Genomic DNA, 230,686 nt, shown 5'->3' on the forward strand with positions numbered 1-230,686 from the left:
AATATTGATTATCGCCTCATCACTGTCGAGATCATTACCCTTAACTATTGAAAATATATGTTCTGTTCTCCAATTAGTTGTCCAATCTGAATAAGCAGACATATCAACACCTAATATTCTAACATCAGCTTGTCTATAAGACCAAACAGGAAAAGCACCTCTTAATGTGAACTCAACACCAGTTGGCTCTAAAAGAATAAAATCTTTAATATAGTTTGCATAGGGTTCTATTGAGAAGCCCCATTTTATGAAATCTCTATTATATGATGCCATTAATTTGTTCGAGGTTTCACTTCCAATTCTAATATCTCCTAATTCTATTCTAGCGGCAGAATGGTGCAAGCCGTCACTAAACAACTCTGAAGGATTTGGAGCTCTTTGAGCAAGTGCGTAATTGAATTTTAGATTATTATCATTGCTTGTTTTATAATTAAAACCAACAGTCCCAGAAATGTTAGTGTAATTGAAAACTGGATTAGTTAACAGTTGTGTTCCCCTGTCATCAATAACTAATTCAGGAAAATCAATATCATAACCACGTTCTTCCCATCGTGTGGTTTGATAAAATTTTAAGGCATCAACTTTGGTATATTCATATCTGATCCCTGCATCAAATGTCCATTCATTATTAAGTTGGTATTCACCAATTACAAAACTTCCAAAATCAATTTTTTCATAGTCCGGTATTAATCTTCTTACCCCCGTAGCCGGATTTGCAAAATTGTCTTGATACCTACCCATTAAACCAAATTGTAGTTGAAAAGTATCATTACTATCCCATTTAAAATCTGTAGAAAGCGTATGTGTTTCTAATTCTAAATCGATGGAAGCTTGGTCGTTTCGTTCGCCGCGTCTAACATCAAATTCGAACCTTCTATTGTTTTGATAGTCATATTGAACGTTCAATTTGCCTAGTCCTTCAAATCTTTTGTAAAAATGTAGTTTACCTAAATGGTGTCTTACTTGTTGTCTGGGGTTTCCTAAATCATAAGTAAAAGGTAAAATAACCCCAGGTTGGCCGCTATTAATACTTCGAATAAGGTCGTCTACATTTCCAATGTGGGAAGCCCTCAATATTGCTATTTCAGCATCGTAATAAGAATATCGACCCGTTAGACCCCACTCAAACAATCGTTTGCCTAATTCTACAGAGCCACCAAATTCTTTAATACCTGTATTTGATAATATATAATCAGGGGCTTCTTGGTCACCCAATCGTTTAAAAGAACCTTGCCCTTTTATGAAAAAACCATTTTTATATACTCTTGTGAAATCAGAAGCTATGTTTCCACCACGTCCGTTGCTTACGCCATTAACTAATGTTTTACCGAATAAAGTGTCTTTGATAGGAAATTTCGCCTGTTCTAAAATAATAGTTCCTCCAATGGCGTCACCACCATACTGTAATGCGGATGCGCCTTTAACAACGGAAATTGTGCCGGCTGAATTGATATCTATATTTGGGGCATGTTCATCACCCCATTCCATATCTTGCATTCGAACCCCATCATTTAATATAAGTACTCGGCTTCCATTTAATCCGTGAATAGCAGGTTTAACAATATTGGCTCCTGTGTTAAGTGTTGAGACGCCACCTAATTGCTTAAGTGCATCACCAATGGTCGCGGTACTAAAACTTTCAAGTACTTCGCTTTTTAAAACAACTTCTTGGGCTGAGTTGGTTTTATCAAAAACTGTATTACCAATCACTTTTACTTCCTCTAATTCCTCTAAATGATGCTCTAATTTTAAATCAAGAGAAGTATTACCACTAATGGTTATTGGGATAATCAAAGTAGCGCAGGATGGATGTGACACTTCTAATTCATATTCCCCATCGCATAAATCAGCGAAAGCATAGTTCCCGTTTTTATCACTGATTACTTCAATATTTTCTTTTATTAGTAAAATGGAGGCATTGATTAACACCGTGTTATTGTGATAATCAATAACTCTTCCATTTAAATTAGAATTACAATTTTGGGCAATTCCATTAGTTAAAGTGCTGAATAACAGCATAATTGTCAGTAAATATTTCATAAAGAAAAATTGTGAGTCCTAATATATTAGGATAGAAATCTATTTAAAATAGGTATTAAATAGTTGCAGGAGGCGGCCTTGAAAAGAAGTCAGAAGGTGTTCCTTCTTTGATAAAAAATCTATCTTCAATTGCATTGAAAGTAATGTCCGCTAAAGGTAGAACTTCTTCAAACTCAAAAATAATTGGTGTAGTAAAAGTATTCTGTTGCTGTTCAATTGCCAATTCACAAGTATGGCAATTTTCTATAGTGTCATCTAAATCATTATCAGCATGAGAATATACATGAAAGCCCGATACTTTAATAAAAATTAAAGTAACGAATGAAAGTAAGGTTACAATTTTAGAAAAATCTTTCATGCTGTTACGAATTTAGGCTATTTAAGAATACCTAGATTGTTAACAAATTCATAATTTTATTTAAAAATAAAGCCTAAACCAAGACGTTTGAGCATCTTTTTCTCAAATGCCCAAAAGAATTTATATTGCCCAAACAGCCATCCAATGAAAACTAAAAGTACTTGATAGATTGGAAAAATCAGTATTATTCTAATTGGCCAATAAATCCAGCCTGAAACTAATTCTCTTTTTAACCCAATTAGTTCGGTCAAGGGTGCGGCCAATTTGGCAGAGGCACTACCGGTAATTGCAAACACAATAAATATGATAATAATTTGAAAGTTGGAGTCAATGCCCCAGCGTTTTTTAAGTTTTTCCATCGCTTTGATTTCGATGACAAATTTAGAATATTAAATGCGAGGAAGAAAAGGACCTAAACGTTGTTTGTAGCGTCTTTGAAAATAAATAAAGTAGTTATAGAGTTGATAGTTTACATCATAGCCATAATCTACACCAAATTCATAATTAATTTGAAGTTCATAAAGTTGAGGGTCAAATGAATAAGGGTCTAAAACTCTACGGTTCCATTCTAAAACATAAATGGAGTTACGATTTTCCATATAGCTTTGGGTATAATATCCTTTGGGTTGTGCAATTCTTGTAAGCCACTGATTAAAACCAATGTCCATAATAACAATATCATATTCAGAATCATTAGATACTTCCGCTTTTTCATTGTCAAGGTTTTTATCGAATAACTCTTTTTCACTTGCTGTAAGCACAATTTCATCCTCTTGTCCATAAATCATAGGTCCAAGGATGAACAAAAATCCTAAAATGAAGTAGTAATATAATTGCTTCTTTTTCATGACTTTAAGATATAAAAAAAGCCATTTAGTAACTCTAAATGGCTTGTTAAATCTATGTAATAGAAGGTTTATTTTCCGAAAAGACCTCCAAGAAGGCCTCCAAGGCCACCTTTCTTTTGTCCTCCACTGTTTAAAACCATACCAGCTAAATCATCAATAACACTACCATCTCCGTCAGAGTCTAAAAATGACTCAATAAGCGATTGTTGTTTATTGGCAGCATTACCGCCACCCATTAAACCGCCTAAAAGACCACTTAATGCATCAGGACTACTTACATTTTGCTGTTTTGTTTGCTTACCTAAAAAGCCCAATAAAAGTGGGGCAGCTATTTTTAGTATTTGAGCGACAGATCCAGCATCTATTCCGGATTTACTGCTTAGTGCATTTTCTACTTGAGGTTGTTTAGAACCTAAAATGTGACCAAGAATTCCAGCACCATCATCCATAACTGATTGGTCTACCCCGCCTCCAAATAAACCACCAAGGTTATCTAAAATACTGCCGTCATGTTTTGAAGATAATGCATTCATTAAACCTTCTGCGCCACCAGGTGTTGAGGCATTCTTTTTCATTGCGCCCATTAACATTGGCATTGCCATTGCTAATACATCAGCAGTTTTGTTTTCAGGTTGCCCTGTCTGACCAGCCACTCCGCTGATTAATTGTTTGCCCATTGGGCTATTGATTAAATCTAGTAATCCTGACATTTTATAAGTGTTTATTTTTAAGAACCACAATGTACGAAAAAGTCACAGTGATAAGCCATATTTTTTTGCCTCTTCGAATTATTGAAGTAGGGCGATAATTTGATTCGCAAGTTCAATCCCAATTCTGTCTTGCGCTTCTGATGTTGCAGCACCAATATGTGGGGTTAATGAAATTTGCGGATGCATTAATATTTTTATTTCCGGATTGGGCTCTGACTCGAAAACATCTAAACCGGCAAAAGAAACTTTTCCGTTTTCTAGTGCATCTATCAAAGCAACTTCATCTATTGTTCCACCCCGCGCAGCATTTATAATACCAACACCATTTTTCATCTTGCCGAAGTCATCTTTATCAAGGACATAATTTTTTTGAGCCGGAACATGAATTGAAATAAAATCTGAATTTGTAATCAATTCATCAAAACTGCTTTTTTGAAGTTGAAATTCAATTTTTTGGCCATCATAGAAACTTAAAGATATAAGGTGTTCTTCTATTTGGTGGTCAGTAAATATGACTTTCATACCAATGCCCAAGGCAATTTTAGCGGTCGCTTGTCCTATTCTGCCGAAGCCTATGATTCCGATTGTTTTGCCACGTAATTCAGAGCCATTTGCGTAAGCCTTTTTTAATTGTTTGAACTTACTATCTCCTTCCAGTGGCATGTTGCGATTGGAATCATATAAAAAGCGAACACCGCCATACAAATGTGCAAAAACAAGCTCTGCAACAGATTCAGAAGAAGCGGCTGGTGTATTAATTACATGAATATCTTTTGACTTCGCATAATCAACATCAATATTGTCCATGCCGACTCCACCGCGACCTATAAGTTTTAGTGATGGGCAAGTATCAATCAATTTTTTGCGTACTTCTGTGGCGCTTCTAACCAAAAGAGCAGTAATTTTATGCTCATTTATAAAATTGCTTAATTGTTCTTGAGCTACTGTCGTGGTTAAAACTTCAAAACCCTCAGCTTCTAAATGCTTTATCCCGGTTTGGGAAATACCGTCGTTTGCTAGTACTTTCATTTTTACCCTTTACGTTCTAGTTCGCTCATAATATCAACTAAGGTCCCAACACTTTCTAATGATAGTGCATTGTACATTGAAGCCCGGTAGCCACCTACAGAACGGTGGCCATTAATTCCATTAATGCCCGCTTCTTTGCATTGATTGTCAAAAGTCTCTTTCAAGGTTTCGTCTGTAATATTAAAAGTGGCATTCATATTAGAACGATCTTCTTTGGCAGCAAAACCTGAGAAGACAGGGTTTAATTCAATCTCAGAATATATAAGATTGCCTTTTTGTTCATTAATTTTTTCAATTGCGGGTATTCCACCCAAGTCTTTGAGCCATTGCATGGTTAGCATTGAAACATAAACTGGAAATACTGGTGGAGTATTAAACATGCTATCCTTGGCAATATGTGTTTTATAATCGAGCATTGAAGGTATCTTTCTTGATACTTTGCCTAGAATATCATCTTTAACAACAACTAATGTGGTACCGGCTGGACCCATATTTTTTTGAGCACCAGCGTATATCAAATAAAATTGAGAAAAGTCCAATTGGCGCGAAAAAATATCAGAACTCATATCACAAACCAAAGGGCAATCTGTTTTAGGAAATTCCTTGATTTGGGTTCCAAAAATAGTGTTGTTGGAAGTCAAATGTAAATAGTCTAATCCCTCTGGAATTTCATATCCTTTCGGAATAAAATTGAAGTTTTTCTCTTGAGAAGAAGCAACTTCGATAATGTCACCAAATAATCTGGCTTCCTTTATAGCTTTTAAACTCCATGTTCCAGTGTTAATGTATCCGGCTTTAGTTTCAAGCAGATTATAAGCCGTGGCTAAAAACTGCATACTAGCTCCTCCTTGCAAAAAAAGTGCTGTATATCCTTTGTTCTCTAAACCAAGTAATTCTAAGGCTAGTGAACGTGCATTCTCCATGATTTCTACAAAAGCAGCACTGCGGTGAGATATTTCTATTAATGATAAACCACTACCATCAAGTTCTATAACAGCTTCAGCAGCTTTTTTCATTACTTCTTTTGGTAAAATACAAGGACCAGCACTAAAATTATGTTTTTTCATTTAGCTATCAATTTCGTTAGGATGTTTGTTGATTAATCAAGAGACAAAGGTCTTAAAAATTAAGGAAACCAAAATAACTCTTGGTTTAATTATAAATTCAGTAAAAACTGAATGGTATCAACTCCATCTGCATAGTCAGTTAAGTCAGGAGTTTGGGTAGTCCCAAATGGAATGCTATTGGAAACAGCAGAATTACCAACAATACACTGTAGTTCAGAAGCTTCACTTTTAAGCCGCATATTTAATGAATCCATAGTGTCATAATATTCATAATACAAAGTGCCAATTGGCGAAGCATAGCTCTTATCTTCTTTAAGTAAAAGAAAATTATTGTCGAGAATTTTAAATTCTGACATTAAAAAAACAGCTTTATTATAATCGTAGTTGTTGGCGTACTTGTGGTTGTTTGCTACGTCTTGAAATTCAAAAATTGCTTCAAAAAAATGTTTTAGTTCAAAATTTTTGGGAATAAAAATTTTAGAAACACTTCTGCAGCCTAAACCAAAATATTGAAAAACATCATTACCTAGTAACTTGAGCTCTTCAATTGATTCATTGCCCGTTAACACCGCAATGGAATTTCTATTTCGCCGTATGATATTTGGGTATTTTCCAAAGTAATAATCAAAGTAACGACTGGTATTATTGCTACCCGTTGCGATAACAGCATCAAATCTTTCAAGTTTTTCTTGGGTCAAATGTATTTTTTTCTTCAATAGCGGTTCAGTATCTAAAAGGTAGGTTACTAGAAAAGGTAGTAAAACCGCATCATTAGATGATAACTTTCCAATTACACGATTTCCAGTTATTAAAACGGCTAAAAAATCGTGGAATCCTACTAATGGAATATTACCCGCCATGATAATGGCAATGGTTTTATTATTGAAGTCTTTTGAGATATGATACGGAGACAGCCAAGCTTCAAGATTGATTTTGGTTAAAAGGGTACCCCAAGAATTTAGAGCTTCCAGCACATTGTTTTTTGTAAACCATCCATTTTGTTGTCCAGCCTTGATGATAGCTTTTTCTAAAGCTTTTGACCAATGATGATTTTGTGAAACAGAATCTTCACAAAATTCTCTTAAAAAACTACCTAGTTTGGTAAAAGCTCCTAAAATATTTGGTTGTACCTCCATTATATTTGTAAAGTAATCCTTTGGGGTTTATTTTTGCGTAAAAATAGCAATGCTAGCGAAGTTTGGCATAAAAAAAGAAAAATATGGCGATTATAATTACGGATGAATGCATTAATTGTGGTGCTTGTGAACCAGAATGTCCTAATACCGCCATTTATGAAGGCGCAGATGAATGGCGCTATAGTGATGGAACCTCTTTGAAAGGAGCTGTAGTTTTACCTGACGGTAAAGCTGTAGATGCGGATGAAGTGCAAGAGCCGTTAAGTGACGAAGTATATTATATTTCACCTGATAAATGCACGGAGTGTATGGGTTTTCATGAAGAACCTCAGTGCGCTGCAGTTTGCCCGGTTGATTGCTGCGTTCCTGATGAAGATAGAGTTGAAACTGAAGAAGCACTTTTAGGGAAGCAAAAGTTTATGCATCCTGAAGGATAAACACCACTAGATATTCACAGGTTTTGTCTTTTTAGAATAGACCACTACCTATTAATTTCAATAACCCAGATATAACTCAAAATGGTTGTTTCAATTTTGAGCTTATCATCTTATTACAATAAAATGAAAGAAGAAAAAGAATACAGTGGAATTTGGAAAGACTTTGGGTGTATTCTTTCCGCCATTGCTATTATTGGAATTTTGGCTCTTATAGCTACCTTAATTTACCAATTTGTTAGTGGAGCTTAGAATTCTTTTAATTCAAAAAAAACGCTGCTTTTAAAACATTTTTTGTGTTATGTAATCCTTGCCTTGGTAGAATAATTCTAATTCTTGCTCAATTTCATTTTTTCTAATCGGTTTGCAAAGTATTTTTTGAACAAGTCTATGGTATAAGGTTTCTCGGGCTATATTGTCTCCAATACGTGAACTTACTATAAATACACATAACTGAGATTTTTTCAATCTAAGTTCTGAGATTATATCTAAGAAATTTAATCCATCTAAAATTGGCATCTCTATATCAAGAAGTAAAAGCACTCTTTTTTCATCAATTAAATCAATAATTAAACTTTTTAAAGCGTCAATTGAGCTATTAGAATTGATAATTTTTTCACTCACTCCTAATTGCTTTATAATTTCGGAATGAATAAATCGCGCAGTTGTACTATCATCAACAATATAGGTAATATCAAAAAATGGAACACTCATGACCAGTTGAATCTATGTTATAACTAACAACATAAGTGTATTAATTATTATATAAAACCATATGAAAATATGTTAAAATTCATTTCAAATTTTTATTAGAGCTTTGATTTTAAGAACTAATTAATAGTTAACCTTACATAACTTATGGTTTGTTTTAAAAAAGAACAACTTTAAATGAATGAAAAACACTATTTCATTAGTGAATATTTTATCCTTAATGCCCTTTATAATTTCTACTGTTTTCTTGGATGTATAAACTATATTTGCAGCCTTAAAACTAGAAGATGAAAGCTGGAATCGTAGGATTGCCCAATGTTGGTAAATCAACTCTTTTTAACTGCCTGTCTAATGCGAAAGCCCAAAGCGCAAACTTTCCTTTTTGTACCATTGAGCCAAATATTGGTGTAGTTAATGTACCTGATGAAAGATTAGAGAAACTAGAATCTTTAGTTAATCCAGAAAAGGTCATACCTGCTACTGTAGAAATAGTTGATATAGCAGGTTTGGTAAAAGGAGCTAGTAAAGGTGAGGGGCTTGGAAACCAATTTCTTGGAAATATTCGTGAAACCGATGCTATTCTGCATGTTTTAAGGTGTTTTGATAATGATAATATCGTACATGTTGATGGTTCTGTTGATCCTATTAGAGATAAAGAAACCATAGATATGGAGCTCCAATTGAAAGACTTAGAAAGCGTTGAAAAGAAGTTAGAAAAAGTAAAAAGAGCGGCAAGAACAGGAAATAAAGAAGCGCAAAAAGAAGAAGCAATTTTAGCAGCTTTAAAAGAAGGCTTAGAAGCAGGCAAATCTGTTAGAGCTATTGAGGTTAGTGATGATGATAAAACCGAATTTGTAAAGCCCTTACAGCTAATTACCGACAAGCCAGTAATGTATGTTTGTAATGTAGATGAAGATGGTGCTGTTCAAGGGAATGCATATGTTGAAAAGGTAAAAACTGCCGTAGCAAATGAAAATGCTGAAGTTATCTTTTTGGCTGTTGGAACAGAGGCCGATATCACAGAACTAGAGACTTTTGAAGAACGACAGATGTTTTTAGAAGATTTAGGGCTTTCAGAACCGGGCTCAGGTAAATTAATTCGTGGTGCATATAAGCTCTTAGATTTAGAAACTTATTTTACCGCAGGAGAAAAAGAAGTTCGTGCTTGGACCATTCCCGTTGGAGCCACTGCTCCGCAAGCGGCAGGAGTAATTCATACAGATTTTGAAAAAGGCTTTATTCGTGCCGAGGTTATTGGTTACAATGATTATGTGTCATTCGGCAGTGAAGCAAAAGTTAAAGAAGCGGGTAAAATGAGAGTGGAAGGTAAGGAGTATATCGTTAAAGATGGCGACGTAATGCACTTTAGATTTAATGTTTAAAAAGACATCTTAATAGTTCCTAACACCTTTTGTTGATTACTTTCCTAGGCTGGCATTTTGATTTTTCCTCCTAAATTCTATATTAGCGAGGATAATCCCGTTTTTAATGGAAAACACCAAATATACCGAAGATAACATCCGTTCCCTCGATTGGAAAGAGCATATTCGTATGCGTCCGGGTATGTATATTGGTAAACTCGGGGATGGGTCATCAGCTGACGATGGTATTTATATTCTTTTAAAAGAAGTCATAGATAACTGTATTGATGAATTTGTAATGGGTGCCGGTAAGACCATTGAAATCGTCATAAAAGACAGTGAAGTAAGAGTTCGTGATTATGGACGTGGAATTCCTTTAGGTAAAGTGGTTGATGTGGTCTCCAAAATGAATACCGGAGGAAAGTATGACTCAAGAGCGTTTAAAAAATCTGTTGGTTTAAATGGAGTAGGTACCAAAGCAGTAAATGCCCTTTCCAATTATTTTAGGGTAGAATCCATTCGTGATGGCAAATCAAAAGCCGCTGAATTCAAGGCGGGAAATTTGGTTAATGAAGAGTTGATTGATTCAACCAAACGAAAGGGCACGCAAGTAAGCTTTGTTCCTGATGAAGCCATTTTTAAAAAATTTAAATATCGGAATGAGTACGTAGAGCGAATGCTGAAAAATTACGTTTATCTCAACCCGGGGCTGACTATTGTTTTTAACGGGGAAAAGTTTCATTCAGAAAATGGATTGAAAGACCTTCTTGAAGATAATAATAATCAAGATGACTTTCTTTATCCAATCATTCATCTGAAAGGCGATGACATTGAAGTAGCTATAACACATAGTAAAACGCAATATAGTGAGGAATATCACTCTTTTGTAAATGGCCAGCATACTACTCAGGGTGGAACCCATCAAGCCGCTTTTCGTGAAGCTATCGTAAAAACTGTTCGAGAGCATTACGGGAAGAACTACGATGCGTCTGATATAAGAAAATCAATTATTTCTGCCATTGCCATTAAAGTAATGGAGCCAGTTTTCGAAAGTCAAACCAAAACCAAATTAGGCTCAACAGATATGGGTGGTAATTTACCAACCGTTCGAACCTATATCAATGATTTTATCGGCAGGTATTTGGATAATCATTTGCATAAAAACCCTACGGTTGCCGAAAGTTTGCAAAAGAAGATAGTTCAAGCAGAAAAAGAACGAAAAGAATTATCGGGAATTAGAAAACTAGCGAGGGATAGGGCCAAAAAGGCAAGTTTACATAATAAAAAGCTACGTGACTGTCGTGTTCATCTTCAAGACATGAAGAAGGATAGGAGATTAGAAAGTACACTCTTTATAACTGAGGGTGATTCTGCATCAGGTTCAATTACAAAATCACGTGATGTAAATACTCAGGCGGTATTTAGTCTTAGGGGTAAGCCTTTGAATTCGTACGGAATGTCGAAGAAGATTGTATACGAGAACGAAGAATTCAATTTGTTGCAAGCTGCATTGAATATTGAAGATTCAATGGAGGATTTGCGGTACAACAACATTGTAATAGCGACGGATGCCGATGTAGATGGTATGCATATTCGTTTGTTGCTAATCACTTTCTTTTTACAATTTTTCCCTGAATTGATTAAAGAAAACCATTTATATATTCTTCAAACACCTTTGTTTAGAGTTAGAAATAAAAAGGAGACTATTTATTGCTACAGCGATGAAGAAAGACGGAATGCTATTGAAAAATTAACTGGTAAACCAGAAATTACTCGATTTAAAGGTTTAGGTGAAATATCTCCGGACGAGTTTCAGCATTTTATTGGCGATGATATTCGATTAGAACCAGTAATGCTTGATAAAGCGATGTCTATTGAAGAATTATTAAAATTCTACATGGGGAAGAACACCCCAGATAGACAAAAATTTATAATTCAAAACCTTAAAGTGGAACTTGATTTAGTTGAGTAAAATTAACTTTAAATCAAATAGATAAGATTACGTTAGCACATGGAAGAAAATGAAGAATTGACAGAAGGCTTTCCTAATGAAGAAGAGGCTTCTGATGATGCGCTGACCCGGGTAACCGGCATGTATAAAGATTGGTTTTTAGATTACGCTTCTTATGTAATTTTAGAAAGAGCAGTCCCTGCAATTGAGGATGGTTTTAAACCAGTACAACGCAGGATTATGCATTCTCTGAAAGAATTGGATGACGGGCGATATAATAAAGTTGCTAATGTGGTGGGTCATACCATGCAATACCACCCGCATGGTGATGCAAGTATTGCTGATGCAATGGTTCAAATAGGTCAAAAAGACCTTTTGATTGATACTCAAGGTAACTGGGGGAACATATTAACAGGGGATAGAGCTGCGGCTTCTAGATATATTGAGGCAAGACTATCGAAATTTGCTCTTGATGTTATTTTTAGCCCAAAAATTACCGAATGGCAATTATCTTATGATGGAAGAAAGAAGGAACCGGTAAACCTACCGGTTAAATTTCCATTACTTTTAGCACAAGGCGCAGAAGGTATTGCAGTTGGGTTATCAACCAAAGTACTTGCTCATAATTTTAATGAGCTTATTGATGCGTCAATAAAACATTTAAAAGGAAAAGGATTTAAGCTTTTTCCTGACTTTCCTACATCGGGTATTATAGATGTTACCAATTACAATGATGGATTAAGAGGGGGTAAAATTCGAGTTAGAGCTCGAATAGAAACTTTTGATAAGAATACTCTTGTAATTAAAGAGATACCATATGGAACCAATACTTCTTCTTTAATAGATTCTATTCTTAAAGCCAATGATAAAGGCAAGATAAAAATCAAAAAAATTGAAGATAATACAGCTGCCAATGTTGAAATTTTAGTGCATCTTCCTTCCGGAATATCTCCTGACAAGACGATTGATGCTTTATATGCATTTACGGCTTGTGAATCATCTATTTCACCTTTGGGTTGCATTATCGAAGACAATAAGCCCATTTTTATGGGTATGACAGAAATGCTCCGAAGGTCTACTGATAATACAGTTGAGCTTTTGAAAGCCGAACTAGAAATTCAACTAAATGAACTTCAAGAACAGTGGCATTTTGCGTCTTTAGAACGAATTTTTATTGAAAATCGAATTTATCGAGAAATAGAGGAGGAGGAAACATGGGAAGGTGTTATTGCTGCAATCGACAAAGGCTTGAAACCGCATATTAAACATTTAAAAAGAGCGGTCACAGAAGAGGATATAACGCGTTTGACAGAAATTCGAATTAAAAGAATTTCAAAATTTGATTTAGATAAGGCAAAACAATACCTAGAAAGTCTTGAAGAACGTATAGCTGAGACTAAAAATTACTTAGCTAATCTTGTTGATTTTGCGATTAAATATTTTCAAGAACTAAAGAAAAAATACGGCAAAGGGAGAGAGCGGAAATCCGAAATTCGCATTTTTGATGATATAGAAGCTACAAAAGTAGTTATACGTAATACAAAGCTTTATGTGAACCGCGAAGAGGGTTTTGTTGGAACCTCGTTACGCCGTGATGAATACATCACGGATTGTAGTGATATTGATGATATTATCATATTCACCAAAAAAGGTGAAATGATGGTAACAAAAGTGGATTCTAAAACCTTTATCGATAAAAATATTATTCACGTAGCTGTTTTCAAGAAGAAAGACAAGCGTACGACATTCAACATGATTTATAAAGATGGACGAGGTGGGCCAAGCTACATTAAACGTTTTAATGTAACCAGTATCACTAGAGATAAATTATACCCGCTAACCGCTGGTAAAGCGAGTTCAGATGTTTTATATTTTAGCGCTAACCCAAATGGCGAGGCAGAGGTGGTCACAATTCATTTAAGACAATCTGGGAGCATCAAAAAATTAAAATGGGATGTTGATTTCGCTGATGTTTTAATTAAAGGTCGAGGCTCTAAGGGGAACATAGTCACAAAATACGCAGTAAAACGAATAGAATTAAAAGAAAAAGGGTTGTCGACACTAAAGCCCCGTAAGATATGGTTTGATGATGTTGTTCAGCGACTCAATGTAGATGATAGAGGGGAACTATTGGGCGAATTTAGACCTGATGATATGCTATTGGTCGCTAACCAGAAAGGTATTGTGAAAACAATCACTCCTGATTTAAACAGTCGTTTTGATGATGATATGATTGTCTTAGAAAAATGGAAGCCAAAAAAGCCTATTTCAGCTATTTATTTTGACGGTGAAAAAGAGCGCTACTATATCAAGAGGTTTTTAATAGAAAATACTAGTAAAGAAGAATTGATTATAACTGAACATCCTAAGTCACAATTAGAATTACTATCCACTGATTGGAGGCCAGTTGTTGAATTAGAGTTTAGTAAGCCTAGGGGTAAGGATGCTAAACCTAATCAGACAGTCTCTGTGGAGGATTTTATTGCTATTAAAGGTATTAAAGCATTAGGTAATCAGTTGACTTCAGAAAAATTAAAGAATGTAAATACTTTAGAATCTCTTCCTTATGAAGAAGTTCAAGAGCAACCTGCAAATGAGATTGAGGTAGTCATTGAAGAAGAAAAGCCTTCAGATGAAAAAAAGGACGGAGATGATGACCAGCAACCCACACTATTTTAAAAATCAATGCTTTTAATAACTCTTTTGTTTAGCAAATTTTGCTATTTATAGTCCGATAGGTATTAAATATTGAACAGGTTGTGTATGGCTAATGAACATCGTTATATTTGAACAAAATTTAAAAATTTATGGATTTCACTAATCCTTTAGTGTACGGAGGGCCTTGTTTTATCATCTTTATTTTACTGGAATTAACCTATAGCAAGAATCATGAAGAGCATCATGATTTATATGATTGGAAAGATCTATTTGCTAGTGGCTTTATGGGCTTAGGTTCAGCTGTGCTTGCAGCCTTATTAAAAGTAGTTTCGGCAATAGTGATTTTCACCTTTGTATACGATATCTTCAATCCGATGGTTGACGGTGTGCGTACACATATTTTGGGTTATAAATCCTTTGGATATGCCTGGTATATATGGCTTTTGTGTCAATTAGCAGATGACTTTACTTATTATTGGTTTCATAGAGCAAATCATGAAATTAGGATACTTTGGGCCGCTCACATTGTGCATCATTCTTCTGATAATTTTAATTTAGGAACTGCAGTTCGTAATGGTTGGTTTACACTACTTTACAAGCCGTTGTTTTATATGTGGATGCCAGCTTTAGGTTTTTCACCAGAGATGGTTGTTTTTTGCCTGGGTATAGAAGCATTGTGGCAATTCCAATTGCATACGGTGTTACTTCCTAAATTAGGAATATTTGAAAAGTTCATGAATACGCACACGATGCATCAAGTACACCATGCTCAGAACATTGAGTATCTAGATAAAAACCACGGTGGTTTCCTAAATATATTTGACAAACTATTTGGCACATGGCTACCTTTAGATGACAGTATTGATGTTAAGTATGGTGTTATTCATGCACCTAATTCTAATAACCCGATAGTTATTCTAACTCATGAGTTTAAAGATATTTGGAATGATATGAAAAAGTCTCCCAAGCTTTCGCATAAGCTTATGTATATCTTTGGACCTCCAGGGTGGAGCCACGACGGCAGTACGATGACCGTAAAGCAACAGCAGGCTTTATTTGAGAAACAAAGAAAGGACAACCCTAAAATGGCTTTTAGTAGACCTAATTGATAAATGAGTCTTCAGAAATAAATAATAAAAAAGCCTGCGAGATTGCAGGCTTTTTTTATCGCTAATTTTTAGTTTTATAATTCCTCTGTGATTTCTTCTTTCGGTTTTTTATTCTTTCTCATGCGCATATCTAAAAACTCTACCATTAATGAGAATGCAATTGAAAAGTAAAGGTATCCTTTTGGAATGGTGCCAACTTCATTTCCAAATACAACTAAATGCGACAAATGTGCTGCTTCAGCAATTAGCATAAAACCTATAAGTATTAGAAATGAAAGACCTAAAACTTGTATGGATGGATGTTTACCAACAAACTCACCAACAGGATTAGCAAATAGCATCATTATAATTACAGATATTACAACAGCAACAATCATTAATATTAATGCATCGTTCGGATTTGGTGAAATACCGTTTGTCATACCTATTGCGGTCAATATTGAGTCAAAAGAGAAAACAATATTGATTATAGTAATCTGAACTATAGCATTTGTCAAAGATTTTGATTGGCCCTTTTTAACTTCGCGTTCGTCATGCCCTCTATCTTCAACTTTTTCGTGAATCTCCTTAGTGCTTTTATAGAGCAGAAAAAGACCGCCTAAGAATAGTATTAATGCCTGCCAACTGATACCGCCGTGAAACCAACTCTCGTTAAAGACAATGAATGGTTTTTTTAAAGAGGTTAGCCACGTAATACCGAATAATAAAACAATACGCATACCCATAGCTAAAACTAAACCCAGATTGGTCGCTTTTTTACGGTCTTTTTTCTCTAGCTTGCCTGCTGCAATAGAAATAAAAATGATGTTATCAATACCTAAGACAATCTCTAAGAATGTAAGGGTTAAAAGGGCAATCCACGCATCTGGACTAGCAAATATTTCGAACATGGTTAATGTTTTTTAATTGCGGTTCCTCTAAGTTTTTTAGCATCACCTACAGTGTTAAATTCAAATGTATAAGAACTATTCGTTGTTGTCAAAATTTTTATGTGAATTGGCTTTTCTTCTGCTCTACTTTTTGGGTTGATTCTTTTTAAAATGTATTCACAATCATTAATCCACTTTACAGTCGATGAATCTTGCCTGCCTTTAAAGTAATCCACTTCAATATCATTAGTTCGCTCAAAAGTAGTAGTCACCTCATCTCCATCAACTGTTGTTGTAAATTCAAAAGTTCCTGTTTTGAAATCCACACAATTTCTTTGGGGTGGGTTTTTGCATGAAAAAATGAATGTTATTATCAAAATTCCCAAGTAAATTCTTTTCATCTAGGCAAAATAAGGAATAAGATGCGTAATTAAAACCTATTCTGAAGGATTATAAGATTCAAAAGTTCCATCTTCATAAAAGACCATTACTTGTCGAACTTTTTTCTTGACATTATCTAAATCTTTGTTTTTTGTGATTTCAGTTTTTGGCTGGGCAGGGGGTGCTTTATCTTGATTGGGCAGAAAAGCTCCTTTTCCATTTATTAGCCAATAAAGATTTACTTCAGGAAATTTAGAGATTACTTTAAGAATAAAATCAAGACTAGGTTTATTTCGTCCAGACATTAAATGAGACATACTCGATCTAGGTACGCCAATTTTATCCGCAAATTGGGAAGAGCTCAAGCTATAATGCTGTAAAAGTTGCTGTAACCGCTCGATAATATCACTACTCACAATTGTAAATTTTAGGATATCAAAAATAGTATTTTGAAATTTATAATCTTAAATTTAATTCTTGATAAGATACTTTAAATTTAAAGTAATACTTTATTTAAAATTTTTTAAAGTATTGATATTAAATTATTTAAATGAAATTTAATAAATCTGTTTACGATCGTAAATTTTATAGAACTATTTTACTTTTAATTTGATGACAATTGTGATAATTACAATCGAGTTTTGGATTAAATAGAATGTTTTTTCACTAAAAGATTCTTTAAACAATGGAAGCTTTTTCAAGTATTTACCATTGAATCTGTTTAAAATTTACCATTAAAGAACTAAATAGTTAAAAGACACTATTTTCTTACATAATTTTCAAAAAAAGCAGGATTACTTTATACATTATGTTATTATTCCTTAATTTTGTTGAAAATAATTCTATTATGAGTAAGGTAAAGTTAGATGAGATTGATCATCAGATTTTAGATATGTTAATTGACAATACCAGAACACCATTCACTGATATTGCCAAAAAGCTTTTGATTTCGGCAGGTACTGTTCACGTTCGAGTGAAGAAAATGGAAGAGGCTGGTATTATAAAAGGTTCGTCTTTAACTCTTGATTATGTAAAACTGGGCTATTCTTTTATAGCTTACGTTGGAATCTTTTTAGAAAAAACTCACCAAACAAAGTTTGTTTTGCAGCGTTTAACTGAAATACCTTACGTTACAGTGGCTCACATTACTACGGGCAAGTTTAATATCTTTTGTAAGATTAGAGCTAAGGACACTACACATGCTAAGAATATCATTTTTAAAATTGATGATATAGAGGGTATCAGCAGAACTGAAACAATGATTTCATTAGAAGAAAGCATCAATGACAAAAAACGTTTGATGCATACCATTTTTAACGAACTCTAAAGAGGAGATTTGTTATGCGGGCTTCTGATTTACCTGAAAGTGAATATCATCCTTATTACAAGCCTTATATAGATGCCTTAGGGGACGAAGATTTGTTTTTGTCTTTATCTAATGGACTTCTTGTTATGGATAATTTTATAAATCAATTACAGGAAGGTAAACTTGATTTTTCTTATGGGCCTGATAAATGGACCATTGCTGAAGTTCTAATACATCTTATCGATACAGAGCGTATTTTTCAATACCGGGCATTACGGTTTTATCGAAACGATAAAATGGAATTATGCGGTTTCGACCAAGACGAATACGTTATCGAATGTGAAGCTGCAGGTAAATCAAAAAACCAAATACTTCAAGAATATAGTACTGTTAGAAAAGCCACGATTGCCTTATTTCAGTCTTTTAAAAAAGATGCGCTAAATCGCATGGGCAAAGCTAGTGGCACTCCAATGAGTGTGCGAGCTCTTGGTTTAATGATTAGTGGTCATCAAAAACATCACTTCAAAATAATTGAAGAGCGTTATTTAGTTTAGTTGATCTTTACAAGAATTAGGACTCAAAATCATTATCTATATTCTCGTCGATCTCTTTTTCTAAAATCTCCTTTTCTGGAGAATTTCTGAGCTCTTTCTCAATAGTTTCTTCAAAATTTGAAATGAAATTAGAAAGGCTTTTACTTATTTTTACTAGATAGATGGTGTCATCAGTTTTCACTTCTACAGCCTCAACTAATTCGCCTCCTGGTTTTTTTAAAACAATGATGTCGTCATCACCGTAACCATGAGGGTATAAGTCAATTAATAAAGCAGCTGTTGCGTGGTCTAATCGCTTGTAATCAACAATAATTCGTTTCATCGTAGGTTTTTTATGGTTTACCTACCTAAACTAAATATTTTTGCTGCTTTACAATTTAAAGAGTTGTCAATGTTAGAAATTAGTATATGAAACTTTTATTCTTTGTAGTAAGCGAATGCTTCTTTGAATAATTCGACAGGTACTTTTATATCAACTATAGCAGAACCAATCTGTTCTAGTAAGACGAAATTAATATTACCGTGTGAGTTTTTCTTATCATGTTTCAATAAATCAATGATAATTCCAATGTCTTCTTGAGTAAAATTCACTTTAGGATAATTAGATAAGAATACATTCTTTATTTCATCTAACTCAATTTTTGACATTCCGGTTAACTTATGCGAAAGATATCCTTCTAAAATCATTCCAATAGCAATTGCCTCGCCGTGTAACAAAGTATCTTTGATGGGGTGTTCTAAATAATAAGACTCTATGGCATGACCTAAAGTATGACCATAGTTTAACTTTTTTCGAATGTTTTGTTCCGTAGGATCTTTTTCAACGATGTTATTCTTAATTTCTACGGATTTTTGAATATGATTATGATAATCACTTTCATTCAAGCTAATAAGCTCATTCCAGTAGTCTTTATCAGCAATCAGCCCATGCTTAAGCATTTCTGCAAACCCGCTTTTAAGTTGTCTTGGCTCTAGGGTATCTAAAAGCTCAGTAAAAATGAGAACCATTTTAGGCTGATTAATAACTCCAACCTGATTCTTTAAAGCACCTAAGTCTACTCCTGTTTTACCGCCGACAGAGGCATCTACCATAGCTAAAAGTGAAGTTGGAATATTGATAAAATCAATACCTCGTTTAAATGTGGATGCCACAAAACCGCCTAAATCAGTAACCACGCCACCACCTAAATTTAATAGCATACTTTTTCGGTCACCACCCATATTGGATAGGGCATTCCAAACGGTAACACAAGTCTCTATAGTTTTATATACTTCTCCTGCTTTAATGATAATGGGTGTTTCAGCCGAGCTACCATGTATATCTGAGAAAAAGTCTAAGCAGTGTTCATTCGTATTTTCATCTACAAGTATAAATATCTTTGAATATTGATTTTGAGCCAAATATTGTTGCAGTGCCGCTTTGGCTAAATCGCCAAAATGTATTTCATGTGCCTTGCTCGTAACTGAATCCATAAATATAAATATGATACAAAATAAACATATATTTTAATGAGCAGCATCTTGTCATGCACCTTATCTTTGTTTCTTTGAGAATATCGTAATTATGAACTCTATTTTTGAGGATACTTCAACCGCTTTTAAACTTAAAAGTGACTCTGAGCTTGAAAGAGCTTATTTTTTATTCAAATTAATTGCCAATCAGCCTCTGGTTAAAATTGGCACCGCTGTTACCAACTTTGCTATTAACGCTAAATTACCTGTAGAAGGATTAATACGAGCAACGGTTTTTGATCATTTCTGTGGTGGGGTTAATGAACAAGATTGTTTACCTATTATCGACAAAATGTTTAAAGCAAAAGTATGTTCTATTCTTGATTATTCTGTGGAAGGCAAGCAGATTGAAAATCAACTAGACAGCGCATTATCTAAAATTTTGGGCGTGCTTGATTTTGTAAAAGAAAAAGATGCGATTCCTTTCGCAGTTTTTAAACCATCTGCCTTTGGTAGATTTGAACTTTTTGAAAAGGTGAGTTCAAACCAAGAACTGATGCAGCTCGAAAAGGAGGAATGGTCACGTGTGATAAACCGTTATGATAAAGTATGTAAAAAGGCTTACGATTTAGATGTTGCTTTGTTGATTGATGCAGAAGAAAGTTGGATTCAAGATGCAGCGGATGAATTAGCTTATGAAATGATGCGTAAGTATAACAAAGTAAAACCTGTTGTTTTCAATACAGCGCAAATGTATAGATGGGATAGACTTAACTATCTTGAGAAAATTTCAGGACTTGCTAAAAAAGAAGGCTTTAAAGTTGGAATTAAAGTGGTTCGTGGTGCCTACATGGAGAAAGAGAATGATAGAGCTGATGAGATGGGTTATAAAAGGCCCATTTGTGAAACTAAGAATGCTACAGATGTAAATTTTGATGAGGCCGTAGTTTATATGCTTGATAATTTAGACGTATTCACTATTTTTTCTGGTACTCATAACGAAATGAGTTGTTATAAACTCATGGACCAAATGAAACAAAGACAGATTCCTAATAATAGCGATAGTATTTGGTTTGGTCAACTTTTTGGAATGAGCGATCATATTAGTTTTAACTTAGCATCAAAAGGTTATAATGTATCTAAATATCTTCCCTACGGCCCTGTAAGAGATGTAATGCCATATTTGATAAGAAGGGCTGAGGAAAATACCTCTGTGGCTGGTCAAACATCAAGGGAATTAGATTTATTAAAACGAGAAAAAGTTAGACGAAAAATTTAATAGATTTCCACCACTTTAACTTCGTTTGGACAGTTTTCAACTTTTATAGTCTGCTCTCCGTTTTCAATAAAGTATAATTTGCATGGTGTTGCCTTCGTATCGCTTTTGCCAAAGTCGATACTACCGTCTTTAAAAAAAGACCTCCACATGATAGAATCTTTATCAAAAATGGGCACAACATTATCAGAATAAAAGATAGGTTTTGACCTTAAATCTTTTAAAACTCTACAATTGGGGAAATAACAGAATTCAGAACCAGTTTCTTCAGATTTTTTCTTTAGAAAAAATGTTAGAAAGACAATGCCAATTGAAAGTCCAACTAAATACCAGCCCAAGCGTTTTAAAAATGCCATTTAAAAAATAAGAAAGTTAATATCGTTATAAGATAGACCAAACCAATCACCTACAGACTTATTAGTTAAAATTCCGTGGTACATGTATAATCCGTTTCGTAGTCCTTTGTCAAATCTTAGCGAGTTTTCAAGACCACCATCTTCTCCTATTTTCAATAAATAAGGTGTAAAAATATTACTAATAGATATGGAAGACGTTCTAGGATATCTAGACGGAATATTAGGGACGCCATAATGAATTACGCCATATTTTTCAACGGTTGGTTTTTTATGATTGGTCACTTCAGAGGTTTCAAAACAACCGCCCATATCAATACTAACATCAATAATAACCGCGCCTTTTTTCATATGTTCGACCATAGTCTTAGAAACGATTACAGGTGAACGGTCTTTACCTCTTGTTGCTCCAATTGCAACATCACAGCGTTTTAAAGACTTTAATAGGTTTTTAGGTTGAATGGTGGAGGTATAAACCGTTTGGTTTAGGTTGGTTTGAATATTTCTAAGCTTGGTAAGCGAATTATCAAAAATCTTTACATTAGCGCCTAAACCTAACGCTGATCTTGCTGCAAACTCACCAACAGTACCGGCACCAATTATAACTACTTCAGCAGGCGGTACACCAGTAATATTACCAAACATTAAACCATTACCTTGATTGGTCGTGGCCATTAATTCTGCCGCGATAAGAATTGAAGAAATACCTGCTATTTCGCTTAAAGATCTAACAGCAGGAAATTTTCCATCTTCATCTCTTATATATTCAAAGGCAATAGCAGTAACTCGTTTTTGAGCCAATTGCTCAAAGTACTTTTTTGATTGTGTCTTTATCTGAAGTGCCGATATAATAATCGCTTGCGGATTCAATAATTCTATTTCGGCAAGGGTAGGGGGCTCTACTTTAAGTATCAAGGGACACGAGAATACTTTTTTAGTATCGTTGCATATTTGAGCACCAGCTTCGGTGTAGTCCTTGTCTGAGTAATTGGCTCCTTCACCAGCACCAGCTTCAATCATCACTTGATGTCCATTGGCCACAATAGCGTTAACCGCATCAGGGGTTAGACAAATTCGTTTTTCTTGATACTGATTTTCTTTAGGGATACCAATAAAGAGTTCTCCTTTTTGCTTTAGTACCTCAAGCATTTCTTCTTGTGGTAATAATTGTTGTTTACTAAAAGGTGAAGAAGGTTGGTCCATGTAATGTAAAATTGAAACTATGTACTAGTCAATAAAACAAATTTACATTTTTTTCGCTAGGGTTTCTTTTCGTTGTTCAAGCTTCTCGCGCTCTTTTCTGAGCTCCTCTTTTGCTTTTAGAATAGTAAGTTCTTCATCCATAGCATCTAAGTCTATACCATGAACATGCTTGTCATAAAGCTTTAAACGAATGAAATAAACAAAAGGAATAACAACAATACAAATTGGTAGTAACCACATTAAATTAGCACTATCAACCATATAGTCATCTGAAACGTAGTTCTCGACTAATTGAAAAGTATACATTAATAATGGTATCAAAATGATGTGATACCACCAATGCCTACAGGTGAAAAACCATATTACAAGTAAATAAATTGGAATTAATTTCCCTACTAGGAACCATGCGTGGACCTCCAATGTTTGAAAACCACCTTTACCAATGTTAAACCCAAGAATACTTAAAGTTTCAGCGTCTTCATTTGAAGGCCAATATTCATGACTTTTAAAAATGAATGGAGCTAAAACTATTAAAAACGCCACAAGGGATTCAATAATGATTCTTTTCTTAGCTAATAAGTTAAATGTAGTTTTACTACTCATTATTGAATTTAGGTTTACATAGGCTAAAACGAAAAAAGGACAACATTAGTATGTTGCCCTTTAATTTCAATTAGGATTAAAAAAATCCAAATAACTAAACCTATTTGTTAGAACCTGGTTTGGTTATTTTTCTTTTGTCTACCCCTGTATCCTGATCATCAATTGTAATAGTTGATACTGCAGTAGTAGCCAACATTACAACGGCCAAGATTCCAAAAATTACTTTTTTAGTGTTCATCGTACTAAAATTTTTGGGTTAATAAATGAATTCATTAATGACAAATGTAGGAAAAAATTAGAGCAAAATTGCATTTCATCGATAATATATGCATTTTATCTGAATTTCATACCCTTTTATCGGTTCTGAATCTTCTCGACCTGAATGTATGAAAAGAATGTTAGCAAATCATTTGTAAGAATTAATATTCGATGCGTCGGGTATTTTCATCGACAAAGTGTAGTTTAATATTCAAGCATTCCTTCGGGATAAGATTTGGTATTCGCTCGGGCCATTCTATAAAAGTGTAGATCTCTTGATTCAAGTACTCTTCAATACCAAAATCATAAACTTCCTCTTCATTTTCAATTCTGTAAAAATCAAAATGATAGGCTACAAGCTGCCCATGAGCGTCTTCATATTCATTGACCAACCCAAAAGTGGGGCTATGGCCAATATCTTTAACACCTAATTCCGCTAAAATTGCTTTAATAAGAGTTGTTTTGCCGGCACCCATTTCGCCAAAGAAACAAAAGTACCTCTTTTGAGTCGAGCTTATTAGATTAGCTGCAATGTCTTGAAGTTCCTCTTTATTAAATTGAAATTCTGGCATACCCCTATTTTGCCTCCAAAACTACAAAAGGTATGATCATTTCTTCTAAGGAAATACCTCCATGTTGATAGGTATTACGGTAATAACTCACGTAATGATTGTAATTGTTGGGGTAGGCGAAGAATAAGTCGTTCTTAGCAAAAATATAGGAGCTGCTTACATTAATATTAGGCAAATGAATTTGTTTTGGGTCTTTAGCAGCCAAAACTTCTTTTTCTTGATACGTAAGGCTGCGACCTGTTTTGTACCTTAAATTCAAACTCGTTTCGCGGTCACCAATTACTTTAGATGCCTGTTTTACATTAATGGTCCCGTGGTCTGTTGTAATAATTAGTTTTTTACCCATCTGTTGGGCTTGCTGAATAATATCCAATAAAGGTGAATTTTTAAACCAGCTTAATGTTAAAGATCGATACGCTTTGTCATTACTTGCCAGTTCTTTAATAACCTCCATTTCTGTTTTAGAATGTGAGAGCATATCCACAAAATTATATACAATAACAGTGAGGTCATTATCCTTTTGAGAACCAAAGTTTTGAACTAGCTGTTTACCTTGTTTTAAACTGCTAATCTTGTGATAATCCCATTTTAAATCAAGGTTCAGTCTCTTAAGCTGTGCTTCTAAAAAGTTGGCCTCAAATAAATTTTTACCACCTTCATCGGTATCGTTTTTCCACCAATTAGGATGTTGTTTCTCCATTTGTAATGGAGTCAGCCCTGAAAAAATTGAATTTCTCGCATATTGGGTTGCTGTTGGTAAAATGCTGAAGTAGTGAGACTCTTTTTTTTTCTTGTACGAATTGGTGACCACATCTTCAAAGGCAAGCCACTGATCGTATCTTAAATTATCTACAACAACGAGTAACGTGGAATTGTCTTTTAACTCGGGCACTACCCATTTTTTGAAAAGATTATGAGAAAGTACCGGAGCATCATCATCTTCAAACCAATCCGGGTAATTTTTATCTACAAATTTGCTAAACTGATTATTGGCTTCTGTTTTTTGTGACTCCAATATTTCAAACATACTTGAATCTTCAATCTCTTCAAGTTGTAGTTCCCAATAGATTAAGTTCTTGTATAAGTCTGCCCAACCTTCATGGCTATTGACCATTGACAATTCCATTGCTATTTTGCGAAACTCTTGCTGATAGTTAGCAGTAGTTCGTTCCGATACTAAGCGTGAGTTATCTAGACTCTTTTTAAGTGATAGTAAGATTTGATTTGGATTCACTGGCTTAATTAGGTAATCGGCAATTTTGCTGCCAATAGCCTCATCCATAATGTATTCCTCTTCACTTTTAGTAATCATTACTACTGGTAGTGTAGGGTCTATTTTTTTTAATTCACTTAGTGTTTCTAATCCTGAAAGACCAGGCATGTTCTCATCTAAAAAAACAATATCAAAACTACCTACCGCCAATTCATCTAAGGCATCTTGACCACTAGGCGAAGTGGTTACTTGATAACCTTTATTTTGTAAAAAAAGAATGTGAGGTTTTAATAGGTCAATTTCATCATCGACCCAAAGAATTGTTATAGTGTTCATATAGTTTATCTTTGTTCTTCTAAATTTCCATCGGACTTGGCGCAGCGCAACAAGCTTAAAATATTTAACGATCCAATCTACGGTTTTATTGGCACTCCCAATGAACTTATTTTTAACCTTATAGCAGACCCTTATTTTCAACGACTTAGAAGAATTTCGCAAATGGGTCTTTCTTTTTTAGTGTACCCAGGTGCTCATCATACTCGTTTTCATCATGCTTTGGGTAGCATGCATTTAATGGTACAAGCCATTCGAGTTTTAAAATTTAAAAAAGTACTGCTAACTGAAGATGAAGAGAATGGATTACTTGTGGCAATCTTACTTCATGATATAGGTCATGGCCCTTTTTCTCACGCTTTGGAATATAATTTAGTTGGCGGAATTGACCATGAAACCATATCTCTGCGGTTTATGGAGCAACTGAATAGAAAATATGAAGGGGCACTTTCAACAGCGATAAAAATTTTCAAAGGTGAACATCCTAAGAAGTTCTTAAACCAACTGGTTTCTAGTCAACTTGATATGGATAGATTAGACTACTTGAAGCGTGATAGCTTTTATACTGGTGTAACCGAAGGGAATATAAGTTCAGAGCGAATGATTACTATGTTGAATGTTTTTGAGGGTGAACTTGTTGTTGAAGAAAAAGGGATATATTCAGTAGAAAAGTTTTTGATGGCTCGCAGATTCATGTATTGGCAGGTTTATTTGCACAAAACTGGTTTAGTAGCGGAACAACTTTTGATTAAGCTAATGAATAGAGCAAGGCTTTTGGTTCAAGACGGTAGTGTTTTAGAATGCTCTAATGCACTTGTTTATTTTTTAAAACGAAACGAGAACGAAAGTTTTGATGATAACACTTTGATTCAGTTTTCTATGTTAGATGATGTTGATGTGCTTTCAGCTTTAAAGTCATGGCAATTTCATTCGGATTTTATTCTCTCTAAAATCAGTTCCATGTTGTTGGATAGAAACCTCTTAGAGATTAAAATTAAAAATAAAGCAATAGACCCTGAACGAGTAGCTGAAAAACGGTCATGGGTTAAAACCAATTATGGTTTACAAGATGCGGAGTTAGATTATTTCGTCTTTTCTGGTGAAATAAGCAATATGGCGTATAATGAAAAGCGGCAGAATATTAATATTTTAAGAAAAAATGAAAAATTGACAGATGTTGCAAAAGCATCTGACCATCTTAGTTTGAAGGCTTTGTCGAAGAAAGTTACTAAATACTATGTTTGCTATCCTAAGGAAAGCGTTTGACAAATTTTCTTACTTTTGCCAAAATGAAATTTACAGCCACCCAAATTGCAGGTATTCTAGAAGGAGAGGTTGAGGGTAATCCTCAAACAGCCGTTCACAAGCTTGCTAAAATTGAAGAGGGTGAAAAAGGTTCTTTAACCTTTTTAGCAAACCCTAAATATACTTCTTACATATATACTACAAAGGCTTCAATAACTATCGTTAATAAAGACTTTGTTCCTGAACAAGAGATTACCACAACACTAATAAAAGTAGAAGATGCTTATAAATCATTTTCTAAATTATTAGAGTATTACAACCAGGTAAAAAATAATAAAGTTGGTATTGAAAGTCCATCTTTTGTTTCTAAATCAGCAACTTACGGAGATGGTTTTTATTTAGGAGCCTTTTCGTACTTGGGTGAGAATGTACAATTGGGTGCTAACGTTAAAGTTTATCCAAATGTCTACATTGGCGATAATGTTACAATTGGAGATGACGTTTTAGTTTTTGCAGGTGCTAAAATTTATTCGGAGTCAATCATTGGTAATGGTTGTGTTATACATAGTGGGGCTATTATTGGTGCAGATGGATTTGGATTTACACCAAATGAAAAGGGAGAGTATAGCAAAGTTCCACAAACTGGGAATGTGATTTTAGAAGACAATGTTGATATTGGAGCAGGCACTACTATTGATAGGGCTACTTTAGGTTCAACAGTCTTAAGAAAAGGAGTAAAATTAGACAATCAAATACAAATTGCTCATAATGTTGAAATTGGTGAGCATACCGCAATTGCTGCGCAAACAGGCGTAGCGGGTTCTACAAAAATTGGTAAGAATTGTTTAATTGGTGGACAAGTTGGTATTGTTGGTCATATTACAATAGGGGATAGGGTTAGAATTCAAGCTCAATCTGGTATTGGTCGTAATGTTAAAGATGATGAGGTTTTACAAGGCTCTCCAGCATTGAACTATGGTGATTACAATAAGTCTTATGTTCACTTTAAAAATTTACCGAAAATTGTTAACCGAATTTCTGATTTAGAAAAGAAAATTGACAGTGAAGACAGAAAATAAACAACGCACAATTGCAAAGGAAGTTACTTTAAAAGGAGTTGGACTTCATACAGGTGAAAATGTCACTATGACTTTTACACCGGCACCTGAAAATCATGGTTATGCTTTCAAAAGAGTTGATTTAGAAGGGGAACCTATCATTGAAGCAGATGCTAACTACGTGGTGAATACGCAACGTGGAACTAATTTGGAAAAGAACGGGGTTAAAATTCAAACTTCAGAACATGTTCTTGCTGCATTAGTTGGTTTAGATATTGATAATGTTTTAATCCAATTGGATGCTCCTGAACCACCGATTATGGATGGTTCTTCCAAATTTTTTGTTGAAGCTTTAGAAAATGCTGGCATCGTTGAACAAGAACAGGTACGCGAAATATACGTTGTAAAGAATGTTATTTCTTATAAAGATGAAGCTACTGGCAGCGAAATAACAATCATACCTTCAGACGAATACCAAATTACAACTATGGTAGATTTTGGGACCAAAGTTTTAGGTACTCAAAACGCTACTTTAGACCACATTTCTGATTTTAAAACTGAAATTTCAAACGCACGTACCTTTAGTTTTTTACATGAATTAGAAATGTTATTGGAACATGGCTTAATCAAAGGAGGTGATTTAAATAATGCTATTGTATATGTAGATAAAGAGATTTCTGAGTCTACCATGAAAAAATTGGAGAAAGCATTTGATAAAAAGAAGCTATCTGTAAAGCCTAATGGAATTTTAGATAATTTAACCTTGCATCAACCCAATGAGGCGGCAAGGCATAAGTTACTTGACGTTATAGGAGATTTGGCGCTTGCAGGTACTCGTATACAAGGTAAAGTAATCGCTAACAAACCTGGTCATTTTGTAAATACACAGTTTGCTAAAAAACTTCAAAAAATTGTAAAGCAAGAAAAACGTAATTATGTTCCGGAGGTTGATTTGCACGCAAAGCCACTTAAGGATATAACTGCCATTATGGAGATGTTACCGCATAGGCCTCCATTTTTATTGGTTGATAAAATTTTAGAGCTTTCTGATCAGCACGTCATAGGCATGAAAAATGTCACTATGAATGAGCCATTTTTCGTAGGTCATTTCCCTGGGGCACCCGTAATGCCTGGTGTTTTGCAATTAGAAGCAATGGCACAAACCGGTGGAATTTTAGTCTTAAGTACTGTTCCAGACCCTGAAAACTATTTGACTTATCTTTTAAAGATTGATAATGTTAGATATAAACAACAAGTGGTACCTGGTGATACACTAATATTCAAGTTAGACTTAATATCTCCAATCAGACGAGGACTATGTCAAATGCAGGCCAGGGCTTATGCCAACGGAAAATTAGTTTCTGAAGCAGAAATTATGGCTCAAATTGTTAAAGTAAAAGGAAACTAAAATGAATCAACCTCTTGCATATGTTCATCCCGGTGCGAAAATCGCTAAAAACGTAGTGATTGAACCATTTACGACAATTCATAATAATGTCACTATTGGCGAAGGAACATGGATTGGTTCAAATGTCACCATCATGGAAGGGGCACGAATAGGTAAAAATTGTAATATTTTTCCAGGCGCTGTTATTTCAGCTCCTCCTCAAGATTTAAAATATCAAGGTGAAGACACTACCGTTCAGATTGGTAATAATACCACGATACGGGAATGCGCTACAATCAATAAGGGTACTGCTGATAGAATGAAAACAGTTATAGGAGATAATTGTTTGATTATGGCTTATTGCCATATTGCACACGATTGTTTTGTAAGTGATGGTTGTATTTTTAGTAATGATTCTACCTTGGCAGGACATGTAACTATTGGAGAAAATGTTGTTTTAGCTGGCATGGTTGCTGTGCATCAATTTGTTTCTATTGGCAAACATGCCTTTGTAACAGGCGGTTCACTTGTTAGAAAAGATGTACCTCCTTTTGTAAAAGCGGCTAGAGAGCCACTTTCATATGTAGGTATTAATTCGATAGGATTAAGACGGAGAGGTTTTCAATCAGATAAAATTCGTGAGATTCAAAATATTTATAGAATCTTGTATCAAAGAAATTATAACAACTCGCAGGCAGCATCAATTATTGAGGCTGAAATGGAGGCAACGCCAGAGCGAGATGAAATTTTACAATTTATTAGAGATTCCCAAAGAGGGATAATGAAAGGATATTTTAGTTCAAATTAATTATGGCAAGTACTTCAGATATTAGAAAGGGATTATGCATTAAGTATAATCATGATATTTTTAAAATTATAGAGTTTCTACATGTAAAGCCCGGTAAAGGACCAGCTTTTGTAAGAACTAAATTAAAAAGTGTAACCACAGGTAAGGTGATTGATAATACTTTTTCCGCTGGGCATAAAATTGACGATGTAAGAGTTGAAACAAGATCTTATCAATATTTATATCCAGAAGGTGACACCTTTCATTTTATGAATACTGATGACTACAATCAAATAACTTTACAGAAAGAGACATTAGATGCTCCTGATTTGTTAAAAGAAGGAGAAGTAGTGAGAATTCTTTTTAATACGGAAGATAGTATGCCACTTTCTGTAGAAATGCCAGCTAGTGTTATACTTGAAGTAACACATTCAGAGCCAGGTGTTAAAGGAAATACGGCTACAAATGCTACGAAACCAGCCACGGTAGAAACCGGAGCAAGAATCAATGTACCTCTTTTTATCAATGAGGGAGATAAAATTAAGATTGATACTGAAAAAGGAGCATATTTAGAAAGAGTTAAGGAGTAAATACTCAATGAAGTTTCCTAAAACCTATGCATTAAAAGAAATTGCCGATTTAATCTCTGCCAAGTTAGTGGGGGAATCTGACTTTCCGGTTTTTGGTATGAATGAAATTCATATGGTTGAACCTGGTGATATTGTATTCGTAGACCATCCCAAGTACTATGATAAAGCATTAAATTCAGCTGCCACTATAGTTCTAATTAATAAAGAAGTGGATTGCCCTGATGGTAAAGCTCTTTTAATTTCCGATGACCCTTTCAGAGATTTTAACAAGCTCACAAAACATTTCAAGCCCTTTAGTGGTTCAGGTTCGTCAATTTCTCCAACAGCAAAAATTGGTAATGGGACAATAATTCAACCCAACGCTTTTATTGGAAACAATGTCGTAATTGGTGATAACTGTGTTATACATGCCAACGTTTCAATATACGATGATTGTGTAATTGGTAATAATGTAGTTATTCATGCAGGTACTATTTTAGGTGCTGATGCTTTTTATTATAAGAAGCGTCCAGAAGGATATGATAAGTTGATTTCAGGTGGTAGAGTAGTTATTGAAGATAGTGTTGATATCGGTGCAAGTTGCACAATTGATAGAGGAGTGACTGGTGATACAACCATTGGCGAGGGCACAAAACTTGATAATCAAATTCAAATTGGCCATGACACTGTTTTAGGAAAAAAATGCTTAATTGCTTCTCATACAGGTATCGCTGGTTGTGTAGTGGTAGAAGATGAGGTTACTTTATGGGGTCAAGTGGGTGTAATAAGTGGTATTACTATTGGTAAAGGGGCTGTGGTTTATGCACAATCAGGAGTGGCGAATTCACTTGAAGGTGGTAAGACATATTTTGGTAGTCCTGCGGTTGAGGCCCGTCATAAAATGCGGGAGTTAGCAACAATTAAGAATATGCCATCCATTTTAAAAAAATTAGAAAAGAAATAGACGGTAGTTTGTTTTACAATTGAAACTCAAACTGCTATTTTTGCAAGCGTTAATAAAGAGATAATTATGAGTGTTTTAGTAAATAAAGATTCTAAAATAATAGTTCAAGGGTTTACGGGTAGTGAAGGTACTTTTCACGCCGAACAAATGATTGAGTACGGTACCAATATCGTTGGTGGTGTAACACCTGGTAAAGGCGGTCAACAACATCTTGATAGGCCAGTTTTTAATACAGTTGCAGAAGCTGTTGAAAAAGTCGGAGCTGATACCTCAATTATTTTTGTTCCGCCTGCTTTTGCCGCAGATGCTATTATGGAGTCAGCTAACGCAGGAATAAAAGTTATCATAACAATTACTGAGGGTATTCCTGTTGCCGATATGGTAAAGGCGAATAACTATATAAAAAATATGAATTGTACTCTTGTGGGCCCTAATTGTCCTGGAGTAATTACTCCTGGTGAGGCTAAAGTAGGAATCATGCCTGGTTTTGTATTTAAACAAGGAAATGTTGGTATCGTTTCAAAATCAGGAACATTAACCTATGAAGCAGCTGACCAAGTAGTCCGACAAGGATTAGGTATTACAACTGCAATTGGTATTGGTGGAGATCCAATTATTGGAACCACAACCAAACAAGCAGTTGAAATGCTTATAAATGACCCAGATACCGAATGTGTTGTAATGATTGGGGAAATCGGCGGTCAATTAGAAGCTGATGCAGCAAATTGGTATAAAGAGAGTGGAAGCAAAAAGCCAATTGTTGGTTTTATTGCTGGAGAAACTGCACCTGCCGGAAGAACTATGGGTCATGCTGGAGCTATTGTCGGAGGAAGTGATGATACTGCTCAAGCTAAGAAAAGAATAATGTCAGAATGTGGAATCCATGTTGTAGATTCACCAGCTGAGATTGGCTTGAAAGTCAAAGAAATGATGGCATAAGATTCCGTTAAAACTATTATAAATCCCGAATTTTTCGGGATTTTTTATGTCTTTAAAAAATAGCAACACTTATATTTGGATAACCACCAACAAATTTTCATTATGAATTTATTACAAGATAAGAACGTGATTATTACTGGCGCAAGCCGAGGAATAGGAATGGGAATAGCTAAAGTTTTTGCACAAAATGGTGCCAATGTAGCATTCACTTATAGTTCAAGTGAAGGGCCAGCACTAGCATTAGAAAAAGAACTTACTGCTTTAGGGGTAAAAGCAAAGGCTTATAAAAGTAACGCTGCAAGTTTTGAAGCAGCCGAAGAACTTGTAAAGGTTGTTCTTGAAGATTTTGAAGGAATAGATGTTTTAATTAATAATGCAGGTATTACAAAAGATAATCTATTAATGAGAATGGGTGAGGATGACTTTGATTCTGTAATCGAAATTAATCTAAAGTCTGTTTTTAATATGACTAAAGCTGTGCAACGTACTTTTCTTAAACAACGCAAAGGTTCTATTATAAATATGAGTAGCGTTGTTGGTGTTAAGGGTAATGCTGGTCAAACCAATTATGCAGCTTCAAAAGCAGGAATGATAGGTTTCACTAAATCAGTAGCATTGGAACTAGGTTCAAGAAACATTAGATGTAATGCTATTGCCCCAGGTTTTATTGAAACAGAAATGACGGATAAACTAGATGAAAAAACTGTGCAAGGATGGCGTGATGGTATTCCATTAAAACGCGGAGGTAGCCCTGAGGATGTCGCTAATGCTTGTTTGTTTTTAGCTTCTGATTTATCTGCATACATAACAGGTCAAGTTTTAAATGTTGATGGCGGGATGCTGACATAACATTACAACAAGTCAAATGATTTTTTCATGCAAATAACGACGGTAGTATTTCTCTTTTTAGCGGCCTTAGTTTCTTTAGTATTTGCGTGGTTTCAATACTTTTTTAAAAAGAAAAGAAATTCAACAAATCTGCTTCTAGGTTTTTTGCGATTTTTGATGGTTTTTGCCTTACTAGTGCTTCTAATTAACCCAAAATTTGTAAAAAACAGTTTTTATATTGAAAAAGCGGATTTAATTATAGCTATTGATAATTCTACATCAATAAATTCTTTTAATGCTGGACCAATAGTCGAAAGTAGTTTAAATAATATCATAGAAAATAAATCAATTTTAGAACGATTTAATGTTTTTGCTTATTCCTTTGGTGAAAAATTGAATGAAATAGATAGTCTTACTTTTAAAGAGCCCGTAACCAATATTGCTAAAGCACTTTCAACCTTAAATGAAGTTAGTGATCAAAATGATAGGGCCTTAATCCTATTAACGGATGGTAATCAGACTCTAGGTTCCGATTATGAATTTCAAAACTTAAAAAATCAACTTAATATTTACCCAATTGTACTGGGTGATACCACAGCTTATGAAGATATTCGAATAGGGCAAATAAACTATAATAATTATGCCTTTTTAGGTAATAAGTATCCCATTGAAATGAATATTAGTTATGAAGGAAAAAAAGCCATTCAGACTAAGGCTAAGATTTTAGTCAATAATCAAGAAGTTTATCGTAATACAGTATCATTCGATGCTACCAATAATAATATCACCCTACGAACTCTAATTGATGCTAAAAAAGTAGGAGTTAAAAATCTTCGAGTTCAAATTGAATCCCTTGAAAACGAAAAAAACACTGCTAACAATTTCAAGAATTTGGTAGTTGAAGTTATTGATGAAAAAACAAACATCGCTATTATTTCATCAATAAAGCACCCAGATATGGGAGTCTTAAAAAAGGCAATTGAGGTTAATGAACAAAGGGCTGTCACTATTGTTGAACCAAAGATTTCGGAAATAGACTTAGATGACACCGATTTATTTATATTATATCAGCCGAATAGAAATTTTCAATCGGTATATGATTTTATTAAAAGGAAAGGTGGAAGTATTTTTACCATTACCGGACCAAAGACTGACTGGCAGTTTCTGAATAATGTTCAAAATAGTTTTTCAAAAGAAATATTCAATCAGAACGAAGATATTGTTCCTTCTAAAAATGAAGCTTTTGGTTTATTTGACCTTGGTAGTATATCCTTTGATGATTATCCTCCTTTAAAATCAACATTAGGAGAAATTACGCTAGCTAAAACCTATGAAGCCATTAGTTTTCAAAAAATAAAGGGAGTTGTGTTAAACCAGCCTTTGTTTCTTGTAATAAATGATGACAAAGCCAAGGAGGCTATTCTTTTCGGTGAAGGTCTCTGGAAATGGCGAGTTCAATCGTACAGGGCTAATTCTAATTTTGATGCTTTCGATAATTTTATTGGTAAGCTTATGTTTTATTTATCTGATTCTAAACAAAAGAGTAGACTAGAGTTGGATTATGAAAGAATTTACGATGGTATTGCAACTACTGTTCTAAAAGCTAAGTATTTTGATGAGACCTATTATTTTGATTCCGGTGCAAGTCTTGAGTTAAAGCTTAGTAAATCAAATAGTTCAGAGAATTTTGAAAGACCCTTGTTGCTCAAATCTGGTGAGTATGAAGCTGATTTAAACGATTTAGAGGCAGGAGTGTATAGTTTTGTTGTGACAGTAAATGAAGAAAATATTTCAAAAGAAGGGCGATTTACTATTCTAGATTTTGATTTAGAAAGCCAATTTTCGTCTTCTAATGTTGATAAATTAAAGCGCTTAGCTCAAAGTAATAATGGACAAACCTTTTATCCGGAAGAAACTGATAAACTTATTGAAACTTTGTTGTCTAAGGCACAATTTACCCCAACACAAAAAAGCACTAAAAATGTAGTATCTTTAATAGATTTTCGCTGGTTGTTAGCAATTATTGCTATTACCTTAGCCGCGGAATGGTTTATTAGAAAATATAATGGACTTTTATAAAAATTGAACAAATGGATAGATTACCAAAAATTGCATTACCAGTAGTTTTCGCTGTTATTTTAGTGATAATATTAATTTCAAAATCGGCCGTCACAATTGGTTCCGGAGAGGCAGGGGTTTTATATAGAACCTTCGGCGGAGGTGTTGTTACTGATCAACCGCCTTTAGGTGAAGGGTTTCATTTAGTTGCTCCTTGGAACAAGGTCTACGTTTACGAAGTAAGACAGCAGGAGCTTTTTGAAAAAATGAAAGTACTTTCTTCAAACGGTCTTGAAATTCAAATTGATGCCTCAGCTTGGTATCAGCCAGTCTCAAATGAACTAGGTAATTTACATCAGAATCTAGGTGAAAATTATTTGGATAGAGTTATTAAACCTGCAATACGCAGTGCTGCTCGTAGTGTTGTTGGGCGTTATACTCCAGAGCAATTGTATTCAAGTAAAAGAGATGCAATTCAAGATGAGATTTTTGCTGAAACTAAAAAGATTTTAGATAAGCAAAATGTACAATTAAATGAAGTACTTGTGCGCGATGTAACACTTCCAAATACTATTAAGGAAGCAATCGAAAGAAAGTTAAGACAAGAACAAGAATCTTTAGAATATGAATTTCGTTTAGTCACTGCAAAAAAAGAAGCAGAAAAAGTAACAATAGAAGCTCAAGGTAAAGCAGATGCGAACCGTATTTTAAGCGCTTCTCTAACTGATAAAATTCTACAGGATAAAGGCATAGATGCCACATTAGAGCTTTCAAAATCACCAAACTCTAAAGTTATTGTGGTTGGTTCAGGAGATTCAGGACTTCCATTAATTTTAGGAAATAACTAAAATTCGCTTTTTTGTAAAGAAATTAAGTTATAATTTTACCCCGTAATGAGAAATTTAAATACACATCATCATATCCATATTCACGCTCAGGCGAGGTAAGGATATTTTGTGTATTTCGAAATAAGAAAAACCCGTTTGAGCAATCAAACGGGTTTTGTTTTTTATCCTTTTTGATTGTTTGGACATTAAAATTTAAAAATGACTAAGATTAGAATTGCTATTCAAAAAAGTGGAAGACTAAATGAAGATTCACTTAAAATTTTAAAGGAAGCTGGGATTTCGATTGATAATGGGAAAGACCAATTAAAGGCTATAGCTCGTAATTTTCCATTAGAGGTGTTTTATTTGCGAAATGGTGATATACCGCAATACCTAAGAGATGGGGTTGTAGATATTGCCATAATTGGTGAGAATGTGCTGATTGAAAAGGGAGAGGGTATTACTATTGTAGAGCGACTAAATTTCTCTAAATGTAAAGTATCATTGGCTATTCCTAAGGCGGTTAACTACAACTCGGTAGATGACTTTGAAGGTAAGCGTATTGCAACCTCTTACCCAAATACAGTTAAAAAATACTTACAGCAAAAGGGAGTTAATGCCGATTTGCATATTATTAATGGTTCTGTTGAAATTGCCCCTAACATTGGATTGGCTGATGGTATTTGTGATATTGTCTCTAGTGGTAGTACACTTTTTAAAAATGGTTTAAAAGAAGTAGAAGTAATGCTTAAAAGTGAAGCAGTATTAGCAGTTTCACCTCAAATTAGTGAAGACAGAAAATCTCTCTTATCAAAACTCCAATTCAGAATTCAATCTGTATTGCGTGCACGACAGTCGAAATACGTATTGTTAAACGCTCCAAATGATAGTTTAGACGCTATTTTACAACTTTTGCCTGGTATGAGAAGCCCTACGGTATTGCCTCTCGCAGAAGCCGGTTGGAGCTCGGTTCATACGGTTATTAATAAAGATACTTTTTGGGAAGTAATTGATGAATTGAAGTCCGCAGGGGCTGAAGGTATTTTAGTCTGTCCAATTGAAAAAATGGTGTTGTAATGAAAAAGATTTTCAGCCCAGATAAGAAGGATTGGAATAAAATCCTAAAAAGGCCAACTAGCACTGTGGCTTCCATTGAGACCACAGTAAATACTATTTTTAATGAGGTTCAACAAGAAGGTGATTCTATTTTAAGAAAATACACTTCACAATTTGATAGCGTATCACTAGATAATTTTCTTGTAACTACATCAGAATTAGAAGAAGCCAAAGATTTAGTTTCTGAGGATTTAAAAAATGCTATTAAATTAGCTAAATCAAATATTGAAATTTTTCATAAGGCCCAAGTAACAAATAGGGTAGAGGCTGAAACAAAACCAGGTGTGCTTTGTTGGCAAGAAAAAAGGCCCATTCAAAAGGTAGGCCTTTATATTCCTGGTGGTACAGCCCCATTATTCTCCACTATTTTAATGTTAGCTGTTCCTGCAAACATTGCAGGTTGTAAAGAAATTGTTCTATGCTCGCCTCCTGATAATGAAGGAAAATTAAATCCTGCAATTTTATACACCGCACAATTATGTGGTGTGACTAAAATATTTAAAGTTGGAGGAATCCAAGCTATTGCAGCAATGACTTTTGGAACCGAAAGTATTCCACAGGTTTATAAAATATTCGGACCTGGAAATCAATTCGTAACTGTTGCCAAACAAATAGCTACTAAATATGGTGTTGCTATTGATATGCCTGCCGGGCCAAGCGAACTTCTCGTGGTTGCTGATGATACTGCAGATGCGGCCTTTGTAGCATCTGATCTGTTAAGCCAAGCAGAACATGGTATTGATAGTCAGGTTATTTTGGTGTCGACCTCTAAAGAACTCATTTTAAAGGTTGAAGAAGAAATAGTAAAACAGGTCTTTGACTTGCCCAGAAAAGAGATTGCAGAAAAAGCAATAGCCAATAGTAGATTGATTTATGTGGAAGATGATAAAACTGCTATTGATTTAATTAATGAATATGGTCCTGAGCATTATATCGTTTGTGTTCAGAATGAAGAATTCTATTTAAAGAACACTTTCAATGCGGGATCTGTTTTTATTGGAAACTTTACTCCTGAAAGCGCAGGCGATTACGCCTCAGGTACTAATCATACCTTGCCAACTAATGGCTATGCAAAACAATATAGTGGTGTGAATTTAGATAGCTTTTTAAAGAGTATGACTTTTCAAAAAATAACAAAAGAGGGTATTCAACAAATAGGCAGTACCATTGAGATTATGGCTGAAGCTGAAGGTTTACAAGCACATAAGAATGCTGTAACCTTACGATTAAAAAGTTTAAAAGAGTAAGATGGGTTTCAATTTAGAAAATATAACTAGAGAAAACATAAAGGGTTTAAAACCTTACTCTTCAGCTCGTGATGAGTATGTTTCAAAGGGTTCTGAAATGGTATTTCTAGATGCAAATGAAAATCCAAATAGCAATGGTGTTAATCGTTACCCAGACCCACATCAGCGAAGTTTAAAATCAATTTTTGCGAACCAAAAAAATATTGAAGAATCACAAATATTAGTAGGTAATGGTAGTGATGAAATTTTAGATTTACTATTCAGGGTATTTTGCGAACCAAAAACGGATAACATTATAACTTTGCCTCCAACATACGGAATGTACAAGGTTTTAGCGGGTATTAATGATATCGAGAACAGAGAGGTGTTTTTAAACTCTGATTTCCAGCCTAATGTTGATACCATCGTTTCCAACGTTGATGATAAAACGAAATTACTCTTCTTGTGTTCACCAAATAACCCTACCGGTAATTTGATTGATGAGAACAAAATTAGAATCCTTCTTAGGGAATTTAAAGGTTTAGTGGTTATCGATGAGGCCTATATAGACTTTGCTAGCACCACATCTTGGATTGACTGTCTTAATGAATACCCTAATTTGGTTGTTACACAAACATTATCTAAGGCATATGGCATGGCCGGAATTCGATTAGGTATGTGCTACGCATCAGAAGCCATAATAAATTTACTAAAGAAGATAAAACCTCCTTATAATGTTAATATACTGACTCAAAATCAGGCTATTAAAGGGGTTTTAAATATGGCTGAAGTTGCTAATCAGGTGGCCGAAATTTTAAACGAACGGTCGCATCTGCAAAATGTTTTGGAAGAAGTACCTTTTATTCAAACTATTTATAGTAGTGAAGCAAATTTTCTATTAGTTAAAGTAGATGATGCTAATAAGCGCTATAATCAATTGCTAGAAAGGGAAATTGTTATCCGTAACCGAAGTAAACAACCCTTATGCGATAACACCCTAAGATTTACTATAGGTACACCAGAAGAAAATATAAAACTTATAAATGCACTTAAAGCAATTAAGTAATGGCACAGAAAGTATTGTTTATTGATCGTGATGGAACTTTAGCCAAAGAACCTCCTGTAGATTATCAATTAGATAGTTTTGAAAAGTTAGAGTTTTATCCTAAAGTCTTTACTTTTTTGGGAAGAATTGCCAAAGAACTAGATTTCAAATTGGTGATGATAACCAATCAAGATGGATTAGGAACAGCTTCATTTCCAGAGGAAACATTTTGGCCAGTTCATAATTTTGTTTTGAAATCTTTTGAAAATGAGGGCGTGTTTTTTGACGAAGTATTAATTGACAGAACTTTTCCTCACGAAAACGCTAATACTAGAAAACCCGAAATTGGATTGGTAAAACACTTTCTGACGGAAGGATATGACCTGGTAAATTCGTTTGTAATTGGTGATCGTTTGACTGATATGGAATTGGCTAAGAATTTAGGAGCAAAAGGGATATTTATTCATGACGAAATTGATTTAGGTGCCGAAGAAATAACAGTTGATAAGACTGACCTTTCTGACTATATCTTATTGGAAACCAATGACTGGGAAAGCATTTATGAATTTTTAAAACTTTCAATTCGTGTTGGAGAAACCCATAGAAAAACTAAGGAAACAGACATACGAGTTTCATTAAATTTAGATGGAACAGGTGAAAGCGATATCAAAACAGGGCTCTCATTTTTCGACCATATGCTAGATCAAATAGCACGACATGGTCAAATGGATTTGAAACTACATGTCAATGGTGATTTAGAAGTGGATGAGCATCATACCATTGAAGATACGGCTATTGCTTTAGGAGAAGTATTTCATGAGGCATTGGGCACTAAATTAGGTATTGAGCGTTATGGGTTCTGCCTGCCTATGGACGATTGTTTAGCACAGGTAGCAATTGATTTTGGAGGAAGAAATTGGTTAGTCTGGGATGCTGATTTTAAACGCGAAATGGTAGGCGATATGCCTACCGAAATGTTTTATCATTTTTTTAAATCATTTAGTGACGGTGCAAAAGCTAATCTCAATATTAAAGCTGAAGGAAAAAACGAACACCATAAAATTGAATCAATTTTTAAAGCTTTTGCAAAGTCAATTAAAATGGCTGTTAAACGTGATGTTGAAAAGATGGTTTTACCATCAACAAAAGGGATGTTGTAAATGAATTTGGTAATAATTGATTATGGTGCTGGTAATATTCAGAGCATAAAATTTGCTTTTAAACGCCTTGGGATTGAAGCAGAATTAAGCAATGATATTGGAGCTATAAAAAAAGCCGATAAAGTTATATTCCCTGGCGTAGGTGAGGCGAGCAGTGCTATGAAAAAACTAGATAAAAGTGGACTTAAAGATTTAATTCCAAATCTTAAGCAGCCTGTTTTAGGTATTTGCCTTGGTATGCAATTAATGTGCAATTCAAGTGAAGAAGGGAAAACAAAAGGTCTTGGAATTTTTGATGTAGACGTTATAAAATTTGATTCAGGGGTAAAAGTCCCTCAAATTGGCTGGAATAAAATTAAAAAACTAAAATCGCCACTATTTAACAATTTGAAAGAAGATTATGTGTACTTAGTTCATAGTTTTTATGCCGCTTTAGCGGCAGAAACAAGTGCTATTAGCACCTATGGAGTGAACTATAGCGCAGCTTTACACAAGAATAATTTTTATGGCACACAGTTTCATCCAGAAAAATCTGGAGAATATGGAGCTGAAATTTTAATGAACTTTCTTAAGCTATAGCTAATGAGAATAATACCAGCAATAGATATTATAGATGGTAAATGCGTACGTCTTTCTAAAGGAGATTACGACACAAAAAAGATTTATAACGAAAACCCGTTAGAGGTCGCTAAATCTTTTGAAGCCCATGGAATTGAGTATTTGCATTTGGTTGATTTAGATGGTGCTAAATCAAAGCATATTGTAAATCATAGAGTTTTGGAACAAATTGCTTCAAGAACTAAATTAAAAATTGACTTTGGTGGAGGATTAAAATCAGATGATGACTTGCGTATTGCTTTTGAGGCTGGTGCTCAACAAATTACCGGAGGAAGTATTGCTGTAAAAGATAGAACAACGTTTTTGCGGTGGTTGAATGTTTACGGAACTGACAAAATAGTTTTAGGGGCTGATGCATTAGATGAAAAAGTAGCTGTTTCAGGCTGGCAAGAAGAATCCAACGAAAAATTAATTCCGTTTGTTCAAGAATATCAAAAAATCGGAATCAAATACGTGATATGTACCGATATTTCCAAAGATGGTATGCTAGAAGGTCCTTCATTTGATTTGTACAGCAAACTGTTAGAAGCAACCAAGGTTCATAAAACTAGTGTTACTGGTGCAGGGGTTGAAGATTTTGAAGAAATAGGGATTCATTTAATAGCAAGTGGTGGTATTTCGGAATTTGATGAGTTACCTAAGCTAAATGCCTTAGGTTGTGAAGGCGTAATTATAGGTAAAGCTATTTACGAAAATAGAATTAGTTTAAAACAATTAGAACAATTCATTTTAGAATCCTGAATATGGAAAATGAAGCAATAAAAGAGTTTGTTGAGAATACGATGTACCGATTAGACGAAAGCAGTCGTATGATTGCTATAGCTTTTGAAAGTATTAATGAAAAACAAGTCTGGTTGAGGCCAAATGATTCATCAAATAGTATTGGGAATTTGATTTTACATTTATGTGGTAATATTACACAGTATGCAATTTCATCACTCGGTGGAAAAGAAGATGTTAGGAATAGAGATTTTGAATTTGAAACAACTTCGGGCTTTTCAAAACAAGAGTTACTTATTAAGCTTTCTGATACCATCGCACATGCAAAAGCAACTATTGAGAATGCTACGTCAGAACAATGGTTAAAGAAAAGAGAAGTACAAGGGTTTCATTTTTCTGGTATTGGAGTCATTCTTCATGTAGTTGAGCACTACTCTTATCATACTGGACAAATAGCTTTTTGGGTGAAACAACTTGAGAATAAACAACTTGGTTTTTATGACGGATTGGATTTAAATATTAAAAACCAATAGTAAATGTTGACAAAAAGAATAGTTCCCTGTTTGGATATTAAAGATGGCAGAACCGTTAAAGGGGTGAATTTTGTTGATTTACGTGATGCTGGTGATCCAGTTGAACTAGCGCAGCGCTATGCTAAAGAGGGGGCTGATGAATTGGTATTTCTAGATATTTCAGCAACCGAACAAAAACGTAAAACTTTGGCTGCTATGGTTTATAACGTTGCTGAGAAATTAAATATACCCTTCACTGTGGGCGGAGGAATATCAGCTGTTGAAGATGTAGATATTTTACTTAAAAACGGAGCTGATAAAATTTCCATCAACTCTTCTGCTGTTAAGCGCCCTGATTTAATCAATGAATTGGCAGCAAAATTTGGTTCACAATGCATAGTTGTGGCAATTGATGCTAAGGAAATTGAAGGAAATTGGAAGGTGCATTTGGTGGGCGGAAAAGTCCCAACAGAATTGAATTTATTTGAATGGGCAAAGGAAGTCGAGCTTAGAGGTGCAGGAGAAATACTTTTTACATCAATGGATCATGATGGCACAAAGAACGGATTTGCTAACGAAGCTTTGGCCCGTTTGTCTGACGAATTAAATATACCAATAATTGCATCCGGTGGTGCGGGCACTATGCAACATTTTGCTGATACTTTTATAAATGGAAGGGCAGATGCCGCATTAGCTGCCAGTGTATTTCATTTTAAAGAAATTGAGATAAGAGATTTGAAGAATCAATTAAAAAGGGACGGTATTCCTGTACGAATATGAAAATAGATTTTAATAAAAACCAAGACGGACTAATTCCGGCAATTATTCAAGATGCTACTACAAAAAATGTACTCATGTTGGGGTATATGAATGAAGAAGCATTTGGGGTAACACAAGAAACTAAAAAAGTCACTTTTTTTAGTCGTAGTAAGCAGAGATTATGGACTAAGGGGGAGGAGAGTGGTAATTTTTTAATTCTAGTAGATTTTAAAGTAGATTGTGATAACGACTCGCTGTTAATTAAAGTTAAACCCCAAGGGCCTACTTGTCATACTGGTTCTGATACTTGTTGGAATGAAACAAATGAGAGTTCTTTTGGGTTTCTGTCAGAACTAGAAGGTATTATAGCTTCGAGAAAATCTAACATCGCAAATGATGAAAGCTATGTGGCTTCTCTTTTCAGAAAAGGGATTAATAAAATAGCTCAGAAAGTTGGGGAAGAAGCTGTTGAAACAGTAATTGAAGCCAAAGACGACAACGATGATTTATTTTTATATGAGAGTGCCGATTTGTTATTTCACTATTTGATTTTACTTCAAGCTAAAGGATTTAGCTTAAAAGATATTGAAGCGGAGTTAAGAACAAGAAAAAAATAGTTTCATCAGTTATTCATCGTGAATTAGCTTATAGTCACTTTTTGTTTATATGCCATCTATAACCAAAGTTTAATATTGCTTTTGATTCGAATGATATGTCCGAGCCAGAATCTAGCGGGTTATATTCCAACGAAATAATCCAATATCCTTTTTTCTTATTGGTGAAACTTGACTGCAAATAAGTGTTAAAAGGAAAAGGTCGAACCCCAAGAACTACTTGGGTATTCTTAAATTTTCGACCAACTCCTATTTTGCCTGTAACTAGAGACGGTAGAGCAAAACCTGCTTGATATTCAAAAATAATGTCATTTTTACTAATGTAGGTTCTTCCCCATAGTACTGAAGTGCCTGGAAAAATACCATCAATACCAAGATCATCCCCTATTAAGGCTACACCAAAATTCCATTCCACAAATGAATTAAAAGTTTTATTTGTTGTTGTTTCTTGTCCTTTACTTTCGTTGATTAACGTTAAAATAAAGAGTGCTATTAAAATCTGTTTTTTCATACTATTTTTATTGAAGGTACGATTTGCTGTTGAAAATTTACAATTCTTTTTCGGTGTATCGTATTCTTAAATTAATTTGATTTAGGGTAATGTGTTGTAAATCAGAACTATATAAAATAGCATTTAAAATTAAGCTAATAACCCCTACCACCAAACTACAAACAACTTCTCTAAGATACCACCAGATTTTTTTATCCAAAGCATTGGCGCATTCTCTTGGAGCATTCTAAGATTAATATCAAGTAATATATTGTAATGCGAAACATACCCTCGATTTTCAGATGGAGCCATGACCCATTCTTGCTTAAAAGGAAGATAATATTCCCACTTATTAAATTCGGTAGTACTAAAATCATCAAACCTGATCCATCTTCCTTCAATACAATTTTTGTTTAAGGGTCTTATGGAAGTTGAACTTGTACCGTAGAGAGAAAACAATTGTGCCTTAAAACATGCTTGTTGTTGAACTGTGTCAAGATTCAATTGTATACTTTTAAGCTCTTCATGGAGTTCTTCGTTAAAGAGTAATGGAAATTGTTTGTTTTTTAGTTTGTCGAGTTTAGTGTAGAACATATCTCGTCTATTTGGCCCCATTAGGCGGTGAATAGGTTCTGTAATTTCAGGATTAATGATGTAAAATTTATAGGCTAATTCAATATGATAGCTGATTTTACTGAATTCATGGCGAACTAGAAAATCTAATTCTCCAACCCTCAAGTTTCCCTTATCAACTAAAAGGTTCTTTGCAAGTAATTCCCATTCGTTGGAAAACTCGATGAATTGTTCAAAAACATGTTCCATTTTGTGTCCTAGACGCAGACGTTCTGGAATTGGTGAAGCTTGAAAATTATTAAAATTAATGTCAGGAAATTCAAATTGAGTGACACCAAATTGTTCATTGACCCACAAAGGTTTTGTCTTGTAAAATCCTAAACATAAATGTTGATTCATTATTACAAACTTAAACGAAACCGTTAAGGTTTCTTTAAAGAAAAGGTCATCAATACAGAATGTGTTAATTTTATATAATGGCTATAAATATGAGAAAGGGCTTTCGTTTCACTCCTTACGAAGCTCCTAATTTATCCCCGTTTGATAAGCTTTTTGAAATTTTTCAAGAACTGATAACACATACTTCAGGTGATTTTGATGAAGCTATTGACTGGTTACGAGAATTGGATAAAGAGTACGAATTAACTTCTGATGATTACACCATTGAAGATTTTATTGAAGATTTAAAGGCCAAGGGTTATATACGAGAGGAGTTTGAAGATGGCGGAGGTAAAATGGGTAAGGAAGGAGACCAAGGAGATGAAGGTGGTGGTAAAGGCAGTATTTCTATTACGGCGAAATTAGAACGAATGATTCGTCAACGAGCCTTAAATCAAATTTTTGGTAAAATAAAGCGTAGTGGTTCTGGAAATCATAAAACGGGAAAATCTGGTAGAGGCGATGAGCATACAGGTGAGTTTAGAGAATACCGATATGGTGATGGTTTAGACAGAATTTCTATGACTGAAAGCATTAAAAATGCACAAATTAATCACGGCATAGGTAATTTTATGTTGGATGAAGGAGACTTGGTTGTTGAAGACACGCAATATAAAGCGCAGATGAGTACCGTGCTTATGATTGATATTAGCCATAGTATGATTCTCTATGGTGAAGATCGGATTACCCCTGCAAAAAAGGTGGCAATGGCTTTAGCTGAACTTATTACCACACGATACCCAAAAGACACCTTAGATATTTTGGTTTTTGGTAATGACGCATGGCCCATTCCTATTAAAGATTTACCTTATTTAAAAGTAGGACCTTATCACACTAATACTGTGGCTGGCTTGCAACTTGCTATGGATATGCTTCGTAGGAAAAGAAATACCAACAAACAAATTTTTATGATAACTGATGGTAAACCAAGTTGCTTGCGAATGCCAGATGGTACGTATTACAAAAACAGTGTTGGTTTAGACGAGTATATTGTAGAAAAGTGTTATGCAATGGCCTCGCAAGCTAGAAAACTACATATACCAATAACCACATTTATGATTGCCGAAGATCCTTATTTAATGCAATTTATTAGAGAGTTTACCCAAGCTAACAAAGGAAAAGCTTTTTACACGGGTCTTAAAGGATTAGGAGAAATGATATTTGAAGATTACGAGAATAATAGAAGAAAAAGATTAAAAGGATAAATTGCCTGGAGCAAAAAATATGAAAATAGAAAAGATTAAAACATTAGGGCAGTTAAAAACTGCAGGTTACGAATCTAAGAGTATCAAAGATGAGTTACGAAACAACTTAATTGAAAAAATTAAAATTAACGAGAATGTTTTTGAAGGCGTGTGGGGTTATGAGAATTCTGTAATTCCAGAATTGGAAAGAGCTATACTTTCTCGTCATAATATTAATTTGTTAGGATTACGAGGTCAGGCAAAAACCCGTTTAGCCAGACTAATGGTGAACTTATTAGATGAATATATACCAGTGGTTGAGGGCTCTGAAATTCACGATGACCCTTTATCGCCCATGTCTCGTTTTGCTATTGAAATAATTAAAGAAAAGGGTGAGGACACGCCAGTTTCTTGGTTACATCGTAACGAACGTTTTTATGAAAAATTAGCTACACCAGATGTAACGGTGGCAGATCTAATAGGAGATGTAGATCCAATAAAAGCTGCCAATTTAAAATTAAGTTATGCTGATGATCGTGTAATCCATTTTGGTATGATACCAAGAGCAAACCGTTGTATTTTTGTCATTAATGAATTACCTGATTTACAAGCTCGAATTCAGGTTTCGTTATTTAATATATTACAGGAAGGTGATATACAAATTAGAGGTTTCAAATTAAGATTGCCATTAGATTTGCAATTTATATTCACTGCCAACCCTGAAGATTACACAAATAGAGGAAGTATTGTAACGCCTTTAAAAGACAGAATAGGTTCTCAAATATTGACACATTACCCTGAGGATATTGAGATAGCGAAACGCATCACAAAACAAGAGGCCAATTTAGATTTACGACAATCTGATTTAGTGCATGTACCAGAATTAGCGATGGATTTATTAGAGCAAATAAGTTTTGAAGCTAGGGATAGTGAATATGTTGATGCAAAAAGTGGAGTGAGCGCACGAATGAGTATTACAGCTTTTGAAAACTTATTGAGTACTGCGGAACGTCGAATTTTAAAATCAGGGGAGCAAGATACTAGTATAAGATTAGGTGATTTTATGGGAGTGATACCAGCTATAACTGGTAAAATAGAACTGGTTTATGAAGGGGAACAGGAAGGAGCTGCATTTGTTGCCGAAAACCTCATGGAAGATGCTATTAAAACCATATTTCCTACCATTTTTCCCAAGATAAATAAGTTGGAACGCAAAGACGCCGAAACCCCATACGATGAGTTGGTTTCTTGGTTCTTTGATAAAGAGGCTCTAGAATTACTTGATGATGACAGTGATTCAGAGTATAAAGGAAAACTAGACGCTGTTAGCCCATTAAATCAATTATTAAAAGAACATCATCCTAATTTAGATAAAAAGGACAGTTATTTTATTAAAGAACTAGTGCTTTGGGGACTTGTGGCACATAAAAAATTAAGCAAATACCGCATGTCAGACGGTGTTCGTTTTAAAGATATGTACGGAAGTTATATTAGCGGACTATAAATAACTTAAAGGATTGACGATGGACTATTACTTTTTTGATAGCCATCGTTTAATTTTTTGAGTTTCTTACCAAGGGCATTACCTTAAAATAAGTTAAACTTCTCCAAATCCATTCTAAAGGCCCATAATAGAAGTGCTTTAGCCATAATTTACTAAGCCACATTTGTCCTGCGATCACTACTAAAGCCATCAAAAAAACATAAGTATTGGGTATTTTGGTTAAATATCCAAGACCCCAACCGAAGAAAATAAAAGTTCCTATTACGCTTTGTAAGAAATAATTGGTCAAGGCCATTTTTCCGTAAGGAATAAATTTTTCTAAGAACTTTTGTGATTTGCTCTTTTTATAAAGAATAACAAAAAGTGCTACAATTAAAACCGTCAAAGAAACATTCATTAAATCAAAAAATGTAAGGCCTAGCATTGATGTCCAAGAGTTGAATTGAACATCTGGCCCCATAGCTGTAAAAGTCGCAACCATGGCAGCAATAGACACCCCTAGAAGAATTAAAGCACCTACCCAAAGCTGTTTGGTGAGCTTTGTTTCTGAGAGATAGTTTTTGAAAAATTCTATTCTTCCAATAAAAAGCCCAAGAAGAAAAAATCCAAAGGTTAAATACCCTCTCGAGAAAACTCCAAATTGAAATTCAGCTTTACTCAAGTTACCTTCAATCGCATTAGAGGTAAAAACTTCACTCAATGTACCATTCTGTAACACTTCATAGTATGCAGCAATAAATGGACTCTCAGGGCTTAATTCTTCTTTCATCAATAAGCCTTCACCATTTGTAAAATAAAAAACAATAAATCTGCCGAGACCAAGAAATAACAGCGCTGCAAAACCAATAATCCATTTGTTTTTAATATTAAAAAATGGAATTAAAAAAACACCTAAAAACGCATAGAGCGTCAAGATATCACCTCTGTAGAACATGCTATGAATAAATCCAATAGCAAATAGAATAATTAAACGCCAAAAAAAACGTCCTCCAAAATTTAAACCACGTTTACTGCTATTGTCCATTTGAATGAAAAAACTTAACCCGAAGAGGAAAGAGAAAAGCGCAAAGAATTTACCTCTAAAAAAGAAACTAACCAACCCATCTATAATTTGATCTAAAACTGAAGGTGTCATTGTTTCTATAACGCTCATTGGTAAAGGAGCGGCGACAAAGTTCTCTAACATATGGCAGAAAACTATTCCTGCTAGTGCAAAACCCCTAAGGGCATCAATAATTTCAATTCTTTTAAAAGTTGTTGGTTTTTGTGCAGTAGTTTCCATTTGACGAGTTGATTGATGATGTAAATAAGACTGTATATTAATCTAGACGTTACACTTTAAAGGTAGTTTATTGTTATTAAAATCTAATTCTTAATATTTTTTGTATTTTCAAAAAAATAGTTGGCATGCCATATTGGCTTTACATTCTAATACTAATCGCAGGAATTTATTTAGTAATAAGTTTATTACTTTATTTTTTTCAAGATTATTTTTTATTCAAACCTGAAAAACTTTCTAAAGATTTTCAATTCTACTACGAAAATCAGGAAACGGAAGAATACAATATTGAAACTAGAGACGGAGCTATCATTAACGGTCTTCGTTTTATGGCCAAAGATCCTAAAGGGGTGGTGTTCTATCTAAAAGGAAATTCAAAAAGCATTAAAGGTTGGGGTAAGTTTGCGGTTGATTTCACACGGCATGGGTATGACGTAGTGATGGTTGATTATAGGGGCTTTGGTAAGAGTACCGGTCGAAGAACACAAAAAGCTGTAAAACGAGACATGCAAGTTGTATACAATAGGCTTAAGGACAAGGTTGATGAAAAATACATCATTCTTTATGGTAGGTCTTTGGGTTCCGGTTTTGCAACTAAGTTAGCTTCAATGAATAACCCGAGAATGTTAATTTTAGATGCTCCTTATTATAGTTTAAGTAAGGTGGCGAAAAAGTATATACCTTTTATGCCTTTGTCTTTGCTCATTAAATTCCCCATGCCAACCTATAAATGGTTAAAATATGTGAAGTGCCCGATTCACATTATTCATGGAACCGATGACCGCCTTATTCCTTACAAAACAAGTGTAAAACTCTCTCGTATTAACCCTAAAACAACAACTCTACATACCGTAATTGGTGGAGGACATAAAAATTTAAATACTTTTGAACCCTATCACCAAATGCTAACCGAAATTATTCATAGCAAACCTAAAAAAGTGAATATTGAAGGTTCTAGTATTCATGTAAAACACTCTTCTAAACCCACAAATGCGAAAGTTTAAACGAGTTATTTCTATACTCATTTTTGGCTATCTGTTAATTTCAACTATGCTCTATTTTTTACAAGAAAAATTTATTTTTCTTCCTTCTAAGTTAAATCAAGAACATGTCTATCAATTCTCAGAACCTTTTAAAGAGTTTTTTATAACTGCTGATGATGGGGCCCGATTGAATGGAATTCATTTTAAAAGAGAGACTTCGAAAGGAGTGATTGTATACTTTCATGGTAACGCCGGTGATTTATCACGATGGGGTCAAATTGCAACGTTTTTTGCAAAAAAAGAATATGATGTTATCATTATGGATTATCGTACCTATGGCAAAAGTAATGGAACGCTTAGCGAACAGAACTTATTTAATGATGCACAATTATTTTATAACTATGCGTTTAAAAACTATTCTCAAGAAGACATCATAATTTATGGCCGATCCTTAGGAGCAGCTATAGCCACACAACTTGCTTCAAAAACTACCCCTTCTAAATTAGTTTTGGAAACACCCTTTTACAATTTGTATGACGTGGCTAAATATCGATTCCCTTTTTTACCTTTGAAACTATTGTTGAAATATAAGTTTGAATCCAATCAGTATATTAAATCTGTGCATTGCCCTGTTTACATTTTTCACGGCACAGAGGATGGAGTAGTCCCTTTTAATTCAGGGAAAAATCTTTATCAGTCGGCCAATGACCCAAAAGAATTTATCGCTATTGAAGGAGGAGGGCATAATGATTTAGTAGATTATTCTGAATATCAAGAAGCTATTGACTACATATTATCAATCAAATAAATGAGATGATAAATACCTATCGCCACGATCACAAACTATAGAAACGATTGTGCCGCTTTTTAATTGTGAGGCCAACCGTAATGCGATTGTTGCCGCACCACCGCTGCTCATTCCTGAAAATATTCCTTCTTCTTTGGCAAGACGCTTGGCCATGGCCATGGCCTCCTTTTCATTTACATAAAGTATATCATCGACTTTATTGGGGTTATAAATCTCAGGAACATACTCTGGAGACCATTTTCTAATTCCTGGTATTTTAGCACCTTCTTCAGGTTGGACTCCGACAATTTTTATATCTGGGTTTTGCTGTTTTAAATATGTAGAGGTTCCGGTAATGGTTCCTGTAGTTCCCATGCTTGAAATAAAATGAGTTACCTTACCTTTTGTGTCTTTCCAAATTTCCGGCCCAGTAGTTTCATAATGTGCTTTCCAGTTATCATCATTACCGAATTGGTTGAGCATAATAAATCCTTCTTTATCGACTTTTTGTTTGGCATAATCTCTAGCACCTTCAATACCGATATCTGCCGATGTTAAAGTAACTTTAGCTCCATAAGCTCGCATGGTCTGAACTCTTTCAACAGTCGAATTTTCAGGCATAACTAGTTCAATTGCTAAGTCGTACATACTCGCTACCATTGCCAATCCAATGCCTGTATTACCGCTAGTGGCTTCAATTAATTGAGAATCTTTAGAGAAATCACCTCTTTCTAGTCCTTCTTTAATCATGCGCAACGCAGGTCGGTCTTTTACGCTACCTCCAGGGTTGTGACCTTCTAATTTAAAATAGAGTTTTACATTAGGATTGGTATTCAGCTTTTTAGACTCTACTAAAGGAGTGTTTCCAATTAAATTTAAAACAGTATTATGCATTAGATGTTGTTTTAATTTTTATTTCTGGAGTATGGTAAACTGTCGAATTTGGAGGTACAGATTTGGTCAACCAGGCATTACCACCAATGATAGAATTTTCACCAATGACCGTATCTCCTCCAAGAATAGTTGCATTGGCGTAAATAGTTACATTGGACTCTATCGTTGGGTGTCGTTTGGTCTTTTGCAATGATTTGTTTACGAATAATGCCCCTAAGGTTACACCTTGATATAATTTGACGTTATCTTTTATTAAAGCCGTTTCACCAATTACCACTCCGGTAGCATGGTCAATAAAAAACGAAGCCCCAATAGTTGCCCCTGGATTAATATCTACACCAGTTTGTCGGTGAGCATATTCTGTCATAAGTCTGGGAACTAAAGGAAAACCTTCTTTATATAATACATTAGCTAAGCGATATATGGCAATGGCGTAAAAGCCCGGATATGCCATATATACCTCTTGAATAGATAGCGAAGCTGGGTCACAATTTAAAATTGCTTCGGCATCTAAATTTAGTTTTTCAAGAATCGACGGAAGTTTTGCAACATAATTTTGCCATACTTTTTTACATGGTTTTTCTGTTTCCCAACAAGCCAAATTGACCAGTTCATCAAATTGCTTTTCTAATTCATTCAGATTTTTTTCAACATCGGTATTGATATCGAATAGTGTATAAAACAGTGTATCTGTAAATTTTTCAGTATAACTTTTTAACCTATAGTCTAAATAAGGTTGTTTTTTATGCTTTTTAAGCTGCTCAATAATGGTCTTATTGGTCATATTTGAAAGTGTCTAGACGTTTCTGTTCAAAATTAGGTATTCTTGAAAACTACGGATATTCAAATTGGTTAACTTTAGCATAAATTATGAGTCATTTGTGATATGTCAAGTTCAATAGTAAAAAAAGACACTTTAGCTTTTCTCAAGGAGCTTGAAGCTAATAATAACCGAGAATGGTTTACTGAGCATAAAGCTACTTTTAAAGCGCACGAATCTGAAATAAAGCTTTTTTACTCTAGTGTCATGGAAAATTTAAATAAACATGACCAGATTGAAAAAATGAAAGTTTTTAGAATTTATAGAGATGTTCGTTTTTCCAAAGATAAAACACCTTATAAAGCTCATTTTGCCGGTTCATTCGTTCGGGCCGGAGTGGAAAGAAGAGGAGGCTATTACTTGCGTATTAAACCAGGCGAGACCTTCATTGCAACAGGTTTTTGGAACCCAAATAAAGAAGATTTACTGCGTATCAGAAAAGAATTAGAAATTGATGCTTCTGATTTTAGGGTAATCATCAATGAATCTTCTTTTAAAGAAACTTGGGGCACCCTTCAAGGTGAAGCAGTTAAAACTGCTCCAAAAGGTTTTGACAAGGAACATGAAGCGATAAAATTAATTCGTCACAAGCAATTCATTTTTGTGCGAAATTTTACAGACAAAGAAGTAATGTCAAAAGACTTTTTAAAGGTAGTTGATGAATCATTTAAGACTATACGCCCTTATTTTGATTTAATGAGCTCTATATTGACCACAAATCTGAATGGTGAATCCTTAATAGGCTAAGGTTTCTCTTTCAAAAAGCTGTAATTGGTCTTTTAATCGCTTTACCACCATATTCATCATACGCTTATTTAAAGCAGAGGAATTTGTAATATAAAGTTCATATTCTTCCACCGTGAATTGACCAATAACAACTCCTTTCAAAGAGTTTCTAAACTTCACGTCTCTTTGTACCGCATGTTCAATATATTGGAGGCGTTTTTCAAGTCCCAACTCATAAAAAGAATTTTTATGCTTTTTGATGTAGTTTTTAAAAACTGCGATAAATAAAGGGTTTTGCATTTTTAAAATAGGACGAAGCGTTTCGTTTTGAAAGCGCTCATCATCACTCATTTCAATATTGATTTGGGTAGTCTTGATTTCGGGACGAACCTTTAGTAGACTAATTGACCTGTCATTCATAATTAAGATCCTTTGTATAAAATTAAGGCTTGATAGTCTTTAAAGTAATACCAATTCGTTTGAGTTGTCAACTGTTTATAAACAAAAAAACCGTTAAACTAGATCTCTCAAGTTTAACGGTTTCATCTATTTTAAAAGCTATTATTTGCTTTCTAAAAAGGTTTCAAATGACTTCAATTCAAGAGGTTGCTTTTTAAAATACTTTGCTTTCATTTTTGCAAACTCATCTTTAGCTTTCGTAAACCTAGTGGCAATAACCTTTAAGTTTTCTAATTCTGCATTGGAAGGTTTATCGTAACTAGTTGCTAACTTACTGTATAAGTCAGCCATCTTTTCACGTAACTGAGGCTCTGCAGAGCCCACATAGTTATCGCCAGTTGTGATAACTAAAGTCTCTTTTAAACCATTTAGTTTAGAAACTGTTTTAGTATCACCATTAGACTCGGCATTATTTAATATCTCATCAACTTCGTAAACTAAATACGCTAGTTCTTGAGTCATATCATAAAGCTGCATTGTAGTACTGTTTTTCAAGGTTCTATCTTGACTAGTTAATGGCGATTTTTTATCATAAACAAGATTAAATGTATGTTCAAAAGTTTCTTTGCCCTTTTTAAGAACAGCCTTATAAGTGCCTTCAGGTACTTGTGGTGAAGTAAAACCACCAAAACTAAAAGTTTTGCCCGTTGCCACCTTTGGTTGCTTGCGAGTATAATTCCAATTCACAATATTGATACCCTTAGACTTACCTGGCCCTAATTCAGCAATAAGGTTACCCTCCATATCTTGAATCTCCATGGTCATTTTACCAAATGTATGTCGCTTTTTAAGATAATATTTTATTTGAACATCCTTGGTTTTATTGTTACCCACAAATTGGGTCTCACCACCAAAACTACCGGAAAATCCGCCGGTTTCATTGATGACTGTTTCCGCTGTATTGAAAAAATGAACATTCTTATTTAAGACATCATTATTGATGTCACGTAAAGGGGAAATATCGTCGATAATGATAATTCCTCGGCCATGAGTACCCATTACCAAATCATTGGTTCTTTTTTGTAAATCGATAAAATGAACCGCAACCGAAGGCATGTTATTTGTAAATTTTTCCCAGTTCTTTCCGCCATCCATAGTTATGTACAGACCAAACTCTGTACCTAGGTATAACAAATCTGGATTTACATAATCTTCTTGAATATTACGAGCAAAACCTACGACATCATCTGAAATTACTGAGGCCCATGTTTTGCCATAATCCGTTGTTTTGTAGGCGTATGGGTTTTTATCATTCATAGTATGACCATCAAAAACTGCATAAGCAGTTCCCGCATTAAACGTGCTAGCCTCGATATGATAACACCACGTATTAGCAGGAAGTCCTGGAATATTAGCTACAGTATTCTCCCAAGTTTTTCCGCCATCTTGAGTTACTTGCACATTACCATCATCGGTACCTACCCAAATTACCTTCTCGTCTAAAGTTGATTCCGCAATAGTAAAAATGGTCGTGTGGTTTTCTGCTCCAGAATTATCCATTGATAAACCACCTGAATCTTCTTGGTTTTGTTTGCTTTCATCATTAGTAGTTAAGTCTGGTGAAATGATTGACCAGCTGTTGCCCATATCTTCTGATTTGTGCAAGTATTGACTGCCCATATAAAAACGGTCAGGCTGATGTTCACTAATGGCCATAGGCGCATTCCAATTCCAACGTAAATCGCTAACTTCAGAGCTTGGTAAAGGCTGAATGGTTTTCGTTAAATTTCTATCAACATCAATACGCCAAACGTTTTCAGCACCTTGCATTTCAGAGTAAATTATGTTTTTGGTTGGGTGTTTTAAAACACGAAAGCCATCACCAGCTCCTACAGAATTCCAGTCTCTAGCCTGCACTCCTCCTGGAGAAGATGAAGGACCCCACCAAGAACCGTTGTCTTGTAGACCACCATAAATATTATAGGGTTCTGCATCATCAAGACTAATTTGATAAAATTGTGATAATGGTAAATTTTCTACAATTTCCATATTGGTTCCACCATCCCAGCTTCGATAAACACCACCATCTGTTCCTACATACATAATATCAGAATCTTTTATGCTGAAGACCATGTCATGTATATCAGAATGCATATTGCCTAAATTTTTAAAGGTTTTACCACCGTCTCTAGAAATAGAACCGCTCAGTCCACCTTTTACAACAACATCCTCATTTCTGGGATCTACTACAATACGTGAGAAGTAAAAAGGACGTACTGTAATTCCAAAATCATTATTCAATTGTTCCCATGAGGCCCCGGCATCATTACTGCGGTAGAGCCCCTTTCGTTCCTGTTTTTCGGCTTCAATAACGGTATATAATACATTTGGATTTGAAGGAGCCACTGCTATCGCCAATCTTCCTAATTTCCCTTCTGGAAAACCGTTATGAATTTTATTCCATGTTTTACCTGCATCTATTGATTTGTACAGTGCACTGTTAGCTCCTCCAGATTCGAAAGACCAGCCCGTTCTTCTAAACTCCCACATTGAGGCATAAAGAATATTAGGATTGCTTGGATCAATAGCTAAATCGGCACAACCAGTTTTTTCATTTACATAAAGAAGTTTTTCCCATGTTGTTCCAGCATCATTAGATTTATAAACCCCTCTCTCATCACTATCACCCCATAATGCCCCTAAAACGGCAACATAAACTTCTTTTGAGTTGTTTGGGTTTACGATGATGTTTGCGATGCGTTCCGAGTTATCAAAACCCAGTTTTGTCCAGTTAGCACCTCCATCAACTGATTTATAAAGACCATCACCTACAGATACACTATTTCTAGTCCAAGTCTCTCCAGTGCCTACATAAATAGTATTATCTGGATCATTGGGGTCTAAGGCAACCGCTCCAATAGACTGACAATAGTCGTCGAAAATAGGGTTGAACGTTGTACCTGAGTCATTTGATTTCCAAACTCCACCACCGGCAGTACCTGCATAGATGATACGGCTGTTTGTTGGATGATTTTCCATGTCGTTAATTCTTCCACTCATCAATGCCGGACCAATATGTCGAGCACTCATATCACCAAAGAGTGTTTTTCCATCAATAGATTCTAAATTTTGAGCATAGGTGCAGTTAAAAGCACAAAACCCGATTGCAAGACTTGCAAGAAGTAGTTTTCGCATGATTTAGTTATTTAAAAAAAGAGACCCAAATTAGGGTCTCTTATAAGTTGTTTGAAATTATTTTTTCTCTTCAGTCATTTCCTCAGGGAAAGAAAATGCTGCGGCATCAACTGAAGGATTCAGTTCAATTGCATCAATAATAATAGGTTGTGATTGTCCTCCCTTTAAACCTTGAGTTATTGCGAAAGGAAAATAAATACCATCTACTTCTTGGTAATCACTCATGGTAGTTTCAGAAGTTTGGCCCTTTGCAGGTCCTGATGTTATTTCAGTTTGAACAGCGATTGGAACAAAGTTTTCTGCATCAAAAAAGTAAAAAGAAATATCATCTTTTTGCTCCCCATCAACTGTTATAGGCTCTTTTACCAATTTAATTTTAAATGTTTCAGCACCGTCTATAGTTTCTTTGCCTAAAAGTTCAACGGTATATCCTTTTTCTTTGTAGTTCATAAAAGAATCAGGAAAATCATTAGTATTCAATTTAAAATTAGAAGTTTGTTCAGCATCACTTTTCTCCGCTTTCATAGTCATCATATTATGACTCCAAAGTGTTTCTCCATCATAAACGCCTTGTTTTAATTCTTTACCTTGAAAGTTAATAACAGTCATTTGACGTCCATCTTTCATTTGGTAAATCTCTAATGGAATTTCCATACCGCCTTGATTTACTTTAGCGCTCATTTTCATTCCTTCCATTTTATTCCAGTTGTCCATACCGCCTGTATTTTCAAAATAATTGGCAATAATTTCGTCGGCAGTTTGAGCCTGAATTGGCATGGCCAAAGCAAATAATAAGGTAGCAATACTGATTTTTAGTGTTTTCATTTCAATAGTTTTTATTAGAATTAGCTATAAGTATAAAAGTAAAACAATTTGTTACAAAAAAATCAGATTATTCGTATTCAAGTAGAATTCAATACTTCTTTTAGTTAGTAGGATTCTCCTAAAGCCACAAAAGTGTTTTTTGAATTAAAACGGGGAGAAACAGGAGCTGCCATACAACACGTAGAACCCAAGTGAAATAAAGCCAACTCATTTAATTTTTTAACTTGAGCCCCTACTGTTATTTTATCATCAAGTTCAATAGTCCCAACCGCAGGACCACCCACAATAGACAAATACCATATAGTATCGTTGTTATCGGTAATATCAATATTATAACGTTCATTTCTGAAAGCAGGTAACGATGGATTTTGTTTATAAATCCATGGGCGTAGAACAATTAAATCTCCTGGAATATGTTGAATTCTTGTAATTGTGCCTGAAATAGGCGCGTGTATTCTATGATAGTTTTTATTGTGTAAAAAGACATTGGTAAAAGAGTATTGTTTAGGTATCGTTTTTTCTTTTAGTCCAAAAACCGTGTCAATAGTTCTAAGGTCATTTTTAACCTTTACATGCCGTAGTCTTGAAACTTTATTTTCTTCACACAAAAGACCTTCACAGGGCCAAACAACATCATTTTCGTTTGTAGGGATTAATTTGAATTCTCTTGTAAAAAAATCTTGAAAGGTTTCAAACTCTTTTTTACCATTAGGTGGTTTGAAATTACTTAAGTAGTTATTATCACGATAGTTTATCCTGATATAGGGCTGAATAATAAATTTTGACCATTTTGAATTATAAATGGCAGCGTACCAAGAAGAAATCGCCCTTTGTATATCGCTTGGAATGGCTCCCCACACATTTACGGATAAAAATTTGTAAAAATGAGCTCTCCATTTTGGCTTAAAAATGGTAAAACTCGTATCAGAATGGTGCTGAGTAGAAGTTTGCATGATGATGATTGTTCGTTAATTGAGTTTATAATTTATTTCATCTATAATTTAGAAACCAACCAATTAAGAAAACTTTATTCTTGCCTTAACAAATTTTATAATAATGTAAATCGCTTTGTTAAAAGGTTAAATGCTCAATTGAAGCGTAGATTATGGTTAATTTTGCTTCAAAATAAATGATATGAGGTTTCATACTAGAAAATGGGTAAAACCTGAAGATTTAAACGCTAATGGAACACTTTTTGGCGGAAAAGTTCTCGCCTGGATTGATGAAGAAGCGGCACTTTATAGTATCATACAACTTGAAAATAGAAGAGTAGTAACAAAATATATGTCTGAAATCAATTTTATGAGCACCGCTGTTGAAGGCGATGTGATAGAAATTGGTATTGATGTGTTTAAATTCGGTAAAAGCTCTTTAAACCTTAACTGTGAAGTTCGTAATAAGATGACTCAAGAAACTATTGTCACCGTTGATAATATCATCATGGTGAACCTTGATGAAAATGGTAAGCCTAAACCTCACGGCAAAACTAAAATAGAATTCGTGAAGGATAGGCTTGCTAAAAAGGAGTCTAAAAATTAACTCCCTTGTATTTCTGCTGCTACTGCCTGCACTTCATCAAGTACACGCATTAGATTGCCTCCCCAAAGTTGAGCTATTTCTTCTTCAGTATAACCTCTTTTAACAAGCTCTAAGGTCACATTAAGCGTTTCTGATGCGTCAGACCAGCCATCAATTCCGCCACCACCGTCGAAATCAGAGCTAATTCCCACATGGTCAATGCCCATTTTTTCTACTAAGTAATCAATATGGTTTACAAAGTCAGCAACATTCACAGCTGCCGGAGCTTCTGTGTTGTTCGCCACTATGTCTTCGCCCATTTTCATAACTTTTTGGTAGTTGGCCATAAAAGAAGCTTTTTCAGCATCACTTAATGTCGAAAATTGTGATCTTTCATACCAATTAACTCCAAGTGAATCTGCAACCTTTTGATATACTTGTTTCATAAAGGCAGCTCTTGCTTCATGTTTTTCAGTATTCAAATAAGAACTAAAAGCCACAGTTTGAACAACTCCTCCATTTTCTTTCATAAGCATTAATTGCTCGTCATCGAGATTACGACTATGATTACATAGTGCACGGGCAGAAGAATGAGATGCTATAATTGGTGCTTTTGAAAGCGCAATCATTTGCTTCATTGACTCTTTAGACGGATGAGAAACATCAATCATCATTCCAAGTCTATTCATCTCTTTTACAGCACTTTCACCTAGCTTACTTAAACCATTATACAACCAAACACTATCCTTTTCACCGGTATTGGAATCACAAAATTGACTATGTCCATTATGCGATAATGAAATATATCTAGCACCTAAACTATGGTATTCTTCAAATTTTGAAAGGTCTTCTCCAATAGGGTATGCATTTTCAACACCAATCATGGCTACTTTTTTTCCTTCTGCTTGAATTCTGCGCACATCATCGGAGTTCAGAGCTAACTCAATTTCATCAGGTGCAATATCTTTGCAAAGTCTGTTTATAGCATCAAACTTGGCCATAGCATTTGCTTCTGCTTTTGCGTATCCATTGGCGTTAAGAGAGTCTTGTCCCGTATAAACAATTAGCCAAGCTACATCAAGTCCACCTTCAATCATTTTTGGCAAATTGATCTGTGTTTCAAGACGTTGTGTGTAGTTAATACTGTCTGTAAAGTTTTTTACATTGATGTCATCATGCGTATCAATTGTGATTACTTTTTTATGTATTCTTTCGGCCTTTTCTTCTAAAGTTTCTTCTTTTTTTTCCTCTGCTTGCTTGCAAGAGCCAATAGAAACTAATACCACTAATAATATGAGCTTTTTCATTGATTAAAGTTTTATACCTACAAATAAAGCATTTTGACAACAAATAACTAACTATAGGTAACAATTAATTGCAAACAGCACATGAAATAGAGAGTTTTAAAATAATATGAACCAGATTGTTAGCTTTTGTTACATCAAACTAGCGATACCCACTAAAGTTTTTATCATTTGGATACTCGAGAATTACTAACACACTTATCGAAATTGGAAAATGGCCTGGACAGTTTTTCATTTTCAGAACTAAATAGTTCAGAAGCTTCAAAATTGAAAAAGTCCTTCAAATCTTTCAAGAATGGACTTGAAGCGAAAGTATTTGGAGATTATGAATCAATTGCTGTTGATTATGAAGAAGTTAAGCCTTCCAATCTTTCAAAACAAAATGAACACAGCATAATCGCTAACGCAAGCCATGAGATTAGGACGCCTCTAAACGGCATAGTTGGTTTCATTGATTTACTAAAAGAAACAAAATTAGACTCGAAACAACAGGAGTTAACGAATGCGCTCAGCGCGGCGTCTCAAAGTTTAATGGATATTACCAATGAGCTTTTAGAATTTTCTAAACTGGCATCAGGTCGTGAAAAGTTTGTTCGCGTACCTTTTAACCTCAATAGCCTTGTTAACGAAGTTGGTTTTTTATGTAGAACGTTAATTACCAATAAAGATATCGTCTTGAATGTGGCTTTAGATACTAATGTTCCTAAAAATTTGATCGGTGATCCTTCTAAACTTTCACAGATTTTATTGAATCTTCTAGGTAATGCCATCAAGTTTGTCGAAAAGGGAAAAATAGACCTCAAAGTTACTTTTAAGAGTATTGAAGACCATAAAACTTACTTAGAATTTAGTATTAGTGATACTGGTATTGGCATCGCCAATGATAAATTGAAGAAAATCTTTGAAACCTATCAACAGGCGGAGCCTGAAACACATCTAAAATACGGTGGTTCTGGACTTGGTTTAAGTATTGTCAAAGAATTAATAGAAAAACAGGGTGGATGTATAGCTGTTAGTAGCGCACTTGGTAAAGGCACAACGTTTAAAGTAATTCTACCATTTACACAAGCAACTCAAGACCTGGAACAAACCAAAGCAACGACCTTAGAAAAGGTCACTCAGAACAATAGTCTAGAAGGTACCAAAATTTTAGTTTTTGAAGACAATACCTTAAATCAAAAGTTGATGGAAAATCGCTTGAAGAATTGGGGCTGTGATACTTTCATAACTGATAATGGAATATATGGACTAAAGCTGCTTGAAAATCATCATTTTGATTTGGTGTTGATGGATTTGAAAATGCCAAATATGAATGGGTTTCAAATAACGGAACGCATACGAAAAAGTACAAATACTAAAATTCAGAATATTCCAATTATTGCGCTGTCGGCTGATTACAGCGCTATTGACAAAGAAAATTGTGAACGAACAGGGATTACAGACTTTATTCTTAAACCTTATAATGCTGAAGAACTACATGGCTTAATTAGTCAAAACCTTAATCCAATACCAGAAACTCAAGATGACAGTAGAGAACAGGCACCTTTAGCAACAACTAAGTTGGTTAATCTCGATACTATTTTAGAGGAGTGCTTAGGCCAAACCGAACTTTTAGATGAGCTCATTAGGCTTTTCAAACAAAACATTTTCGAATTCATTGGAAAAGTAAAAATGCACATGCAAAGCAATAACCTGCAAGGCGTGGGTTTTGCTGCACATAAAATAAAGTCTTCTTTAAAAATGTTGGACACGACAACCTTATCAGAAATATGTGAGCAAATTTCAGACGTCTGTAAGGGTAATAATGATGTAAAACACCTCAATTATCTCTACCATCAATTTTTAGACGAATACCCGAAGGTTGAAAGTCAAATTGCCATTGAGATGAAAAGAATAAAAACGAACTAGAACGAACCAATCACACCAAACAAACCCAAATTGGAACCAAAAAAACTACTACTAGCCGAGGATGACGCCATGCTCGCCTCTTTATTAAAATACCGTTTAGAGAAAGATGGTTATGCTGTGGCTATAAAAACTAACGGTAAAGAGGTAAAACAAGATATAGCAGAACATTTACCAGACGCTATCATTAGCGATGTGATGATGCCTTATTTTTCAGGTATAGAGCTAGTTGATTTTTTAAGAAACGATTTAAAATCTAACATCCCCATCATTCTTATATCTGCTGCTTCTAATGAAGAAAATGTAATCAGTGCCTTTAAGATGGGTGCTAATGATTTTATAGCTAAACCAGTGAGTCCGTCAGAGTTATTGATAAGAGTCACCCGAGAAATCGAAAGGTATTATTGTACTTAAGTAGTAAAACATATCAACTTCCATTTTTAATTAGCTCCCCCAAAATACATACCGACCTTTTGTGGGACCTAACTCTGCTATTCGTTGTATTAGCGGGCTTATATTTCTTTTTCATTTTCTTTTTCAAGAATAGATCAGCGACATTATTTAAAAAGAGAAAGAGTAAGCGAGCTGAGTTAGCACCTATTATCAGCAACTTTTTATTCCATAGTCCAGAAGACCCAAAAACAGAACAAAGAGAATATGTAGAGCTTAAAATCACCATTAGAGAATATCTAAGTGATAAGTACTTCAGAAAAGTATTAGCAGATATTCTTTTTGACTTACAAAAGGATGTTGCCGGGGCTACACAGGAGCGTTTGTACAACTTATATGTAGAGTTAGGGCTGCATCATGATGCTTATCAAAAACTATCTAATTGGCGTTGGAATACAGTTTCTAAAGGTATTCTTGAACTTTCTCAAATGAAAGTCACTGATGCTTTCCATTTCATATCAAAGTTTATCAATGATAAAAGAGGAGTGGTTAGAAAGCAGGCTGAAATTGCAATTATATCCTTAAAGGATGAAGGTATTAACCATTTGTTAGATAATACTAAATACGCTATTAGTGAATGGCAGCAATTAAGATTGATTGAGGCCTTAAGTAGTTTAAAAGATTATAGACCGCCAAAGTTTAAAACATGGTTGATATCTCACAATAAAGATGTCGTTCTTTTTAGTTTGCGATTGATCAAGCATTTCAACCAAAATGAAGCCGCTGCATCAATTACTGAATTGGTAAAGCATAAAAATGATCAAGTTAAAATAGCAGCTATTTCCTGTATAAAAGACTTTAATTTCAATGAGGCAAACTCTGTACTTAAAAAAGTGTTTTGGAATTGTAGTGCTATGGTTAAGGTTCAAATTTTAGACACCATTGGAGCCATAGGCGATGAAGGTGATTTAATGTTCTTAAATGAAATCGGTAAGCTTGAAAGCAACTTTTCAGTCGTCAATAAGGCTCACGCCGCAATTAATACAATTAGCCCAGATTCCATATTACCTACCGAGAATATTGTTGAAGATTTGGTTGCTCCAATTACCAAATCAGAAAGCGGACTATATGACGTTGAATTTTTAGAAACTGAAGTGGAGTATTCTGAAGTGGTGGTGAAGTCAGAAAAAACAATTGAAACCAAGGAAATAGAAGTTGAAGAAATAGAAGTTTTCAACTTGGTTGAAAAGAAGGAGCCTAAAGCGAAAGAAGAAACAGAAGAGCCTATTGAAGCGCCTGACTTTAAGATTCAAGAGATGGAACGTGAGCTCAATAAAACTTTGAATTTTTCTTTAGGGTTAATTGATGCTACAGCATTAGGCAAAGGCGAAGATGAATCAAAAGAGACTCAAGAAGATTATGCTCAAATGTCTAAAGAGCAACGCGTAAAATTTGTAGACACTTTAGAAAGTGTTGGCGACAAACGAGAGACGCAATTGCTTGAGTTTATTATGGAGCACGAAGAAGATGCGGAACTTCGTTTTAGAGCCTTCAATACCTTAAAATCTGTTGGTAAAAAGCCAGAACAGGCAGTTGAGATTGTTTCCAAAACCATTACTCCTTCGGTAGAACCAACGGCAAAACTAGAACCAGAACCTCTTAAGCTGGATGGTATTTTACCTGAAGAAAGTATTTTTTATGATTTATATGCCTATGCCTCGGATATGAATTCTAAAGAAATTCTTATTCAAGAAATCATTTCAATAGGTGATGAAAGAGACATTCCTTTTTTGGTTCAATTGCAACAAACAGAGACTGATATAATTAAAACTTTGGTAGATAAAGCCTTAGAGACAATTACTAAGGCCATCTCAGAAAAACCTTTAGATGATGTTCTTGACAATAGTGTAGCAGAGGTAGCAGTGGATAATGCTATTGACGAGATTGATTTTAGTGCATTACAAACCTTAGTTGAAGAACCAGAAACCAAACCTAACACAAATACCGATAGCAATGGAGGGCTTATTCCTTTAGAGCTTTGTTTTTTATATGATGAGTTAGGCATTCTATACGATGAGAACAATAAGAAAGAAGACCTAGGTCTCAATTTTGAGTTATCAAAAGAATTTGAGGTAATGGTAAAATCAAATAATTATAGCCTTCAAAATGAGTAGTGGACTTTTTGAAATAATATTGGAATACATAAACACCGTTTTCTTGGTGTTTTCTGTGGTGCTATTTACCATGTTCAGTATTATGGCGTATTTATCCACTAGAAATTCAATACACTACAAAAACAAAAATAGTGTTGGAGAAATGTCAAAAGTGATGGCTTCTCCGTTAGCGCCTTCAATCACTATAATTGCTCCGGCTTATAATGAAGGATTGACCATTGTTGAGAATATCCGTTCCTTATTATCGCTTAAGTATGTCAATTATGAAGTCATGGTTGTTAATGATGGTAGTAAAGATGATACCATGCAAAAAATGATTGATTCTTACCATCTTGAAAAGATTGACAAAAGAATAGACCCCAACTGGAAGTCTAAACCCATTCGAGGCGTTTATAAATCAAAACAACCGTCTTTTTCTAAGTTAACAGTTATTGATAAAGAAAATGGTGGCAAGTCGGATGCTATTAACACCGGGATTTATCTTTCAGAAAGTCAATATGTTGGTTGTATTGATGTTGATTGCTTACTGAAACCTGATGCTTTACTTCATGTGGTGAAGTCCTTTTTTCAAAGAAGTAAAAAACGAGTTATTGCTGTAGGTGGCGTTATAAGAACCGCAAATTCATGCGGTATTTCTGGTGGTACCTTAGAACAAATTAACCTCCCTAAAAGTTGGTTGGCAAAGTTTCAATTATTAGAATATACGCGTTCATTCCTTTTAGGAAGAATGGCCTGGAGCAGAATAGACAGTCTCTTAATTATCTCTGGTGCTTTTGGATTCTTTGATAGAGAAATTGCTTTAGCTGTTGGTGGTTATGACACTGGTACTGTGGGAGAAGACATGGAGATTATTTTTAGAATGCGACGCTATATGCATGATCGTAAAGAGGCGTATACTATCGAATATATACCTGATCCATTGTGCTGGACTGAAGTTCCAGAAGATTTAAAAATATTAGTAAATCAACGTGATCGTTGGGCGAGGGGTAACCTTGAAACTTTGTTTAAACATAAAGACATGTTTTTTAATTCAAAGTATGGTAGGCTAGGTTTAGTAAGTTATCCGTATTGGTTTTTTTATGAATGGTTGGCCCCCTTGTTAGAGTTCTTCGGTTTTTTTACCATCATCTTATTCTGGTACTTAGGTATTCTTAATTGGGAGTTCTTTGTGGGCATTACTGCTACTATTTATATGTTCTCAATCATGTTCTCTTTCTATGCTATTCTGTGGGATGTATATACCTATAATGAATACAAAAGAACCAAAGATATTTTGATCTTAATGTTTTGTGCAATTATAGAACCAATCGCGTTTCATCCCATAGTTGTGTGGGCTGCGGTAAGGGGTAATTATAAAAAGTTATTTAGAATAAAATCTGGTTGGGGGTCTCAAGTCCGAAAAGGATTTGCGAAGGCCACTTAAAATTTAAAGATGAATACAAGTCAAAGAGAGAGGTATACATTAAAACAATATACAAGAATGATTATCGCTTTTTTCGCGTTACTCTTGGTATTGACCATTTATCAGTACACAACACTTTATTTTAAAGGTGTTGTAGATACTGTTTTAAGTGGTAGCTTTTTTATAGCTGTTGCACACCAACTGGGTTACGCATCGGTAATAGCTTTAATTCTAGTATTTCCATTTAATTTTTGGGAGAATTTTAGGCCAGCCTATGGTTTGAATTTAGTGTTCTCGATTTTGATAGTATTGCTGATTATTGAGGCTGCTCTAATCAGTTATTACTGTACGGCCCTAGTACCTTTAGGCTCAGATTTATTGGGGTATAGTTTTTCTGACATTAAAATGACAATTTCAAATTCGGGTGGTATTTCTATTTTACCGGTACTAGGACTTGTAGTCATTATCGTCTTGTTTTTTGTTATGTACAAAGTAACATCAAGGTATTATCATTACCTCGGGCGTATGTACCCGTTCACTATAATCTTATTTAGCTTATTTATCTCCACCTTGTTTTTAGATGGGAAACCTATTAATCAAAACAAAAGTCAATACTTAGCCTTAAATCTTTACAGTTCGACTACGGAGGATACCAGTTATGAAGCCAATGTAGAATACCCTTTAATTAAATCACAGCAAATAGAAGATGTGCTTGGGGGTTATTTTGATCTTAAAGAAGAAAAGCCTAATATAGTTTTTATTATTGTTGAAGGACTTGGTCGTGACTTTGTTGGAGAAGGAGCGGAGTTTGGTGGCTTTACACCATATCTAGATTCTTTGAGTACCAAATCGCTTTATTGGGAAAACTGTTTAAGTACTACGGGCCGTACGTTCGGCGTGCTCCCATCGCTAATGGGCTCGTTGCCCTTTGGTAAGAGCGGATTTATGGAGCTAGAGAAGTACCCTAATAAACTCACCCTATTTAGCATCTTAAAAAATAACGGTTATCATACTTCATTTTATCAAGGTACAAATAGCTCTTTTGATGGGGTAGATAGGTTCTTGTTAAGTGAAAACCTTGATTTTGTTTTAGATAAATCAGGTTTTGGTAATCAGTATAAACTGCAAGCTGAAGATGCTGCAGGTTCTTCATGGGGTTATCCGGACAAAGAGTTGTTTAAAAAGAGCATGAGTTTGCCAAGAAAAGAGAGTCAACCACGTGTTGAGGCTTATATGACCATTAGTAATCATGAACCTTTTATTCCCCCACAACAAGCATTTTATGAAAAAGAGGTAAAACAAATCATGTCTAAAAGCTTATATGATAGCAAGAGCGAAAAAATCATCAAGAAAAATAGTAATGTTTTTGCAACGCTTCTTTATACCGACGATGCCGTAAAATATGCAATAGAAGAATATCAAAACCAACCTAATTACGAAAACACCATTTTTATTATTACTGGCGATCACCGGCTAATTCCTATTCCACAACGGAATACGATGAGTCGTTTTCATGTTCCTTTAATTGTTTATAGTCCTTTGCTGAATACTTCAAGAAAGATGAGTTCGATTTCATCACATTTTGATGTCACCCCAAGTCTATTGGCAATGCTAGAGAATCAATATGAATTAAAAATGCCTAAGAGGGTAGCATGGATGGGCGGTGCACTAGATGTAGCTACGGAGTTCAGATCAACTAAGAACATCCCTTTAATGCGGAATAAAAATGAATTAAAAGAATATGTAAGCGGCGAAAAGGTTTTCTCTGACGGGTCGGTATTTGAATTGGATGAAAATATGGATTTAGGCACTTCTTTCGGCGGGTCAGGTATTGAAGATAGGCTAAAAGCCTTCAAATCAGTCAATGCTTATGTGACTACCAATGATAAAATTATACCTGATAGTTTAGCCATTTTTACTATAAAAACAGAAAAGTTTAGCAATAGCGAACTTGTATGGTTTAATAGCCTATTGAATGAATACGATTCAGACAAGTTATACTTTAAAGCAAGGGATTTTGCTTTCAAAAAAGAATATGATAAGGCTTTATTACTAGCCCGTTATATCCTTTCAGAGTCACCTAGTCATATTGATACTAAAATATTGACGGGTAGGGTAAATGCTTGGATTGGTAATCGTAAAAAATCGATTGAAATATTGAATGCTTGTACAAAAATTAACCCAAACTATATTGATTCTTATGCGGCCCTGTTCGATGTTTATTACTGGGACGACAGGCATAAAGAAGCTTTAGAATTGATAAACACTGTAAAACAAAACAGCTCAAGTGCTAATGAAATAGCTGATAAAATAGCCAGGGCACAACAAGAAGCTAAAAAAAATAGAATTGTAGCATCCAATTAGTTCAATGAGAAATTACCAACAAACATATTTTCTACTATTCTTAATAGTACTAGGTTCTAAAGTTTTTTCACAAGACTTGGCTTCAATGAATTTTGAAGACGATAATTTTGAAGAGGCGTATGAACTAGCGCATGAAGGCAAGTACAATTCTGCAAAAAAAATATTGGTAGACAACCCTTCAAGTACTTCAGAAAATCTTGATGCGCTGTTTCTACTAGCAAGCACGTATAGTTGGAATGGGCAATATGAAAAGGCCCGTAACGAATTCAACAAAATTCTATCACAAGACAAAAGCAAGCGTGGTGTATGGATATCGGCTATTAAGAACGAGCTCTATGCAAAAACCAATGCTATTGCCTTAGGTCTGGCTAATAAAGCTCAGGTTTATATAGAACATGATAAAGAGCTGCAAAGATTAATAGACTTGGCGATGGAAGGAATTTCTAATACCAAGTATGCCGAGAAAGGTTGGTATAATGTAGAAACCAATCTTAAAAGTGCAAAGGCCTTAAAAAAGCAATTAAAGAACGAGACTAAAAAGGGTTCCAATAAAAAAGAGGTTGCTGAAGATAAAGAGGCTAAAAGTGATGAAGCCGATATAGAACCCAAGAATAGGATAGGGGTCAACAACGCCTTTACCATATTTAATGAGAGATACGATCCTGTAATTTTTTCAAGTGTCTCTTTTAGAAGACAAACAAAAATAGGAGCGCTCATTCCTAAAATAAACTATAGCAACCGTAATGGAGTGCATGGTTTGCAGTATGATATTGATTTTTACCCAAAATTTCTAAAACGATTTTACGCCTATTTAAATTATGGGTATTCTAACGCATCTATATATCCCAGTCAAAAATTTGGCGGTGATATTTACATGAACCTACCTAATGCTATGGAGTTTTCTGCAGGGGGGCGTTATTTAAGTACAAGGACTCAAACGGTGAAAGCAATTACAAATTCGTTGGGGTATTACAAGGGTAACTATTATTATTCTTTACGTTCTTTTGTTTCACCACGAGAAGGGAATCTATGGAGTATTTCAGGTAATTTATTAGTACGTAAGTATCTGAAAGATGCAGAGAATTTTATGGGTGTAAGCATTGGAATGGGTTTCTCACCAGAACTACAGCAATTGATTGTTGGTGATGATTTATTGTCAGAGACTGTACTTTATGTAGAGTCGCAACGTATTAATATGCAATACCAATTTACAACAAAGAAATCTCCGAATATTTATAGAGCTAATTTGGGAGTAAGTAGACAAGAATTGGCTTTTGATTCTGGTAACTTCTTTTTTGCCATCTCTGCAGGAATGAGCTATCAAGTAAAATTCTAAAAAAGAATTAATCAAAGACCCACTTATCGGCATACATACCGTATACCAATCCGATTTCATTTTCTTGAACATATAGTTCGTCCTTACCAGGGTCAAAATTCACATTGTAAACATAGACTCTAATACCATGCTCCTTTAATTGTAGCATTAATTTGGTTTGTCCTTTTATAATTCGTCTTGAAACGGCAGCATGCTTAATATTATTAACTTTCAGATAATTGATTTTATCGCCTTTTAAGCTGAGTAGAGGTTCTTGTGATATCATGATGTTAATACCCTTTCTTGAAGCTTCGTCCATAGACATCATACTGAATAACTCCATAATTAGTCTGCTTTTATCAACAAAAGCTGCTGCAAACGACACCGGGTTATTCAACTTATCGGTAATTAATATGGCATCAGGATGTTCTGCAAACCAGGTATTGATACCCTTCATATCAAGGGTCGTATAGTCACCATATATTTTACGTTTCATAAACTCTTCATGGGAAGGAGGTAGGCTACCACTAAAATCAGTAAATCGTGACCACATTCTCCAATCGTGCGCAGCTACAAGTTTACCATCAGATGTTTTAATAATATCTAGTTCAAAAAGCCGAAATCCTTTTTTATAGTTTTCATCTAGGGCTTCTTTGGAATTGGTTGATTTTATACCATTTACTTCGCCACCTGCATGCGCAATGTAACGGTCATTGCTGGGTTCAAAATCATAAGTGATTTTAGGAAAGTAAACTCTTTTATCGGAAAGGCTTTTAGGAATCTGAATTGTTTGGCTTACCGTGTTATCATCTACCCTTTCTTCTATTTCTGCATTCAATGAATACATGATATAAGCTTGTCTACTTTTTAGTGTACTCAATTGCGCAAACCCCATTTGGGCCAACTCTTTAGCATTGGCTAAGGCACCTTTAACAGCGGAATCATGAGCTAGAATGGCAAAGGAAGCCTTATCAGCTAGCATGTTTTTTAAAATATCCGTTAGTTCATTTAGGGCATCTGGGCTGCCGTAGGTATCAAAACTTTTAAATTCAATGGTGTTGGCATTATTAAAGTGAATCAAGGTAAGCCCACGTTCTACGCTCTCATTAATACCATTTAAAACGAAACCACTTCGTTTTTTTACATTGAAACCATGACTGTTTATTACTAAGTCTCCTTTATCCTTTTCGCCATCTTGAGCAAAACCTGAACAAAGCGCAATACAAAGTAAAAAGCCGGTAAACTTTTTAAGTAAAAGCATCATCAATAATTTGATTTGTTTGGTAGGTTCAAAACCTTAGTAGTTAAACGTCTGATATAATGGCTTATTGCAGTTGAAATAAGGTCGGAAAGCAATAACTATTTAATTGAAGGTATACTCCTACAAATATTTTCACAACAACTTTTAAGCACTTCACCACAAATTATTGTTGTGACAAAATGTTTCAGATAAGTTTACGTTCAAGTGTAAGACCCAAATTTTAAAACCATATCTAAATGTTATACGATACCTACGGTGAAGAATACTTAGCTTTTTTACAAGAGCTTAATGAAATTTTGAGTTTGAACGAATTGGCAGAACTGGATTATCTATAACCTGCCTTTAAAAAATTGAGACTATGGAGAAACAAAATCAAGAAAACAGTGCTTACGTAAATTTCATTCAAAATTTGAATGACATACTAGTAGACTTTAATATTAATCAACTGAATTGTTCTTAAGTTTAGTGTATATCAGAAAAAAGGGGTTCTTTTTTAAAAGAACCCCTTTTTTTATGGAACAAAACGTAGGTTTAGCCCAAATAGGTTTTAAGAATTTTACTCTTTGAGTTATGACGTAACTTACGGATAGCTTTCTCTCTAATCTGTCTCACACGTTCTCTAGTTAAATCAAATGTACTTCCAATTTCTTCTAGTGTCATAGATGGTTGTTCGCCTATACCATAGTATAAACGTACCACATCTGCTTCTCTTGGTGAAAGTGTATCTAAAGCTCTATTAATTTCAGTGTTTAAAGACTGATGCATTAAATCTTTATCAGGCTTAGGTGATTCACCAGCACGCATCACATCATATAAATTAGAAGTTTCTCCTTCTTTCAGTGGCGCATCCATGGATACGTGACGTCCTGAATTTTTAAGCGACTGCTTTACCTCAGTTACTGTCATGTCTAACTCCTTAGCTATTTCTTCAGCTGATGGTGGTCTTTCATGAGCTTGTTCTAGGTATGAAAACGTCTTCTTAATTTTATTGATAGAACCAATTTTGTTCAACGGTAATCGAACTACTCTTGATTGCTCAGCTAATGCTTGTAAGATGGATTGACGAATCCACCATACCGCGTATGAGATAAACTTAAATCCTCTAGTTTCATCAAAACGCTTGGCTGCTTTTACCAAACCAACATTACCTTCATTAATTAAATCTGGTAATTTTAATCCTTGGTTTTGATATTGTTTTGCTACTGAAACGACAAACCTAAGGTTGGCATTCGTTAACTTTTCTAAGGCAGCTTGGTCACCTGTTCGTATTTTTTGGGCTAATTCAACTTCTTCTTGGGCAGTTATTAAATCAATTTTACTAATGTCTTGTAGGTATTTATCTAAAGATTTGGATTCGCGGTTAGTTACCTGCTTAATGATTTTAAGTTGCCTCATTTAAATTCTGGTTTTAATAAGTATATAAAAACTCATAATACATTTTTAGAACCATAATTCCAAATGACTTGAGGTAATCTTATAAAAATTTTATGAGCAACCCTATAAACTGCTGGCTATGACTGGCTTAATTCAATTGTTGATAGTATTGTAAATATTTCCATTTATGAGATAAAATTTAAGCTGAAAAATCTCCTAATTTTGTAAAATTGGTTATTCATCAGTTTAAAAAGGATTAACTCTTTGGAGGTAGAAAAAAAAGTTGCTAAAAAAACGCTTTACGATTATCAGTTAGAAGATTTAACAACAATCTTTAAGGAATTGGATGGGCTACCCCAGGGTAGTAACCTCTTGTACCAATTACCTACTGGTGGCGGTAAAACCGTGGTTTTCTCTGAAATCACGCGTCGTTATATTGAACAATCTAAAAAGAAGGTGGTTGTACTTACTCATAGAATTGAGTTAAGCCGACAAACCTCTAAAATGCTTCATGATTTTGGGGTTACTAATAAAATTATCAATAGTGAGGTAAAAGAACTAGAAGACCAAGACGAGTTCATGTGCTTTGTAGCCATGGTGGAAACCTTGAATAATAGGCTTCAAGAAGAAAAGGTTACACTAAAAGATGTTGGTTTGGTGATTATTGATGAGGCACACTACAATTCGTTTAGAAAGCTTTTTAAATATTTTGAAGAAGCAACCATTCTTGGGGTTACTGCAACACCGTTGAGCTCTAATATTAAGCTGCCAATGAAAGACCACTACAAGAAATTAATAGTGGGTAAATCAATTAAATCATTAATTGAAAATAACTTTTTGTCTAAGGCAGAGCTTTACAATTTTGATGTGAGCCTCAGAAGCCTAAAACTAGGTATACATGGTGATTACACGGTTAAATCTTCTGACGAGTTTTATGGGAACCAAAGTATGCTTGGTAAACTAGTAACCGCATACGAAGAGGTGGCCAAGGGTACAAAAACGCTGATTTTCAATAATGGTATCAATACTTCACATTATGTATACGAGACCTTTAAAAAGGCAGGGTATAATGTCAGGCATTTAGATAATAGAAATACAGCAGCAGAGCGTAAAGAAATTTTAGAGTGGTTTTCAGTAACCCCTGATGCTATTTTAAGCTCCGTAAGTATTCTCACCACAGGTTTTGATGAACCTACTGTAGAATCTATTATTCTAAATAGGGCAACAAAATCATTGACCTTATATTTTCAAATGATAGGTAGGGGGTCACGTATATTACCTAATAAAAATAAGTTCAATGTTATTGATCTTGGTAACAATATTGCGCGTTTTGGACCTTGGGATTCTCCAGTTGACTGGCAAGAGATTTTCCATTTTCCTGATTTTTACTTAGAGAATATTAAAAATGATGAGGAAATTGAGAAAGAGTTCATTTATCAAATGCCCGATGAGCTCAAAGTCAAATTCAATAAATCTTCTAATATTCATTTTGATATAAAGGCAGAGTACAAAAAAGTATTTGCCGAAGGCGGAAAATCAAAATTGGTACTGGAACGAAGCATTGAGCAGCATGCTGAAATATGTGTTGAGAATAGTGAAGATGTTTTTGATGCGCGAATTTTAGCCAAAGAATTGAAAGATGAAATCGCCTATCGCGTACGCCAATATTCGTACTGCATCATGAACAACACCAAGAACTATAAAGAGTGGCTTGAGGAAGATTATGAACGCAAACTACGGTCTAGTATTTCTAAAAAGTTTGCTCAAATGATGTAGTTAAAACGACAAGTTTTAAGCGCGAAATTCAAAAGGTAGATTTTTGAACTTGACAAATGAAAAAAGTGCTTTTTATTGGTTATCTCTGGCCTGAACCTAAAACTACAGCGGCAGGGCATCGGATGATGCAACTACTTGGAGCTTTTCAAGAGCAAAATTTTGAAATAGTTTTTGCAACTACTGCTTCAAAAACGCAGTATTCAGAGGACTTATCATCATTAGGTATTCAAACCGAAGCCATTGTTTTAAACGATGAAAGCTTTGATGTTTTTGTAAATAAAATTGCACCTGATATGGTCATTTTTGACCGTTTTATGGTCGAAGAACAGTTCGGTTGGCGTTTAGCAGAAGCTGCACCAAATGCTTTGCGAATTTTAAATACAGAAGATTTACATTCCCTTCGTAACAGTAGGCAACTAGCACTCAAAAAAGGGGAGGAGTTCACCACAACACACTGGCTTGAAAATGACCTTACCAAACGTGAAGTGGCTAGTATTTACCGCTCAGATTTGACCTTGCTGGTTTCTCATTTTGAGAAGCAGCTTTTAAAAGAGGCGCTAGATGTACCAGAACAATTGCTGTATCACTTACCATTTTTATTAGAGGAGATTTCCGGCTGCTCTCAAGAGGTCTTTCCAGCTTTTGAAGACCGGAGAGACTTTATCTGCTTTGGTAATGGTAAGCATGAACCTAATGTAGACGCCATTCGGTATTTAAAACAAGATATTTGGCCCTTAATTAAGAAAGATCTGCCAGAGGCTCAAGTTCATATTTACGGAGCCTATCTACCACAACAAGTGCAAGAACTGCACCAACCAAAAGACAGATTCCTTATAAAGGGTTGGATTGCCGATTTAGACACTGTATTAGAACAAACCCGAATAAACTTAGCACCCTTGCGCTTTGGTGCTGGCATCAAAGGAAAGCTAAGTCAGGCCATGCAAAATGGTACGCCATCGGTTACCACTTCTATTGGGGCTGAAGGTATGTTTGCAGGCTTGCCGATACCTGTAGAAATCGCTGATACACCTGAAGCATTTGCTCAAAAAGCAATCGCACTCTACACTAAAAAAATTGATTGGACAGCCAAACAAGAAGAAGGCATTGAAACGATCAACCAACTGTACTCCAAACAGCAGTTAATTCCTGCTTTTTTTGAAAGCTTGAATTCTCTCTATAAAGGGTTGGCCATGCATAGAAAGCAAAACTTTATTGGAGCGTTACTACAACATCAAACGATGGCAAGCACCAAGTATATGAGTAAATGGATTGAGGCCAAGAACAAGCCTTAATTACATATTGTAAACCCCGCCATTTATGTCTAGGGTGGCACCAGTAATAAAACCATCGTATTCTGAAGCCAAATATAGCACCGCTCTGGCTACATCATCAGCGTTACCAGCACGTTGTATCGGAATACCTGCGGTGGTGGCTGCAGCAGATTCTTTGGTGGTATGGGTGTTATGAAAAGAAGTACCCAATATCAAGCCAGGTGCTACGGCGTTTACACGAACACCTTCGCCACCTAATTCGGTAGAAAGGGCTCTGGTAAAGGTCAAAATAGCTCCTTTACTGGTAGCGTAGACCAAGGAGCCTGGGTGACCTCCTTTACGCCCTGCCAGTGAGGCTAAATTCACAATGCTACTATTTTCATTTTTAGCTAAGTACGGTCTAGCAGCTCTAGTTACTAATACCATAGATGTCATATTAATATCCATCACCTTTTGCCAAAAATCTGGCTCTAAATCGCCTAACAATTTACGTGCTACTAAAGACCCTGCGTTATTAATCAGAATATCTAAACCGCCCAAAGCCTCAACCGTTTTGTTGACTAGGTTTATGGCATCAACTTCTTTGGTGAGGTCACCGCTAATAGCAACGGCTTTTAAACCTTTACTAGTGGCATAGTCTGTTAATTCGTTGGCTGTTTCGGCGCTAGAAAAATAGTGAATGGCCACATGAGCACCAAGGTCAATAAAGTGTTTGGTAATAGCCTCGCCAATGCCTTGTGCCCCAGCGGTGATAAGAACATTCTTTCCGGTTAGTTTTGTAGTGCTTTGCATGAATATTTGCTAATGGTTATTGGTAAATTATTTTGTTTAATCTTTGGTATAGCTCAAAAGTAGCAAAAAATATAGTCCTGTTTTTCATTTGCCATAATGCTAACAAAAGAAGCTAATGGTGTTTTTTTTATGCTAAAGATTTGGGTCAGAATTTATGCAAGTATCAATAATAACAAAAGTATTGATGGCGTCTACAGGTATTGTTTTCATAGCTACTGAAATAGATACTTAAAACTATAGAAAAATGGTTAAAAGGAATTGGTAGCTCTCAAATTTATTATTTTTAAACGCTAATCATTTTGAACTATGGATCAAGTAAAATACTACGCCGAACTATTACGTGATAATGCCATTGCCTATGCACCGCGAGTACTGGGTGCTATTGTATTACTATGGCTGGGCTTTAAACTGCTCAAAAAAGTAGACAAACTATTGATCAATAGTTTAACCCGTCTAAAGGTTTCAGACACTATGCGACCTTTTATTATCTCCATGGTGAATACCGCTTTAAAAATTGTGTTGATATTAATAGCGGTCTCCATTTTAGGGGTAGAGCTTTCTGGCTTAGTAACGGTAGTTGCGGCTATGGGTTTTGCGATAGGACTGTCGTTACAAGGTAGTTTAGGTAATTTTGCCTCTGGTATACTCATCTTATTCTTAAAACCTTATAAGGTGCATGATTGGATTCAGGTTGATGAGAGCTTTGGCAAGGTAGAAGAGATTGGCATTTTTAACTCGGTATTGGTGACACCGGGTAATAAAACCTTGATTGTACCCAATTCAAAAATAACCGATGGGGTAGTAACTAACTATTCTGAAAAAGGCTGGGTACGTTTAGAGCTGAATGCTCATATGCCCTATGAAGAAGATTTTCCGAGAGTAGAGCAATTGATTGCGGATGCTTTGATTAATACACCATATGTGCTCAACGAACCAGTTCCAGAAATTGGTATTGAAAGTTTTGACAGCCATAATGTGATTTTAGCCATTAGGCCCTATGTGTTACCAGATGATTATTGGGAGGCTACTTTTGAGGTGCACAAAGCCGTAAAACGCGTTTTTCATGAGCATAATATTCGTGTGGCGTATTCTGAAGGTATTGAATTGGGCAGTATTGGGGGATAAGTGTTTTTGAAGTTTCGTTATCGTTTTTGTGAATGGTTAGTTGCGTGGTTAAGCAACTAAGTTAACAAACAAATCACATATAGAAATATTCCGCAGGAATGTTCGCCGGTCGGCTGTGACCAAGCAATTATTTATAGAAGTTGTTGTACTTTCAATGCTTATTCAATCTCAATTATTTTCAATTTCTCGGGTTATTAATTCTTTCAGCGCATTGGTCTGATTTAGAATATCTTTCGTAACCTTGATATGTCCTTGATTAACCCTTTTCATAAAATAAAAGGTGTTGACAATATTAACGGAATTTTTATCCCAATCAAACTCTGCAAAAAAATATTCTTTTAAGTATGAGTTACCACCACTTGGTAGTCTTTCAAAACTTTTTATAGACTGCTCTTGTAAAGTAGTACTATTATCTCTTATGATACGTATATAGTGTTTTTGTGCTCGATTTAAGTCTAATACTTCTTTATACACAGATTTCTTGATTAAATTCATATTGCCAGAATTTTGCAAGGCAAGGAATGTATTATTGTTAATATCATAATTATCATATATATTACTATCAATTTTACCGTGAATTATGATGTTTTGTATCGTATAGAGTTTAGCATCGGGTTTTTCTAAAATTATAATAGCACTATCTACTTGTTTTAATTGATTGGTTAGGTTATAAATTTGTTCTTCATAAAGTTTTGTGTCCAGCGATAAATCTTGTTTAAGTTGTAGTAGATAATCCTTACTTAATTCATCTTTTTTTCTATCTTCATTCCAGTTGTTAATCTGAAGTGCAATCAAAATTCCAATAACAACAAGAACAATCTCCCCGATAGCATATTTGAAATACTTTCCAGTTTTACCTTCTGAAAGTAAGTTTTGTCTAATTTTTCTAAAGAATTTTATCATTGGTTAGTGGTTGGTTATAATGAAACAAGAAGCATAACTAATTGGAGTTTCAATTCCATCTCAGCGGGTGATAACGAAGTTCGCTGAAAAAACTTACTTTTTTCATAATCGGCAGGTTATCTTATTCGTGGGTTTTTAACATAACTTCTTCTCATTATCTTTGTTGAAATTTTCTATTGTATGTCCACACCTAATTGGCAAAGCGCTATCGAATTTGAAGACATCACCTATAAAAAGAGTAATGGGGGTAGCCCGTATTGCTTTTAACCGCCCTAACGTTCGTAATGCATTTCGTCCTAATACCACTAGCGAACTAATTAAAGCTTTTTATGATTCGCAGAAGATACCTCAATTGGGGTAGTGCTACTTTCAGCTGAAGGCCCTTCTACTAAAGATGGTATTTGGTCTTTTTGTAACCATTTGCCAATAAAACCTGATTTATTCCAAATCGTCCGTTGTAATTTTTAAAATCAAAACGATATTCTATAAATTCTGAAATTAATATTTGCCTCAATACAAGCTATGTTTTTGTCAAAATCGTGTACGTTTTTCTGGGAATAGTTAATTCCATTATTTTCATTTAATTCTCACGATGCAATAATTTTGGTTATAGAACCACCACAACGCCAACTACAACGTTTTAAAAATTCAAGTTTTCAATTTAGGCTTTGATTCTCGTCATAATTTTCATAATCAAAGTGATCTGCATCTTTTCCTTGAATAGCATTAATTGCCCTAATATTCCATGAGAAAATTTTTGGACTTAAAACAAAAAATAGGGTACTTTTTTAAGACCTATGCTACATGCTCTAATTTATTAAATTCTTGCTCGACTTCAAAGGGAGTTTTATAAAACAACTTTGTCTTACTTTCTTATCAAACTAAAATGTCCTTTTCTGATTCTAAAAGTACCATCTGAATTTTTAAGTTGGGCAGTAAACCAATAATCAGTTGCAGGAAGTTTTTGTCCATTATAATACCCATCCCATCCGGTTGAAAAAGGATTGATATTTGCTACGATTTTACCAAATCTATCATAAATATGAATTATTGAACCTCCGTTAGAGTTATCGTTGATTCCTTTTACATTCCATAAATCATTTACGCCATCACCGTTTGGTGTAAAAAAATTGGGAAAACCAATTACAGAGACTTCAATTGAAGTAGTTCCGCAATCATTTTTAGACCGAATATAAATTGTATGAATTCCAGCAATTACATTATTAAAAACTGGTTCGTCTTGAAATATTCCAAATTCTTCATCTATTGAAAATTCGTAGTCTCCAATCCCTAAATTGGCTGTTGAAATAGTAATCATATTATTGTTAGAGTCATCAACAATTGTTATATCTGATAATGAGATAGAAGCCAACTCAGATTCAGTAATTATTATTTCTTGTTCAAAAGATGGACAGCCAATACTAGATGTTGCAATCACACTATAAATGCCACCTTCAGAAACTGTGGTTGAAGCACCAGTATCAATAAATCCATTGGGACCTGTCCAATTATAAGTGTAGACGTCGTCAGGGTTGTACGTCGTAATAACGAGTGTTGGGCTGTTATTAATACAAATCACATCTTCGTCTATTAATTCAAATTCTGGACGCTCACGAACGATAAATTCTACCGAAGTCTCATCAAAACAATTTGTATTTAATGGATTTTCTACTCGTACGGTAATTGTATCATTTCCTGTAAGAAAAGGATTCGGTAAAGGGCTAGGTAATATATTATCGTTACTATCAGTATATATAACTAGCATTCCGTTCTGACCATTTAAAACAGTGGTTTCTATAGAAGATGTATCAAAAGGATATTTACCATCTGTATCGTCATCACATTCGATAAAATCAGTAATAGGGTTCGCAACTGCTGCCGCATCTACTGAAAAAGAAATCGTAGTTTCATCATAACATGAGCCATCTGCATCTTGAGAAAGTGCATTTTCTACACGTGCAGTAATCGTTTGGGTAGCTGTTATAAAAGGATTCGGTAAAGGACTTGGGAGGACACTACCGTTTTGATCTATATAAATAACATTCACATTGGTTTGTGAGCCAATAATTGTACTTTCATAGTTAGAACTATCAAAAGCAAAAAGTCCATCTCCATCATCGTCACATTCATCTGGAATTGTTATCGGATTTGCCATCGGAACTTCTTCAACATGCAAGGTTATATGGCTTCCAAGGCCCAAACAATCGTTATCTAATAAGCTATCTACTCGGATGTAAATATTTTGTGTAATTGGATAGCCAACATTTCGATAATCAGTGATATCGGTAATTGAATTGTTTTCTGATAAAGCGTCTGCAAGGTTTCTATAATAGGTAATCACCAATTGCTGACCAACAGGAAATAAGGCCTCTATTTCTGTAGTTACAGTACTGAAATCAAATGATGAAATTCCGTCTGTAATAGTTCCAGCAATGTCATCATCGCATTCATAAAAATCTCGTGTAAAAGTCAACGGAATTTCTGTTGTAGAAATAATTAAATTGACTTGAGAGGTTTTAATACAATCATTTCCATTAACGATTCTTGCCCATATTGTATCTGTACTAGGAGTTGAATTTGGATAGTTTGTAGTATTCAAAATTGGACTATCCCCTAAAGTCGCATCTGTAAGTGTTTCGTGAAAAGTAATCGTTTCATTAATCTCATTTGTAGTGATTTCACCAATCACTTCTTCTAAATTGAAAAGACTAATACCATCTGTATTATCATCACATTGTCTAAGTTCAACAATTGGAGTGACTGTTGGTAATTCAAATACTTCTATCACAAAAGATGTTTGACCAGATTTACTTGGATCACTTGAATGAATTACATCAATGTATATAGTTTCTGATTGAAATGTATTTTCAAATACTTCAGGATTTAAAATTTGATTCGTTAATCCTAAATCTTCATAATAAGAAATTTGATAGTCAGACAGCGGTTCATTAATTAATAATTGATCTTCATTTTGTGTTAAGTCAAAAATAATAAGACCATCTGTATCTGATCCTACAGAAGTGTTATCACATAAAGATAAATTAGGCATATCCTGGTTAATTACATCACCAATTACTACGCCACAATCTTCATTAAATTTAGTAATTGTACCTTCTCTACCATTGAAACTTTGCGCATTAAGAAAATGCCCGAAATTTTCATAGTTTTGAGGTCCATTTGAATAAAACCATATGTTTCGGCTTATGTAATAATTGTCATTAGAATCTTTAAAAAATCCACTAATCCTATCTGAAACAAAATATTCTTGGTCATTAATTCCATTACTTACAACGCGGTTTAAATTTCCATCAGTATCATAAATCGCCAAAAAATAATCGTTTGGATAGAATGATGCTTGTATATTATTTCCATCTGAACTTAAAAACTCTACCTCTTCAGATAAAATATTAAAACCTCTAACGGTTCCCACTACAATAATTTCATCATTAGATTTTATTACTTTATATCCTGTTCCTGTGTAAGAGTCTGCAGCACCTTTAATCCATTCGCAGATTCCGTTAGTATTCACTTTAGCTAAAAAAAAAGTACCAACATGCTCTGAAGTAATAGAACCATCATTGTTTTCAAAAACTTGATCTGAAGAATTAATGCTTCTAGAGTCGTTAGATCCTGATATATATGAATTTCCTTGTTCATCTACAGCCATTGAATAGGCTAACACACCATCATTATTTGGGGAACTATTTATATAACTCTTAACTTTCCATCGAAATTGACCGTCTTTATCAAATTTAATTAAAAATGTTTTTGATGGATTTCCACTCCAAGAAATTATATTTGGATTATCTGTTTCGCCAGCAGAATAAACTTCTGCGTCAAAACTACAATATCCAGTCACATAAATATTATTGTTATTATCACTACCAATATCAATTAGAAACTCACTATTAGGGCCGCTAGTTTTAATACCAGTATACCAAAGCAATTCGCCTTCAGGATTAATTTTCAAGACACCTCTATTAACATAATTAAAATTATTACCCATAATTTCGAAGTTTGATAATTTATCAGTAATGACTCCGTTTAAATAAAAATCATGTGTGATATTATTGTAGATATTAACATCTCCACTTAATAATATATTATCTTCTTCATCAATGTTTATTCTTTTACTGTAAACATTATCAACGATAATATGCCACACAATTTTTCCATCTTCGTCGAGCTTTATAATGAAACCACCAAATACAGAATTATTTGAATTATTAAAATCTATTTCCGTACCCTCAGAATCAAAAAAAGTACCATTAATAGAATGTCCAATAACATATAGATTACCTTTGCTATCTTCGACAGACCCAAACATTACATCTCTATATGAGTTAACATCTTTTTCAGTATATACAATCCATTCTAGATTTCCGTCGTAATCATGCTTTGTTAAAAAACTTCCATCTTTATCTTCTAGATTAGTGTAATTATTATTGTCATTTGAATCAAAAGTTTGTTTATTGTATTGACCCGTCGTTAAAAAACCGCCAGTTACCTCTTCTAAATCAGTTGTTTCAGGGTCGTGGTAACCAGGGAATTCGGTATTATTATATTGACCATTATATATGTCAATTCCATTGTTGATTAATGTCCAACAATCTTCATTACTTTGGGCAGATAAAATGACAGTATAGAAGAAAATTATATAAAAAAGAATTTTATTTTTCATATTCTTCAAATATATAACTTATCCCAACCAACCTTCTCTATCAAGACTTCTATATTGTATCGCTTCTGCAATATTGTACCACGGTTCACTAAGTGGATTTTTAATTACATTTAACGGTTGATAACGAATTTTGTTGCAAAAATGAGTTTTACCCACTGGGCTCATTTTATCTTATTCACGGGTTTTTAACATAACTTCTTCTCATTATCTTTGTTGAAATTTTCTATTGTATGTCCACACCTAATTGGCAAAGCGCTATCGAATTTGAAGATATTACCTATAAAAAAAGTAATGGCGTTGCACGTATTGCTTTTAACCGCCCTAATGTACGCAATGCTTTTAGGCCCAATACCACCAGTGAGCTCATTAAAGCTTTTTACGACGCCCAAGAAGATACTTCTATTGGTGTGGTGTTATTGTCCGCCGAAGGCCCTTCTACCAAAGATGGTATTTGGTCTTTTTGTAGTGGTGGTGACCAAAAGGCTAGGGGGCACCAAGGTTATGTAGGGCAAGATGGCCAACATCGCCTAAATATTCTTGAAGTTCAGCGTATGATTCGCTTTATGCCCAAGGCGGTGATTGCCGTGGTGCCAGGTTGGGCAGTAGGTGGCGGTCATAGCTTACATGTAGTCTGCGACATGACCTTGGCCAGTAAAGAACATGCCATCTTCAAACAAACCGATGCCGATGTCACGAGTTTTGATGGCGGCTATGGGTCCGCGTATTTAGCCAAAATGGTAGGGCAGAAAAAAGCCCGTGAAATTTTCTTTTTAGGCCGTAACTACTCGGCCCAAGAGGCTTTTGAAATGGGTATGGTGAATGCTGTGATTCCGCATGACGAGCTAGAAGCTACTGCCTACCAATGGGCACAAGAGGTATTGGCGAAATCACCAACTTCTATTAAAATGCTAAAATTTGCCATGAACCTTACCGATGATGGTATGGTAGGGCAGCAGGTGTTTGCTGGAGAAGCCACGCGATTAGCCTACATGACAGATGAGGCTAAAGAAGGCCGTAATGCCTTTTTAGAAAAAAGAAAACCAGATTTTGGAGAAGATAAATGGCTCCCTTAAGTAGTTTATAATTTGTTTTGAAGCTTTTCTAAACGTGATTTTAACTTTACGATAGACTCTTCAGTCTTAGCAATTTTCAGCTCTGCTTTGTGCTTGTCTACAGTACTCATAGTAGGCCCTTTCTTTTCAAATTTGGCCTTAAATTTTTCAAGTTTACTATTGGTAGCCTTGAGCTTGTTTTCGGTTTTGCTAATGTTATTGGCTAAACTTTCTTGCTTTTTAAGCTCTTTTTTAGCTTTTTTGGCCGTTTTATCTTGTTTTTTAGCCGCTTTCATGGCTTTTTTCACCTTTTCTAGTTGTTCTTGTTCTGTAACAGGGGTAGTAGTGGTCTCTTGTGCTTGAACAGCAGCTGCGCTTATGAATAGCACAAAAAATAAGATAGTTAACTTTTTCATTGTTCTAGTATTTGATAATTAGAAACAAACTTTAAGGCTAAGTCACACCTAGAAAATATTTCTGAAAAGAAAAATATTATTTTAAAACGAAAAGTACTTTAGTCTAGTGGTAGTAGTAGGCACCAACTAAAAAGAGCCTCATCTTGTGGGATTGAGGCTCTTTTACGAGAACACTATATGAAAATGAAAAAATTTATTTACTTGATTATTACACTGTAAATGTATTGCGAGGTGGTCTCCTTTTGAAATTATTGTTGTGAACTAGCAGAGTTTTGTGGTGAAGCGAGAGAATCCATGTTTTTAGCACATTCTGGGGCCTATTTTTAGGGCAATTCTATCTTTAAATGCCTTGCGTAAATAAAAGGAATCGTTCTCTTTTTGTTGACCAAGTGGTATCAACTAAAAAGAGCCTCGTCTTGTAGGACTGAGGCTCTTTTACGAGAACACTATATGAAAATGAAAAAATTTACTTTCTGATTATTACACTGTAAATGTAGTATCAGAGCAGTGTTCTCAGAAATTATTGTTGTGAACTATCTACCTTTTGTGGTGATGTAAGAAAAATATGATATTAAGGGCTAACTTGACCTTATTTGATGGCTTTAATAAGGTTAGCTAAGAACCCATTAATATCAAAATCTGGTTCTTCAGCCAGTCCGGTACGTACCACCACCAAGTCTTTTGAAGGAATCATAAATACATATTGCCCTTGAAATCCGTTCATAGAATACAAATCTCTGGGCACATCAGGAAACTTTCCTTCAGCGTTTAACCAAAAATGAGCTCCGTAAATACCTTGTGATTGCACTGTTGGGGTAGTAATATAGTCTACCCAGCTTTCATCAAAGAGCTGTTCGCCATTCCATTCTCCCATATTCAGATACAATTGCCCTAGTCGTGCCCAGTCTCTGGTATTGGCCCAGCCATATGAAGAACCTACAAAATTACCTTCTAAATCTGCTTCAATAAGCATGCTATGTGCGCCAACCTTATCAATCAAAGCCTCGTATGGAAAATTTAAATAGTCTTGATGTGTACGAAACTGCTGTCTGAGTATCCCGGAGAGCAAATTGGTGGTGCCTGAAGAATAGTTCCAAATTTCTGTTGGTTTGGCAATAGCTTTTTGAATGCGCTGTGCTTTGGTCATATCGCTTTCTAAAAACAGCATTTTGGTGACGTCAGATATTCCGCTATAGTCTTCATTCCATTCCAAACCACTTTGCATTCGTAGCAAATGGTTAATAGTAATGGCTTTGCGTTCGTCTTTTTCCCATTCCGTAATCGGTGCAGCCCATTCCGTCTTTATTTTGCCTTGATGCTCTAAGATTCCGAAACAAGTGGCCAAAACACTTTTGGTCATGGACCATCCTAAAACGGGAGTCTCTTTGGTAAAACCGTCACTATAGCTTTCATGAATTAAATGCCCCTTGTACAACACCACCAAAGTTCTGGTGCGTTGTACGGCAGCATTGCCGAAGGGTAGGGCGACCGCCTTTTGAAGCTGGTCGTAATCTAAATTTTCAAAAACCGAGTCTTTGGCTGGTAAATGCCCATAGGGGTAAGGCAGGTTTACTTGGTTTAAATTTCTTTCAGGTTGTAGGTATGGAGTGCCTTCTACATAATCACTATTCACTAGAACACTGCCTAAACCTTGACGGTTAATCGCTTTTCTGGTCATTAAACCATAAACTGAAGCAGCGGCGGTCTTAGTGGTAGAATCATATTCCGTATCTGCCATTTCAATCAATGGCATAGCCAAATCATTTTTGATAATATAATCAGAAGAATGCTGGCCTATGGTGATACTTGAGCCCATGTACTTAGCGGCATAGCCGGAAATAATGTTCAGTTTTGGATAATTTAAATAAACAATAACCGCAATAATAAGTATAAGAACTAAGAGAATTCGTTTGAATAATTTCATAAAATGGAGCTAGTTTATTGTAACTTTCTGTGTTTAAATATAAGCATTTACCTTATGTCAAATATCGGTTTGATTATTGAAGAAAGAAGTCGTGATATTGGTGATTTTTTGGTGGGTCGTTTGATACCTTTTCGAAAAAAACGCATGATAGGTCCGTTTATTTTTATAGATCATATGGGGCCAACAAAGCTTGGACCCGAAAAGTATATGGATGTAGACCAGCACCCACACATTGGTCTTTCTACTCTGACTTTTATGTTAGAAGGCGAAATTGTGCACGAAGATAGTTTGGGCACGAAACAGCGCATACAACCAGGTTCTGTGAATTGGATGACCGCGGGTAAAGGAGTTTCTCATTCCGAAAGAACCCCAAGAAACTTAAGAGGCGGAAAAGAATTTACAGCCCACGGGTATCAAATTTGGGTAGCCTTGCCGAAAGACTTAGAAGATATGGAGCCTAGTTTTCATCATATAAAAGATGAAGAGTTACCCAAATGGAAAGATGCCTCGGCCGAGTTCTGTTTGGTGGTAGGCGAGGGCTATGGAAAAAATCACCAGTGCCAACCTATTCCCCCTTATTTATGGTACAAATAAAAACGATCGATAGCTATGCCCTTAATGTGAATGGTAATTTAAAGGGAGAGATTGGTATTTGTATTGTCGAAGGAGGGATTTCAGCCTGTGGAGAAGAAGTGACAAAAGGGAATATTTTAGTCTCTAAGGTTGAAGATACCTGTGACATCATCTTAGCACCAAACACGCATCTGTTAATCTTTGGCGGTGAAGCCTTTGAAGAAGAAAGATTTATCTATTGGAACTTTGTTTCTTCTTCAAAAGAAAAAATAGAAGCAGCTAAAAAAGCTTGGAAAGAGAAAACATTCCCAATGATGAAGCAAGACCAAAGTTATGTGCCTCTACCAAAATAACTAAAGCGTTTATACCAACGAATTACTAAACACTCTTAATGCATTTTAAACGAAACCGATTCCTTTTTTTGATTAGTTTTTTGCTCTTAGTTATGGTCACTTCGTGTGCTCCAGAGCCTCCTAAGCGAGAAGTAGCCTTGTACAACACCTATTGCGCTAGCTGCCACATTGCACCGCGGATTGATGAACTGCCAAAGGACATTTGGAAAAACGCCATCTTGCCTGGTATGCTGGCGCGAATGGATATTGAAGAGATGTATCAAGAGCCTAATCAAGTAAGTACCACTTTTAGACCAAAGATTAAATTACAAGATTGGATAGCCTTACAGAATTATATTATTGAATTGGCACCTGAAAAACTAGCAGCTACGCCAAAACTAGTTACCAGGCCTTTAGAACAATTTAAAGCGCAAGAGGTTGCACTCGATACACTAAACGGGGCTTTACTGACCTATCTTGATTTTAATGAGGACGATAATCAATTAAATTACGGGACTATTGCAGGTGATTTACAGCGTTACGATTTTCAACAGCAAACACAAGAAAAAGTATATCAAGGAAATACACCAGTGACCTGGCTGAACAGCACGGATAGTGTTCAAATCATTACGGAAGTAGGCATTTTAGACCCTTCTGACCTAGAAGAGGGGCAATTAGTGCGGCTAGTTAAAGAAGATGCCACCATCATCCAAAACGAACTCCATAGACCGGTTGGTACGCTATATGAAGATTTGAATGGCGACGGAACCATGGAAATGGTAGTGAGCGAATTTGGTGATGCTACCGGAAGTCTATCACTCTTGGTAGGGAATGCTGCCGGTAATTATGACAAAACGATTTTGTTAAATCAGCCCGGCTGTATAAAAACGCTTGCTAAAGACATGAATAATGATGGTAAATTAGACATCATCACCATGACGACCCAGGGGAATGAAAGCATGACGATTTTATATCAAACGGATGATTTAAAATTTAAGGCGGAAAGGGTAATAGATTTTAGTCCTATTTATGGTAGTAGTTGGTTTGAACTCGTAGATTATAATCAGGATGGGTATGATGATATTATTACAGTAAATGGCGATAATGCAGATAAGTCTTATGTGCACAAACCTTATCATGGTATGCGTATTCATTTGAATGATGGTGAGAGCAATTTTTCTGAGGCCTATTTTTACCCTTTAAACGGCGCTACTAGGGTGTTGGCAAGGGATTTTGACCAAGATGGTGATGTAGATTTTGGTTTGATTAGTACTTTTCCAGACTACGAGCAAACACCAGAATTATCTTTTGTGTATTTAGAAAATTTGAATGCGAAGTCTTTTGATTTTGCTTCTAAGGTTTTAAATGATGCGAATGCAGGACGTTGGTTTTTAATGGATGCTGGCGATATTGATGCCGATGGCGATGAAGATATTATTCTGAGCTCTTTTACTTATGTTTTTACCCCAGTACCAGATGGGCTAGCCAAACGATGGGCTAATAGTAATGTCGACCTTGTGATTCTTGAAAATAAATTGAAATAAGATGAAGTTATTCCTAAAGAGCTTTCTGTTCGTTATACTGCTGAGTTCTGCAATATCATGTTCCGTCCAACGCAGCATTATTGATCGGCCAATTATATTTGATGAGCAGCGTATCACTTTAACCAAGGAATATCTTTCACAACGCTATAATTTAGAACAAGACAGTCCCGATATTGTGCCTAAAATGATTGTGCTGCATTGGACGGTTATCCCAACTTTAGAAGAATCCATGGATGCCTTTATGAATGCTACATTACCTAATTGGCGACCTGATATTAAGAATGTTAGTGGTCTCAATGTATCTGCTCATTTTTTGGTAGATCAAGATGGGGCTATTTATCAATTAATGCCTGAAACTACTATGGCTAGGCATGTTATTGGCTTAAATCATTGTGCAATTGGCATTGAAAATGTTGGGGGTACTTCTGATTTACCTCTAACGAAAGCACAATTAAAATCAAACAAATGGTTGGTAAACTATTTGGCAACCAAGTATGATATATCATACCTTATTGGACATTATGAGTATCAAAATTTTGAAGGCCACCCACTTTGGCTAGAGGTTGATGAGGGTTACCGAACTGAAAAGACTGATCCTGGGGAAGATTTTATGAAAAAAGTTCGAAAAGCGTCTAAAAAGTTTAATTTTAAACCCATTCCTGTAAAGTGAAAATTATGAAGTCAAGATTTTTAGTATTAATAGCATTTCTTTTAGTTTTTCAATTTGGCGTATCTCAAGAAATCACTGAAAAATTATATGAAACTTACGGAAAGTATAAAGAAATCACTTTAGATAAGAGAAGAATCAAGCATATTCAAATAGAACCATTAATTGAAGAACTTGAGGCTAATCCGTTATTTGAGGTGAATAAAGTAGGCAAGTCTATTGAAGGACGTGATTTGAACTTGATAAGTGTTGGTACAGGGCGAGTAGACGTTTTTTTATGGTCGCAAATGCACGGGAATGAACCAACAGCAACACAGGCTATTTTTGATATTGTGAACTTTTTAGATTCCAAGGATTTTAAAAAGGAAAAAGCGCTCATTCTTTCTAAATTGAAGTTACATTTTTTACCAATGCTAAATCCTGATGGAGCAGAACGATTTCAGCGCAGAAACCTTTTGGGCATAGATATTAACCGTGACGCCTTGCGTTTGCAATCGCCGGAGGGTAGAACTTTAAAGCGCGTAAGAGATAGTCTAGACGCTGATTTTGGTTTTAATCTACATGATCAAAGCACGTACTATAATGCAGAGAGAACACCTAAACCAGCAACAATTTCATATCTAGCGCCAGCCTATAATTATGAAAAAGATGTGAACGAAAAACGAGGTGATGCGATGAAGGTTATTGTTTTTATGAATGATATTATTCAGCGTTATGCTCCAGGTCAAGTTGGGCGTTATAATGATGATTTCGAGCCCAGAGCTTTCGGAGATAATATTCAAAAGTGGGGAACAAGTACCATTTTAATTGAGTCAGGTGGTTATAAAGATGATGCGGAAAAGCAGGAGATTAGAAAATTGAACTACGTTTCAATTCTTTCCGCAATTTATACAATAGCCAATGAGAGTTACAAGAAAATTGGCATAGATAAATATGAAGAAATTCCTAAAAACGATAGAAAACTATTCGATTTGAAAATTGAAAATGTAAGCTACAATCTTTTGGGAGATGTATATATTTTAGACTTGGGTATTCATAGAAATGAAGTTGATAATAAAAGACATATTAAGTTTCACTACAGTAGTGTAATTGCAGACCAAGGAGACTTATCTACCTACTATGGCTACGAAACTTTTGATGCTACCGGATATGAAGTAGTACCACCAAGAATGGTAGCAAAGACGGTGCCATCAAGCGGAAATGAAGAAGGCTTTTATGTTTTAAACAGTGAGTCCTTATTAAAATTTGGACAAGCCTATATTCGTATGGCTAGCATACCTAAAGAGCTGAAATATTCGAATTCACCGATACACGTGGTACCCACTAATTTTAAACTAAAAGAGTTTAGATTAGAACCAGGTGTGAACCCTACCTTCTTTCTTAAAAAAGACGGTGAAATTACGCATGCTGTGATTAACGGATTTTTAATTGACGTAAGAAAACCATTGGACGGTCAAGGCTTTTCAAACGCTCTGATTTACCGTTAGTATCCGAATTGAATATTGATGTGACTTCCATAAATTAGTAACACAATAAGCATGCACAAAAGTGTGCACACGATACATAAAAAGAGGGAGATTAATACTCCTCTAGTCCAAAATGGAAATGCCGCAATTGGACCGTTTTTTAGAATATCTTGAATAACATCCATAATCGTAATTTTTTTGAGTTGTACAATAGCTAGTTTTTAGGATGCTCTAATAAGTTGTTAATAGTAAAACAATTTAATTGTTGAAAACCCTACCTAGAGAGATATTTGTTAGGTGTCTGTGCTTTTAAAGAAATTAAGTATCTTTCTCATACAAAATCACAACTATGATGAAAAGAACTTTCTATTTAATTGCATGTTTAGTAAGCACCATTGGTTTTGGTCAAGAAGCTCAATCGCTATTTAATGGAAAAGATTTAACGGGATGGGTAAACCATGGTACTGAGAAATGGTATGTTGAAAATGGAGAGCTGATTTGTGAAAGTGGCCCTGATGCCGCGTATGGCTATTTATCAACGGAAACGTTTTATGACGATTTTGAGCTTAACTTAGAATTTAAGCAAGATGCTGATGGAAATAGTGGGGTGTTTTTTAGATCTACGTTTGAAGGCACAAAAGTAACGGGCTGGCAAGTTGAAGTTGCTCCGCCTGCCAAACATACCGGTGGTATTTACGAGTCTTACGGACGTGGTTGGTTAATTAAACCGGATATGGCTAAAGATAGGATGTTGAAAATGGGTGAATGGAATTCCATGCGCATTGTAGCCAAGGGTTCTAAAATCACTACCTATTTGAATGGTGTTGAAATGGTACAAATTAATGATGAAAAAATTGGACAAGGAAAAGGTGCCATTGCACTCCAAATACACGATGGCGGCGGTATAAAAGTAAAATGGCGTAATATTAAAATTAAACCTTTATAGGCAAACCCAAACCAAGGATAAGCCTTAGTTTACTACCGGTTCTACAACAAATGATTTAAATTCAATTGGGCCGTGATCTCCTTGAAGCATAAAAGGACCAGGCTCACCTTCTTTACTATCAAGAGCTCCACCAGTGATACCAGGGATTGTTTGATTGTTGATGATGTTTTTACCGTTTGCGACGATACTTACTCTATTACCAATTAAAGTGATTTCGTAAGTTTGCCATTTACCAGCAGCCTTAGCGGCATTTTCATTAGGCTCTAAGAAACCATAGATTCCTCCAAAATAAATATCAGAGGGAGGTAGGTCTTTATTATCAGCAATTTGAACTTCATAACGACCACGAAGATAAATACCACTATTACTTCCTTTTGGGTATCTAAAAGTGGTGGTTAATTTAAAATCTTGGAACTTTTCATCAGAAATCAGATTGGCTCCTGATTGTGGACTGGTCAATATTCCTTTGTCAACTACCCATTGATTTTCTTCTTTATCAGCGTGCCATCCTTGCACATTATTGGTGTTGAATAAGGCTATAGGAGCCCCAAATTTTGGATTGTCATTATAATCCAAGGTTGGAGCCTTAGTAGCTTTCCAGTTGTACTGCTTACCATCAACATACTTCATTGTACCAATAAGTTCTGTCCCCATGAATTCTGCATTGAATTCCATATTGCCTCCTTCAGGTTCCCATTGTCTCGGAATAGTAAAACTAATAGAACCTTCATCTTCGATAATTTCAGCAACCGGTCTTGCGCTTCCGAATGCAAAAAGAAAACGCCCTACCAAAGTAGCATGACCAGAGTGTCTAATTTCAAGCCAAGAAGGAACTGTTTTTCCTTCAAAATTCATTTCAATATCCCAACGACCTTCAAGAGGATTCAATTCTTGACTGAACGCCGTTAATCCAGCGAAACAAATGGCTAAAAATAGAACTATAGATTTCATATAAGTAAAATGTTAGTTAGAGCACACAAGATACTAAAATTGATAAACACCAATGTTCAAACCGTACTACTCGCATCCGCCAGTAAAACCGGTAGCATCAAATTCCGTTTGTACCGCTCCTTGCAAGGCCCCATTGGTTAATTGAATGACCAAGTTGTTATCGCCACTACCATCACGTTTTGGTGTACAATACTCAAAGAGATAAAAGCTATTTGCTTGTTCAGAAACCCGTGCAGATATCTGATTAAAGGTAGTTTCTAACTCCGCGGCATTACTCGCCACAACACTGGCAGTTTTACCAATATCACTTAACACTGCAGTATCAATTTCAGCGCCTAAGCCAATAGAGAAGAATGAAATATTTGGATTTGCATTGTTCACGGCATTTAAAGCGCTCTCTTCTGTATATCTTGAAGCCTGGTCCGTTCCATCTGTAAAAAGTACCACAGAAGCAGCACCGATAGCTTGGTTTTGATTGGTTTCTTGAATGAGGTCTTCAGCGATGTTTGCTGATTTAATGACCGCTCCGTATAGATCTGTTGATGGGTCATTGCTAATGTTTTCGTCTATTTCATCAATTGCAGCAGTTAATTCGGCTATTGAAGATGTGAGTGGGTTTAATAAATGGAGCACATCTTCACCATCAAACCAATAAATTGCCATTTGAAAAGAAGTTGTTTCAGGTGTGGGCATTACATTATTCACAAAACTGGTAGATGCTATTTTGAGCTCGTCTAAACTGCTCTGCAAAACCGAATTACTTAAGTCTAAGACTAAAAGAGTATTGTTATTAAAAATTTGAGAATTAGGTGAAATTCTAGCAAAGGATTCTGATGAAGAAATGGTATTAAAACAATCGTCGTTACGCCCTTGTTCGTATATGGTAAACTGATTTGCTGTTAAGCCAGAAATTGGGTTGCCTTGATTATCCGTAACCTTGAAAAGTATAGAAACCTTACCCGGTAGGGTGGTAAACTCTTCTTGAATAGAAAGTAGCAGTTCATTGTCTTCAAATCCTAAACAAGAATCCGGATTTTCACCTTTACCAAGCTCGCCTTGGTTGAGATTAAAATTGACATCATCATCTGAATTTCCACAAGAAACAAAAAGAATTAAAGCAAAGAAGGTTAAGAAACACTTGGTGTAGGTATTCATTTTCAAAATTTTATGGTTCTTTCCAATGAACGCAAAAACTGAACCAATAGTGTACATTAAGAAAAATTTGTAATTTGAAGCAACATCTAATCTTATGAAAAACAATTTTAAACTGTTCTTGCTTATTGCTTTTATTTCCTTTTTTGAGATAGCTTTTTCACAGCGTATTGCAGAAAGACTGGGCTATCCTAAAGATGCTAAATTATTGATTATTCATGCAGATGATTTAGGAGTAAGTCATTCCGAAAACATGGCTAGTATTAAAGCTATGGAAGAAGGCTCCGTGAATTCCGCGAGTATAATGGTGCCTTGCCCTTGGTTTCCTGAAATTGCCAATTATGCCAAGCATCACACTGATATGGATTTTGGATTGCATTTAACCTTAACCAGTGAGTGGAAGTATTATAAATGGGGACCATCTTATAAGAGTGATTCCATGGCATCCTATAGAAACGAGCAAGGCTATTTTTATGATAATGTGAGTGAGGTTGTTTCAAAAGCTAATCCTGATTTTTTAAAAGCTGAATTGTCAACACAAATTAGAACTGCTTTAAATGCCGGAATTGATGTAACTCATTTAGATGCCCATATGGGAGCAGTAATGGCAACGGAAGATTTTCTTGAAACTTATATCGAAGTCGGGCATGAATTTAAGGTTCCGGTTTTATTAAATAAAGGAATGCCAGCCTTAAAATCTTCCAAGATAAGAGCAATGTTAACTGATAAAGATGTTATTCTAGATGCTATAATATCAGCTTCACCAAATGATTTTGAAGAAGGAATGGAGGGTTATTATAGCACAACCATCAATGAACTAGAACCTGGTATAACCTGTTTGTTAATTCATACTGCTTATGATAATCAAGAAATGCAAGGAGTAACCATCGATCATCCAAATTGGGGAGCTGCATGGCGCCAAGCAGATTTTGATTTTTTTACCAGCAAAAAATGTGCTGACCTTCTAAAGGAAAATGAAATCGTTTTAATTACTTGGAGAGAGATTCGTGATAAAATCACCAGAAGTCAAGACTAAAACACATGAAAAGAAGCCTGTAGCATATTCTATTGTTAAAAAAAATTATCACGTATCAATTTTTGCTAACTTCAAGCCAACAAAGAATCAATTCATAAAACTATGCCGGTATATCAAATTAATGTGAATGGGGAGTCTAAATCCGTAGATGTTTCTGCTGACACTCCTGTATTATGGGTCTTAAGAGACCATTTAGACTTAGTGGGCACCAAATATGGCTGCGGAATAGGGCAATGTGGTGCATGCACGGTACATGTTGATGGCACAGCGATGAGAAGTTGCTCAATGACATTAGAACAGCTAGATGGAAAAACTATCACTACAATTGAAGGTTTATCAGAAGATGGAAAGCATCCTGTTCAAGAAGCCTGGAAAGAAGTAGATGTGCCACAATGTGGATATTGTCAATCAGGTCAGATAATGACTGCTTCGGCATTTCTTGAAAAGAACCCAAATCCTTCTGAAGAAGAGATAAAAAATGCGATGCATGGAAATATTTGCAGGTGTGCATCATATAATAGAATATATAGAGCGGTTGAAAAGGCTGCGGAACAAATGTCATAAAACCTAATACAATGTCAATAAAATCAAATAATACATTCAGTAGAAGGGCTTTTATGAGAACTTCTTCTCTCGCAGGCGGTGGTATGTTAATAGGGTTTAACCTATTTAACTCCTGCAAACCAGAGGTAAAATTGGAACCTGCTGTTGATTTAGCACAACTAGATTTTAAAGATTTTAATGCTTTTATAAAAATAGCAGAGTCTGGTGAAGTAACTATTTTTTCGCCAAATCCAGAAATTGGGCAAGGGGTGAAAACATCAATGCCAATGATTATTGCAGAAGAGTTAGATGTTGCTTGGAAAGATGTTTATGTTCAACAAGGAATTCTTGACACTAAAAATTATCAACGTCAGGTTGCCGGTGGGAGTCAATCAATCCGTTTTGGTTGGGATGCTTTACGACAAACAGGAGCTTCGGCAAAGCAGATGCTTGTAAATGCCGCCGCCGCGCGTTGGGGTGTTGATGCCTCAGAGTGTACTGTAAGTGAAGGAATGATTACTAACGCAGCGGGTGTTTCTTTAGGATATGGCGAAATAGTGAATGAAGCTGCCTTATTGGAGGTGCCTGAAGGTGTTACCCTAAAAGAATCAAAAGACTACAAAATTATTGGAACAAACATCCAAAATGTAGATATCGACAAAATAACAACGGGTAAACCACTTTATGGTCTAGATTACAAAGTAGCCGGAATGGTTTATGCTTCCGTTTTAAGGCCACCAGCTTTTGGGCAAAAACTAATGTCCTATGATGCCACTGAAGCGCAAACAATGCCTGGTGTAATCGATATTATTAAGATTGGTGAAAAAGTTCAGAATCTTTTTGAAGAAGACCCAAGTTTTGCTAGTAAAATTTCAAGTAGCGATAAAGTTGTGGTTATTGCTGAGACCACTTGGCAAGCAATGAAAGCTAAGAACGCTATTACAGCGGAATGGGAGAATGATATCTTTATGGAGAGTACAGAAAACCATGATCAAATGTTGAATGGTTTTTTAGATGCTACTCAGTTTGATACTAGACGTAAAGATGGTGATGTCAAAAAAGCATTTGCCGATGCTGATATGGTTTTAGAACGCACATACGAGTCACCGTTCCTTCCGCATAATTGTATGGAGCCTATGAACTTCTTCGCTGATGTTACAGATGAAAAAGTGCATTTAGTCGGGCCAATTCAAACACCAGCTTGGAAAGCCGGTCTTGTTGCAAAATTGCTAGGTAGAGCAGAAGATGAAATATTAATGGAAATGACTCGGATGGGTGGTGGTTTTGGACGCCGTTTGTATGGTGATTTTGTATTAGAAGCTGCTGAGATTTCAGATGCAATTAGAAAACCTGTAAAAGTAGTTTATAGCAGAGAAGATGATATGGCGGTTGGTGTATATCGTCCTGCCATTAAATACCGCATAAAAGCTTCAGTAAAAGAAGGGCAATTAACAGGTTACCATTTAAAAGAAGCCGCTATCAATGATAATATGTATGGGTTGATACCAAATTTCTTCCCTGCTGGCGCAGTTGAGAATTATCAGGTAGATACAAAGAGCTATAAGAGTAATATTACAACTGGTGCTTGGCGAGCACCCTACACGAACTTTTTAGCTTATGCCGAGCAAAGTTTCTTTGATGAGCTTGCCGAGGCCATGGATGTGGACAAAGTGCAGCTGCGTTTAGATTTATTAAAGAAAGTAGATGCTGCGGCTGATGAGCGCATTGAATACTCACCCGAACGAATGATTGAAGTTATTGAAACTGCTGTTGAAAAATCGGGTTGGGGAACAAAGCCAAAAGGAGTTTATCAAGGTTTTGTAAATTATTATTGCCACAATACACATGTAGCTCAAGTAGCTGATGTGGAAATTGAAAACGGTAAACCTGTGGTTAAGAAAGTCACTTGTGTAGTAGATTGTGGAATAGTGGTAAACCCACTGGGTGCATTAAACCAAATAGAAGGTGGCGTAATTGATGGAATAGGGCATTCCATGTACGGTGATTTTGGTTTTGATGCTGGAATACCAACTGCTAATAACTACGACCGCTATCGCTTAATTAGAATGAAAGAAGCTCCCAAGGTTGAAGTACATATGATTAATAATGAGTTAAGTCCTACTGGTTTAGGGGAGCCAACTTTACCACCAGCAGGTGGAGCAGTTGCAAATGCTCTTAAAGCGGCTACAGGAAAACGAATTTATCAGCAACCTTTTATGAAAAATCCGGAGTTGTTAGAAGTCCCAGAAGAATCTATAATAGGATAATTAACTATGACAATTTTATTATTCGGGGTTACCAAAGATATTGTTGGTAGCCCTTCACTTTCTATACCTACGACTAGTGCTACTGGTAAAAAAATTCCTAAGACAGTTGAAGAGCTTCGGAGCTTTTTAGGAAATGCATATCCTGAATTAGAAAAGCTGACATCTTTAGCAATTGCAGTAAACAACAATTATGCAGATAATAGTCAAGAAATCAATTCTTATGACGAAATTGCATTAATTCCGCCTGTTAGTGGAGGGTAAGACCTTGCTTTATTAGTTATTTTAAAACAACAGAAAAAAGTAGTTACACATACAATTTAATTATATTCATAACAAATATTTTTAAAAAACAAAATTCATAGATGAAAAGTTTTATTTTTTCGACGAACTACACTTTTGACTTGATTTTAAGTATAAAAAGTGTTAAAAATAATGTAGTTCATCGATAAAAAATCCAATTACATCGGATTACTCGTATCATAGTGCAAGAAAGAAAAATTATTTTTCAACCCCACAATTCTTACACCTATGAAAAAAGTACTTATTTTTTTCTTTTTGACCGTTTTTTATGCTCAAGGTCAATTAGAAATTGGCGGCGATGCCGTTTATTCCCCTACGCAACTTGAAATTGTAACCGCCCGTTATTTTAATAACTGGTCTATTGGAAGAAATAATGAAATTGATGAGACAATTAATTCCAGTGAAGATTTTTATAATGATGTTATCGTAAATGGTAATGGAGATAGAGGGAGATGGGATAATTTTCATAATAGTACAAGTGTAATACCTAATTCAGGACCAGATGGTAGATATGAACCACATTACCAAAGAGCCCGAAGATATGGGAGTGGAGATTATCCTAATGAGGTTAATGTTTCAGAGAACATATCTAAAACTGCCAACTTCGCCCTAATTCTTGGTAAAGCAGCAGAAATGCACAATGCTGGAACAAGCTTTGAGAATGTCAACCCAGAAGGTGAAATTTCATTTAATGGACAAAATTGGAAATTAAATGATTTAGCAGAAGAATTAGCAAATGCTGTTTTTTTGGAATTGATTTGGTACGCCGAAAGCGACGCTTTGGATGCTAGTAATGGCGGTACTCAAAGAGAATCGGGAGAGCCTGCAAGACAAAACTCAACGCATGGAACTTTTAGTAGATTCATGTATAATCCAACTTCAATATTCGGTATTGATGGTTTAAGAACCGGAGCTCCGTGGTGGGTTACTTTTGCCAAAATGTCAAAATTAGTTCATGCTTATGGAAAAGTCAAAGATTTATTAGTTGGAAAACAAATCTATGAAGACAACAAATTGAAAGTCAACTATTGGTTCAAAGATTGGAGGGATTTTTGTTTTGCCAATATGGATATTTTAATGAAGACAAAATTAGACTCCAATTGGAGGGATTTTGATAAAAATTGGAATATTGGAGGAGGTCTATTTGATGGTAAAGGTAATGCACAGAGCTATACGCATTACGACAGTAATGGCAATGGGCAGAATAGAATCCAAGGGAATCTTTGGGATGTTTTTAACAATAGGGAAAATGATCATTTTGAATACCTACATACCTATGCCACCTATTTTGGCGACGAAGAATTACAAGACTGGATGTATGATTGGTGGAAAGCGTTTTATGCTGTTTATACTTGGTCAGACGGCACAATGTATGAATTTTATCGCGGTGGAACTGGCATTCCGGCGATGCAATATCCTCATATTATAATCGTACAATTAGTTAGTATGGCTCAAACACATGCGAATGCGGTGATTAATAACTTTCCAAATGTCGGTACTAATCCTAGAAAGTTTTATGATTACGAATCATCAATGGGATCAGATGAATTATCAGATGGTGATTGGTTAGATTCTTCAAGTGGAGGAAATAAAGGATTAGAACTAACGATGAATAATATTTTGCGCCATTTTCAAAATTCTTCAAATGGTGGTTGGTTTTTAAACAGATATGATGAAAGCGGTGTAGCAATTCCAGAAGACCCCAGTCAAACGAATACTATTGCATCTGGATTAGCTAATCTATATTATGACAATAATTTTTTTAGGGCAGGTAATGTTAGAGATGGATCTATGGGTTTGAATTCTTATTCTAATCATGGTTCTGGAGGTTTGAATGGTGAATGGGGGCAAGCCTGGTGGCTTGCAGGGTCTCTTGGAGGTGAAGTAGCTGCCTATGAAATGGGAGGCGTTTTAGCAGATGATATTTCGGCTTGGGAGAATGATGCTGATAGAGATTCAGATAATGAAGAGGAAGAAGAGGAAAATAATGATGAAGAGAACAACGATGAAGAAGGTAACACAGAGGAAGAAAATGATAATGAAGAAAGTGATAATGCAGAAGAGGAAGAGAATGATGAAGCAAGTGATGTAGATGATTTTTTAGAGGAGGATGTTGATGACACAATTACAGCAGAAGAATTAGATAATTTATTAGAAGTAAATAATGAATTTTTTATTGCCGAAAACCCAGTTCGTGACGCAACATTAAAGATTGTTAAATCAGATGACGAGTGTGGAATTATCAGTATTTATGATTTGAATGCCAGATTACTGCATCAAAGAAATGAATGCGGTAAACAATTAAGTATCCCTATTGATTTTATACTCTCTCGAGGGGTTTATGTAGTTCGCGTTGAACGACAATCTAGAACGGACGTTAAGCGATTTTTGTTTAACAGAAATTGAATTCTATTTTCAAATTTTGCGGAATTGTTTTGTTAAATTGTATTTATTTTTAGATTCAATGACTATCTTTCTTTAGATAATGTATTTGAATGTTAATTGACAATCATAAAAGAACAATAAATTACCTGAGATTAGCAGTCACAGATAGGTGCAATTTGCGTTGTAATTATTGCATGCCAGCTGAAGGTATAAGTTTTGTTCAGAATAAAAAGTTATTGACTATTGACGAACTTAAAAAGATTAGTCAGGTTTTAGTTGGTCAAGGCGTTAGTAAAATTAGAATAACTGGAGGAGAACCATTCGTTCGAAAAGATTTGATTGATTTGCTGCGATACCTTCAAAAATTGGAAGGTTTAGATGATATTTCTATTACCACGAATGCAACATTAATAGGACCGTACATTGATGAGTTGAAAAAGCTCGGTATTAAAAACATTAATGTAAGCCTAGATGCCATAGATAGAAGCACTTTTGAGAAGATTACCCGAAGAAATCAATATGATACGGTTCATGAGAATTTAATTCGTTTAATTACGGAAGGTTTTAATGTCAGAATAAATTTTATAGTTCTCGAGGGACAGAATGAACAAGATATCATCCCAATTCTAGAGCTAATGAAAAATTATCCTGTTTCTGTTCGATTCTTAGAAGAAATGCCTTTTAATGGGGGAAGTAAGTCATTTGAAAAAATCACATGGGATTATAAGGTAATTTTAACTCATATTACTAAGCATTTTTCAAATTTCAAAAAATTAGATTCCCCTGAAACGTCAACTTCTATTAATTATAAAATTGAAGGTCATAAAGGTACTTTTGGTTTAATCCCATCATTTAGTCGGACTTTTTGTGGTAGTTGTAATCGATTGCGAATTACCGCCACTGGAGATATTATTACTTGTTTGTATGGAAAGCCGAAGGCTAATTTGAGAGATATTGTTAGAAACAAAAATTCCAAAAATGGAATTGAAAATGCAATATTAAAGGTGGTTGGTAGCAGAGCAAAGACTGGCTTTGATGCTCAAAAGGAACACGGCGGTGTTTTCGAAAATTCAATGACCTCAATAGGTGGATGATTTGTAAAAAAATTAAATTATTCGAATAGGGTCAAAAATCATTTTTTTATTGTTTACTTTTTCGTTGATTACACCTAGTTTTATTCGGTAACCTTTCTTAATTTTAATAGGCCTATATTTTAAGTATTAATCATGAATTATTCAAAACCGATTTTGAACGGACTTATTCTTTCTGGTGGAAAAAGCACTAGAATGGGTAATGATAAAGGTTTAATTTCATATCATGGAATTCCTCAACGACAATTTTTGTATGATTTAGCAGAACCACTTGTCAATAAAGTCTTTTTTAGCATTCGTTCTGAACAACAAGTCGAATTAGCAAGTAGTAATAGTTATATTATTGATAATAACGAGTATAAAGGACCTTTAAATGGTATTTTAAGTGCACATAAACACTTTCCTGATAATGCCTGGTTGGTATTGGCTTGTGATTTGCCATTAATTAATCAAGAATCGATACAAGAATTGATAAGTCAACGGGATATAAATAAGATTGCTACCGCATATGCAACCAAGGAAAGTAAACTTCCTGAACCCTTAGCTGCCATTTGGGAACCTCAAGGTTTAATAAAGGCAATAGCTTATATGAAAACAGCAGGAAGTTCTTGCCCCAGAAAATTTTTAATCAATTCAGATGTGAAATTGATTTTCCCTAATTCTGATGAAGTTCTTTACAATGCTAACTCTCCCGAAGAATATCAAGTTGCTAAGTCAAAAGTTATGGAATGAGGGCATCAGATAGATACATACGTCAAGAAAGTCTTAAAGTTTTCGGCCCAGAGAATCAAAATAAATTACGTTCTTCGAAAGTGTTGATTGTTGGGTTAGGTGGTTTAGGTATACCTGTCGCACAATATTTAAACGCAATTGGTGTCGGTACTTTGGGCTTAGTGGAAAATGATAGTATTAGCCTGCACAATTTACAACGTCAGGTTTTGTACGCTGAATCTGACATTGGTAAAGCTAAACTAGCCATTTGTCTTTCTCGATTACAGAAACAGAATTCTGAAACTATAATAAATACCTACGCTACTTTCTTGACATCGAAAAATGCGCTTGATATTATTAAGGATTATGACATTATTGTTGACGCTACTGATAATTTTGAAACTCGTTATCTTATTAATGATAGCTGCGTAATTTTAAACAAAACTTTTGTTTATGGGGCTTTGCATTCTTTTGAAGGACAAGTGAGTGTGTTTAATTATAAAAAAGGTCCAACATATCGTTGCTTGTACCCAGTTGTTCCAAGTGAGGCGGAAATTCCAAATTGCGACGAAAATGGGGTCTTAGGTGTGCTTCCAGGGATAATAGGAACGCTGCAAGCTTTGGAAGTAGTAAAAGTAATTACAGAAATAGGAGAGGTACTTTCTGGAAAACTTTTATTATTTGATGGTTTGTCGCTAAACACTCGAAAAATTAACTTTAAATCACGACTGGAATCTTTTGAAATTAAACAATTGCAGGAAGACTATTCTTTAAAGGGATGTTCTATAGAATTTGAAATTATTCCAGAAAAGTTTGAAAAACTTTTAATGACACAAGATGTTCAGTTAATTGATGTTCGAAAACCTGAGGAGTTTGCCTCGAATCATTTAGAGAAAGCTATTAATATTCCCTTATCTGATTTTAACGATAATACCCAAAAAATTGATTTGTCGAGACCAGTTTATATAATTTGTCAATCTGGAAAACGTAGTATACAAGCATTAAACAAACTTCAAAATTATCATTCGAAAGCAATTGTATTTAGTGTTGCTGGTGGGATGAATAAATTTCAAAAATTATGTCATTAACAATTTCGGATTTTTCCTTGTTAATGTTGGTTTTCTTTATTGTCGCAACCTTGTATTCATCTGTCGGTTTTGGAGGTGGTTCTAGTTATTTGGCAATACTTGCCTTAATTTTTACTGGTTTTTTTGTGATTAGAAGCACTGCCCTAGTTTGTAATTTAGTTGTTGTTACCAGTAGCTGTTATCTTTTTCTCAAAAAAGGACATTTGAACTTAAAAAGGTTCCTGCCTTTTTTACTTACAAGTATTCCCATGGCTTTTTTAGGTGCAATATTTAGATTGGGGGAATCCATTTTTTTTATCCTCTTAGGAACAACGCTTATTTTCTCATCATTGGCTTTAATTTTGCAAACAAGAAAACTGAAGACCAATTATAAATCATTAAAATACCCTAAATATTTACCCTATTTTATTGGGGCTTTTATTGGCTTACTATCAGGCCTTGTAGGTATTGGTGGGGGTATTTTTCTTGCCCCTATTTTGAATCAACTCAAATGGGATAAGCCCATTGTTATTGCAGCTTTAGCCAGTGTATTTATTCTTTCGAATTCCATTGCAGGTATAACAGGTTTAATTATCAGTGGTACTTTTGAAGTATTTTGGCCTGAAATAATCGGTCTTTTAATTGCGGTTTTGGCTGGTGGACAAATCGGGGTTCGTTTGAGTTTAAATAAGATTTCAGCAAAAGGTATACGCTTATTAACAGCATTTTTAGTATTATTTGTAGGTGTTCGCGTATTATTGAATAACGGTTTACAAATCAATTTATTTTCATGATTGCGTTTGAAAAAGCTTTGGAATTGGTCTTAAATAATAGTGCTTCTTTTGGGGAAGTAACGCTACCACTTGATAAGGCCGTGGGTAGAATATTAGCTGAAGATGTTTTTGCCGACAGGGATTTCCCTCCATTCAATAGAGCTACTAAAGATGGAATAGCTATTCATTATGAAAGTGTTAGCAATGCATTTTCTAAGTTTAAAATTCAAGATACTGCTGCTGCTGGAAGCCCTCAGCTTCAATTATTTAACACATCGGATTGTATTGAAGTGATGACAGGTGCTATGGTACCTATTAACTGTGATACCGTTATTATGTATGAATATCTAGTGATAGAAAGCGGGTTCGCTACTTTATTGAAACCTGTAAAAAAGGGACAAAATATTCATGTAAAAGGAAGTGACGAACCTAAAGGGGTAAAAGTTTTAGAGAGGGGAATACAAATTTCAGCTTCCGAAATTGGTGTTTTAGCCTCAGTTGGAAAAGCAGTGTTGAAAGTTAAAAAAAATCCAAGAATTAGTATTGTATCTACTGGAGATGAGCTAGTGAATGTCCATGAATTTCCAAAAGCTCATCAAATTAGAAAATCAAATTCACATACATTAAAAGCAGCTCTTATTGATAAAGGTATCGCTTCAGAAATGGTTCATATTCCGGATGAAAAAGTCAAAACAAAAGAAGTAATAAGCAAATTACTATTAACTTCTGATGTGATATTATTGAGTGGAGGAGTGTCTAAGGGAAAATATGATTATTTACCAGAAGTATTTGAAGAATTAAATATTACAAAAGTATTTCATAAAGTAAAACAACGTCCTGGCAAACCATTTTGGTTTGGAAGTCATGAAGAATCTAAAACAACGGTCTTTGGTTTTCCTGGAAATCCAGTTTCAACATTTGCCAATTTTAATATTTATTTTCTCCCATGGTTAGACAAAAGCTTGATGGGAGTTGTTAAAAAAGAAATCACCGTAATTTTGGAAGAAGAATTTGAAAACACCACAGATTTAACTCGATTTATAAGAGCAAAATTGGTTTTGAAAAATGGAAAGACAAGGGCGCAATTAATCGAAGGAAATGGCTCTGGAGACCTTACGAGTTTAACCAAGTCGGACGGATTTCTAAAAGTTCCGCCTAACAAAAAATGTATAAAAGGAGCAAAAGTTTCCTTTTTACCAACAAGACGGATTTTGTAACATGACTCATGAACTAAAAAAAATAATACAAGCTTACGAAGTTGCTAATTCACAAGGAATAAAGTGTGTTTTAGCCACTGTTGTTGCATTAGAGGGCTCATCTTATCGAAGACCAGGTGTACGCATGCTACTTCAAGAAAACGGTAAAATGATAGGGGCAGTGAGCGGCGGCTGCGTGGAAAAAGAAGTGCTGCTACAATCTGCAACGGTTTTCAAGAATAAGGTATCTAAAATCATTACTTATGATGGTCGTTACCGTTTAGGATGTGAAGGCGTGTTATATATTCTTTTGGAGTTTTTTGAGCCAACCTCGAAGTTTATAAATGAGTTCTGGACTCTTGTAAAAAATAGAAGTCAATTTACCCTGACGAGTTATTTTGAAAAAGATTTTAAAGAAGACCGTTGTTTTGGTACTATTCTTAAGTTTGGTAAAACTATAATCCCAATAAATAAATCTTTTACCCTTAATAATGATCACGAAGTTTTCAATCAGGTTCTAACACCTTGTTTTAAGTTAATTATCGTAGGGGCTGAACATGATGCCGTGCAGTTATGTGCATATGCTGCTATGACGGGATGGGAGGTCACTATTGTTGTTAACCCCAAAGAACAGAAAGTAATAAATGATTTTCCGGGGGCTAATGAATTTATAAATGTTGACCCAGAATTTTTACAATTAAGAATTGATCAGGAAACAGCCGTGGTTTTGATGACTCATAGTTACGCTAAAGATTTACAATACTTAATTGCTCTTCAAAATAGTAAACCTATATATTTTGGACTTTTAGGTCCTGCAAGAAGGAGAGAAAAAATATTCGATGATTTTATAGAGAGAGTGCCTGATATTTCTGATGAATTTCTCTCTCAAATAAATGGACCTGCTGGGCTGGCTATTGGATCTGAAACTCCACAAGAAATAGCTATTTCAATCCTTGCCGAAATACTTTCAGTAAGTAACAAAAAAGAACCTGCTATGCTAAAAAATAAGCAAGGGCCTATACATAGTTGATGGTTAAAAATGATAATATTGCTGTTTTAATATTGGCTGCTGGTGCCTCTTCCCGTATGGGGCAACCAAAACAATTGCTCCCGTGGGGCGAAACAACATTATTAAATCATGCAATAGCCCAAGCTAAAAAGATTTCTAAAAATGTCTTTGTTGTCTTGGGGGCAAACCAAGACTTAATTAAAAGCTCTTTAACTAGAGGTGTGATTGCGATAAACAATCCATTTTGGAAAATGGGTATGGGGACTTCAATAGCTTGTGGAATTTCTGAAATATTAAAATTAGATGAATTCAGTTCGGTTTTAGTAATGTTGTCAGACCAACCATTATTAGATAGTAATTATCTTACTGAGCTTAAGAATCTTTTTTTTAATTCTGACTGTAAAATTGCCGCCACTGTTTACCAAGCAAACAAAGGAGTGCCTGCAGTTTTTGACCACTCGATCTTAAATCAATTAACAAGATTGAATAAAGATTATGGAGCCAGAAGGCTGATGAAAGAATTTGAATCTGAATTAAAAGGGCTTGAACCCGAGGGGAATGAAATTGATATTGACACTTTTGAAACGTATCAAAAACTACTGTCTAACTCAAAATAGGGCATTTAAACTTAGATGTCCTTTAACTTGATTAGGAACTACTTTTATCTTCCTTAATTGACTTAGATTCTTCTAATCCGTCAAGTTCTTGAAAAATACCACAAGAAATTTGTCTTCTAACTAAGGAAGATTTTTTCTTTTTGGAGAGCGCTTCAATCTGTTTATTTAAAAATTCCATATCATAAAAACGATAGATTATAATTCCTATTGTATTCATAATATTGAAAAATAGTATTGCTTATGTGATTTTTAAAACGTAATTGACACTAATAAGATATAAGAATAGAATTTGAAACAGAAAGAGAAGGTATTTATTGAGCTCATTAAAGAGTACGAGGGCCTAATTTTTAAAGCAAGTACGATATATACCAATAATAAACAAGATCAAAAAGATTTATTTCAAGAGATTGTTTATCAATTATGGAAGTCTTTTGATTCTTTTAAGAACCAAGCAAAAATAAGTACTTGGATGTATCGTGTAGCTATGAATACTGCTATAACACAGTTAAAAAGAAGTAAAAAATCACCTACATCTGAATCCTTTGAAAAGGTTGTTTTTGAGCAAATGGAGACTTATGATGCTGCTTTTGAAGAAAATCTAAAGAAAGTATATGAACAGATTAATCAATTAAATACTCTTGAAAAAGGACTGATGCTTTTGTTGTTGGAGGGAAAGAGTTACCAAGAAATTTCAGAAGTTTCAGGGCTTTCCATAACAAACGTGGGAACTCGTATTAATAGAATAAAAAGTAAGTTAAAATCAAAACTTTTAAAATAATTTAACATGGAATTTGAAGAATTACAAGCTGCATGGAGTGCGATGAGTACCGAGTTGAAAAATCAAAAAAAAATTACCGATAAAATTATAATAGATATGACAAAACAGAAATACAAAAGTAAATATAGCACCGCTAAGACATTAGAGAGTCTTGCTTCCATAGTTTGTTTTGGAATGGCATTTTATGTAATTATAAACTTTGGAAAATTAGATGCTTGGTATCTTCAGGTACTAGGGGTATTCACTATTTTATTTTATACTGTTTTTCCAATTTTATCTTTGAGTGCCCTATTTAGACTGCATAACTTAGATCTTTCTCAAGATTATAGCAGACTTATGATTGATTTTCGGAAACGTAAAAAATGGTTTTTATTGGTTCAGCAATTGAGTATTGTACTTTGCTTTATCTTGGTAATTGCAGCATTGCCAGTGGCTGTTAAAATATCAAAGGGTAAAGATTTACTTCTACAAAGCAGCACTTGGCTATGGTATGTTCCTTTTGCAATGATTTTTCTTTTCTTTTTTACGAGATGGGGTTATAGATGTTATAAGGGTATGACAAATTCGGCGGAACAACTACTTTCTGAATTGGAATAACTATTCAATTACAGTATGATGAACTGTTTTTTTAAGAATTAGTTTATGACGAATATGTTCAAAAATATTCATCCAATTCATCTTTAAAATTAATGCAGCAGTAGGTACATTATCTTCTTCTATGGCTGCTATTATTGACTCGTTTTGATTATCAATTTGCTCATAAAAAGAGGAATCGGTTATAAATAATTGTTCGTAGAATAAAACACGAGCTTCTAAATCTTCAAGAATCGCCAGTAGAATTTTATTCTCACAGTCTTGCACAAGTAAATGATGAAAACTTATACGAGAATTTAAACGCGCTTCTGGTGTATGAGTTTGTTGTAAATGCAATTGTTCTTCTCTCAGGCCATGAATAGTACTTTTTTTAAAGTCTGAATTTTCAACTGCTATAACCTCTAACTGAGCTATTGTATTATAAATATCACGTGCTTCTTCATAAGAAAGTTCCGGTATAATAAAACCTCGATTGGGAATGGCTCTTATGATTCTTGCTTGTTCTAGTTGACTCAACGCTTCTCGAATAGGAGTAACACTTATGTTAAGTTCTCTTGAGAGCTGCGCAAGATTCAAGGTTTTACCAATAATTAGTTCTCCTTTCAAAATCTTTTTCAATAGGTGCTTACGCACCTTATTTCTTAGGATATTTGTTGAATTCATGATAAGTAATAATCGTATACGATTTTAAACTCCTACAAATCTATATTATTGCCTTATATTTAATTTATAAATACCAAAATTTTTATGATGTACTTCAGATATACCCTAATTCTAAGTTTACTTTTACTGATAGCTTCATGCAATACTGATGCTTCAAAAACAGAAGTAATCAATGTTTATGAAACCCAACTTTTTAATGATGTACAACTCGCTTCAATTTATAAAGACTCAAAAACCTTTGTTGATTTAGTACCTAAAGAAACGTATACGATTTTAGAAGAACGCTATTTACTTGAAAAGGATAAAGATGGTTTTGATTTAAAAGCATTTGTTTCAGAAAATTTTATGGACAAGTCCATGGCTTCTCTTGAGTTTAAAACAGACACCACAAAAACGATGTATGAACATATTAATAGCATGTGGGATAAACTTACAAGAGGACCAGATTCTGTAATTGCAAACTCTTCAAGAATACCTCTTCCCAAAAAATATGTAGTGCCTGGTGGTCGTTTTCAAGAGATATATTATTGGGATAGTTATTTTACCATGGAAGGACTTTTGGCAACTGGCAGAAGAGACTTAGCTAAAAGCATGGTCGATAACTTCACCTTCCTTATTGATTCTATTGGGCATATACCAAATGGTACAAGAGATTACTATAGAACGCGTTCGCAACCGCCGTTTTATTCAGTTATGGTGAATGCTCTTGCAAAAGATGATCAGAATATGATTCTATACTATTTACCAGAATTAAGTAAGGAGTATGATTTTTTTATGAAACATGATACAATTGATAGACCCTATGGTGCAAGCCAGCATGTGGTGCAAATGATAGGAGGTCATTTTTTAAACAGATATTGGGATGCTGGCGATACTCCGCGACCAGAAGCTTATAAGGAAGATACACACTTAGCAAGTGATTTAGAAACTCAAGAAGAGAAACTAAGACTCTATAAGGATTTAAGGTCAGGAGCTGAATCAGGTTGGGATTTTAGTTCACGTTGGTTTTTAGAATCTGATAATTTTTCAAGCACGAGTACAACATCAATACTACCTATTGACTTAAATTGTCTTTTGTATCATCATGAAAGGCTTTTGGCAATTGGATCGAGATTGAAAGGTGATATGAAAGCATCACAATATTTTAATACCAAGGCGGGTCAAAGACAAAGGCTGATTCAAGAATATATGTGGGATGAAGAAAAGAGCTTTTTTATGGATTTTAACTTCAAAAGAGCAGAGAGAACCAATCAACTTACCTTAGCTGGAGTATATCCTTTGTTTTTTAGAATAGCTTCAAAAGATCAAGCTGAAAAGGTTAAAGATGTTATTATGAATCAATTCTTGAAAGAAGGTGGACTCGTTACAACTTTAAATAATTCAGGACAGCAATGGGATGCTCCTAATGGCTGGGCTCCTTTGCAATGGATTGCAGTAAATGGCTTATTAGGATATGGCTATGTAGACGAAGCCAAAGAAATTATAACCCGCTGGTTGGCTTTAAATGAAAAAGTTTATAAAGACACCGGTAAAATGATGGAAAAATATAATGTTGAAGATTTAACCTTATTATCTGGCGGTGGCGAATATGAAACTCAAGATGGTTTTGGCTGGACAAATGGAGTAGCTATCGGATTTAAAACATTTCTTGAAAAGTTAGAGGAGCAAGAGCAAGAGTGATAATAGGGTGGGAAGCCTTTAAATGGTTTAATGATTTTTAAGACACGATTTAGGTCAAATGTATAGAGAAGTATTCTTATGGAAGAAAAACAAAACCCTACGCTTGTAGTTCTTGCTTTCTTCTCCATCTACGTGATTTGGGGCTCAACGTATCTATTAAATAAAATAGCGGTTTCAGAACTGCCTCCGTTTTTGCTAGCAGGAGTCCGATTTTTCATGGCAAGTATAATAATTTTTGTTATTGCTAAGCTCTTAGGAAAATCACTTGCGATATCAAGAAAGCAATTTTTGAATTCCATTTTTGTAGGATTCCTTTTTTTGTCTTTAGGTAATGGTTTAGCAGTTTGGGCTTTAAAATATATAGATAGTGGGTTTGCTGCCTTACAAATTTCTGCACAGCCTTTGGTTATTTTACTTATGATGTGGCTCATACAAGGAAAAAAGATACAGCCAATGTCTATGATTGGTGTTGCTTTAGGAATGCTTGGTATCTACTTATTAGTTGGGCAAAAAGAAATATTAAATCAAGAAAACGCCGTTCTAGGCATGGTCATGATTTTTGGTTGTATGTTGAGTTGGGGTTATGGCAGTTTGTTCGTTGCTAAAGCCGATTTGCCAAAAAACTATTTTGTGAATACTGGTTACCAAATGTTTTTTGGAGGGATTCTTTTAATAGTTATGAGTTTGATATTAGGTGAACAATGGTCTAATCCAATAAATTGGAGTTTAAAAGTACAGACGGTTATGATACTCCTTATCATATTTGGTAGTATTATAGCATTTACTTCATTTAACTTTTTATTGAAATCAGTTTCGCCAGAGAAGGTGGCCACCTCAACCTATGTAAACCCAATTGTTGCGCTATTGTTAGGGTGGTATTTTTTAAATGAAGAAATCACTCTGCAATCTGCTATGGCGGCAGCCATTCTTTTAACAGGAGTTTATTTTATAAATACCAAGAAAAAATTAGCCTTGTTTAGTCTGTTCAAGAAGTGAAGAAAAAGCATTCCTTTTAAAAAAACTATGATTCCAAATCAAAAATATATATTGCTCCTCTTAATTGCTATTGCTTTATCAAGTTGTGGTAGTTCAAAAGAACAAGAATTATTTAATGGTAAAAACTTAAGTGGATGGCATATTGATGTACCCATGCATGATTCAATTCCTGAAGCCATAAATCCTTTTATAATTCGTAACGGTAATTTAGTTAGTTTGGGTGAACCACAAGGGCATTTAATTTCAGATGCCTCTTATGAAAATTATAAATTGACCTTGCAATACCGTTTTATAAGTAAACCCGGAAATTGTGGTATTTTAATACATGCCTCTGAGCCTCGAGCATTATATAAAATGTTTCCAAAATCCATTGAAGTACAGTTAATGCACGAAAATGCGGGTGATTTTTGGTGTATTGTCGAAGACATAAATGTCGATAATATGGAAGAACGTCGCGGTCCAAAAACGGAATGGGGAATTACCGAAGGAAAATTAAGACGCATCAAAAACTTAACTGATACCTCAGAAAAACCATTAGGTGAATGGAATTTATTAACTGTGGAATGTATTGATAACACTATTAAAGTATGGATTAATAATGATTTGGTTAATTACGGTTATGACGCAACGGTATCATCAGGGCAAATAGCTATTCAGGCAGAGGGGTCTGAAGTAGAATTTACTAAAATAAGACTTCAAAAATTAGGTTCTGAATAGACTTTAATTTTGTGATATGTATACAAAGCGTAAAACATAGGCGATTTTGTACAATTCATGACATAGATAGTCCATTTGACTACATTCAGTTTTTGCAAAACGATACTTCGTTACATATTTGCTTCATCAATCATTACAATTATTATTTATTCATCAATCAAAAAACGAACAATCATGAATCAATTATCAAAAATTCTCGCCCTTTTTTTAGTAAAACTCATCATTTTACTTCTTGTCATAAGTCCCAATGTGATTAGTGCTCAGCGCACAAGTACCTCAGTTAACATCAACCGCAACGGCAAAACGACCATTTCAATTAAAAATGGTTTTGGTAACAATTTTTCAATTGAATATCAAGGTGATATTACTTTGTCTGATGATGATACAGATGTTGTTGCTATTTCTAGAGATGGCTATATGGAAATCAAAAAGTCGGCTTTTGGTAACCGCCGCCGAGTTTATATAGAGCCTGATAATTCAGGACAATTGATAAAAAAGTACTATGTAGGTTCATCTCAGAAAGACTTTGATTCAGAAGGGAAAAAGTGGCTTTCAGAAATTCTACTTGAAGTTGTGCGATCAACAACTTTGGGCGCAGAAAAACGAGTAGACAGACTTTATAAAATGGGTGGGTCTTATAAGGTTTTAAACGAGGTGGGTAAAATGACCAGTAATCACGTTAAAGCTAGATATATCAAACTACTTTTGGAGAAAGATTTAAAGGAAAAGGACTTAAACTCAGTTTTAAATGAAGTGGCCGACATTGATTCCAACCATCATCGTGCTGATATTTTAAAAAATAACACAAAGGCTTTTCTAGCTTATGAATCAACTACTTCATCATACATTCAAGCTACTAGTAGTATTGATTCCGACCATCATAAAGCTGATGTTTTAAAACGTTCCATTCGAGACGGTGATATTTCTGATACACAAATGAAGGCATTATTTGTTATAACGGACGACATTGACTCTGACCACCATAAAGCAAGTGTTTTGCAAGAAGTTTTAAACAAAAGAACTTTAACGAATAACAATTTAAAACTATTGATAACTACCGCCAAGGGTATAGACTCTGACCATCATAAAGCTACTGTTCTAAGAAAAGCTCTAGAAACCGATGGCATTTCTCAAAGTGTATCAAATACTTTGTTGGCATCTGTTGAAAATATGAGTTCGGATCATCATATCGCTAGTGTATTTAAATCTATGGTTGATGACGAGATGGATAGTGAATCTTTATCAAATCTACTCCGGGTAGTAGAACATAATATGTCTTCAGACAATCATCAAAGCGATGTTCTTAAAAAAATAGCCTACAATCAAAGTTTGAGTGGAGGTAGCTTAAACGCTTATCTCTCTACAACAAAAGACATTGATTCTGATCATCATAAAGCTGAAGTATTTAAAACGTTGGCAAGAAAAAATTTCTCTAACTCTGAACTAGTTCAGATTCTGGAAGCAACAACCTCCATTGATTCAGATTATCACAAGACAGAAACCTTATTGCGTTTTGCAAGTGAAGTAAGAAATGAAGGTACAATTGTCAAAGACGCTTATACAAGAGCTTGTAAGGACATTGACTCTGAATCTCATTTTGGCAGAGCTTTAAAAGCAATTCAATAATTTAAGTTTACAACATTCACTACCTCCTGCTAAGCAATTAAATTCTTTTATTGTTAATTTGGTAGGATGCAGTGGCTTTCTAAGAACATCTTATACCAACCAACCGTGAGAAAGCATCTAAGCCTGCTCTTTATAGGATTTACACTCGGTATTCTGATTTACAGCTTTGTTAATTTTAACACTTTGCAAAGCGGTAAGGAGTTCTATTTAAGCGGGTTTTTAGGTGTTTTGATTTTGTATGCTGTTGTCTTTTCCAATCCTTTTTTAAATCGATTTGTTCCCTATAAAAAGGTCCCAGGTATTCGTATTCTGTTAGGTATCATTTGGGGTTCAGTATTAAGCTTTTCTTTGGTCTTGGCAAGTTTTCTGTTCTACTCCAAGTATTATGAATATGTTATTACTCAATCACAAAATGCAGATTTACTAATCAAACTGGGTATTTTGTTGTTTTGTGCTTCATTACTGTATAATGTTATCTATTTCGCCTTGTATGCTTATGATAATTATGCACGAGGTCAGGTAATGGAATTGAAATTGGAAAGAAAGCAAGCAGAACTGCAGTTAATAACCTTAAAATCACAACTAAGTCCTCATTTTTTGTTCAATAGCATGAATGCATTAGCTGCACTTTTTCAAAAGGATGTGAAAAAGGCGGATACATTTATACGCGCACTTGCAAAATCATATCAATATACACTACGTAATTATAAGACTACTTTAATATCCTTGAGAGAGGAATTAGATTTTGTAAATGCTTATCTATTCTTAATTAAGACCCGTTTTGGAGATGGGGTAGAAGTCAAAATGAATTTTGAGGATGCTGTCCTGAGCAGCAGGATTCCTCCATTAACAATTCAATTATTGATAGAAAATGCAGTAAAACACAATGTATTTGATGTAAATAGACCCTTAGTTATTAATCTGAACTCAGAAGAAAACAGTTTGATTATTAACAATACTAAAACGGAGAAAAAAACTCAGCTAGGTTCTACTAAGGTAGGCCTAAAAAACATTATTTCTAGATATGAATTGATAACTGACAAAACGGTTAAAATCATCAACGATAAAGACTTTACTGTAAAAATTCCAATTATTAAATGAAGAAGCTGTTTATACATCATCCGCTTTTTCGTCTGTTGAGTCCACTTTTCAGCGGAACACTAGTTTATCTTTTAATTCTCTTGATAAATAACAATGTACTTCAATTACAAGAAACTTTTCTTGGACAAGAACTCTATGTGTGTATCGGTTTAGCATATTTGATTCATGAATTTTCTAGATTTTCCTTACTCTTTTTTGAACGTGTTAAAAAGCCAAAATCCTTCTTTTTAAAAATTATGATTCAAATGATTACTTCATTAATCATGACGATGATTTTAGTTTCTATAGCTATGTATTTATACTTTAAGTACATACTGCTATATGAGCCTAATATCAGGGAGTTATATATTTTTAATATCATTTTTGTATTTATTACAATTGTTTATGTCATTTTATATCTAAGTCATCATTTTCTATATAAAATTAATACTGAAAAGATTACGAAAGAGATTGCAGCAAAGAATGAAATTGAAGAAGATTTTCTTCAATTTAAAAAAGGTATAAACCCTGAACTTTTATATGAAAGCCTAGAGGCAATGTTAGTTTTGATGAAAGAGAACCCAGATGATGCAGAACAATTTTCAGATTATTTTTCAACCGTGTATCGTTATATACTTACAAAACAAAATAGAGAATTAGTTCCGCTTTCGGAAGAATTGGATATTTTAAATTCTTTGCTGCTTCTTTTTAATAACTTGCCCTTCAGAAAGATAGTTTTCACCAATAAGGTAACTTCAGAAAACTGGATTATTCCAAGCACTTTATTGACATTATTAGAAATAATTATAAGAACAACTATTGTCTCTGAAAAACACGCTCTAGATATTACTTTAGAAGAAAAAGAGGAGTCTTTAAGGATTTCGTTTATTCCAGAGCAAAAATTAAACTCCTCCTTTTCAATGGAAACTATACATGATATTGTGAATGCTTATAGCTACTACACCAACCAACAAATTACTATGACTATTTGGGATAACCTCAAAGTAGTTGACCTTCCAAAATTAAAATACCATGAGAATAGCCATAATTGAAGATGAGCCTTTGGCTGCCGAAAAATTGGAGCGTTATCTTTTAAAATACGATACCAATATTGAAGTCTTGTCAAAGCTAAACTCCTTAGAAACAGCAATACCATGGATTGTCGAGAACAAAGCTCAGGTTGATTTGTTCTTTATGGATGTTCAGCTCAGTGATGGATTGAGTTTTGAGATTTTTTCACAAGTCACCATTAACAAACCTGTTATTTTCACAACTGCTTTTGATGAATTTGCGGTGGATGCTTTTAAAGTAAATAGTATTGACTATTTGCTTAAGCCAATTACTTTTACTGACTTATCACGTGCTTTAAAAAAGTTGGCTGCTTTAAAAGAACAATTTTCTCATAGTAATCAAATCACTCCAATACTTACCACGTTGGGCAAACGAAGCTATAAAGATCGTTTTTTGGTTAAAATAGGTAATCACATAAAATCAATACCTGTTGAAGATATTATCGCTTTTCAGGCTGAAGGTCGAGACGTATCTTTATTTACAAAACAAGCTAAAGAGTACATTATTGAATACAAATTGGAAGTTTTGGCCGAATTAGTAGACCCAAAGTTATTTTATAGAGTAAACAGAGGATTTGTAGTTGCATTAAAAGCTATAAACGATGTTATGGTTTTTTCAAATAGAAGATTGAAGCTCACATTAGCTCCTAATATTCATAAAGAAATTGTGGTTAGTAGAGAAAAAGTTAGTGACTTTAAAAAGTGGTTTGAAGGGAGCTAAATGGTTTAAGTTTACTGAAAGAGTTCTTTTCATTATCTTAAGGCTCAAATACTTTTTCATGAAAAATAGTTTCATATTTCTTTTATTGGTACTCATTACATCTTGTCGAACTCCTGTAGTATATGATTTGGTTTTAAAAAATGGTAAAATCTATGATGGTACTGGAGAAACTTCATATACCGGAGATATTGGAATAATTAGCGATTCCATTGCAATCATAGCTGAAGCTAATACCCTTAAAGGTTTAAATGTACAGGACTTGAATGGCCTGGCTGTTGCTCCTGGTTTTATAAATATGTTAAGTTGGGCGAATGTATCATTGTTAGAAGACGGGCGATCTCAAAGTGATATAAGACAAGGAGTTACTCTAGAGGTGCTGGGAGAAGGCAGGTCTATGGGGCCTCTCAATCCTGAAATGAAAAAAGCAATGCAAGAAAACCAAGGGGATATTAAATATGATGTGACATGGACTAGCCTTGGCGAATATTTGCAGTATTTAGAAGATAAAGGGGTTTCTACCAATGTAGCCTCTTTTGTTGGCAATGGTACTTTACGGCAACATGTTATTGGTTTTGAAAATCGTCCTGCTACAGATGCTGAAATTGACGCCATGAAAGTATTGACCAAGCAAGCGATGGAAGAAGGAGCAGTAGGTATATCAAGCTCTTTGCTCTATGCGCCAAGCATGTATGCAAATACCAGCGAACTTATCGAACTAGCGAAAGTTGCTGGTGAGAGTAATGGGATGTATATTTCTCATATTCGTGATGAAGGTGATGAGTTATTAGAAAGTATTGATGAATTAATACAGATATCGAAAGAAGCTGATTTGCCCGCTGAAGTTTATCACTTAAAAGCCTCTTCAAAGTCTAATTGGGGAAAACTTGATGCTGCCATTAAAAAGATTGACTCAGCCCGTAATCTAGGCATGGCAATAACGGCGGATATATACACCTATAATGCCAGTTCTACTGGACTTCACGTTCAATTACCTGATTGGGTTAGAGATGGAGGTATAGCTGCCATGTTAGAAAGGTTGGATGACCCTGCAAATCGTGAGAAAGCAATAAATGAACTAGTATTTCGTAATTCACCAGAAACCATTTTGCTCGTTGGTTTTAGATCGGAAACTTTAAGAAAATATGGAGGAAAATACCTTACTGAGGTTGCTCAAGAGTGGGGAAAAAACCCTTCAGAAACGTTGGTTGATCTCATAATCCAAGATGGCAGTCGTATTCAGGTGGTTTATTTTTCTATGTCTGAAGAGAATATAAAAAAGAAAATGGCACTGCCCTGGGTAAGTTATTGTTCTGATGCAGGTTCTTATACCAACGAAGGTGTTTTTATCAAACAAAGCACACACCCTAGGTCTTATGGTTCCTTTATAAGGGTATTAGGTAAATTCTCAAGAGATGAAGGTGTGATTTCGTTAGAAGAAGGTATTCGAAAACTTACTTCATTACCAGCTAAAAATCTAAAATTAAAAAGAAGGGGCAGATTACATGCTGGTTACTATGCCGACATTGTAGTTTTTGACCCAAAAAGGGTTAATGATAGGGCAACTTTTACTGAGCCCCATCAATATGCTGAAGGTGTCCACCATGTTTTTGTAAATGGGAAGCAGGTATTGAAAGACGGAGAGCATACAGGAGAAACACCTGGTCGCTTTGTTAAAGGTCCTGGTTTTATTGAATGAAATAGCTATTGAAAGTACTACTTATAAGCATGGTACAAAACCACCAATCCATCAGAGAAAGAATCTACATTTATCGTAAAACCATCTGTAGTAAATGCGGTTAAACTTGCCGTTGTTGTGCCTAGGTTATCACCATTTTGATTTCCATAACGAATACCTATACAATGCGAGCTTGATGCATATCTAGAAATATCATTTATTGAATTTCCGCTTCCTCCAATATAAATACTTTGTTGAACAATACTTCCGCCATCATTTCGAGCAAAGCCATTAGTTGTACCAAAAGAATTAGGCAATCCTGATTCATTATTTCTTGTGCCGTTATCAGAATTCAGAGTAGTAGTCTCGACGTTGGCATGAGCAACAAAGCTTACATTAGTTGGTTCAAAAGGCAATCCACTAATCGTTATTGCTCCCGTGCCACTAATAACTATTGAACCTAATTGTACAGTACTTGTAGCTGCTTCCATTTTTATCCATGTACTTCCGTCAAAAACATAAACAGTGTTAGTATCCGTTGCATAAGCCAATGCACCGCTATTTGCTCCTGTTACAGCTAAAATTTCTGATTGCGTTGCAGCAGGTAATGAAAAAACTGAATTGCTATCAATTTGTGCAAAAGCCTTTAATGTTGTGAAAGTACAAAGCCAAAATATGAATAGGGGGCGTATCATAATAACTAATATTATAAAGAATTTCTATATACCCTAAAGTTAAAATTTATTTTTTATTGTCCTGAAACGAACAATAGTTGATTCCTTATATTAATTAAAAACATCAAAACGATGTGTGTATTTCACAGTAAAAATCTGATTATTTAATGCATCAAATATATTATCATCTTTTACAATATTAAAAACAACAAATAAACCTGTGTTAGCATTTTGTAACCACCCAAAACGAGCATTAACAGATGTGATTTCGGATACATTATTTCTTTGTATCAGACTCTGCAAGAAAATACGTGGTGTAAAAGAATAGGCTAATCGCAATCCACTAACAAAAGCCGTGGTGTTTCCAGTTTCAAGTTTTATGTCATTATGGCTAAATACCAATGATGTATTAAATCGATTACCAATTCGATAATTTGCTGTTCCGCTGTTTGAAATTCGATTACCATTGAAATAGCCTCCAATAAATGTTCTCGTACTTAAAGAAAACGCATTGTTAGGGTTGGTAATTAAAACAAACTGTAGTTCTTGATTCCGATAATTACCAACGGGCACAGTTACATTTGATATATTGAATTCTTCTAAGACCCTTTCCTGTGTAAAATTAATTCCAGTGTGTATTTCAAACCCACTCTTGAATTCCCAATGATTGTCAACATGTAAAAAGCCTGTGATTTGTTCATCATCAAAATTCCAATAACTGCGGTAGGATAGGTGGGGTCTTATTTCAAGTAGTTTTCCAGCATCTTTAAAGCGATGTGCTTTAAAAATTAAAAACTCTGGTTTACGAAAAGCTGAGCGTTGTAAAAATCCGACTTCAGGATTAAACCCTTCACCAACCTCGGTATAACCTGCCCTTAAATCCCAACCATTCCAATTGTAGTTTCCCAAAATCTTGAACGCATGGTCATTCTCTTCAATGCCAGGTGTTGAACTTTTAGCAACAAACCCGTTAACCTCAGCTTTATTTCCTATTCCCCAAGTACCATCAACCGCATAAACCCGGTTAAAATTATCATCAGTTTCCCCTAAACCAGCTCTATTGATGAAAATTCCCCCTAAAGAAGATCTTGTGCCTTGAAAATCATGATTAACCCTAGCTACTGAAAAATTATTTTGTTCAATACCAACTTCATCTATACCTTCTGTAAACATACTTAATAAGCCTACATTGGTAGAACCAACTTTACCAGATAATCGACCACCACCAATAATTGGAACTATACTGCCATCATTGCCCAAGCCAATTCTTCGACTAAAAAACAAGTCAACTTCCCCAGGGCTACCAACACTAAATTGACCTGCATTCTCAAGAAAAAAAGCTCTTTTCTCAGGAAAGAAAAGATTAAATCTATCTAAATTAACCTGTTGGTCATCTACTTCAACCTGAGCAAAATCTGTATTATAAGTTAAATCTAAGGTTAAACTTGGTGTGACACTGTATTTAATATCTGCACCAACCTCAAAATTTGTGTCATTTTCATTAGGGTCAACGGCTTTATTATATACTAACTGTGTTAGGGCATATGGTATTAATTTTAAATTTCCTGGATTTTGAAGTTTAAGCCCTGTCAATTTTCCAGCTAGTGATAAACGCTTCATGTCAAAACCCAACGGCAGCGAAGTCCAAAAGGCCGTTTCTGTGTTTTTACTAATATTTCTTCTAAAATTGAGCCCCCATGTTTTATTCTCTCCAGATGCAAATCGTAGCGAACGAAAAGGTATTGCAAACTCTGCACTCCATCCATAATCTCCTAATTGAGAACGTACTTTCCATGTGGCATCCCAGTTGAGATTGGTACCACCAATTACTCCACCTTGTTGTCTATTCCCATTGAAGCTACCTCGACCTTCATTATCAATTTGGGCGTCATATTCCATACCTTGTGCATTAGTACCGAATAAGAATCCGTTTTGTCTGTCATTATAAGTGTCAATAATAAAAAGAAAACTGTCCTCATCATTTAAATCAGCATCTCTTCTTGAGTCTGAAACAACGATGTTTTTTGCATCACTATCATAACAAATAACAGAAACATAAAAAGAACTAGCGGAGTAGGCAACTCTGATTACCGTTTTTTCTGATACAGGTTGACCATAATTAGGTCTGAGTTGTACTAAATTTTCAATGGCCGGTATTGTTTTCCATATTGGATCATTGATAACTTCACCATCAATAACAGGTTCTTGCGATAATGGAATCGCTTTGAATTCTGGTCTATTAGTAATAGAATCTTGAATTTGGACCTGAGTAAGCCCTGAGAATGAGGTAAAAGCGAGTAAAACTATTATAACGTAGTTAACTTTAAATTTCATAAGTGTTGGTCGGGTTAATGATTAAATATAATATTTAAATTAGATATGCTATTTAGATGGTAATAGTCAAAAATTAATTTTCACTCATCAAAACAAACTGTTTACTCATTTTAATTTTTTATGGTTCGTGAGAAAAATTAATTTGCCTTCAAACTAAAATTATTATTATGAAAAAGACCTGGAGTAACTTAATTTTATTGGGAATTGTGATTTCTTTCGCTGCTTGTAGTACTGCTAAAAAAACCAATTATACTGACGAAGAAATTGCTTTAATGCATAAAAGAGTAGAAAGTAAATCTATATATATTGACGCGAAATGGGCATCGCCATTGGCAACTCAAAGTTTAAATTCTATTGCAAATGCAGGTATGTTACCACCCGGTAGCAGTATTAACCGAATTGATTTATATGGAACTTCGAGCTTTTTAGAAATAAATGGAGATTCTGTTTCAGCTGAGTTACCGTATTATGGAGAACGTCAAATAGGTGGGGCTTACAACTCAAATAATGTCGGAATAAATTTTGATGGAAAGGCTGAAAATATGAATATGACTTATATTCCAAAGAGAAACGCCTATGTTATAGAGTTTAGCATTGCTAATGAAACAGAAGTATTTAATATAAATGCTGTCTTATTCCCCAACAATAATGTGGCAGTCAACATTAATAGTTCGCAAAGACTGACTATAAAATACCAAGGGGTTCTTAAAGAAAATTAAGAAACTTTAAAGATCATAAAATAACACTTGGAGTTTTACTTGCAAGAATAGCTTACTTTTAAAAAGCAATTCTATTAATCAGTGATTATTATATTAATTTTGTAATAGACTATTCAGATAATTTTAAGTTGAATATAGACTTTAAAATTTAACTAAATCAATAACCAGCTTACATGAAAATATCATCTAAAACGCTTGCAGCGTTCACTTTAATCTCCTTTGCGATTTGTTTTGTGAATTGCAAACAAAATAAATCGGCAGACAATGAAGCAGAAGTTGTAGTCCAATATGATGAATCTAAGTCGATATTGCCTATTGACCGGTTAAACTTGCCAGAAGGTTTCAAAATTGAAGTTTTTGCGGATAGTATAGATGGCGCACGTTCCATGGCAATAGGAAACGATGGCACTTTGTTTGTCGGTACACGTAACGAGAATAAAGTTTATGCCATTCAAGATAGAGATAAAGATTTTCGAGCAGATAAGGTTTTAATTTTAGATTCCTTGGAAGTTCCTAATGGTATTGCCTACAAAAATGGGGCTCTTTTTGTTGCTGAAGTTGGGCGATTATTACGATATGATGATATTGAAAATCAATTAGATAGTATTCCTGAACCAAAAGTTGTTTATGATGATTATCCTACGGAGTTTCATCATGGTTGGAAATATATAGCCTTTGGCCCCGATGATAAGTTATATGTACCCGTAGGTGCTCCTTGTAACATTTGTGACTCAACAGTTGCTGACCAAAGATTTGCAAGTATAACAAGGATGGATATTGATGGTAGTAATCGCGAGATATATGCGCATGGTGTGCGAAATACAGTAGGTTTTACATGGCATCCTGAAAATGGCGATATGTGGTTTACTGATAATGGCCGAGATATGATGGGGGATGATATTCCACCTTGTGAATTAAATCGTATATCAGCGGCAGGACAACATTTTGGATATCCTTTTTGTCATGGAGGAACAATTGCTGATCCTGTATTCGGCGAGCAAAAGCCATGTGAAGAGTTTATTGCTCCTGTTCAACAATTAGGGGCTCATGTAGCACCTTTGGCAGTAAAATTTTATAGAGGCAAAATGTTTCCAGATAAATATAAAGACTATGCTTTCATTGCGGAACATGGGTCATGGAACAGAACTAAGAAAGTTGGTTATCGAATTTCTTTAGTCAAATTAGATGGAAATACTGCTGTAGGTTATGAAACTTTTATAGATGGTTGGTTAGACGAACCTAGTCAAGAGCGTTTTGGCCGGCCTGTTGATATGTTAGTTCTTGACGATGGTTCTATGTTAATCTCAGATGATTATGGTGATGCTATTTATCGGGTTAGTTATGTGGGTACTCAGGTGGTAAGTAACTAAAATATAAAATGTTTTAAAGATTTTTTCACAAAACATAAGGGTTTTAAGTGCAGATCTCAAAACAAGATTGTACCTTTACAACATACCACAAACCTTGAGGGATTATTGTTTTTAGAAAAAAGCAACTTTTTTAAAAAAGAAACATCTCTTTTAAAACACACTTAATATAATTTATGGGGAAATCTCAACAAACCTATAGTAAAAGCGAAAAAGAAAAAAAGCGTTTAAAAAGACGTGAGGATAAGCAGAAAAAGAAAGAGGCTAGAAGAGCTGAAGCTAAGGAAAATGGCGGAGGTATTCCTATGGCTTATGTTGACTTTAATGGTAATCTTGTAGATACTCCCCCAGATCCATCAATGAAGGTTGAAATTGAAGCCGAAGACATTGTTTTAGGTATTCCTAAAAAAGAGGAGGGTGATGAAGAAGAATTCGACCCAGTAAGAAACGGAAAAGTTTCTTTCTTCGATACTTCAAAAGGTTTTGGATTTATCATTGACACCGAAAATCAAGAAAAATATTTTTGCCATGTCAGCGGTTTAATTGATGAGATTGCCGAGAATGACAAGGTCACTTTCGAATTAGAAAAGGGCATGAAAGGCATGAATGCTGTAAAGGTTACTTTGGTAAAATAATTGTTCTTCAATTCACGATTATATTTTTTTCAAATTAAACATCTAAAAGGATGATTAAATCGTATTAGTAATGAACTAACACTCATTATTGACACGTGTATCAAATCAATCAAAGCGTTTTTAAGCTTCTTTGTTCAATAATTTTGATTTTATCCTTCAACCAAAGGGTAAAATCTCAAAACAGTTATACGTATTACGGTCCGCTTTCAATTGGTAATTATTCTGGTGACGCGAGCTATGGTTTTACCGTTATTAGTGGTGACACACTATTAAATGGCCCTTTTCAAATTAAAAAGGCCAACTTAGATGACCTTCTTCAAAAACAAGACTATTCATTTGATTTTTCTGGAAATTTCAAAAATAATTACCCGAATGGTGATTGGAAGTTTAAATTCGGAACCTTTCAATCCAATAATCAATCTCAAGTTGTAGATTATCAGTACCGTGTTGCTATTAGTGGTGTTCAAGAAGAGGCCTTTGGTGAAATGGTTGATGGAAAGCCTAATGGACCTTGGGTTTTTAGTGTCAATAAAATTAAAGATTCGGAAATTTCTGAAAGACTTTTTAAGAGCAACATCATTTTTGATAATGGTATTCCTAAGCAAAATTTTAGAATAGAGAATGACAGCTTAATCCTAGCTGGCCGGTTTTTAAGAAATGGTTTGGCTCATGATGAATGGTCTTTATATGATTCGTTTGGTTTTGGTGCTGCAGAGAATTGGATTTTTTCCAATGGAGTTTTAAAACAGATTGTACTTAGTATAGACGGAACTAATACAAAAACCAGTATTTATGGAAATTATTCTGGAAACACTACTACTATAAATCTCGATTCACAATTTATTGATGCAATCGCACTATTCCAATTTGCTAAATCAAAAGCAGATGATGTTGTCGGAGGCAAAATGCAAGGTTTGTTAAAACAAAATGGAGCCTATTATCAAAAAATTGATAATATTTTGTCCGAGCTAGGTAAATCATCGTTTTTACCGGAATTTAAGGTTAAAGTCCCGTATTATGAGTTTTCAAATGAAGAACGAGAATTGCTTAATTCAATTAGCTCTAACTATACTAACGCCGCGACAATAAGTACTAACTTTTTAGAAGATACCCGATTAAATATATTAAAACTTTCGAATGAAGATGCCGCTTTTCAATACGAAGTTATTAATCAGATTACTAAAAACTTTTTAAAACCAATTAAACGGCTTTTAGATTACAAAAATCGTGAGATTCTAGAGTTCGCGCCACGGAAAGAGCTTATTGACAATCTTTGGCCTCAAGGCGAGCCCATAACTGTGATTGACGTAGTTTTTGAAATTGATGAGAAAGAAATAATCAAAACCTACGAATTCCCAACTACAGATAAGTTTAATTTTTCAGAACATAGCCTGAAGTCAGTAGAATCCATTTCAACATATGCTTTAAAAAGTTTGTCTTCTATTAAAGTTCAGCTAGAACAAACCCTATTAAAAGAGCAACGAGAACAAGAATTGGTTACCATTGAAGAACAATTGATTTTTCAACGAAACTCTTTGCAAAATCAAATTGACTCTGCTTTAAATATAAGCCCAAACAATATTAAAAGTGTTCTAAATACATTTAAAGAACATTCCGATACAGCCCTTAGTGATTACTCATCTTTAAAAGATTTAGAAACAAAATTGAATGCTGGTAAGGTGCTACTTGATTGTTATTTGCAATTGCATATGCTTACAAATCAAATAACCTTACTTCCTGAACAAGAAGAAGCTATTCAATTGAAATACCAAGACAGAATTTGGAATCCATTCATGGCCACTTTAATGGATGAAGAAGTTAAAAAGAGAATTACTACTGCATATAAAAAGACTGTGGTCCCTTATTTTTTAAGACAAGCTAAATCTGAATTTAAATGTAATCAGGCTAAGGAGTTAAATGTATTAATGAAAGCTACATATCAACGTATGCTTGAATTAAGAGATCAAAATACTTCAAAATTGGAACGTAAACTTCGTAAAGAAAATGACCCTAATACGGTTTTAGAACTTTTTGAATTAGAACCTCTCACAATAGAATAGTAGCAATGAATAATCTATTAAAACTTTTATTTGCTGTTGGTGTTCTGTTGATACTTTTTACTAACCGAGCAGTGTCTCAAGATATTGGAGGTGGAATACTTCCTTCTGAATCGGAATTCAAAGACCCTAAAACAAGGGTCTGGATAAATACCTATGGTAATATTCGTATTTCAAAAAGGTTATTTTGGATTGCTCAGACTCATTTTAGATTTGAAGAAACAGAGGAAACCCCTTTTGTTGGTCAAATTGGACAGATTTATAATCGTCATGCCATAGGTTACATTTACAATAAAAAGGTGAATGCAGCACTTGGTGGTGTGATGCGTATCAATTTTAATACTGATGAAAGTTCTACGGATCGCAATGTAGTTCCAGAATTTAGAATCTGGCATCAATATCAATTTGCGCAGCCTTTATATAACGCCATGATTTATCATAGGATTAGAATTGAACATAGATGGACTCAAGGTTTTGAAGAAAATAGCGACTATATTTTCAGGAATCGATGGCGTTATATGTTTAGAGCCAAAATTCCATTGAATAGTCAAAAATTAGAACCTAAAACCCTTTATATTTCGCCTGAAACTGAACTTATTATGCAAAGTGGAAAAGCTGTAGTTGGCAGTGTAATGGAAGACTTAAGGCTTACCACCACATTAGGTTATATTCTTACACCTCGCTTGACCGTTGCTGGGGGATTAATGTATTCACAAGGGCAGACCTTAGAAAACCCAGGTGTCTTTAAGCAAAACTGGACAATGCGTTTTCACGTCTATTTTTCACCTGATTTCAGAAAAGTTAAAAACAAATTACCTTCAATACATCTAAATGATTAATGTTTCCCGTAACTAGAATATTACGCATACTATGAAAAAGAGACTTTTAATACCGTATTTATTGCTAGCTACAGCTGTATTTATAGCACTTGGTCTTTTTTTTAGAACACATAAGTTGCAAAATGAGGTTAATCAATACAACTTAGCGCAAAAGAATTACGTAAAAAAAGTCAATACCTTTGAAAAGTTGGTAGCCAAAGATTCTATTCTACTTTCAGGGAATCATCAAAAAGCGATTAGTGAATATCAAAAGATTGCAAAAGAACTAGGGTTTGATAACTTGGGTATAGAGTTGCGAATTGCTTTAGCAGAACAATTACAAGAGTATAGTGAAAATAGCTTAGGCGCAAATAATATTGAAGTGGACAACGATTCACTCTCACTTGAACCCTTAGCAACGCCAAAAGAGTTGGAACGTTATGATTCTTTGAGTTTTGCGCATGAAAAGGCTAAGATCCAACTGAATAGAATTCAGAAGCTCCTTCAAGAAAAATCATTTGGAGAATACCTTACTTTTAAAAGTAAAAAGGGGAATCAAATGCACTATGTTGGTCAAGTTCGTAACGGAAAAGCAAATGGTTATGGAATTGCCTTATTGGATACTGGAAGTCGTTATGAAGGAGAGTGGAGTAATAACCAGCGCCATGGTGAAGGTACTTTTTACTGGCCAGATGGAGAATATTACGTAGGAAGTTATGTGAACGCCCAACGCAGTGGATATGGCACTTATTATTGGCCTAATGGTGAAAAATATTCCGGTAACTGGAAAGATGATAAGCGCAATGGTGAAGGAGAGTTTTATAGTGCTAACGGAGAAATTTTGACCAGCGGTTTCTGGGAAAATGATAAACTCGTTCAAGCAGAAAAAAAAGAAAGAAAAACTCGACGTTAATTACCTTATAACTGTAAAGACTTCTTTATTTACAGTTCATCAAGCACAAAGGACATTTCAGTAATTACTATTTCGATTCAAAACCATTAATGAACATCTTGTGGTCTTCAAACTAGTAACTATTTTCAGCCATGGTTAAAAAAATATTTTTATTAATACTATTCAGTGTAGGGTTTTTTAGTTTTTCTCAAGAAGTAATATCTAAGACCGATTGGCAAGAAGACCTCCGTTATCTGCAGAAAACGGTAAATACACAATATCCTTTTCTCTTCAAGAAAATAAGTGCAACAACATTTAATGAAACGGTTGATTCTTTTCATAAGGCTATTCCAGCAATGGAAGAACATGAAATTGTTGTTGGTTTTTCAAGAATTATTGGCCTATTTCAGTATGGTCACACAAGAATGTCTTATAGCGATAGTTCTATTCAATTTCATAGCATTCCAGTAGAGTTTTATCGTTTTAAAAAGGGAATTTATATCAAAGCTGCTCAAAAAGAACATCAACTCTTGATTGGTGCAAAAGTAATTGCTATTGAAGATGTTACAATTGATAAAGTGATAAAAGCAGTATATCCAACGGTTCCGGTAGAGAATGCATTGTTTTTTGATTCTTATGGTCTAAATCACATGACGATACCAGAAGTTTTACATGCTCAAGGTATAACCGCCGAATTAAAAAAATCTTTAAGACTATTATTAGAAAAAGATGGGAAACAAAGTGAATATACTATCAAAGCAACCACTGAATTATGGCCTCCGATGCATTATGGTGAAGTAAAACCAGATTCGGATTGGGTAAATGGTCGTAATAAAAGCGAAACACCTTTATATCTAAAGAATTTTGATAAGATTTATTATTACGAATATTTACCAGACTCAAAAACTGTTTATGTGAGGCATAGTAGAATTCAAAACGATAAAACAGAAAATGTAAATGATTTTTATAATCGGGTTTTTAAATTTATTGATTCCAATGAGGTTGAAAAGTTGGTAATTGATGTAAGGTTGAATGGGGGAGGAAATAATTTTCTCAATAAACCTATTATCAAAGGCATAATTTCTAATAGTAAAATAAATCAGCCTGGTAAATTCTTCGTAATAACAGGTCGTAGAACATTTTCAGCATGTCAAAATTTAATTAATGAATTAGATAATTACACTGATGTGCTGTTTGTTGGAGAGCCTTCAAGTGAAAATATTAATTTCTATGGGGACAATAAGCGAGTGGTTTTACCAAAATCAGGTTTGCCAGTTTATTTGTCTTTTGCATGGTGGCAAGACAAATCACAATGGGAAAATGCCGATTATATTAAACCACACTATCCTATTGAAATGACTTATGATAATTATATTTCTAATGAAGATGTAGTGCTTGATGCAGCTTTGAACTTTGAATCCATAAACTTCGTTATGAAGCCTATGGAATATTTGACAGAATTATTTGAGCAAGGCAGGTTCGATGAAGTTACCAAGGAAGGGGTACGTATGGCCAATGATCCGGCCTATAGTTTTATTGACTTTGAAAGGGAATTTAATAGTGTTGGATCTATAATGATGGGCAATAATAATGAAGGTGCACTTTTAGTGTTTAAATTGGCCGTTAAAGTATTTCCTGAGTCTCAAAATACTTGGGGAAATCTAGCACAAACCCAATGGGAAATGGGTGATTTTGAAAACGCCAAAGTATCTTGTAAAAAAGTGCTATCAATATCCGATAAAGGTGGTGCTGCCTTTGCCGCTAAAAGAATGTTGAAAAAGATAGTCAATAAGTAGGTCGTACTCTTTGATCTAGTTTTTGTGAGTTGTTAGATTTTAACATTAATAGGATTTTTCTTGTTATATTTAGTACAATTAAAAGAAGTAAAATATTTTACCTCACAGTTTAACTAATCATTTTATTTTAATTATGAAAAAAAGAAATTTAAGAAATGTTGTTCTAAAACGTTCAATGGCTTTTGGTACGCTACTGGGCGTTATTTTTTTAACCTCATGTTCGGATGAAGTTATTGAAGAAAATCCTTCAACTTTAAGTGAAACTCAACTTAAAACGCTAACATTAGTTCCAGACCCCGTTCAACCAATTGAATTGAAAGACCTTAGTGATAATGATCCTGAAGTTTTAAAAGGTAGGGCTACTGATGCGGCTGGTGTAGACAGAGGTCGTTTTAACATTACCTTGAATTTTGTTGTGCCCGTAACTGACAGACAGCGCCAAGTATTTGAAGATGCTGCTGCTCGATGGGAACGGATTATTATCGGTGATGTTCCATCATTTACTGGAACAATACCATCTGCATTTATTGGATTGCCTCCTGCTTCAGAGGGCGTTTTAGATGATATCGTAATAGAAGTAGCTTTGACACCAATTGACGGTCCTGGTTCAATACTAGGTTCAGCAGGTCCACGTTTTGTTAGAACTGATGATTTTTTGACTTTAGCAGGATTAATGCGATTTGATGTGGATGATTTAGCATTTTTAGATGAATTAGATCTTTTTGAAGAAGTGATTGTTCATGAAATGGGGCATGTCTTGGGTGTAGGTACATTATGGAATACGACTCAGTTTGGTTTCGATAGAACATTGCTAGAAGGAACTATTGAAGAACCATATTTTTCAGGAAGCAAAGCAAATGTGTTTTGGAATGCTGAAGGAGGTTCTGGTGAGTTACCTATACAAGGTTTAGTTAATGGTGAAATTCGACCCGGTACTAGTTTTGGTCATTGGGATGAAGCAACCTTGAATAATGAATTGATGACTGGTTTCTTAAACCTTGGTGAAAATCCTTTGAGCAGAATTACAGCTGGTTCTATGAGAGATTTAGGATATCGTTCTGCAAGTGTAGGTGAGTCTTATGATTTACCTGAAGGTGCAGCTGGTGTTGATATAAACGAAGCTGCGGCGAACGGTGCGGGAATAAAAATTGCAGAAATGGAAGAATTATTAATGCCAATTGGTTTTGTAACTTCTTCTAAGAAATAATAATAAGCATTTTTTTAAAATTTTTAAAGCCTGTAACCTTTATGTTGCAGGCTTTTTCTTCTTTAAAATCAAATCGAAAATTAAGTATTAATTATATTATTTGGTGTTTGTTCTCTAGAAACTTAGGTCATTTTAACTACATTATTCCTTATATTTAAAAGCACGAATTAACCAACTCTATGAAAATCACCAGCTACGTCTGTTTGATAGTGCTGATGCTATCTGCTTTTGGTTTTGGTCAAAAACAAATGACATCACAAAAAAGTTTATTACCTGAACTATATCAATCTTTAAAGCATCTTAATATTATTCCTTTCCGAGAAGAACGAACTGTTGGGTCGTTAGGGATTCCTATAAAATCGAATATCTTCTTTGCACATAATATTGGGTTGAATAAAACTTTTAAATAATTGAATTATCCATGAAATTTTCAGCAACAATTAGTCTTATAGTATTAGTTTTTACGGTTAGTGCGCAAGACCGATTAACAGGTGAAACGTTTACAACACGTTCTGAAGTTTTAGCACAAAACGGTATGGCTGCCACCAGTCAACCTTTAGCCACTCAAGCTGCCTTGGCTATTTTAAAAGAAGGGGGTTCAGCGATGGATGCCGCCATAGCTGCTAATGCTGTGCTTGGTTTAGTAGAACCGGCAAGTTGTGGTATTGGAGGTGATATTTTTGCTATTGTTTGGGATGCTGATGAACAAAAACTATTTGGTTTTAATGGTAGCGGGCGTGCACCAAAAGCTTTGTCCATAGATTATTTTATGGATAAAGGAATGAAGTATGTGCCTTTCTATGGACCTTTGCCAGTTTCCGTCCCAGGTTGTGTTGACGGATGGTTTAAACTACACGAGAAATTTGGCACTTTACCCATGGAGCGTATTTTAGAACCTGCAATTACTTATGGGACTGAAGGTTTTCCTGTTTCTGAAGTTATTGCCTATGAAATGGTATCTAATTATAGAGCTTTAACAGACCAACCAGGTTTTGCAGAAACCTATCTTATCAAGGGGGTGCCACCTAAAAAAGGTGAGGTATTTAAAAATCCTGATTTGGCGAATACCTATAAAACCCTTGCCAATAAAGGCAGAGATGCCTTTTATAAAGGTGAAATAGCTAGAACGATAGCATCGTATATGAAAAAACATGGTGGTTTTCTATCCTATGACGATATGGCCAATCATACTTCAAATTGGGTAGAACCCGTCTCTACTAACTATCGCGGTTATGACGTTTGGGAATTACCACCGAATGGACAAGGAACTGCCGCTTTACAAATGCTCAATATTCTAGAAGGTTATGATATTGCAGCCATGCGTTTTGGTAGTCCTGAATATCTTCACGTGTTAACTGAAGCTAAAAAGTTAGCCTATGAAGATCGTGCCAAATTTTATGCGGACCCTGATTTTAATAAAATTCCTATTGATGAGCTCTTATCTAAAGAATATGCGGCTAAAAGAAGGCAGTTAATCAATTTAGATGTTGCTGCAGATACCTATCCAGCCGGTGATATGGAAATTGAAACTGGAAATACTACCTATTTAACCATTGCCGATAAAGACGGTAATATGGTTTCTTTAATTCAAAGTATTTATTCGGAATTTGCATCGGGTATGGTGCCTGATGGTTTAGGATTCGTACTACAAAACCGAGGACAGATGTTTAATGTGCAAGACAAGAGTCATGCTAATGCATTAGAACCTGGAAAACGGCCATTCCATACCATCATCCCTGCATTTATAACAAAAGATGGTAAACCATGGGTCAGTTTTGGTCTTATGGGTGGTGCCGTTCAACCACAGGGTCATGCTCAAATTGTTGTAAATGTTGTAGATTTTGGAATGAACTTACAAGAAGCTGGTGATGCGCCAAGAATGAGACACAGAGGTAGCTCTCAACCGACAGGTTCTAAAATGACGAATGGAGGCACTCTAAATTTGGAAAGCGGATTTAGCGCCGAAACCCTACGAGAATTGCGTAAAAAAGGACATCGAATTGGAGTCGGTGTGGGCATCTACGGTGGTTATCAAGCCATTGGTGTTGATTTAGAAACGAAGGTTTATTCAGGAGCTTCTGAATCGAGAAAAGATGGTCAAGCTGCAGGGTATTAAACATTAGACCCTTTGATTAAAAACTAAGTGTATATGAAATTGATTTTTTTTAGATTACTCATTGTATTTCTTGCGTTATTATCTACCACTTCATTAGTTTCTCAAAAGAAAAAGAAATTAACAAAGCAAGAACGTAAATTACTAAAATTCGAATCTCAAAAGCAGGCTGTAAAGGATACAAGTTTTGCATTTTATACCAATCTCATTAAATCACCTTTTGTTTCTCAAAATATAACAGGCGGAATTCTTAGTGTTAAAAAAAATGAAGTGTTTGTTGACCTAATTGAATGGATTGAATTAGATGGAACCAAAAATAAAATGAGTGAAATTATAACGTTGACCAATTACAGCTTGGTTACTGTAAATCAAGGAGTTTTTAATGTTTTCTTTGAAGCAGTTCTAAAAGGTGAAACACATTATTTCAAGTTAAGTCAAAGTCTAGAGGATGGGCCGGCGTTAGAAATTTCAGATTCCAAAAGAAGAAAAGTAATCTATGAAGGAAAAATTAAGATTTTTAAAAATTAAATTTCTATTAATCATACCATTTTGATCTTATATTAAACCAACTACGAATAAAGACAATCTTAAATATTATTGCAAAATGAATTTTATAACCAAAAGTAAATTTCTCTTTTTCGCTCTAACAATTATTTCAATAAAACTATTCTCTCAAGACTATGATGCTTTGCAATATAGAACCATTGGACCTGAAAGAGGTGGCAGAGTTACTACAGTAGCAGGAACTCCAATGTTACCTGGTACTTTTTACCTTGGAGCTTCAGGTGCTGGGGTTTGGAAGTCTGACGACTACGGCACTTCATGGAAGAATGTTTCTGATGGGTTTTTTACCACACCTTCCATTGGTGCAATTCAAGTAGCGATTAATGATCCTAATATTGTGTATGTAGGCACGGGTTCTGATGGTTTACGTAGTAACGTTATTGGCGGAAAAGGAATGTATAAGTCAATTGATGCGGGAAAAACTTGGGAACATATTGGTTTAAAAAATGTAGGTCAAATTGGAGCTGTTGAGATTGACCCTACCAATAGCAATATAGTATGGGTTGCAGCAATTGGGAATGCCTTTAAAAGCAATCCTGAACGTGGAATATACAAGACAATTGACGGAGGTCAAAACTGGAAAAAAGTACTATCTATATCTGATAAAGTAGGATTTTCTGATTTGGAACTACTTCCTAGTAATCCTAATGTGATTTATGCCGCAGCATGGAAGGCTGAACGTAAGCCTTGGACAATAATCTCGGGAGGAACAAAAGACGAAGGGGGTATTTATAAATCGGTTAATGGTGGTAGTGATTGGGTAAAACTTGAAAATGGACTTCCAGAAGGTACCATTGGAAAAATTGATTTAGCAGTTTCACAAGTTGATTCTAGCATTTTATACGCGATTGTAGAAGCTCCAGAAGGCGAACAAGGCTTATACAAGTCTGTTAACCAAGGCAAATCGTTCGAGCACGTTTCTGATGATATGCGATTGGTCAATAGACCTTTTTACTATACCAATGTGGAACTGGACCCGACCAATCCTGATATTGTGTACTCCAATGCCAATCCGCTTTTAAAATCAATAGATGGTGGAAAATCTTGGAAACGTATGAGTGTTCCACATGGGGATAATCATGATATTTGGTTAAACCCCAATAATCCTGAAATATTGATTCAAGCCAATGATGGTGGTGCCAATGTAAGTTTAAATGGCGGAAAGACTTGGTCTACCCAGTTCAATCAACCCACTGCTGAGTTATATCAAGTAGAAGTTGATGACCAATACCCATATTGGTTGTATGCGGGGCAGCAGGATAATTATTCTACCATAGCCGTTCCAAGTTTTCCTCCTAGCGCTATTCAAAATGCAGGTACTGGTTGGATTATCAATACTGGAGGGTGTGAAACGGGTCCTGCGGTACCTAAACCTGGTGATCATAATACGGTTTATGCTAATTGTAAAGGAAGATTTGGGGTTTTCGACAAACTAACTGGAACTGAAAAAGCGTATTACGTTGGTGCTTCTAATATTTACGGACATAATCCTAAAGATTTAAAGTACCGCTTTCAACGTGTTGCTCCAATTCATGTTTCTCCGCACAATCCTGATGTGGTATATCACGGATCTCAATATTTACACAAAACAGACACCGACGGTTATGAATGGGAAACTATTTCGCCCGATTTAACTGCCTTTGAAGCTGATAAGCAAGTTATTTCTGGTAGCCCAATTACGCGTGATATCACGGGAGAAGAATATTATAGTACATTATATTCTATTAGAGAATCAAAATTAAAAGAGGGTCTTATTTGGACGGGTTCAAATGATGGTGTGATTTCTGTTACCCAAGATGGTGGTAAAACTTGGAAAAACGTTACTCCAAAAAAGCTTCCTAAAGGAGGTCGTGTAGAATCGGTTGAACCATCTCAACATGAATTAGGGACGGCATACATAGCTGTAGATAGACATTTATTAGGTGATGTAACTCCATATATATATAAAACCACTGATTATGGTTCTAATTGGACCTTAATAAGTACAGAAAATAACGGAATTGCTTCAGGTCATTTTGCAAGAGTTTTACGTGAAGATCCGGTTAAGAAAGGACTGCTATATGCGGGAACTGAGTTTGGTGTTTATATTTCTTTAAATGGCGGTATAACTTGGCAGTCTTTTCAACAAAACCTTCCTGTTACACCGATAACGGATTTAAAAATATTCAGAGGTGATTTAGTGCTAAGTACCATGGGACGTGGTTTTTGGATTTTAGATGACATTACTGCTTTAAGACAAGATTCTTTTGCGGAATGGAATAGTGAACCAAAACTATTTCAACCAGATGAAACTATACGTTATCGCTATCCAAAAGTAAGAGGTAGTGGTACTTTTCCTGAATTCCCTAGAACTAGCGTTTATATTGATTATTATTTACCTGAAAAGACTAAAGGAGGATTGAAACTTGAAATTCTAGACGCAAACGGAACATCTGTTGTTACTATATTAAGTGATAGTACACAACTTAAATCGACAGTTGAAGAAGTGGAAAACATGGATTTAAGTCAGACTTTTCGTTATGTCAATACAAAATTAGAAAACAAAAAAGGGTTAAATCGTTTTGCTTGGGATTTAAGGCAAAAGGGGTCATGGGACAAAGACGTTAAGAAACGTTTTAAAAACGGAGCTATGGTTTTACCAGGTAATTATAAGGCACGACTCATAGTTGATGATACAGAGTTAGAGCAATCCTTTACTATTTTAATGGACCCAAAAGTGAAGGCACAAGGCTTAAGCCAGGATGACCTTAAGGTACAGCAAAGTCTGCTAGTCCGAGTACAAGAATTATTATCTCAAGCTCGACAATTGGAAGCTGATTTAGAAAAGGCAATTAAAAGTGCTATAAATTCCGCAGAAAAAGCAAAAAAAGAAGCACTATTAGCTAGTTTAAAAAATGATAAAGGTGCTTATCCACAACAAATGCTTTTAGCTCAAATAGGTTATTTGCAATATGCAGTTGGCGGTAGTGCTGATCAGTTACCCGGAAAAGATGCGCAGCAACGTTTTAGTGAACTTGAAAATCAGCTTAAAGAATTAAAAGCGGAATCCCTTTAATTATAAACTTGACATTCAGAAATATTTTTTAAGAATTGTTTTTTTAAGATTTTTAGAACAGTATGAAAATTAATTTTTTTGAGTACAAAACATAAAGTATTTCAGTCTTTTGAATCAATTTAGAGTATGACGAATTCTTTACCAAAAATAGCATTCAAATCATCTTCTAAATTAGATGTTGAAGTAATGACTTTGTCTGATACTTATGCAAAGCTTAGCTCAATTGAAGATCACAATCCATTCGCTGCTCATAAGATTGAATTTTATTTTATAGTTGTAGTAACTAAAGGCTCGTATTCACACTATGTTGATTTTCAGTTTTACAATTTAAGTGAGGGGAGTGTGTTGTTTATAGCTAAAAATCAAGTTCATCATTTTACTGAAAGTATGAAAAATGCTGAAGGTGTTTGTATCATCTTAAATGGTCATTTTTTTGAACAAAATTACTTTTCTTCCAAGAATATAAATCTTAATAGGTTATATAATTACCATTTAGAATCACCTATAATTCATCAAGAGGATATTGGAGAGGATAATTTTATTGGTGTAGCGCATAAGCTGTATTATGAATACAATTTTCCTAATAGTTTTCTTAAACATGACATGTTGCATGCCCTTCTTCATGTTTTGTTATTAAAAGCAGAAAGAGCAAAGGAAACAAAGTCAATTAGCACTATCAAAGCGGACTGGTTAAATAAGTTTAGCACTTTTAAAAATATGCTTCAAAATGACTATGTAACTACAAGAAATTCAAGAGAGTATGCTTCTAAGTTATTTATATCCTATAAATTCCTAAATGATATCGTTAAAAAATTAACCGGTAAAACGGTCAAAGCTTTTATTGATGATTTTGTTATTGTAGAAATCAAGCGATATTTAGTCTCCACCTCTTTATCAATAAAAGAGATTAGTTATAAAACTGGTTTCGAAGAGCCTGCGAATATGATAAAGTTCTTCAAGAAGAATACGGAGCTAACACCACTTCAATTTAGAAAAACTTTATAAGAAGGTTAGACTTTTACCATTTTTCGTTATTATTTGATAATTAGCTCACAGTAGTATTTGTTGAATTTTGTGACGTAAACAAAAAACAACGATATGAAACATCCATTAACAGTATTAGCAATTATTGCTCTTGTAGTATCAAGTTGCACAGAACCAATTCCTCCATCTGTATTAGAGGTAACAACTTTTAGATTAAAAACGACAGCAAATTCCTTAACCTTTAACGCCCTAGATGCCGAAGTTGAATCCACTTTCACTAATAAGCAACCAGGTTTTATAAAAAGACAAAGTTCGGTTAATGGGCAGGGAGACTATGTAGTTTTAGTTTATTGGAAGTCCATTGAAGATGCAAAAGCATCTATGGATAAGTTTATGAATGATGCATCAGTTGCCGATTATGCAGGTATGATTGAAGGGTCTTCTATGAAAATGAATAGATATACCATCAACGACTCCTTTGATGCCAGCAGTAGCTCCTTTGTTGAGACCATGTCATTTGAAACTAATGACGGAGTTGATATGACAAAATTCAATAAAGTAAATCAAAAAGTAGGGGTAAAGGTATCAGCACCTAAAGAGGGCTTTTTACAGCGTATTACTGGCGTAAATGAAGCTGGGGAGCAAATTGTTGCAGTTTATTGGGATAATAAAACCAATTCTGATAAAGCTTTACAACCTTTTATGGATAATGAAATCTCCAAAGAATTTATGGGGATGATGAATCCATCTTCAATTTACATGCTACGAACAACAATGCTTAACTCTTTAAACTCAACATATATGAACTTATCTAAGAAAGAAAAAGTAGTCTCTTTATTAAATAGTTTTAATACTGGTGATCAAACACCAATTTCTTATATAAATCCCACAAAATATATTCAGCATAACTTAGGAGTAGGAGATGGTCTTGCTGGCTTTGGTGAAGTAATGCAACATGCTCCACCTGAAGGATTTAAAGCCAATGTTATTCGTGCTTTTGAAGATGGTGATTATGTATTTACTCATACCGAGTACGACTTTTTTGGACCTAAAGCAGGCTTTGATGTTTTTCGTTTTGAGGAAGGCCAAATTGTTGAACATTGGGATAATTTGCTATCTGTTCAACCTAATAATCCTAGCGGAAGAACACAGTTTGATGGTGCCACTGCCTTAACAGATTTAGATAAAACTGAGGCAAATAAAAATACCATTACTGAATTTATTGAGAAGGTACTTTTAGGCCACGAAATGGACAAGCTTACTACATACATTAGTACAGAAAAATACATACAACATAACCCTGCAGTTGCTGATGGTTTAGATGGTTTTGGTGCTGCAATGCAATATTTTGCTGAAAATGGTTTGGTTATGGAGTATACTAAACTTCATAAAGTTCTAGGTCAAGGGAATTTTGTACTTAGTATGAGCGAAGGAAAATTCGGTAAAGGAGAAGCAACAGCTTTTTATGATCTTTTCCGATTAGAAGATGGCAAAATAGTAGAGCATTGGGATGTAATTGCAGCTATTCCCCCTAAAACAGAATGGAAAAATGATAACGGAAAATTTTAATTACTAACCTTTAAATAGATAACAATGACGACATCAACGAATTCGATACCAAAATGGATAATCATTTACCTATGGATAACAGTAGTAATCACTGTAGGGGCTTGTATATCTGGTTATTTCATGCCTGAGGCCTTATTAGGGACTTGGGAAGCACTTCCGGCAGCTGGAGCATTATCATTGGCAGGACCTCTAGGTCTTTTTCTCTCTAGAAATGTTGCAACAGCGGTAGTAACTATTTTCTCGCTAATTAAAAATAATGCTGCAATGATAAAATTAGTTTTATTGCTGAGGATTGTTAGCGACGGCGTAGATTTTATGAACAATTTCGTTGCAGACAATATGCCAATAGCCATTTTTGGTGGGGTTATGTGTCTAATAGAAATAATTGCTTTTACTAAAGTCAAAGCATAAGATTTCAGAACTATTAAATCTTAAAAGGAATAGCAATGATATTGGTATTCCTTTTTTAATCTTAAAAAACGAATGAATACGATAACAAAACATACACAAATTGAGAACATTTTAAACGAATTATTTGACGACGCAAAAGGCGATCACATTAAAATGATTAAAGGTATCGCAAAGAGCGTTTTTCGACCTTTACAACCTACAGATTTTAAAGATGTCTATCTTTCTATTTCTCAAGAACAAGGAGTAGAATTACGACAATTAATTACAGAAAACGGATTTAAAAATATTGTAGAATTCGGAACTTCTTTTGGTATTTCTACACTTTATCTTGCTCAAGGAGTCATTGAGACTGAAGGAAATATTATCACCACAGAATTGGTTCCTTCTAAAGCAAAGAGAGCGACCGAGAATTTCGCTAAAGCTGGTGTTTCTGAACTTATAGACCTTAGAATTGGCGATGCTTTAGAAACTTTAAAAAATTATAGCGAACCAACAGATTTACTAGTGCTTGATGGTTGGAAAGACCTCTATTTGCCATTGTTTAATATGTTAGAGCATACTTTCCACAACAAAACAATTGTTTATGTTGATAATGCCGACATGAATGACACTCAAGTTTTTTTAAAAACAGTTGCACAAACCGCTAAATATGACTTGAGAACTAGTCATAATGGGAAAGTAGTTTTAATTCGGAAAAAGTAAATATAAAAATGAATTTAATCAAGAAGAATTATGGCTGGGTGTTAGTTGTAATTTTGGCTAGTTTACCTTTACTTATATTATCTAGTATGGTCAGTATTAGTGTTATTGAAGGGACATTAAAATTAACGTTAATTGAGAATCAAGCTGCCAGTAATAGTGACACTTTAGAAATGCTTTATCACATTACTGGTGAATTCGCCATTCGATGGATGACTGCAGTTTTAACATGTACCCCATTTTTTATTCTTTTTGGAGTCACCAACCTGTATGTCCGACAAGCGATGGGGATTGCAACTGCCGTCTGGAGTTTACTTCACTTTATTATATTCATATGGGCCGCAGGTATGTTAGAAACCTTTACTCAATTCAATTATATAGCTGGGTTTATAGCCGTTTTAATTTTAATTCCTTTGTTATTTACTTCTAATAGAAAGTCTATGAAAATGCTAAAAAAGAACTGGAAAAAATTACAAAGCTTTTCATATGTCGCTATTTTTCTAACCTTAGTTCATGTAGCTATCTTAGAAAAGACCTGGACTATTTATGCTACAATAGTTGGAGTTGGTTTTATAATACGAATACCATTTATTAAAGAAAAATTCATCAGATTAAGAACAAATAAAAACAACAGTAATTAGAAAAATATTTTAAGTTATGAGTCAAAAATTAGAAAATGCAAAAAGGCTTTACTTGGAAGGAATTAGAGATGGTAAAGCCAGAGAAGCAGTTACAAAATATACCGGGAATCGTTATACTCAACATAGTACAGGGGTTCGCGATGGCGTTGAAGGTTTTGTAGAATTCTTCGAACCGTTTATTGCTCGTAATCCAAAAAGAGATATCCAAATCGTAAGAGGATTAGTTGATAAACAATATGTATTTATTCATGCTTTTCAAAGTCTTAATGATGGTGAAGCAAAATGGGTGACTACCGACTTTTTTGATACAGACCAAAATGATAAAATCATTGAACACTGGGATGTTATCGGTGAGTATTCAGAATCAAATCCTTCTGGAAGAAGTTCCGTTGATGGAGCAACTGAGTTAACTGATTTAGATAAAACAGAGGAAAATAAAGAGCTTGTTCGCAATCTTATTAAAGATGGTTTAATGAAAGGCGGTAATCCTGCAAATTTATCCAACTACATATCTGAGGAAAAATATCTTCAGCATAATAAAGAAGTGGGAGACGGTCTAGCTCATTTTCAGAAATTGGCTAGCCTGCCTAACCCACCATTGACCTATCAAGAGATAGTACTTTGTGTTGGGCAGGGTAACTTTGTCGCAACCTTATCTAAAGCAAATTGGAACGATGGTAAATTAAACCAAGACTACGCTCAAGTAGATGTTTTTAGAGTTGAGAATGGTAAAGTAGTTGAACATTGGGATAATGTAGAACCCGTACCTGAAGAAAACGTAAATAGTGGTAAATTTTAATTATATAAGTTAAAAATGAAAACCTAAAATTGCCCTGCATGCAATCTCATAGTTATGGAGACAACAGGTAGGGCAAAACTATTATTGAACAGCTGCTCTTTAAAGTAAAAATGGGGTTTTTCAGCAAGTTCATTCACAATGGTCATTTAGTACGGTAATGTCATCTAACACTTCCCAAATTAGCGAATTAAAATCCATAGGGGAAAACTTAAACAGAAGTATTAGTCTAGTTTTATTTTCACAATAAAGCAGACTTACCTTTGTATAAAGTAGCATCATTTGCTTATTATACCTGCCTTCATATAAATAGACAGCTCCAAGAAATTCATTATTTAAATTATTAATTGGTGATTTGAAAGACACTTTTGTAGGTAGAATACTAACACCATTTTTAATGTTTTTAATATTCATTAATCCATCGAAGTAGGCCTCTAATTGTAATTCCAAGTCTTGAGGCGACAGGTCTATTGTTTTTTCTATTTTCCAAGCAAATGCATAAGACCAGAATTCAATACTTTCTTTATTAGACCAGCCTTTTGGAAAGACAGCTTCTTCATAGCCCTTATACGGTATGGTAGGTGCAAATTTTATTGGAAAATCAAAAAATTCAGATCCCCAATTTGTGGTTTTTAGTAATGATTTGTGTTTTGCCTCTTGGGCATAAGAAAAACAAAGAATACAAAACACAATTAGACTTAAACAGTTTGTTCTCATGCTTATTATTTAAATTGTAAGAAAACATCAAACTCAATTGCATCAGAAATTGCGCTATCTTTATATTTACTGTCATAGGTAATACCCCAGTCTTTCCTATCAATTTTAAATTTAGTTTTTATCGATCTTGTTTCAGCATCAGCGAATGCTCTAATCATAATCGTATTAGTGATGCCCTTGATAGTCAATCTTCCTTCAAATCTATGCTCATTATCTTCCTTATAATACGTCACTTTTGATAGTTCTAAATGGGCTTCAGGGTAAACAGAAACATCAAAAAAATCACCATTTTTTAGATGTTCTACAGGACCATTATCTGGGTTCTTTTGGTATTGTTCATTTGTAATACTGGTCATGTCAACAACAAAAGAACCACCGGTAATTTCATCTTTATTGGTATAAAGCTCCCCGCTTTTAAAATTTACAATACCGGTATGTTCTGAAAATTGAAATAAGTAGCTTCCTTTCCAGGCGATATTACTCTTTACAATATCCAGGTCATAAGTTTCACTAAAAACTTTAGGTATTTGTTTTTGTGGATTTACAGTAATAACAGTGCTTATAATCATCCCAAGGGTAAATAATATATTTTTCATATGTGTTATAATTTGAGGATAAAACTAATTCGAGCTTGATGTTGAATATGTCAAAAGAATGTAAAAGAAGTGTCAACGGTTGTGAAAAGTTCCTAAATAAGCTGTTCTTTGCGACTATGAATCATGTGACTAAGTACACATATTTTTTTGTAGTTCTTTTTTGCTTTATAAGCTGTAATCCTTTAAATGAAGAAGAAAGCATAGCTGATGAACGTATTAAAATTGGCGTAAGAGAAGCAGGGAATCGACTATTGCTTTCGCAAGGTGATAGCACTTCATTAATTTTACCCGTTGAAAAAATTTCAGAATCAAAATACCTCCTACGTTTTAAGGACAATCATTCTTTTGAGCCAAATGCCATTGTAAATACAGTAAAAGAAAGTTTTCAGAAAGGACAGTTGCCCTCTCAATACATTGTTCAAGTTTTACAGTGCGAAGATCAAAAAGTTGCCTACAGCTATGAGATGCATAAAGAAGAGGAAAAAACTTTAATTCCTTGTGCGGGCAGAGCACTACCTTCTGACTGTTATATGTTTGAAATAAGGCTTTTAGGTGCTACAAAACCCAAACCGGGGGGAGGTTTATGGTTTCTGCTTATTATACCATTAGTTATAACAGCTTTAATGTTTTCAAAGAAAAGGAAGAGCAAAAATTTAAATTTCCAAACGGAATCTTTTAATCGTATTGGAAGCTTTAAGTTTTACCCTAATGAAAACAAATTAGTAAAAGAAACAGAAGAATTTGCTCTTACTAAAAAAGAGTGTGAAATACTTTCATTGCTTATTGCACAGCCGAACCAAGTGATTAGTCGAGAGCTTTTAACCAAGAAAATATGGGAAGATAATGGGGTTATTGTGGGAAGAAGTTTAGATACTTATATTTCTAAGCTGCGTAAAAAACTAGCTAGTGACACCACTATTAAAATCACAAATATTCATAGCATTGGATATAAATTAGAGGTTTTAGCTATCGAAAACTAAGGATGATATTAATTTTCATTTTTTTTCCTTAAAGCTCTCGAATTTTCATATTTCGAAACCAAGAATTGAAGTACCAATTTTGAAGTGCAATTTTTCCCTTAATTGCTTGAGCAAAACCGGTATTATCCTTAAATCGTGATATGGCAACTTTGTTTTTCCACTCTTCTGAGGTAAAGTCTTCTTTAGCAGTTATTTTTCCATTAAGGTAAAATTCAATTTTTCCATTTTGCTGTATGATTTTAGAGGTATTCCATTGACCAGAATTATTCACATCGACTTCATTTAATTGAGGAGAGACCCCCCATAAACAACCTGCTTTTTTCAAAGGTGTGTTAGTATCTGAATGATTAGAATCTAATAATTGGAATTCTGGCCCAGTATTGTAGGTAGCGTTGTATTCGGGAGTTTCCTGTACATTAATGAAAACTCCTCCGTTGCCGCGGATATCCATTTTCCAATCAAAAACAAGTTCATAATTTTCGAATACTTTGTCAGTTGTTAAATCACCAAAAACCTTAGTTTCATTGGTCGCGTCGCAAAAAAGTGTTCCATTTTTGACTGTCCATCCCGAAAATTGAGTGGAATCTGATTTCTGGTATAAGTGCCATCCATTTAGACTTTTACCGTCAAAAAGAAGAGTCCAGCCTAGTTCTTTTTCCGTACTTGTTAGTTGGTTGTGAATTTTATTTTCTACAACCCATTTCTTTGTATGCCAAACTGGTTTTTCAGATTTTATATCCGTTTGACAAGAGACAATAAAAAATACAATTATGGGTAAGCTTATGAAGAGTTTTCGCACTATGAATTTATTTAAAAGGTAAAAATTACAACATTATTTGGATTACCTATAAAAAATCACTTTTCTTCTTAAACCAGCATTTGGTAACTCTAGTATTATGGGCTTTAGATTTATGGAATAAACGGATTGGCATACTTTTCATCTGAAATAAAGGACTCATCTGTTAGGGTATTTAAAAAGTCAATTAAAGCTTGTTTATTGGCTTCAGATAAGTTTAAACGACGGACGTTATTTCCTTGTGTCAACCTGTTATCTAAATTCGGATTGTTTTGCACTCCACTATTATAATGCTCAATAACTTCTTCTAAAGTCTCAAATCGTCCATCATGCATATATGGGGCCGTCAAGGCAATATTGCGTAAAGACGGGACTTTAAATTCACCTAATTCATTATTGTTTCCGGTTATACCTCCAACACCTAAATCTGTAATTACAGCATCAAGACCATTGTTTCTTGCATTATCGCCTACAAATACATTGGTGTCGTGACAATCAAAGCAACGGGTCTGATTACTCAAAAAAAGCTGTTTACCTCTATTCTCCGAAGCAGTAAAATTGGTAAAATTATCCTCTATATCTTGAGTTTCTGCTAAGCCTTCATCAAATTTAGATTCAAAGGAAACCATAGAACGAATAAACTGTGAAAGGGCTAAAGCAATCCTTTGACTGGTCACTTCATTATCTCCGAAAGCATTGGAAAATAGGGTGGAGTAGTAGTCTTCTTGTGCTAATTTAGATTCCAGCTCAGGTAAGGTCATTCCCATTTCAACAAGATCTTGAATAGGCATTAATGTTTGGTCTTCGAGTGTTACGGCTCTTTCGTCCCAAAAGAATCTCCCGTTTTCATAGAATCTTGCATTGGCCAATCCCATGGAATTTCTTTCGGTCAAGGCACCGTCGAAACCAGTACTGAACTGATCTGGGTCTGAAAACCCATTTTCTTGAATATGACATGAGGCACACGAAATGGTATTATTTAATGATAGCTTGGTATCATAAAATAGTACCCTCCCCAGCGTTGCACCATTATCTGTTACTGTATTATTATTTGGCGTATTGTCTTCATCTTGAACATCATTGTCAAGGAAAAAATCTGGAATTACGATATCGGCATAATTAAAAGGGGTAGCAGGTAGGTTTAAAAAGGCTGATTCAACAATCGTATTATCTTCTTGAGCTAAGTCTTCATCAGTCAAAATTTCAACATAATCATCATTACTACAAGAATTTAATAGAGAAAATAAAACACAAAGGGGTACAAAATACTTTTTCATTTACGAACGATTTAAATTGATTTACAAAAGATTAAAAAGTAATTGTGTGTCATATACTTTGAAGGGTTAAGATTTGATAATGTGTTTTATGAAGTAAAAAGCTTCGCATATTTTGAGAAGCTTTTTACAACAATTTTAAACAACACGATTAAGGTTTAAACCAAAACTTTATAGGTCGGGACCAAGTGTAATATTATTTACAGCATCTGAGATTTCATAGCCAAGACGTAATCCCTCTATGGCATCTTGTTCAATATGCACTCCTAGTGGAACTCTTGAATAGGCATTTTCACGGGCCATTTCAGTAAATGAAGAAAAACTTCTTGGAGCACCGTTGAAAGGAGTGTTTCCAAAATTCGAATAGGTAGTATCCGTGAAATCAATATTATCTGTACCAAAAAAGGAAATGAAAACACCTGCTGAGACTCCTGCAAATGTTGCATGACCAGATGGATAGCTTGGGAATGCAGGATTCACTCCATCAATAAATCTCGATAAATTAGTGGTAAAATCTTCATCAATATATTCTCTTATATAGTTACTTGGTCTCTCGATGTTATAAGTGTATTTATCGTCCCAAGCAGAAACAGCGGCGTCATTTAAAGCAAAGCCCAAACGTAGAAGTAATTCCAGAGCCTGGTCAAAATCAAGCTCATTTCGTTCTATTAATTGATTAGCTATAGAGAGTTGTCTGCCGGGTGGGCTAATCATTAAACCTTCTACATCATCCGCCCAAAACTCTGCAACCCATAAATCTTCACTGGCGCCTGTTGCCGCTCCTATAGTTATCTCGTAAACCTCAAACATCTGTTCATAGTATTCACTTGAAGGATTTGTGCTATAACTTAAGGCAGCGTCAAAATCTACACTGCTTGTTTGATTAGGACTTATAGCAAATGTTCTAACTTCTCTCCAGTAAGGGAACCAAGCATCTTCATTAGCTGCTGCTGTCCATAAGCCTATTCCCTCAGGAGCTATATAGTCATCCGGAGTTTGATTTACAATTTGCTCTTCAGCAGCTTGATCTGTTTGACTATAATTTATGACTCGTTGTGCAACATGTCTTCCCCAACGTTCAGAGTTTTCAATTTCCTGTTCTGAAAGGCCATCTTCTAACTCATTTTCATGATTATTTTGAAAATTGGATATGGCTTGTCTTTCTCCAGGTTCAAGGCTAAACATAAAATGATCTATTGCTATGGCGTATGCAGTATGTAGTGCTAGGTCTAAGTTTACATTGTCTTCAAAGGCATTCTCATTTAGGTTGAAATTGTTTATTCTTTCCGTATTAGACGAATAACCACTCATAAACGGAACGGCGGTCTCATAACCTGCTAAATGTATGTAAGCCAAAGATCTTGTAACAATATTCGGTCTCATACCAACAGTATGTTGATCTAATTCTAACCACAACTCATTCCAACCTAAAATGAGTCCGGCAGTATCTTCAAAAGGTTCAACAGTTCCATTTTGATTATTTCTAGCTGCTTCGTCATTTGTTTCGTCGGCCTCAGTAGCTGCTGTTTCTGTTTCCTCCAATTCTAAAGCTTCTAATTCATCGGTAGCACAAGCTTGAAAAAGTAGAGCCGAAAGGGCAATCATATAAACATGTTTTAAATAGGTGTTTTTCATAATTTTTAATTTTTCGAGGGTTAATGTTTAAGTAAAAAGTTATTTACTTATCGTTCCTTTATCTTAATACGATATGGCATACGGTTTACCCAACCCTTTAGTTTGAGAAAAATGAAAATTGTTTATGAATGCCTTTAAAAGCTAAGGTTGTAACGAATAATAAGCTACACTAAAACAAGGCTTTTTAAAAAAAGATACTGAGTTGCACATTCGGAGAGAAGGTTATAGCCTTGCGATAAGGGCTATTTGGTGAAGGTGCATTTTGAAATAAGTTGACGATATTATCTTGATTGTAAAGATTGATAAAAGAGAGTCCTACAATACCTTTCCAAGTGTTGGCTTCATTAGAAAATGAATAGGTGGCCGATATGTCTAATTGATGTTGATTAGGAAAACGTTCGGAATTTAACAACTCCAGATCTGCCAAGGAATCGTTTCCTTCATCAAAATCAGGAATCACCACGGGCATTCCTGAAAAATAACCCCAGGTAAAAGCAAAATTGAAAGGGTCTAAATGCCAAAGTCCAGTAAAATTCAAAATATGTCGCTGATCAAAATATACCGGAGAGGTTTCCCCATAATTGGTATTTATACTGCTAAGAGAATAGCTGAATATGGTTTCTATATTATGCCATTTTTTTTTGATAAAAAGGTCTACACCTAATGTTTTTAATTCTCCTGTTTGAAGCATTTCAGTGTTATCTTGTAGCGTGATTTTATCTGTATTTCTTAGATAAAATTCTGTATCCAGTAACCAACCTGATTTCTCATATAGTACACCAACCATTGCCTGATAACCCTCTAATACGGCAGTGGTTCTATCCGGTAAAAACCAAAACTGACTGTTATTATTAAAATCATCAAAATCATCTCTTAATTTTTTTTGGATGAATTGATGAGAACGACCTGCAGATGTTTTAAAGAAAAGTGATTCGTTAAATCTAAAATTGACCATAATTCTAGGATCGGCATAAAGTCTCTGATTGGGATTATAGTAATCACTATGAAGTCCAATATTAGCGGTTACCTTATCACCCCAGTTTTTATTTAAAGAAAAGAAAGCACTGTGTACAGTGGCATTTTGATCTCTTCGATTGTTGACACTATTTTGATCATTACGCTCATCAAATCCAAGTTCATAGTCGGTTAAGGTGTAACCAGTTTCAAGTTTTGTGGTCGTATTTACTTCAAAGTCTGCCTCAACAATAAAACGAGTATCATCAATGGTATTGGTGTACTTTTCAAAACTATTTCTTTCAGTCTCCAAAAAGCCCTCACTTGTATTATCAATAGTTAATGAAGATTTACTAAATCTAGCTTGGGCTGTGAATCGTTCTGAAAATTTACCTTCCCATTTGGCTGTAACTCCCCAGTTGTCTAAATCTAAATCTCTAAAATCTTCTTGCTTACTATCTGAGTCCTTTAATGTTGCAAATAAACTATTCTGAATATTGATATAGCTAACGGTGGCTTTATGATTGTTGTTAATATCATAAATCAGTTTTGAGTTGATATCATAAAAGCCAACCTCAAATTTTTCACTATTTACATCATCAGCGATAACTTCTAAACGGCTACCTTGAAAATTAAGATTTGAAAACGCCGTTAGTTTTGGCGAATTAATACCCGGGTAGTTGGATCTCCCTGCAAAATAAAAAGCTAATTTATCTTTAACCACAGGGATTTTTATCGTTGCCCCCGCATAAACGGAGTTCGCTTGAAATGCATATGAGGTTGAATCTGCTATGATACTACTTGTAGTCATATTAATTAAACCGCCTACACGACCTCCCCATTTTGCAGATAAGGTATTCCTTTGTATTTCAATCTTATCAATAAACAAAGGATTGTATGGAGAAAGTGCACCAAAAAAATGCCCGTTGTGATAAATAGGAATATCATCAATTTGAATTAACGATTGATCAAAAGTGCTTCCACGAAAATTAAGACTTCCAGGTTTTCCGCTAGGCGAATGTACCCCAGGAATGTTTTTGATAACATTAAAAATATCACCATCTGTTTCTCCAGCGAGTAGCCCTAGCGAATTCATATCAACTTGAATGCTATTATCACTAATTTTTGAATCAATTCCTCGAGTTAGATAATCAATAATTTCAACTTCATCTAGATGAATCATTTCTTGTTCAAATTTCAAAGGACCCTTCATTTGCTGGAGGTCCGACGCCTTAATGTGAACGCTTTTGTAATAGGGAGCATGAATATGAATTGAATCTAAAGCGAAAATATTCTCGAGTACATATCCTTCTTTTTTAGGGTAATAATACCTTTCAATACCATTATTAATTTGAACATTGATACCATTAATTGCTTCATCGGTAATGGCATCAATTATGGTGAATTTTAAATCATTTCTAATAGGAAGCACCATATAATTAGAAGTACTACTGGCCTCAAACGTTATTGGTATGAATTCATTTAGCTCCTTAAGACAAGTTTCTAAAGTAGTGCAGTCAGATGATTTTGGAATTTCAATTTGCCCTAAAACGGAATAATTATAAGAAAAATCTACTCCGAATCTTTCTTTAAGTCGTTCTAAGCGATCGGCAAATTTTTCGTTTTTTTCAACATCTTGTGCCTGCGCCACACCCATAAAGGAGAGACATAAAGTCAAAAAAAGCACATAAGATCTAAAAATTTGTAATCGCACCTTTGGGTTTGTTATTGTTGCCACGATTGGAGAGTGCATATTAATAAAAAATAACCTTATTATTTTCAAGGGTATAATTTATTTCCATGGTTGTGAATACTGTACTCAACGCACTATTTAAAGTATCGTGGGTCATAGTACCTGTAAATTGTAGTTGTTCGTATTTTTCAGGCAAAGCTATTTCCACTTCAAAATAACGCTGCATATCAGAGATAACATAGCGTAGGGGAGTTTTATCATAAGTGCTAAATCCTTGAATCCAATCAGGTGCGTCATTTTGATGATTTGATTTTATAAGTTCATCATTCATCAATTCAATACTTTGACCTTCTGTAATTATTTGAACTTGGTTTTTATATGAAACCTCTATTTTGCCCTCATAACAATAAACTGAGAATAAATCTCCATTTGTTTTTATGTTAAACTGGGTGCCCAAAACGGCTACTTTTGCTGTTGTAGTGCTGACCACAAAAGGTTTCCCTTTTGTAACATCAAAAAACGCTTGTCCATTAAGTACCAACTCCCTACTATTTTCCCAATCTTTTTTATAATAACTAATGCTTGATGCAGCATCAATTTCCACTATTGAACCGTTAGGTAATTCAATCGTATTCTTTTCTGCAATTCTGGTATTTTCTAGTATTTCATTAGAGCCTGATAAATACCAGAATAGTCCGCAAGAGATAAGTATTAGTGCGGTTGCGGCATATTTCATCCAATGAGTTTTTTTGGCTTTCCTTAAAGGTATTACCCCGCTTTTTTTCTTTTGCAATTCTGCTAGGCCTGCTTCAACATCAAAAGGTTTTACTTTCCAAGTATCAATATCATCAATAACAGTTTTGAGTGCGTCAAGTTCACCAGATTTTTCTATGCTTTCTTGTTCCTCTGTATTTAGGCGTCCGTCCATCCAACGGGCAATAAAATTTTTATTTTTCAAATACTTGCTCACAATAGTACTACGTTTAATAAATCATTTACCCAACCCTCTAAATTGAATATTTTTTTATTTCTGTAATTGTTTTTAATTTGATTAAAGCTTTTGCAATACGTTTTTCAATAGCCGTTTCACTAACCTCTAAGCGTAAAGCGATTTCTTTGTAGGTTAATTTATCAATTCTATTCATTAAAAAAGCCTCTCGTTGTTTTTCTGGTAAACTTGAGATGGTTTCTTCTATTTTTTCACGAAATTCTTTGGTTCTTAAATGAAAATAGGGGTCTTCATTATCTTGAATAGGTATTAGACTCTTTTCAAATTTTAATGCCACCCTGTTAGAACGGATATTGTCTATCATAAGGTTTCTAGAAATTTTATATAAGAAACCAGCTACTTTTTCATAAATAACGGAACTGCATTTAGACCAAAGTTTTATGAAGGAATCTTGAACAATATCTTCGGCACGTTGCATATCACCAAATTTATAATACAGATAGTTACGAAGACTTTCTGCATGAGTTTTATAAATTTGATTGTAAACCTGCTCTTCGCAGACAGATGGACTTTTCTCCATTGTAATTCTTAATTCTAAAAGACTAGCAAAAACAATAGTAACTTCCTAAATGTTGTTATTGCCATTTAAATGCAAGATACCTTATTCTCTTTAATAACTATTTCTTTAGAGATTTTTTACAATTTGAGAAATTTATAAATTTACTTGCTAAGTTTCTTCTAGTAAAATTGTTCACTTAAAATGCTGCTGAAGAAAATTAGGCGACTTATTTTTACGACCAACTACATCCGCTGATATGAATCACATCCAATTAATATTTTTTTTCATGATTTCTAGCTTTGCCGCTGCACAGCTTCAATATACACATACTCCAAATGGTGAAATTGTTTATGGTAATTATGATACCTTTTTAAACGATGAATATGGTGGGCTGAACTTTTTCTTTGAGGGTAGTGAAAACGCTTACGAAAAGGGTGTTTATTTTATGAAGGGTAGTGAAAATGGTATCCCTGCCCTCATAAGACTTCAAAAAGAAAATAAAATTAGGGTTAAGAATAATCTTTTTGTTGAATCGGTTAAAATAGACGCTGATGAATTAGACTATTATACTACTAAAACAGATTCATTTTTTGTTACTAGTAAGATTTCATTAAAAGACAAGCCAATTTATGAACCCACTATTTTACAATATCTTGGAGACTCTGAAAAAGCAGATTATGCCATGTACTATAAACTTAAAAATGGATATGCTGTCAAAAAGAAAATTCTTCATTTGAAAAAATCAGAAGGTGAATATTGGGAAGAATTAGACTTAAACGTAGAAGATCCAAAGAAAATTGAGGTTCTTTTTGGATTTTACGATAAGATAAATAGGCTTAATTCTGAACAAGAGTTGACCATTGAAGAATTTCTAAATACATTAAAAATTGAGGAATACTACCGGCACTATAAAGAAGGCACACGTATTTTTTATGATAAACTATGGAGAGAGGTTAAAAAACCAGAATTAGCCCTATTTAGCGGTAAAGTGACAAAAATAGTTGATAGTATTTTTTCGGTAACTATACATGATGACCAAGGACAAAAAATGTATGAACTCAATTATTCTTCTTTACATCCATTAAAAAGACATGATACACTTACAGTTTATGAGACTGGGGCAATTAAGATGAAACGTACTTATAATCATGGTGATTTGATAAGGTCAAAGCGTTATCGAGATGAAGAATTATTCTTGGCATTTGATTATTTCAAATTTGAGAGGGAAGAAGGTAAATCTGATGTTATGCGAAGAAAAGGATCATTAATAGGAGATGAACCCATTAATACCTATGCTAGCATTTCTTCGACTGTGGAGCATAAGGGGCAGTCAATTCGATATGAATTCGACAAAAAAAACATGGAGATGGCTCAAAAACTGACTGATACTGAGACAACGTATCTTTATTCAAATTACACGGAACCTATTAACCTGGATAACCTCAGTACTAGATTAAGAACATTTTTTGAAAGTAGTTCAGGATACAATAACTCAGTAGTTTCTACTGACCTTGAGGGAACCATGTTGCTCCAAATTAATACCGATTTTAAGGGAAGAGTTATAAGCTATGAAATCTTAGATTCTAATAATGAAGCCTTGCAAAAATTAATAAAACCGTTCTGCGAATCTGCTTTAAAATCTGATGGCCGTTTTCCTATGCGTTTTAAAAATATAAGGTTTGAAGATAAGAATGCGCAATGCACCTTTTTATTGCCCATAAGTTTTGAACATCGACAGTTTTATAAAACTTTTTCAAGACCCAACTATAATAATTGGAATTGGCATTGGCAATGGCAACAACAAATGATGTGGCAACAGCAACAATTTATAAATAATAGTCTTCCTAAGTTTTAAAGTTAATTCCTTTAAAAAAAGGGTTTTTCTTAACCTTGATTAACGAAATAAGTATTGTCAATCTTTATGGAATGCCTAATATTTTTAAAAATAATAAATAATTGGAGGCCTTGAAAAGTAGGATTTAGAATAAACTTCTTAATGTCGATATTGAAAGTTTAAAAGCGTAACATAAACTGGGTTCCTTGGTTTAGTTCGCTTTTACATATCATTTCACCACCATTCATTTCTACAAAATCCTTTGTAATTAGTAATCCAAAACCGGTTCCTTGTTCTCCATTGGTGCCTACTTTTGTCTTGGGCATACTACCGTTTTTAAGATTTTCATACCATGCTGTATTCATACCCACTCCAAAATCTTGCACACCAATTTCAATATGGTCTGAATCCTTTCGAGAAGAAAGGATGACTTTACCGCCTTTTTTACTGAATTTAATAGCATTAGAAGTCAAATTACGTAAAATGGCTTTGAACATGTTTTCATCAATAACGAGATTTGGATGAGAAATTTCAAACACTAGAGTCACCTCTTTATCCTCTGCTATTTGCTCAAATTCCTGTGCTATGGAATCAAACATTTCTTTAATATCACAACTCGTTTTATTTAGTTGTATTCCTTCAAGCTGATTATACGACCATTCTAATAGGGCATTTACCATAGAAACTCTATCGTTGATTTTATTTTTCAACTTCTTTGTTATTCCCTGTAACTCACTAGTATTTAATTGGTCTTCAATAATTTGTACTAGTTCAGTAATGTTATTTAAAGGTCCTCTAACATCATGAGTAAGCAAAGAGAACAATTTGTTTTTAATGCCATTAATCGTTTCGAGTTCTTGATTTTTAATTTCTAACTCTCCTTTTGCTGTTTGCAGATTTTTGGTCTGCTTATCCACTTCGAGGGTAAGAATTTTATTGGTTTCAATCTGGGTTCTTATGTTTTCATCTTCAATAGCTTTAAACTTAAATCCCATTAAGATGGAGTATAAGATTAATTGTAGAGTAATTAATATTGATGTAGTTAATAATACTAATTGAGGAACCACCAAATTACTATTTTTCAAAAACCATGCGCTTATATAAATTATTGCAGCAAGTAGGAGCGGGGTGTAAGAATACAAATAGTACTTATTGAATTTTTCTTCTTTAAATAAATGTACCCCTGAAAATATATTTAAAAAAGTAGACAGCGCGGCCGTAATTGCCGCAAGCATAACAAGTGAATTAGTGAGCCAGTCAATCTTGAATGTCAAAACATTCAAAATATATAGCGTCGGAATCAAAACTGCACTATATTTTATAAGGGTATAGCACCTAGTTAATCTAGGATGATTGCTTTTATTAATATTTAAATAATTAATAGTGAACAAAACAAAGCCATATGTTGTAATCATTGCGGTAATGAGCGATGCTTTACTTGCAACCTCCTCAATAAAATCTAAAGGAAATAAGTACCAACTCCAATGAAGCGTAATACCAATTATCAGAATACAATAATAACCTAGTAATTTATGTCTTAAAATTAAATAGGAGACAAAGTGGTAAATTCCAAAGACACCAAAAATAGCAATGAATACTACAGTTATTAGATATTGTAAATCAAAACCATTCATATAGTAACCGAGCGTTGGTTATGAATATAATAAGAATCATTCATTAATCAAATTTATATGTCAAGCTTAGTCATTAGATGCCTGTTAATAAATCGATAAACAAGTTATCGATTCTGATTTAAGGGTAAAGTTTGATTTGGTAAAAAAATGCGTGATTTTATATTTAATTATTAAAATCAAAGGATCCTAGTTTTGATTTTATAATAACACTTAAAAATTAGGCGAATAGTACTTAAAATTAATCACTTAGTGCTATTTTAGAGGGTCTTGAAAACAAAAAATAAATTAATACGAACTGAAATTTTAGCAGGGCTGAGCTCTTTTCTCGCCACTTTTTATATTGTAATTGTAAACCCTGCTATTCTTTCTGACACTGGAATGCCATTTTCGGCGGCAGTAACATCAACCGTACTTGTATGTGCCTTCGGTAGCGTTTTAATGGGTGTTTATGCTAAAAATCCATTCGTAATTGCACCAGGAATGGGGCTTAACGCATTCTTTACCTACACTGCTGTTCTAGGCTTAGGTCTGAGTTATGAAACAGCGCTAGGCGCAGTTTTTTGGTCAGGAATACTTTTTCTGATTTTGAGCATTTTAAAAATACGAGATAAAATTGTACAGTCAATTCCACATTCATTGCGTTATGCTATTGCCGCTGGTATAGGTCTTTTCATTTGTTTTATTGGATTTCAAAATGCGGGCTTCATCATTGATGATTCCGCAACTTTAGTGGGTATGGCTTCCCTTAAAAACCCCATCTGTTTGACGTTTTTAATTGGATTAGGTCTTACCGCTGTTTTAATAGCTAGAAAAGTACCTGGAGCAATGATTTTAGGCATTCTTTTCACTACTATTATAGCCTGGCCTATTGGAAGGTGGTGGGGAGAAGGAGCAGCAATGAGTTCAGAATTACCAACGCTTGTAAACTATTCAGGTATATTTTCTATGCCAGATTTTAGCACGTTTTTGAAGGTGAATTTAGTTGACTCCTTGCAGTTTTCATTTCTTCCTATAATTTTTGTTTTTGCCTTTACCGATTTGTTTGATAGTCTTTCTACTATGGTCGGGCTTTCAGAGGCCTCAGATTATAAAGATGCTGATGGTAATCCTAAAAACTTAAAGAAATCACTTTTTGTTGATGCACTGACCACAATTTTTTCAGGTTTGGTAGGTACCAGTTCAGGTACTACTTATATTGAATCAGCTGTGGGAATAAGAGAAGGAGGTAAAACGGGACTTACTGCTATAACTGCAGGCCTGTTGTTTTTACCCTTTTTGTTTTTCTCTCCTTTATTGTCTATTGTGCCTAGTATCGCAAGCTCTATTGCTTTGGTGTTAGTAGGTTATTTTATGATGAAACCCTTAACTAAAATCGATTGGAGTTTACCCGATGAGGCAATTCCTGTATTTTTTACTATGATTCTCATGCCATTGACCTATAGTATTACTACGGGAATCATTTTTGGGTTTTTGAGTTACACACTCTTGAAATTCTTTGTGGGTAAAAAGTCGGAGATTAATCCTGTATTGCTCATCATCAATGCCTTTTCACTTCTTTTCTTATGGCTTTAAAACAAAGCATAGTTCTAGCCTTCTTTTTTGTTATTTACATGGCACAAGGGCAGCGAGTAGCTATTATGGGTGCTATGGATAAAGAGATTGAGTTTCTAAAATCAGAGTTAGAAAACAAAAAGAAAATTCAAAAAAGCGGAGTTACTTTTTTTACAGGAAAACTTAAAAATAAAAGAGTAGTGCTATTCAAATCTGGAGTAGGTAAAGTGAATGCTGCCTATTGTACTGCAATTTTAGTAGAAAATTTTAACGTGACGAGTCTCATTTTTACAGGAGTGGCTGGTGGTTTGCACCCTGAAATTAAACCAGGTGATATTGTGATTTCAAATAATTTGATTCAATATGATTTTGGAAAACTGAAAAATGGAGAATTCGAAATTTGGCCCACAAGAAATTTAAAGGAAAAAAACAATAGAAACCCACTTTATCTTGATGTTGACCCAGTTTTATTTAAAAAGAGCGAAAAGGTTTCTTCACGATTAAAGTTGAAGCCATTCAATAATAGGCTACCCAAGTTCTATTTTGGCACCATTGCTACCGGAGATAATTTTATAAGTGACACGCTAAAAGCTAAAGAATTGAATACAAAATTTAATGCTATAGCTACGGAAATGGAAGGGGCAGCAGTAGCTCAAATATGTACAATGCTAAATTTACCCTATATCATTATTCGTAGTTGCAGTGATAATGCAAATACCAAAGCACAAACAGATTATTTAAAGTTTGTTGAAGTAGCTGCTTTAAATTCTGCTCATATGGTACTAGGTTTGCTTGAAGAGTAGAATTTTATAGATTTAGGTTTTTACTAAGGTTATTTCAACTTCCACTTCTAACGGGGAATCCCATTTGTGCCCAAACCAAGATACCTTCATCTATAATCGCAGTATTTTTATAGCCATAACGCCTTAGGGTAGCCAAAACACGTTCTGAGGCAGCATGTGGACAAGCGCAATAGATAACTATCTGGGTGCCATCGTTAGGGATGTCATCAATAAACTCATCAGGTTCTGAATAGTAGGGCACAGGGGCTGCTCCCGGAATGTGCATTTGTCGCCAAGCCACTTCAGAACGAGCGTCAAGTATAATCATGCGCTTCCCTTCTGTGAATGCCTTATTAACTTGTTCGGCGGCCACAAACTTATTTTCACGCAGCTTAAAAACTGGAGCTATGCTATCCGGATTTAGTACATATTCTTCAGGCTCTGGTACTTTGATAGAATCCAGTTCCTGAGGTTTGTCCCAACCAGAGGCCCGGCTTCTAAGAAAAGCAGTCACATTATTAATGTCTTTATCCGAAAGTGAGTCTTTAAACGCTAACATTGGAGTACCGTCTCTTCCTTCTGCTATGGCATATCTAAGAAAATCATCGGTTGCTGTTGCCAGTAGCATCGGGTTTGCAAGGGCCGGAGCTGTAATACCTTCTCCTTTATTACCATGGCAGACAGCGCATTTTGCTTCGTATAATCCCGCTCCTTTTGTGATATCACCAGCAATGGGTTCTCTAGAAAGTTCTATCGGACTCTCCACTTCTGCCATCTTGTTCAAATAGGCTAGTAACAATTCAATTTCAATATATTCCATTGGACCGCCTTGTTTATCCAAGTAGCCACCCATTGCTGTGTTAGCCCTTCCAAATTGCACGGTATAGCGTAAAAAATTAGTATTCATACTGGTGCCCAGCAAGGATTTTGAGCGTAATGAAGGGGCATGATCCGCAGTATAACCCTGACGGTCATCACCATGGCACAAGGCACAATATTTACTATACAGACTGGCTGCATGATTTACGGCCAGCGTATCCATTTCACCCATAAAGGAATAGGTTTTAGCAAAAACAGCCTGACTTTCCGGTTCTTGAACGAATTCTAATTGCACGCCAAAAGCATGTTCTGAGTTAATAGTTAATCGATCTGCGGTTTTGCTATAAGCAGTTTCAGGTAGTTCAGTCTTAAAATATTGGTATGTAGAGTCAATATCTGCCACATCAAACTCTAAGGCATACACTCCATCGGTGCGGTTGGCCAAATAGTTTTTAGCGCCTTTGTCTTGTTCCGCAGAAACCAAATGCAACTCCTGATTCTTAAAAATCGAATACCTGACAATAGAATCGGTGGCTTCAAGAATTTCAAAACCCATAGTATTATATTGCATGGCAATCGAATCAAGATGATGTACGGCAACCTTTATGGCTGAAGTACCCACAACACCATTAGGATGTGTACCATACATCCGAGTAAATATGTAGTAACTTTTCCAATCTTCTCTAGCTTTAACATAACTACTGCCTATTCTTTCTATAAATCGAGGTAAGTAAGCCGGAGGGGCTTCAGCATCAAAATCGAGACTCTTGCGTTGTGACTCGCCCGTATCCCTTGACCAGCCCTCTGCTGGGGCTGAAGAACGTCGATATTCTTTAGTGGAATCTAGTTGCATGCCAACGGATGAGAGTCCTGCAAAGGTGGAGTCAACCGAAGAACTAGAAAGCGCAAAAAAGCGAATACCATTTGGAGTCTGATTTCTCAGTATGGGTGCTATACTGTCAGCTATTAGCGTATCGTTTTTAGCCAGTAACTCAAAGGTGGTCATATCGCCCATGCCAATGGCCATGGTTAAAGAACCTTCAAAGTTCCCTTCCGATGCTTCCCCACGAATAGAAAAGCCAAGAGAATCACGATAAAAAGTAATCGCTTCTTCAATATTGTCTACCTGCAGTGTTGTTTTTTCAATGCCCATACCCAAGCCCGTTAAAAAGGGTTTAGGTTCCTCTTTAGATTCACATGAGACAATAAAAACAAGATTAACAAGGGCAAAAACTAGTTTTAGTAGCTTTTTTAAGCTTTGGTCAAAGGTCGGTTGGTGGTTCATTGGTATGTGGTTATACTAGTAAATATAATATTTTATCCTTTTTGATATATGGTATATGTCAAAGCTTAAACCTATCATAACAAAGCTATTAGCTCTTAAGTCAAAAATTTAAGAAATTATTAAAAGAAAGAAATGGTAACTTTGAATAGCTATCGCTGAGAACAGATTCATTTAAATATGTTGCTATGAAATCTTTGAAAACAAAAGCCAGCTTTTTAATGCTTATAGTGCCGATACTATTGTTGAACGCGCAGGGCGAATTTAACTCGGTTGAGGGTTATACACCGCAGATTGGTCAAATGGTCTATATGTTAGAAGATTTAAAAGAACGTATTACCGAAGAAGTTAAAGACTTAGATCAATCACAAACTGATTTCTTATATGATGCTGATGCGAATAGCATAGGCTCGTTGGTCATGCATCTGGTCTCAACGGAGTCGTATTACCAAATAGCCACATTGGAAGGTCGAGACTGGACAGAGGAGGAGCTTGCTAGGTATGGAGTTGCAGGGGAAATTAATGAAGACGTCAAAAGTATGCTCAAAGATAAACCGATTAGTTATTATTTAGAATTATGGGATGAAGTCCGTGCAAAAACTTTGACAGGACTCAAAACCAAAGATGATGAATGGTTCGCCTCAAATTTAGAAGACGGATTGAACTACCAATATATCTGGTACCATGTCATGGAACATTCAGCAAATCATATGGGGCAAATAGCAACGATAAAGAATCGTTTGCCTAAATAAGTACAATCTGAATCTAACGTATTTAAGTTAAAGTAACCGCTTTTGCTAAATTCGTTCTTGAAATCACCACTATTAAAAGAATCAGAATATGTCTTAAACCTTACGATGTTGGAGTATTCATTAGATTCTTTAATACTTAATTGTTAAGGTTCTTCATCTTGACAATTGCTTTTTGAGCACATGTTTATGAAAAATTCTTTGTCCCTTATATTTTTAGCTAAAAATATTCGTTATTCAAAATAACTCTTAGGAATTATTTTTTTTGCCACCAAACTAACCAAATGGTAAATAACCTGTCTAGTCTGCTAAAAACATCTTTTATCCTTTCCGCATTGTTTATTTTAAACTTTGTTCCATTATTTGCCCAAGAATTGTCTTTCGCAAAGAAAGCGGGTAGTGATTCGGTCGATTCTACCTTGGATCAAGGTTATTCTATTGTTTCAGATGATTTGGGTAATAGTTATATCACCGGAATTATGTCGAGTGGATCTACTGGTTCTATTTTTGGTGAAGGTGAGATTAATGAGACTATTTTAACTGTTAATGGAGCTTTTATTGCAAAGTATGATGCATTTGGTAATTTACTTTGGGCACAACAAATTGAAGCAAATAATAGTGGCGTAGCTAGTAATGTAATTACCCTAGATACAAATAATAACATTTTAATAGCTGGTTTTTTCGGTAGTGAAATTACTTTTGGAGTCGGAACTGCCGCTCAAACAACATTTGCCGCTCCAGCCGGCAACCGAGACGCTTTTTTTGCCAAATATGATGAAGATGGTAATTTTCAGTGGGCAAAAGTTTTTGGAGGAGAAAATGATGATGCTCCAGGGGGCGCTGGATTAAAAACAGATTCGTCTAACAATATTTATTTAACAGGTGCCGTCAATGGCAATGTTACTTTCGGAGAAGGCGAAGTAAACGAAACCACATTATTAACTCAGAGTTTAGATATTTTCCTTGCCAAATACGATTCCAATGGTAGTCTTCAATGGGTTGTGAAAGCGGGTGGGGAAAATCCTGATGGAGCCAAAAATCTAGATATTGATGACGCTGGAAATATTTATATCACAGGAAACTTTTTTTACACCTGTACATTTGCTGAATCTTTACCAGAAGAAACTTTCTTGAGTGGTGTCAACGAGTCTGCTTTCATCGCAAAGTACAATTTGAATGGTGTTTTACAGTGGGCAAAAAGCCCTTTTTTACAGACAGGTCCTGATATAAGTGGTGATATTAAGGTTGTAGGTTCAGACCGCTTAGTTTATACGGGGGCCTATGCCTGGGATAGCGATCTCACAGAGTGTGTAAGCGTTGAGGCTTTTTCTGATGATGAAATTATCACAATACTTTTTGATTTAAGCGGAAATTATGTGTGGCACTCGACCATCAAAAGTATTGGCGGTGATAGAGGCGTAGCAGTAGCTGTTGATAATATTGAGAATATATACGTAGCTGGATATTATGGTGGTGAGGTTATCATAGATCAGGGCAAGTGCAATGAAACTTTCTTGCCACATGACGGTGCAGGTGACTTGTTTATCGCGACCTATGATAACAAAGGACAATTCTTAGGTGCTGCACGAGCGGGTTCTAATGATTGGGAACAAGCCGCAGCCATTGATGTTAGAAATGTTGGTGAGGTTTACGTAACAGGGTATTTTAGGAATACTCTGATATTGGGTGATGGTGAACCAAATGCGACCATACTATTAGAAAATGGTCCAAATGAGATATTTATGGCTAAATATAGTTTTGATATGGGTAGCACTTCAGGTAGACGCTATGCTGGAGAAGATAATTGCATTTCCGTATGCGAGTCTGGAGCCCCTTTTAACTTATTTGACAGCCTACTTTATAATCCGGATACCGGTGGTAGTTGGTCTCCTAATTTGACCAATAATGGAGATACATTTAATCCCGGTTCCGATATGCCAGGAGTATATACTTATAGCGTTTATGACACAGACGGTTGCCTTAGCGATTCATCCGCAGTAACAGTTGAATTTAATGGGGAGCAAGGTCTGACGTTAAATGATGTTGATATTCAAATTTGTGCATCAGGGTCAAGTTTTGACCTAAGAACAGTTTTTTCAGAAAACATAACTGATTATGAAGGAGAATGGAGTCCAAACTTAATTAGTGGCACCAATATTTTTGACCCTCAAATTGATATCGAAGGGACTTATTCCTTTACAAGCACAAATGGCCCATGTGGTTTAATAAATGGTGATGTATTGGTGAGTATACTACCTGGAGTTAATAGTGGAGATAATGGCTATATTGAGTTATGTCAGAATAATAATTCTTTTAATCTTTTTGATGCCATGACTGGTAATCCAGATATAAATGGTATTTGGAGTCCATCTTTATCTAGTGGGACCAACATATTCGACCCAGACCAAGATATCGCAGGTAGTTATGAATATATCGTTTCTAATGGTCAGTGTACAAGCAGTTCAATTATTGAAGTGGAATTTATTGCCGTCCCCAATGCAGGTATGAATACAACTTTGGAAATTTGTAATACAAGCCCTCCTATAGACTTATTGAGCCTAATAGATGGAAATCCTGATATTGGTGGGCAATGGAATCCTAATTTAAATAGTGGAACATCAATTTATAATCCTACAGAAGATACCTTTCAACAATATACCTATACAGTAAGCAGCGCTATTTGCGATGTAGAGACAAGTGCAACTATTACTATCACAAATATTGATGCTATACCTATAACTGACTATCAAATTGAGGTTAACGAATTTAGCAGCAACAACAGTGCAACCATTATTATTGATTCTCCAGCAATGTTTGAATATTCCTTAGATGGTATTGAATTTCAATCAAACGAGACATTTGATTCATTATTAGGAGGGGATTATAATTTATTTGTTAGAGAAATAAATGGTTGTGGATTTCTAGAGACCACTTTTTCTGTATTAGATTATCCTAGATTTTTCACTCCTAATAGCGATAATATTAATGATTTCTGGCAATTAAATGGGTCTACTAATAGAGAATTTACGCTCTATATTTTCGACCGATATGGTCAATTAATTAAAACTATAAATGGAATTGATGATTCATGGGATGGCACTAATAGTAGGGGCTTAAGAGTGATGTCAACTGATTATTGGTTCAAAGTTGTTTTTGAAGATGGTTCAATAAAAACAGGGCACTTCAGTCTTCTTTATTAAATCAATTATTTCCAAATTAAAACTCATTGAGGAAAAAGTTTGGTACTTTCTATCTTCTTTGATTCTTCAATTCTAAAATCCTCATAATCAATCGTCACCTTTCTTTTTCTTGCGTAACGAAACCTTGTAATCGTCTATAGTGCCTTGAATCTTTAGATTGAGAAATTTGGTTTTTCTGTTCGGGTCTACTTCAACAATTTCATCTACCTGGTCTTGTTCAATAACAGTATCCTTTTTGCCGCCAAACAGTTTTTGCCAAGTGGCCTGTCGTACGGTTTTCCAAGGTATACGCAAGTAATAGTCAATATTTTGATTGCTATCATGCGTTCCGGAGAGTTCCATATGGCCAATGGTAGATTCAATTGCCATTGCAGGAATTTTGATTTTTCCTTTATCAATAGCCAAGGTATTTTGTAAGGTATCAAACCGAATATTACGCAAGTTTTTATCACCCATATAATCTGATAACGCTAACATAGGGTCGTAATTCTTTAGTTTCCCGTTCAGTACTTTTACATCCATTTCAATGGAGGACTGGTCTAAATCAGGCACTAAATCGGGGTATACTCGTATTTTGCCACTTATTTTAGAGGTGAGCTTTCCTTGTAGATTTTCAGAAACTAAGTGGTCTTGCCCAAAATTTTCAAACTTAAAAAGTAATTTTTCCAAATCCACATCAGTCATAACCAAATCGGGCTGCATATAAATGTGTTTGGGGTCACTACCATTAAAGTATCCGTTTAAACGAATATTTCCACCAGCAGCATCCATGCTCAGCGTATCAACATAAATATAATGATCTGGGGTCGTTCTTAAAGCTGCCTTAATGTTCTGCAAGTCAATCTTATGATATATAAAATGAGCAATATCCGCTTTAAAGCGCATGTCAGTAAATGGCAATTCATAAATATTGAAAGCCTCTGCATGTTCAGCAACATCTTCGGTAGTGACTTCTTCAGATACTGTTGTTGGTGGGGGACTTACATTAAAATCAAAAAGCGCATCAAAATCTATATAATTTGCACTAATCGTAAGGGAATTATCACGCTTTTTTACCGATTGGTCTTCTCCTAAATAGTAATTCAGGTCCACATTAAAATTGGTCATCCCGATTTCGCCATGAAAATCAGTAATTACTAAATGGTCATCGGCGTACGTAATGTTTCCTTTAAAATCATGAAAACGCTGCGGATGCAATTCCATCTTCGTATCTAACTTGTCTAGAGCAATAGCAATGGAACTCAATGAAGAATCGGTATACTGCATTTTAGAGCTAAAGTGTAGCGCCAAGTTGTCAAAAATTTCGTGTCGGTATTCTTCAGGTACATAGTTTTCACCCTTGTATGAGAAAACATCTTCTAAACGTAATTTTTTTGAAGTAAGATTAAAATCTAGGTCAACAGTGCCATTCCGCTCTGGTTGCATCCAAAACGCATACTCATGAATCAAGCCATCAAAATGAAAATCGCTATCATCAATATAGCCTGTAAAGTCTACAATGTTCAAATCTTGGTCATCTAGTAACACATCAGCATGAAAATCATGCAAACGATGGGGGTAATGCTTTAACTCGGCATTGAGACTGTCTACAAAAAATTCACCTTTCGGTAAATATTCAGATTCGGTAAAGTCTTTGGCAGAGCCTACAAAAGAAAGTCCAAGGCTTAAGTTCTTCACCTGTTCATCAAATCCGGTTTGTGTGGAGTCTTGAGCAGTAAATCCTGTTAATTCGGCAATATCTAAGTAGTCCGATGTGATATCTAAATGCGCCTCAACAGGTATGTTGGTATGGTGCACTATGGACGGTAGGTCAGACAGAAAGCCATTAATAGCAATGTCTGAATTACCCATTAGCAAATCAAATTGTTTAAGGGTAGCCGCTTTGCCCTTCATGAGCAGGTTTACATTTAGGCTATCTATCGGAACCATTAGATTCTCTGCTTCTAAATGGAGGTTCTCAACTTTCAACGATGCGTAGTAAGCCTGATTGAGCTGCTGCAAGGCCATTTTCGGATTATCAATATCAATGATATCATGAAAATTCATTTGCAGTTTAATATTCCCTGAGGCGTTTTGTACCTGTTGCAGCTCAAAGAAGTCAGCAATAAAATCAAGGTTAAAGTCTGCATCAACTTGCATATCAACTTCGGGCGAATCAAAATTCTTTACCAAGAGCGAACCTTTAAACTCTCCTTTTTCTAAAGAAGCAGTCATATCGGTCAATGAAAATTCCATGGTGTTAGCAGCTCTGTTGGCACCATTGCTAAAATGGCCGCTAAAGCCCATATTATCTATTTTTTTAGCACTCGTTGTATTCTCTAAAAAAGCTTTACCTGCACCAAATTCTGCATTAATAGCAGGTCTGTTACCCTTATTTGCGGCACCTTTGATGCTAGCGTTAAAATAAATCTCCCCAGCATTTTTGTATTTCTCTAAAAACGGAATCACATCGGGTGGGGCAAAAGCAATTAGCATATCAAAGTTGGGCTTGGTCCCTTTTATGTTCAGGTCAAGGTCTACATCGTTTTTGGTATCGATAGACCCTACAAGTTCAAAATCACCATTTTCCATAGCAATACCTGAAGGTGCTATGTCAAGTATCCCTGTTGTTTCATTAAAAACGATATCGGTGTGTATTTCAAAATGTTTTTTACGGATAAAAGTAGTGTCGCCATCTTTGATAACATTCAGTTCTAATTCGGTATCAATATGGCCAGCAATGATGTTGTCACTCATACGAAAACCGCCTTTGCCGTCATAAATAAATTTCTCTACATCGGTCTGGGTAGCCTCATCAAGGGTGTGAATATCCAGGTCTTTTAAACGAATTTTATTTAAATGAATATTGGTACTAGCTGTGCCATCTTCAGTGGTGGTGGCTAAAGAATTTTGGATGTTTGAGGTGTTGTCTTCATGGATGACAATATTAAAAACACCATCTTCTATTAGTAAGGAGTGTATGTCATAGTTACCACTGGCAATATCCCAAAGATTAAAGCCCACATAAATATCTTTCACACTCATTATCAGCGGGGCATTGTCCGCTTTAGTCTCAAATATTTGAACATCATACACTTTGATGGACAGGTCAGGAAAATTGCCAAATAACGATAAGTTGCTATTGCCTATGGTAATAAGGCCTTTATGCTCTTGGTTAAGTAGGGCAATCTCACCTTTAATAATTTCTGCTTGGTTGCTTTGCACATAGAACAAGACTAGTGCAATAACGATGGTAGGGACCAAGATGATTGCTAATAGTATGCGTTTCCAGCGTTTTTTAAGCCTCAAAGCAGTTTCATTTGAATTAGTAGTGCTATTGTCTATTAAAAGTAACGAATTCGAGGGGCATCCTATTGTTTGGTGGAAAATATTAGTAGTTCTGTAAGTTTTTAAAATATTTCTACGACAACCAAAGCATTATGAAAATTTGTGTTGGTAAAGCAAAGTGACTGGTGCTAAACTTCCTTCTAAAGTTTTATTCTAAAAAGGTAATGAAACCGAGGGCCAGGTTTTGAAACAATCAAAATTGATTTTTTCCGAGGTTCATGAATACCATTAAAAAACAATAAACAAGCAATGAATAAACACTTATTATGCGATCCGACGATAGGAGCGAAGTGGTAATGTGTATGGAATGGAAATGATTAGTGTTTAGTATCCTTTATTGATCTCGGGTCATTTCCCGGCTTTACAGTATCGCTATCTCGAATTGGGCCACCATTTGGTTTGTGAATTCTAACTTCTCCACCTCCATTATTCTTTGAGAATTGTTTTGCAATTTTCTCAGCCTCTCTTTGAGTTGATGCTTTTGCCGAAGCTCTCTGACCGCCTTCTTTTTGAACATTCCAATCTTTTTGTCCTTTTTTTTGGGTAATATGATAATTTGCCATAATTCTTAATTTTAATATTATACTCTTGGTACGACTCTAGTTGCTGTTTTTATGTCTACAGTATTTACTCCTAATGATTGCAGTGTCTGTCGCATATCATTAAATACTGGTTCTTTTTTGTTAGGGTCAGAAATAGTTAAGATAGCTGTAAATGGTATTCCATTTTGAGGAATCCGTGCACCATCTCTCGCCAAATATTCGATATCCAATGACCAATCTGTAGTTGGCCCAACTCCTTTAGGAAATGTCTTTTCATAAACTTTAACTGGGCTCCATTTAAAGGAATGCTGAATTTGATCTTTTTCGTATAAACTACTGTTGCCATCGTCAGGTGTATAAATAGCCTTAAGTCTCCCTTTATAACTGCCATTTTTATCTTGTTGCCTAAGAAATCCATCAATATTGACTCGAACAAATTCAGTCCCATATTTATAGTCGAAATTAGGTGTACTCACAACAGTTAATTTAGCTTGACCGATACATTTACCATCTTTTACTAAGCTTGACGGCCAAGTAAACCTAAAGCTCATTTTATGTCTGTTTATAATCCTGTTAGCAAAAACTAAAGTTATGGCTGATGGGTCTCCTTCTAAAATTGCTTCTGATGCACTCGGAACACCGAAACCTATCAAATCTTTAGTTACACTTCTTAAATTTTTGTCCTCCAAAGATGAAGGTAATGTTGCATGATGTATTGCAAGGCCAATTAGGGTTTCTCTTGATACCATTCCTTCAATTTCATTGTCTATACTAGCGATAGTCTTACTTACGTTTGGAGCAGCATAGCTAGTTCCACAACCATCTATAATTTTGCCACTAGAGTTTAATGAAAATAATCCATGACCATTACTAGGGTCTTTGGTGCCAGAACCACCGATATGGGCAAGGTCAGGTTTTAATCCTGCCTTTAAACCAGGTCCTCTGCAGCTATAATTACTTAGTGCATATGGGATAGTATCTTGAACATTAGGAGGATTTAAAGCCGTTACGCTAATATTTCTGCTACTTTCAGCTGGTGTTTTGATTGTATCATTTCTTGAACCCGCCAATATCTTTAAAGCTTCAAAATGATCCACTGGCCATTCTTTTCTTGTTGCCGCTTGTGTTGTATTACCTGCGGACATTATGAAAATAATATCATTCTCCTCGGCTATTCTATCCAAGATTTGGGCAGGAAGACTGTATCCTGAGGTACTAGCATGTTGTTCAAAATTTAAACTAAAATTAAAAACTCTTACGCCAGTTTCTTCTTTTAGTGCTATTACTGCATCTTCTAATTCATTAAAAAATTCTAGAGGCTTTGTATAATAAGAAGCATACTTCCCTTTTTTTGGTAGTAGGTCTAGGTCAATTATTTTACACCCATCAGTTTCTTTACATATGTCATTTCCATTCAAAGCCTTGCCTACAATAGTAAGACCAGCTATAAAGGTTCCATGATCTTCATCTTTATCTGATGAACTTAATAATCCCCAACGTGCTTCAATCCATTCTCCAAACACATCGGATACTCCTCCATCTACAACGCAAATTTTTGGATAAACTTGATCTTCAATAACGTCTGGAACCTTAAAGTCTGCATCGATTTCTGGAGAATTAATTGAATTGCTTTTCGTTACAAGAGGAGGTAAATTAATTCTTTTAACTAAAGGATGATCCCCTAAAAATTTTAGAAGTTTGGTATGACGTTCAATGCTTAAATCGATTTCATTTTGTTCTAATTTACCCGCAGAGGAGGAGGATGCACTAAGTTTTATGATTGGAGCATCAGAAGTTTTCTCAAGTTTTACCCCATAAATAAAAGAAGATTCTACTCCTTCAAAAAATCTAGATGCATATAATCCGTTTCCAAATTCTTTTAGTCCTTCTACAAAACTTTTGAATAATAATAATTTATAATTTGGTAAAGTATCCCAATCTTTTTGCGGTGGTGGCGTGTCAAATAATTCCACCACATATGCACCACCTGATTGTGAGTTTTTTAGCCAATCCAAACCTTCAGTAACTGAAAATTTTCTTTTGTCACTTTCGGTGTACGGAAGTATTTCGTCAATAGCTCCTAATTCACTCCTATATATTGAAGGATTAGCTTTTTGTTGCCCATCCTTCTCTTTATACCTTGTCTTCAATTCAGCTCTTTCAACTTTTTGATGTATCTCATCAATACTTTGGGGAGTCAATTCCACAAATAACTCTCCTAAATCTCCTGCACCAATAACCGGTGCTATATCTGGCTTGAAAAGCTGTGAGGTAGGACGGTGAGATTTAGCTAGAGCTGACTGCCTTAAAATAACCTTTGCATAAGTAACAGGTGCAAATCGGTTTCTTACCTGTATAGTTTTAATACTTTCAAGTTGCTCTTGAATATTTTCCTTATGACCTAGAAACTCAAGGTCATTTCCCTCAAAGAAATCCTTATTTGAGCCGCCTGGATTTCTATCCCAAGCTTGTATAAAATCATTAGTATTTAGAATTACTTGTACGGGACTATTAGACATAGCTTAGATTTTTTCTGATTCTTTTAATTTTGAAATTTGTTTACTCAAAGAGGAGGCAGTCATGCCAAAAATTGGGGCTAAATCTTTTTGTTTGAATGAATAATTTTTATCAGCTAAAAGAGCCGAAATGAAATCTTCATCACTATGAAGCATTATTTTTCTTTTAATTGGGTCCATTCTTCCAGAATTAAGAAGAGCAAAACGCCTCATGATTGTTACTAAATTGGTGTTTTTATCTAATACAAGAGCTCGTTTAATCCAATTAGACATCATTTGTGCATCGGCTCCTGAAGCACCCTCAACACACCAAACTAAAAATTTAAGTTCACTTTCCTTAAAAACCAGTGGTTGCAAGAAATTTTTCAAAAGGGAAAACATAACCTCGCTAGAAGGTACAGGGATTTCCATCTGAATATCGAAACGTCTCCAAATTGCTGGATCTAACAATCCTTGATGATTGGTAACTCCGATAGTAAATCCTTTTTCTCTTCTAGAGTCCAAACATTGAAGAAGAGTGTTTACAACTCTTTTTACTTCTCCCACTTCATTTGGGTCATTTCTTAATTTTGCGATAGCATCAAACTCATCAAGTAGTAAAACACAATTATATCTATTTGCAAAGGCGAAAAGATTGCCAATATTACGAGAAGTAGTTCCTAAAAAAGATGACATTAAACCTTCTAAACGGGCTAACACCACTGGAATTCCTATTTCTTTAGAAATCCATTTTGCTAAATGGGTTTTACCCGTGCCAGGAACACCATAAATCAAACAGGAACTTGCAGGCATTGCATCTATTTCTAACAATTTATCATATTGTGTCCACTCATGAATAATGGACTTAATTCCATGCTGTATATTATCATCAAATAATGGTATTTCTAGTGGTAGTTCAGAATTAAAAAATACTTCTGCCAGCGGAGTAGAAGTTTCTTTATCAACAGGGAGAACAGTTTTAGCAGTAATTTCTTCTTTCCCTCTTGCAACAAAAGATTTTTCAATTCTGCTAGGTGACATTTCAGCATTCGTTTGAGATGTAGACAATAAATTCGTCAAAGATTTCGCTTCTTTCTTATAACCCTCTTTTTCATAACTATCCCTTAATCTAGATATCTGATGTACAATAGCATCACTAGGATTAGACAAAGCAGACCTGCACAAAGCTTTAATTATATTGAAGTTTTTAACCATTTAAAAATACGTATTAATTTTCATCAAAAATAGAAATATATTTCCAATAAACGTTTTTTATTTCCATAAAAAAACTATTTATTTCCAATAACACCATATTATTTCCATTTTATGTTAATATATATCCATTTCAAGCCACTGATATACTTCTTGTTAAATAGTTGATTCAATTACAGATGAATTACAAATACTTATTTACCGACATATTTGTTGAAATTTTCCATGTATCTAAAGGCCTAATAGAATTTTAGCCAAACAATGGGCGAGGGGGAGCGGCCATATTTTAGAGGGCTTTTCAAATTGTAAAATATGAAAAACATATTATTTGTTTGTTCAGCTAATAAGGACCGCTCAAAAACTGCCGAAGATTATTTTAGCAAACATTATCCAGATTTGTCTTTTGATTCTGCAGGAACTAATAAAAAGACTTGTAATACGCTTGGAACAACTTATATCACCAGAGAACAATTAGATTTAGCAGATGACATATTTGTAATGGAAAACAAGCATTTAAAAGCTATCAAAGAACTTTTTGGTGGTAAATATTACACTAAAACTACTGTACTAAATATTAAAGACATCTATACTTATGGTTCTCAAGATCTAATTGAAGTTCTGAAAGCAAAAATATTATGTAAAATAACATAGTATAAAGAACAGATTTGAGGAGGGGTTTATTTGGTGATTTTTTCTTTAGTCTCCTTAATACGATCTCTTATTTCGTAGGTGTTTACATCTAGCTCAAGAGCTAAATTAAATTTTTCTAAAGCTTCTTTATAATTGCCCGTATCATAATAATAAACTCCCAGATTCATATATGCATAGGCATTGTTTTTATCTAAACTCATTGATTTGTCAATATCCTTAAGACCTTCATCGGTTCTACCTAATTTTATTTTTGCTAAGCCACGATTATTATAAGGATAAGGATGGTCTGGTTCTAATGCAATGGCCTTATCAAAATCAATGATTGCTTTCTCATATTCCTCCATTAAATTATAGGTATAGCCTCTATTATTAATCGCCAAAGTGTTGTCTGGTTGGAGTTCTAGCGACCTCTCATAATCTTTTAAACTTTTGGAGAAATCTTTAAGATATGATTTTACAAGTCCAGAATTATTATAGTCGTGAGTATCAAAGTTCGCCTTGTTATTCTTTTTTTCGAATTCTTGGTTTATGAGCTTGGCTTTGTGATAATCATGAGCATTTAAATAAGCAGATATTGCCAAACGATAGATATAGTCTTGTTTGTGATTCAAAGCAATAAGTTCATTAAATAGTTCACCGGCTTTAAAGAATTGCTGGTCATCATATAGATTGATGGCTTCTTCATATTCAGGCGGAAGTCTTTTAAATTTTAGCAAATCTAAGATCGCCTGACCGTCATTATAGATAATTGTACCATTATACAATTCAATGGGTGTCTTGTTCGGTATAATATTGGCGAAAAAATCAAAATATGTTGATATTCCAAAAAAGAACAGTACAGAGACATATGCATCATTCCAATTAGCGAAAAAGACATTGTATGTTACTAGTAATGCTAATAATAAGGACATTATAGGCCCCATGAGGGTTACAAAAATCTGATTTTTAATAGAAATATTCTCATCATGCATTTGACAAAGACCTATTTTCCAATGAAAAGGATTCTTTCTAAAGAACACTTCCAATCTGCCAATATTGATTTTGATACTGTCCTTTGGGTCGCCATATGAACCTATGTATAAGGTGACTTTGCCTTTTGTTAATAGCAAAGCCGGGATGCCATGCCCAAGTTCGTGAATAAGTGTAGAAATTGGTCTAAGAACAACAACAAATACTAGTATTACAATTAAGTACGTATAAAACAATAATCAAGAGTTTTGATTCATGAAATCAAAGCTAGTAAATAGTTTTATAAGATAAATTTGGTGCCGAGACGATGTGGCTGGCTTAAAAGGAATATAGATAAGCATGTCGTAGTTTCGTTTTTACATAATTGCTTTGTTATAATCCACTTACAGGGCTTAAAACGCAACTATATCAAATAGCGCTGAGATGCGCTATACACGAAACTAATATAATTGTTCTATAATGTTCCGCGTTATGTAACTTGAGCTTTGGTTAAAAGCGAAAGTTGTTACCATTTTCATTGATTTTTTTCTTTCCAAAGACTTTCTTTTTAAAAGGTAATGGAATACTCTTTGCCCGAAGCGACGGTAGGAGCTAAGTGGTAATGTGTATGGAATGGTCAATATACCTTTGCACAGCCATTGCATCTAGAATTTAATATCTTTGTAGCAATGAAATTTATAAGCTTCATACTAGCAGTTACCATGTTCACTTTGACCGCAAAGCCATGTTCTGATGGTCAAAATTTTGAAGACCAACAACAGCAAGAGTTGAGCATAGACCATAATCATCAAGAAGATAATGATGATTCTTGTCCTATAACCTGTATTTGTAATTGTTGTGGTATGTCAATAGCATATGAGCCTTTAGCCACATTTGAACTCAATTTTTACACCAGCATTTCTACAAAATCAATAGCTATCTATCAGTCAATTTATAGATTTGATTTTCATTCCAACATTTGGCAACCACCCCAAGTAATTAGCTAAGACTTCTAGATTCTTAAATCACTTTTTTAGTTAATTACAATCATATTAAATGAACAAACACATTTTGAGCGTAAAGCTCATGTTTTTGCTATGCCTATCGCTACAGGCACAAAAATCAGATATTCAAATAACCGTCTATTCAGAGGATGAAAACGAACCCTTAATAGGTGCTACAGTTTACTTTGATACATTAGAAAAAGGAGCTATTACCAATTTTGATGGTATAGCAGAATTTGCCGAAATACCTAACGGTCAACATTCAACAGTAATTTCATTTTTAGGCTTTCAAACATTAGAAACAACAATTCAAGTACCTAGTGATGCGGATTATATTTTTAAACTTAAAGTAGATGCTAACGTATTAGATGAAGTGGTACTTCAATCTACACGTAGTACAAGGACTCTAAAAAAGATACCAACACGTATTGAGTTTATTGGCGTCGAGGAACTAGGGGAGAAAGCAATAATGAATCCTACTAATATTTCTATGGTACTTCGCGAAAGCACAGGTATACAAATGCAACAGACATCATTAAGTAGTGGTAGCACCAATATTCGTATTCAAGGATTGGATGGTCGGTACACACAACTTTTGAGAGATGGGTTTCCATTATATGGTGGTTTTTCAAGTGGTTTAAGTATTTTACAAATTCCACCTTTAGACTTAAAACAATTTGAGATTATAAAAGGAAGTTCATCAACCCTTTATGGTGGCGGTGCTATTGCAGGATTGGTAAATATGGTATCTAAAACACCTGACGAAGAACCTGCATTGGATATTATGCTAACTCAAACACAAGCATTAGGAAGCACAGCGAATGTGTTTTATAGTAAACGAAATGAAAAGTTTGGTTTTTCGCTTTATGGTTCTGGGCACTATCAAAAAGCTTACGACCCAGAAGATGATGGTTTTAGTAACCTACCAAAAACAACCTCAATTTCTTTCAATCCCAAATTGTTTTATTATCCATCGGAGAAAACAACCCTGTGGTTTGGTTTAAATGGAACATATGATGATAGAATAGGTGGAGATATTACCAAAATTGAAAGTGGCGAAAATGGTATTCATCAATATACAGAAGAAAACAATTCCAAAAGATTAAGTAGTCAATTGGTATATCAAACACAATTAGATTCTGTTAGCTCATTAAAATTTAAAAATAGTATCTCTTTTTTCGATAGGAACTTAAGCGTCCCTAGTCTCAATTTTGATGGGCAGCAAACAAACACTTTTACTGAAATCACATATAATACGGCGTCAGAAAATACAGATTGGATAATTGGCGCAAATTTATATACCTCAAACTTTGATGAAAATGATAATGCACCTTTACAGCGAGACCAAAAAGATGTAACCTTTGGTGCATTTGCTAATAACATCTTTGATATATCCGAAAAATGGATTTTAGAAACAGGATTAAGAGCAGATTATAATGCCGATTTTGGTTTTTTCCCACTACCAAGAATATCATTACTGTATAAAAATGATAATGGATTTTCAAGCCGAATAGGTGGTGGTTTAGGATACAAAATACCTGATATTTTTACAGAAGAAGCAGAATATATCAATTTCGAAAATGTTCTAGCAATAGATAAATCAACTGTGGATGCAGAACGTTCTTATGGAATTAATTTCGATGTAAACTATCAAACACGCTTATCCGATGAGATTGGTTTTTCAGTAAATCAATTGTTCTATGCAACAGCGATAAATAAAGGCTTGCTATTAAATTCAACAGATAATGGTTTATTTCAATTTGAAAACGCGCAAGATGAAATTTTTAGCAAAGGAGCAGAAACCAATATTAAATTTACTTACAAAGATTTTAGATGGTTTTTAAACTATGCACTTATCGACACCAAACTAATTTATTTGCCAGGTAACCCACAAAAACCTTTAACCGCAAAGCATAATGCGGGTAGCGTTTTAATGTACGAGTCTGAAAAGTGGCGAATTGGCTATGAGACCTATTACACGGGAAAACAATTTTTATCAAACGGTACTGAGACAACCGATTTCGTAACTATGGGCTTACTGTTAATGCGTAATTTTAAACGGGGAAGCGTATTTATCAATTTTGAGAACTTCACAGATAGAAGGCAAAGTAGATTTTCTCCTTTGGTTTTACCACCACATGAAAATCCTGTTTTCCCCGAGATTTATGCACCCACGGATGGTTTTATCTTTAGTGTAGGACTTATTATTAAACCATTTGGAAACTTAGACCACGATTAATTATGGAAACAATTGAACAATTATTAGAATCAAAAGATATTCGTGTTACGGCAATGCGGTTATTGATTTATAAGTTTCTTGCGGAAAACAAGGCAGCTGTAACGCTGAGTAATATTGAAAATGCTTTTGAAAAGGCAGACAGAACTACGCTATACAGAACTATAAAAACCTTTGAGGAAAATGATATCGTGCATCAGATTGATGATGGAACAGGAATCACAAAATATGCACTTTGTGAACAAGGATGTAGTTGTGATATAAAAACAGATTTACACTTACATTTTCATTGTAATAATTGCAATGAAACCGTTTGTTTAACAGAACATAAGATACCTCAAATAAAAGTTCCTGATGGCTTTGTTTCGGAAAATGTAAACTTGGTTGTAAAAGGTATTTGCGATAAGTGTAGTGGGCAATAAATGCACTTCCATTGCACTAGCTATTAAACTAATTTTATCCAAAAATTAATAGATATGAAGTTTAATACTAAAATACCTAAACATCTTAAGCAGGCTTATAATGAAGAATTAATACAATATAGTTCCTGTTTAGAAAATAAGGAATACGGTAGTGCTTGGTATCATTTAGAGCGTAGTCATATCATAGGACAATCTTACCCGATTGAGCATACTTATTCACATTGGCTAATGCTAAAATTTGGGTTTAGACAAAAAGATACTAAAGAAGTAATAGGTCAAATTATTAGGTTGCTTGTGGGTGGTTGGAAATCATTTATAAATCACGTTCCTCTTGGTAATACTGGTGGAGCAAATGTGCCACCATTAAAACGAATGCCTATTCCAAATGACATTGAAAAATTATTAGATATTAAATGAAAAAAAAGAAAGTCAATTTAAGAGATTTAAAACCAAAATCGGAAGAAGAACATAATCACGATGATGGTCACGACCACGGAGATGAAAGTGCATTCAAAACGTATGTTCCAGCAATTATAAGCTTTGTGATGCTAATTGTAGGTATCGCTGTAGATTATTTTGATGCGATTCCTCAATTTCAAGGATGGATTCGAGTAGTTTGGTACACTTTAGCATATATTCCAGTTGGGTTTCCTGTAATTAAAGAAGGATGGAAAAGTCTTATAAAAGGCGATGTTTTTACCGAGTTCTTTTTAATGTCAATCGCAACAATTGGTGCATTTATCATTGGTGAATATCCTGAAGGTGTTGCAGTAATGCTATTTTATGCAGTAGGAGAATTATTTCAAAACGCAGCAGTTAATAGAGCAAAAGGAAACATTAAAGCTTTATTGGATGTTCGACCAAAAGAAGCTAATGTGTTTCGTGATGGTGACTATATAAGTGTATCGCCCGAAGATGTGAATATAGGAGAGAAGATTCAAATTCGTGTAGGTGAGAAAATTCCATTGGATGGTATTTTATTATCCGAAAAAGCATCTCTAAACACCGCAGCATTAACAGGCGAAAGCAAACCAGATTCTATTCAGAAAGAAGCAAAGGTTTACGCAGGTAGTATCAATTTAGAAAGTGTTATTGAAGTTGAGGTAACCAACACCTTTGAAGATAGTTCTATTGCGAGAATATTAGACTTGGTTCAAAATGCTATAGCACGTAAATCTAAAACAGAATTATTTATTAGGCAGTTTGCTCGTATCTACACACCAATCGTTGTATTCTTGGCTATTGGTGTTACTTTCATACCTTACTTTTTTGTAGATGATTATGTGTTTAGAGATTGGTTATACCGAGCATTAATTTTCTTGGTAATATCTTGTCCGTGTGCGTTGGTAATTTCAATTCCATTAGGATATTTCGGTGGATTGGGAGCAGCTTCCAAAAATGGAATCTTATTTAAAGGTGCTTCATTTTTAGATGCTATGACCAAGATAAATACTTTGGTAATGGACAAAACAGGAACCGTAACCAAAGGTGTTTTTAAAATCAAAGAAGTAAAAGCAATCGGTTGGAATGAAACCGAATTTATGCAATACCTAATGGCGATGGAAGAGCAATCTACACATCCAATTGCTAAAGCCATTTTAGAGTATAAAGCTGAAGGAGAAGATTTTGAAGCACAAGACGTTTCTGAAATTGCAGGTAAAGGATTAAAAGGCATTGTAAATGGCAAAACTGTTTTAGTAGGAAATAAAGCCTTAATGACTGCGAATAATATAAATGTTCCATCTGAAACGGAATCTATTGTAGAATCGATAGTATTAGTTGCAATCGATAATCAATTTGCAGGTTATGTAGTTATAGCAGATGAATTAAAAGAGGATGCAAAAGAAACTATTACAGAATTACACAAAGTAGGCATTAAAAAAATTATGATGCTTTCCGGTGACAAGGATTCCATTACCCAACAAGTTGCAAAAGAACTAAATATTGAAAATGCTAAAGGTGGTTTACTACCAGAAGATAAGTTAAACGAAGTTGAGATTTTAAAGAAAAATCCTGAAAACACAATAGTTTTTATAGGTGATGGTATAAACGATGCACCTGTTTTAGCAGCAAGTAACGTTGGTATTGCAATGGGTGGTTTAGGTAGTGATGTAGCTATTGAAACAGCAGATGTCATTATTCAAACAGACCAACCTTCAAAAGTCGTAAGAGCCATTAAAATAAGTCGTTCCACACGTAAAATTGTTTGGCAGAATATCATTTTAGCTTTTGGTGTTAAAGTTATTGTTTTGGTTTTAGGAGCAGGTGGTTTAGCCACAATGTGGGAAGCAGTTTTTGCAGATGTAGGTGTAGCATTATTAGCAATTTTAAACGCAGTCAGATTACAACGGATGAATTGGAGTTAGCACTTATATCGGTTACTATTTTGTCCTTGGCCTAAGAGAATTTTGGCAAAACAATAGGCGAGGGGAGCGAAGTGGCAATCTGTATAAAATGGAATACTAGTCCAAAATATCTACAGTATTTTAGTATTTGCTTAAATAAGAAAATAATTGTATTTTTGATTTATGAAGAATGACATTTGCATAAGGCTAGAAGCCGATGCCAAACAAATAATGAATTGTAGAGAAGTTGTTCAAAAATTAGATACTTCTTTTCAAGACCTTTCAAGTATTTTAAGTTTAACTGGAAATTCGGTTAGATTGAAACTATTGTATTTGCTGAATAAAGAAGGTCGTTTATGTGTTTGTGATTTAAGTGACGTTTTAGAAATGAATGTTTCGGCTATATCACAGCATTTGAGAAAGCTTAAGGATAGAAACCTTATTTATTCTAAAAAGGAAGCGCAAACAATCTTTTATTCAGTTTCGGAAGACAAACTAACATTGTTGACTCCATTTTTTGAAATATTGGATAAGAGTAAAGTTTTAGAAGATAGTGAATTATGAGTTCAGAAAAGAAGTTAATCGGAACAACCATTATTACTGCAATTGCAGCTTCATTATGTTGCATTACACCTGTATTGGCATTAATTGCGGGAACCAGCGGAATTGCATCAACATTTTCGTGGATTGAACCATTTAGACCGTATTTAATAGCGATTACAATTTTGCTCTTAGCAATAGTTTGGTATCAAAAATTAAAGCCTAAAAAAGAAGAGATTGATTGTGAATGTGAAGATGATAATCCAAAATTTATTAGCTCTAAAAAGTTTCTGTTTTTAATTACTCTTTTTACAGGGTTAATGTTAGCATTTCCTAATTATTCAGAAATATTCTTTCCAAGCGATAAAAAGGAAGTTGTTTACGTAAGCGAATCAGATGTCAACGTGGTCGAATATAAGATAAGCGGAATGACTTGTGCTGGGTGTGAAGTACATATAGAAAGTGAAGTAAATAAGCTCGATGGAATAATTGAAGTTAAAGCTAACTACGAAAATGGTAATACAATAGTAAAATTTGATAGAGGAAAAGTTACCAATAATGAAATTGAAGTTGCCGTTGGCAAAACTGGATATAAAATTATAGAATAATGGAAGTGCTCCTGAAATCCACAATTACCTGCCCAAAATGCGGTCATGAAAAAGAGGAAGAGATGCCTATAACGGCTTGTCAATTCTTTTATGATTGTGAAAATTGCAAAGAAGTATTAAGACCTAAAGAAGGTGATTGTTGTGTATTTTGCTCCTATGGAACCGTAGCTTGTCCTCCAATTCAAGAAAACAAAAGTTGTTGTAATTAATGGGCTATAAGGCTAAAAATATAAGAACGTTTATTGGTGCAAAGAGATATGATGAATCTAGAACGTTCTATCGAGAGCTTGGTTTTGAAGAAATCATTTTAAATGATAAAATGTCCTTATTTAAAGTCAATGAAAGTTTGGCGTTTTATTTGCAAAAGTATTACGTCAAAAAATGGTTGCACAATTCAATGATATTTTTGGAAGTTGACGATATAGAATCTTGTGAGAAAGAATTACTTGCAAAAGGTCTTCACAACAAATATAAATATGTTCGTTTTACTGAAATAAAAACTTTTGATTGGGGAAGGGAACTGTTTATGCATGACCCTTCTGGTGTTTTATGGCATTTTTGTCAATTTAATGAATAACCTTGGCCTAAGAGAATTTTGGCAAAACAATAGGCGAGGGGAGCGGCCATATTTTAGGGGGCTGGTTACTAGTTTTCTTGGCAGTTGAAATTCTGCTGTAATCTACAAGCAGTCTTAAGAGTTACAATGGATCCTAAAATATAGCGACTGAGCCGTACATTGTTTCCAAAATTATCTGTAAGCCTTGATTTTTTTGTTTCTTTTTTTATCAAGAAAAAAAGATAAATAAAACCTTACTGGTTACCATGTTGAAAGTCTATTTTACATAATGTTAGAAACACGCTCAAAAAAATTATAAACAAGACGAGAGGTTAGCAAGGGCTAAGAATTTTGCTCGCAGAGAAAATTTTAGCTGTTGCGGCAAGCTACCGTGAATGTCGTAGAAAAAAATCTTCCACACATTTCCTCGAATACACGAATTTTGAATGATTCTAAAAGGCTAGCTTTTAAATGGCGTTGGCAAGCGATGGCAAATTGTGTTTAAAATAAATTGCCTGAGCAATTTGATTTTAAAAAGCAATCGAGCGCTTGGTAGCGGCTATTTTACATAACGGCTAATTATGGTACAAATGAAAATATGCGTCGCAGACACCGCTTAAAAAAGTTTAATGACCCTGTTCTAAATTTTAATTGATTCTCAGAGGGTTAAGGGATATTTTACATAATATAGAATTATGAATTACAACTAAAGTGTTGACCCTGAAATACTTATGTTTATTTTTGTGTCATAATTTATATTATGTAAAATAGAATATTTAAGACTTCAGAAATCTACGCCCCATCTCACCGACTTTTTAAATCATCCTACTGGATAATCCAAAAAGCTCGTGTATATAAAATAGAATTATTTAGAACTAAACTATTCCTTCCAAAACGGAAAACTCATCCAGCCGTCAGAAACCTCTAGACTGTCTTTTCCATAACGCCGGTTTACATTTACAACGTTTCTTCCCATTTTAACGGTATCAACTGCGATATATGCTAAATAGCCTTCTTCGTCCGTCTTTGGATGCGTATACCGATTCCATCGTACAGAATCCAGTACTTTTTCATTCAATACTACCTCAAACATGGTATTTAAGGTCTTTTGGTATTTGATACGTTGTTCATCAAAAAAAGCACTTCGTATAGCGTCATTTTCAAAACTGGGTATTTCCTTTTTAAAATCTAAACTGTTAAGTACGCTATCTTTAAAACTATCAAACCAAAACCAATGCACCACAAATAACTTTAAATGCTTGTCTTTAATAAGCTCACTCTGTATGCCTCCCCTATAAAACACTTCATTTTTCTTTAAATGATCTTCATAATAGCGATTTTTCATGCTATATATGGTTTTCTGCTCATAGGTTTTACGGTCATCGAATACCTTGACATTAAAAGTACCCCCATAAAAGAAAGCTCCTAGTTGATTAACGGATATTAAAGTAGCCATTACAATGTAAAAAACACCAAAACTTACTAAAATCCATTGTTTGCTATTAGATCTGAGGATTAAAAGCTCTCTTTGGTATAAAAACGAGCCACTACAGTAGTAATAAAGTTTATTTAAAAGTGATAAACTCTTGTCGATAACTGGCTTACCAGTTTTAGTTGCTAATCGCCCCAAAACGCCCAAATGCGCTAAGAGCACCACCCCTGCTAAAGTATAATTATAAGTAACGTTGTAGACTAAGCTTTCTAATTCTAACACTTCTAATAAAAAAGCATCGATAAGTAAGCATACCAAAAGGGTACTTATGACGAGCATGGCAAATAGTATTGCAAAGCTAAAACTTAAGCTGGCCCATTTTTCTAAAGTTTCTAAACGGTTCTTGCGGCTATACCGTGCTTTGAGGTTCTTTTTTCGGTCATCGCTTAGCTTGAGTTTATCATAGTTGACTCCATTTGGGTACCAGTTGTAAATAGCCATATAGGCTACCCAGATGGTTCGTAATAATAAATTAGCCCCAAACCCTATAAGTAAAGTTCGGGTGAGAATATACAGTCCAAAAAAGAGAATTATTTGGTAGTGGTCAAAATTCAGAATAGGTTGTGTCTGAATAAAGAAATTTTTAAAGAAATCGGTACTTGTAAATAAGGTGTAGAATAAACCACCGGCGATGATAATCTCTAGCTGCCAGCTTATAGAACGGTACCCTAATGCATCATTGTCTTTCAAAAAACAAGTGTATACCCTAAATATACTCTACTTTTTTAAATACTAAAACTGTAGAGGCTTAATCAGCCTTTTTGAATGTCGAGTACATACCGTGCAATATCCCGATCTAGTTGCTTATAGCGCAGAAAAATAGTCTCAAATATGGTTTCAGATGTTTTAAAGTCAAACTGTTGCTCTTTTACTTTTTGGAGCAACTCCAATTGATCTAGGGTTAAGTCTTTTAATTCGGTTCTTAAATTCCTTAAACGTATAAAACCTTCATAGTCTTTCGGTTCATATCGGTATGATGTCATTTTTCTTTGAAGATTTAGTGCACGATTATAATTTCGCTTTAAGCGAATTTCAAAGACATCATTTGTAACTTGAATGTTTGAAGACATGATAAATACTAGGTTTTTTGAACAATGAGACTACTTTAAAAGTACGAATTTTCTTCGTAAGCTTCAAGCGGAAATATGAGAATTACTAAAAGATTAACATCTAGGCTTAAACTTGAACATATTGCTAATTAATGGTTTAAAAATCATTAATTCTAAGTCTTGCAGTCCCTTTGCTCCCTCCTTTTGACCTGTTGCAGTAAAAAATTAATCCTACAGTTGCTTAATTAAGTGTTGTAAAAGGAATTCTGGAGTGATTTTTGTTCTAATTTTAAAAAGAAAAAACAGCAATGAACAAGACACTAATTCTATTCTTAATATTCGCTTATAGCATTGCTTTAAGCGCACAGAACAGCACTATTCAAAAAGCAAGCATTGACTTTGTGTTTGTAGATAAAGACGTTAAGGGTAGTATCTCAGGTTTTAAGTCCACCTCCAAGATTGATTGGAACAATCTTGACAATTCCTTTTTTGAAGGTTCTGTAGCCGTAGAAACGCTTGATACCAATAGCGGTCTTCGTAATTGGTCCTTAAAAAGTGGGAAGTATTTTGATAAAAGTGATTACCCACGTATCTATTTTAAAAGCTCGAAAATCACTCAGAAAGACCAGCAATACCTGGTTGAAGGTACTTTAACCATTAAAGACATTAAAAAACCTATCACCATTACGTTGAAGCAAGATGGTAATCAGCTAATAGGCACTACCTCGCTCTACTCCTACGATTATGATATTAAGATTAAAAAGAAAAGAGAAGAAAACCTGGTAAAGGTTACTTTTCGTTTTGAGCTAAAGTAACTGGTGTTTCTTCGACCTTATAGGCGTCAACAAACTTTTTCAAACGGGCTGAAAATGGATCATGAATAGCGTCATGCTTCAATTTATCGCGCATTTTGTCTTTGATGATACTCGAAGTATCTATAAGTACTAAAAGCTCTTTTCGCTTTTGTTGGTTTTGCTTTCTAAGTTCTGTACGCTCAGCGGCAGTCATGATCATTGATTTCTCAAATCGCTGCACCATTGTGCGATCGCTGTATTCTTTCTTCTTCTTCAGCATGGATTCTTTTGCACTGCTTTGGGCTGCTACACCACTCATCATCAATACGGCAAATGCAAATAACAGGTATTTGACTTTCATAGTAATTCATCTAGTGTTCTGGGATAAAAGTACTACTGGGTCATAAAGTGGCCTGAATTTCACCTAAAAAAAACCATTCACCGATCCAAATTAAAGGCTCGTCGACAATATTCTATTATTGGTCGAAGTTAGATTCTATAAAGTGTTGTAAATCAACGATGAAATGCAATCACTTTTTATTGAAAAGTTGATAGATTTTATGCACTCCCCAATTTCCTAAAGGAAAGTAAAGGGCAAAGAATAAGGCCATACCCAAACTGAAGTTTCGTTCATTAAAAAACTGGTCTAATATGTTGTTTGGATACGCGTAGGAAGTTTCTAGGGCATAACCCCCAAATTCAAGCAAGCCCATTGCTACTAATCCGTAAGCATATTGTGCGTGAAATGGTAATCCTCTTAAAAGCAGCGAAATAGGCACCATATATAGAATATAACAGGTAATGACCTGCCACCAATAGGTGAATTTGGCAATACCTACTTCTGCTCCGAACCAGTTCATGAGTAGGCCCCATGAAAAATAAACGATACAGTAGGTGAATATTAGTTTTTTATCAACCTTAAGTTTGGTTAAAGCCCAATTGTAGAATTCTTTCATTTGTCGCTTAGCTTAGTTTCAATAATGCTTAAGGCGTCTTTAACCGTGAGCATGCCATCCATGTCTTCATTCTCCAAACGAATATCAAAAGCATCTTCAACATCTAGCACAATGTCTACCAGATTCGCGGAGTTGATGTTTAATTCTGTCGTGAAATTGCTTTCGGGTTGAATTTGCTCCACCGAAACGTCATCAGGCAGGTATATTTTTACAATTTCTTTAAGGGTGTGGTACTTTTCTTTTTCTGTCATAATTTACTCCGTGTACGTGCTAAAAATGAGGCAGGCATTGACATCACCGAAACCAAAGCTTGCTTTTGCAATTATTTTTACTGGAAAATTAAGGGTTTTCTTTGGAATTTTATCGGTAGGAACAAGTTTTAAAATATCAGGATGTACATCTTCACAATTGGCATTTCTAAAAAGCACTTGTTGGTCCAATTGTAGCATCGTTCCCACACATTCAATACTGCCCGCTGCAGCTAAACAATGGCCTATTTGGCTTTTAAAAGAGTTGATATAGGGGAACTCCCCTCCTTTTCGTTGCAGCGCTTGCTTCCAGTTATCAATTTCAACAGGATCTTTAGAAGTTGCTGTCAAATGACCGTTTATAGCATCGATAGCATCGGCGCTAACAGCAGCATTGCTAAGCGCTTCTTGAATGCAGCGCTGCACGGCTGTGTTGTTGGGGGCTGTCATACTACCTCCAGCTCTTTGACCGCCGCTATTAACAGCACCACCGAGTATTTCTCCATAAATTTTAGCTCCTCGTTCTAAGGCACTTTCTAGGGATTCAAGAACCAAGGCCCCTGCCCCACTTCCAGGTACAAATCCTGCCGCGGTGGCACTCATTGGTCTACTGGCTGCTTCTGGATTGTCATTATAATTTCTTGGAAGTATGCGCATGGCATCAAATCCGCCCCAGACATAAGGTCCACTATCACTACAACTACCAACCAACATTCTTTTGGCTTTTCCCTCTTGAATGCGCTCAAAACCCATTAAAATTGCTTCCGTACCCGTAGTACAGGCCGAAGAATTGGTGGTAACTTGATTACCACAACCTAAAATACCTCCTAAATAAGCACTAATGCCGCTGGCCATGGTTTGAATGACCGAGGTGCTGCCTAATCGCCTAACATCGCCTTTATCTAGCTTGTAAATGGATTCCCTAAACTTATCTACCCCTAAGATTCCGGTTCCGAATATGATTCCGGCATCCCAATCGGGAGTCTCCGCAGTTGATTTCTCTAATGTGGCATCGTTCCAGGCATCAACCCCAGCGATAACACCATATAAAAGACCATTTGCGTTTAAATCTTTCAACTGAACTTTACTGAAGTATTGGTTTAAGTCAATATTTTCAATATTTGGTTTTCCAGCAATTTGACATGAAAAATTAAGCTCTTTTAATTCGCTGAAAAATTTGATGCCAGATTGTCCTGAATTTAAGGCTTTAGAGAAGTTCTCTAAACCTACGCCATTAGGCGCGCAAACCCCTAAACCGGTTACCACTACCCTATTTTTCATTTGGAGTCGCTTTAAACATTCCTGATAACAGTCCTTTGCAAACCAACTCTTCTTCTTGATTATACATTTTCACCTTGCACTTGAGCTTTTGAAACCTAAAATAGACCTTTTCAGACACTACCTGTACTTTCTCGCCAGGATAAACGGGCTTTAAAAACTCCATTTCAGCACTTGTAAATCCTATTTGCAAAGGTTTCTGTTGTTGGTCATTCAGGAGAAATATTCCTAAGCACACTAATCCAATCTGCGCACAGCATTCTGTGAGGATAACTCCTGGAGTTACCGGATGGTTTTTAAAATGCCCTTTATAGAAATCAGCTTCTTTGGCAAAAGTATAATCGCCTTGCACCCCATTTTCAGTGACTTGCCGTAATTCACCAACAAACAAGAAGGGTTCTTGATATGGCAAATGTTTTTTTATATAGCTGAATTCATTTTTATGCGTCATTCTAATCCTTATTGTAAACTCTCTCCGCCATCCGCTTTAATTACTGTGCCAGTAATCCATTGTGCTTCGGGTTGTGTCATTAAATAAACCACATCGGCAATATCTTCTGGAGTAGTAAGCCTTTTGTTCGGATTGCGTTGTAAAGCAGCTTGTTTTAAATTTTCGCTACCCGGTATCATCTGAAAAGACTTAGTATCTGTCACTCCAGCTTGAATACAATTCACTTTGAGTCCTATTGGTGCGAATTCTAAGGCTGCATTACGCATGATGGCTTCAAGAGCTGCTTTAGCGGCAGAGACTGCAGCGTAATTGGGCCAAGCCTTGGTATTGCCTTCGCTGGTAAACGCTATTGCTCTGGCGTCTTCTGACAACAGTTCATTTGTTACTAGTAATTGTAGCCAGTCGTGAAAAGAAGTAGCCATAGCATCAATAGTGAGATTAAAATCTTGATTTGCTAGAACCTCTTGGTCTTTTGAGAACATAGGCTTTAGATTGCCTTTGGCAATACTATGCACTACTAGTTTGATTTTATCGGACCCTAATTTTACCGCTATTTCATCTACAAGCTGTTGTTGTTTATTCCCATTTGTAGCATCAGCATTAAATGAAATCAGCTTCGAACCACTTAAAGTAATTTCTTGAAAAGAGGTATTAATCTGCTCTATATCAGTTCTTCTGTCTCTATGAATGATGATAATATTGAAATTATTGGCAGCCAACTTCTTGGCTGTAGCAAGTCCTAAGCCACTACTACCCCCGAGTATTAAAGCCCATTGTTTTGCAGTACTATTTTTCATTCCTACCATTCAATTAAAACTCGTTGTGCTGAAAACCCAGGACCAAAGCTTAGAATTAATCCTTGCTCTCCTTGCGCTATCTCTTTTTCTAAAAACCGTTCGAGCACGTATAGCACAGTACAGCTGCTCATATTGCCATATTCTTTAAGTACGGCTCTGGTTTCATCTATTTCCTTCCCTAATTTACCAAACAATTCCTCAACAGTTTGCACAATCTTTCTACCTCCAGGATGAAATATCAAGTGATTGACCTTCTCAATGGAGGAATCATGCTTTTTTAAGAAGGGATGGACGATATTAGGGAAATGGTCAGCAATTACTTCAGGGACCGAAGGGTCTAGAATCATTTTTAAGCCCGTATTTGTTAGGTCAAAGCCCATCATATGCGTAGCATCTTTAAAATGATACATTTCATCACCAATAATGCTTGGACCGTCGCAAGTTTCCTCGGATGATAACAAAACAGCAGCTGCGCCATCACCAAAGATAGCTGCACTTACCATATTTGCCATGGAATAATCATTAAGCTGAAATGTTGCTGTGGGACTCTCGACGGCTACAATGGCTGCTCTTTTACCAGGATTATTCTTTAAGAAATTAGCAGCGTAGATGAGTCCTGATACTCCAGCCGCGCAGCCCATTTCTGTAACTGGTAAGCGCACAACGTCTTGCTTTAAGCCTAATTCATTAATTAGAAAAGCATCAAGAGAGGGTATCATGATTCCTGTGCAGCTTACAGTAATAATGTAATCAAGACTATCGGCTTGCCAATCTGCCTTACCTAATGCATTTGTTAGTGCTTCAGAGCCTAGTTTTTTAACTTCACGAGTGTAAATAGCGTTCTTTTCTTCAAAGGAGGTGGCGTTAAAAACCTCTTCAATACTCATGATTCCGTAGCGTTTATCCACCCCAGCACCTTCAAATATCTTTACCACCTTTCTTCGAAACCGTTCCTCTTGGTTAGCAAGCCAAAGATTTACATATGGAATAATATCATCTGTTGTTCTTGTAAATTTTGGTAAAGCCTTGGAAACTGCTTTGATTTTTGCTACAGCCATATACTAATTTAGTCGATTCATTTGCATTACCCATACATACCGAAATGCCCATTTCCATTTTATGAGATGTTCTGCCTGAGTTAATTGTTTAGAAAAGGAGGTTAAATCACTTTTTTTAAAGCCCTTTCTAATTGAAATTAAACCATCAATTTTTGCGATTTCGGTTTTGATAAAAAAGAAACTGAAGAGTTTAAAAAGTTGGTAAGAAATTTTACTCCGTTCCAAATCATTGATTACAACACCAACTTTAGCTAAGGAAACAAACTTATTTAGAAAAACCTTGATTTGGTCGTTGGTAAAATGATGCATGGTTAGCGTGCAAAGGATAATATCGCAATCAAAATTGTCCTCAATGTCAAGAATGTCTTGTTTTATAAAACTGACATTGTTGTAGTCCGTTGCTTTGGACCGCGCAATATCAAGGACATCATCTCTTAGGTCTACCCCAATTAAGTTTAGACTAAAACCTTCATTATCAATAACTTTTGAAATTCTTCTAAGCATTTCACCGTCTCCACAGCCCATGTCTAAAATCGTATACGATTTTTTTGGATGGCTTCTAAGGAGTTTTTGAACTTCAGTTATGGTGATGCCGTAACCGCCAAGCAATTTATTGCATCTATTGATGTCAAGATAAGCTCGTTCGTACTTTTCAGCATCCATATTGGGGTCATCCATCAATTCGAGCTGAGTACTACGTGTAGCAAAATCCATTACACTAATATAGGCTTTCCGTGGGTACGCTTAATCATGAATTGCAACAATTTTTTAGATTTTGTGAGCGTTTTTAATGCAATTTTTGAACGTGCTTCATTCATTAAAACATGTTGTAGCTGCCTACCCATCCAAAGTCTTGAGGTAAATTGCTTTTTCCAGGCTTTGCTATACCTTTGCTCTAGAAGATGTCTTGATTTAGTGTGATACGCTATAAAGCAATCCGCTGCAATTTTTGCACTATGAATAGCCATGGCCATGCCATTGCCACAAAGCGGATGTATAAGGCCTGCACTGTCACCGCACATGATGATATGGTTTTCAACAGGGGCTTTTTTATCAAATGAAATTTGGGCGATACTGATTGGTTTTTTAAACACCGGTTTAGCATGCTGCAAAAAACGTTCTAGGTGAGGATTGCGCGATACTACCTGGCTATTAAACTCATGAACGTCTTTGTATTTTTTAAAACTGTCATAAGTGGCTAAATAGCAAAAGTTAACCAGGCCGTTCTCAGTTTTTGAAAGACCGCCGTATCCCCCATTAAAATTATGCAGCGCCACTACGTCATTCGGAAAGTTATCCAGTTCATAATGGCATTTAACACCAAGCCATGCCGATTTACGGTTTACAAAATCACGGTCTAAACTTTTATCAATAATAGAGCGCTTACCATGAGCTCCAATAACCCATTTTGACTGAAACTCATGGTTCTTTGAAGTCTTAACTGTGAATTGATTTTCTATAAAATTGATGCTTGTTGCCAAATCAAAAACAAAGACTACCCCCTCTTTTTGAGCGGTTTCATACAATTGTTCGTCTAAAGCGTATCTGCTGATACCGAATCCCCCTAAAGGCAGTTTTGTGGTAATGCTATTGCCGTGATGTGTGCTTAGCTCAAGAGTATTAATATCCGCGTAAGGAATCTTATCTAATGGAACACCAAGGCTTTTTAAATACGGCTTGACTTCATTGGATACATACTCTCCACAGACCTTGTGATTGGGATATTCATTTTTTTCTACAAGCAAAATATTAAAACCGGCCTGCTTTAGATGGATAGCAGCTGTTAATCCTGCTAATCCGCCACCAACAATAATCAGGTCATAATAATTCACGAATTGAATTTAGCTGTTTTCTAATAAGCTTGTAGCGCTTTCAATGCTTCCTCAAAGCGTTGTTTTGGTAAATACTCATTCTCTAAATTTTTAGCGAACGGCACGGGAGTTTCTAAACTTGCCACACGCTTAATGGGAGCATCTAAATATTCAAAACAGTGCTCTGTTACCTGAGCAGCTATATCGCTCGCGACACCGCCAAAAAGACTGTCTTCTTGCAGAATAATGAGTTTACCTGTTTTTTGTACCGATGCGTATATAGCGTCCCAATCCAGAGGTTGCAAGGTTCTTAAGTCAATTAGGTCGGCTTCTAGTTCTGGCATCTTCGTCAAGGTTTCCAAAGCCCAATGAACTCCTGCTCCATAAGTGACAATGGTTAGGGCTTGACCTTCTTTTATTAGGCTGGCTACCCCGAGTGGTAGGGTGTAATAATTCTCTGGAACATCACCATAAATACTTCTATACAAACCTTTATGCTCAAAAAACAATACAGGATTCGGATCATTAATAGCAGTAGTTAAAAGACCTTTAGCATCTATTGGAAAAGCTGGATACACCACTTTTAAACCAGGGGTTTTAGTAAACCAGGCTTCATTTGTTTGCGAATGAAAAGGTCCGGCACCAACACCACCCCCACAAGGCATTCGAATGACCACATCGGCATTTTGACCCCAGCGGTAATGTACTTTTGCTAGATAATTTACCACTGGATTAAATCCAGAGCTAACGAAATCTGCGAACTGCATTTCAACCACAGCCTTCATGCCATTAATGGATAGTCCCATCCCGGCAGAAACAATGGCCGACTCACAAATTGGAGTGTTGCGCACTCTTTGCTTCCCGAATTCTTTGACAAAGCCTTCTGTGATTTTAAAAACCCCACCATATTCCGCTACATCTTGCCCCATAATTACAAGATTGTCATGTGTAGACATCGCCTGTTTTAAACCTTCAGAGATAGCATCAACAAAGCGTATATTTTTTGTTTCTTTATTAGGTTTAATATATTTATAATCAAATGATTGGTATACATCTTCTAATTCTTTAGATGAACTAGATTCCATTGCACTTTCATTAAAAGCTAGTTCCAAACTTGTATTGATTTCATCTGTGATTTTTGACCTAAGAGCTTCAATTTCCTTTTTTGAAAGTAGTTCTTCGCCTAAAAGAAAATCTTCATAATTTGAAATAGGGTCTTTTTTGGCCCATTGCTTCATTAATTTCTCAGGAACATATTTGGTGCCACTCGCCTCTTCATGCCCACGCATTCTAAAAGTTTTAAATTCTAATAGTACCGGTCTTGGTCTTTTTCGAAGCGCTTTACAAAGCTCACTTACTTTTGAATAGACTTCAAGAATATTATTACCGTCTATAATGCGACTCTCCATTCCATACCCCTTTGCACGATCCACCAAATGCTCACAGTTATACTGTTCTTTGGTGGGTGTTGATAGTCCGTATCCGTTGTTTTCAATACAAAAAAGAACAGGTAAATTCCAAACTGAGGCAACATTTAAAGCTTCATGAAAGTCACCTTCACTTGTTGCCCCTTCGCCCGTAAAAACAGCAGTTACTCTTTTCTTTTTTTTGATTAAATCGGCTAAGGCAATTCCGTCTGCAACACCAAGTTGTGGACCTAAGTGTGAAATCATTCCCACAATCTTGTGCTCTTGTGAGCCAAAATGAAAGCTTCTGTCGCGACCTTTAGTAAAACCACTTGCTTTGCCTTGCCATTGAGAAAACAATCGATTTAAAGGGATTTCTCGTGTTGTGAAGACGCCTAGGTTTCTATGCATGGGAAGAATATACTCTTCGCTTTTTAAGGCTGCAGTGACACCAACGGAGATGGCTTCTTGGCCAATGCCGCTAAACCATTTTGAAATTTTTCCTTGACGAAGTAAAATTAACATCTTCTCTTCTATCATTCTTGGCTTAAGCATTAGTTCATAAAGCCTTAAAAGAGTGTCCTTATCAAAATCACCTACATGATATCGCATAAATACTATTTTCTACTTGCTAAAAGTAGTAAAAAAGCTAAGCAAGATGCTATTCAGAATAAAAGGTTAATGAAGATTGTTTAAATTTGAATGCTTAAAATCTTTTTCATTATGAATGCTATTCCAAGTGTAAATCTAGAAGACTTTATATCAGATAATCCGGAACGTAAATCCAAGTTTATTCAAGACATTGGAGGAGCTTTTGAGAATATTGGCTTTGTGGCCTTAAGCGGACATTTTCTTTCTGATGAACTAGTGCAACAATTATATGATGAAATTAAAAAGTTCTTTGCTTTACCTCAATCTAGTAAGGATTCTTATGAAATTCAGGGCATAGGCGGCCAACGCGGTTATACTTCATTCGGAAAAGAGCATGCTAAAGGTAAAAAAGAAGGAGATTTAAAAGAGTTTTGGCATTTTGGTCAATATGTGGAAGATAATCCAAAGTTAGCTCAAGAATACCCAGCAAATGTCATGGTTAATGAGTTGTCTGATTTCAATAGTGTGGGTGAAGAAACCTATAAAATGCTTGAAAAAACTGCTAAATATGTGCTTAGAGCCTTAGCCTTGCATTTAGATTTAGAAGAAACTTATTTTGACGAGTGGATTAAAAATGGCAACTCTATTCTACGACCTATTCATTATCCACCAATAACAAAAGAACCGCAAAACGCGGTCCGCGCGGCTGCACATGGTGATATCAATTTGATTACCCTTTTGATGGGTGCTCATGGTAAAGGGTTGCAGGTAAAAAATCATGAAGGAGAATGGATTGACGCTATTGCCCAACCGGACCAATTAATGATCAATGTTGGTGATATGCTTTCACGATTAACAAATAACCAATTAAAGTCAACCATACATCAAGTGGTGAATCCTCCAAAAGAATTATGGGGAACTTCAAGGTATTCTATTCCTTTTTTCATGCACCCAGTAAGTGAAATGCCATTAAACTGTTTGGAACACTGTGTTACTAATGAGAATCCGAAACAATTTGAAGATATTGCTGCCGGTGAATACTTAAATGAGCGTTTAATTGAATTAGGATTGGTAAAGAAATAGGGAATGGACATTAGCGATCAATTAAAAAATCTTTTTCCCGACCATATACCTGAAGAAAATCCCATTGATAAAACGGAGAAACCTGATTATTGGATGCAAGACGCCCCTATCATTTGTAAGTATGAAAAGCGCAAAGGAAAACCTATTACAATTTTAGAAGGATATACCGGAGCCGATGCTGATTTTAAGAAACTTGCTAAAGAAATTAAATCCCTTTTAAGCGTTGGGGGCAGCTATAAAAATGATACTATCATCATTCAGGGGGATTATCGAGATAAAATTATGAACTTCTTAGAAAGCAAAGGATTTAAGGTGAAACGTGTTGGTGGATAAGGGATTAAGGGTTGCTTAGGTTTTAGGTTTATTCGACGAACTGTTAAAATCACCGATTAACTACACACGTTTTTAGCTAATAATTTTTGTTTTTTTTGTTTAAAGCTTACATTTAGAGCTTCTAACCAACGAAAACTCAACTGAAAATGAAATCACTGTTGCATATTACCAACGGGGACAGTTTCACAAGTAAGCTTAAATCGCTCCCCCTTAAAGGCGATATCATCACCTGGAGAGAAATGCTCTGTGAAGGTAAAACGCTCTGTAATGTTGGAAGTGAAACCTTCTGGAAAACTCGTTTCGAATTTCTCAATAAAAATTACAAAGTTTCTAAGTCTTGGTTCGTTGAAAAGACCTTAAAAGAATACCGTTCGCTTTGTAATCATAAGCAGCAAGACCAAATTGTTTTGTGGTTTGAATATGATTTGTTCTGCCAAATAAACATGTTAGCAGTTTTAAGTTGGTTAAAGACTCATAGACGTCATGCGGAGATTTCCTTAGTATGTAGTGGTAAAGAAGATCATACCGATAAGCTCTATGCCTTAGGTGAGCTTAATGACGAGAAATTGTTATCACTTTATGAGAATCGTATCATTCTAACACAAGATGATATTGAATATGCCGATTATGTTTGGCAATTGTATTGTAGTGACAATCCTATTAGGTTAGAGAATTTAACTGATTTTGAAAATTATCAGTTCGATTACCTTTCAGAAGCAGTTGCAGCCCATTTGAAAAGATTCCCAAGCATAAAAACTGGTTTAAACGCAGTTGAAACTAGTATGCTGAATATTGCAATGAATCAAAAACCAAAGAATAAAAAAGAATTTTTACGTGATATATTGACTACGCCAAACCTTTATGGGTATGGTGATACGCAATACCAACGTTTACTTACATCTATAAGGCCTTTGTTTTCATCTTTTAGCCCAGTTAGGTTATCTAAAACCGGAAAAGAGGTTCTTGCTGAGAAAACAAATTATTACGCTTATTTGCGTGAAAATGATGCTTTCTTAGGAGGAGCACAGAAATACAATTTCTTATACAATACTGCGACCGACAGAATTTTAAAATTATAATATGCCCATAGCAGAGTCAGAGCTGATTCTCAATGCTGATGGGAGTATTTATCACTTAAATCTTTTACCTGAAGATGTAGCCGACACAATAATTACGGTTGGTGATCCGGACCGTGTGCCTGACGTCTCTAAGTATTTTGATTCCATTGAATTAAAAAAAGGCAAACGTGAATTCATTACCCACACCGGGGTTTTAAATGGTAAACGAATCACTGTAATTTCTACGGGTATTGGAACCGATAATATTGATATTGTCATCAATGAATTAGATGCCTTAGTCAATGTTGATTTGATTTCTAGAAAAGTAAAACCCACTAAAAGGAATTTAAATATTGTCAGAATCGGAACCTCAGGAGCGCTACAAAAAGATATTCCTGTGGATTCCATAATACTATCCAAAACCGCAATTGGTTTAGATGGTCTTTTACATTTTTATCAAAGTCAAAATACTCAAAATACTGCACTTGTTGAAGCCTTATCCAAACACTTAAACTGGGGTCGTTATAAGATTCACCCGTATGGGTTTAATTGTGATGAAAATTTAGCTCAAACCTTAATGGGAAATCATATACGATTGGGTATAACCATCACAAACGCTGGTTTCTACGCCCCGCAAGGGAGACAAATTAGATTGGAGCCTAACCTCACGGATTTTCATAAAAAGCTACAGAGTTTTGTCTTAGAAGATGAAAAATTGACTAATCTTGAAATGGAAACAGCTGGCATTTATGGTTTGTCAAAATTACTAGGTCATAAGGCCGTTTCTATGAATGCGATTTTGGCCAATAGAGCGACTGGAGCATTTTCAAAAGAGCCAAGTAAAACAGTCGATTCCTTAATTAAGTATTGCTTACAACAATTGACTTAACATTAGCTTTAACTTGCTGGTAATTCTAATAACTATTTTTGGGAAAATGTAGTTATGCAAAATAGAAAACTTAAAAACCGTGATGTCAATTGGTTGTATTTTAATGAGCGTGTTTTGCTCGAAGCTGCTAATAAAACCACCCCCCTACTCGAACGCCTCAAGTTTTTAGCCATATTCTCGTCTAACCTTGATGAGTTTTTCAAAGTTAGGATCTCGCAGTTGAGACAATTAAAAGCCGTCGATAAAGAATTAAGAAAAAAACTGGTTCTCAAAGCTAATAAGAAGTTGAAGTTCATTTTGGCTAAAGTTTCTGAACAACAAAATCAATTCGGAAAGATTATTGAAGATACTTTAACGGAACTTAAACAACATGATATATACATTAGAAATAACAGTGAACTTAATCAAGAGCAGTTAGATTTTCTAGATACTTTTTTTGATACTTCAATACTAGCGCATTGCAAAACGATTGATATCGATAGCCCAGCTGATTTAAAAGATGGGCATTTGTACCTTGTTGTTCAAATTAAATCAGATGATTTTGATGTCATTGAAATTCCAACTAAGGAATGTTCAAGGTTTATTCAAATTCCAGGAGCGGGAAGCAATTATATCTTTTTAGATGATGCCATCAGACTTAATTTACACAAAATCTTTCCGGGGAAGACTGTGATTAATTCTTATGCTATCAAATTATCTAGAGATGCTGAGCTCTATTTAGAAGATGATTTTACAGATGCTGCCTTAGTCGAAAAAATATATCAGTCTTTAGGCAAAAGAAAATCGGGACAACCTACCCGTTTATTGTTTGATATGAACATGCCAACGGAATTGCAAGATGTCTTAAAAAAACAATTAGACATCAGTGATGTTGATATGTTCTTAGGAGGAAAATATCACAATATGTCTGACCTTTTTGGGTTTCCAACCCCTGAAAATAGTACTGAATTGCAATATTTACCTAAACCACCTTTAAGGCACCCTTCCTTATCTCTAACTAAGAATATATTTAAAGTTATTGCGAAAAAAGACCAATTGGTCCATTTTCCATATCAAGAGTTTGAAATGGTGGAGCGTTTTATAAATGAGGCCGCTTCCGATGATACTGTTTCCAGCATAAAGATGTCCTTATATAGAATTGCAAAAACGTCAAAGCTTACAGACTCCATTTTAAAAGCCTTGGAGAACGGAAAAAAAGTGCTATTGTTCGTTGAAGCGCAAGCACGTTTTGATGAAGAAAACAATATAAAATGGGGTAGAATTTTTGAAGAAAAAGGTGCGACTGTTTTATTCAGTGTGCCAAACATCAAAGTGCACTCAAAGATTGCCTTGGTAGAGCGACTCATAGATAACAAAATCGAACGTTATGCGTATATCGGTACAGGAAACTTTAACGCAAAAACAGCAAAGTTATATTGTGATCACGGATTGTTCACTGCTCATCGTAAGATAACAGAAGAGCTATCACAAGTTTTCGGCATTCTTGAACGCAAACTTATAATTCCAAAACTGAAATACCTTCTCGTATCTCCATTTACTACACGTAGTACGTTATTAGAACTGATTAAAAATGAAATCGACAATGCAAGACAGGGTAGATTAGCAAAAATCACCCTTAAGATGAACAGTTTAGAAGATTCTAAAATGATTTCAGCACTTTATGAGGCCAGTGAGGCAGGAGTAGAAATACGTTTATTAGTGCGCGGTTTTTGTTGCCTGATACCCAAAAATGAGTCTAAATTACTTCTAGGAGAAAAACCAATTTATATCACCAGTATCGTAGATCGATTTTTGGAGCATGGCAGAATCTATGTTTTTGAAAACGGAGGCAAAGAAATCATGTACATTGGTTCTGCGGATTGGATGACACGAAATTTAGATAAACGCATTGAAGTATTGACCCCTATTTTAGATAAGGACATTTTCAAGGAGTTAAAAGATATTCTAGAAATTCAACTTGCCGATAATGTAAAAGCCCGTATTTTAGATATTGAAGACTCTAACACTCGGGTAAAGAAAGAACCCAATGAAAATTCGATACGCTCGCAATATGCGATATATGATTATTTGAAAGATAAACTTCATGAAAAAAGTTAATATTATTGGTGTACCTGAACATTTCAACTTACCATGGCATATGGCAATCAATGATGGTGCTTTTGAAGATCGCGGTATTGAATTAACATGGACAGATATTCCGGAAGGTACGGGGCGTATGGCCAAAATGTTGGCAAATCAAGAAACAGATTTGGCCATAATATTAACTGAAGGTCTCATAAAAAGTATTTCAGAAGGTAATCAGAGCCAAATTGTTCAAGAATATATTTCTTCACCGCTTCTTTGGGGAATTCATGTAGCTTATAACAGTTCTTATCAAAGCCTTGATGATTTAAAAAATACTAAAGCTGCAATAAGCCGAATAGGAAGCGGTAGTCATCTTATGGCATTCGTCAACGCTCAAAATCAAAATTGGGAAACGGCTAATTTGCAATTTGAGATCATTAACAATTTAGACGGTGCCGTAGAAGGATTGACGAATGGCTCAGCAGATTATTTTATGTGGGAACGTTTTACCACCAAACCATTAGTAGATAATAAAACCTTTAGAAGGCTTGATGACTGCCCTACTCCATGGCCCTGCTTTGTAATTGCTGCTACTGCCGATTTTATAAAAGAAAAGAAATCAGTTCTTGATCATATTCTTGAAGTAATACATACCTATACTTCAGAGTTTAAAATGATACCTAGTATTGATAGAACTATTTCGGTAAGGTATGAGCAACAAATTAACGATGTAAGGGATTGGCTTTCAAAAACCGTTTGGGGCCAGAAACAAGTAATAAAAGAAGACGTAATGAAAGTTCAGAATAGATTAAAATCTTTGGACTTAATTGCTGAAATTAAATCAAGCGAACACTTTTTAATGAGTTGATTACGAAAAGTGTTTGTTAATGAGGTTACGAAAAATTAAATCGGATAATGGTTTTTGAGCAGTATCAGAGACATTAGGGTTTTTAATAGCTTTCGCAACAACTTCTTCGGTATCTACTGCCGTTAACATGACAATGACAATCTTATTCCTTATTTTTTCATCAATCTTTTCCTCAAAGGTATCTAGAAACTCCCAACCATTCATAACTGGCATATTAGTGTCTAGCACCAGTAAACATGGCGTTATATCTTCAGCATTTAGCAATAAGAACTCTATAGCTTCTTTGCCATTCAATGCAATATTCACCTCGCAATTAGCGTCAAGTTGATTTAAAAAAAACTTATTTAAGAAATTGGTCGTGTCGTCATCATCAACCAATAAAACTGTTTTTAATCTCCCCACCAATTAAAATTTTATAACCTAATACTTTTCAAACGTAGTATTTTTCTTATTGTTTTAACAAGATTAAAAAAAATATAATTCACCAACTTATTAACGTTTCGTCCATTTTGGTCAAAAGTTCGTTGGTTTTACTAAAATGTTTGTTACCAAACCAGAACCCTCTATTAGCGCTTAAAGGTGATGGATGACCTGAAGTAAGAATATGGTGTTTGCTCACATCAATAAGCTTAGACTTCTTTTTTGCAAATCCGCCCCACAATAAAAATATGATACCCTCGGCCTGAGAAGAAAGTTTTTGAATAGCTGCATCTGTAAATTGCTCCCATCCTTTTTTTTGATGACTTCCGGCTTCGTGAGCTCGAACGGTTAGTGTTGCATTTAAAAGCAGTACTCCTTGTGAAGCCCATCGTTCTAAATTCCCACTTTGAGGATAAGGAATACCAAGGTCTGTCTCGATTTCTTTAAAAATATTAACTAATGAGGGAGGATGCTTTATATGCTCTTGAACCGAAAAACATAAACCATTGGCCTGATTTGGCCCATGATACGGGTCTTGCCCTATAATAACTACTTTAGTTTCTAAAAAAGGACAGTGGTCAAAAGCAGCGAAAATAGCTTTTCCTTCAGGGTAACAGGTATGTTGTTTGTACTCCTCTTTTACAAATTCAGTAAGCTCTTTAAAATAGGGTTTTTCAAACTCTTCTTTTAATTGGTTTTGCCAAGATGGATGAATGGAGACCTTCATGAAATCTTATTTCAACAAATTTAATCTTTGGTTTCATTTATTCTTGAATTCCCAAATAAATTCTAATACATTAGAGTATCCTATTAAAAAACCAACTATGCAAATAGCATTTCAAACCGTTTATTTAAAAAAATTATACCCCTTACGAATTAGCCGTGGGGTACGCGATGGGCAATCTAATTTATATATATCGGTAACTGATGGTGGACATACCGGTTGGGGCGAAACTTCTCCAGGTATTTCAGAGGGTGCTGGTACTCCCGAGGAAGTCCAGCAACAAATCGAATCTTTCCTGGCTACCAACCCAAACTTAAGTGCCCCTTTTGAAACCTATGATGCTGGCATAGCTTACGGTTTGGCACCTTGTGCTTTAGCTGCTCTCGATATTGCTTTATGGGATTTGTTGGCTAAAAAAGCAAACATGCCTTTGTACCAATTACTAGGTTTTCCAAAACCAACAAAAGCAACTTCAATAACCTTAGGTATCATGACACCCGAAGAAGCAAAGGTTAGACTCCCATTAATTTTAGAAGATATGGGTATCAGCACATTGAAAGTAAAACTAGGGAATAACGATGGTATTGAGGCGGATAAAGCCATGTATAATGAAGTGCTGGCTTATCATAAAAAAAATCCTATTGCGATTCGTGTTGATGCCAATGGCGGATGGTCTTTAGATGATGCTAAGCATATGATGCAATGGCTTTCGGAAAGAGAGTGTGGTTATGTAGAACAGCCCTTAAAAGAGGGTCAAGAAGATGATTTAATTGAATTATACAAAGACAGACCTTTACCCATTTTTGTTGATGAATCTTGCAGGTTTGCTACGGATATTCCCAAATGGGCCAATGCCGTAGATGGCGTCAATATGAAACTAATGAAGTGTGGTGGAATTTCTGGAGCTTTACGCATTATTTCCACAGCTAAAGCCTTTAAGTTAAAAACCATGATTGGTTGTATGGGAGAATCTTCAATTTCAATAGCAGCTGGGGCAGCCGTTTCTGGTGTATTAGATCATATTGATTTGGACTCGCATCTAAACTTGAACCCTGATCCTTGTGAAGGAGCTCCATTAATAAACGAAATTACAATGCCTAAAGATGTTCCTGGGCATGGTGGACAATTCAAATCTTAAATCCTTAAATATGTTCGTTTCTTCAAAAAAAATGTGCATTTATATGGAAGGTGCACTTGATAATGATTCTGGTAAAATGGGCTTTGGCCTAATGCGATTTTCAAAACACCCCATTGTAGCGGTAATAGATTCTAAATTTGCAGGTATGACAGTTCGTCAAGCTGTTGGCCTACCTTATGATATTCCTGTGTTTGGTGCAGTTGAAGAGGGGGTAAAACAAGGTTCCGAAATTATTGTTTTGGGTATTGCTCCTTCTGGCGGGCGTTTTCCTTCAGAATGGGATGAACCTATTTCCACTGCTTTAAAATCAGGGCTTTCATTAATCAATGGATTACATGACGATTTAAATGCACGGTTTGGGCATTTACTCACCAATAAAGAGCAAATTATATGGGATGTTCGTAAACCAGCAGGGTCCTACCCTATTGCTAAAGCTAAAGCGGCAGAACTAAAAAGCAAGCGGGTTCTCATGATTGGTACAGATATGGCCGCTGGTAAAATGACCGCTGGATTGGAATTGTATGCGGCGTTAAAAGAACAAGGTCTAAAAGTAGGTTTCGTTCCAACCGGTCAAATCGGAATTACATTAATGGGTAATGGCATTCCCCTTGATGCAATCAAAGTGGATCAAGCCGCTGGGGCAGTTGAGCAAGCTGTTTTAGAACAGTCAGATAAGGATATCATAATTATTGAAGGCCAAGGGTCTTTAGCTCATCCTGGTAGTACGGCTACCCTGCCTTTACTTAGAGGTTCACAACCTACTCATATGATTCTATGTCATAAGGCGGCACATTCACACTTAAGATATCCTGTTTCCCACGTATCTATCCCGCCCTTGGATGAGTTTATCGCATTAAACGAGGCCGTAGCAAAAGTATGTGGCTCGCTACATACCGCAAAAACGGTTGGGGTGGCTTTAAATACAACAGGATTAAACGATTCTGAAGCAATGCAGAAAGTAGCTCATGCAGAAGAACTTACAGGATTACCGACTTCAGATGTTGTTCGATTTGGAACCGATAAATTGGTGAAAGCCGTTGTACATTAACTCATGATTTCAGAACTTCAACAGCTTCTTGAATTAGAATTCGGATTGAAAAATCCCTCTATAAAAAAGATAAATGGTTATGATAATGCCAATTATCGCGTTCAATCAAAAGAAAAAAGCTTCGTTTTAAAAACCTACACTTTTGATGACGAATTGTTTGAGGTTTTAAAAGCCGAAAATGAAGTCTTGCTATTGCTGAATTCAGCAAACTCGGAATGCTATCCTAAACCGATGTCTTTTAACGATAATCAGTTTATAAAACTTGTAAAGCTTAATGGTGAGAGAATTATTATTCGGATGCTGACATTTTTAGACGGTATTTTTCTCGGTGACCTAGAGGCTAACAAGAAAGTTTATCAGTCATTAGGTAGTTCTCTTGCAAAAATGAACTTAGCGCTATCCGAGCATTCTAGTACCGCCTTAAAAGCTAGAAAATGGGAGTGGGATTTACAATATTTTGAGCTCAATAAAAAGTATTTAAATGCCATACAAAACCCGAAAGACAGAAGCTTAGTCGCTTATTTTTTTAAACAATACGAAGTGCTGGTTACACCAGTTTTACCCCATCTTCGAAAACAGGTAATTCATAATGACGCCAATGAATGGAATGTTTTAACCACGGCTGAAGCCGTAACTGGTTTTATTGATTTTGGTGATTTGGCATACGCTCCACTTATTAATGAAGTGGCTATTGCCATGACTTATGCCGCTTATGATAAAGAGAATTCCTTAGAATACGCTTCCATTGTTTTAGCTGCATATCATGAGGTTCTATTCCTTTTTGAAGAAGAAATATCTCTACTCTATTATTTGATGGCCGCAAGATTAAGTACCTCGGTTTGTAATTCGGCATACGCAAAACAACAGCAACCAGAAAACAGCTATGCTTCCATCAGTGAAGAAAACGCTTGGATAACCCTTGAAAAATGGATCGCCTTAAATCCAATACATGTTGAAAACACATTTAGGGTTGCAGCAGGGTTTTCTCCAAAAAAAGCTATTTCCATCGATTTGGCACTAGAAAAAAGGTCAAAACATATTAGTTCCATTCTTTCTGTAAGCTATAAAAAGCCTATTCAAATGGAAAGTGCAGCATTCCAATACATGTATGATGTTCATGGTAATGTATTTTTAGATGCTTACAATAATATTCCTCATGTGGGTCATTCACACCCCAAAGTGATTGAAGCTGGGCAAAAACAGATGGCAAAATTGAATACCAATACGCGGTATGTGTATGACTTACTAGCCATATATGCTGAAAAACTGGTTTCAAAATTTCCAGATGGCTTAAACAAAGTGTTTTTCGTGAATTCTGGCAGTGCAGCAAGTGATTTGGCAATTCGTATGGCTAAAAATCATACGGGTAAGTCCCAAGTTTTGGTTATGGAACATGGGTATCATGGTAATACCCAAACCTCAATAGACATTAGTGATTATAAATTCAATAATAAAAAAGGGCAAGGCCAAAAAGACTATATATTGAAGACCGCATTACCCGATGCTTATCGCGGAAAGCATGGGAACAATGGTCCATTTTATGTGAAAGATTTGCAACAGGAAATGTCTGGTCAATTAAATAATATAGCGGCCTTTATTACAGAACCGGTTGTGGGTTGTGGTGGTCAAATTCCATTAGCTAAAGACTATTTAAAACATGTATATCCTGAAATTCGAAAACACGGCGGGGTTTGCATAAGCGACGAAGTACAAACAGGATTTGGACGATTGGGCGACAAATTTTGGGGATTCGAGTTGCATGATGTGGTACCTGATATTGTAGTTTTAGGGAAACCTATGGGTAACAGCCATCCTATTGGTGCTGTTGTGGTAACCGATGAAATTGCGGCTTCTTTTGAGAATGGAGTGGAATTCTTCAGTAGTTTCGGGGGCAATCCTGTCTCATGTGCTATTGGTTTAGCGGTTTTAGAAGTTATTGAAGAGGAGTCATTACAAGAGAACGCTAAAGAGGTAGGTGATTACTATCAACAAGAGCTTAAAAAGTTACAGCAAAAGCATGCAGTAATCGGAGATGTAAGAGGATCAGGACTTTTTATAGGTATCGATATCGTTCATGCAGGAACCAAGAACACCAACTATGAACTGGCACAACATATAAAAAATGAATTACGTCAAAAGCATATATTGATCAGCACCGATGGACCGGATGATAGTGTTTTAAAAACAAAACCTCCTTTATGTTTTACTAAAGCTAATGTGGATACGGTTGTTAGTGCTATAAATACTATTCTTCTAAAAAATCAATTTTAACTAGAATACTTCTAATTTTACACATAAATCAAAAAAGATAATGGACAAATATTTGAAAATAGTTGTAATAATTCTAGTGTGTTTGATAAGCTGCAATGAAGATGAGGATACCAATTCAGATACCGGTGACCGCAGTGAATATAGATTTTTTCAAGATTCTAGCATATCGATTGGAGAATTTGATTTTGCACTTATTGGAAACGGAACAAATCTTGTTTTTGAATATTATTTCATTGCGGATGATGAACCAAACATAGCAGATGATGAATATTCTGAAAGAATTATTTTTGAAATACCACCTAACCTAAACGAATTTTCGTTTTCAGCCTCTGAACTATCCAATGCAAACACTTTTTTTGATAAATACTGTTTTTGCGTAATTGAAGGAAGTATTCCTATTGAAGTTGGCTCCATTTCAGGAATAAAGATTGATGATACAACTTGGGAGATTACTATAGATATAGCTTTTGAAGATTTCGTAACTCAAACTAGAACTATATCTGAGCAATTTCAATTAGCTACGCGTTAGCACTATTACTTGCTATATTTGCATCGCTAGAAAAAGAAAATGCACCAAATAAATACTAAAACACTTCAAGATTTAGAATTTCCCACTGTTTTGCAGCAATTAAAAGCTCGATGCAATACGGAAATGGGTAAAATGGCCGTAGTGAATTTAACTCCCGTAAACGACCAAGAAGCCATTCTTACCCTGTTAACACAAACTTCAGAATACTTAGCCTCCTTCGAAAATGATAATCGAATTCCTAACCATGGTTTTGATGCTATCGATACTGAGTTAAAATTGCTCAAAATTGAAAACACAACTTTGGAGCTTTCGGGCTTTCGCCGCATAAAACAGATTTGTAATACCATAATTACACATAAAAAATTTTTCAAAAAGTTTAAAGAGTACTATCCTGAACTATTTAAATTTTCTGAAACTGTTGAAGAGAATAGCAGGATTCCAAATAGTATAGATAATGTAATTGACAAGTTTGGCGAAATCAGGGATGATGCCTCTTTTGATTTGAAACAAATCAGGCATCAAATCAATCAAGTTCGAGGAAAAATAAATCAAAGCTTTGGAGTTGCGCTTACACGGTATCAAGCCTCTGAATTTTTAGATGAGATTAGAGAATCGGTGGTAGATAACCGTCGCGTATTGGCTGTAAAAGCAATGTATAGAAAAAAGGTTCGTGGTACCGTTATGGGCGCATCAAAAACCGGAAGTATCGTTTATATTGTTCCAGAAGCGACTTTGCAATTCTCCCAAGAATTAAGCAATCTTGAGTTTGAAGAAAAAGAAGAAATTCAACACATACTTAACGAACTAACGGATAGTATCCGACCTTTTCAAGAATTTCTAGCAGCCTATCAAGAGTATTTAACGCAGATTGATATTACTTCAGCAAAAGCGAAATACGCAAATGAAACCAAGGCTATTTTGCCAGAAATTAGTGAAGAACGACGCTTGTTTTTAAGAGATGCTTATCACCCGTTACTGTATCTTAACAATAAACAGAAGAAAGAGAAGACTTGGCCACAGACCATTGAATTACATCAGGAGAATAGAATTATTGTCATTTCTGGTCCTAATGCAGGAGGTAAGAGTATTACCCTTAAGACCATTGGGTTGTTGCAGGTGATGTTGCAGAGTGGTTTGTTGATTCCTGTTCATGAACGCAGTACTGTTTGTTTTTTTAATAAAATACTGACGGATATCGGAGATAACCAATCCATTGAAAACCATTTAAGTACATATAGCTATCGACTAAAAAACATGAATCAGTTTTTGAAGAAGTGTAATAGTAGCACACTCTTTTTAATTGATGAGTTTGGTACAGGTTCTGATCCAGAATTAGGCGGCGCTTTGGCGGAGAGTTTTCTAGAAATATTTTACGAACGTGGGGCCTATGGCGTAATCACAACACATTACGCTAATTTAAAACTGTTGGCAAATGAATTGCCGCATGCCACCAATGCCAATATGCGTTTTGACAATAAGACTTTACAGCCAACATTTCAATTGATATTGGGTGAAGCTGGAAGTTCCTTCACTTTTGAGGTAGCGCAAAAGAATGGCATCCCCTACTCCTTAATCAATAAGGCCAAAAAGAAAATCGACCGAGGCAAAGTTCGTTTTGATGCCACCATATCCAAATTACAGCAAGAGCGCAGTAAAATGGCCAAAACAGGTTCGCGATTACAAGATGAAGAAACCAAAGCACGTGAAGAAGCTAAAAAATTAGAAGCCCTTAACGCAAAGGTGAAGTCAAAGTTGGAAAACTATCAAGAGCAGTACGATCACAACCAACGGATGATTTATTTGGGCAATAAACTGAATGATGCCTCCGAGAAATATTTTTTAGATCATAAAAAACGACCTCTGATATCGGAATTGCTGCGGATTGTAGAAACGGAAAATAGCAAACGTAAAAAGACCACAGCAAAACAAGCTAAAGCAAAAAAAGCGCAAAAGAAACAGGTAGCAAATGAATTGGAACAGAAAATAGTCAAGGTTCGAAAAGAAAAAATTGTCAAAAAGAAAAAGGCCGTTCAAGCTGAAAAAACAAAACCAAGACCAGTTTTTAAAATTGGTGATCGCGTGCGACTTTTTGATGGTAAAGCTGTTGGAACTATTGATAAATTAGAAAAAAATAAAGCCGTAGTGAACTACGGCCTTTTTACCACAAATGTGAGTGTGGAACAGTTGGATTTGGTGGAAGCTAAAACAAAATAACAGCCGACACCAAGCTGTTGAATCACAACTTAAGGTGCCGACTGCATGACTAATAAATAATTAATTCACTATTTAATTCTTTCCACAGTAAAGTTTCCATAGAGCGTATGTAAGGATACCTCATCAAAAATTAATCTATAGGTTCCCGAATTTCCGGCATCTCCTATATCAGTTAAAGGTATTTTCAATGACCTGACGCCTAAGTTTTCGCTTGAAAATAAGTCTTTATCATTGACGTCACCTGATAATTCTACGTAATCATTGTCGTAATCAGGTCTGTACAATTCAATGTCGATACTCTCATTAATTAGATGAGACCGAAAAAGTGAAATCTGAAGGTCATTAGTGCTTGGCCGTACCCACCGTACTCGATCTGATTTGCTATTAATTTTCCCTTGAACGGAACCCCATATTTCTAAATGAGTTCCTTCGCTACCTACTGCCGGTGTTTGAGCCACATATAAATCATTAATTGTAATTCTATATTTTGGGTAGGCCAAATCACAACTCCTAATATTATATTCTGTAGCTAAAATTACTTTTGCAACTGGAAAGCCTTGTTTAACGTATCTTAATTTATAGGCTAAGGGAGCTCCGGGTGAATCTTTTGAGTAGTTGCCCCCTTCCGAAATATAGTCATAAACGCCCTGAGGTCCATTTACCACCTGGGTAGCACTGGCGCCCGAACCTCCAATTACCGTTGCTTTAACAGTAGATGAATTGAAAAGGGCTGAATATGAACCCTCTGCACTAATATTACCCTCAAATCCTGCATTAATTGCCCCATTAAAAGCAGTTCTTACTTGTGTAATTGACGAGTCTGATTCAACTGTATATAAAACCATCCGTCCGTACGTTACTGATGAGACGTATACTGGGCTTGTGGAACCTAGACTTTCCGAATTGGGTAATTGGGTAAATAAATCACTTGGTGATTGACCTGGTGTGTCTAAATCAAGTGTGAAATATTTTTGAATGAATTTTAAAACATAGGTGTTTTTTCTTTCTGATCGGTTAAAGTCGACACTGCCGCCAATACTTTTGGTCAATCCTCTGTAATTGGCGCCGATGGCAACAGCCATATGCTGTTCCGAATACACCTCTGATTCTTCAACAACCAGATTTGCAGGTGTGGCACCAGTCACCTCTCTGGCCAATAGTTCATTGATACCTGCTCGTACCGTACTGAGTTTATTCGGATTTTCAATGGTTACCGACGGACTACCTGAGATATTACTAAATGAGGTGGATACGGTAATAGGTGCTCTTTCAGCGTTTATTGCGATGTATTCACCAGTTGGGATAGATTCACCTTTTAATAAGGCGCCTGGATATATGACATCTGTGGTAGGGTCTAACATAAAGAGTTCATTAAAACCAGGTGCTCCGTTATAGGTTCTGGTAAAACATTCAAACTCAGTTTCCCCTTCACGTTCAGGATTAGTTGCCCCAGATTCTGCTATGGAAGATTCAGTAGGCTGATCAAAAGCACTTAAATTAGCGACTACAGTATTAAATTCATCGGCATCATTATTAGAAAATTGTGGTTCATCAGGATCATCAGGGCTAACTTCATCTTTGCTACAAGCAGATATCAGAAATAACAGAACTAATGGTACTAATTTTAAAATACTTTTTAATGGTAATTGATTTGTTTTCATAATTTCTTGTTTTTAAGATTCAACACTCCAAAACTAGAAGCACACGCCTCTTAAACCTAAAAATAGAGCTAGACAAATCCTAGACAGATTTGTACTTGTGCATCTAGACGGGTGGTTTTCCTTAAAATTCAAAATCTGTTCAAAACAAACAATATCAATGATTTACAAACATTCGAATTATACATATATAGTGAATTGTCTTGATTTCACATAGACAGCTTTAAATTTTGGCCGTATTATCTTCTTAAATATTAGTTACCTTGTGAAAAATTCATATAACCTCAAGATGACCCAAAAAGCTACTTTGTTATTAACTGCTATAAGCATTTCTTTTCTTTGTCTAGGACAACAAGAATCTAAACTGGACAGTCTAAATCTTGCGATAAAGAATTCGAATGATATTGCAGAAAAGGTGGAATTACTACGAGACAAATTTAATATTCAACTTTACAGTGAAACTGGCAGTGCAAAAGAAATCGCTCAAAAAGTATTGACTATTTCAATTAAAGAAAATTATCTAAACGGAATTGCCATTGGCAATTACTGCCTAGGTAATTATTTTTACATCAGCAATAATTTAGATTCTGCTAGTTTTTATTATAATAAAACCATCAAAATTAGCCAAAAGCACAATTTGAATAAGCAATTAACTATTGCATTATCAGGTAAAGCCATTATCAAAGCAGACACCGGAGACTACTTTGGCGCCATTCAATTAAATGATTCAATTCTTCCTCTATATAAAAAGATGAATAACTATTTGGGCTTGGGCATTACCTTGGGCAATTCCGCCAGATCATACCAAACCATGGGACAGTATGATAGAGCCATGGCAGGGTATATAGATGCATTAAAAGTTTTGGATACTATTGACAAAGAGCCATTTAGAAAAGCCGATATTTTAATGGATATCGGAAAAATAAATTATTCGCAAGGCAACTACAATCAATCTATTGAATACTACAATCAAGCACTCGAAATTTATGAGAATACTACAGATTACCTGTATCAGGCCTATTTACTGAATCATATGGCAAATACTTATGTAGAATTGGGAGCGTTGGAAATTGCGTTAAAAACGTACCAGCAAAGTCTAACAATAAGCAAAAAATTTAACTATTTAAACCATACAGCAGATGCCCTAGCGAATATCGGAATTATACAAAGAAAGCTTGGAAATTATGAAATAGGGTTGAAAAGTCAACTTCAAGCACTGCAAATTAATAAATCGAGCAATACAATCGATAATGTAGTAAGCGTATTGGGTGAAATAGGAAAAACCTACACAGAATTGAACGATTTGCCAAATGCTTTCAAGTTTTTGAATCAATCCATTCATTTGGCTGATTCTATCAAGACCGCCAATTATCTATTGTCGGGGTTAAACTATAGGGCTGCTGCTTTCGAAAAAGCAAATAAATACCGAGAGGCCAACATTGATAGAAAAAGATACCAGAAATTGAATGACAGTATTTTCAATGCCGATAAAACAAAGCAAATTGAACAACTCAGAACCCTATATGAAACGGAGCAAAAAGAAGCCGAAATCGCTTTACAGCAAGAAGAAATAAAAACTTTAAATGAAAAAGCTAAGGTAGATAAATTAAGAAAAGGACTTTATGCGGGAGGAATGGCCTCTGCTATAGCCCTATCTGGGCTATTGGTCTTTGGGTTTCGACAGCGCATCAAAAAGAACCGTATTGAAAAAGAAAAAATTTCTGAACAATTGGAGCATAAACAAAAAGAATTGACCAGTCAGACCTTACATTTGGTTCAAAAAAGTCAATTCATTGCAGAAATAAAAGAAAACCTTGAAAATTTAAAAAACTCCCCAGAAAAGTTTAAAGTTGAGTTTAAACGTATTGTAATGCTCCTAAAAAAGCAGAATGCAGCAGATAAAGATTGGGAAGTATTTAAATCGTATTTCTCTGAGGTACACCAAGATTTTGAAGAAAAATTAAAAGCAATAACGGATAAAATTACAGATAAAGAATTGCGTTTGGCATCTTATGTGAAAATGGGTCTCAATAATAATGAGATTGCGAATATTCTTAACGTGTTACCATCAAGTATACACACCTCAAAATATAGACTAAAACAAAAATTAAATATTGATAAAGATCTTGATTTTGATGGTTTTATTAAAAGCTTGTAAAATAACAGCCGACATCAAGTTGTTGAACCCAACCTGAGCGGCCGACTGTAGCTAAGCCAAAACCCTAATTACAGGTTACCTTTTGGATTTCCAAACAACAACCTAGGAAGCCCGTAGTGGCCCTATGGCAACTGTTCAAACTTGATGTAGTATCTCCTATATCGTATTGGTACACGTCCTTTTCATCTTCATCCTGCACATATAAGCGAATATCATAAGCCCCGTTTGGTGGTTGTAATTCATTGATGCTCCCACTTACATCAACCTGTACCCAGCCCCTATCTGGATCGGTAGCTAATTGCGCTTTTGAGATACTACCATCACTTCCTTGTAGATTATTTTTGTAGGTCAACCCGACACGGAAAGAGCGCCCCGTATCATTGATGAAATCGACGGTTCGGTGCTCCACCCCTTCGCTACTGCAGTTTTCGGCTGTATAGCTTTCCGTGTAGCCCATTTTCGCAAGGGTATTGTCTTTTAAGAAACGTACCGTATACGAAATGGGAGATCCAGGATTATCTCTGCTGTACACCGCATTGGACCCTTGTATGATCGGCGCCAAATCTCCAAAATCACGGGCTGTAACCGCCTCGGTTGCCACTTCGGCATTACCTCCTATAACCACCGTTGTAATACTGGAGTTGGCCAAAATACTCTTCAATGTTGCTTCGGTCTCTAATTCAAGGCTATTGTTTTTTCCTGCAGCATATCCTAAGGCGGCTTCTAGCTGAACATCAGTTGATTCATAATTGGTTTCCAATCGGAACATAATGATTCTTCCATAGCTCACTGATTGTATGTATCCCGGAGGCGAACTCGAACTAAAGGTCGAAGCTACATCTTGCGAGCTCAAATCTTCATTAAACACTGCGGTGGGCGAGGCCGGTGGAACCATGGATACTGTATAGAAAACTTGTTTAAATACCATATTGGCGACCCTTCTTTCCTTGGTGCTTTGAAAATTGAGTTGCGAGCTAAAGTCAGTTGAGGCCCATTGAATATTAATTCCCAATTCCAAACTTACTTGCTTTGAACTATAAGCCGTTTTTTCACTTGAAAATGAACTTCCTTCATTTACATAACCTTCATCATAGGCATTGGCATTCCACCATTCCAGTGCCCTATCAATACCAGCATCTACAGAATTAAAAGTCGGGTTATCTACAGCTACATTACCATTTTCTCCAATACCTGGTAAATCTACTCTCAAATCAACAGGTGCCCTGCCCAATGTTACTGGAGTAGGAAGTCCCTTTCGAAGTTCATTATCAATTTTCACCAATGCTCCTGGCCAAATGATACCTGCATTCGCTTTCAAAATGGCAATATCCTCAAAATTCGTTTCTAAACTATAAGTCGTCGTCGTACAATTTGTCGTGACGTTGTTCTCAAATTCAGGAGGGGCATCCTCAGTATTTACGGGTACTTTCTCAGTGATAGTGCTACCAGTGCCCACAACCCCTAAAAGTTGATCTGGGTCATAAGAAAGATTGGCAACAACATCATCTATGGTTTCTTCATTGCCCATAGGTACTTCATCATCAGAACCGCCAACAGGTTCTATAACTTCATCGCTACTACAAGCAACAATGATTAATAAGAGCATAAGGGACAATACCCTCATTGCAATTTTCAATTGTGATTGATTTGTTTTCATAATTTTTAGTTTTTTAGATTCAACACCTCAAACCTAGTATAGAAAACACCCCTTCCCTAATTTTGTCCATGGACAAAGTATGGACAGCCTACATGGATTTCAACTTAACTACCTATGGACAATTCATAAAATAGATAAATTTATATTTTTACGAAAAGTCAACAAATTCAATGTATTGATGGTTATAATCAACCATATACATAACTAATATTTTATGGACTTTTTATGGACAATAGGCTTTTTATGATTTAAATATATTTTGAATCAGTTCCAATTATTATGTACCTTGACAATCATAAATCTCTTTAACCAATGAAAAAATATTTAGTCTTTACTCTACTTGTATTCCTCTTTTCGCAGGTATTAAGTTCTCAGAACCAAGAAATTGTAGATAGTTTAAAGCAATTGTTAGCAAATCATCCAACCAAAGACTCTGTAAGAGCAGATATCCTAAGCGATTTACATGAGAAGTTAATGTTTGCCCAACCACTGATTGCTAAGAAATATGCAGAGGAAGAACTTAGTATATCCAAAAGAATAAACTACAGAACAGGTATTGCGAAAGGTTACATGCATTTGGCAGATTTTTACGTAAATAGAAATAGCACCGATTCTGCACTTTTTTATTATGATAATGCAAGGAATATTTTCAAGGCTCTAGATTACGCAAGAGGTGTTGTTTTTGTGAATTCTTCAGTTGCAGATATAGAACGAGGTTCGGGAAATTTTGTCAAAGCAATTGAAATGTTAAACCAAAATTTGGTGTTGATTAAAGAAAATGAAAAGAATCCAATAGCTATTTCTAAGTTTTCAGGTGCTCAATATAATACTCTTGCAACAATATATATGGACAAAGGAGATTATAGAATTGCTGTTATTGAAGCCTTAAAGGCACTAGATTTATTTTCAGAAATTGATGACGAGATAAGGAAAGCTGATGTATTAAAGTTACTTGGTGATTTAGAGTATGGTCTAGAGAATTACGAAAAATCAATTCAGTATTATGATGCCGCAATAGAAACATACACTAAGTATAATGATGACTTTTACCTAGCCTACGCTAAAAGTGCTGCAGGATTAGCCCTAAGAGAGCTAGGAGAATTAGAAAAAGCCAAGAACTATCAAAAACAAGCTATTGAATTGGGCAAAAAAAATGACGCAAAATTATCTCTCTCCCAATCTTTAAATAGTTTGGGAGAGTTAATGGTGCTAGAGAAAAACTATATATTGGCGAAATCTATATTCAAAGAATCTAAAGAAATATCAGATAATGAAGGCTTTAAAATACCAAATATAAATTCACAGATAGGTCTTTCTAAGGCCTTTATAAATAATCCAAAGGAATCCATAAAATATGTTACTTCGGCTATAAATAATGCAAAAGCTATAGGAGCTATGTCCAGTTTACAAAGTGCGTATGCTTTAAGGTCAAGAATTTATGATAAAAATAACCAAGATCAAAAGGCCATTAATGACCTAATAAGTTCTCAACAAATAAATGATAGCTTGTTTAATTTAAAAAAGGCTCAACAAATTGAAGAATTAAAAACGATTTATGAAACAGAAAAAAAGGAAGCCGAAATAGCTCTGCAAGAAGAGGAAATCAATACCTTAAATGAAAAAGCTAAGGTGGATAAACTTACCAAAGGACTATATGCTGGTGGTATGACCTCTGCCCTAGCCTTATTTGGGCTCTCTGTTTTTGGGTACCGCCAGCGTATCAAAAAGAACCGTATTGCAAGAGAGAAACAAGAGGAAATCTTAACAAAAGAAATTGAACATAAACAAAAAGAACTTACTAGCCAGACCCTCCACCTTGTACAGAAAAATACCTTTATTCAGGAGCTGATGGAAAACTTGGAGCATGTAAAAAACTCCCCCGATAAGTTTAAAACGGAGTTTAGAAGAATAGTCATGCTTTTGAAAAAAGAAAATGCCTCCGACAAGGACTGGGAGGTATTTAAAACCTATTTCGCAGAAGTCCATAATGACTTTGATCAAAAACTAAAAACCCTTTCTGCCGATATCTCAGAAAAAGAAATTCGCTTGGCCGCCTTTTTAAGAATGAATTTGACCACCAAAGAAATTGCAGCGACTTTAAACGTTTTACCTGATAGTATTCTAAAGTCGAAATACCGTCTTAAAAAGAAATTGGGTCTTGATAAAGAAACGGATTTGACCAGTTTCTTAAATACATTATAAAATTTAGGTCTTCCTTAAGCCCTAGCGTATCTTTGCAAAGTGAATGACGATAAGAAGATTATCCTTTTTGATGGGGTTTGCAACCTCTGCAATACTTCAATTCAATTTGTTATCAAGCATGATGATAAAGATGAATTTAGGTATGCAGCCTTGCAAAGTGAAGTGGGTCAGCAATTAACTTCAGAAAGAGGAATAGATACTTCGACTGTTGATTCAATTGTCTTGATAGACCCTGGCGTAGCCTATTACACCAAATCAGATGCTGCTTTGGAAATAGGAAGTAACTTGAAAGGTTATCGGACACTTTCTAAGTTCTTTAAGCTTTTTCCAGTCGGATTCAGGAATATGATTTATGATTTTGTAGCACGAAACCGCTATAAATGGTATGGTAAGCAAGATGCTTGTATGATTCCTACACCTGAGTTACAAGCCAAGTTTTTGTAGTCCCTCACTCAAAAGGTTACTTTACTTTTAAAATAGTTGGTTTAAATCATCCATGATTTTATAACTTCTTTTATCATCCTAGGTTTGAGCAATCTTAAAAACCAATCCGATGAAAAAGTTTCTATTATTTTTAGTTCTGACTCCGTTTATTCTCTTTGCAAATGATAAAAAAACACCTTCAAAGATTAAGGAGGTAACTGTTTATTTGAGCGGAGCGCAAATTCAACGTAATGCCAATGTAAACTTAGCTTCCGGGGTTTCTGAAGTCATCTTAACTGGGCTTTCTTCAAAAATTGATGAAAATAGTATTCAGATTTCGGGACTACAATTAGTTTCTATTTTATCAATGACCTATGATATTAATTATTTAGAAAAATCAGAGGCTAGTCCTGAGCTTTTGGCATGGGAGTCAGAAATTGAGAATACCCAATTAAAAATTAGCCTGCTTAGAAATCAAATATCAGGATTAGAAGAAGAAGAAAACGTTATCACTAAGAACCGGATTATTGCTGGTAATAACTTGGCATTAGATATCCAAAGAGTTAAAGAAATAAGCACTTATTATAGAGAACGAATTACCGCCATTAAAAATGAAATTTATAAACTCAATTTAGAAATCAACTTGTTGAATAAATCGATTAGAGCTATTCAAAATCAAATGGCCGAGGTCAATAATGCACCTTCACAACCACAGGGCGAACTAAAATTAAAACTGGACGCACCGATAAATATGACCCTAAACTTAAAAATTTCTTATTTTATTCCTGATGCCGGCTGGATTCCAAACTACGATATAAAATCTAAAGCCTTAGGCGAACCATTAGATTTAGCATATAAGGCAAATGTGTATCAAAATACCGGAAAAGACTGGGATAATGTGCAAGTAACATTATCGACCGGTAACCCCAATTATAATGTTGCAAAACCGCAATTAGAATCGAAATACCTCAATTTTGTAAGTCCTTTTAAAAAACGGTCACAGGTTACCACTAAAAAAAGAGGGTATTCCTATAATCCAACAGTAAGAAGGGTTATTGGAACAGTAACCGATGAATCTGGTCAACCGCTACCAGGTGTCAATGTTGTAGTTAAAGGCACAAGTATTGGTACTCAAACTGACTTTGATGGAAACTATGCTTTAGATGTCGTTAATGGACGAGAACTGGATTTTAGTTATATCGGACAAAAAGCTTTAAACCAAACGATATACTCTTCCGTTATGAATGTTCGGATGGAAGAAGATGCGACAGCTTTGGAAGAAGTAGTTGTCAGTGCCTATGGAATGAAACGAGAAAAAAAGGCTTTAGGCTATGCAGTTAATTCTGTTTCATCTGAAGAAATCAATGAGTGGGGAGAAACAGATGTGGCAAGAACTTTAGCAGGAAGAGCAGCAGGTGTGCAAATAAGAGGGGCTTCAAGCATATTAAACTATCAACCACCTTTATATATAATTGACGGCGTTCCCAGTGATGATTATGATATGGGAGACTTCGATGAAAGTGAAATTCAACATATGGAAGTTTTAAAAGGCGAGACTGCCAGTTCTATTTATGGTAGTAAGGGTCGAAACGGGGTTGTCGTTATCACTACTAAGAAGAGTACCCTGCAAGATGATTTAACAAACACTAAATTCATCATTAAAAAGCCCTACTCTATTGCATCTGATAATGACATTACCGCTATTGAAATTAATACTTTTAAATTGGCAGCCGAATACGAGTATCTGGCTGCACCAGTACTTAATGAAAATGTTTTTTTAACTGCTAGTTTTAAAAATTGGGAAAAATACCAATTACTACCTGGTGAAGCGAATGTTTATTATGAAGGTACGTATGCCGGTAAAACAACACTAGATCCTTTTACTGTTCAAAAAGAAATGGTATTGTCATTAGGGATTGACCCAAACATCACCTTAACTAGAAAACAACAACGGAACTTTAAGAGTAAATCTTTTACAGGAAGTAACAGAATTTTAAATAGAGTGTATGATTTAGAGGTCAAGAATAATAAAAATGTAGCTATCAGCTTAAAATTAATGGATAGAATACCTAAATCACAAAATAAAGAAATAAAAGTGGATGATATTTTGACCTATAATGCTCAGTATGATAAGAAAAAAGGATTGTTAACTTGGGATGTAAATTTAAAACCTCAAGAGACCCAAAAAGAGAGCTTTTCTTTTATTGTGAAGTACCCAAGAGGAAGGTATATTTCTTTGTAGCTAAGTTATTATTAGAAATAATAGAATTGAAAGTAGTTGAATTGAAGAGTTTGAGACTGTCTTTTTATTAGATATCATAACAATTTAACTCACTTAAATGCGGTATGATTCGTTGCTACTCTTCAGAATGACAATCACAACTTTTGTTTTGTCGTTCTGGATGTAGTGAAGAATCCCACATAAACTAGCTCAGAATCTAATTTTTAATGGAAAACGAGATGCTTTTTGCTTGAGCATGACAAATAAAAAAACAGTTCAAATTACTTCAAATTATTCAATATAAAATTTAAAGTGGAATTGGTGTTTAGCTTTTGTTGAAATGTATGGCTTTTGTGTTTAATCGGTTCTACCAAACCTAATTGTTTCATGTATATCATGGAGGGTTCATTATCTAGAGCAACCTTTCCGGTAAGCAATATATCTAAAGACTCTTCATTCTTATAGCGTTTATAGATTTTTCTCAATCCACTGAGATATAGACGGTCTTTCGTAAATCCACCCCCTCTATGCGCTCTTAAAGTAATCGCAAAAGCTTCATCACGGTTTAATTTGTATTGACCGTGAATAAGATCAAAGGTATCTGCAAAAGAATAGCCCTTAATCAAACTATCAGCAGCCATCACACGGTATGCTAATTCTTTAAGGCGTTTTAAAGTTAAAGCACCGCCCATGTATTCACTCAATACAGCAAGTCCTTCTTGTGTTTCAACATTTTTAGGTAATCCATTAGAAAAAATACTTAAAGGCTGTGCTAATCCATTATAGGTAGTTACCAAATGCACGCCTATTTCGTGGTGAGCCAAGGTTAGCAATTGGTTTTTACTGAACTTAGTGTTCTTTTTAATGAAAAGTGTTCTAGTGGCATTACTGACCATAGCATCGGCCGAAATATGAACTGAAAACTTCACATTTAAGGGAAAATCATATTGAGCTGCGAATTCTTCAAAGTAATCTTTAGCCTGTTCTGCAGAATATACCTTGTCCATTTCAATACCAGAAGGTTCGTCGCTATAGTGCAAAATGAACTTCGCATTATCAACATCTTTTTCGGTAGGGGTACCATATACCCGTAATGAATTGTAATAGAATTTTTTTCCACGCCCAATAGTTTCAATACACTGAATCATATTGGCATAGTAATAAACAACATCTTGATAAAACTTATGAATGGTGTCATCTTGAATTCGTTCTAATCGCTGTGAAAAGAACAAACGTTGGAGTTTATAAGGGTCAAACTTTAGTTTAGGGTACTTAAAAGTTGGCTCCGAGGTGAATTTTGAAGAGAAAAAGCCTTGTTTCTCTTTTTCGATATTTAGAGGATTTACATAGCTCAATAGTTCAATACGCTTGACCAACCTGTTTAAGTTGGAGTCTATATCAAATAATGCAGGGTACTGGCTTTGTAAATCGTTCTGTTCTTTTACAGGAATCATATTTGCTGTAGAAATTCTTCAGTCTGCAAAGGTATCAATTCTTTCAACTGTTCCTCCACAGTTTTAACCACTTCTGGATAAATAACGCCAGTTAATTCATCACAGTATATTTTTGAGATTTCTGTAGCCAGTACAAGCGTGTTCTTAAAATTTTGAGTGATGAACTTTAAAAAATACCCATTTCCTTGAAAAGTGTCATTAATCAAAGAGGTCTGTGGTAAATCATGTGGTAATTTAATAGCACCAAGCTTTGTGCTCCAACTACTTACTATATCGCCAAAACGGTCGTTATCAATATTTGTAGTACCTAAGTTCCAGGTAGGAACCTCCCTATCCCACCGTTTCCAGTTATAACTATGCATATCATAAACAATAGCTTTACTGTGCATTTTTTCTAGCTTACTGACTAAAGCGTATACTACTTTGTAGAAATTAGCGTGTTTAGAAAGGCTTTGATTTATTTCTTTTTCGCTCAAAGGCTTCTGCCAAAGTTTTTTGCCCCATGCAGTGTCAAAGACTGCTGATTCTGGTGGTCTGTTTAAATCGTATTCAAAACGACTATCGCAACCAGCTAAAACAATTGGTTGAGATTGCACCATTTGCTTAGTGCAAGGGTCTTCTTCATACCAACGTTCATATTCGGTATGAATACAATTAGACCACAATGATTTTCGGAATTGATGTCCGTCATGTACGGCTGCACAAATAAAGGGCTGGTATTTATCAATTTTAAGAGTGAAAGAATAGTCTTCGGCAACAGCATCAAATACTTCTTCTGAATTTATCTTTTGAATAATTTCAGAAACAGAGAGCCTAAGCATTTTGAACCTCGTTACGTAAGCGAGAACGTCTATTAAAAGCCTCTAGCTGGTCTAAAACCTTACTTTCAACAAAGTCAATAACCTTGCATTGAATTTTAGTCTTGTATACTTTGTTCATATACGTAACACCACCTGGAGACATAACGTTTACCTCAACTAGTTTACCGCCTATTACATCAATACCAACAAAGAATAACCCGTCCTTAACCAATTTTGGTCCTATTTGTTTGCATAAGGCTTTTTCTTGTTTGGTCATAGCATGTTTTGCAACGGTACCCCCTGCCGAAACATTCGAGCGGTGGTCATCAGAACCTGGTACGCGTTTCATTGCTCCAATCGGTTCTCCATTCAATAAAAGAATACGGACATCGCCTTGGTCTGCACCTTCAATGTATTCTTGAAGGATGACATAGTTAGAGCTTCCATCAGAGTTAGTTACATAAAAATCTAACAATGATTTTATATTACTCATTGCCGATTTTTCAATAAGAATCACACCTGATCCTCCAAAGCCATTTAGGGGTTTTAAAATCATTTTATCAGCAGCAGACTCTTTGATTTGCTGCACCAAATAATTCTTATTCTTAGAAACATGTGTTACCGGTATAATATTGCTATGGCTATCTCCAAAAGCTGCGGTGTATAATTTGTTATTTGCTTCACGAAGCCCTTGTAATGAATTGACAATAAATACATCATCCTTTACAGAATCTAAGAAGTTAAGCATGATGGGGTCTAAAGGCGGATTTGCTCTCATAAACAGAACATCAAATCCTGCTAGAGGCAACATCTCCTCCCTTAAACTAGCTTGTTTATAGAATGTTTTTAGATTATTTGAAACCTTATCCATTCTATTGACAACAGTACAGAAAGCGTTGGTAACACTATTTCGAATAGTAAGGTTAACAGGGCTACAAAGCGCTACACCGTGCCCACGTTTTACACATTCATGGATTAATGCAAGACTAGTGTCGTTCTCCGGGTCGATTTCCTCCCAAGGATACATTAAAAAACAAATATTCATAACTTCTCGTATTGATTGATTATTTCACTTCATCGTAATGGTCATCCCAATTTTTTGGTTTTGGCTTATGCAATTTATCAACTGATTTGGCCACAATTGTTGCTACAGTAGCATCTCCTGTTATATTCACTACGGTACGCAACATATCTAAAGGCCTGTCAACAGCAAAAATCAAAGCAAGACCAATGGCATATTTTTCTGGTGGAAACCCGACAGACTCTAGCACTATTACTAACATCACCATACCTGCTCCAGGAACGGCTGCCGTTCCAATCGAGGCTAATAAGGCTGTTAAAACAATGGTTAGCTGAGCGCTAACCGGAAGATCAAAACTCAAAGCCTGCGCAATAAAAACCGCAGCAATGCCTTGATACAGGCTTGTTCCATCCATATTGACAGTCGCACCAACAGGTAAAACGAAACTAGAGACTTCTTTATCAACCCCAATATGCTCTTCTACACGTTCCATAGTTACTGGTAAGGTGGCAGCACTTGAACTCGTTGAAAAAGCTAGTAATTGTGCAGGACTTAACTGTTTTAAAAACCAGAAAGGGTTTTTCTTCGCAAAAATTGACACTAAAATACAATAGAACACTATCATTAAGAATAGCCCTAAAACCACGACTCCTGCATATTTCAATAGCGCTAATAGAATTTCAGGATCACTTGACGAAACCACTACGTTAGCTAATAATGCAAATACCGCATAGGGTGCTGTTAGCATTATTAAATCGACCATTTTTAAAACTACATCATTAAGCGAATCAAAGAATTTTTTTAATGGTTTTGCTTTTTCCTCTCCAATAAGCAACATCGATATTCCCATAAAAATGGTGAAGAAAATAACCTGTAGCATCAACTGATTATTACCTAAGGCACTTACTGCGTTATCTGGAACCATATCTTCAATAAACTTCAAAGGGCCACTTTCTTTTTGGCGAGAAGCTTCTGCAAGCTTAGCCGTAACACCTTTATCATTGGCATAAGTAGACGTTAGTTTCTCTATAGTTTCTTCAGAAACTCCAGTACCGGGTTCCATAACATTTACTAAAACAAGACCTAAAATTATGGCAACAGTTGTAGTACCTACATAAATACCTATGGTTCTAAGACCAATATTTCTAAACTTTGAAATATCTTTTAAATCAGATATTCCTTTAATTAAGGAGGCTAAAATTAATGGTACTGCTATGAGTTTAAGAAGCTTAATGAAAATAGTACCAAAAGGGGCAATCCAGTTCGTAACAAACTCTTTTCCGCCCGTCATATAAGTCATACCGAAACCGAACACCAGTCCCAATACCATACCTATCATTATTTGCCAATGTAATTCTAGTTTACGCATATTGAATATTTGCGTAGTAAGATACTATTTTGAACGGAAAACCACTAATGTGAAGAATTAGATTTTATTGGTTTTGGCCAATAACATAAAATCGGCTAAAACCAAAGCAGTCATTGCCTCAACAATAGGAACGGCTCTTGGTACAACACAAGGGTCATGTCGTCCTTTTCCTTGTGTGGTAACTTTATTACCTTCTTTATCTATAGTATCATAAGACTGTAAGACTGTTGCAACAGGTTTGAAAGCGACACTAAAGTAAATATCCATTCCATTACTAATACCGCCTTGTACCCCTCCACTTAAATTGGTAATAGTGCTTCCGTCAGTATTGAACTGATCATTGTGCTGACTGCCTTTCATAGCTACACCTGAAAAACCACTACCATATTCAAAACCTTTTACTGCATTAATGGACAACATGGCTTTGCCTAATTCAGCATGCAGTTTATCAAAAACTGGTTCTCCAAGACCAATAGGTACATTTTTGGCTACACAAGTAATAATTCCGCCAATAGTATCCCCTTGCTTCTTGATGTCTTTGATGTAGTCTTCCATTCGAGAAGCCGTTTCCATATCTGGACATCTGACTGCATTACTTTCTATTTGACTAAAATCAAGCTCTTGATAAGGAACTTCTAATTTTAGGTCACCTACTTGAGACACAAATGCATTTATTTCAATAGCATTTAAAAACTGTTTTGCAATAGCTCCAGCCACTACTCTACTTGCAGTTTCTCTCGCTGAACTGCGACCACCACCTCGATAATCACGAAAGCCGTATTTTTTATCATACACAAAATCAGCATGTGAGGGACGATAAGAGTCTTTAATATGAGAGTAGTCTTTTGACTTCTGATTGGTATTATGAATGGCAAAACCTATGGGCGTTCCCGTAGTTTTTCCTTCAAAAATTCCAGAATAAATTTCGACTGTATCCGGTTCCTTTCGTTGTGTTACAATCGCTGATTGACCTGGTTTTCTTCGGTTTAGTTCATTTTGAATTGCATCTATATCTAAAGTAATGCCCGCAGGACAACCATCTAAAACCCCACCCAATGCTCTACCATGAGATTCTCCAAACGTTGTTAACCTAAAAATTGAACCAAAAGAATTGCCTGCCATGAGTTACACTTAGAAGTTTTCAAAGGTAATTTTTATAAATTTTACACAAAAACAAAAGAAGAACTTAATGATTTTGAAACAAAAAAAATATACCGTAATGTTTTTTTAACAATATGCTGACAAACTCTTGACCTCAAATCAAGCTACAGTTTATTCCTACACCTTTACTTTGTAGATAAATTCTATTGTATTGAAAAAAAGGAAGATAGAGCTAGCCATTATATCAGATGTACATCTTGGAACTTATGGCTGTCATGCGGATGAGTTAATTACGTATTTGAATAGTATTCAACCCAAAAAGTTAATACTTAATGGAGATATTATTGATATATGGCAATTCAAAAAACGATATTTTCCACCCTCCCATTTAAAGGTTTTAAAAAAGATTATTGGAATGGCCTCAAAAGGCACCGAAGTCTTCTATGTTACAGGTAATCATGACGAGATGCTTCGCAAATTTGCATATACCTCAATGGGTAACATAAAGATTGCCAATAAATTGGTTTTAAATTTAGATGGCAAAAAAGCTTGGATTTTTCACGGTGATGTTTTTGATGTATCTATTCAAAATGCCAAATGGTTGGCTAAATTAGGTGGGTACGGTTATGATATGTTGATATTGATAAACCGTTTAATTAATTGGTTCTTGAATAAGTTGGGGAAAGAAAAGTATTCGCTTTCAAAAAAGATAAAGAATAGCGTAAAAGGTGCCGTCAAGTACATAAATGATTTTGAAAAAACAGCTGCTGACTTAGCAATTGAAAATCACTATGACTATGTCATTTGCGGCCATATTCACCAACCAAAAAAAGAGGTTTACGAGAACAAGCAAGGAAAAACCATGTATCTTAATTCAGGGGATTGGGTTGAAAATTTAACGGCCTTAGAATATTCCTTTAAACGCTGGAAAATATATCATTATAATCATGATAAGCTTTCTCCATTTTTTATGGATGAAGACTTGAAAGATATGGATATGAATGAACTTATAGCCTCAATCACTGACAAGAATGATATTAGTGATATTGAGGTGAAAACAACAGAGGATGAACCAAATTCATTTGATAAGCAAGGCTTGTCTCAAGATACTGACGGGGTGTAATGCCGTTCGTTGGGTACCATCTTTAATTTGATGTCTACAGCTTGTGCCATTCGCTGAAATAATGGTATCCTCCTTTGCTTTGCGAACCGCAGGAAACAATTTTAACTCCCCTATTTGCATACTAACTTCATAATGTTCTTTTTCATATCCAAAAGAACCTGCCATTCCACAACAGCCAGAAGCTATGATGGTCACTTCATAATTTGTTGGAAGATTCAACATATCAAAAGTCACTTTTTGATTAGATAGTGCCTTTTGATGACAATGGTTATGAATTTTTACTTGTTTGCTTTCTTTTGTAAATACGTCTGAGGTTATGCTTCCTTTTGATATTTCATTTGAAAGAAACTCTTCAATTAAATAACAGTTGTCTGCTATTTTCTCTGCGATTTCTGGGTCTTCAAAAAAGCGTTTGTATTCATCTCTAAAAGATAAAATGGCAGAAGGTTCTAAACCAATAACTGGTAAACCCTGATTTTTAAACAATTTTAATGCTGTGACATTCTTTTTTGCTAAGGCCTTTGCTTGATTTAAGAAGCCTTTTGAAAGATAAGTACGTCCACTTTCAGCAAAAAACAATTGCACCTCATAACCTAAGTTTGCTAATAGTAAAATGGCATCTTTACCTACTTCAATATCTAAATATCTTGTAAACTCATCAATGTAGAGCACAACTTTATCTTTTGATGGTTTTTTCGAAGCTTGATTTTTTAAAAATTTTTCAAAATTAAAGCGATGTACTTTGGGCAAACTTCTTTCAATAGCAACACCGCTTGATTTTTTTAGTAGTGTTCCAACTGGAGAATCGTATACGATATTAGTTAAGCCTGCAATCTTGCTTGAAAGTGCATTTATTCGAGTGTTATAAGCAAAAAGTTTACTTCTGGCTGAATACCCATTCGTTTCTTGATACTGGTATTGAAATTCAGCTTTTAAGGTTGCTACATCGACATTACTTGGGCATTCACTTGCACAGGCCTTACAGCTTAAGCACAAATCAAAAACCTCTTTTAATTCTTTATGGTCAAACTGATTGGGCTTGTCTGAATTTGTCAAAAATTCGCGCAAAGCATTGGCTCGACCACGTGTCGTATCTTTCTCATTCTTAGTAGCATGATAACTTGGACACATACCACCAGGCATTTGATGTGATTTTCTACAATCTCCACTTCCATTGCACTTTTCCGCAGCCTTTAAAATACCTTCGCTATCTGAAAAATTAAGTAATGTTTTAACTTCAGGCTCTTCTCTATCAATTTCATAACGTAGCGATGCATCCATTGGTAAAGCATCTACAATTTTTCCAGGATTAAAAATGTTAAATGGATCAAAATAGCTCTTTACTCTTTTTAAAAGTTGATAATTCGTTTCACCAATCATTAAAGGAATAAATTCTGCTCTTACAATACCGTCACCATGTTCACCGCTAAAACTACCCTTATACTTCTTGGTCAATTTAGCTACATCTGTAGTAATCTTTCTAAACAGCTTTACATCTTTTGATTTCTTCAAATTCAGTATGGGCCTTAAATGCAATTCTCCCGCACCTGCATGAGCATAATACACGGCACTTTGCTTATACCCTTTCATAATTGCTGTAAACTCTGCTATAAATTCTTTCAAGTCTTCTAAGGCAACAGCAGTATCTTCAATACAAGCAACCGCCTTTTTATCTCCAACCATATTACCTAAAAGTCCAAGCCCAGCTTTACGCAGTTCAATCGCTTTCTTAATATCGTCTCCATATAAAACCGGACTAGCATAGCTTAATCCTGAAAGAGTTATGGTTTTTTGTAATTCACCAATCTTTTTTTCTAGTGCAGCTTTACTCTCTGCTTTTAGTTCTAGCATTAAAATAGCGGCCGGGTCATCCTTAACGAAGAAACGGTTAGCTAGCTGCTGTCTATTGTTTTTGGTACAATCCAAAATAACCTTGTCCATCATTTCACACAGATGTAAAGGGTGTTTCATGACTGGAGCAACATCACTTAAACAGTCTTCAAGGGTTTTATAATGCGTAGCAACCATAGCGGCATGTTCAGGGGGTAAAACATCCAATTGCAGTGTTATTTCAGTGGTAAAAGCCAATGTGCCCTCACTCCCACTGAGTAGCTTACACATGTTAAACTGCTCTTTGCTAGAACTAAACACATCATTTTTTAGTAATTCATCAACAGCGTAACCAGTATTACGACGATGGATATTCGCTTTTGGAAATTCTTTGATGATATTATCTTGTATGCCAACATCAGCAAGTTCATTTTCTATGACTTTATATAATTTACCTTCTAAGGTTTCTTCTTGTGTTTTTAATTTAAAAGCCGATTTTGAAATAGCTTCGAATTTTGCTTCACTACCATCATAAAGCACAGTTTGCATGGACACCACTTTATCTCTTGTTACGCCATATTGTATTGAAGTGGTTCCAGAAGAGTTATTACCTACCATACCCCCAATCATACACCGGTTGGAAGTTGATGTATTTGGGCCAAAAAAAAGACCAAATGGTTTTAAATACCGATTGAGCTCATCACGCACAACCCCTGGTTGTACGACGACTTGTCGTTTTTCTTCGTTTAAATGTAAGATTTTTGTAAAATACTTAGAGGTATCTACAATTATACCTTCGCCAACACATTGTCCGGCTAAAGATGTTCCTGCTGTTCTCGGAATAAGACCAATCCTATTTTTAGTAGCAAAATGAACTAAAATCTTTAAATCTTCACTATCTTTTGGAAAGGCAACTGCTAATGGTATCTTTCTATAAACCGAAGCATCTGTTGCATAAATTGTTTTTGACAAATCATCATAAAACAACTCGCCTTTTAATTCTTTTTTTAAGTAAACCAATAAAGATATATCCAATTTGGAACAATTTTTGACTACCAAGTAGAGTTAAAACATAATAGTTAGAACAAAGCTATTCTTAATTTTCAATTTAAAGAACAACTTATGAAGATTACCACAATTTTTACTTGCATTTTCGTTTTTGCAACAACTTGGGTTAGCGCACAAAACATATCTGAGCATACTCTAGGCCTGCGTTTGGGTGATAGTGATGGTTTCGGAGCTGAAATTTCTTATCAAAAGTCTATTGGAAGATACAACAGAGCTGAATTTAATTTAGGTTGGCGCGATAGCCGTGAATTTGATGCTTTTAAACTCGCAGGCGTATATCAATGGGTTCGAAATATTGATGGCGGATTTAATTGGTATTATGGTTTTGGTGGCGGCGTTGGTAATTCTGATTTTGAGGCGGTGCCCGACAGAGATAGAGATGACGGTCTTTTTGTATTTGCTGCAGGAAATTTGGGCATAGAATATGATTTTGATATTCCTCTTTTAATTTCTTTAGATATGAGGCCCGAAATTGGCTTACTTGGCTTTAGCGAATTTGACAATGACTTCTTATTTGATTTTGCTATCGGTCTCCGATATCAGTTCTAATCTTAAACACATATGCCTTAAAAGTGATTGTTCATACAAGCACTTTTTTTTTGCTTCTCAATATTCCTACCTTTGAATAAAATATTTAGAGCATGATCAAAAGAGTATTTCTACTTGTCATTATTGTCGTAATAGCCAGTTGTAGTTCAAATTCGGATGGATATACTGTTAATGGAGAACTTAGGGGTGAATTAAAAGATTCAACTCGAGTATTTTTAAAAACAACAGATTCTTTGGCCAGAACATTGATTGACGTTGATACTACTTTAATCGAAAACGGTTCATTTACATTCACTGGACTTGCTGACGATTTAAAAGTACACTATATAATGATTGAAGGATTCTCAGGGAATGCGCCGCTTATTCTGGAAAATGGTAAAATTTCTTTTAAAGCACAAAAGGATAGTTTAACATTTCATAAAATCAAGGGTACAACTCAGAATGACCTTTTTATGAATTACTTAGAAGAGATTAGAACCATAAGTTCTATGTCTAAATCGATGAATGCTGAGTTTAAAGGAGCTCGCGGTGATACCGTTTTAATGAATTCTTTACGAGAAGAGTTTATGGAATTGCAAGACCGAGCAAAAACCTTTGATCTTGATTTCATCAAGGAAAATCCAAATGCATTGATATCGGTATTAATTTTAGAAAAAGCAGTATCTACCAAAACACTACCGGCTAATGAATTGGCGCCGTTATATGATGGTTTAAGTGAAGAAATAAAAGGAACACCTGCAGGTATTAGAGTAGGAGAAAAAATTAATAAAGCAAAAGGTACGGAGATTGGTTCTGTAGCTCCAAATTTCTCGGGTCCTACCCCAAATGGTGAAACTTTGGCTTTAAATGATGTAAAAGGAAAAATAACGCTGATAGATTTTTGGGCAGCCTGGTGTAAACCATGTCGCGCTGAAAACCCAAATATTGTTTCGGTTTACGAAAAGTATAAGGATAAAGGATTGAATGTGCTTGGTGTTTCTTTGGATAGAAAAGAAAACGATTGGTTAAACGCCATTGAAACTGATGGTCTAGCTTGGAATCACATTAGTAATTTACAATATTTTCAAGGTCCTATTGCACAATTGTATAACGTGAACGCCATACCTGCCGCTTTTTTGTTAGATGAAAATGGTGTTATAATTGCTAAAAACTTAAGAGGTCCTGCTCTAGAACAAAAGGTTGCTGAGCTGTTGAATTAAATAAAGAATTTTTTCTACAATAAAAAAGCCCTTGATAATTTTTAGGGCTTTTCTTTTTGTTATTACTAGAACTTATCTTGTATGTCATCAAATGTTCCGAGAACATTTGCATTGTTAGCACCGGTGACATTGCCAAAAATATTAACTCTTGAGGTGTCTCCTATAAATTCAACTGTAGCATTATCTTCAAGAATAAGGTCACCGTATATAGTAAGATTACCTTCAATCCGTAATGTGGCATTTTCTCCGACAGTTAAATCACGTCTTCTATTGTTTCGAGCAACTATAAAGGTCCCTCTCATTTCAAAAAGACCATTATCCGCAATAGATACCGCATTGTTTACCGTCCAAGTTCCACATAATAATAAAGAACCCGATACGGAAATAGATCTAAATCTTCTAGAACCGCTATAAGCCAAACTTTGGCTAGCTGCTACGTTTAAATTAGCATTCCCTGAATATGTCGGCGTCCCAGAACATTTTTCTGCAAGGTCTTCAGAAGGTTTATTCATTTTAATAATTTGAAGTCCTTCACGACCAGAAGCTGCAAAAATATAATCTCCTTTTGATGCTAC

The 230,686-nt window shown here is 35.1% G+C and carries 204 protein-coding genes and 2 pseudogenes (2 of these 206 cut by a window edge); 125 read left to right on the forward strand and 81 right to left on the reverse strand.

What is annotated here, in order from left to right:
• The 8 genes from RM542_RS07120 to RM542_RS07155 all read right to left on the reverse strand — a co-directional run.
• On the reverse strand, positions 1 to 2,040 hold the 5' portion of the coding sequence (locus tag RM542_RS07120; protein ID WP_311385043.1) for a TonB-dependent receptor domain-containing protein. 357 nt of this gene lie to the left of the window's left edge; only the first 2,040 of its 2,397 coding nucleotides appear in the window; the start codon lies at positions 2,038 to 2,040; the stop codon falls past the left edge of the window.
• A gap of 55 nt (positions 2,041 to 2,095) precedes the next feature.
• Entirely contained in the window at positions 2,096 to 2,398 is a 303-nt protein-coding gene (locus RM542_RS07125; RefSeq protein WP_311385044.1) for a hypothetical protein, read from the reverse strand.
• A 56-nt stretch (positions 2,399 to 2,454) separates the two neighbouring features.
• On the reverse strand, positions 2,455 to 2,757 hold the full coding sequence (locus RM542_RS07130) for a DUF6787 family protein (RefSeq protein WP_311385045.1): 303 nt from the start codon (positions 2,755 to 2,757) through the stop codon (positions 2,455 to 2,457).
• 30 nt (positions 2,758 to 2,787) lie between these two features.
• Positions 2,788 to 3,246 (reverse strand): DUF6146 family protein, encoded by a 459-nt coding sequence (locus RM542_RS07135; RefSeq protein ID WP_311385046.1) that lies wholly within the window; start codon positions 3,244 to 3,246, stop codon positions 2,788 to 2,790.
• 68 nt (positions 3,247 to 3,314) lie between these two features.
• The gene (locus RM542_RS07140) at positions 3,315 to 3,956 is read right to left on the reverse strand and encodes a DUF937 domain-containing protein (protein ID WP_311385047.1); all 642 of its coding nucleotides are present in this window, start codon (positions 3,954 to 3,956) and stop codon (positions 3,315 to 3,317) included.
• A 78-nt stretch (positions 3,957 to 4,034) separates the two neighbouring features.
• Positions 4,035 to 4,985: a D-2-hydroxyacid dehydrogenase gene (locus RM542_RS07145; protein WP_311385048.1), complete on the reverse strand. Its 951-nt coding sequence runs from the start codon at positions 4,983 to 4,985 to the stop codon at positions 4,035 to 4,037.
• Between the two features lie 2 nt (positions 4,986 to 4,987).
• On the reverse strand, positions 4,988 to 6,052 hold the full coding sequence (serC, locus tag RM542_RS07150; RefSeq protein ID WP_311385049.1) for a 3-phosphoserine/phosphohydroxythreonine transaminase: 1,065 nt from the start codon (positions 6,050 to 6,052) through the stop codon (positions 4,988 to 4,990).
• A gap of 89 nt (positions 6,053 to 6,141) precedes the next feature.
• On the reverse strand, positions 6,142 to 7,188 hold the full coding sequence (locus tag RM542_RS07155) for an acyl-CoA reductase (protein WP_311385050.1): 1,047 nt from the start codon (positions 7,186 to 7,188) through the stop codon (positions 6,142 to 6,144).
• Positions 7,189 to 7,271: 83 nt separating this feature from the next.
• Here RM542_RS07155 and RM542_RS07160 point away from each other — a divergent pair, with 83 nt between their 5' ends.
• Positions 7,272 to 7,625 (forward strand): 4Fe-4S dicluster domain-containing protein, encoded by a 354-nt coding sequence (locus tag RM542_RS07160; protein ID WP_311385051.1) that lies wholly within the window; start codon positions 7,272 to 7,274, stop codon positions 7,623 to 7,625.
• A 96-nt stretch (positions 7,626 to 7,721) separates the two neighbouring features.
• Positions 7,722 to 7,874, forward strand: coding sequence for a hypothetical protein (locus RM542_RS07165; protein ID WP_311385052.1), 153 nt, complete (start codon positions 7,722 to 7,724; stop codon positions 7,872 to 7,874).
• Between the two features lie 30 nt (positions 7,875 to 7,904).
• On the opposite strand, the gene RM542_RS07170 is transcribed toward RM542_RS07165, so the two are convergent.
• Positions 7,905 to 8,336 (reverse strand): response regulator, encoded by a 432-nt coding sequence (locus tag RM542_RS07170; RefSeq protein WP_311385053.1) that lies wholly within the window; start codon positions 8,334 to 8,336, stop codon positions 7,905 to 7,907.
• Positions 8,337 to 8,620: 284 nt separating this feature from the next.
• On the opposite strand from RM542_RS07170, the gene ychF reads away from it, so the two are divergent.
• From ychF to RM542_RS07190, 4 genes are all read left to right on the forward strand, one after another.
• Positions 8,621 to 9,715 (forward strand): redox-regulated ATPase YchF, encoded by a 1,095-nt coding sequence (ychF, locus tag RM542_RS07175; protein ID WP_311385054.1) that lies wholly within the window; start codon positions 8,621 to 8,623, stop codon positions 9,713 to 9,715.
• 106 nt (positions 9,716 to 9,821) lie between these two features.
• Positions 9,822 to 11,666 (forward strand): DNA topoisomerase IV subunit B, encoded by a 1,845-nt coding sequence (locus RM542_RS07180; RefSeq protein ID WP_311385055.1) that lies wholly within the window; start codon positions 9,822 to 9,824, stop codon positions 11,664 to 11,666.
• A gap of 39 nt (positions 11,667 to 11,705) precedes the next feature.
• Entirely contained in the window at positions 11,706 to 14,324 is a 2,619-nt protein-coding gene (locus RM542_RS07185; RefSeq protein WP_311385056.1) for a DNA gyrase/topoisomerase IV subunit A, read from the forward strand.
• Between the two features lie 128 nt (positions 14,325 to 14,452).
• Positions 14,453 to 15,412 carry a sterol desaturase family protein gene (locus tag RM542_RS07190; protein ID WP_311385057.1) on the forward strand — a complete coding sequence of 320 codons (960 nt, stop codon included), beginning with the start codon at positions 14,453 to 14,455 and terminating at the stop codon, positions 15,410 to 15,412.
• A 74-nt stretch (positions 15,413 to 15,486) separates the two neighbouring features.
• Here the strand turns inward: RM542_RS07190 and RM542_RS07195 are convergent, their stop codons facing one another.
• From RM542_RS07195 to RM542_RS07205, 3 genes are all read right to left on the reverse strand, one after another.
• Positions 15,487 to 16,302 carry a TerC family protein gene (locus RM542_RS07195; protein ID WP_311385058.1) on the reverse strand — a complete coding sequence of 272 codons (816 nt, stop codon included), beginning with the start codon at positions 16,300 to 16,302 and terminating at the stop codon, positions 15,487 to 15,489.
• Positions 16,303 to 16,304: 2 nt separating this feature from the next.
• Entirely contained in the window at positions 16,305 to 16,607 is a 303-nt protein-coding gene (locus RM542_RS07200) for a DNA topoisomerase IV (RefSeq protein ID WP_311385059.1), read from the reverse strand.
• 111 nt (positions 16,608 to 16,718) lie between these two features.
• Positions 16,719 to 17,078 carry a helix-turn-helix transcriptional regulator gene (locus RM542_RS07205; RefSeq protein ID WP_311385060.1) on the reverse strand — a complete coding sequence of 120 codons (360 nt, stop codon included), beginning with the start codon at positions 17,076 to 17,078 and terminating at the stop codon, positions 16,719 to 16,721.
• A 431-nt stretch (positions 17,079 to 17,509) separates the two neighbouring features.
• On the opposite strand from RM542_RS07205, the gene RM542_RS07210 reads away from it, so the two are divergent.
• Together RM542_RS07210 and RM542_RS07215 are read left to right on the forward strand one after the other, a co-directional pair.
• On the forward strand, positions 17,510 to 17,989 hold the full coding sequence (locus RM542_RS07210; protein WP_311385061.1) for a winged helix-turn-helix transcriptional regulator: 480 nt from the start codon (positions 17,510 to 17,512) through the stop codon (positions 17,987 to 17,989).
• A 14-nt stretch (positions 17,990 to 18,003) separates the two neighbouring features.
• Entirely contained in the window at positions 18,004 to 18,522 is a 519-nt protein-coding gene (locus tag RM542_RS07215; RefSeq protein WP_311385062.1) for a DinB family protein, read from the forward strand.
• A 16-nt stretch (positions 18,523 to 18,538) separates the two neighbouring features.
• On the opposite strand, the gene RM542_RS07220 is transcribed toward RM542_RS07215, so the two are convergent.
• On the reverse strand, positions 18,539 to 18,844 hold the full coding sequence (locus RM542_RS07220; protein ID WP_311385063.1) for a hypothetical protein: 306 nt from the start codon (positions 18,842 to 18,844) through the stop codon (positions 18,539 to 18,541).
• 95 nt (positions 18,845 to 18,939) lie between these two features.
• Positions 18,940 to 19,995, reverse strand: coding sequence for a 3-dehydroquinate synthase (gene aroB / locus RM542_RS07225; protein ID WP_311385064.1), 1,056 nt, complete (start codon positions 19,993 to 19,995; stop codon positions 18,940 to 18,942).
• Between the two features lie 91 nt (positions 19,996 to 20,086).
• Here aroB and RM542_RS07230 point away from each other — a divergent pair, with 91 nt between their 5' ends.
• Positions 20,087 to 21,253: a proline dehydrogenase family protein gene (locus RM542_RS07230; RefSeq protein WP_311385065.1), complete on the forward strand. Its 1,167-nt coding sequence runs from the start codon at positions 20,087 to 20,089 to the stop codon at positions 21,251 to 21,253.
• Here the strand turns inward: RM542_RS07230 and RM542_RS07235 are convergent.
• The 6 genes from RM542_RS07235 to RM542_RS07260 all read right to left on the reverse strand — a co-directional run bounded on the left by RM542_RS07235 (position 21,250) and on the right by RM542_RS07260 (position 25,788).
• Positions 21,250 to 21,606, reverse strand: a complete 357-nt coding sequence (locus RM542_RS07235) for a DUF4258 domain-containing protein (protein WP_311385066.1) — start codon at positions 21,604 to 21,606, stop codon at positions 21,250 to 21,252. The two genes, RM542_RS07230 and RM542_RS07235, sit on opposite strands and share 4 nt — an antisense overlap.
• Positions 21,607 to 22,806, reverse strand: coding sequence for an alanine dehydrogenase (locus RM542_RS07240; RefSeq protein ID WP_311385067.1), 1,200 nt, complete (start codon positions 22,804 to 22,806; stop codon positions 21,607 to 21,609).
• A 42-nt stretch (positions 22,807 to 22,848) separates the two neighbouring features.
• Complete coding sequence (locus RM542_RS07245) at positions 22,849 to 23,409, reverse strand: hypothetical protein (protein WP_311385068.1); 561 nt, start codon at positions 23,407 to 23,409, stop codon at positions 22,849 to 22,851.
• Positions 23,410 to 23,509: 100 nt separating this feature from the next.
• On the reverse strand, positions 23,510 to 23,647 hold the full coding sequence (locus tag RM542_RS07250; RefSeq protein ID WP_311385069.1) for a hypothetical protein: 138 nt from the start codon (positions 23,645 to 23,647) through the stop codon (positions 23,510 to 23,512).
• 181 nt (positions 23,648 to 23,828) lie between these two features.
• Positions 23,829 to 24,239 carry a tRNA (adenosine(37)-N6)-threonylcarbamoyltransferase complex ATPase subunit type 1 TsaE gene (tsaE, locus tag RM542_RS07255; RefSeq protein WP_311385070.1) on the reverse strand — a complete coding sequence of 137 codons (411 nt, stop codon included), beginning with the start codon at positions 24,237 to 24,239 and terminating at the stop codon, positions 23,829 to 23,831.
• Between the two features lie 4 nt (positions 24,240 to 24,243).
• A complete protein-coding gene (locus tag RM542_RS07260; protein WP_311385071.1) occupies positions 24,244 to 25,788 on the reverse strand; it encodes a PglZ domain-containing protein in 1,545 nt (514 codons plus the stop codon).
• Between the two features lie 36 nt (positions 25,789 to 25,824).
• On the opposite strand from RM542_RS07260, the gene RM542_RS07265 reads away from it, so the two are divergent.
• The 19 genes from RM542_RS07265 (at position 25,825) to hisIE (ending at position 44,220) form a co-directional block, all read left to right on the forward strand.
• Complete coding sequence (locus RM542_RS07265; RefSeq protein ID WP_311385072.1) at positions 25,825 to 27,051, forward strand: HD domain-containing protein; 1,227 nt, start codon at positions 25,825 to 25,827, stop codon at positions 27,049 to 27,051.
• A gap of 23 nt (positions 27,052 to 27,074) precedes the next feature.
• Positions 27,075 to 28,109, forward strand: coding sequence for a UDP-3-O-(3-hydroxymyristoyl)glucosamine N-acyltransferase (lpxD, locus tag RM542_RS07270; protein ID WP_311385073.1), 1,035 nt, complete (start codon positions 27,075 to 27,077; stop codon positions 28,107 to 28,109).
• Entirely contained in the window at positions 28,093 to 29,496 is a 1,404-nt protein-coding gene (locus RM542_RS07275) for a bifunctional UDP-3-O-[3-hydroxymyristoyl] N-acetylglucosamine deacetylase/3-hydroxyacyl-ACP dehydratase (protein ID WP_311385074.1), read from the forward strand. Before lpxD ends, RM542_RS07275 begins: the two co-directional genes overlap by 17 nt.
• 1 nt (position 29,497) lies before the next feature.
• Entirely contained in the window at positions 29,498 to 30,283 is a 786-nt protein-coding gene (gene lpxA, locus RM542_RS07280; protein ID WP_311385075.1) for an acyl-ACP--UDP-N-acetylglucosamine O-acyltransferase, read from the forward strand.
• 2 nt (positions 30,284 to 30,285) lie between these two features.
• Entirely contained in the window at positions 30,286 to 30,852 is a 567-nt protein-coding gene (efp, locus tag RM542_RS07285; protein ID WP_311385076.1) for an elongation factor P, read from the forward strand.
• A 7-nt stretch (positions 30,853 to 30,859) separates the two neighbouring features.
• A complete protein-coding gene (locus RM542_RS07290; protein WP_311385077.1) occupies positions 30,860 to 31,795 on the forward strand; it encodes a UDP-3-O-(3-hydroxymyristoyl)glucosamine N-acyltransferase in 936 nt (311 codons plus the stop codon).
• A gap of 66 nt (positions 31,796 to 31,861) precedes the next feature.
• Entirely contained in the window at positions 31,862 to 32,734 is an 873-nt protein-coding gene (gene sucD, locus RM542_RS07295; RefSeq protein ID WP_311385078.1) for a succinate--CoA ligase subunit alpha, read from the forward strand.
• Between the two features lie 102 nt (positions 32,735 to 32,836).
• Complete coding sequence (gene fabG, locus RM542_RS07300; protein ID WP_311385079.1) at positions 32,837 to 33,583, forward strand: 3-oxoacyl-[acyl-carrier-protein] reductase; 747 nt, start codon at positions 32,837 to 32,839, stop codon at positions 33,581 to 33,583.
• A 27-nt stretch (positions 33,584 to 33,610) separates the two neighbouring features.
• Positions 33,611 to 35,641 carry a VWA domain-containing protein gene (locus tag RM542_RS07305; RefSeq protein WP_311385080.1) on the forward strand — a complete coding sequence of 677 codons (2,031 nt, stop codon included), beginning with the start codon at positions 33,611 to 33,613 and terminating at the stop codon, positions 35,639 to 35,641.
• Positions 35,642 to 35,652: 11 nt separating this feature from the next.
• Positions 35,653 to 36,468, forward strand: coding sequence for a prohibitin family protein (locus RM542_RS07310; RefSeq protein ID WP_311385081.1), 816 nt, complete (start codon positions 35,653 to 35,655; stop codon positions 36,466 to 36,468).
• A gap of 198 nt (positions 36,469 to 36,666) precedes the next feature.
• Positions 36,667 to 37,524 (forward strand): ATP phosphoribosyltransferase, encoded by an 858-nt coding sequence (gene hisG, locus RM542_RS07315; RefSeq protein ID WP_311385082.1) that lies wholly within the window; start codon positions 36,667 to 36,669, stop codon positions 37,522 to 37,524.
• A complete protein-coding gene (hisD, locus tag RM542_RS07320; RefSeq protein ID WP_311385083.1) occupies positions 37,524 to 38,810 on the forward strand; it encodes a histidinol dehydrogenase in 1,287 nt (428 codons plus the stop codon). The genes hisG and hisD overlap by 1 nt, the downstream gene beginning before the upstream one ends.
• Position 38,811: 1 nt before the next feature.
• Positions 38,812 to 39,855, forward strand: coding sequence for a histidinol-phosphate transaminase (hisC, locus tag RM542_RS07325; RefSeq protein WP_311385084.1), 1,044 nt, complete (start codon positions 38,812 to 38,814; stop codon positions 39,853 to 39,855).
• Positions 39,855 to 40,994 (forward strand): bifunctional histidinol-phosphatase/imidazoleglycerol-phosphate dehydratase HisB, encoded by a 1,140-nt coding sequence (hisB, locus tag RM542_RS07330; RefSeq protein ID WP_311385085.1) that lies wholly within the window; start codon positions 39,855 to 39,857, stop codon positions 40,992 to 40,994. The genes hisC and hisB overlap by 1 nt, the downstream gene beginning before the upstream one ends.
• Entirely contained in the window at positions 40,995 to 41,573 is a 579-nt protein-coding gene (gene hisH / locus RM542_RS07335; protein WP_311385086.1) for an imidazole glycerol phosphate synthase subunit HisH, read from the forward strand.
• Positions 41,574 to 41,576: 3 nt separating this feature from the next.
• The gene (locus RM542_RS07340) at positions 41,577 to 42,353 is read left to right on the forward strand and encodes a 1-(5-phosphoribosyl)-5-[(5-phosphoribosylamino)methylideneamino] imidazole-4-carboxamide isomerase (RefSeq protein WP_311385087.1); all 777 of its coding nucleotides are present in this window, start codon (positions 41,577 to 41,579) and stop codon (positions 42,351 to 42,353) included.
• 2 nt (positions 42,354 to 42,355) lie between these two features.
• Positions 42,356 to 42,865 (forward strand): DinB family protein, encoded by a 510-nt coding sequence (locus RM542_RS07345; RefSeq protein WP_311385088.1) that lies wholly within the window; start codon positions 42,356 to 42,358, stop codon positions 42,863 to 42,865.
• Between the two features lie 3 nt (positions 42,866 to 42,868).
• A complete protein-coding gene (gene hisF / locus RM542_RS07350) occupies positions 42,869 to 43,624 on the forward strand; it encodes an imidazole glycerol phosphate synthase subunit HisF (RefSeq protein WP_311385089.1) in 756 nt (251 codons plus the stop codon).
• Positions 43,621 to 44,220, forward strand: coding sequence for a bifunctional phosphoribosyl-AMP cyclohydrolase/phosphoribosyl-ATP diphosphatase HisIE (gene hisIE, locus RM542_RS07355; protein WP_311385090.1), 600 nt, complete (start codon positions 43,621 to 43,623; stop codon positions 44,218 to 44,220). Before hisF ends, hisIE begins: the two co-directional genes overlap by 4 nt.
• Before the next feature lie 34 nt (positions 44,221 to 44,254).
• Here hisIE and RM542_RS07360 read toward each other — a convergent pair whose 3' ends face one another.
• Positions 44,255 to 44,728 carry a hypothetical protein gene (locus RM542_RS07360; RefSeq protein ID WP_311385091.1) on the reverse strand — a complete coding sequence of 158 codons (474 nt, stop codon included), beginning with the start codon at positions 44,726 to 44,728 and terminating at the stop codon, positions 44,255 to 44,257.
• Between the two features lie 144 nt (positions 44,729 to 44,872).
• Positions 44,873 to 45,679 carry a DUF1853 family protein gene (locus RM542_RS07365; protein WP_311385092.1) on the reverse strand — a complete coding sequence of 269 codons (807 nt, stop codon included), beginning with the start codon at positions 45,677 to 45,679 and terminating at the stop codon, positions 44,873 to 44,875.
• Between the two features lie 77 nt (positions 45,680 to 45,756).
• On the opposite strand from RM542_RS07365, the gene RM542_RS07370 reads away from it, so the two are divergent.
• Positions 45,757 to 46,923, forward strand: coding sequence for a VWA domain-containing protein (locus RM542_RS07370; protein WP_311385093.1), 1,167 nt, complete (start codon positions 45,757 to 45,759; stop codon positions 46,921 to 46,923).
• A 19-nt stretch (positions 46,924 to 46,942) separates the two neighbouring features.
• Positions 46,943 to 48,406, forward strand: a complete 1,464-nt coding sequence (locus tag RM542_RS07375; RefSeq protein WP_311385094.1) for an AAA family ATPase — start codon at positions 46,943 to 46,945, stop codon at positions 48,404 to 48,406.
• A gap of 49 nt (positions 48,407 to 48,455) precedes the next feature.
• On the opposite strand, the gene RM542_RS07380 is transcribed toward RM542_RS07375, so the two are convergent.
• Complete coding sequence (locus RM542_RS07380) at positions 48,456 to 49,688, reverse strand: DUF418 domain-containing protein (protein ID WP_311385095.1); 1,233 nt, start codon at positions 49,686 to 49,688, stop codon at positions 48,456 to 48,458.
• A gap of 125 nt (positions 49,689 to 49,813) precedes the next feature.
• On the opposite strand from RM542_RS07380, the gene RM542_RS07385 reads away from it, so the two are divergent.
• Both RM542_RS07385 and RM542_RS07390 read left to right on the forward strand, forming a co-directional pair.
• Positions 49,814 to 50,689, forward strand: coding sequence for an alpha/beta fold hydrolase (locus RM542_RS07385; protein ID WP_311385096.1), 876 nt, complete (start codon positions 49,814 to 49,816; stop codon positions 50,687 to 50,689).
• On the forward strand, positions 50,676 to 51,476 hold the full coding sequence (locus RM542_RS07390) for an alpha/beta hydrolase (RefSeq protein ID WP_311385097.1): 801 nt from the start codon (positions 50,676 to 50,678) through the stop codon (positions 51,474 to 51,476). Before RM542_RS07385 ends, RM542_RS07390 begins: the two co-directional genes overlap by 14 nt.
• Here RM542_RS07390 and cysM read toward each other — a convergent pair.
• Together cysM and epsC are read right to left on the reverse strand one after the other, a co-directional pair.
• Positions 51,465 to 52,349: a cysteine synthase CysM gene (gene cysM / locus RM542_RS07395; protein WP_311385098.1), complete on the reverse strand. Its 885-nt coding sequence runs from the start codon at positions 52,347 to 52,349 to the stop codon at positions 51,465 to 51,467. The two genes, RM542_RS07390 and cysM, sit on opposite strands and share 12 nt — an antisense overlap.
• Positions 52,342 to 53,133 (reverse strand): serine O-acetyltransferase EpsC, encoded by a 792-nt coding sequence (epsC, locus tag RM542_RS07400; protein WP_311385099.1) that lies wholly within the window; start codon positions 53,131 to 53,133, stop codon positions 52,342 to 52,344. Before epsC ends, cysM begins: the two co-directional genes overlap by 8 nt.
• 102 nt (positions 53,134 to 53,235) lie before the next feature.
• Here epsC and RM542_RS07405 point away from each other — a divergent pair, with 102 nt between their 5' ends.
• Entirely contained in the window at positions 53,236 to 53,916 is a 681-nt protein-coding gene (locus tag RM542_RS07405) for a DUF2461 domain-containing protein (protein ID WP_311385100.1), read from the forward strand.
• Here RM542_RS07405 and RM542_RS07410 read toward each other — a convergent pair.
• The 4 genes from RM542_RS07410 to RM542_RS07425 form a co-directional block, all read right to left on the reverse strand.
• Entirely contained in the window at positions 53,905 to 54,315 is a 411-nt protein-coding gene (locus RM542_RS07410) for a glyoxalase (RefSeq protein WP_311385101.1), read from the reverse strand. The genes RM542_RS07405 and RM542_RS07410 overlap by 12 nt on opposite strands.
• 141 nt (positions 54,316 to 54,456) lie before the next feature.
• Positions 54,457 to 57,489, reverse strand: a complete 3,033-nt coding sequence (locus tag RM542_RS07415) for a VPS10 domain-containing protein (RefSeq protein ID WP_311385102.1) — start codon at positions 57,487 to 57,489, stop codon at positions 54,457 to 54,459.
• A gap of 57 nt (positions 57,490 to 57,546) precedes the next feature.
• Positions 57,547 to 58,314 (reverse strand): outer membrane lipoprotein-sorting protein, encoded by a 768-nt coding sequence (locus RM542_RS07420; protein WP_311385103.1) that lies wholly within the window; start codon positions 58,312 to 58,314, stop codon positions 57,547 to 57,549.
• A gap of 104 nt (positions 58,315 to 58,418) precedes the next feature.
• A complete protein-coding gene (locus tag RM542_RS07425; protein WP_311385104.1) occupies positions 58,419 to 59,267 on the reverse strand; it encodes a phosphatidylserine decarboxylase in 849 nt (282 codons plus the stop codon).
• Between the two features lie 181 nt (positions 59,268 to 59,448).
• On the opposite strand from RM542_RS07425, the gene RM542_RS07430 reads away from it, so the two are divergent.
• A complete protein-coding gene (locus tag RM542_RS07430) occupies positions 59,449 to 59,853 on the forward strand; it encodes a hotdog domain-containing protein (protein ID WP_311385105.1) in 405 nt (134 codons plus the stop codon).
• On the opposite strand, the gene RM542_RS07435 is transcribed toward RM542_RS07430, so the two are convergent.
• Entirely contained in the window at positions 59,850 to 61,139 is a 1,290-nt protein-coding gene (locus tag RM542_RS07435) for a dipeptidase (protein ID WP_311385106.1), read from the reverse strand. The two genes, RM542_RS07430 and RM542_RS07435, sit on opposite strands and share 4 nt — an antisense overlap.
• Before the next feature lie 204 nt (positions 61,140 to 61,343).
• Between RM542_RS07435 and RM542_RS07440 the strand changes: the two genes are divergently transcribed.
• Genes RM542_RS07440 through RM542_RS07465 form a run of 6 tightly spaced genes read left to right on the forward strand, consistent with a single transcriptional unit; the run spans position 61,344 to position 70,707 of the window.
• Complete coding sequence (locus RM542_RS07440) at positions 61,344 to 63,044, forward strand: ATP-binding protein (protein ID WP_311385107.1); 1,701 nt, start codon at positions 61,344 to 61,346, stop codon at positions 63,042 to 63,044.
• A 30-nt stretch (positions 63,045 to 63,074) separates the two neighbouring features.
• Positions 63,075 to 63,455, forward strand: coding sequence for a response regulator transcription factor (locus RM542_RS07445; protein WP_311385108.1), 381 nt, complete (start codon positions 63,075 to 63,077; stop codon positions 63,453 to 63,455).
• A gap of 59 nt (positions 63,456 to 63,514) precedes the next feature.
• Entirely contained in the window at positions 63,515 to 65,605 is a 2,091-nt protein-coding gene (locus tag RM542_RS07450) for a hypothetical protein (RefSeq protein ID WP_311385109.1), read from the forward strand.
• Positions 65,598 to 67,028: a glycosyltransferase gene (locus tag RM542_RS07455; RefSeq protein WP_311385110.1), complete on the forward strand. Its 1,431-nt coding sequence runs from the start codon at positions 65,598 to 65,600 to the stop codon at positions 67,026 to 67,028. Before RM542_RS07450 ends, RM542_RS07455 begins: the two co-directional genes overlap by 8 nt.
• 9 nt (positions 67,029 to 67,037) lie before the next feature.
• On the forward strand, positions 67,038 to 69,371 hold the full coding sequence (locus RM542_RS07460; RefSeq protein WP_311385111.1) for a sulfatase-like hydrolase/transferase: 2,334 nt from the start codon (positions 67,038 to 67,040) through the stop codon (positions 69,369 to 69,371).
• A 4-nt stretch (positions 69,372 to 69,375) separates the two neighbouring features.
• Entirely contained in the window at positions 69,376 to 70,707 is a 1,332-nt protein-coding gene (locus RM542_RS07465) for a YaiO family outer membrane beta-barrel protein (RefSeq protein WP_311385112.1), read from the forward strand.
• Between the two features lie 7 nt (positions 70,708 to 70,714).
• On the opposite strand, the gene RM542_RS07470 is transcribed toward RM542_RS07465, so the two are convergent.
• Positions 70,715 to 71,947, reverse strand: a complete 1,233-nt coding sequence (locus tag RM542_RS07470; RefSeq protein ID WP_311385113.1) for a hypothetical protein — start codon at positions 71,945 to 71,947, stop codon at positions 70,715 to 70,717.
• Between the two features lie 531 nt (positions 71,948 to 72,478).
• Positions 72,479 to 73,342: an RNA polymerase sigma factor RpoD/SigA gene (locus tag RM542_RS07475; RefSeq protein WP_311385114.1), complete on the reverse strand. Its 864-nt coding sequence runs from the start codon at positions 73,340 to 73,342 to the stop codon at positions 72,479 to 72,481.
• 243 nt (positions 73,343 to 73,585) lie between these two features.
• Between RM542_RS07475 and RM542_RS07480 the strand changes: the two genes are divergently transcribed.
• Together RM542_RS07480 and RM542_RS07485 are read left to right on the forward strand one after the other, a co-directional pair.
• Positions 73,586 to 75,097 carry a DEAD/DEAH box helicase gene (locus tag RM542_RS07480; RefSeq protein WP_311385115.1) on the forward strand — a complete coding sequence of 504 codons (1,512 nt, stop codon included), beginning with the start codon at positions 73,586 to 73,588 and terminating at the stop codon, positions 75,095 to 75,097.
• 56 nt (positions 75,098 to 75,153) lie between these two features.
• The gene (locus RM542_RS07485; RefSeq protein ID WP_311385116.1) at positions 75,154 to 76,389 is read left to right on the forward strand and encodes a glycosyltransferase family 4 protein; all 1,236 of its coding nucleotides are present in this window, start codon (positions 75,154 to 75,156) and stop codon (positions 76,387 to 76,389) included.
• Here the strand turns inward: RM542_RS07485 and RM542_RS07490 are convergent, their stop codons facing one another.
• A complete protein-coding gene (locus RM542_RS07490; RefSeq protein WP_311385117.1) occupies positions 76,390 to 77,160 on the reverse strand; it encodes an SDR family oxidoreductase in 771 nt (256 codons plus the stop codon).
• Positions 77,161 to 77,466: 306 nt separating this feature from the next.
• On the opposite strand from RM542_RS07490, the gene RM542_RS07495 reads away from it, so the two are divergent.
• Positions 77,467 to 78,285: a mechanosensitive ion channel family protein gene (locus RM542_RS07495; RefSeq protein WP_311385118.1), complete on the forward strand. Its 819-nt coding sequence runs from the start codon at positions 77,467 to 77,469 to the stop codon at positions 78,283 to 78,285.
• 168 nt (positions 78,286 to 78,453) lie between these two features.
• On the opposite strand, the gene RM542_RS07500 is transcribed toward RM542_RS07495, so the two are convergent.
• Positions 78,454 to 79,188: a DUF6090 family protein gene (locus RM542_RS07500; RefSeq protein ID WP_311385119.1), complete on the reverse strand. Its 735-nt coding sequence runs from the start codon at positions 79,186 to 79,188 to the stop codon at positions 78,454 to 78,456.
• Between the two features lie 180 nt (positions 79,189 to 79,368).
• Here RM542_RS07500 and RM542_RS07505 point away from each other — a divergent pair.
• A pseudogene (locus RM542_RS07505) lies at positions 79,369 to 79,605 on the forward strand (enoyl-CoA hydratase-related protein); the annotation flags it as partial.
• Positions 79,606 to 80,053: 448 nt separating this feature from the next.
• Here the strand turns inward: RM542_RS07505 and RM542_RS07510 are convergent.
• Complete coding sequence (locus RM542_RS07510) at positions 80,054 to 83,869, reverse strand: T9SS type B sorting domain-containing protein (protein WP_311385120.1); 3,816 nt, start codon at positions 83,867 to 83,869, stop codon at positions 80,054 to 80,056.
• A 230-nt stretch (positions 83,870 to 84,099) separates the two neighbouring features.
• On the opposite strand from RM542_RS07510, the gene RM542_RS07515 reads away from it, so the two are divergent.
• A complete protein-coding gene (locus RM542_RS07515) occupies positions 84,100 to 84,942 on the forward strand; it encodes a 1,4-dihydroxy-2-naphthoyl-CoA synthase (protein WP_311385121.1) in 843 nt (280 codons plus the stop codon).
• Positions 84,943 to 84,947: 5 nt separating this feature from the next.
• On the opposite strand, the gene RM542_RS07520 is transcribed toward RM542_RS07515, so the two are convergent.
• Together RM542_RS07520 and RM542_RS07525 are read right to left on the reverse strand one after the other, a co-directional pair.
• Positions 84,948 to 85,337: a hypothetical protein gene (locus tag RM542_RS07520; protein ID WP_311385122.1), complete on the reverse strand. Its 390-nt coding sequence runs from the start codon at positions 85,335 to 85,337 to the stop codon at positions 84,948 to 84,950.
• 589 nt (positions 85,338 to 85,926) lie between these two features.
• A complete protein-coding gene (locus tag RM542_RS07525) occupies positions 85,927 to 87,261 on the reverse strand; it encodes a serine hydrolase (protein ID WP_311385123.1) in 1,335 nt (444 codons plus the stop codon).
• 54 nt (positions 87,262 to 87,315) lie between these two features.
• On the opposite strand from RM542_RS07525, the pseudogene RM542_RS07530 reads away from it, so the two are divergent.
• The 5 genes and pseudogenes from RM542_RS07530 (at position 87,316) to RM542_RS07550 (ending at position 92,789) form a co-directional block, all read left to right on the forward strand.
• Positions 87,316 to 88,187, forward strand: a pseudogene (locus RM542_RS07530) (pirin family protein).
• Positions 88,188 to 88,225: 38 nt separating this feature from the next.
• Entirely contained in the window at positions 88,226 to 89,710 is a 1,485-nt protein-coding gene (locus RM542_RS07535) for a VCBS repeat-containing protein (protein ID WP_311385124.1), read from the forward strand.
• A gap of 1 nt (position 89,711) precedes the next feature.
• Positions 89,712 to 90,380, forward strand: a complete 669-nt coding sequence (locus RM542_RS07540) for a peptidoglycan recognition family protein (protein WP_311385125.1) — start codon at positions 89,712 to 89,714, stop codon at positions 90,378 to 90,380.
• A gap of 5 nt (positions 90,381 to 90,385) precedes the next feature.
• Entirely contained in the window at positions 90,386 to 91,864 is a 1,479-nt protein-coding gene (locus RM542_RS07545; protein WP_311385126.1) for a M14 family metallopeptidase, read from the forward strand.
• A gap of 328 nt (positions 91,865 to 92,192) precedes the next feature.
• A complete protein-coding gene (locus RM542_RS07550) occupies positions 92,193 to 92,789 on the forward strand; it encodes a DUF1080 domain-containing protein (protein ID WP_311385127.1) in 597 nt (198 codons plus the stop codon).
• Positions 92,790 to 92,813: 24 nt separating this feature from the next.
• Here the strand turns inward: RM542_RS07550 and RM542_RS07555 are convergent, their stop codons facing one another.
• Positions 92,814 to 93,740, reverse strand: a complete 927-nt coding sequence (locus RM542_RS07555; RefSeq protein ID WP_311385128.1) for a DUF1080 domain-containing protein — start codon at positions 93,738 to 93,740, stop codon at positions 92,814 to 92,816.
• A gap of 66 nt (positions 93,741 to 93,806) precedes the next feature.
• Positions 93,807 to 94,895: a VWA domain-containing protein gene (locus RM542_RS07560; RefSeq protein WP_311385129.1), complete on the reverse strand. Its 1,089-nt coding sequence runs from the start codon at positions 94,893 to 94,895 to the stop codon at positions 93,807 to 93,809.
• Between the two features lie 94 nt (positions 94,896 to 94,989).
• Here RM542_RS07560 and RM542_RS07565 point away from each other — a divergent pair, with 94 nt between their 5' ends.
• The 12 genes from RM542_RS07565 to RM542_RS07620 all read left to right on the forward strand — a co-directional run bounded on the left by RM542_RS07565 (position 94,990) and on the right by RM542_RS07620 (position 107,887).
• Positions 94,990 to 95,928 (forward strand): polysaccharide deacetylase family protein, encoded by a 939-nt coding sequence (locus RM542_RS07565; RefSeq protein ID WP_311385130.1) that lies wholly within the window; start codon positions 94,990 to 94,992, stop codon positions 95,926 to 95,928.
• A gap of 102 nt (positions 95,929 to 96,030) precedes the next feature.
• Positions 96,031 to 96,492, forward strand: a complete 462-nt coding sequence (locus RM542_RS07570) for a 2Fe-2S iron-sulfur cluster-binding protein (protein WP_311385131.1) — start codon at positions 96,031 to 96,033, stop codon at positions 96,490 to 96,492.
• Positions 96,493 to 96,503: 11 nt separating this feature from the next.
• On the forward strand, positions 96,504 to 98,738 hold the full coding sequence (locus RM542_RS07575) for a molybdopterin cofactor-binding domain-containing protein (RefSeq protein WP_311385132.1): 2,235 nt from the start codon (positions 96,504 to 96,506) through the stop codon (positions 98,736 to 98,738).
• A gap of 6 nt (positions 98,739 to 98,744) precedes the next feature.
• A complete protein-coding gene (locus tag RM542_RS07580) occupies positions 98,745 to 98,999 on the forward strand; it encodes a MoaD/ThiS family protein (protein WP_311385133.1) in 255 nt (84 codons plus the stop codon).
• A 267-nt stretch (positions 99,000 to 99,266) separates the two neighbouring features.
• The gene (locus RM542_RS07585) at positions 99,267 to 101,444 is read left to right on the forward strand and encodes a T9SS type A sorting domain-containing protein (protein ID WP_311385134.1); all 2,178 of its coding nucleotides are present in this window, start codon (positions 99,267 to 99,269) and stop codon (positions 101,442 to 101,444) included.
• Positions 101,445 to 101,533: 89 nt separating this feature from the next.
• Positions 101,534 to 102,517: a GTP 3',8-cyclase MoaA gene (gene moaA / locus RM542_RS07590; RefSeq protein WP_311385135.1), complete on the forward strand. Its 984-nt coding sequence runs from the start codon at positions 101,534 to 101,536 to the stop codon at positions 102,515 to 102,517.
• Positions 102,518 to 102,649: 132 nt separating this feature from the next.
• Positions 102,650 to 103,246, forward strand: a complete 597-nt coding sequence (locus RM542_RS07595; RefSeq protein WP_311385136.1) for an NTP transferase domain-containing protein — start codon at positions 102,650 to 102,652, stop codon at positions 103,244 to 103,246.
• A complete protein-coding gene (locus RM542_RS07600) occupies positions 103,243 to 104,313 on the forward strand; it encodes a HesA/MoeB/ThiF family protein (RefSeq protein WP_311385137.1) in 1,071 nt (356 codons plus the stop codon). Before RM542_RS07595 ends, RM542_RS07600 begins: the two co-directional genes overlap by 4 nt.
• Positions 104,304 to 105,086, forward strand: coding sequence for a sulfite exporter TauE/SafE family protein (locus RM542_RS07605; protein WP_311385138.1), 783 nt, complete (start codon positions 104,304 to 104,306; stop codon positions 105,084 to 105,086). Before RM542_RS07600 ends, RM542_RS07605 begins: the two co-directional genes overlap by 10 nt.
• Positions 105,083 to 106,282, forward strand: coding sequence for a molybdopterin molybdotransferase MoeA (locus RM542_RS07610; protein WP_311385139.1), 1,200 nt, complete (start codon positions 105,083 to 105,085; stop codon positions 106,280 to 106,282). The genes RM542_RS07605 and RM542_RS07610 overlap by 4 nt, the downstream gene beginning before the upstream one ends.
• A 1-nt stretch (position 106,283) precedes the next feature.
• Positions 106,284 to 107,291: an XdhC family protein gene (locus tag RM542_RS07615; protein ID WP_311385140.1), complete on the forward strand. Its 1,008-nt coding sequence runs from the start codon at positions 106,284 to 106,286 to the stop codon at positions 107,289 to 107,291.
• Positions 107,291 to 107,887, forward strand: a complete 597-nt coding sequence (locus RM542_RS07620; protein ID WP_311385141.1) for a nucleotidyltransferase family protein — start codon at positions 107,291 to 107,293, stop codon at positions 107,885 to 107,887. The genes RM542_RS07615 and RM542_RS07620 overlap by 1 nt, the downstream gene beginning before the upstream one ends.
• A gap of 31 nt (positions 107,888 to 107,918) precedes the next feature.
• Here RM542_RS07620 and RM542_RS07625 read toward each other — a convergent pair whose 3' ends face one another.
• On the reverse strand, positions 107,919 to 108,104 hold the full coding sequence (locus RM542_RS07625) for a hypothetical protein (RefSeq protein WP_311385142.1): 186 nt from the start codon (positions 108,102 to 108,104) through the stop codon (positions 107,919 to 107,921).
• A gap of 72 nt (positions 108,105 to 108,176) precedes the next feature.
• Between RM542_RS07625 and RM542_RS07630 the strand changes: the two genes are divergently transcribed.
• Both RM542_RS07630 and RM542_RS07635 read left to right on the forward strand, forming a co-directional pair.
• Complete coding sequence (locus RM542_RS07630; protein WP_311385143.1) at positions 108,177 to 108,665, forward strand: sigma-70 family RNA polymerase sigma factor; 489 nt, start codon at positions 108,177 to 108,179, stop codon at positions 108,663 to 108,665.
• A gap of 6 nt (positions 108,666 to 108,671) precedes the next feature.
• Entirely contained in the window at positions 108,672 to 109,262 is a 591-nt protein-coding gene (locus RM542_RS07635; protein ID WP_311385144.1) for a hypothetical protein, read from the forward strand.
• Here the strand turns inward: RM542_RS07635 and RM542_RS07640 are convergent, their stop codons facing one another.
• On the reverse strand, positions 109,263 to 109,922 hold the full coding sequence (locus RM542_RS07640) for a GntR family transcriptional regulator (protein ID WP_311385145.1): 660 nt from the start codon (positions 109,920 to 109,922) through the stop codon (positions 109,263 to 109,265).
• Between the two features lie 84 nt (positions 109,923 to 110,006).
• On the opposite strand from RM542_RS07640, the gene treF reads away from it, so the two are divergent.
• From treF to RM542_RS07680, 8 genes are all read left to right on the forward strand, one after another.
• On the forward strand, positions 110,007 to 111,602 hold the full coding sequence (treF, locus tag RM542_RS07645; RefSeq protein WP_311385146.1) for an alpha,alpha-trehalase TreF: 1,596 nt from the start codon (positions 110,007 to 110,009) through the stop codon (positions 111,600 to 111,602).
• A gap of 78 nt (positions 111,603 to 111,680) precedes the next feature.
• On the forward strand, positions 111,681 to 112,598 hold the full coding sequence (locus RM542_RS07650; protein ID WP_311385147.1) for an EamA family transporter: 918 nt from the start codon (positions 111,681 to 111,683) through the stop codon (positions 112,596 to 112,598).
• Positions 112,599 to 112,625: 27 nt separating this feature from the next.
• On the forward strand, positions 112,626 to 113,315 hold the full coding sequence (locus tag RM542_RS07655) for a DUF1080 domain-containing protein (RefSeq protein WP_311385148.1): 690 nt from the start codon (positions 112,626 to 112,628) through the stop codon (positions 113,313 to 113,315).
• 174 nt (positions 113,316 to 113,489) lie between these two features.
• Positions 113,490 to 114,941: a hypothetical protein gene (locus RM542_RS07660; RefSeq protein WP_311385149.1), complete on the forward strand. Its 1,452-nt coding sequence runs from the start codon at positions 113,490 to 113,492 to the stop codon at positions 114,939 to 114,941.
• Between the two features lie 66 nt (positions 114,942 to 115,007).
• Positions 115,008 to 116,042, forward strand: coding sequence for a histidine kinase (locus RM542_RS07665; protein WP_311385150.1), 1,035 nt, complete (start codon positions 115,008 to 115,010; stop codon positions 116,040 to 116,042).
• A complete protein-coding gene (locus RM542_RS07670; protein WP_311385151.1) occupies positions 116,039 to 117,073 on the forward strand; it encodes a histidine kinase in 1,035 nt (344 codons plus the stop codon). The genes RM542_RS07665 and RM542_RS07670 overlap by 4 nt, the downstream gene beginning before the upstream one ends.
• On the forward strand, positions 117,054 to 117,812 hold the full coding sequence (locus tag RM542_RS07675) for a LytTR family DNA-binding domain-containing protein (RefSeq protein WP_311385152.1): 759 nt from the start codon (positions 117,054 to 117,056) through the stop codon (positions 117,810 to 117,812). The genes RM542_RS07670 and RM542_RS07675 overlap by 20 nt, the downstream gene beginning before the upstream one ends.
• A gap of 58 nt (positions 117,813 to 117,870) precedes the next feature.
• On the forward strand, positions 117,871 to 119,508 hold the full coding sequence (locus RM542_RS07680; protein ID WP_311385153.1) for a D-aminoacylase: 1,638 nt from the start codon (positions 117,871 to 117,873) through the stop codon (positions 119,506 to 119,508).
• Positions 119,509 to 119,525: 17 nt separating this feature from the next.
• Here RM542_RS07680 and RM542_RS07685 read toward each other — a convergent pair whose 3' ends face one another.
• Together RM542_RS07685 and RM542_RS07690 are read right to left on the reverse strand one after the other, a co-directional pair.
• A complete protein-coding gene (locus RM542_RS07685; protein WP_311385154.1) occupies positions 119,526 to 120,182 on the reverse strand; it encodes a hypothetical protein in 657 nt (218 codons plus the stop codon).
• Between the two features lie 90 nt (positions 120,183 to 120,272).
• Entirely contained in the window at positions 120,273 to 122,495 is a 2,223-nt protein-coding gene (locus RM542_RS07690) for a DUF5916 domain-containing protein (RefSeq protein ID WP_311385155.1), read from the reverse strand.
• 167 nt (positions 122,496 to 122,662) lie between these two features.
• On the opposite strand from RM542_RS07690, the gene RM542_RS07695 reads away from it, so the two are divergent.
• From RM542_RS07695 to RM542_RS07780, 18 genes are all read left to right on the forward strand, one after another.
• Positions 122,663 to 123,214, forward strand: a complete 552-nt coding sequence (locus RM542_RS07695; RefSeq protein WP_311385156.1) for a DUF4251 domain-containing protein — start codon at positions 122,663 to 122,665, stop codon at positions 123,212 to 123,214.
• A 173-nt stretch (positions 123,215 to 123,387) separates the two neighbouring features.
• Positions 123,388 to 124,584, forward strand: coding sequence for a sorbosone dehydrogenase family protein (locus RM542_RS07700; RefSeq protein WP_311385157.1), 1,197 nt, complete (start codon positions 123,388 to 123,390; stop codon positions 124,582 to 124,584).
• Positions 124,585 to 124,757: 173 nt separating this feature from the next.
• Positions 124,758 to 125,216 (forward strand): cold shock domain-containing protein, encoded by a 459-nt coding sequence (locus tag RM542_RS07705; RefSeq protein ID WP_311385158.1) that lies wholly within the window; start codon positions 124,758 to 124,760, stop codon positions 125,214 to 125,216.
• A gap of 143 nt (positions 125,217 to 125,359) precedes the next feature.
• Complete coding sequence (locus tag RM542_RS07710) at positions 125,360 to 127,276, forward strand: hypothetical protein (RefSeq protein ID WP_311385159.1); 1,917 nt, start codon at positions 125,360 to 125,362, stop codon at positions 127,274 to 127,276.
• A gap of 5 nt (positions 127,277 to 127,281) precedes the next feature.
• Positions 127,282 to 128,112: a DUF2490 domain-containing protein gene (locus RM542_RS07715; RefSeq protein WP_311385160.1), complete on the forward strand. Its 831-nt coding sequence runs from the start codon at positions 127,282 to 127,284 to the stop codon at positions 128,110 to 128,112.
• A gap of 31 nt (positions 128,113 to 128,143) precedes the next feature.
• Positions 128,144 to 129,004 (forward strand): hypothetical protein, encoded by an 861-nt coding sequence (locus RM542_RS07720; RefSeq protein ID WP_311385161.1) that lies wholly within the window; start codon positions 128,144 to 128,146, stop codon positions 129,002 to 129,004.
• A gap of 131 nt (positions 129,005 to 129,135) precedes the next feature.
• Complete coding sequence (locus tag RM542_RS07725; protein ID WP_311385162.1) at positions 129,136 to 130,779, forward strand: hypothetical protein; 1,644 nt, start codon at positions 129,136 to 129,138, stop codon at positions 130,777 to 130,779.
• A gap of 133 nt (positions 130,780 to 130,912) precedes the next feature.
• Complete coding sequence (locus tag RM542_RS07730) at positions 130,913 to 131,986, forward strand: hypothetical protein (RefSeq protein ID WP_311385163.1); 1,074 nt, start codon at positions 130,913 to 130,915, stop codon at positions 131,984 to 131,986.
• Between the two features lie 179 nt (positions 131,987 to 132,165).
• Positions 132,166 to 132,396: a hypothetical protein gene (locus tag RM542_RS07735; protein ID WP_311385164.1), complete on the forward strand. Its 231-nt coding sequence runs from the start codon at positions 132,166 to 132,168 to the stop codon at positions 132,394 to 132,396.
• 11 nt (positions 132,397 to 132,407) lie between these two features.
• Positions 132,408 to 134,102, forward strand: coding sequence for a gamma-glutamyltransferase (gene ggt / locus RM542_RS07740; RefSeq protein ID WP_311385165.1), 1,695 nt, complete (start codon positions 132,408 to 132,410; stop codon positions 134,100 to 134,102).
• Positions 134,103 to 134,135: 33 nt separating this feature from the next.
• Positions 134,136 to 134,627: a hypothetical protein gene (locus RM542_RS07745; protein WP_311385166.1), complete on the forward strand. Its 492-nt coding sequence runs from the start codon at positions 134,136 to 134,138 to the stop codon at positions 134,625 to 134,627.
• Between the two features lie 76 nt (positions 134,628 to 134,703).
• The gene (locus RM542_RS07750; protein ID WP_311385167.1) at positions 134,704 to 137,718 is read left to right on the forward strand and encodes a VPS10 domain-containing protein; all 3,015 of its coding nucleotides are present in this window, start codon (positions 134,704 to 134,706) and stop codon (positions 137,716 to 137,718) included.
• Between the two features lie 126 nt (positions 137,719 to 137,844).
• Positions 137,845 to 138,723, forward strand: coding sequence for a helix-turn-helix transcriptional regulator (locus RM542_RS07755; protein ID WP_311385168.1), 879 nt, complete (start codon positions 137,845 to 137,847; stop codon positions 138,721 to 138,723).
• Positions 138,724 to 138,816: 93 nt separating this feature from the next.
• A complete protein-coding gene (locus RM542_RS07760) occupies positions 138,817 to 140,271 on the forward strand; it encodes a nuclear transport factor 2 family protein (protein WP_311385169.1) in 1,455 nt (484 codons plus the stop codon).
• Positions 140,272 to 140,295: 24 nt separating this feature from the next.
• The gene (locus RM542_RS07765) at positions 140,296 to 140,682 is read left to right on the forward strand and encodes a hypothetical protein (protein ID WP_311385170.1); all 387 of its coding nucleotides are present in this window, start codon (positions 140,296 to 140,298) and stop codon (positions 140,680 to 140,682) included.
• Positions 140,683 to 140,754: 72 nt separating this feature from the next.
• On the forward strand, positions 140,755 to 141,384 hold the full coding sequence (locus RM542_RS07770; protein ID WP_311385171.1) for a class I SAM-dependent methyltransferase: 630 nt from the start codon (positions 140,755 to 140,757) through the stop codon (positions 141,382 to 141,384).
• Positions 141,385 to 141,392: 8 nt separating this feature from the next.
• Entirely contained in the window at positions 141,393 to 142,022 is a 630-nt protein-coding gene (locus tag RM542_RS07775; protein WP_311385172.1) for a ferric reductase-like transmembrane domain-containing protein, read from the forward strand.
• Between the two features lie 16 nt (positions 142,023 to 142,038).
• Positions 142,039 to 142,821, forward strand: a complete 783-nt coding sequence (locus RM542_RS07780) for a hypothetical protein (protein ID WP_311385173.1) — start codon at positions 142,039 to 142,041, stop codon at positions 142,819 to 142,821.
• 129 nt (positions 142,822 to 142,950) lie between these two features.
• Here RM542_RS07780 and RM542_RS07785 read toward each other — a convergent pair whose 3' ends face one another.
• Both RM542_RS07785 and RM542_RS07790 read right to left on the reverse strand, forming a co-directional pair.
• Positions 142,951 to 143,535, reverse strand: a complete 585-nt coding sequence (locus RM542_RS07785; RefSeq protein ID WP_311385174.1) for a hypothetical protein — start codon at positions 143,533 to 143,535, stop codon at positions 142,951 to 142,953.
• Between the two features lie 5 nt (positions 143,536 to 143,540).
• Positions 143,541 to 144,131, reverse strand: a complete 591-nt coding sequence (locus RM542_RS07790) for a YceI family protein (protein WP_311385175.1) — start codon at positions 144,129 to 144,131, stop codon at positions 143,541 to 143,543.
• Positions 144,132 to 144,256: 125 nt separating this feature from the next.
• Between RM542_RS07790 and RM542_RS07795 the strand changes: the two genes are divergently transcribed.
• The gene (locus RM542_RS07795; RefSeq protein WP_311385176.1) at positions 144,257 to 145,111 is read left to right on the forward strand and encodes a winged helix-turn-helix domain-containing protein; all 855 of its coding nucleotides are present in this window, start codon (positions 144,257 to 144,259) and stop codon (positions 145,109 to 145,111) included.
• A 28-nt stretch (positions 145,112 to 145,139) separates the two neighbouring features.
• On the opposite strand, the gene RM542_RS07800 is transcribed toward RM542_RS07795, so the two are convergent.
• The 6 genes from RM542_RS07800 to RM542_RS07825 form a co-directional block, all read right to left on the reverse strand.
• On the reverse strand, positions 145,140 to 145,910 hold the full coding sequence (locus tag RM542_RS07800) for a DUF1080 domain-containing protein (protein ID WP_311385177.1): 771 nt from the start codon (positions 145,908 to 145,910) through the stop codon (positions 145,140 to 145,142).
• 110 nt (positions 145,911 to 146,020) lie between these two features.
• Complete coding sequence (locus tag RM542_RS07805; RefSeq protein WP_311385178.1) at positions 146,021 to 147,184, reverse strand: cytochrome c peroxidase; 1,164 nt, start codon at positions 147,182 to 147,184, stop codon at positions 146,021 to 146,023.
• A 168-nt stretch (positions 147,185 to 147,352) separates the two neighbouring features.
• Positions 147,353 to 148,816: a vanadium-dependent haloperoxidase gene (locus tag RM542_RS07810; protein ID WP_311385179.1), complete on the reverse strand. Its 1,464-nt coding sequence runs from the start codon at positions 148,814 to 148,816 to the stop codon at positions 147,353 to 147,355.
• A gap of 184 nt (positions 148,817 to 149,000) precedes the next feature.
• Complete coding sequence (locus RM542_RS07815) at positions 149,001 to 151,508, reverse strand: TonB-dependent receptor plug domain-containing protein (RefSeq protein WP_311385180.1); 2,508 nt, start codon at positions 151,506 to 151,508, stop codon at positions 149,001 to 149,003.
• A 16-nt stretch (positions 151,509 to 151,524) separates the two neighbouring features.
• Positions 151,525 to 152,391: a FecR family protein gene (locus tag RM542_RS07820; RefSeq protein WP_311385181.1), complete on the reverse strand. Its 867-nt coding sequence runs from the start codon at positions 152,389 to 152,391 to the stop codon at positions 151,525 to 151,527.
• 79 nt (positions 152,392 to 152,470) lie between these two features.
• Positions 152,471 to 152,992, reverse strand: coding sequence for an RNA polymerase sigma factor (locus RM542_RS07825; RefSeq protein ID WP_311385182.1), 522 nt, complete (start codon positions 152,990 to 152,992; stop codon positions 152,471 to 152,473).
• A 265-nt stretch (positions 152,993 to 153,257) separates the two neighbouring features.
• Here RM542_RS07825 and RM542_RS07830 point away from each other — a divergent pair, with 265 nt between their 5' ends.
• Complete coding sequence (locus RM542_RS07830; RefSeq protein WP_311385183.1) at positions 153,258 to 154,826, forward strand: hypothetical protein; 1,569 nt, start codon at positions 153,258 to 153,260, stop codon at positions 154,824 to 154,826.
• Positions 154,827 to 154,984: 158 nt separating this feature from the next.
• Here RM542_RS07830 and RM542_RS07835 read toward each other — a convergent pair whose 3' ends face one another.
• Positions 154,985 to 156,439, reverse strand: a complete 1,455-nt coding sequence (locus RM542_RS07835) for a sensor histidine kinase (protein WP_311385184.1) — start codon at positions 156,437 to 156,439, stop codon at positions 154,985 to 154,987.
• A gap of 267 nt (positions 156,440 to 156,706) precedes the next feature.
• Here RM542_RS07835 and RM542_RS07840 point away from each other — a divergent pair, with 267 nt between their 5' ends.
• Both RM542_RS07840 and RM542_RS07845 read left to right on the forward strand, forming a co-directional pair.
• The gene (locus RM542_RS07840) at positions 156,707 to 158,011 is read left to right on the forward strand and encodes an NCS2 family permease (protein ID WP_311385185.1); all 1,305 of its coding nucleotides are present in this window, start codon (positions 156,707 to 156,709) and stop codon (positions 158,009 to 158,011) included.
• On the forward strand, positions 158,002 to 158,793 hold the full coding sequence (locus tag RM542_RS07845; protein WP_311385186.1) for a 5'-methylthioadenosine/adenosylhomocysteine nucleosidase: 792 nt from the start codon (positions 158,002 to 158,004) through the stop codon (positions 158,791 to 158,793). Before RM542_RS07840 ends, RM542_RS07845 begins: the two co-directional genes overlap by 10 nt.
• 34 nt (positions 158,794 to 158,827) lie before the next feature.
• Here the strand turns inward: RM542_RS07845 and RM542_RS07850 are convergent, their stop codons facing one another.
• Positions 158,828 to 160,876, reverse strand: a complete 2,049-nt coding sequence (locus RM542_RS07850; RefSeq protein WP_311385187.1) for a c-type cytochrome — start codon at positions 160,874 to 160,876, stop codon at positions 158,828 to 158,830.
• Between the two features lie 185 nt (positions 160,877 to 161,061).
• Between RM542_RS07850 and RM542_RS07855 the strand changes: the two genes are divergently transcribed.
• On the forward strand, positions 161,062 to 161,625 hold the full coding sequence (locus RM542_RS07855) for a DinB family protein (RefSeq protein ID WP_311385188.1): 564 nt from the start codon (positions 161,062 to 161,064) through the stop codon (positions 161,623 to 161,625).
• Between the two features lie 281 nt (positions 161,626 to 161,906).
• Positions 161,907 to 164,822, forward strand: coding sequence for a T9SS type B sorting domain-containing protein (locus tag RM542_RS07860; protein ID WP_311385189.1), 2,916 nt, complete (start codon positions 161,907 to 161,909; stop codon positions 164,820 to 164,822).
• An 87-nt stretch (positions 164,823 to 164,909) separates the two neighbouring features.
• On the opposite strand, the gene RM542_RS07865 is transcribed toward RM542_RS07860, so the two are convergent.
• The 4 genes from RM542_RS07865 to RM542_RS07880 form a co-directional block, all read right to left on the reverse strand.
• Complete coding sequence (locus RM542_RS07865; protein WP_311385190.1) at positions 164,910 to 168,110, reverse strand: AsmA-like C-terminal region-containing protein; 3,201 nt, start codon at positions 168,108 to 168,110, stop codon at positions 164,910 to 164,912.
• 356 nt (positions 168,111 to 168,466) lie between these two features.
• The gene (locus RM542_RS07870; protein WP_311385191.1) at positions 168,467 to 168,712 is read right to left on the reverse strand and encodes a DUF2188 domain-containing protein; all 246 of its coding nucleotides are present in this window, start codon (positions 168,710 to 168,712) and stop codon (positions 168,467 to 168,469) included.
• Positions 168,713 to 168,729: 17 nt separating this feature from the next.
• Positions 168,730 to 171,210, reverse strand: coding sequence for a S8 family peptidase (locus tag RM542_RS07875; RefSeq protein ID WP_311385192.1), 2,481 nt, complete (start codon positions 171,208 to 171,210; stop codon positions 168,730 to 168,732).
• A gap of 3 nt (positions 171,211 to 171,213) precedes the next feature.
• The gene (locus RM542_RS07880) at positions 171,214 to 172,401 is read right to left on the reverse strand and encodes an ATP-binding protein (RefSeq protein WP_311385193.1); all 1,188 of its coding nucleotides are present in this window, start codon (positions 172,399 to 172,401) and stop codon (positions 171,214 to 171,216) included.
• A 309-nt stretch (positions 172,402 to 172,710) separates the two neighbouring features.
• On the opposite strand from RM542_RS07880, the gene RM542_RS07885 reads away from it, so the two are divergent.
• Complete coding sequence (locus tag RM542_RS07885) at positions 172,711 to 173,049, forward strand: phosphotyrosine protein phosphatase (protein ID WP_311385194.1); 339 nt, start codon at positions 172,711 to 172,713, stop codon at positions 173,047 to 173,049.
• A gap of 26 nt (positions 173,050 to 173,075) precedes the next feature.
• Here RM542_RS07885 and RM542_RS07890 read toward each other — a convergent pair whose 3' ends face one another.
• Entirely contained in the window at positions 173,076 to 174,254 is a 1,179-nt protein-coding gene (locus RM542_RS07890) for a tetratricopeptide repeat protein (RefSeq protein WP_311385195.1), read from the reverse strand.
• 432 nt (positions 174,255 to 174,686) lie between these two features.
• On the opposite strand from RM542_RS07890, the gene RM542_RS07895 reads away from it, so the two are divergent.
• The 9 genes from RM542_RS07895 to RM542_RS07935 all read left to right on the forward strand — a co-directional run bounded on the left by RM542_RS07895 (position 174,687) and on the right by RM542_RS07935 (position 181,729).
• Complete coding sequence (locus tag RM542_RS07895; RefSeq protein WP_311385196.1) at positions 174,687 to 175,004, forward strand: DUF6660 family protein; 318 nt, start codon at positions 174,687 to 174,689, stop codon at positions 175,002 to 175,004.
• Between the two features lie 49 nt (positions 175,005 to 175,053).
• Complete coding sequence (locus RM542_RS07900; RefSeq protein ID WP_311385197.1) at positions 175,054 to 177,240, forward strand: TonB-dependent receptor; 2,187 nt, start codon at positions 175,054 to 175,056, stop codon at positions 177,238 to 177,240.
• Between the two features lie 2 nt (positions 177,241 to 177,242).
• Entirely contained in the window at positions 177,243 to 177,659 is a 417-nt protein-coding gene (locus tag RM542_RS07905; protein WP_311385198.1) for a transcriptional repressor, read from the forward strand.
• A 54-nt stretch (positions 177,660 to 177,713) separates the two neighbouring features.
• Positions 177,714 to 178,076, forward strand: a complete 363-nt coding sequence (locus RM542_RS07910) for a DUF3703 domain-containing protein (RefSeq protein ID WP_311385199.1) — start codon at positions 177,714 to 177,716, stop codon at positions 178,074 to 178,076.
• Complete coding sequence (locus RM542_RS07915) at positions 178,073 to 180,025, forward strand: heavy metal translocating P-type ATPase (protein ID WP_311385200.1); 1,953 nt, start codon at positions 178,073 to 178,075, stop codon at positions 180,023 to 180,025. Before RM542_RS07910 ends, RM542_RS07915 begins: the two co-directional genes overlap by 4 nt.
• A 162-nt stretch (positions 180,026 to 180,187) precedes the next feature.
• Entirely contained in the window at positions 180,188 to 180,568 is a 381-nt protein-coding gene (locus tag RM542_RS07920; protein ID WP_185781425.1) for a metalloregulator ArsR/SmtB family transcription factor, read from the forward strand.
• Positions 180,565 to 181,152: a mercuric transport protein MerTP gene (merTP, locus tag RM542_RS07925; protein ID WP_311385201.1), complete on the forward strand. Its 588-nt coding sequence runs from the start codon at positions 180,565 to 180,567 to the stop codon at positions 181,150 to 181,152. The genes RM542_RS07920 and merTP overlap by 4 nt, the downstream gene beginning before the upstream one ends.
• Positions 181,152 to 181,361 carry a GDCCVxC domain-containing (seleno)protein gene (locus RM542_RS07930; protein ID WP_185781427.1) on the forward strand — a complete coding sequence of 70 codons (210 nt, stop codon included), beginning with the start codon at positions 181,152 to 181,154 and terminating at the stop codon, positions 181,359 to 181,361. The genes merTP and RM542_RS07930 overlap by 1 nt, the downstream gene beginning before the upstream one ends.
• Complete coding sequence (locus tag RM542_RS07935) at positions 181,361 to 181,729, forward strand: glyoxalase (RefSeq protein ID WP_311385202.1); 369 nt, start codon at positions 181,361 to 181,363, stop codon at positions 181,727 to 181,729. Before RM542_RS07930 ends, RM542_RS07935 begins: the two co-directional genes overlap by 1 nt.
• A gap of 859 nt (positions 181,730 to 182,588) precedes the next feature.
• Here the strand turns inward: RM542_RS07935 and RM542_RS07940 are convergent.
• The gene (locus tag RM542_RS07940) at positions 182,589 to 183,890 is read right to left on the reverse strand and encodes a hypothetical protein (protein WP_311385203.1); all 1,302 of its coding nucleotides are present in this window, start codon (positions 183,888 to 183,890) and stop codon (positions 182,589 to 182,591) included.
• A gap of 62 nt (positions 183,891 to 183,952) precedes the next feature.
• Entirely contained in the window at positions 183,953 to 184,270 is a 318-nt protein-coding gene (locus RM542_RS07945) for a hypothetical protein (RefSeq protein ID WP_311385204.1), read from the reverse strand.
• A 287-nt stretch (positions 184,271 to 184,557) separates the two neighbouring features.
• On the opposite strand from RM542_RS07945, the gene RM542_RS07950 reads away from it, so the two are divergent.
• A complete protein-coding gene (locus tag RM542_RS07950; RefSeq protein WP_311385205.1) occupies positions 184,558 to 185,064 on the forward strand; it encodes a YceI family protein in 507 nt (168 codons plus the stop codon).
• On the opposite strand, the gene RM542_RS07955 is transcribed toward RM542_RS07950, so the two are convergent.
• The 10 genes from RM542_RS07955 to RM542_RS08000 form a co-directional block, all read right to left on the reverse strand.
• Complete coding sequence (locus RM542_RS07955) at positions 185,039 to 185,404, reverse strand: hypothetical protein (RefSeq protein WP_311385206.1); 366 nt, start codon at positions 185,402 to 185,404, stop codon at positions 185,039 to 185,041. The genes RM542_RS07950 and RM542_RS07955 overlap by 26 nt on opposite strands.
• A 169-nt stretch (positions 185,405 to 185,573) precedes the next feature.
• Positions 185,574 to 185,999: a hypothetical protein gene (locus RM542_RS07960; RefSeq protein ID WP_311385207.1), complete on the reverse strand. Its 426-nt coding sequence runs from the start codon at positions 185,997 to 185,999 to the stop codon at positions 185,574 to 185,576.
• Positions 185,996 to 186,250, reverse strand: coding sequence for a phosphopantetheine-binding protein (locus RM542_RS07965; RefSeq protein ID WP_311385208.1), 255 nt, complete (start codon positions 186,248 to 186,250; stop codon positions 185,996 to 185,998). Before RM542_RS07965 ends, RM542_RS07960 begins: the two co-directional genes overlap by 4 nt.
• A 3-nt stretch (positions 186,251 to 186,253) precedes the next feature.
• On the reverse strand, positions 186,254 to 187,528 hold the full coding sequence (locus RM542_RS07970) for a beta-ketoacyl-[acyl-carrier-protein] synthase family protein (RefSeq protein ID WP_311385209.1): 1,275 nt from the start codon (positions 187,526 to 187,528) through the stop codon (positions 186,254 to 186,256).
• Positions 187,518 to 187,976, reverse strand: a complete 459-nt coding sequence (locus RM542_RS07975) for a hydroxymyristoyl-ACP dehydratase (protein ID WP_311385210.1) — start codon at positions 187,974 to 187,976, stop codon at positions 187,518 to 187,520. Before RM542_RS07975 ends, RM542_RS07970 begins: the two co-directional genes overlap by 11 nt.
• An 8-nt stretch (positions 187,977 to 187,984) precedes the next feature.
• Positions 187,985 to 188,773 (reverse strand): SDR family oxidoreductase, encoded by a 789-nt coding sequence (locus RM542_RS07980; RefSeq protein ID WP_311385211.1) that lies wholly within the window; start codon positions 188,771 to 188,773, stop codon positions 187,985 to 187,987.
• A 2-nt stretch (positions 188,774 to 188,775) separates the two neighbouring features.
• Positions 188,776 to 189,831, reverse strand: a complete 1,056-nt coding sequence (locus RM542_RS07985; protein ID WP_311385212.1) for a type III polyketide synthase — start codon at positions 189,829 to 189,831, stop codon at positions 188,776 to 188,778.
• 3 nt (positions 189,832 to 189,834) lie between these two features.
• Entirely contained in the window at positions 189,835 to 190,545 is a 711-nt protein-coding gene (locus tag RM542_RS07990) for a methyltransferase domain-containing protein (protein WP_311385213.1), read from the reverse strand.
• Positions 190,545 to 191,663 (reverse strand): NAD(P)/FAD-dependent oxidoreductase, encoded by a 1,119-nt coding sequence (locus tag RM542_RS07995; protein ID WP_311385214.1) that lies wholly within the window; start codon positions 191,661 to 191,663, stop codon positions 190,545 to 190,547. Before RM542_RS07995 ends, RM542_RS07990 begins: the two co-directional genes overlap by 1 nt.
• Positions 191,664 to 191,683: 20 nt before the next feature.
• Entirely contained in the window at positions 191,684 to 193,660 is a 1,977-nt protein-coding gene (locus RM542_RS08000) for a dehydrogenase E1 component subunit alpha/beta (RefSeq protein WP_311385215.1), read from the reverse strand.
• Positions 193,661 to 193,771: 111 nt separating this feature from the next.
• On the opposite strand from RM542_RS08000, the gene RM542_RS08005 reads away from it, so the two are divergent.
• The 6 genes from RM542_RS08005 (at position 193,772) to RM542_RS08030 (ending at position 199,934) form a co-directional block, all read left to right on the forward strand.
• Positions 193,772 to 194,722, forward strand: coding sequence for a 2-oxoglutarate and iron-dependent oxygenase domain-containing protein (locus RM542_RS08005; RefSeq protein ID WP_311385640.1), 951 nt, complete (start codon positions 193,772 to 193,774; stop codon positions 194,720 to 194,722).
• A gap of 3 nt (positions 194,723 to 194,725) precedes the next feature.
• Positions 194,726 to 195,055 (forward strand): translation initiation factor, encoded by a 330-nt coding sequence (locus tag RM542_RS08010; RefSeq protein ID WP_311385216.1) that lies wholly within the window; start codon positions 194,726 to 194,728, stop codon positions 195,053 to 195,055.
• Positions 195,056 to 195,201: 146 nt separating this feature from the next.
• Entirely contained in the window at positions 195,202 to 196,134 is a 933-nt protein-coding gene (locus RM542_RS08015; protein WP_311385217.1) for a DUF1835 domain-containing protein, read from the forward strand.
• A gap of 1 nt (position 196,135) precedes the next feature.
• Positions 196,136 to 197,002: a nucleoside phosphorylase gene (locus tag RM542_RS08020; RefSeq protein WP_311385218.1), complete on the forward strand. Its 867-nt coding sequence runs from the start codon at positions 196,136 to 196,138 to the stop codon at positions 197,000 to 197,002.
• Between the two features lie 54 nt (positions 197,003 to 197,056).
• Positions 197,057 to 199,099 (forward strand): polyphosphate kinase 1, encoded by a 2,043-nt coding sequence (gene ppk1 / locus RM542_RS08025; RefSeq protein ID WP_311385219.1) that lies wholly within the window; start codon positions 197,057 to 197,059, stop codon positions 199,097 to 199,099.
• Complete coding sequence (locus RM542_RS08030; protein WP_311385220.1) at positions 199,086 to 199,934, forward strand: substrate-binding domain-containing protein; 849 nt, start codon at positions 199,086 to 199,088, stop codon at positions 199,932 to 199,934. The genes ppk1 and RM542_RS08030 overlap by 14 nt, the downstream gene beginning before the upstream one ends.
• Here RM542_RS08030 and RM542_RS08035 read toward each other — a convergent pair whose 3' ends face one another.
• A complete protein-coding gene (locus RM542_RS08035; protein ID WP_311385221.1) occupies positions 199,935 to 200,336 on the reverse strand; it encodes a response regulator in 402 nt (133 codons plus the stop codon).
• A 79-nt stretch (positions 200,337 to 200,415) separates the two neighbouring features.
• Positions 200,416 to 201,081 (reverse strand): uracil-DNA glycosylase, encoded by a 666-nt coding sequence (locus RM542_RS08040; protein WP_311385222.1) that lies wholly within the window; start codon positions 201,079 to 201,081, stop codon positions 200,416 to 200,418.
• Between the two features lie 97 nt (positions 201,082 to 201,178).
• Here RM542_RS08040 and RM542_RS08045 point away from each other — a divergent pair, with 97 nt between their 5' ends.
• From RM542_RS08045 to RM542_RS08065, 5 genes are read left to right on the forward strand one after another with little or no spacing between them, the layout of a single operon-like run.
• Positions 201,179 to 202,216: a dipeptide epimerase gene (locus RM542_RS08045; RefSeq protein WP_311385223.1), complete on the forward strand. Its 1,038-nt coding sequence runs from the start codon at positions 201,179 to 201,181 to the stop codon at positions 202,214 to 202,216.
• Positions 202,217 to 202,226: 10 nt separating this feature from the next.
• Positions 202,227 to 203,264: a DUF1611 domain-containing protein gene (locus RM542_RS08050; protein ID WP_311385224.1), complete on the forward strand. Its 1,038-nt coding sequence runs from the start codon at positions 202,227 to 202,229 to the stop codon at positions 203,262 to 203,264.
• 3 nt (positions 203,265 to 203,267) lie between these two features.
• Positions 203,268 to 205,535, forward strand: a complete 2,268-nt coding sequence (locus tag RM542_RS08055) for an aminotransferase class III-fold pyridoxal phosphate-dependent enzyme (RefSeq protein WP_311385225.1) — start codon at positions 203,268 to 203,270, stop codon at positions 205,533 to 205,535.
• 40 nt (positions 205,536 to 205,575) lie between these two features.
• Positions 205,576 to 206,064: a hypothetical protein gene (locus RM542_RS08060; protein WP_311385226.1), complete on the forward strand. Its 489-nt coding sequence runs from the start codon at positions 205,576 to 205,578 to the stop codon at positions 206,062 to 206,064.
• A 39-nt stretch (positions 206,065 to 206,103) separates the two neighbouring features.
• Positions 206,104 to 208,278 (forward strand): endonuclease MutS2, encoded by a 2,175-nt coding sequence (locus RM542_RS08065; protein WP_311385227.1) that lies wholly within the window; start codon positions 206,104 to 206,106, stop codon positions 208,276 to 208,278.
• Between the two features lie 68 nt (positions 208,279 to 208,346).
• On the opposite strand, the gene RM542_RS08070 is transcribed toward RM542_RS08065, so the two are convergent.
• Complete coding sequence (locus RM542_RS08070; protein WP_311385228.1) at positions 208,347 to 209,939, reverse strand: thiol-activated cytolysin family protein; 1,593 nt, start codon at positions 209,937 to 209,939, stop codon at positions 208,347 to 208,349.
• A 286-nt stretch (positions 209,940 to 210,225) separates the two neighbouring features.
• Between RM542_RS08070 and RM542_RS08075 the strand changes: the two genes are divergently transcribed.
• The gene (locus RM542_RS08075; protein ID WP_311385229.1) at positions 210,226 to 212,094 is read left to right on the forward strand and encodes a tetratricopeptide repeat protein; all 1,869 of its coding nucleotides are present in this window, start codon (positions 210,226 to 210,228) and stop codon (positions 212,092 to 212,094) included.
• Between the two features lie 64 nt (positions 212,095 to 212,158).
• On the opposite strand, the gene RM542_RS08080 is transcribed toward RM542_RS08075, so the two are convergent.
• Positions 212,159 to 213,751 (reverse strand): thiol-activated cytolysin family protein, encoded by a 1,593-nt coding sequence (locus RM542_RS08080; RefSeq protein ID WP_311385230.1) that lies wholly within the window; start codon positions 213,749 to 213,751, stop codon positions 212,159 to 212,161.
• Positions 213,752 to 214,063: 312 nt separating this feature from the next.
• Here RM542_RS08080 and RM542_RS08085 point away from each other — a divergent pair, with 312 nt between their 5' ends.
• From RM542_RS08085 to RM542_RS08095, 3 genes are all read left to right on the forward strand, one after another.
• Positions 214,064 to 215,953: a tetratricopeptide repeat protein gene (locus RM542_RS08085; protein WP_311385231.1), complete on the forward strand. Its 1,890-nt coding sequence runs from the start codon at positions 214,064 to 214,066 to the stop codon at positions 215,951 to 215,953.
• A gap of 39 nt (positions 215,954 to 215,992) precedes the next feature.
• On the forward strand, positions 215,993 to 216,397 hold the full coding sequence (locus RM542_RS08090; RefSeq protein ID WP_311385232.1) for a thiol-disulfide oxidoreductase DCC family protein: 405 nt from the start codon (positions 215,993 to 215,995) through the stop codon (positions 216,395 to 216,397).
• 109 nt (positions 216,398 to 216,506) lie between these two features.
• The gene (locus RM542_RS08095; RefSeq protein WP_311385233.1) at positions 216,507 to 218,618 is read left to right on the forward strand and encodes a mucoidy inhibitor MuiA family protein; all 2,112 of its coding nucleotides are present in this window, start codon (positions 216,507 to 216,509) and stop codon (positions 218,616 to 218,618) included.
• Between the two features lie 260 nt (positions 218,619 to 218,878).
• On the opposite strand, the gene RM542_RS08100 is transcribed toward RM542_RS08095, so the two are convergent.
• Genes RM542_RS08100 through aroC form a run of 5 tightly spaced genes read right to left on the reverse strand, consistent with a single transcriptional unit; the run spans position 218,879 to position 224,363 of the window.
• Positions 218,879 to 220,051 carry a flavohemoglobin expression-modulating QEGLA motif protein gene (locus RM542_RS08100; RefSeq protein WP_311385234.1) on the reverse strand — a complete coding sequence of 391 codons (1,173 nt, stop codon included), beginning with the start codon at positions 220,049 to 220,051 and terminating at the stop codon, positions 218,879 to 218,881.
• Positions 220,048 to 220,872 (reverse strand): N-formylglutamate amidohydrolase, encoded by an 825-nt coding sequence (locus tag RM542_RS08105; RefSeq protein ID WP_311385235.1) that lies wholly within the window; start codon positions 220,870 to 220,872, stop codon positions 220,048 to 220,050. Before RM542_RS08105 ends, RM542_RS08100 begins: the two co-directional genes overlap by 4 nt.
• Positions 220,865 to 221,896: a glutathione synthase gene (gene gshB, locus RM542_RS08110; RefSeq protein WP_311385236.1), complete on the reverse strand. Its 1,032-nt coding sequence runs from the start codon at positions 221,894 to 221,896 to the stop codon at positions 220,865 to 220,867. Before gshB ends, RM542_RS08105 begins: the two co-directional genes overlap by 8 nt.
• Before the next feature lie 19 nt (positions 221,897 to 221,915).
• Complete coding sequence (locus tag RM542_RS08115; protein WP_311385237.1) at positions 221,916 to 223,241, reverse strand: dicarboxylate/amino acid:cation symporter; 1,326 nt, start codon at positions 223,239 to 223,241, stop codon at positions 221,916 to 221,918.
• 57 nt (positions 223,242 to 223,298) lie between these two features.
• Positions 223,299 to 224,363 (reverse strand): chorismate synthase, encoded by a 1,065-nt coding sequence (gene aroC, locus RM542_RS08120; protein ID WP_311385238.1) that lies wholly within the window; start codon positions 224,361 to 224,363, stop codon positions 223,299 to 223,301.
• Between the two features lie 190 nt (positions 224,364 to 224,553).
• Here aroC and RM542_RS08125 point away from each other — a divergent pair, with 190 nt between their 5' ends.
• The gene (locus tag RM542_RS08125) at positions 224,554 to 225,465 is read left to right on the forward strand and encodes a UDP-2,3-diacylglucosamine diphosphatase (protein WP_311385239.1); all 912 of its coding nucleotides are present in this window, start codon (positions 224,554 to 224,556) and stop codon (positions 225,463 to 225,465) included.
• On the opposite strand, the gene RM542_RS08130 is transcribed toward RM542_RS08125, so the two are convergent.
• Positions 225,421 to 228,330, reverse strand: a complete 2,910-nt coding sequence (locus RM542_RS08130) for an FAD-linked oxidase C-terminal domain-containing protein (protein ID WP_311385240.1) — start codon at positions 228,328 to 228,330, stop codon at positions 225,421 to 225,423. The genes RM542_RS08125 and RM542_RS08130 overlap by 45 nt on opposite strands.
• 87 nt (positions 228,331 to 228,417) lie before the next feature.
• Here RM542_RS08130 and RM542_RS08135 point away from each other — a divergent pair, with 87 nt between their 5' ends.
• Both RM542_RS08135 and RM542_RS08140 read left to right on the forward strand, forming a co-directional pair.
• Entirely contained in the window at positions 228,418 to 228,912 is a 495-nt protein-coding gene (locus tag RM542_RS08135) for a hypothetical protein (protein WP_311385241.1), read from the forward strand.
• 92 nt (positions 228,913 to 229,004) lie between these two features.
• Complete coding sequence (locus RM542_RS08140) at positions 229,005 to 230,111, forward strand: TlpA disulfide reductase family protein (protein ID WP_311385242.1); 1,107 nt, start codon at positions 229,005 to 229,007, stop codon at positions 230,109 to 230,111.
• A 65-nt stretch (positions 230,112 to 230,176) separates the two neighbouring features.
• On the opposite strand, the gene RM542_RS08145 is transcribed toward RM542_RS08140, so the two are convergent.
• A protein-coding gene (locus RM542_RS08145; RefSeq protein WP_311385243.1) for a hypothetical protein crosses the window boundary here: on the reverse strand, positions 230,177 to 230,686 show its 3' end. 1,125 nt of this gene lie beyond the right edge of the window; 510 of the gene's 1,635 nt are visible here — the last part of the coding sequence; the start codon falls outside the window, past its right edge — the gene reads right to left on this strand; the stop codon is at positions 230,177 to 230,179.

This window comes from Croceitalea sp. P059, from assembly GCF_031846365.1.
GTDB lineage: Bacteria > Bacteroidota > Bacteroidia > Flavobacteriales > Flavobacteriaceae > Croceitalea > Croceitalea vernalis.

Excerpts from the sequence above, each read along its gene's own strand:
- RM542_RS07520 (WP_311385122.1), bottom strand. The coding sequence starts at position 85,337 with ATGAAAAAGTTAACTATCTTATTTTTTGTGCTATTCATAAGCGCAGCT.
- RM542_RS07215 (WP_311385062.1), top strand. The coding sequence starts at position 18,004 with ATGCGGGCTTCTGATTTACCTGAAAGTGAATATCATCCTTATTACAAG.
- RM542_RS07820 (WP_311385181.1), bottom strand. The coding sequence starts at position 152,391 with ATGGACGGACGCCTAAATACAGAGGAACAAGAAAGCATAGAAAAATCT.
- RM542_RS07260 (WP_311385071.1), bottom strand. The coding sequence starts at position 25,788 with ATGAACACTATAACAATTCTTTGGGTCGATGATGAAATTGACCTATTA.
- RM542_RS07210 (WP_311385061.1), top strand. The coding sequence starts at position 17,510 with ATGAGTAAGGTAAAGTTAGATGAGATTGATCATCAGATTTTAGATATG.
- RM542_RS08010 (WP_311385216.1), top strand. The coding sequence starts at position 194,726 with ATGGACATTAGCGATCAATTAAAAAATCTTTTTCCCGACCATATACCT.
- RM542_RS07720 (WP_311385161.1), top strand. The coding sequence starts at position 128,144 with ATGAAAAAGAGACTTTTAATACCGTATTTATTGCTAGCTACAGCTGTA.
- treF (WP_311385146.1), top strand. The coding sequence starts at position 110,007 with ATGATGTACTTCAGATATACCCTAATTCTAAGTTTACTTTTACTGATA.
- RM542_RS07955 (WP_311385206.1), bottom strand. The coding sequence starts at position 185,404 with ATGAAAGTCAAATACCTGTTATTTGCATTTGCCGTATTGATGATGAGT.
- RM542_RS08100 (WP_311385234.1), bottom strand. The coding sequence starts at position 220,051 with ATGATTCCTGTAAAAGAACAGAACGATTTACAAAGCCAGTACCCTGCA.
- RM542_RS07500 (WP_311385119.1), bottom strand. The coding sequence starts at position 79,188 with ATGATAAAATTCTTTAGAAAAATTAGACAAAACTTACTTTCAGAAGGT.
- RM542_RS07750 (WP_311385167.1), top strand. The coding sequence starts at position 134,704 with ATGAATTTTATAACCAAAAGTAAATTTCTCTTTTTCGCTCTAACAATT.
- RM542_RS07470 (WP_311385113.1), bottom strand. The coding sequence starts at position 71,947 with ATGCTTTTACTTAAAAAGTTTACCGGCTTTTTACTTTGTATTGCGCTT.
- RM542_RS07655 (WP_311385148.1), top strand. The coding sequence starts at position 112,626 with ATGATTCCAAATCAAAAATATATATTGCTCCTCTTAATTGCTATTGCT.
- RM542_RS07290 (WP_311385077.1), top strand. The coding sequence starts at position 30,860 with ATGAAGTTTCCTAAAACCTATGCATTAAAAGAAATTGCCGATTTAATC.
- RM542_RS08030 (WP_311385220.1), top strand. The coding sequence starts at position 199,086 with ATGAAAAAAGTTAATATTATTGGTGTACCTGAACATTTCAACTTACCA.
- RM542_RS07845 (WP_311385186.1), top strand. The coding sequence starts at position 158,002 with ATGGCTTTAAAACAAAGCATAGTTCTAGCCTTCTTTTTTGTTATTTAC.
- hisF (WP_311385089.1), top strand. The coding sequence starts at position 42,869 with ATGTTGACAAAAAGAATAGTTCCCTGTTTGGATATTAAAGATGGCAGA.
- RM542_RS07875 (WP_311385192.1), bottom strand. The coding sequence starts at position 171,210 with ATGTCTAATAGTCCCGTACAAGTAATTCTAAATACTAATGATTTTATA.
- RM542_RS08115 (WP_311385237.1), bottom strand. The coding sequence starts at position 223,241 with ATGCGTAAACTAGAATTACATTGGCAAATAATGATAGGTATGGTATTG.
- RM542_RS07185 (WP_311385056.1), top strand. The coding sequence starts at position 11,706 with ATGGAAGAAAATGAAGAATTGACAGAAGGCTTTCCTAATGAAGAAGAG.
- RM542_RS07570 (WP_311385131.1), top strand. The coding sequence starts at position 96,031 with ATGCCGGTATATCAAATTAATGTGAATGGGGAGTCTAAATCCGTAGAT.
- moaA (WP_311385135.1), top strand. The coding sequence starts at position 101,534 with ATGTTAATTGACAATCATAAAAGAACAATAAATTACCTGAGATTAGCA.
- RM542_RS07785 (WP_311385174.1), bottom strand. The coding sequence starts at position 143,535 with ATGAGAACAAACTGTTTAAGTCTAATTGTGTTTTGTATTCTTTGTTTT.
- RM542_RS07745 (WP_311385166.1), top strand. The coding sequence starts at position 134,136 with ATGAAATTGATTTTTTTTAGATTACTCATTGTATTTCTTGCGTTATTA.
- RM542_RS07575 (WP_311385132.1), top strand. The coding sequence starts at position 96,504 with ATGTCAATAAAATCAAATAATACATTCAGTAGAAGGGCTTTTATGAGA.
- RM542_RS07405 (WP_311385100.1), top strand. The coding sequence starts at position 53,236 with ATGTCAAGTTCAATAGTAAAAAAAGACACTTTAGCTTTTCTCAAGGAG.
- RM542_RS08000 (WP_311385215.1), bottom strand. The coding sequence starts at position 193,660 with ATGCGATATCATGTAGGTGATTTTGATAAGGACACTCTTTTAAGGCTT.
- RM542_RS07685 (WP_311385154.1), bottom strand. The coding sequence starts at position 120,182 with ATGATACGCCCCCTATTCATATTTTGGCTTTGTACTTTCACAACATTA.
- RM542_RS07985 (WP_311385212.1), bottom strand. The coding sequence starts at position 189,831 with ATGGCTGTAGCAAAAATCAAAGCAGTTTCCAAGGCTTTACCAAAATTT.
- RM542_RS07240 (WP_311385067.1), bottom strand. The coding sequence starts at position 22,806 with ATGGACCAACCTTCTTCACCTTTTAGTAAACAACAATTATTACCACAA.
- RM542_RS07920 (WP_185781425.1), top strand. The coding sequence starts at position 180,188 with ATGAAGAATGACATTTGCATAAGGCTAGAAGCCGATGCCAAACAAATA.
- RM542_RS07485 (WP_311385116.1), top strand. The coding sequence starts at position 75,154 with ATGAAAAAAGTGCTTTTTATTGGTTATCTCTGGCCTGAACCTAAAACT.
- RM542_RS07615 (WP_311385140.1), top strand. The coding sequence starts at position 106,284 with ATGACTCATGAACTAAAAAAAATAATACAAGCTTACGAAGTTGCTAAT.
- hisIE (WP_311385090.1), top strand. The coding sequence starts at position 43,621 with ATGAAAATAGATTTTAATAAAAACCAAGACGGACTAATTCCGGCAATT.
- RM542_RS07360 (WP_311385091.1), bottom strand. The coding sequence starts at position 44,728 with ATGAAAAAACAGATTTTAATAGCACTCTTTATTTTAACGTTAATCAAC.
- RM542_RS08040 (WP_311385222.1), bottom strand. The coding sequence starts at position 201,081 with ATGAAGGTCTCCATTCATCCATCTTGGCAAAACCAATTAAAAGAAGAG.
- RM542_RS07770 (WP_311385171.1), top strand. The coding sequence starts at position 140,755 with ATGAATACGATAACAAAACATACACAAATTGAGAACATTTTAAACGAA.
- RM542_RS07230 (WP_311385065.1), top strand. The coding sequence starts at position 20,087 with ATGAACTCTATTTTTGAGGATACTTCAACCGCTTTTAAACTTAAAAGT.
- RM542_RS07555 (WP_311385128.1), bottom strand. The coding sequence starts at position 93,740 with ATGAAATCTATAGTTCTATTTTTAGCCATTTGTTTCGCTGGATTAACG.
- RM542_RS07220 (WP_311385063.1), bottom strand. The coding sequence starts at position 18,844 with ATGAAACGAATTATTGTTGATTACAAGCGATTAGACCACGCAACAGCT.
- RM542_RS08060 (WP_311385226.1), top strand. The coding sequence starts at position 205,576 with ATGGACAAATATTTGAAAATAGTTGTAATAATTCTAGTGTGTTTGATA.
- RM542_RS07755 (WP_311385168.1), top strand. The coding sequence starts at position 137,845 with ATGACGAATTCTTTACCAAAAATAGCATTCAAATCATCTTCTAAATTA.
- RM542_RS07420 (WP_311385103.1), bottom strand. The coding sequence starts at position 58,314 with ATGAAAACACTAAAAATCAGTATTGCTACCTTATTATTTGCTTTGGCC.
- lpxD (WP_311385073.1), top strand. The coding sequence starts at position 27,075 with ATGAAATTTACAGCCACCCAAATTGCAGGTATTCTAGAAGGAGAGGTT.
- RM542_RS07380 (WP_311385095.1), bottom strand. The coding sequence starts at position 49,688 with ATGGAAACTACTGCACAAAAACCAACAACTTTTAAAAGAATTGAAATT.
- RM542_RS07835 (WP_311385184.1), bottom strand. The coding sequence starts at position 156,439 with ATGAATGGTTTTGATTTACAATATCTAATAACTGTAGTATTCATTGCT.
- hisD (WP_311385083.1), top strand. The coding sequence starts at position 37,524 with ATGAAAAAGATTTTCAGCCCAGATAAGAAGGATTGGAATAAAATCCTA.
- RM542_RS08055 (WP_311385225.1), top strand. The coding sequence starts at position 203,268 with ATGATTTCAGAACTTCAACAGCTTCTTGAATTAGAATTCGGATTGAAA.
- RM542_RS07695 (WP_311385156.1), top strand. The coding sequence starts at position 122,663 with ATGAAAAAGACCTGGAGTAACTTAATTTTATTGGGAATTGTGATTTCT.
- RM542_RS08095 (WP_311385233.1), top strand. The coding sequence starts at position 216,507 with ATGAAAAAGTTTCTATTATTTTTAGTTCTGACTCCGTTTATTCTCTTT.
- RM542_RS07600 (WP_311385137.1), top strand. The coding sequence starts at position 103,243 with ATGAGGGCATCAGATAGATACATACGTCAAGAAAGTCTTAAAGTTTTC.
- RM542_RS07690 (WP_311385155.1), bottom strand. The coding sequence starts at position 122,495 with ATGAAATTTAAAGTTAACTACGTTATAATAGTTTTACTCGCTTTTACC.
- RM542_RS07935 (WP_311385202.1), top strand. The coding sequence starts at position 181,361 with ATGGGCTATAAGGCTAAAAATATAAGAACGTTTATTGGTGCAAAGAGA.
- tsaE (WP_311385070.1), bottom strand. The coding sequence starts at position 24,239 with ATGCCAGAATTTCAATTTAATAAAGAGGAACTTCAAGACATTGCAGCT.
- RM542_RS08015 (WP_311385217.1), top strand. The coding sequence starts at position 195,202 with ATGAAATCACTGTTGCATATTACCAACGGGGACAGTTTCACAAGTAAG.
- RM542_RS07680 (WP_311385153.1), top strand. The coding sequence starts at position 117,871 with ATGAAAAATAGTTTCATATTTCTTTTATTGGTACTCATTACATCTTGT.
- RM542_RS07435 (WP_311385106.1), bottom strand. The coding sequence starts at position 61,139 with ATGAAAAAGCTCATATTATTAGTGGTATTAGTTTCTATTGGCTCTTGC.
- RM542_RS07620 (WP_311385141.1), top strand. The coding sequence starts at position 107,291 with ATGGTTAAAAATGATAATATTGCTGTTTTAATATTGGCTGCTGGTGCC.
- RM542_RS07155 (WP_311385050.1), bottom strand. The coding sequence starts at position 7,188 with ATGGAGGTACAACCAAATATTTTAGGAGCTTTTACCAAACTAGGTAGT.
- RM542_RS07900 (WP_311385197.1), top strand. The coding sequence starts at position 175,054 with ATGAACAAACACATTTTGAGCGTAAAGCTCATGTTTTTGCTATGCCTA.
- RM542_RS07895 (WP_311385196.1), top strand. The coding sequence starts at position 174,687 with ATGAAATTTATAAGCTTCATACTAGCAGTTACCATGTTCACTTTGACC.
- RM542_RS08140 (WP_311385242.1), top strand. The coding sequence starts at position 229,005 with ATGATCAAAAGAGTATTTCTACTTGTCATTATTGTCGTAATAGCCAGT.
- lpxA (WP_311385075.1), top strand. The coding sequence starts at position 29,498 with ATGAATCAACCTCTTGCATATGTTCATCCCGGTGCGAAAATCGCTAAA.
- RM542_RS07825 (WP_311385182.1), bottom strand. The coding sequence starts at position 152,992 with ATGGAGAAAAGTCCATCTGTCTGCGAAGAGCAGGTTTACAATCAAATT.
- RM542_RS07595 (WP_311385136.1), top strand. The coding sequence starts at position 102,650 with ATGAATTATTCAAAACCGATTTTGAACGGACTTATTCTTTCTGGTGGA.
- RM542_RS07190 (WP_311385057.1), top strand. The coding sequence starts at position 14,453 with ATGGATTTCACTAATCCTTTAGTGTACGGAGGGCCTTGTTTTATCATC.
- merTP (WP_311385201.1), top strand. The coding sequence starts at position 180,565 with ATGAGTTCAGAAAAGAAGTTAATCGGAACAACCATTATTACTGCAATT.
- RM542_RS07945 (WP_311385204.1), bottom strand. The coding sequence starts at position 184,270 with ATGTCTTCAAACATTCAAGTTACAAATGATGTCTTTGAAATTCGCTTA.
- RM542_RS07965 (WP_311385208.1), bottom strand. The coding sequence starts at position 186,250 with ATGACAGAAAAAGAAAAGTACCACACCCTTAAAGAAATTGTAAAAATA.
- RM542_RS07675 (WP_311385152.1), top strand. The coding sequence starts at position 117,054 with ATGAGAATAGCCATAATTGAAGATGAGCCTTTGGCTGCCGAAAAATTG.
- RM542_RS07715 (WP_311385160.1), top strand. The coding sequence starts at position 127,282 with ATGAATAATCTATTAAAACTTTTATTTGCTGTTGGTGTTCTGTTGATA.
- RM542_RS07410 (WP_311385101.1), bottom strand. The coding sequence starts at position 54,315 with ATGAATGACAGGTCAATTAGTCTACTAAAGGTTCGTCCCGAAATCAAG.
- RM542_RS07650 (WP_311385147.1), top strand. The coding sequence starts at position 111,681 with ATGGAAGAAAAACAAAACCCTACGCTTGTAGTTCTTGCTTTCTTCTCC.
- ppk1 (WP_311385219.1), top strand. The coding sequence starts at position 197,057 with ATGCAAAATAGAAAACTTAAAAACCGTGATGTCAATTGGTTGTATTTT.
- RM542_RS07170 (WP_311385053.1), bottom strand. The coding sequence starts at position 8,336 with ATGAGTGTTCCATTTTTTGATATTACCTATATTGTTGATGATAGTACA.
- RM542_RS07490 (WP_311385117.1), bottom strand. The coding sequence starts at position 77,160 with ATGCAAAGCACTACAAAACTAACCGGAAAGAATGTTCTTATCACCGCT.
- hisG (WP_311385082.1), top strand. The coding sequence starts at position 36,667 with ATGACTAAGATTAGAATTGCTATTCAAAAAAGTGGAAGACTAAATGAA.
- RM542_RS07805 (WP_311385178.1), bottom strand. The coding sequence starts at position 147,184 with ATGAAAAAGTATTTTGTACCCCTTTGTGTTTTATTTTCTCTATTAAAT.
- RM542_RS07660 (WP_311385149.1), top strand. The coding sequence starts at position 113,490 with ATGAATCAATTATCAAAAATTCTCGCCCTTTTTTTAGTAAAACTCATC.
- RM542_RS07950 (WP_311385205.1), top strand. The coding sequence starts at position 184,558 with ATGAACAAGACACTAATTCTATTCTTAATATTCGCTTATAGCATTGCT.
- RM542_RS07305 (WP_311385080.1), top strand. The coding sequence starts at position 33,611 with ATGCAAATAACGACGGTAGTATTTCTCTTTTTAGCGGCCTTAGTTTCT.
- RM542_RS07460 (WP_311385111.1), top strand. The coding sequence starts at position 67,038 with ATGAATACAAGTCAAAGAGAGAGGTATACATTAAAACAATATACAAGA.
- RM542_RS07510 (WP_311385120.1), bottom strand. The coding sequence starts at position 83,869 with ATGAAAAATAAAATTCTTTTTTATATAATTTTCTTCTATACTGTCATT.
- RM542_RS07370 (WP_311385093.1), top strand. The coding sequence starts at position 45,757 with ATGGCTATAAATATGAGAAAGGGCTTTCGTTTCACTCCTTACGAAGCT.
- RM542_RS07160 (WP_311385051.1), top strand. The coding sequence starts at position 7,272 with ATGGCGATTATAATTACGGATGAATGCATTAATTGTGGTGCTTGTGAA.
- RM542_RS08080 (WP_311385230.1), bottom strand. The coding sequence starts at position 213,751 with ATGAAAACAAATCAATCACAATTGAAAATTGCAATGAGGGTATTGTCC.
- RM542_RS07565 (WP_311385130.1), top strand. The coding sequence starts at position 94,990 with ATGAAAAACAATTTTAAACTGTTCTTGCTTATTGCTTTTATTTCCTTT.
- RM542_RS07195 (WP_311385058.1), bottom strand. The coding sequence starts at position 16,302 with ATGTTCGAAATATTTGCTAGTCCAGATGCGTGGATTGCCCTTTTAACC.
- RM542_RS07885 (WP_311385194.1), top strand. The coding sequence starts at position 172,711 with ATGAAAAACATATTATTTGTTTGTTCAGCTAATAAGGACCGCTCAAAA.
- RM542_RS07850 (WP_311385187.1), bottom strand. The coding sequence starts at position 160,876 with ATGAACCACCAACCGACCTTTGACCAAAGCTTAAAAAAGCTACTAAAA.
- RM542_RS07375 (WP_311385094.1), top strand. The coding sequence starts at position 46,943 with ATGAAAATAGAAAAGATTAAAACATTAGGGCAGTTAAAAACTGCAGGT.
- RM542_RS07560 (WP_311385129.1), bottom strand. The coding sequence starts at position 94,895 with ATGAATACCTACACCAAGTGTTTCTTAACCTTCTTTGCTTTAATTCTT.
- RM542_RS08050 (WP_311385224.1), top strand. The coding sequence starts at position 202,227 with ATGTTCGTTTCTTCAAAAAAAATGTGCATTTATATGGAAGGTGCACTT.
- RM542_RS07970 (WP_311385209.1), bottom strand. The coding sequence starts at position 187,528 with ATGAAAAATAGGGTAGTGGTAACCGGTTTAGGGGTTTGCGCGCCTAAT.
- RM542_RS07235 (WP_311385066.1), bottom strand. The coding sequence starts at position 21,606 with ATGGCATTTTTAAAACGCTTGGGCTGGTATTTAGTTGGACTTTCAATT.
- RM542_RS07515 (WP_311385121.1), top strand. The coding sequence starts at position 84,100 with ATGTCCACACCTAATTGGCAAAGCGCTATCGAATTTGAAGATATTACC.
- serC (WP_311385049.1), bottom strand. The coding sequence starts at position 6,052 with ATGAAAAAACATAATTTTAGTGCTGGTCCTTGTATTTTACCAAAAGAA.
- gshB (WP_311385236.1), bottom strand. The coding sequence starts at position 221,896 with ATGAATATTTGTTTTTTAATGTATCCTTGGGAGGAAATCGACCCGGAG.
- aroB (WP_311385064.1), bottom strand. The coding sequence starts at position 19,995 with ATGGATTCAGTTACGAGCAAGGCACATGAAATACATTTTGGCGATTTA.
- RM542_RS07475 (WP_311385114.1), bottom strand. The coding sequence starts at position 73,342 with ATGAGGCAACTTAAAATCATTAAGCAGGTAACTAACCGCGAATCCAAA.
- RM542_RS08075 (WP_311385229.1), top strand. The coding sequence starts at position 210,226 with ATGACCCAAAAAGCTACTTTGTTATTAACTGCTATAAGCATTTCTTTT.
- RM542_RS07525 (WP_311385123.1), bottom strand. The coding sequence starts at position 87,261 with ATGAAATTATTCAAACGAATTCTCTTAGTTCTTATACTTATTATTGCG.
- RM542_RS07365 (WP_311385092.1), bottom strand. The coding sequence starts at position 45,679 with ATGAATCAACATTTATGTTTAGGATTTTACAAGACAAAACCTTTGTGG.
- RM542_RS07140 (WP_311385047.1), bottom strand. The coding sequence starts at position 3,956 with ATGTCAGGATTACTAGATTTAATCAATAGCCCAATGGGCAAACAATTA.
- RM542_RS07310 (WP_311385081.1), top strand. The coding sequence starts at position 35,653 with ATGGATAGATTACCAAAAATTGCATTACCAGTAGTTTTCGCTGTTATT.
- RM542_RS07725 (WP_311385162.1), top strand. The coding sequence starts at position 129,136 with ATGGTTAAAAAAATATTTTTATTAATACTATTCAGTGTAGGGTTTTTT.
- RM542_RS08005 (WP_311385640.1), top strand. The coding sequence starts at position 193,772 with ATGAATGCTATTCCAAGTGTAAATCTAGAAGACTTTATATCAGATAAT.
- RM542_RS07455 (WP_311385110.1), top strand. The coding sequence starts at position 65,598 with ATGAGTAGTGGACTTTTTGAAATAATATTGGAATACATAAACACCGTT.
- RM542_RS08065 (WP_311385227.1), top strand. The coding sequence starts at position 206,104 with ATGCACCAAATAAATACTAAAACACTTCAAGATTTAGAATTTCCCACT.
- RM542_RS07180 (WP_311385055.1), top strand. The coding sequence starts at position 9,822 with ATGGAAAACACCAAATATACCGAAGATAACATCCGTTCCCTCGATTGG.
- RM542_RS07830 (WP_311385183.1), top strand. The coding sequence starts at position 153,258 with ATGATTTCTAGCTTTGCCGCTGCACAGCTTCAATATACACATACTCCA.
- RM542_RS07860 (WP_311385189.1), top strand. The coding sequence starts at position 161,907 with ATGGTAAATAACCTGTCTAGTCTGCTAAAAACATCTTTTATCCTTTCC.
- RM542_RS07705 (WP_311385158.1), top strand. The coding sequence starts at position 124,758 with ATGGGGAAATCTCAACAAACCTATAGTAAAAGCGAAAAAGAAAAAAAG.
- RM542_RS07130 (WP_311385045.1), bottom strand. The coding sequence starts at position 2,757 with ATGGAAAAACTTAAAAAACGCTGGGGCATTGACTCCAACTTTCAAATT.
- RM542_RS07250 (WP_311385069.1), bottom strand. The coding sequence starts at position 23,647 with ATGAACACTAAAAAAGTAATTTTTGGAATCTTGGCCGTTGTAATGTTG.
- RM542_RS07780 (WP_311385173.1), top strand. The coding sequence starts at position 142,039 with ATGAGTCAAAAATTAGAAAATGCAAAAAGGCTTTACTTGGAAGGAATT.
- RM542_RS07385 (WP_311385096.1), top strand. The coding sequence starts at position 49,814 with ATGCCATATTGGCTTTACATTCTAATACTAATCGCAGGAATTTATTTA.
- RM542_RS07635 (WP_311385144.1), top strand. The coding sequence starts at position 108,672 with ATGGAATTTGAAGAATTACAAGCTGCATGGAGTGCGATGAGTACCGAG.
- RM542_RS07760 (WP_311385169.1), top strand. The coding sequence starts at position 138,817 with ATGAAACATCCATTAACAGTATTAGCAATTATTGCTCTTGTAGTATCA.
- RM542_RS07605 (WP_311385138.1), top strand. The coding sequence starts at position 104,304 with ATGTCATTAACAATTTCGGATTTTTCCTTGTTAATGTTGGTTTTCTTT.
- RM542_RS07775 (WP_311385172.1), top strand. The coding sequence starts at position 141,393 with ATGAATTTAATCAAGAAGAATTATGGCTGGGTGTTAGTTGTAATTTTG.
- RM542_RS07980 (WP_311385211.1), bottom strand. The coding sequence starts at position 188,773 with ATGAAAAATAGTACTGCAAAACAATGGGCTTTAATACTCGGGGGTAGT.
- RM542_RS07545 (WP_311385126.1), top strand. The coding sequence starts at position 90,386 with ATGAAGTCAAGATTTTTAGTATTAATAGCATTTCTTTTAGTTTTTCAA.
- cysM (WP_311385098.1), bottom strand. The coding sequence starts at position 52,349 with ATGCATAATACTGTTTTAAATTTAATTGGAAACACTCCTTTAGTAGAG.
- sucD (WP_311385078.1), top strand. The coding sequence starts at position 31,862 with ATGAGTGTTTTAGTAAATAAAGATTCTAAAATAATAGTTCAAGGGTTT.
- fabG (WP_311385079.1), top strand. The coding sequence starts at position 32,837 with ATGAATTTATTACAAGATAAGAACGTGATTATTACTGGCGCAAGCCGA.
- RM542_RS07430 (WP_311385105.1), top strand. The coding sequence starts at position 59,449 with ATGAGGTTTCATACTAGAAAATGGGTAAAACCTGAAGATTTAAACGCT.
- RM542_RS07765 (WP_311385170.1), top strand. The coding sequence starts at position 140,296 with ATGACGACATCAACGAATTCGATACCAAAATGGATAATCATTTACCTA.
- RM542_RS07535 (WP_311385124.1), top strand. The coding sequence starts at position 88,226 with ATGCATTTTAAACGAAACCGATTCCTTTTTTTGATTAGTTTTTTGCTC.
- ychF (WP_311385054.1), top strand. The coding sequence starts at position 8,621 with ATGAAAGCTGGAATCGTAGGATTGCCCAATGTTGGTAAATCAACTCTT.
- RM542_RS07730 (WP_311385163.1), top strand. The coding sequence starts at position 130,913 with ATGAAAAAAAGAAATTTAAGAAATGTTGTTCTAAAACGTTCAATGGCT.
- RM542_RS07145 (WP_311385048.1), bottom strand. The coding sequence starts at position 4,985 with ATGAAAGTACTAGCAAACGACGGTATTTCCCAAACCGGGATAAAGCAT.
- RM542_RS08085 (WP_311385231.1), top strand. The coding sequence starts at position 214,064 with ATGAAAAAATATTTAGTCTTTACTCTACTTGTATTCCTCTTTTCGCAG.
- RM542_RS07125 (WP_311385044.1), bottom strand. The coding sequence starts at position 2,398 with ATGAAAGATTTTTCTAAAATTGTAACCTTACTTTCATTCGTTACTTTA.
- RM542_RS08045 (WP_311385223.1), top strand. The coding sequence starts at position 201,179 with ATGCAAATAGCATTTCAAACCGTTTATTTAAAAAAATTATACCCCTTA.
- RM542_RS07495 (WP_311385118.1), top strand. The coding sequence starts at position 77,467 with ATGGATCAAGTAAAATACTACGCCGAACTATTACGTGATAATGCCATT.
- RM542_RS08135 (WP_311385241.1), top strand. The coding sequence starts at position 228,418 with ATGAAGATTACCACAATTTTTACTTGCATTTTCGTTTTTGCAACAACT.
- RM542_RS07870 (WP_311385191.1), bottom strand. The coding sequence starts at position 168,712 with ATGGCAAATTATCATATTACCCAAAAAAAAGGACAAAAAGATTGGAAT.
- RM542_RS08070 (WP_311385228.1), bottom strand. The coding sequence starts at position 209,939 with ATGAAAACAAATCAATTACCATTAAAAAGTATTTTAAAATTAGTACCA.
- epsC (WP_311385099.1), bottom strand. The coding sequence starts at position 53,133 with ATGACCAATAAGACCATTATTGAGCAGCTTAAAAAGCATAAAAAACAA.
- RM542_RS07580 (WP_311385133.1), top strand. The coding sequence starts at position 98,745 with ATGACAATTTTATTATTCGGGGTTACCAAAGATATTGTTGGTAGCCCT.
- RM542_RS07135 (WP_311385046.1), bottom strand. The coding sequence starts at position 3,246 with ATGAAAAAGAAGCAATTATATTACTACTTCATTTTAGGATTTTTGTTC.
- RM542_RS07415 (WP_311385102.1), bottom strand. The coding sequence starts at position 57,489 with ATGCGAAAACTACTTCTTGCAAGTCTTGCAATCGGGTTTTGTGCTTTT.
- RM542_RS07915 (WP_311385200.1), top strand. The coding sequence starts at position 178,073 with ATGAAAAAAAAGAAAGTCAATTTAAGAGATTTAAAACCAAAATCGGAA.
- RM542_RS07880 (WP_311385193.1), bottom strand. The coding sequence starts at position 172,401 with ATGGTTAAAAACTTCAATATAATTAAAGCTTTGTGCAGGTCTGCTTTG.
- RM542_RS07390 (WP_311385097.1), top strand. The coding sequence starts at position 50,676 with ATGCGAAAGTTTAAACGAGTTATTTCTATACTCATTTTTGGCTATCTG.
- RM542_RS07905 (WP_311385198.1), top strand. The coding sequence starts at position 177,243 with ATGGAAACAATTGAACAATTATTAGAATCAAAAGATATTCGTGTTACG.
- RM542_RS07975 (WP_311385210.1), bottom strand. The coding sequence starts at position 187,976 with ATGACGCATAAAAATGAATTCAGCTATATAAAAAAACATTTGCCATAT.
- hisH (WP_311385086.1), top strand. The coding sequence starts at position 40,995 with ATGAATTTGGTAATAATTGATTATGGTGCTGGTAATATTCAGAGCATA.
- RM542_RS07610 (WP_311385139.1), top strand. The coding sequence starts at position 105,083 with ATGATTGCGTTTGAAAAAGCTTTGGAATTGGTCTTAAATAATAGTGCT.
- hisB (WP_311385085.1), top strand. The coding sequence starts at position 39,855 with ATGGCACAGAAAGTATTGTTTATTGATCGTGATGGAACTTTAGCCAAA.
- ggt (WP_311385165.1), top strand. The coding sequence starts at position 132,408 with ATGAAATTTTCAGCAACAATTAGTCTTATAGTATTAGTTTTTACGGTT.
- RM542_RS07700 (WP_311385157.1), top strand. The coding sequence starts at position 123,388 with ATGAAAATATCATCTAAAACGCTTGCAGCGTTCACTTTAATCTCCTTT.
- RM542_RS07540 (WP_311385125.1), top strand. The coding sequence starts at position 89,712 with ATGAAGTTATTCCTAAAGAGCTTTCTGTTCGTTATACTGCTGAGTTCT.
- hisC (WP_311385084.1), top strand. The coding sequence starts at position 38,812 with ATGGGTTTCAATTTAGAAAATATAACTAGAGAAAACATAAAGGGTTTA.
- RM542_RS07790 (WP_311385175.1), bottom strand. The coding sequence starts at position 144,131 with ATGAAAAATATATTATTTACCCTTGGGATGATTATAAGCACTGTTATT.
- RM542_RS07465 (WP_311385112.1), top strand. The coding sequence starts at position 69,376 with ATGAGAAATTACCAACAAACATATTTTCTACTATTCTTAATAGTACTA.
- RM542_RS07990 (WP_311385213.1), bottom strand. The coding sequence starts at position 190,545 with ATGGATTTTGCTACACGTAGTACTCAGCTCGAATTGATGGATGACCCC.
- RM542_RS07670 (WP_311385151.1), top strand. The coding sequence starts at position 116,039 with ATGAAGAAGCTGTTTATACATCATCCGCTTTTTCGTCTGTTGAGTCCA.
- aroC (WP_311385238.1), bottom strand. The coding sequence starts at position 224,363 with ATGGCAGGCAATTCTTTTGGTTCAATTTTTAGGTTAACAACGTTTGGA.
- RM542_RS07960 (WP_311385207.1), bottom strand. The coding sequence starts at position 185,999 with ATGAAAGAATTCTACAATTGGGCTTTAACCAAACTTAAGGTTGATAAA.
- RM542_RS07735 (WP_311385164.1), top strand. The coding sequence starts at position 132,166 with ATGAAAATCACCAGCTACGTCTGTTTGATAGTGCTGATGCTATCTGCT.
- efp (WP_311385076.1), top strand. The coding sequence starts at position 30,286 with ATGGCAAGTACTTCAGATATTAGAAAGGGATTATGCATTAAGTATAAT.
- RM542_RS07550 (WP_311385127.1), top strand. The coding sequence starts at position 92,193 with ATGATGAAAAGAACTTTCTATTTAATTGCATGTTTAGTAAGCACCATT.
- RM542_RS07425 (WP_311385104.1), bottom strand. The coding sequence starts at position 59,267 with ATGCAAACTTCTACTCAGCACCATTCTGATACGAGTTTTACCATTTTT.
- RM542_RS07810 (WP_311385179.1), bottom strand. The coding sequence starts at position 148,816 with ATGAAAAACACCTATTTAAAACATGTTTATATGATTGCCCTTTCGGCT.
- RM542_RS07665 (WP_311385150.1), top strand. The coding sequence starts at position 115,008 with ATGCAGTGGCTTTCTAAGAACATCTTATACCAACCAACCGTGAGAAAG.
- RM542_RS07625 (WP_311385142.1), bottom strand. The coding sequence starts at position 108,104 with ATGAATACAATAGGAATTATAATCTATCGTTTTTATGATATGGAATTT.
- RM542_RS07245 (WP_311385068.1), bottom strand. The coding sequence starts at position 23,409 with ATGAGTAGTAAAACTACATTTAACTTATTAGCTAAGAAAAGAATCATT.
- RM542_RS07855 (WP_311385188.1), top strand. The coding sequence starts at position 161,062 with ATGAAATCTTTGAAAACAAAAGCCAGCTTTTTAATGCTTATAGTGCCG.
- RM542_RS08020 (WP_311385218.1), top strand. The coding sequence starts at position 196,136 with ATGCCCATAGCAGAGTCAGAGCTGATTCTCAATGCTGATGGGAGTATT.
- RM542_RS07340 (WP_311385087.1), top strand. The coding sequence starts at position 41,577 with ATGAGAATAATACCAGCAATAGATATTATAGATGGTAAATGCGTACGT.
- RM542_RS07930 (WP_185781427.1), top strand. The coding sequence starts at position 181,152 with ATGGAAGTGCTCCTGAAATCCACAATTACCTGCCCAAAATGCGGTCAT.
- RM542_RS07910 (WP_311385199.1), top strand. The coding sequence starts at position 177,714 with ATGAAGTTTAATACTAAAATACCTAAACATCTTAAGCAGGCTTATAAT.
- RM542_RS07345 (WP_311385088.1), top strand. The coding sequence starts at position 42,356 with ATGGAAAATGAAGCAATAAAAGAGTTTGTTGAGAATACGATGTACCGA.
- RM542_RS08105 (WP_311385235.1), bottom strand. The coding sequence starts at position 220,872 with ATGCTTAGGCTCTCTGTTTCTGAAATTATTCAAAAGATAAATTCAGAA.
- RM542_RS07640 (WP_311385145.1), bottom strand. The coding sequence starts at position 109,922 with ATGAATTCAACAAATATCCTAAGAAATAAGGTGCGTAAGCACCTATTG.
- RM542_RS07585 (WP_311385134.1), top strand. The coding sequence starts at position 99,267 with ATGAAAAAAGTACTTATTTTTTTCTTTTTGACCGTTTTTTATGCTCAA.